Annotated in this window: 206 protein-coding genes, 2 pseudogenes and 2 riboswitches (2 of these 210 cut by a window edge); of the genes and pseudogenes, 84 read left to right on the forward strand and 124 right to left on the reverse strand. The window is 70.3% G+C overall.

Annotation, left to right across the window (positions count from 1 at the left end; genetic code table 11):
• Positions 1–220 carry the 3' end of an NAD(P)H-dependent flavin oxidoreductase gene (locus ACIPC1_RS00525; protein ID WP_402512038.1) on the forward strand. 839 nt of this gene lie to the left of the window's left edge, so the window shows 220 of its 1,059 coding nt (coding positions 840–1,059); its start codon lies beyond the left edge, outside the window; the stop codon is at positions 218–220.
• Here ACIPC1_RS00525 and ACIPC1_RS00530 read toward each other — a convergent pair.
• From ACIPC1_RS00530 to ACIPC1_RS00540, 3 genes are all read right to left on the reverse strand, one after another.
• Positions 204–1,361, reverse strand: a complete 1,158-nt coding sequence (locus ACIPC1_RS00530) for an acetyl-CoA C-acetyltransferase (protein WP_402512039.1) — start codon at positions 1,359–1,361, stop codon at positions 204–206. The genes ACIPC1_RS00525 and ACIPC1_RS00530 overlap by 17 nt on opposite strands.
• A 92-nt stretch (positions 1,362–1,453) precedes the next feature.
• A complete protein-coding gene (locus ACIPC1_RS00535) occupies positions 1,454–2,065 on the reverse strand; it encodes a TetR/AcrR family transcriptional regulator (RefSeq protein WP_384392179.1) in 612 nt (203 codons plus the stop codon).
• A 54-nt stretch (positions 2,066–2,119) separates the two neighbouring features.
• Entirely contained in the window at positions 2,120–2,911 is a 792-nt protein-coding gene (locus ACIPC1_RS00540) for an SDR family oxidoreductase (RefSeq protein ID WP_402512040.1), read from the reverse strand.
• A gap of 127 nt (positions 2,912–3,038) precedes the next feature.
• Between ACIPC1_RS00540 and ACIPC1_RS00545 the strand changes: the two genes are divergently transcribed.
• Together ACIPC1_RS00545 and ACIPC1_RS00550 are read left to right on the forward strand one after the other, a co-directional pair.
• Positions 3,039–4,184, forward strand: a complete 1,146-nt coding sequence (locus tag ACIPC1_RS00545; RefSeq protein ID WP_402512042.1) for an acyl-CoA dehydrogenase family protein — start codon at positions 3,039–3,041, stop codon at positions 4,182–4,184.
• Positions 4,184–5,410 (forward strand): acyl-CoA dehydrogenase family protein, encoded by a 1,227-nt coding sequence (locus ACIPC1_RS00550; protein WP_402512044.1) that lies wholly within the window; start codon positions 4,184–4,186, stop codon positions 5,408–5,410. The genes ACIPC1_RS00545 and ACIPC1_RS00550 overlap by 1 nt, the downstream gene beginning before the upstream one ends.
• Here the strand turns inward: ACIPC1_RS00550 and ACIPC1_RS00555 are convergent.
• Both ACIPC1_RS00555 and ACIPC1_RS00560 read right to left on the reverse strand, forming a co-directional pair.
• A complete protein-coding gene (locus ACIPC1_RS00555) occupies positions 5,385–7,076 on the reverse strand; it encodes a cytochrome bc complex cytochrome b subunit (protein WP_402512046.1) in 1,692 nt (563 codons plus the stop codon). The genes ACIPC1_RS00550 and ACIPC1_RS00555 overlap by 26 nt on opposite strands.
• Before the next feature lie 58 nt (positions 7,077–7,134).
• Positions 7,135–7,470, reverse strand: coding sequence for a MerR family transcriptional regulator (locus ACIPC1_RS00560; protein ID WP_402512048.1), 336 nt, complete (start codon positions 7,468–7,470; stop codon positions 7,135–7,137).
• Positions 7,471–7,550: 80 nt separating this feature from the next.
• On the opposite strand from ACIPC1_RS00560, the gene ACIPC1_RS00565 reads away from it, so the two are divergent.
• Entirely contained in the window at positions 7,551–8,486 is a 936-nt protein-coding gene (locus ACIPC1_RS00565) for an aldo/keto reductase (protein ID WP_402512051.1), read from the forward strand.
• Here ACIPC1_RS00565 and ACIPC1_RS00570 read toward each other — a convergent pair.
• Both ACIPC1_RS00570 and ACIPC1_RS00575 read right to left on the reverse strand, forming a co-directional pair.
• On the reverse strand, positions 8,476–9,024 hold the full coding sequence (locus ACIPC1_RS00570) for a HutD family protein (protein ID WP_402512053.1): 549 nt from the start codon (positions 9,022–9,024) through the stop codon (positions 8,476–8,478). The genes ACIPC1_RS00565 and ACIPC1_RS00570 overlap by 11 nt on opposite strands.
• Entirely contained in the window at positions 9,021–9,740 is a 720-nt protein-coding gene (locus ACIPC1_RS00575) for a vWA domain-containing protein (protein WP_402512055.1), read from the reverse strand. The genes ACIPC1_RS00570 and ACIPC1_RS00575 overlap by 4 nt, the downstream gene beginning before the upstream one ends.
• A 161-nt stretch (positions 9,741–9,901) precedes the next feature.
• On the opposite strand from ACIPC1_RS00575, the gene ACIPC1_RS00580 reads away from it, so the two are divergent.
• Complete coding sequence (locus ACIPC1_RS00580) at positions 9,902–10,741, forward strand: chitosanase (protein WP_402512058.1); 840 nt, start codon at positions 9,902–9,904, stop codon at positions 10,739–10,741.
• Between the two features lie 198 nt (positions 10,742–10,939).
• Here ACIPC1_RS00580 and ACIPC1_RS00585 read toward each other — a convergent pair whose 3' ends face one another.
• From ACIPC1_RS00585 to ACIPC1_RS00595, 3 genes are all read right to left on the reverse strand, one after another.
• Positions 10,940–12,400, reverse strand: a complete 1,461-nt coding sequence (locus tag ACIPC1_RS00585) for a glutamate synthase subunit beta (protein ID WP_384392209.1) — start codon at positions 12,398–12,400, stop codon at positions 10,940–10,942.
• Positions 12,393–17,000: a glutamate synthase large subunit gene (gene gltB, locus ACIPC1_RS00590; RefSeq protein WP_402512062.1), complete on the reverse strand. Its 4,608-nt coding sequence runs from the start codon at positions 16,998–17,000 to the stop codon at positions 12,393–12,395. Before gltB ends, ACIPC1_RS00585 begins: the two co-directional genes overlap by 8 nt.
• A 366-nt stretch (positions 17,001–17,366) precedes the next feature.
• Positions 17,367–18,098, reverse strand: a complete 732-nt coding sequence (locus ACIPC1_RS00595) for a VIT1/CCC1 transporter family protein (protein WP_402512065.1) — start codon at positions 18,096–18,098, stop codon at positions 17,367–17,369.
• Between the two features lie 302 nt (positions 18,099–18,400).
• Between ACIPC1_RS00595 and ACIPC1_RS00600 the strand changes: the two are divergent.
• From ACIPC1_RS00600 to ACIPC1_RS00630, 7 genes and pseudogenes are all read left to right on the forward strand, one after another.
• Positions 18,401–19,429: pseudogene (locus ACIPC1_RS00600) on the forward strand (ADP-ribosylglycohydrolase family protein); the annotation flags it as partial.
• A gap of 749 nt (positions 19,430–20,178) precedes the next feature.
• Positions 20,179–21,411: an ADP-ribosylglycohydrolase family protein gene (locus ACIPC1_RS00605; protein ID WP_402512067.1), complete on the forward strand. Its 1,233-nt coding sequence runs from the start codon at positions 20,179–20,181 to the stop codon at positions 21,409–21,411.
• Positions 21,412–21,418: 7 nt separating this feature from the next.
• Complete coding sequence (locus ACIPC1_RS00610; protein WP_402512069.1) at positions 21,419–22,573, forward strand: ADP-ribosylglycohydrolase family protein; 1,155 nt, start codon at positions 21,419–21,421, stop codon at positions 22,571–22,573.
• Positions 22,570–24,027 carry an ADP-ribosylglycohydrolase family protein gene (locus ACIPC1_RS00615; protein ID WP_402512072.1) on the forward strand — a complete coding sequence of 486 codons (1,458 nt, stop codon included), beginning with the start codon at positions 22,570–22,572 and terminating at the stop codon, positions 24,025–24,027. The genes ACIPC1_RS00610 and ACIPC1_RS00615 overlap by 4 nt, the downstream gene beginning before the upstream one ends.
• A complete protein-coding gene (gene rbsK, locus ACIPC1_RS00620; protein WP_402512075.1) occupies positions 24,024–24,935 on the forward strand; it encodes a ribokinase in 912 nt (303 codons plus the stop codon). The genes ACIPC1_RS00615 and rbsK overlap by 4 nt, the downstream gene beginning before the upstream one ends.
• A complete protein-coding gene (locus tag ACIPC1_RS00625; protein ID WP_402512077.1) occupies positions 24,932–26,134 on the forward strand; it encodes a CaiB/BaiF CoA transferase family protein in 1,203 nt (400 codons plus the stop codon). The genes rbsK and ACIPC1_RS00625 overlap by 4 nt, the downstream gene beginning before the upstream one ends.
• Entirely contained in the window at positions 26,131–26,970 is an 840-nt protein-coding gene (locus ACIPC1_RS00630; protein WP_402512079.1) for an HpcH/HpaI aldolase/citrate lyase family protein, read from the forward strand. The genes ACIPC1_RS00625 and ACIPC1_RS00630 overlap by 4 nt, the downstream gene beginning before the upstream one ends.
• A gap of 214 nt (positions 26,971–27,184) precedes the next feature.
• On the opposite strand, the gene lgt is transcribed toward ACIPC1_RS00630, so the two are convergent.
• The 11 genes from lgt to hisI form a co-directional block, all read right to left on the reverse strand.
• Positions 27,185–28,189: a prolipoprotein diacylglyceryl transferase gene (gene lgt, locus ACIPC1_RS00635; RefSeq protein ID WP_402512081.1), complete on the reverse strand. Its 1,005-nt coding sequence runs from the start codon at positions 28,187–28,189 to the stop codon at positions 27,185–27,187.
• 155 nt (positions 28,190–28,344) lie between these two features.
• Positions 28,345–29,121: a DsbA family protein gene (locus ACIPC1_RS00640; RefSeq protein ID WP_402512083.1), complete on the reverse strand. Its 777-nt coding sequence runs from the start codon at positions 29,119–29,121 to the stop codon at positions 28,345–28,347.
• A gap of 102 nt (positions 29,122–29,223) precedes the next feature.
• On the reverse strand, positions 29,224–30,039 hold the full coding sequence (gene trpA / locus ACIPC1_RS00645) for a tryptophan synthase subunit alpha (protein WP_402512084.1): 816 nt from the start codon (positions 30,037–30,039) through the stop codon (positions 29,224–29,226).
• Positions 30,036–31,319: a tryptophan synthase subunit beta gene (gene trpB / locus ACIPC1_RS00650; protein ID WP_402512086.1), complete on the reverse strand. Its 1,284-nt coding sequence runs from the start codon at positions 31,317–31,319 to the stop codon at positions 30,036–30,038. The genes trpA and trpB overlap by 4 nt, the downstream gene beginning before the upstream one ends.
• Positions 31,320–31,722: 403 nt before the next feature.
• Complete coding sequence (gene trpM / locus ACIPC1_RS00655; RefSeq protein WP_402513335.1) at positions 31,723–31,914, reverse strand: tryptophan biosynthesis modulator TrpM; 192 nt, start codon at positions 31,912–31,914, stop codon at positions 31,723–31,725.
• A 133-nt stretch (positions 31,915–32,047) separates the two neighbouring features.
• Positions 32,048–32,857: an indole-3-glycerol phosphate synthase TrpC gene (gene trpC / locus ACIPC1_RS00660; RefSeq protein ID WP_402512088.1), complete on the reverse strand. Its 810-nt coding sequence runs from the start codon at positions 32,855–32,857 to the stop codon at positions 32,048–32,050.
• Positions 32,858–33,031: 174 nt separating this feature from the next.
• A complete protein-coding gene (locus ACIPC1_RS00665; RefSeq protein ID WP_402512090.1) occupies positions 33,032–33,487 on the reverse strand; it encodes a DUF2752 domain-containing protein in 456 nt (151 codons plus the stop codon).
• Positions 33,488–33,577: 90 nt separating this feature from the next.
• Positions 33,578–33,817, reverse strand: coding sequence for an HGxxPAAW family protein (locus ACIPC1_RS00670; protein WP_402512093.1), 240 nt, complete (start codon positions 33,815–33,817; stop codon positions 33,578–33,580).
• A gap of 180 nt (positions 33,818–33,997) precedes the next feature.
• On the reverse strand, positions 33,998–34,651 hold the full coding sequence (locus tag ACIPC1_RS00675; protein WP_402512096.1) for a TIGR02234 family membrane protein: 654 nt from the start codon (positions 34,649–34,651) through the stop codon (positions 33,998–34,000).
• 55 nt (positions 34,652–34,706) lie between these two features.
• The gene (locus ACIPC1_RS00680; protein ID WP_402512097.1) at positions 34,707–36,182 is read right to left on the reverse strand and encodes an anthranilate synthase component I; all 1,476 of its coding nucleotides are present in this window, start codon (positions 36,180–36,182) and stop codon (positions 34,707–34,709) included.
• An 11-nt stretch (positions 36,183–36,193) separates the two neighbouring features.
• Positions 36,194–36,628, reverse strand: coding sequence for a phosphoribosyl-AMP cyclohydrolase (gene hisI, locus ACIPC1_RS00685; RefSeq protein ID WP_402512099.1), 435 nt, complete (start codon positions 36,626–36,628; stop codon positions 36,194–36,196).
• Between the two features lie 365 nt (positions 36,629–36,993).
• On the opposite strand from hisI, the gene ACIPC1_RS00690 reads away from it, so the two are divergent.
• Positions 36,994–37,629, forward strand: a complete 636-nt coding sequence (locus tag ACIPC1_RS00690; protein WP_402512101.1) for a TIGR03085 family metal-binding protein — start codon at positions 36,994–36,996, stop codon at positions 37,627–37,629.
• Positions 37,630–37,652: 23 nt separating this feature from the next.
• On the opposite strand, the gene ACIPC1_RS00695 is transcribed toward ACIPC1_RS00690, so the two are convergent.
• The 10 genes from ACIPC1_RS00695 to hisD all read right to left on the reverse strand — a co-directional run bounded on the left by ACIPC1_RS00695 (position 37,653) and on the right by hisD (position 45,383).
• The gene (locus ACIPC1_RS00695) at positions 37,653–38,894 is read right to left on the reverse strand and encodes an MFS transporter (protein ID WP_402512102.1); all 1,242 of its coding nucleotides are present in this window, start codon (positions 38,892–38,894) and stop codon (positions 37,653–37,655) included.
• Positions 38,895–38,953: 59 nt separating this feature from the next.
• Positions 38,954–39,541, reverse strand: a complete 588-nt coding sequence (locus tag ACIPC1_RS00700; RefSeq protein ID WP_402512104.1) for an ArsR/SmtB family transcription factor — start codon at positions 39,539–39,541, stop codon at positions 38,954–38,956.
• A 128-nt stretch (positions 39,542–39,669) separates the two neighbouring features.
• The gene (hisF, locus tag ACIPC1_RS00705) at positions 39,670–40,425 is read right to left on the reverse strand and encodes an imidazole glycerol phosphate synthase subunit HisF (protein WP_402512105.1); all 756 of its coding nucleotides are present in this window, start codon (positions 40,423–40,425) and stop codon (positions 39,670–39,672) included.
• The gene (locus ACIPC1_RS00710) at positions 40,422–40,820 is read right to left on the reverse strand and encodes a RidA family protein (protein ID WP_402512107.1); all 399 of its coding nucleotides are present in this window, start codon (positions 40,818–40,820) and stop codon (positions 40,422–40,424) included. The genes hisF and ACIPC1_RS00710 overlap by 4 nt, the downstream gene beginning before the upstream one ends.
• Positions 40,817–41,545: a bifunctional 1-(5-phosphoribosyl)-5-((5-phosphoribosylamino)methylideneamino)imidazole-4-carboxamide isomerase/phosphoribosylanthranilate isomerase PriA gene (priA, locus tag ACIPC1_RS00715; protein WP_402512109.1), complete on the reverse strand. Its 729-nt coding sequence runs from the start codon at positions 41,543–41,545 to the stop codon at positions 40,817–40,819. The genes ACIPC1_RS00710 and priA overlap by 4 nt, the downstream gene beginning before the upstream one ends.
• Before the next feature lie 3 nt (positions 41,546–41,548).
• A complete protein-coding gene (hisH, locus tag ACIPC1_RS00720) occupies positions 41,549–42,202 on the reverse strand; it encodes an imidazole glycerol phosphate synthase subunit HisH (RefSeq protein ID WP_384390640.1) in 654 nt (217 codons plus the stop codon).
• Positions 42,199–42,363, reverse strand: coding sequence for a hypothetical protein (locus tag ACIPC1_RS00725; protein WP_365427638.1), 165 nt, complete (start codon positions 42,361–42,363; stop codon positions 42,199–42,201). Before ACIPC1_RS00725 ends, hisH begins: the two co-directional genes overlap by 4 nt.
• A 4-nt stretch (positions 42,364–42,367) precedes the next feature.
• A complete protein-coding gene (gene hisB / locus ACIPC1_RS00730) occupies positions 42,368–42,961 on the reverse strand; it encodes an imidazoleglycerol-phosphate dehydratase HisB (RefSeq protein ID WP_402512111.1) in 594 nt (197 codons plus the stop codon).
• A complete protein-coding gene (locus tag ACIPC1_RS00735; RefSeq protein WP_402512113.1) occupies positions 42,958–44,064 on the reverse strand; it encodes a histidinol-phosphate transaminase in 1,107 nt (368 codons plus the stop codon). The genes hisB and ACIPC1_RS00735 overlap by 4 nt, the downstream gene beginning before the upstream one ends.
• The gene (gene hisD, locus ACIPC1_RS00740) at positions 44,061–45,383 is read right to left on the reverse strand and encodes a histidinol dehydrogenase (protein WP_402512115.1); all 1,323 of its coding nucleotides are present in this window, start codon (positions 45,381–45,383) and stop codon (positions 44,061–44,063) included. Before hisD ends, ACIPC1_RS00735 begins: the two co-directional genes overlap by 4 nt.
• Before the next feature lie 180 nt (positions 45,384–45,563).
• Here hisD and ACIPC1_RS00745 point away from each other — a divergent pair, with 180 nt between their 5' ends.
• The 4 genes from ACIPC1_RS00745 to ybaK all read left to right on the forward strand — a co-directional run bounded on the left by ACIPC1_RS00745 (position 45,564) and on the right by ybaK (position 49,706).
• Positions 45,564–47,144: an oxidoreductase gene (locus ACIPC1_RS00745; RefSeq protein WP_402512116.1), complete on the forward strand. Its 1,581-nt coding sequence runs from the start codon at positions 45,564–45,566 to the stop codon at positions 47,142–47,144.
• Positions 47,145–47,399: 255 nt separating this feature from the next.
• Positions 47,400–48,419, forward strand: coding sequence for a hypothetical protein (locus ACIPC1_RS00750; RefSeq protein WP_402512118.1), 1,020 nt, complete (start codon positions 47,400–47,402; stop codon positions 48,417–48,419).
• An 11-nt stretch (positions 48,420–48,430) separates the two neighbouring features.
• Positions 48,431–49,171, forward strand: coding sequence for an LON peptidase substrate-binding domain-containing protein (locus ACIPC1_RS00755; protein ID WP_402512119.1), 741 nt, complete (start codon positions 48,431–48,433; stop codon positions 49,169–49,171).
• A gap of 31 nt (positions 49,172–49,202) precedes the next feature.
• On the forward strand, positions 49,203–49,706 hold the full coding sequence (ybaK, locus tag ACIPC1_RS00760; RefSeq protein ID WP_402512121.1) for a Cys-tRNA(Pro) deacylase: 504 nt from the start codon (positions 49,203–49,205) through the stop codon (positions 49,704–49,706).
• Positions 49,707–49,976: 270 nt separating this feature from the next.
• On the opposite strand, the gene ACIPC1_RS00765 is transcribed toward ybaK, so the two are convergent.
• The 4 genes from ACIPC1_RS00765 to ACIPC1_RS00780 form a co-directional block, all read right to left on the reverse strand.
• Positions 49,977–50,630 carry an AAA family ATPase gene (locus ACIPC1_RS00765; RefSeq protein ID WP_402512123.1) on the reverse strand — a complete coding sequence of 218 codons (654 nt, stop codon included), beginning with the start codon at positions 50,628–50,630 and terminating at the stop codon, positions 49,977–49,979.
• A 34-nt stretch (positions 50,631–50,664) separates the two neighbouring features.
• A complete protein-coding gene (locus ACIPC1_RS00770) occupies positions 50,665–51,489 on the reverse strand; it encodes an ABC transporter permease (RefSeq protein ID WP_402512124.1) in 825 nt (274 codons plus the stop codon).
• 97 nt (positions 51,490–51,586) lie between these two features.
• On the reverse strand, positions 51,587–52,561 hold the full coding sequence (locus ACIPC1_RS00775; RefSeq protein ID WP_402513337.1) for an ABC transporter ATP-binding protein: 975 nt from the start codon (positions 52,559–52,561) through the stop codon (positions 51,587–51,589).
• Between the two features lie 213 nt (positions 52,562–52,774).
• The gene (locus ACIPC1_RS00780) at positions 52,775–54,001 is read right to left on the reverse strand and encodes an NYN domain-containing protein (RefSeq protein WP_402512126.1); all 1,227 of its coding nucleotides are present in this window, start codon (positions 53,999–54,001) and stop codon (positions 52,775–52,777) included.
• Positions 54,002–54,224: 223 nt separating this feature from the next.
• Here ACIPC1_RS00780 and ACIPC1_RS00785 point away from each other — a divergent pair, with 223 nt between their 5' ends.
• Positions 54,225–54,401 (forward strand): hypothetical protein, encoded by a 177-nt coding sequence (locus ACIPC1_RS00785; RefSeq protein WP_402512127.1) that lies wholly within the window; start codon positions 54,225–54,227, stop codon positions 54,399–54,401.
• Positions 54,402–54,536: 135 nt separating this feature from the next.
• On the opposite strand, the gene dnaE is transcribed toward ACIPC1_RS00785, so the two are convergent.
• A complete protein-coding gene (gene dnaE / locus ACIPC1_RS00790; RefSeq protein WP_402512129.1) occupies positions 54,537–58,073 on the reverse strand; it encodes a DNA polymerase III subunit alpha in 3,537 nt (1,178 codons plus the stop codon).
• A 312-nt stretch (positions 58,074–58,385) separates the two neighbouring features.
• Here dnaE and ACIPC1_RS00795 point away from each other — a divergent pair, with 312 nt between their 5' ends.
• The 4 genes from ACIPC1_RS00795 to ACIPC1_RS00810 all read left to right on the forward strand — a co-directional run bounded on the left by ACIPC1_RS00795 (position 58,386) and on the right by ACIPC1_RS00810 (position 63,240).
• Positions 58,386–59,714: a DUF2252 domain-containing protein gene (locus ACIPC1_RS00795; RefSeq protein WP_402512131.1), complete on the forward strand. Its 1,329-nt coding sequence runs from the start codon at positions 58,386–58,388 to the stop codon at positions 59,712–59,714.
• Positions 59,715–59,781: 67 nt separating this feature from the next.
• Complete coding sequence (locus tag ACIPC1_RS00800) at positions 59,782–60,471, forward strand: hypothetical protein (RefSeq protein ID WP_402512133.1); 690 nt, start codon at positions 59,782–59,784, stop codon at positions 60,469–60,471.
• A 101-nt stretch (positions 60,472–60,572) separates the two neighbouring features.
• A complete protein-coding gene (locus tag ACIPC1_RS00805) occupies positions 60,573–61,385 on the forward strand; it encodes a thioredoxin domain-containing protein (protein WP_402512135.1) in 813 nt (270 codons plus the stop codon).
• A 184-nt stretch (positions 61,386–61,569) separates the two neighbouring features.
• On the forward strand, positions 61,570–63,240 hold the full coding sequence (locus tag ACIPC1_RS00810) for an alkaline phosphatase D family protein (RefSeq protein WP_402512136.1): 1,671 nt from the start codon (positions 61,570–61,572) through the stop codon (positions 63,238–63,240).
• Between the two features lie 77 nt (positions 63,241–63,317).
• Here the strand turns inward: ACIPC1_RS00810 and ACIPC1_RS00815 are convergent, their stop codons facing one another.
• Positions 63,318–63,887 carry a dienelactone hydrolase family protein gene (locus tag ACIPC1_RS00815; RefSeq protein ID WP_385738493.1) on the reverse strand — a complete coding sequence of 190 codons (570 nt, stop codon included), beginning with the start codon at positions 63,885–63,887 and terminating at the stop codon, positions 63,318–63,320.
• 143 nt (positions 63,888–64,030) lie between these two features.
• Here ACIPC1_RS00815 and ACIPC1_RS00820 point away from each other — a divergent pair, with 143 nt between their 5' ends.
• On the forward strand, positions 64,031–65,146 hold the full coding sequence (locus ACIPC1_RS00820) for a mechanosensitive ion channel family protein (protein WP_402512139.1): 1,116 nt from the start codon (positions 64,031–64,033) through the stop codon (positions 65,144–65,146).
• Positions 65,147–65,156: 10 nt separating this feature from the next.
• Here ACIPC1_RS00820 and ACIPC1_RS00825 read toward each other — a convergent pair whose 3' ends face one another.
• The 6 genes from ACIPC1_RS00825 to ACIPC1_RS00850 form a co-directional block, all read right to left on the reverse strand.
• Positions 65,157–65,897, reverse strand: coding sequence for an SDR family NAD(P)-dependent oxidoreductase (locus ACIPC1_RS00825; RefSeq protein ID WP_402512140.1), 741 nt, complete (start codon positions 65,895–65,897; stop codon positions 65,157–65,159).
• 124 nt (positions 65,898–66,021) lie between these two features.
• Positions 66,022–67,608: a Na+/H+ antiporter gene (locus ACIPC1_RS00830; RefSeq protein ID WP_402512142.1), complete on the reverse strand. Its 1,587-nt coding sequence runs from the start codon at positions 67,606–67,608 to the stop codon at positions 66,022–66,024.
• A gap of 99 nt (positions 67,609–67,707) precedes the next feature.
• The gene (locus tag ACIPC1_RS00835; protein ID WP_402512144.1) at positions 67,708–68,175 is read right to left on the reverse strand and encodes a GNAT family N-acetyltransferase; all 468 of its coding nucleotides are present in this window, start codon (positions 68,173–68,175) and stop codon (positions 67,708–67,710) included.
• The gene (locus ACIPC1_RS00840) at positions 68,172–69,116 is read right to left on the reverse strand and encodes an RluA family pseudouridine synthase (RefSeq protein WP_402512146.1); all 945 of its coding nucleotides are present in this window, start codon (positions 69,114–69,116) and stop codon (positions 68,172–68,174) included. Before ACIPC1_RS00840 ends, ACIPC1_RS00835 begins: the two co-directional genes overlap by 4 nt.
• 82 nt (positions 69,117–69,198) lie before the next feature.
• Entirely contained in the window at positions 69,199–69,909 is a 711-nt protein-coding gene (gene lspA, locus ACIPC1_RS00845; protein ID WP_402512148.1) for a signal peptidase II, read from the reverse strand.
• Between the two features lie 88 nt (positions 69,910–69,997).
• Complete coding sequence (locus tag ACIPC1_RS00850; protein WP_402512150.1) at positions 69,998–71,107, reverse strand: TraR/DksA family transcriptional regulator; 1,110 nt, start codon at positions 71,105–71,107, stop codon at positions 69,998–70,000.
• A 606-nt stretch (positions 71,108–71,713) separates the two neighbouring features.
• On the opposite strand from ACIPC1_RS00850, the gene ileS reads away from it, so the two are divergent.
• Positions 71,714–74,851, forward strand: a complete 3,138-nt coding sequence (ileS, locus tag ACIPC1_RS00855; RefSeq protein ID WP_402512151.1) for an isoleucine--tRNA ligase — start codon at positions 71,714–71,716, stop codon at positions 74,849–74,851.
• 364 nt (positions 74,852–75,215) lie between these two features.
• Here the strand turns inward: ileS and ACIPC1_RS00860 are convergent, their stop codons facing one another.
• The 16 genes from ACIPC1_RS00860 to rsmH form a co-directional block, all read right to left on the reverse strand.
• Positions 75,216–76,433: a DivIVA domain-containing protein gene (locus tag ACIPC1_RS00860; RefSeq protein WP_402512153.1), complete on the reverse strand. Its 1,218-nt coding sequence runs from the start codon at positions 76,431–76,433 to the stop codon at positions 75,216–75,218.
• 46 nt (positions 76,434–76,479) lie between these two features.
• Positions 76,480–76,770: a YggT family protein gene (locus ACIPC1_RS00865; RefSeq protein ID WP_384386799.1), complete on the reverse strand. Its 291-nt coding sequence runs from the start codon at positions 76,768–76,770 to the stop codon at positions 76,480–76,482.
• A gap of 62 nt (positions 76,771–76,832) precedes the next feature.
• The gene (locus tag ACIPC1_RS00870) at positions 76,833–77,474 is read right to left on the reverse strand and encodes a cell division protein SepF (RefSeq protein WP_402512155.1); all 642 of its coding nucleotides are present in this window, start codon (positions 77,472–77,474) and stop codon (positions 76,833–76,835) included.
• A 130-nt stretch (positions 77,475–77,604) separates the two neighbouring features.
• Positions 77,605–78,324: a YggS family pyridoxal phosphate-dependent enzyme gene (locus ACIPC1_RS00875; RefSeq protein WP_402512157.1), complete on the reverse strand. Its 720-nt coding sequence runs from the start codon at positions 78,322–78,324 to the stop codon at positions 77,605–77,607.
• Between the two features lie 6 nt (positions 78,325–78,330).
• Positions 78,331–79,068 (reverse strand): peptidoglycan editing factor PgeF, encoded by a 738-nt coding sequence (pgeF, locus tag ACIPC1_RS00880; protein WP_402512158.1) that lies wholly within the window; start codon positions 79,066–79,068, stop codon positions 78,331–78,333.
• Complete coding sequence (gene ftsZ, locus ACIPC1_RS00885; RefSeq protein ID WP_402512160.1) at positions 79,065–80,255, reverse strand: cell division protein FtsZ; 1,191 nt, start codon at positions 80,253–80,255, stop codon at positions 79,065–79,067. Before ftsZ ends, pgeF begins: the two co-directional genes overlap by 4 nt.
• Before the next feature lie 275 nt (positions 80,256–80,530).
• Entirely contained in the window at positions 80,531–81,316 is a 786-nt protein-coding gene (locus tag ACIPC1_RS00890; RefSeq protein WP_402512161.1) for a cell division protein FtsQ/DivIB, read from the reverse strand.
• A 50-nt stretch (positions 81,317–81,366) separates the two neighbouring features.
• Positions 81,367–82,458 carry an undecaprenyldiphospho-muramoylpentapeptide beta-N-acetylglucosaminyltransferase gene (gene murG / locus ACIPC1_RS00895; protein WP_402512163.1) on the reverse strand — a complete coding sequence of 364 codons (1,092 nt, stop codon included), beginning with the start codon at positions 82,456–82,458 and terminating at the stop codon, positions 81,367–81,369.
• Between the two features lie 6 nt (positions 82,459–82,464).
• Positions 82,465–83,832 carry a putative lipid II flippase FtsW gene (gene ftsW, locus ACIPC1_RS00900; protein WP_402512165.1) on the reverse strand — a complete coding sequence of 456 codons (1,368 nt, stop codon included), beginning with the start codon at positions 83,830–83,832 and terminating at the stop codon, positions 82,465–82,467.
• Between the two features lie 195 nt (positions 83,833–84,027).
• A complete protein-coding gene (gene murD / locus ACIPC1_RS00905) occupies positions 84,028–85,455 on the reverse strand; it encodes a UDP-N-acetylmuramoyl-L-alanine--D-glutamate ligase (protein WP_402512166.1) in 1,428 nt (475 codons plus the stop codon).
• Entirely contained in the window at positions 85,437–86,510 is a 1,074-nt protein-coding gene (gene mraY, locus ACIPC1_RS00910; protein ID WP_384386776.1) for a phospho-N-acetylmuramoyl-pentapeptide-transferase, read from the reverse strand. The genes murD and mraY overlap by 19 nt, the downstream gene beginning before the upstream one ends.
• Positions 86,510–87,913 carry a UDP-N-acetylmuramoyl-tripeptide--D-alanyl-D-alanine ligase gene (gene murF / locus ACIPC1_RS00915; protein WP_402512167.1) on the reverse strand — a complete coding sequence of 468 codons (1,404 nt, stop codon included), beginning with the start codon at positions 87,911–87,913 and terminating at the stop codon, positions 86,510–86,512. Before murF ends, mraY begins: the two co-directional genes overlap by 1 nt.
• Before the next feature lie 4 nt (positions 87,914–87,917).
• Positions 87,918–89,441 carry a UDP-N-acetylmuramoyl-L-alanyl-D-glutamate--2,6-diaminopimelate ligase gene (locus tag ACIPC1_RS00920; RefSeq protein WP_402513339.1) on the reverse strand — a complete coding sequence of 508 codons (1,524 nt, stop codon included), beginning with the start codon at positions 89,439–89,441 and terminating at the stop codon, positions 87,918–87,920.
• A gap of 187 nt (positions 89,442–89,628) precedes the next feature.
• On the reverse strand, positions 89,629–91,581 hold the full coding sequence (locus ACIPC1_RS00925; protein WP_402512168.1) for a peptidoglycan D,D-transpeptidase FtsI family protein: 1,953 nt from the start codon (positions 91,579–91,581) through the stop codon (positions 89,629–89,631).
• 5 nt (positions 91,582–91,586) lie between these two features.
• On the reverse strand, positions 91,587–92,147 hold the full coding sequence (locus ACIPC1_RS00930) for a septum formation initiator family protein (protein WP_402512170.1): 561 nt from the start codon (positions 92,145–92,147) through the stop codon (positions 91,587–91,589).
• A gap of 276 nt (positions 92,148–92,423) precedes the next feature.
• Positions 92,424–93,380, reverse strand: a complete 957-nt coding sequence (gene rsmH, locus ACIPC1_RS00935; protein ID WP_402512172.1) for a 16S rRNA (cytosine(1402)-N(4))-methyltransferase RsmH — start codon at positions 93,378–93,380, stop codon at positions 92,424–92,426.
• Between the two features lie 421 nt (positions 93,381–93,801).
• On the opposite strand from rsmH, the gene ACIPC1_RS00940 reads away from it, so the two are divergent.
• The 4 genes from ACIPC1_RS00940 (at position 93,802) to ACIPC1_RS00955 (ending at position 99,404) form a co-directional block, all read left to right on the forward strand.
• Positions 93,802–94,353, forward strand: coding sequence for a beta-class carbonic anhydrase (locus ACIPC1_RS00940; protein ID WP_384386761.1), 552 nt, complete (start codon positions 93,802–93,804; stop codon positions 94,351–94,353).
• A 262-nt stretch (positions 94,354–94,615) separates the two neighbouring features.
• On the forward strand, positions 94,616–95,656 hold the full coding sequence (locus ACIPC1_RS00945; RefSeq protein ID WP_402512174.1) for an AAA family ATPase: 1,041 nt from the start codon (positions 94,616–94,618) through the stop codon (positions 95,654–95,656).
• Positions 95,653–97,017 carry a DUF58 domain-containing protein gene (locus tag ACIPC1_RS00950; RefSeq protein ID WP_402512176.1) on the forward strand — a complete coding sequence of 455 codons (1,365 nt, stop codon included), beginning with the start codon at positions 95,653–95,655 and terminating at the stop codon, positions 97,015–97,017. Before ACIPC1_RS00945 ends, ACIPC1_RS00950 begins: the two co-directional genes overlap by 4 nt.
• The gene (locus tag ACIPC1_RS00955) at positions 97,014–99,404 is read left to right on the forward strand and encodes a DUF3488 and DUF4129 domain-containing transglutaminase family protein (protein WP_402512177.1); all 2,391 of its coding nucleotides are present in this window, start codon (positions 97,014–97,016) and stop codon (positions 99,402–99,404) included. Before ACIPC1_RS00950 ends, ACIPC1_RS00955 begins: the two co-directional genes overlap by 4 nt.
• A gap of 283 nt (positions 99,405–99,687) precedes the next feature.
• On the opposite strand, the gene ACIPC1_RS00960 is transcribed toward ACIPC1_RS00955, so the two are convergent.
• The 3 genes from ACIPC1_RS00960 to ACIPC1_RS00970 all read right to left on the reverse strand — a co-directional run bounded on the left by ACIPC1_RS00960 (position 99,688) and on the right by ACIPC1_RS00970 (position 101,870).
• On the reverse strand, positions 99,688–100,086 hold the full coding sequence (locus ACIPC1_RS00960) for a DUF3040 domain-containing protein (RefSeq protein WP_388677151.1): 399 nt from the start codon (positions 100,084–100,086) through the stop codon (positions 99,688–99,690).
• 276 nt (positions 100,087–100,362) lie between these two features.
• Positions 100,363–101,133: a class I SAM-dependent methyltransferase gene (locus tag ACIPC1_RS00965; protein ID WP_402512179.1), complete on the reverse strand. Its 771-nt coding sequence runs from the start codon at positions 101,131–101,133 to the stop codon at positions 100,363–100,365.
• Positions 101,134–101,330: 197 nt separating this feature from the next.
• Positions 101,331–101,870 carry an SAV_6107 family HEPN domain-containing protein gene (locus ACIPC1_RS00970; protein WP_384386743.1) on the reverse strand — a complete coding sequence of 180 codons (540 nt, stop codon included), beginning with the start codon at positions 101,868–101,870 and terminating at the stop codon, positions 101,331–101,333.
• Between the two features lie 176 nt (positions 101,871–102,046).
• Between ACIPC1_RS00970 and ACIPC1_RS00975 the strand changes: the two genes are divergently transcribed.
• The 5 genes from ACIPC1_RS00975 to ACIPC1_RS00995 all read left to right on the forward strand — a co-directional run bounded on the left by ACIPC1_RS00975 (position 102,047) and on the right by ACIPC1_RS00995 (position 108,153).
• Positions 102,047–102,883, forward strand: coding sequence for an ATP-binding cassette domain-containing protein (locus tag ACIPC1_RS00975; protein WP_402512182.1), 837 nt, complete (start codon positions 102,047–102,049; stop codon positions 102,881–102,883).
• On the forward strand, positions 102,855–104,939 hold the full coding sequence (locus tag ACIPC1_RS00980; protein WP_402512184.1) for a YhgE/Pip family protein: 2,085 nt from the start codon (positions 102,855–102,857) through the stop codon (positions 104,937–104,939). Before ACIPC1_RS00975 ends, ACIPC1_RS00980 begins: the two co-directional genes overlap by 29 nt.
• Before the next feature lie 35 nt (positions 104,940–104,974).
• On the forward strand, positions 104,975–105,604 hold the full coding sequence (locus ACIPC1_RS00985) for a TetR/AcrR family transcriptional regulator (protein WP_402512185.1): 630 nt from the start codon (positions 104,975–104,977) through the stop codon (positions 105,602–105,604).
• Positions 105,605–105,986: 382 nt separating this feature from the next.
• Positions 105,987–106,601 (forward strand): DUF4126 domain-containing protein, encoded by a 615-nt coding sequence (locus tag ACIPC1_RS00990; RefSeq protein ID WP_402512187.1) that lies wholly within the window; start codon positions 105,987–105,989, stop codon positions 106,599–106,601.
• Positions 106,602–106,644: 43 nt separating this feature from the next.
• The gene (locus tag ACIPC1_RS00995; protein ID WP_402512189.1) at positions 106,645–108,153 is read left to right on the forward strand and encodes a phytoene desaturase family protein; all 1,509 of its coding nucleotides are present in this window, start codon (positions 106,645–106,647) and stop codon (positions 108,151–108,153) included.
• A 193-nt stretch (positions 108,154–108,346) separates the two neighbouring features.
• Here the strand turns inward: ACIPC1_RS00995 and ACIPC1_RS01000 are convergent, their stop codons facing one another.
• The 6 genes from ACIPC1_RS01000 to ACIPC1_RS01025 form a co-directional block, all read right to left on the reverse strand.
• A complete protein-coding gene (locus tag ACIPC1_RS01000) occupies positions 108,347–109,351 on the reverse strand; it encodes a hypothetical protein (protein ID WP_402512191.1) in 1,005 nt (334 codons plus the stop codon).
• A gap of 65 nt (positions 109,352–109,416) precedes the next feature.
• Complete coding sequence (metF, locus tag ACIPC1_RS01005) at positions 109,417–110,331, reverse strand: methylenetetrahydrofolate reductase [NAD(P)H] (RefSeq protein ID WP_402512193.1); 915 nt, start codon at positions 110,329–110,331, stop codon at positions 109,417–109,419.
• 146 nt (positions 110,332–110,477) lie between these two features.
• Positions 110,478–111,149, reverse strand: coding sequence for a thiamine phosphate synthase (thiE, locus tag ACIPC1_RS01010; RefSeq protein ID WP_402512195.1), 672 nt, complete (start codon positions 111,147–111,149; stop codon positions 110,478–110,480).
• A 91-nt stretch (positions 111,150–111,240) separates the two neighbouring features.
• The gene (locus ACIPC1_RS01015; RefSeq protein WP_402512197.1) at positions 111,241–111,612 is read right to left on the reverse strand and encodes an Rv2175c family DNA-binding protein; all 372 of its coding nucleotides are present in this window, start codon (positions 111,610–111,612) and stop codon (positions 111,241–111,243) included.
• A gap of 149 nt (positions 111,613–111,761) precedes the next feature.
• Entirely contained in the window at positions 111,762–112,994 is a 1,233-nt protein-coding gene (locus ACIPC1_RS01020) for an NAD(P)/FAD-dependent oxidoreductase (RefSeq protein WP_402512198.1), read from the reverse strand.
• A 127-nt stretch (positions 112,995–113,121) separates the two neighbouring features.
• Complete coding sequence (locus ACIPC1_RS01025; RefSeq protein ID WP_402512200.1) at positions 113,122–113,499, reverse strand: hypothetical protein; 378 nt, start codon at positions 113,497–113,499, stop codon at positions 113,122–113,124.
• 52 nt (positions 113,500–113,551) lie between these two features.
• Positions 113,552–113,664: riboswitch (TPP riboswitch) on the forward strand.
• On the opposite strand from ACIPC1_RS01025, the gene thiO reads away from it, so the two are divergent.
• The 6 genes from thiO (at position 113,662) to ACIPC1_RS01055 (ending at position 119,646) form a co-directional block, all read left to right on the forward strand.
• Positions 113,662–114,858, forward strand: a complete 1,197-nt coding sequence (gene thiO, locus ACIPC1_RS01030; RefSeq protein WP_402512201.1) for a glycine oxidase ThiO — start codon at positions 113,662–113,664, stop codon at positions 114,856–114,858. Its footprint overlaps the riboswitch before it by 3 nt.
• The gene (thiS, locus tag ACIPC1_RS01035) at positions 114,855–115,067 is read left to right on the forward strand and encodes a sulfur carrier protein ThiS (protein WP_384386710.1); all 213 of its coding nucleotides are present in this window, start codon (positions 114,855–114,857) and stop codon (positions 115,065–115,067) included. Before thiO ends, thiS begins: the two co-directional genes overlap by 4 nt.
• A 3-nt stretch (positions 115,068–115,070) precedes the next feature.
• Positions 115,071–115,865 (forward strand): thiazole synthase, encoded by a 795-nt coding sequence (locus ACIPC1_RS01040; RefSeq protein WP_402512203.1) that lies wholly within the window; start codon positions 115,071–115,073, stop codon positions 115,863–115,865.
• Positions 115,866–116,109: 244 nt separating this feature from the next.
• Positions 116,110–118,071 carry a Stk1 family PASTA domain-containing Ser/Thr kinase gene (gene pknB, locus ACIPC1_RS01045; RefSeq protein WP_402512205.1) on the forward strand — a complete coding sequence of 654 codons (1,962 nt, stop codon included), beginning with the start codon at positions 116,110–116,112 and terminating at the stop codon, positions 118,069–118,071.
• 82 nt (positions 118,072–118,153) lie between these two features.
• Complete coding sequence (locus ACIPC1_RS01050; RefSeq protein ID WP_402512207.1) at positions 118,154–119,029, forward strand: deoxyribonuclease IV; 876 nt, start codon at positions 118,154–118,156, stop codon at positions 119,027–119,029.
• 77 nt (positions 119,030–119,106) lie between these two features.
• Positions 119,107–119,646 (forward strand): DUF4396 domain-containing protein, encoded by a 540-nt coding sequence (locus ACIPC1_RS01055; protein ID WP_402512208.1) that lies wholly within the window; start codon positions 119,107–119,109, stop codon positions 119,644–119,646.
• A 29-nt stretch (positions 119,647–119,675) separates the two neighbouring features.
• On the opposite strand, the gene ACIPC1_RS01060 is transcribed toward ACIPC1_RS01055, so the two are convergent.
• Positions 119,676–120,308, reverse strand: a complete 633-nt coding sequence (locus ACIPC1_RS01060) for a sulfite oxidase-like oxidoreductase (protein WP_402512210.1) — start codon at positions 120,306–120,308, stop codon at positions 119,676–119,678.
• Positions 120,309–120,469: 161 nt separating this feature from the next.
• Between ACIPC1_RS01060 and bfr the strand changes: the two genes are divergently transcribed.
• Positions 120,470–120,949 (forward strand): bacterioferritin, encoded by a 480-nt coding sequence (gene bfr, locus ACIPC1_RS01065; RefSeq protein ID WP_384386692.1) that lies wholly within the window; start codon positions 120,470–120,472, stop codon positions 120,947–120,949.
• 8 nt (positions 120,950–120,957) lie between these two features.
• Here bfr and ACIPC1_RS01070 read toward each other — a convergent pair whose 3' ends face one another.
• From ACIPC1_RS01070 to ACIPC1_RS01080, 3 genes are all read right to left on the reverse strand, one after another.
• Positions 120,958–121,209 carry a bacterioferritin-associated ferredoxin gene (locus ACIPC1_RS01070; RefSeq protein ID WP_402512212.1) on the reverse strand — a complete coding sequence of 84 codons (252 nt, stop codon included), beginning with the start codon at positions 121,207–121,209 and terminating at the stop codon, positions 120,958–120,960.
• Positions 121,210–121,371: 162 nt separating this feature from the next.
• The gene (locus ACIPC1_RS01075; protein ID WP_384386687.1) at positions 121,372–122,727 is read right to left on the reverse strand and encodes a class II 3-deoxy-7-phosphoheptulonate synthase; all 1,356 of its coding nucleotides are present in this window, start codon (positions 122,725–122,727) and stop codon (positions 121,372–121,374) included.
• A 135-nt stretch (positions 122,728–122,862) separates the two neighbouring features.
• Entirely contained in the window at positions 122,863–123,873 is a 1,011-nt protein-coding gene (locus tag ACIPC1_RS01080) for a glycoside hydrolase domain-containing protein (protein WP_402512214.1), read from the reverse strand.
• A gap of 323 nt (positions 123,874–124,196) precedes the next feature.
• Here ACIPC1_RS01080 and ACIPC1_RS01085 point away from each other — a divergent pair, with 323 nt between their 5' ends.
• On the forward strand, positions 124,197–124,253 hold the full coding sequence (locus tag ACIPC1_RS01085) for a trp operon leader peptide (protein ID WP_078602827.1): 57 nt from the start codon (positions 124,197–124,199) through the stop codon (positions 124,251–124,253).
• 109 nt (positions 124,254–124,362) lie between these two features.
• Entirely contained in the window at positions 124,363–126,348 is a 1,986-nt protein-coding gene (locus ACIPC1_RS01090; protein ID WP_402512215.1) for an anthranilate synthase family protein, read from the forward strand.
• Here ACIPC1_RS01090 and ACIPC1_RS01095 read toward each other — a convergent pair.
• From ACIPC1_RS01095 to ACIPC1_RS01115, 5 genes are all read right to left on the reverse strand, one after another.
• Complete coding sequence (locus ACIPC1_RS01095) at positions 126,300–126,515, reverse strand: hypothetical protein (protein WP_402512217.1); 216 nt, start codon at positions 126,513–126,515, stop codon at positions 126,300–126,302. The genes ACIPC1_RS01090 and ACIPC1_RS01095 overlap by 49 nt on opposite strands.
• Positions 126,516–127,027: 512 nt before the next feature.
• Positions 127,028–128,056: a 6-phosphofructokinase gene (locus ACIPC1_RS01100; RefSeq protein WP_402512218.1), complete on the reverse strand. Its 1,029-nt coding sequence runs from the start codon at positions 128,054–128,056 to the stop codon at positions 127,028–127,030.
• Positions 128,057–128,212: 156 nt separating this feature from the next.
• The gene (locus tag ACIPC1_RS01105) at positions 128,213–128,893 is read right to left on the reverse strand and encodes a response regulator (RefSeq protein ID WP_402512219.1); all 681 of its coding nucleotides are present in this window, start codon (positions 128,891–128,893) and stop codon (positions 128,213–128,215) included.
• Positions 128,890–130,182, reverse strand: coding sequence for a MacS family sensor histidine kinase (gene macS, locus ACIPC1_RS01110; RefSeq protein ID WP_402512220.1), 1,293 nt, complete (start codon positions 130,180–130,182; stop codon positions 128,890–128,892). Before macS ends, ACIPC1_RS01105 begins: the two co-directional genes overlap by 4 nt.
• A 45-nt stretch (positions 130,183–130,227) precedes the next feature.
• Positions 130,228–131,061 carry a lysophospholipid acyltransferase family protein gene (locus ACIPC1_RS01115; protein ID WP_402512221.1) on the reverse strand — a complete coding sequence of 278 codons (834 nt, stop codon included), beginning with the start codon at positions 131,059–131,061 and terminating at the stop codon, positions 130,228–130,230.
• A gap of 192 nt (positions 131,062–131,253) precedes the next feature.
• On the opposite strand from ACIPC1_RS01115, the gene ACIPC1_RS01120 reads away from it, so the two are divergent.
• Both ACIPC1_RS01120 and ACIPC1_RS01125 read left to right on the forward strand, forming a co-directional pair.
• Positions 131,254–132,063 carry an alpha/beta hydrolase gene (locus ACIPC1_RS01120; protein WP_384386667.1) on the forward strand — a complete coding sequence of 270 codons (810 nt, stop codon included), beginning with the start codon at positions 131,254–131,256 and terminating at the stop codon, positions 132,061–132,063.
• Positions 132,056–132,694, forward strand: a complete 639-nt coding sequence (locus ACIPC1_RS01125) for a hypothetical protein (protein ID WP_402512223.1) — start codon at positions 132,056–132,058, stop codon at positions 132,692–132,694. The genes ACIPC1_RS01120 and ACIPC1_RS01125 overlap by 8 nt, the downstream gene beginning before the upstream one ends.
• A gap of 9 nt (positions 132,695–132,703) precedes the next feature.
• Here ACIPC1_RS01125 and ACIPC1_RS01130 read toward each other — a convergent pair whose 3' ends face one another.
• The 6 genes from ACIPC1_RS01130 to ACIPC1_RS01155 form a co-directional block, all read right to left on the reverse strand.
• Entirely contained in the window at positions 132,704–133,477 is a 774-nt protein-coding gene (locus ACIPC1_RS01130; RefSeq protein ID WP_402512224.1) for an endonuclease/exonuclease/phosphatase family protein, read from the reverse strand.
• A gap of 280 nt (positions 133,478–133,757) precedes the next feature.
• Positions 133,758–134,711, reverse strand: a complete 954-nt coding sequence (locus ACIPC1_RS01135; RefSeq protein WP_385738611.1) for an ROK family glucokinase — start codon at positions 134,709–134,711, stop codon at positions 133,758–133,760.
• A gap of 54 nt (positions 134,712–134,765) precedes the next feature.
• Positions 134,766–135,239, reverse strand: coding sequence for a DUF5304 domain-containing protein (locus tag ACIPC1_RS01140; protein ID WP_384386657.1), 474 nt, complete (start codon positions 135,237–135,239; stop codon positions 134,766–134,768).
• Positions 135,240–135,297: 58 nt separating this feature from the next.
• Positions 135,298–136,479, reverse strand: coding sequence for an ArsA family ATPase (locus ACIPC1_RS01145; RefSeq protein WP_402512226.1), 1,182 nt, complete (start codon positions 136,477–136,479; stop codon positions 135,298–135,300).
• Between the two features lie 233 nt (positions 136,480–136,712).
• Positions 136,713–137,153 (reverse strand): SRPBCC family protein, encoded by a 441-nt coding sequence (locus ACIPC1_RS01150; RefSeq protein ID WP_365427415.1) that lies wholly within the window; start codon positions 137,151–137,153, stop codon positions 136,713–136,715.
• 124 nt (positions 137,154–137,277) lie between these two features.
• Positions 137,278–138,075, reverse strand: a complete 798-nt coding sequence (locus ACIPC1_RS01155) for a metallophosphoesterase (RefSeq protein WP_402512228.1) — start codon at positions 138,073–138,075, stop codon at positions 137,278–137,280.
• A 297-nt stretch (positions 138,076–138,372) separates the two neighbouring features.
• On the opposite strand from ACIPC1_RS01155, the gene ACIPC1_RS01160 reads away from it, so the two are divergent.
• A complete protein-coding gene (locus tag ACIPC1_RS01160) occupies positions 138,373–140,169 on the forward strand; it encodes an AMP-dependent synthetase/ligase (RefSeq protein WP_402512230.1) in 1,797 nt (598 codons plus the stop codon).
• A 198-nt stretch (positions 140,170–140,367) separates the two neighbouring features.
• On the opposite strand, the gene ACIPC1_RS01165 is transcribed toward ACIPC1_RS01160, so the two are convergent.
• Positions 140,368–141,510: a glycosyltransferase family 4 protein gene (locus tag ACIPC1_RS01165; RefSeq protein ID WP_402512231.1), complete on the reverse strand. Its 1,143-nt coding sequence runs from the start codon at positions 141,508–141,510 to the stop codon at positions 140,368–140,370.
• 152 nt (positions 141,511–141,662) lie between these two features.
• On the opposite strand from ACIPC1_RS01165, the gene ACIPC1_RS01170 reads away from it, so the two are divergent.
• On the forward strand, positions 141,663–142,895 hold the full coding sequence (locus tag ACIPC1_RS01170) for a glycosyltransferase 87 family protein (RefSeq protein WP_402512232.1): 1,233 nt from the start codon (positions 141,663–141,665) through the stop codon (positions 142,893–142,895).
• On the opposite strand, the gene ACIPC1_RS01175 is transcribed toward ACIPC1_RS01170, so the two are convergent.
• Positions 142,856–144,166 carry an MATE family efflux transporter gene (locus ACIPC1_RS01175; protein ID WP_402512233.1) on the reverse strand — a complete coding sequence of 437 codons (1,311 nt, stop codon included), beginning with the start codon at positions 144,164–144,166 and terminating at the stop codon, positions 142,856–142,858. The two genes, ACIPC1_RS01170 and ACIPC1_RS01175, sit on opposite strands and share 40 nt — an antisense overlap.
• A 134-nt stretch (positions 144,167–144,300) precedes the next feature.
• Here ACIPC1_RS01175 and ACIPC1_RS01180 point away from each other — a divergent pair, with 134 nt between their 5' ends.
• Entirely contained in the window at positions 144,301–144,825 is a 525-nt protein-coding gene (locus ACIPC1_RS01180) for a PadR family transcriptional regulator (RefSeq protein ID WP_402513341.1), read from the forward strand.
• A gap of 21 nt (positions 144,826–144,846) precedes the next feature.
• On the opposite strand, the gene ACIPC1_RS01185 is transcribed toward ACIPC1_RS01180, so the two are convergent.
• The 5 genes from ACIPC1_RS01185 to ACIPC1_RS01205 form a co-directional block, all read right to left on the reverse strand.
• Positions 144,847–146,040, reverse strand: a complete 1,194-nt coding sequence (locus ACIPC1_RS01185; RefSeq protein ID WP_402512234.1) for a hypothetical protein — start codon at positions 146,038–146,040, stop codon at positions 144,847–144,849.
• A gap of 31 nt (positions 146,041–146,071) precedes the next feature.
• Positions 146,072–147,094: an NlpC/P60 family protein gene (locus tag ACIPC1_RS01190; RefSeq protein ID WP_402512236.1), complete on the reverse strand. Its 1,023-nt coding sequence runs from the start codon at positions 147,092–147,094 to the stop codon at positions 146,072–146,074.
• A gap of 216 nt (positions 147,095–147,310) precedes the next feature.
• Positions 147,311–148,342, reverse strand: a complete 1,032-nt coding sequence (locus tag ACIPC1_RS01195) for an NlpC/P60 family protein (RefSeq protein ID WP_402512238.1) — start codon at positions 148,340–148,342, stop codon at positions 147,311–147,313.
• 304 nt (positions 148,343–148,646) lie between these two features.
• Positions 148,647–149,996: an NYN domain-containing protein gene (locus ACIPC1_RS01200; protein WP_402512239.1), complete on the reverse strand. Its 1,350-nt coding sequence runs from the start codon at positions 149,994–149,996 to the stop codon at positions 148,647–148,649.
• A 34-nt stretch (positions 149,997–150,030) separates the two neighbouring features.
• Positions 150,031–150,270, reverse strand: a complete 240-nt coding sequence (locus ACIPC1_RS01205; RefSeq protein WP_266465096.1) for a hypothetical protein — start codon at positions 150,268–150,270, stop codon at positions 150,031–150,033.
• Between the two features lie 153 nt (positions 150,271–150,423).
• Here ACIPC1_RS01205 and ACIPC1_RS01210 point away from each other — a divergent pair, with 153 nt between their 5' ends.
• A complete protein-coding gene (locus ACIPC1_RS01210) occupies positions 150,424–151,155 on the forward strand; it encodes a rhomboid family intramembrane serine protease (protein ID WP_402512241.1) in 732 nt (243 codons plus the stop codon).
• A complete protein-coding gene (locus tag ACIPC1_RS01215; protein WP_402512242.1) occupies positions 151,152–151,433 on the forward strand; it encodes an Lrp/AsnC family transcriptional regulator in 282 nt (93 codons plus the stop codon). The genes ACIPC1_RS01210 and ACIPC1_RS01215 overlap by 4 nt, the downstream gene beginning before the upstream one ends.
• A 40-nt stretch (positions 151,434–151,473) precedes the next feature.
• Here ACIPC1_RS01215 and ACIPC1_RS01220 read toward each other — a convergent pair whose 3' ends face one another.
• From ACIPC1_RS01220 to ACIPC1_RS01250, 7 genes are all read right to left on the reverse strand, one after another.
• On the reverse strand, positions 151,474–153,612 hold the full coding sequence (locus ACIPC1_RS01220; RefSeq protein ID WP_402512243.1) for a PQQ-binding-like beta-propeller repeat protein: 2,139 nt from the start codon (positions 153,610–153,612) through the stop codon (positions 151,474–151,476).
• A gap of 70 nt (positions 153,613–153,682) precedes the next feature.
• Positions 153,683–155,044 (reverse strand): aminotransferase class V-fold PLP-dependent enzyme, encoded by a 1,362-nt coding sequence (locus tag ACIPC1_RS01225; protein ID WP_402512245.1) that lies wholly within the window; start codon positions 155,042–155,044, stop codon positions 153,683–153,685.
• Positions 155,045–155,234: 190 nt separating this feature from the next.
• Positions 155,235–155,351: riboswitch (SAM riboswitch) on the reverse strand.
• Positions 155,352–155,462: 111 nt separating this feature from the next.
• Positions 155,463–156,527, reverse strand: coding sequence for an anthranilate phosphoribosyltransferase (trpD, locus tag ACIPC1_RS01230; protein WP_402512246.1), 1,065 nt, complete (start codon positions 156,525–156,527; stop codon positions 155,463–155,465).
• A 155-nt stretch (positions 156,528–156,682) separates the two neighbouring features.
• A complete protein-coding gene (locus ACIPC1_RS01235; RefSeq protein ID WP_402512247.1) occupies positions 156,683–158,335 on the reverse strand; it encodes a cytochrome bc complex cytochrome b subunit in 1,653 nt (550 codons plus the stop codon).
• Positions 158,332–159,399 carry a Rieske 2Fe-2S domain-containing protein gene (locus ACIPC1_RS01240; protein ID WP_402512248.1) on the reverse strand — a complete coding sequence of 356 codons (1,068 nt, stop codon included), beginning with the start codon at positions 159,397–159,399 and terminating at the stop codon, positions 158,332–158,334. Before ACIPC1_RS01240 ends, ACIPC1_RS01235 begins: the two co-directional genes overlap by 4 nt.
• Positions 159,399–160,205 (reverse strand): c-type cytochrome, encoded by an 807-nt coding sequence (locus tag ACIPC1_RS01245; RefSeq protein WP_402512249.1) that lies wholly within the window; start codon positions 160,203–160,205, stop codon positions 159,399–159,401. Before ACIPC1_RS01245 ends, ACIPC1_RS01240 begins: the two co-directional genes overlap by 1 nt.
• Positions 160,206–160,269: 64 nt before the next feature.
• A complete protein-coding gene (locus ACIPC1_RS01250) occupies positions 160,270–160,890 on the reverse strand; it encodes a heme-copper oxidase subunit III (protein ID WP_384391694.1) in 621 nt (206 codons plus the stop codon).
• Positions 160,891–161,077: 187 nt separating this feature from the next.
• On the opposite strand from ACIPC1_RS01250, the gene ACIPC1_RS01255 reads away from it, so the two are divergent.
• Positions 161,078–161,479, forward strand: a complete 402-nt coding sequence (locus tag ACIPC1_RS01255) for a hypothetical protein (RefSeq protein WP_402512252.1) — start codon at positions 161,078–161,080, stop codon at positions 161,477–161,479.
• 122 nt (positions 161,480–161,601) lie between these two features.
• Here ACIPC1_RS01255 and ACIPC1_RS01260 read toward each other — a convergent pair whose 3' ends face one another.
• From ACIPC1_RS01260 to coxB, 4 genes are all read right to left on the reverse strand, one after another.
• Positions 161,602–162,864, reverse strand: a complete 1,263-nt coding sequence (locus ACIPC1_RS01260; protein WP_402512254.1) for an Ig-like domain-containing protein — start codon at positions 162,862–162,864, stop codon at positions 161,602–161,604.
• A gap of 130 nt (positions 162,865–162,994) precedes the next feature.
• Entirely contained in the window at positions 162,995–163,393 is a 399-nt protein-coding gene (locus tag ACIPC1_RS01265; protein WP_384391703.1) for a cytochrome c oxidase subunit 4, read from the reverse strand.
• Positions 163,390–165,126 carry a cytochrome c oxidase subunit I gene (gene ctaD, locus ACIPC1_RS01270; protein WP_384391706.1) on the reverse strand — a complete coding sequence of 579 codons (1,737 nt, stop codon included), beginning with the start codon at positions 165,124–165,126 and terminating at the stop codon, positions 163,390–163,392. Before ctaD ends, ACIPC1_RS01265 begins: the two co-directional genes overlap by 4 nt.
• Complete coding sequence (coxB, locus tag ACIPC1_RS01275) at positions 165,123–166,115, reverse strand: cytochrome c oxidase subunit II (protein WP_402512256.1); 993 nt, start codon at positions 166,113–166,115, stop codon at positions 165,123–165,125. The genes ctaD and coxB overlap by 4 nt, the downstream gene beginning before the upstream one ends.
• 340 nt (positions 166,116–166,455) lie before the next feature.
• On the opposite strand from coxB, the gene ACIPC1_RS01280 reads away from it, so the two are divergent.
• The gene (locus ACIPC1_RS01280) at positions 166,456–167,838 is read left to right on the forward strand and encodes a cysteine desulfurase/sulfurtransferase TusA family protein (protein WP_402512257.1); all 1,383 of its coding nucleotides are present in this window, start codon (positions 166,456–166,458) and stop codon (positions 167,836–167,838) included.
• Positions 167,839–168,002: 164 nt separating this feature from the next.
• Here the strand turns inward: ACIPC1_RS01280 and ACIPC1_RS01285 are convergent, their stop codons facing one another.
• On the reverse strand, positions 168,003–168,977 hold the full coding sequence (locus ACIPC1_RS01285; protein ID WP_402512259.1) for a carbohydrate kinase family protein: 975 nt from the start codon (positions 168,975–168,977) through the stop codon (positions 168,003–168,005).
• Positions 168,978–169,122: 145 nt separating this feature from the next.
• Here ACIPC1_RS01285 and ACIPC1_RS01290 point away from each other — a divergent pair, with 145 nt between their 5' ends.
• Together ACIPC1_RS01290 and ACIPC1_RS01295 are read left to right on the forward strand one after the other, a co-directional pair.
• Positions 169,123–169,332: a hypothetical protein gene (locus ACIPC1_RS01290; RefSeq protein WP_402512261.1), complete on the forward strand. Its 210-nt coding sequence runs from the start codon at positions 169,123–169,125 to the stop codon at positions 169,330–169,332.
• Between the two features lie 203 nt (positions 169,333–169,535).
• The gene (locus ACIPC1_RS01295; RefSeq protein ID WP_402512263.1) at positions 169,536–171,080 is read left to right on the forward strand and encodes a hypothetical protein; all 1,545 of its coding nucleotides are present in this window, start codon (positions 169,536–169,538) and stop codon (positions 171,078–171,080) included.
• Between the two features lie 257 nt (positions 171,081–171,337).
• Here ACIPC1_RS01295 and ACIPC1_RS01300 read toward each other — a convergent pair whose 3' ends face one another.
• The gene (locus ACIPC1_RS01300; RefSeq protein ID WP_402512264.1) at positions 171,338–171,694 is read right to left on the reverse strand and encodes a HesB/IscA family protein; all 357 of its coding nucleotides are present in this window, start codon (positions 171,692–171,694) and stop codon (positions 171,338–171,340) included.
• Between the two features lie 299 nt (positions 171,695–171,993).
• Here ACIPC1_RS01300 and nadA point away from each other — a divergent pair, with 299 nt between their 5' ends.
• Positions 171,994–173,190: a quinolinate synthase NadA gene (nadA, locus tag ACIPC1_RS01305; RefSeq protein WP_402512266.1), complete on the forward strand. Its 1,197-nt coding sequence runs from the start codon at positions 171,994–171,996 to the stop codon at positions 173,188–173,190.
• A 65-nt stretch (positions 173,191–173,255) separates the two neighbouring features.
• Here nadA and ACIPC1_RS01310 read toward each other — a convergent pair whose 3' ends face one another.
• From ACIPC1_RS01310 to ACIPC1_RS01335, 6 genes are all read right to left on the reverse strand, one after another.
• A complete protein-coding gene (locus ACIPC1_RS01310; protein WP_402512268.1) occupies positions 173,256–174,077 on the reverse strand; it encodes an NPP1 family protein in 822 nt (273 codons plus the stop codon).
• Positions 174,078–174,197: 120 nt separating this feature from the next.
• On the reverse strand, positions 174,198–175,313 hold the full coding sequence (locus ACIPC1_RS01315) for a glycoside hydrolase family 19 protein (protein ID WP_402512269.1): 1,116 nt from the start codon (positions 175,311–175,313) through the stop codon (positions 174,198–174,200).
• Positions 175,314–175,802: 489 nt separating this feature from the next.
• Positions 175,803–176,486 (reverse strand): response regulator, encoded by a 684-nt coding sequence (locus tag ACIPC1_RS01320; RefSeq protein ID WP_384391732.1) that lies wholly within the window; start codon positions 176,484–176,486, stop codon positions 175,803–175,805.
• Positions 176,483–177,706 carry a sensor histidine kinase gene (locus tag ACIPC1_RS01325; RefSeq protein WP_402512271.1) on the reverse strand — a complete coding sequence of 408 codons (1,224 nt, stop codon included), beginning with the start codon at positions 177,704–177,706 and terminating at the stop codon, positions 176,483–176,485. The genes ACIPC1_RS01320 and ACIPC1_RS01325 overlap by 4 nt, the downstream gene beginning before the upstream one ends.
• 260 nt (positions 177,707–177,966) lie before the next feature.
• The gene (locus ACIPC1_RS01330; protein WP_384391737.1) at positions 177,967–178,245 is read right to left on the reverse strand and encodes a hypothetical protein; all 279 of its coding nucleotides are present in this window, start codon (positions 178,243–178,245) and stop codon (positions 177,967–177,969) included.
• A 54-nt stretch (positions 178,246–178,299) separates the two neighbouring features.
• Positions 178,300–179,091 carry a PspA/IM30 family protein gene (locus tag ACIPC1_RS01335; protein WP_402513342.1) on the reverse strand — a complete coding sequence of 264 codons (792 nt, stop codon included), beginning with the start codon at positions 179,089–179,091 and terminating at the stop codon, positions 178,300–178,302.
• A gap of 309 nt (positions 179,092–179,400) precedes the next feature.
• Here ACIPC1_RS01335 and ACIPC1_RS01340 point away from each other — a divergent pair, with 309 nt between their 5' ends.
• The 3 genes from ACIPC1_RS01340 to ACIPC1_RS01350 all read left to right on the forward strand — a co-directional run bounded on the left by ACIPC1_RS01340 (position 179,401) and on the right by ACIPC1_RS01350 (position 182,039).
• The gene (locus tag ACIPC1_RS01340; protein WP_402512273.1) at positions 179,401–180,027 is read left to right on the forward strand and encodes a DUF3043 domain-containing protein; all 627 of its coding nucleotides are present in this window, start codon (positions 179,401–179,403) and stop codon (positions 180,025–180,027) included.
• An 83-nt stretch (positions 180,028–180,110) separates the two neighbouring features.
• On the forward strand, positions 180,111–180,812 hold the full coding sequence (locus ACIPC1_RS01345) for a class I SAM-dependent methyltransferase (RefSeq protein ID WP_384391776.1): 702 nt from the start codon (positions 180,111–180,113) through the stop codon (positions 180,810–180,812).
• Between the two features lie 198 nt (positions 180,813–181,010).
• A complete protein-coding gene (locus ACIPC1_RS01350; protein WP_402513344.1) occupies positions 181,011–182,039 on the forward strand; it encodes a S1C family serine protease in 1,029 nt (342 codons plus the stop codon).
• 124 nt (positions 182,040–182,163) lie between these two features.
• Here ACIPC1_RS01350 and ACIPC1_RS01355 read toward each other — a convergent pair whose 3' ends face one another.
• Positions 182,164–182,379: a hypothetical protein gene (locus ACIPC1_RS01355; RefSeq protein WP_266826299.1), complete on the reverse strand. Its 216-nt coding sequence runs from the start codon at positions 182,377–182,379 to the stop codon at positions 182,164–182,166.
• 113 nt (positions 182,380–182,492) lie between these two features.
• On the opposite strand from ACIPC1_RS01355, the gene ACIPC1_RS01360 reads away from it, so the two are divergent.
• Positions 182,493–183,695, forward strand: a complete 1,203-nt coding sequence (locus ACIPC1_RS01360) for a bifunctional adenosylcobinamide kinase/adenosylcobinamide-phosphate guanylyltransferase (protein ID WP_402512276.1) — start codon at positions 182,493–182,495, stop codon at positions 183,693–183,695.
• Between the two features lie 7 nt (positions 183,696–183,702).
• On the opposite strand, the gene ACIPC1_RS01365 is transcribed toward ACIPC1_RS01360, so the two are convergent.
• Positions 183,703–184,782, reverse strand: coding sequence for a class I SAM-dependent methyltransferase (locus tag ACIPC1_RS01365; protein ID WP_402512278.1), 1,080 nt, complete (start codon positions 184,780–184,782; stop codon positions 183,703–183,705).
• A 155-nt stretch (positions 184,783–184,937) separates the two neighbouring features.
• On the opposite strand from ACIPC1_RS01365, the gene cobT reads away from it, so the two are divergent.
• Together cobT and ACIPC1_RS01375 are read left to right on the forward strand one after the other, a co-directional pair.
• Positions 184,938–186,092, forward strand: a complete 1,155-nt coding sequence (gene cobT, locus ACIPC1_RS01370; protein WP_402512280.1) for a nicotinate-nucleotide--dimethylbenzimidazole phosphoribosyltransferase — start codon at positions 184,938–184,940, stop codon at positions 186,090–186,092.
• Positions 186,093–186,249: 157 nt separating this feature from the next.
• On the forward strand, positions 186,250–188,037 hold the full coding sequence (locus tag ACIPC1_RS01375) for a phosphatidylglycerol lysyltransferase domain-containing protein (protein ID WP_402512282.1): 1,788 nt from the start codon (positions 186,250–186,252) through the stop codon (positions 188,035–188,037).
• Between the two features lie 29 nt (positions 188,038–188,066).
• Here ACIPC1_RS01375 and ACIPC1_RS01380 read toward each other — a convergent pair whose 3' ends face one another.
• Positions 188,067–188,813, reverse strand: coding sequence for a hypothetical protein (locus ACIPC1_RS01380; RefSeq protein ID WP_402512283.1), 747 nt, complete (start codon positions 188,811–188,813; stop codon positions 188,067–188,069).
• A 71-nt stretch (positions 188,814–188,884) separates the two neighbouring features.
• On the opposite strand from ACIPC1_RS01380, the gene ACIPC1_RS01385 reads away from it, so the two are divergent.
• From ACIPC1_RS01385 to sucB, 4 genes are all read left to right on the forward strand, one after another.
• Positions 188,885–189,667: an adenosylcobinamide-GDP ribazoletransferase gene (locus ACIPC1_RS01385; protein ID WP_402512285.1), complete on the forward strand. Its 783-nt coding sequence runs from the start codon at positions 188,885–188,887 to the stop codon at positions 189,665–189,667.
• A gap of 253 nt (positions 189,668–189,920) precedes the next feature.
• Positions 189,921–191,453, forward strand: a complete 1,533-nt coding sequence (locus tag ACIPC1_RS01390) for a leucyl aminopeptidase (RefSeq protein WP_402512286.1) — start codon at positions 189,921–189,923, stop codon at positions 191,451–191,453.
• Positions 191,454–191,717: 264 nt separating this feature from the next.
• On the forward strand, positions 191,718–193,106 hold the full coding sequence (gene lpdA, locus ACIPC1_RS01395) for a dihydrolipoyl dehydrogenase (protein ID WP_402512288.1): 1,389 nt from the start codon (positions 191,718–191,720) through the stop codon (positions 193,104–193,106).
• Positions 193,107–193,212: 106 nt separating this feature from the next.
• Entirely contained in the window at positions 193,213–195,018 is a 1,806-nt protein-coding gene (gene sucB, locus ACIPC1_RS01400) for a 2-oxoglutarate dehydrogenase, E2 component, dihydrolipoamide succinyltransferase (RefSeq protein ID WP_402512290.1), read from the forward strand.
• Between the two features lie 75 nt (positions 195,019–195,093).
• Here sucB and ACIPC1_RS01405 read toward each other — a convergent pair whose 3' ends face one another.
• Positions 195,094–195,759: a hypothetical protein gene (locus tag ACIPC1_RS01405; protein WP_402512291.1), complete on the reverse strand. Its 666-nt coding sequence runs from the start codon at positions 195,757–195,759 to the stop codon at positions 195,094–195,096.
• A gap of 280 nt (positions 195,760–196,039) precedes the next feature.
• On the opposite strand from ACIPC1_RS01405, the gene ACIPC1_RS01410 reads away from it, so the two are divergent.
• From ACIPC1_RS01410 to ACIPC1_RS01425, 4 genes are all read left to right on the forward strand, one after another.
• A complete protein-coding gene (locus ACIPC1_RS01410) occupies positions 196,040–196,663 on the forward strand; it encodes a GntR family transcriptional regulator (RefSeq protein ID WP_384385000.1) in 624 nt (207 codons plus the stop codon).
• Positions 196,664–196,985: 322 nt separating this feature from the next.
• Positions 196,986–199,697: a pyruvate dehydrogenase (acetyl-transferring), homodimeric type gene (aceE, locus tag ACIPC1_RS01415; protein ID WP_402512293.1), complete on the forward strand. Its 2,712-nt coding sequence runs from the start codon at positions 196,986–196,988 to the stop codon at positions 199,695–199,697.
• A gap of 78 nt (positions 199,698–199,775) precedes the next feature.
• Positions 199,776–200,759, forward strand: coding sequence for a helix-turn-helix transcriptional regulator (locus ACIPC1_RS01420; RefSeq protein WP_402512295.1), 984 nt, complete (start codon positions 199,776–199,778; stop codon positions 200,757–200,759).
• A 163-nt stretch (positions 200,760–200,922) separates the two neighbouring features.
• A complete protein-coding gene (locus ACIPC1_RS01425; protein ID WP_384385024.1) occupies positions 200,923–201,441 on the forward strand; it encodes a DUF4240 domain-containing protein in 519 nt (172 codons plus the stop codon).
• 3 nt (positions 201,442–201,444) lie between these two features.
• Here ACIPC1_RS01425 and ACIPC1_RS01430 read toward each other — a convergent pair whose 3' ends face one another.
• Entirely contained in the window at positions 201,445–201,687 is a 243-nt protein-coding gene (locus ACIPC1_RS01430; protein WP_402512297.1) for a hypothetical protein, read from the reverse strand.
• A 303-nt stretch (positions 201,688–201,990) separates the two neighbouring features.
• Entirely contained in the window at positions 201,991–202,908 is a 918-nt protein-coding gene (locus ACIPC1_RS01435; RefSeq protein WP_402512298.1) for a TIGR01777 family oxidoreductase, read from the reverse strand.
• 70 nt (positions 202,909–202,978) lie between these two features.
• Here ACIPC1_RS01435 and ACIPC1_RS01440 point away from each other — a divergent pair, with 70 nt between their 5' ends.
• On the forward strand, positions 202,979–203,467 hold the full coding sequence (locus ACIPC1_RS01440) for a GNAT family N-acetyltransferase (protein WP_402512299.1): 489 nt from the start codon (positions 202,979–202,981) through the stop codon (positions 203,465–203,467).
• Between the two features lie 46 nt (positions 203,468–203,513).
• On the opposite strand, the gene ACIPC1_RS01445 is transcribed toward ACIPC1_RS01440, so the two are convergent.
• A complete protein-coding gene (locus ACIPC1_RS01445) occupies positions 203,514–204,698 on the reverse strand; it encodes a MarP family serine protease (RefSeq protein ID WP_402512300.1) in 1,185 nt (394 codons plus the stop codon).
• A gap of 337 nt (positions 204,699–205,035) precedes the next feature.
• Here ACIPC1_RS01445 and ACIPC1_RS01450 point away from each other — a divergent pair, with 337 nt between their 5' ends.
• Both ACIPC1_RS01450 and ACIPC1_RS01455 read left to right on the forward strand, forming a co-directional pair.
• Positions 205,036–205,725, forward strand: coding sequence for a peptidoglycan recognition protein (locus ACIPC1_RS01450; RefSeq protein WP_402513346.1), 690 nt, complete (start codon positions 205,036–205,038; stop codon positions 205,723–205,725).
• Positions 205,726–206,011: 286 nt separating this feature from the next.
• Complete coding sequence (locus ACIPC1_RS01455; RefSeq protein WP_402512302.1) at positions 206,012–207,382, forward strand: NAD(P)/FAD-dependent oxidoreductase; 1,371 nt, start codon at positions 206,012–206,014, stop codon at positions 207,380–207,382.
• Positions 207,383–207,385: 3 nt separating this feature from the next.
• Here the strand turns inward: ACIPC1_RS01455 and ACIPC1_RS01460 are convergent, their stop codons facing one another.
• A complete protein-coding gene (locus ACIPC1_RS01460; RefSeq protein WP_402512303.1) occupies positions 207,386–208,831 on the reverse strand; it encodes a regulator in 1,446 nt (481 codons plus the stop codon).
• 308 nt (positions 208,832–209,139) lie between these two features.
• Here ACIPC1_RS01460 and lipB point away from each other — a divergent pair, with 308 nt between their 5' ends.
• The 4 genes from lipB to ACIPC1_RS01480 all read left to right on the forward strand — a co-directional run bounded on the left by lipB (position 209,140) and on the right by ACIPC1_RS01480 (position 212,407).
• The gene (gene lipB, locus ACIPC1_RS01465) at positions 209,140–209,946 is read left to right on the forward strand and encodes a lipoyl(octanoyl) transferase LipB (protein ID WP_402512305.1); all 807 of its coding nucleotides are present in this window, start codon (positions 209,140–209,142) and stop codon (positions 209,944–209,946) included.
• A gap of 108 nt (positions 209,947–210,054) precedes the next feature.
• Complete coding sequence (gene lipA / locus ACIPC1_RS01470) at positions 210,055–211,020, forward strand: lipoyl synthase (protein WP_402512307.1); 966 nt, start codon at positions 210,055–210,057, stop codon at positions 211,018–211,020.
• Positions 211,021–211,421: 401 nt separating this feature from the next.
• Positions 211,422–211,619: a hypothetical protein gene (locus tag ACIPC1_RS01475; RefSeq protein WP_384384971.1), complete on the forward strand. Its 198-nt coding sequence runs from the start codon at positions 211,422–211,424 to the stop codon at positions 211,617–211,619.
• Between the two features lie 89 nt (positions 211,620–211,708).
• Positions 211,709–212,407, forward strand: a complete 699-nt coding sequence (locus tag ACIPC1_RS01480; protein WP_402512308.1) for a DUF4191 domain-containing protein — start codon at positions 211,709–211,711, stop codon at positions 212,405–212,407.
• 94 nt (positions 212,408–212,501) lie between these two features.
• Here ACIPC1_RS01480 and ACIPC1_RS01485 read toward each other — a convergent pair whose 3' ends face one another.
• The 3 genes from ACIPC1_RS01485 to ACIPC1_RS01495 all read right to left on the reverse strand — a co-directional run bounded on the left by ACIPC1_RS01485 (position 212,502) and on the right by ACIPC1_RS01495 (position 215,209).
• Positions 212,502–213,035 (reverse strand): flavin reductase family protein, encoded by a 534-nt coding sequence (locus tag ACIPC1_RS01485; protein WP_402512309.1) that lies wholly within the window; start codon positions 213,033–213,035, stop codon positions 212,502–212,504.
• 222 nt (positions 213,036–213,257) lie between these two features.
• Complete coding sequence (locus ACIPC1_RS01490; RefSeq protein ID WP_402512311.1) at positions 213,258–214,547, reverse strand: acyl-CoA dehydrogenase family protein; 1,290 nt, start codon at positions 214,545–214,547, stop codon at positions 213,258–213,260.
• 194 nt (positions 214,548–214,741) lie between these two features.
• Positions 214,742–215,209 (reverse strand): RDD family protein, encoded by a 468-nt coding sequence (locus ACIPC1_RS01495; protein ID WP_402512313.1) that lies wholly within the window; start codon positions 215,207–215,209, stop codon positions 214,742–214,744.
• Positions 215,210–215,409: 200 nt separating this feature from the next.
• On the opposite strand from ACIPC1_RS01495, the gene glnA reads away from it, so the two are divergent.
• From glnA to ACIPC1_RS01515, 4 genes are all read left to right on the forward strand, one after another.
• Positions 215,410–216,819, forward strand: coding sequence for a type I glutamate--ammonia ligase (glnA, locus tag ACIPC1_RS01500; RefSeq protein WP_384384960.1), 1,410 nt, complete (start codon positions 215,410–215,412; stop codon positions 216,817–216,819).
• A gap of 134 nt (positions 216,820–216,953) precedes the next feature.
• The gene (locus tag ACIPC1_RS01505) at positions 216,954–217,442 is read left to right on the forward strand and encodes a hypothetical protein (RefSeq protein ID WP_402512316.1); all 489 of its coding nucleotides are present in this window, start codon (positions 216,954–216,956) and stop codon (positions 217,440–217,442) included.
• A gap of 149 nt (positions 217,443–217,591) precedes the next feature.
• Positions 217,592–218,512: a zinc metalloprotease HtpX gene (gene htpX, locus ACIPC1_RS01510; protein WP_402513348.1), complete on the forward strand. Its 921-nt coding sequence runs from the start codon at positions 217,592–217,594 to the stop codon at positions 218,510–218,512.
• 2 nt (positions 218,513–218,514) lie between these two features.
• Positions 218,515–219,099, forward strand: coding sequence for a hypothetical protein (locus ACIPC1_RS01515; protein ID WP_402512317.1), 585 nt, complete (start codon positions 218,515–218,517; stop codon positions 219,097–219,099).
• A gap of 19 nt (positions 219,100–219,118) precedes the next feature.
• Here the strand turns inward: ACIPC1_RS01515 and ACIPC1_RS01520 are convergent, their stop codons facing one another.
• Positions 219,119–219,430, reverse strand: a complete 312-nt coding sequence (locus ACIPC1_RS01520; protein WP_402512318.1) for a hypothetical protein — start codon at positions 219,428–219,430, stop codon at positions 219,119–219,121.
• Between the two features lie 272 nt (positions 219,431–219,702).
• On the opposite strand from ACIPC1_RS01520, the pseudogene ACIPC1_RS01525 reads away from it, so the two are divergent.
• A pseudogene (locus tag ACIPC1_RS01525) lies at positions 219,703–220,470 on the forward strand (alpha/beta hydrolase); the annotation flags it as partial.
• Between the two features lie 42 nt (positions 220,471–220,512).
• Here the strand turns inward: ACIPC1_RS01525 and ACIPC1_RS01530 are convergent.
• The 3 genes from ACIPC1_RS01530 to ACIPC1_RS01540 all read right to left on the reverse strand — a co-directional run bounded on the left by ACIPC1_RS01530 (position 220,513) and on the right by ACIPC1_RS01540 (position 222,995).
• Positions 220,513–221,871 carry a DUF2252 domain-containing protein gene (locus tag ACIPC1_RS01530; RefSeq protein ID WP_402512320.1) on the reverse strand — a complete coding sequence of 453 codons (1,359 nt, stop codon included), beginning with the start codon at positions 221,869–221,871 and terminating at the stop codon, positions 220,513–220,515.
• 5 nt (positions 221,872–221,876) lie between these two features.
• Positions 221,877–222,362: a hypothetical protein gene (locus ACIPC1_RS01535; RefSeq protein ID WP_402512322.1), complete on the reverse strand. Its 486-nt coding sequence runs from the start codon at positions 222,360–222,362 to the stop codon at positions 221,877–221,879.
• Positions 222,363–222,686: 324 nt separating this feature from the next.
• Complete coding sequence (locus ACIPC1_RS01540) at positions 222,687–222,995, reverse strand: hypothetical protein (protein WP_384384941.1); 309 nt, start codon at positions 222,993–222,995, stop codon at positions 222,687–222,689.
• 294 nt (positions 222,996–223,289) lie between these two features.
• Here ACIPC1_RS01540 and ACIPC1_RS01545 point away from each other — a divergent pair, with 294 nt between their 5' ends.
• From ACIPC1_RS01545 to ACIPC1_RS01560, 4 genes are all read left to right on the forward strand, one after another.
• Entirely contained in the window at positions 223,290–223,958 is a 669-nt protein-coding gene (locus ACIPC1_RS01545) for a hypothetical protein (protein ID WP_402512324.1), read from the forward strand.
• Positions 223,959–224,366: 408 nt separating this feature from the next.
• Positions 224,367–225,395: a glutamine synthetase gene (glnII, locus tag ACIPC1_RS01550; protein WP_402512325.1), complete on the forward strand. Its 1,029-nt coding sequence runs from the start codon at positions 224,367–224,369 to the stop codon at positions 225,393–225,395.
• Between the two features lie 444 nt (positions 225,396–225,839).
• A complete protein-coding gene (locus ACIPC1_RS01555) occupies positions 225,840–226,430 on the forward strand; it encodes a winged helix-turn-helix domain-containing protein (protein WP_402512327.1) in 591 nt (196 codons plus the stop codon).
• Between the two features lie 90 nt (positions 226,431–226,520).
• On the forward strand, positions 226,521–227,110 hold the 5' portion of the coding sequence (locus ACIPC1_RS01560) for an NAD-dependent epimerase/dehydratase family protein (RefSeq protein WP_402512329.1). 403 nt of this gene lie beyond the right edge of the window; only the first 590 of its 993 coding nucleotides appear in the window; the start codon lies at positions 226,521–226,523; its stop codon lies off the right edge, out of view.

Consider the following 227,110-nt stretch of genomic DNA (forward strand, 5'->3'; position numbering starts at 1 on the left):
CAGAGACCTGTCCTGGAGCCAGGTGCTGCTCGCGGCCAACACCCCGATGCTCCTCAGATCCGCCATGGTGGACGGCCGAACCGACCTCGGAGTGATGTCCTGCGGGCAGGTCGCCGGGGTGATGGACGACCTGCCGTCATGCGCGGAGCTGGTGGACCGGGTGATGGCCGAGGCGGAGGAGACCTTGAAGTCCTTGGAGCTGCTCAGAGCCGTTCGATGATCGTCACGTTTGCCTGGCCGCCGCCCTCGCACATGGTCTGGAGCCCGAACCGCCCGCCGGTGCGCTCCAGTTCGTGCAGGAGGGTTGTCATCAGTTTTACGCCGGTGGCGCCCAGTGGGTGGCCGAGGGCAATCGCGCCGCCGTTGACGTTGACCTTGGCCGGGTCGGCGCCGGTCTCCTTGAGCCAGGCGAGGACGACCGGGGCGAAGGCCTCGTTGATCTCGACGAGGTCGATGTCGCCGATGGACATGCCGGTCTTCTTGAGGGCGTGGGCGGTGGCCGGGATGGGGGCCGTCAGCATCCGGATGGGGTCCTCGCCGCGTACGGAGAGGTGGTGCACGCGGGCGCGCGGGGTCAGCCCGTGTTCCCGTACGGCCCGCTCGGAGGCGAGGAGCATGGCGGCGGCGCCGTCGGAGACCTGGGAGGAGCAGGCGGCGGTGACGGTACCGCCGTCGATGACGGGCTTCAGGCCCGCCATCTTCTCCAGCGAGGTGTCCCGGCGCGGGCCCTCGTCGACCGTGACGTCTCGGTAGGGGACGGTCTCGCGTGCGAAGCGGCCCTCGTCGATGGCGCGGACCGCCCGCTGGTGGGAGCGGAGGGCGAACTCCTCCTGGTCGCGGCGGCTGAAGCCCCACTTGGCGGCGATCAGCTCGGCGCCGTGGAACTGGTTGACGGGCCGGTCGCCGTAGCGCGCCCGCCAGCCCTCGCTGCCCGCGAAGGGGCCCTGCGTCAGGCCGAGCGGCTCGGCGGCCTGACGGGAGGCGAAGGCGATGGGTATCTGGCTCATGTTCTGGACGCCGCCCGCGACCACCAGGTCCTGGGTGCCGGACAGGACGCCCTGGGCGGCGAAGTGCACGGCCTGCTGGGAGGACCCGCACTGCCGGTCGACGGTGACCCCCGGCACCTCCTCGGGCAGTCCGGCCGCCAGCCAGGCGGTGCGGGCGATGTCCCCGGCCTGCGGCCCGACCGCGTCGAGGCACCCGAAGACGACGTCCTCGACGGCGGCCGGGTCCACGCCCGAACGCTCGACCAGTGCGCCCAGTACCTGCGCGCCGAGGTCGGCCGGGTGGACGCCGCTCAGGCCTCCCCCGCGCCGCCCGACGGGCGTACGGACCGCTTCGACGATGTAGGCCTCGGCCATGACAACTCCCTCAGGGACACGCGCACATGGGGCTCACGCACATGGGGCTCGCGGATATAGAGCTCACCGACATGGAGCTCACGGACATGGGGTTACTCGCGTACAGAGATCCCGTCGAGGACCATCGACAGGTACTGCCGGGCGATCTCCTCCGGACTGTGGTGCCCACCGGGCCGGTACCAGGACGCGGCGACCCACACGGTGTCGCGCACGAACCGGTAGGTGAGCCGGATGTCGAGGTCGGCCCGGAAGACCTCGGCGGCGACACCGCGCTCCAGCGTGCTCAGCCACGCCTTCTCGAAGTTGCGCTGCGACTCGGCGAGAAACGCGAACCGCTGCTGCACGGCGAGGTGCCTGGACTCCTTCTGGTAGATCGCGACGGCGGCGCGGTGCCGGTCGATCTCCCGGAAGGACTCGGTGACCAGGGCCTCCAGGGTTTCCCGGGGGCCCAGCTCGGCGCCCAGGACGGTGTCGTACCCGTCCCAGAGCTCGTCGAGGAACGTCCGCAGGATCTCCTCCAGCATCGATTCCTTGGAGTCGAAGTGGTAATAGAGACTGCCCGCGAGCATTCCGGCCTGATCCGCGATCTTGCGTACGGTGGTGGCGTTGTAGCCCTGCTCGGCGAAGACCTCGGCGGCCGTGTCGAGCAGTTCGCGGCGCCGCTCGGGCGAGGCGGTCACCTGGGGCTTCTTCTTGGTAGGCACGGGCCCATTGTGGTCCCGTGGCCCTCGTATCCACGCATGCCGGCCGCCCCGCCCCTACGCGTGCTGACTGCTGACGGACACGACTTCGCCGGTCATGTACGAGGAGTAGCCGGACGCCAGGAACACGATCACGTTGGCCACCTCCCAGGGCTCGGCGTACCGCCCGTACGCCTCGCGGGCCGTCAGCTCCTCGAGAAGTTCCGGTGTGGTCACCTTCGCGAGGTGCGGGTGCATGGCGAGGCTCGGGGAGACGGCGTTGACCCGCACCCCGTAGGCGGCGGCCTCGATCGCCGCGCACCGGGTGAGCGCCATGACCCCGGCCTTCGCGGCGGCGTAGTGCGCCTGCCCGGCCTGGGCGCGCCAGCCGACGACGGAGGCGTTGTTCACGACGACGCCGCCACCGCCCTGCGCCTTGAGTGCCCGCAGGGCCGCGCGGGTGCACCGGAAGGTACCCCCCAGGGTCACGTCGAGCACCCTCGACCACTGCTCGTCGGTCATGTCGACGAGGTCCGAAGTACCGCCGAGACCGGCGTTGTTGACGACGATGTCCAGACCGCCGTGCAGTTCCGGAGCGGCGTCGAAGAGGGCCTGGACCTGGTCCTCGTCGGTGACATCGCAAGGCAGCGCGGCGACATTCGCGGCACCGAACTCGCCTGCCAGGACCTCGGCACTCTCCTTGAGCCGCCGCGCGTGCGCGTCGCTGATCAGCACCCGGGCGCCCTCTTCGAGGAACCTGCGCGCCGCGGCTCCGCCGATGCCGGCACCGGCCGCGGCGGTGATGACGGCCGTACGCCCCTTCAGCAGCCCGTGCCCGGATACGTACGCCGGACTCTCGACGTCGCTCATGGCCCCACGCTAACCTACCAAACACTTGTTAGGGAAGCTTGCCGCCGAAGGGTTCCCCCTAGAAGGCCAGGGAGGCACCGGAGGCACCGGAGGGATTTCCCCCCGAAGACCCCGAAGGGTGCTGCCCATGGACCTCGCCCACTCCCCCGCCGACGAGGCCTTCCGCACCGAGGCCCGGGCCTGGCTGGCCGCCCACGTGCCGCCCGCCCCCCTCCCCTCCCTGGAGACCGAGGAGGGCTTCGCCGCGCACCGCGCGTGGGAGGCCGAACTCGCCGCGGCCCGCTGGTCGGTGGTGTCGTGGCCGGCGGAGTACGGCGGCCGGGGTGTGGACATCGTGCGGTGGCTGGTGTTCGAGGAGGAGTACTACGCGGCGGGCGCGCCGGGCCGGGTCGGCCAGAACGGCATCAACCTGCTGGCCCCCACCCTCTTCGACCACGGGACGCAGGAGCAACGCGCGCGGGTACTGCCGTCGATGGCCACGGGCGAGACCGTCTGGGCGCAGGCCTGGTCCGAACCCGAGGCCGGTTCCGACCTTGCCTCGCTCACCTCCCGCGCGGTGCGCACCGACGGGGGCTGGCTGCTGAGCGGCCAGAAGACCTGGTCGTCGCGGGCGGCCTTCGCGGACCGCGCGTTCGGACTGTTCCGCAGCGAACCGGACACCCCGAGGCCCCACCAGGGCCTCACCTACCTGATGTTCGACCTGCGCGCACCGGGCGTGACGGTCCGCCCGATCGGCCGCCTGGACGGCAAGCCGGCCTTCGCCGAACTCTTCCTGGACTCCGTCTTCGTCCCCGACGAGGACGTGATCGGCGAGGTGGGCCAGGGCTGGCGGGTCGCCATGTCGACGGCGGGGAACGAACGCGGTCTGACGCTCCGCTCGCCGGGCCGCTTCCTGGCCGCCGCCGACCGGCTGGCCGCCCTGTGGCGCGCCCACGCCGACCCCTCGGACACGGCGCTGCGCGACCGGGTGGCCGACGCGGTGATCGGCGCCCGCGCCTACCAGCTCTTCACCTACGCGGGTGCCTCCCGTTTCGCCGCCGGGGAGCCGATCGGCCCGGAGTCCAGCCTGAACAAGGTCTTCTGGTCGGAGTACGACATCGCGCTGCACGAGACGGCACTCGATCTGCTGGGCCCGGAAGGCGAGTTGGCGGACACCGACTGGTCCGAGGGCTATGTCTTCTCCCTCGCCGGACCTCTCTACGCCGGCACCAACGAGATCCAGCGCGACATCATCGCCGAGCGCCTCCTCGGCCTCCCGAAGGGCCGCCGCTGATGCGCTTCCTCCTCGACCCCGAGCAGCGCGCCTTCGCCGACTCCCTGAACGCCCTGCTGACGGCGGCGGACACACCGACGGTCATCCGCGCGTGGGCCACGGGCGACCGCGCCCCCGGTCGCGCCCTGTGGTCCCGCCTCGCCGACGCGGGCGTGTTCGCACTGGCGATACCGGAGGCGTACGAGGGCCTCGGCCCCCTCCCCGTGGAACTGGCCGTCGCCTTCGTCGAGTTGGGCCGCCACGGAGTCCCGGGCCCGCTGGTGGAGACGGTGGCAGCGGCCACGCTACTCACCGAACTCGGCGAGCCGGGACTCAGCCAATCGGGACTCGGCGAATCGGCGCTCGGCGAATCGGGCCCCGCCAAGCGCCTCCTACCGCCACTCGCCTCGGGAGAGGCACTGGCGACGGTCGCCCTGCCGGGCGGCGGACCATTCCTCCTGGACGCCGAAGCGGCGGAACTGCACTTGGCCGTACGGAACACCACCGCACACCCAAAACCCCACCCGCCAACAGCCACCACCGCCGCCACACACCCGGAACTCCACCTGCCGGCACGAGACACCACCGCACGCCCAGAGCTCCGCCCGCCGACAGCCACCACCGCCGCACACCCCGAGCTCCACCTGACGCTACGAGACACCACCGCACACCCAAAACCCCACCCGACAACAGGCGTCACCGGTCCGGACGCCTCGCGCCCCTCCCTCGACCCCGCCCGCCGACTCACCCTCCCCCGCCTTCGCCCCGGCGGCGAACTCCTCGCCACCGGCCCCCAGGTGACCCATGCCGCCGCCCAGGCGCTCACCTGGGCCCGTCTCGCCACAGCCGCCCAAGCGCTCGGTGTGGGCCTCGCCCTTCTCGACAGAACAGTGGAGTACGTCAGACAGCGCACCCAGTTCGGCGTCCCCATAGGCTCGTTCCAGGCCGTCAAGCACCAGCTCGCGGACGCGAAGATCGCCCTGGAGTTCGCGCGGCCGCTGCTCTTCGGGGCGGCGCTGTCCATGGAACCGGCGGACGTCGCCGCAGCCAAGGTCACGGCCGGTGAGGCGGCGTACGCCACCGCCCGTACGGCGCTCCAACTGCACGGCGCGATCGGCTACACGGCCGAGTACGACCTGTCCCTCTGGCTCACCAAGGCCCGCGCCCTGCGCACCGCCTGGGGCAGCCCGGCCGAGTGCAGAGCGGTAGTCCTCGGCGCTCTCAGTGGTGGTGATCCTCGCTCGTGAGCTCCCGGTACTCCTCGGCCGTCGGCTTCGGGATCTGCGTGCCGGGCCCGTACATGGCGCGGGCGAGCCGTGCGCGCAGTCGATGGGAGGGGCCGACGCGGCGGGTGACACCGTTCGCGTCGACGAGCGGACCCACTTCGTACGGCGGCGCCTGCTCGTGCTGGGTGAGCGCGAACCGCTGTTCCTGCGTGAGCGGTTCGTGCACCTCGACGAACTCGCCGTTCGGCAGCCGCTTGATGATGCCCGACTCCCGCCCGTGCAGCACCTTGTCGCGGTCCCCGCGCTGTAGCCCCAGGCAGATCCGCCGTGTGACGACGAAGGCGAGTACCGGCACGGCGAAGAAGGCGATCCGCACGAACCACGTGATCGTGTTGATCGACAGGTACAGATGCATGGCCACGATGTCGTTGCCGCCGCCGATCAGCAGCACCCCGTACAGACTCAGCCAGGCCACGCCGAGTCCCGTGCGGGTGGGCGCGTTGCGCGGCCGGTCCAGCAGGTGGTGCTCGCGTTTGTCCCCGGTGATCCAGGCCTCGATGAACGGATAGACGAGGATGGCCGTCATGACCAGCGGGAAGAGCATGAAGGGGATGAAGACGCCCAACTGGAGTGTGTGGCCCCAGCCGTTGATCTCCCATCCCGGCATCACCCGGATCAGTCCCTCGGAGAAGCCGAGGTACCAGTCGGGCTGTGCGCCGGTCGTCACCAGATCCGGGCGGTAGGGGCCGAAGGCCCACACGGGGTTGATCGTCGCGATCGCCCCCATCATCGACAGCGCCCCGAAGACGAGGAAGAAGAAGCCGCCCGCCTTGGCCACGTAGATCGGCATGAACGGCATGCCGACGACGGATTTCTCCTCCCGTCCGGGCCCGGGATACTGCGTGTGCTTGTGGTAGAAGACCAGGATCAGATGGACGACCACCAGGCCCAGCATGATCCCGGGCAGCAGGAGTACGTGGATCGGGAAGAACCGCGGGATGATGTCGTGGCCCGGGAACTCCCCTCCGAAGAGGAAGAAGGAGAGGTACGTCCCCACCACCGGGATCGACAGGATGGCGCCCTGCGCGAAGCGGACGCCGGTGCCGGAGAGCAGGTCGTCGGGGAGTGAGTAGCCGGTCAGTCCGGTGATGAGGCCGAGCATCAACAGGGTCCAGCCGAACACCCAGTTGACCTCGCGCGGCTTGCGGAACGCGCCGGTGAAGAACACCCGCATCATGTGCACGAGCATCCCGGCGACGAACACGAGTGCCGCCCAGTGGTGGATCTGCCGGATCAGCAGTCCGCCGCGTACGTCGAAGCTGATGTCGAGCGTGGACTCGTACGCCCGCGTCATGAGGACGCCGTTGAGCGGTTCGTACGAGCCGTTGTAGACGACCTCTACGCCGCTCGGCTCGAAGAACAGCGTGAGGTAGATCCCGGTGAGGATCAGGATGAGGAAGCTGTAGAGGCAGACCTCGCCCAGCATGAACGACCAGTGCTCGGGAAAGACCTTGCGCAGATTGGTCCTGGCCTGCGCGTACAGCCCGAGCCGGCCGTCGGCCCAGTCCGCGAACCGTTCTCCCTTGCCGACCTCGGCGGGCCGTCCGGGCGGCGAGGTGCCGGCTCTCCGCGCGTTCCCCGAAGTCCCCGCACTGCTCCCGGAGTTGCTCTCTCGCGCGTCATCCATAGGCCGCTCCTCGGCTCACCCCAGGGTGGCACGACGTCCCGGCGAAGCCAACGGGGCGTCACGAGTCGAGCAGGGAGACCAGCGAAGCCCGCTTCTCCGCCAACTCCGTCATCCTGGCGTCGAGTTCGCACAGCCGCCCGCGCAGGCGGTCGGCCATGCAGTCGCCGACGGTCGTGCCGTCGTCCTCGACACAGGGCAGCACCTCACGGATGACGCGCGTCGGCAGCCCCGCGTCGAGGAGCAGCCGGATGCCGCGTACGGCGGTGGGCGCGTCGGCGTCGTACGAGCGGTGCCCGCCGGGCGTACGCCGCGTGTCGAGGAGACCCTGCTCCTCGTAGTAACGCAGCAGCCGCACGCTGACGCCCGTCCTGACCGACAGCTCGCCGATCCTCATACCTCCATCACCCATTCTCATGTGATGCCCCTCACATCCTCTTGAAACTCACATCCATGTGAGCTCCTAGCCTCACGGTCATGACGAACACCGCGACGAACACCACAACCAGCACCGCGACGAACTCCTTGTCCCACACAACGTTCACCCTCGGCGGCGATCTTCCCGTCCGGCGGATCGGCTACGGCACGATGCGCCTGGCCGACGGCCCCGGCGATCCGACCGGAGGCAACGCCCACATCTGGCGTGCACCCGTCGACCGCGAAGGCGCGATCGCCGTGCTGCGGCGGGCGGTCGACCTAGGCGTCACGCTCTTCGACACGGCGGACGCGTATGCGCTCGGGGCCGGCGAGGAGTTGGTGGCCGAGGCCCTGAGTCCGTATCCGGGCGAGGTGGCCCTCGCCACCAAGGTGGGCGTGGCCCGGCCGTCTCCCACGGAGTGGATTCCGCTCGGCCACCCCGCCTATCTGCGCCAGCAGGCCGAACTCTCCCTGCGCCGACTGCGCACCGACCGCATCGACCTGCTCCAGCTGCACCGCATCGACCCCGACTACCCGCTCGCCGAACAGATCGGTGCCCTGAAGCAGCTCCAGGACGAAGGCAAGGTCCGGCACCTCGGCCTCTCCGAGGTCACGGTCGAGCAGATCGAGGAAGCCTCGGCGGTCGCACCCATCGCGAGCGTGCAGAACCTCTACAACCTGGCCGCACGGGACCACGACGCCGTACTCGACCACGCCACCGCGAAGGGAATCGCCTTCCTGCCCTTCTTCCCGATCGCGATGGGAGACCACGCGGGGCCGGGCAGCCCGGTCGCAGAAGTGGCACGCGAACTCGGCGCGAGCCCGGCGCAGACGGCCCTCGCCTGGCTGCTGCACCGCGCCCCCAACGTGATCCCCATCCCCGGTACGACCTCACTCACGCACCTGGAGGAGAATCTGGGCGCTCACCAAGTCACCCTCTCCAAGGACCAGTTCGCCCGCCTGTCGCAGAACGCGCCGCTCGGCTCTACGGAGTAGGACCGATCACGGCGGTACGGCCCCGCGCGCGCAGCACCGCGCCTTCACCGGTCAACAACGCGGCGTCGTACGGCCGGAGAGTCAGCCCGGCCACCTCGGCGGGTCCGTCGAGGGCGACGATCAGGGAGGGCGCGGCGGGGAGGGACAGCCGGCCGTGCACCACGGCGACCGTCGGGGGCGTACGACCGCCGCCTCGGCGCCACATCACGTTGAGGTTCACGACCGGGCCGTCGAGCAGTCGGCAGTCGGTGGGGACGTCAGCGCGGAAGTCCTGTGGTTCGTAAGGGGAGTTGACGAGCCGCCGCTCCCCGTCCACGGTCAGTTCCATGCCCGCGCCCGCGACGACGGTCAGGGTGCGGTCGACGTCGGGAAAGGCGGAGAACGGCCCGTCCGCGCCGACTTCGGCGAGGCTCACCCGCCAGACGAAGTCGCCCATGCCCGCACCCTTGGGCGAGGCGACGATCTCGCGGGTCACCCCGCCCCCGTTCTTCCATGGCACGGCGACCCGTTCGGCGGCGGACAGCAGACGCGCGGTCACTGCACGATCCCCCGCGCCCGCGCCGCCGCCAGCCAGTGCGGGAACTCGCCGAGGATCCGGTCGTACAGCTCACTGTCGGACACCTTCCGCGGATCCGAACCCGCATGAAAGAAACCGGCGTTGTCCACGACCCGCTTCTGCGGCACCGCCAGCTCGTCCAGCCTGCGCAGGAATTCGAACTGCCTGCTTCCCGGATCCCCGAACCCTATGAACTGCCAGAACAGCGGAAGCTTCGCCGCCTTGCACAAGTACCGTTCCGCGGCGAGCTTGTTGATCGGTCCGCCGTCGGTCTGGAAGACGACGAGGGCGGGATCCTTGGCGCCGCTGTCGAGGTAGTGGTCGATGACCGCGTCCATGGCGAGGTGGTAGCTGGTCCTGCCCATGTGCCCGAGCCCGGACACGATCTGCTCGATGCGCCGCTGATGGTTGACGAGGGCGATGTCGGTGACCGCGTCGATGTCGGTGGAGAAGAAGACGACAGGGACCGTTCCGTCGTCGTCCAGGTGCGCTGAGAGCCCCAGCACCCGGTCGGCGAGCGCCTGCATGCTGCCGTCTTGGTAATACGGCTTCATCGACCCCGAGTAGTCCATGACCAGGTACACGGCGGCCCGTTGCCCGTTCAGCCCGTGCTTGGTGAGGGAGACACCGGCGCTCTTGTACAGACTGACCAGCGCGGGCGCCGTCTCCTCCACCTTGGTGAGACTGATTCCGGGCATGCGGGACGGCTCCCATCGCTCAAGGGTTGAGGGAGGCCGAGATTAACTCACGGACGGCAGGCACGACAGTTCACTCCCCCGGCACACACCGGCGTTCGCCGCCGGCCTCCTGTCCGGCGGTTCATACCAGACAGGCCCCTGCCGCTCCTTACGCTGGGTCCATGAAACGTGCAGGTTTCGTGCTGCTCGCGCTCTCCCCCTTCGTCGTCGCAGCGCTCTGCTTCTCGGCGCCGGGCCTCTCGGACCTGGGCGACGCCGCGCCCCCGCGGGCCGGCCGGCCGAGCGCGGACGGCGCCGGCCTCGACAGCCCCGACAAGAAGGAACTGGCCCAGCAGATCGTGGCGAGTGCCGAGAACTCCACGCTGGACTGGCGCAGCGCGTACGCCTACATCGAGGACATCGGCGACGGCCAGGGCTACACCGCGGGCATCATCGGATTCTGCACCGGCACCCACGATCTGCTCGTCCTCGTGGAGCACTACACGAAGGACCACCCCGGCAACGGGCTCGCCCGCTACCTCCCCGCCCTGCGCGCGGTCGACGGCACGGACTCCCACGAGGGGCTGGACCCCGGCTTCCCGGCGGCCTGGCGGACGGAGTCCCGCGTTCCGGCCTTCCGCACGGCCCAGGACGCCGAACGGGACCGCGTCTACTTCGACCCCGCCGTCCGGCTGGCCAAACTCGACGGCCTCGGGACACTGGGCCAGTTCATCTACTACGACGCGATGGTCATGCACGGCCCCGGCACCGGTCCCACCGGCTTCTACGGCCTGCGCACCCGGGCCGCGACCGAGGCCGACACCCCCGCCGAGGGCGGTTCGGAGAAGGCGTACCTCGACCGCTTCCTCGACATCCGCCGCGCGGCCATGAAGTCGAGGAACGCCCACCGCGACACCACCCGCATCGACACCGCACAGCGGCAGTTCCTGAACGACGGAAACCTCGACCTGCACACGCCGCTGGAGTGGCAGGTGTACGGGGAGACGTACCGGGTGCCATAGCCGACGGCAGGTGTACGGGGGGCACGTAGCGGATGCCATAGCCGACAGCAGGTGTACGGGGGGCACGTACCGGGTGCCATAGCCGACAGCAGGTGACCTGGACGCACCACGGCGCCCACCACGGTCCGGTCGGGGACTGGGCAGGCGCCGCGTTCAGTTCCGTACGCCTTTGTACGGGACGTCTGTTGGGGTGGAGCGTCAGACCATCAGCGAGCGGTCCGTGGGGCGGATCGGGGCCGGGAGTTCGCTGACCCCGGTCAGGAAGCGGTCGACTCCGCGGGCGGCCGAGCGGCCCTCGGCGATCGCCCAGACGATGAGGGACTGGCCACGGCCGGCGTCACCGGCGACGTACACGCCGGGGACGTTCGTCGCGAAGTCGGCGTCGCGGGCGATGTTGCCGCGCGCGTCCAGCTCCAGGCCGAACTGGGAGACCAGGCCGTTCTCGACGTCCGTACCCGTGAAGCCCATCGCGAGCGTCACCAGCTGGGCGGGGATCTTGCGCTCCGTGCCCGGCTTCGGGGTCAGCCTGCCGTCGATGAACTCGACCTCGCCGAGGTGCAGCCACTGGACGTTGCCGTCCTCGTCGCCCTCGAAGTGGGTGGTGGAGACGGCGTAGACGCGCTCGCCGCCCTCCTCATGCGCGGAGCTGACCTTGTAGAGCATCGGGAAGGTCGGCCAGGGCTGACCGGGGTGCCGCTCGTCGCCGGGCCGCGGCATGATCTCCAGCTGGGTGACCGAGGCCGCGCCCTGGCGGTGGGCGGTGCCCACGCAGTCCGCGCCCGTGTCGCCGCCGCCGATGACCACGACGTGCTTGCCCTCGGCCGTGATGGGGGGCGCCACGAAGTCGCCCTCCTGGACCTTGTTGGCGAGGGGCAGGTACTCCATCGCCTGGTGGATGCCCTTCAACTCCCGCCCCGGGACAGGGAGATCACGGGCGGTCGTCGCACCCGCGGCGATGACCACGGCGTCGTACCGCTTGCGCAGCCGCACCGCGTCGATGTCGCGGCCGATCTCCACACCCGTACGGAACTTGGTGCCCTCCGCGCGCATCTGCTCGATACGCCGGTTGATGTGCCGCTTCTCCATCTTGAACTCGGGGATGCCGTACCGCAGGAGGCCGCCGACGCGGTCGGCGCGCTCGAACACGGCGACCGTGTGGCCCGCCCGGGTGAGCTGCTGGGCGGCGGCGAGACCTGCGGGGCCCGAGCCGATGACCGCGACCGTCTTGCCGGACAGGCGCTCCGGGGCCTGGGGCGCGACATCGCCGCTGTCCCAGGCCTTGTCGATGATCGAGACCTCGACGTTCTTGATGGTCACGGCGGGCTGGTTGATGCCGAGCACACACGCCGACTCGCAGGGAGCGGGGCACAGCCGGCCGGTGAACTCCGGGAAGTTGTTCGTGGCGTGCAGGCGCTCGGAGGCGGCGGACCAGTCCTCGCGGTAGGCGTAGTCGTTCCACTCGGGGATCAGGTTGCCCAGCGGACAGCCGTTGTGGCAGAACGGGATGCCGCAGTCCATGCAGCGGCTGGCCTGCGTGGGGATGATCGGGAGCAGTGAGCCCGGGACGTAGACCTCGTTCCAGTCCCTGACGCGCTCGCCGACCGGACGGGTCCTGGCGACCTCGCGGCCATGGTTCAAAAAGCCCTTGGGATCAGCCATTGGTCGCCGCCTCCATCATCTTCTCGGTGATCTCGGACTCGGGGAGTCCGGCTCGCTCGGCGGCGTCCTTGGCGGCGAGTACTGCCTTGTACGTACTGGGGATGATCTTGCTGAAGCGGTCCACCGACGCGGGCCACTCGGCGAGGAGCTTCTCGGCGACCGTCGAGGCGGTCTCCTCCGCGTGCCGGCGCACCACGTCGTGCAGCCATTGGGCGTCGGCGTCGTCGAGGGTCTCGACGGCCCCGGTGCTGCTGACGTTCACGTTGTCGGGGTTCAGGTCGAGGACGTACGCGATACCGCCGGACATGCCGGCCGCGAAGTTCCGTCCCGTCTCGCCGAGGACGACCGCGTGACCGCCGGTCATGTACTCGCAGCCGTGGTCGCCCACGCCCTCGGCCACCACCGTCGCGCCGGAGTTGCGGACGCAGAAGCGTTCGCCGGTGCGGCCGCGCAGGAAGATCTCGCCGCCCGTCGCGCCGTACGCGATGGTGTTGCCCGCGATCGTCGAGTACTCGGCGAGGTGGTCGGCGCCCCGGTCGGGACGGACGATGACGCGTCCGCCGGAGAGGCCCTTGCCGACGTAGTCGTTGGCGTCGCCCTCCAGGCGCAGCGTGACACCGCGCGGCAGGAAGGCGCCGAAGGACTGGCCCGCCGAACCGGTGAAGGTGATGTCGATGGTGTCGTCGGGCAGGCCCGCGCCGCCGAACTTCTTCGTCACCTCGTGGCCGAGCATGGTGCCGACCGTGCGGTTGATGTTGCGGATCGCGACCTGGGCGCGGACCGGCTGGGCGTCGGTGGCGCTGGACGCGGCAAGGGCGTCGGCGGCGAGCTTGATCAGCTCGTTGTCGAGCGCCTTCTCCAGGCCGTGGTCCTGCTGGATGACCTGGTGCAGCGGGGTGCCCTCGGGCAGTTCGGGCACGTAGAAGAGGGGGCTCAGGTCCAGGCCCTGCGCCTTCCAGTGGGTGATCGCCCGCTCGACGTCGAGGTTCTCGGCGTGGCCGACGGCCTCCTGAATGGTGCGGAAGCCCAGCTCGGCGAGGATCTCGCGGACCTCCTCGGCGATGAACCGGAAGAAGTTCACGATGTACTCGGCCTTGCCGGCGAACCGCTCGCGGAGCACCGGGTTCTGCGTCGCGATGCCGACCGGGCAGGTGTCCAGGTGGCAGACGCGCATCATGACGCAGCCGGAGACGACGAGCGGCGCGGTCGCGAAACCGAACTCCTCGGCGCCGAGCAGCGCGGCGATGACGACGTCACGGCCGGTCTTCAGCTGGCCGTCGGTCTGTACGACGATCCGGTCGCGCAGGCCGTTCAGCAGCAACGTCTGCTGGGTCTCGGCGAGGCCCAGCTCCCAGGGACCGCCCGCGTGCTTCAGGGAGGTGAGGGGGGAAGCACCCGTACCGCCGTCGTGGCCGGAGATGAGGACGACATCCGCGTGCGCCTTGGAGACACCCGCGGCGACCGTGCCGACGCCGACCTCGGAGACCAGCTTCACGTGGATGCGGGCCTGCGGGTTGGCGTTCTTGAGGTCGTGGATGAGCTGGGCGAGGTCCTCGATGGAGTAGATGTCGTGGTGCGGCGGCGGGGAGATGAGGCCCACGCCGGGGGTGCTGTGCCGGGTCTTGGCGACCCACGGGTACACCTTGTGGCCGGGCAGCTGGCCGCCCTCGCCGGGCTTGGCACCCTGCGCCATCTTGATCTGGATGTCGTCCGCGTTGACGAGGTACTCACTCGTCACACCGAAGCGGCCGGAGGCGACCTGCTTGATCGACGAACGGCGCGCGGGGTCGTACAGCCGGTCCGCGTCCTCGCCGCCCTCACCCGTGTTGGACTTGCCGCCCAGCTGGTTCATGGCGATGGCGAGGGTCTCGTGCGCCTCCTTGGAGATGGAGCCGTACGACATGGCGCCGGTGGAGAAGCGCTTGACGAGCTCCTCGACCGACTCGACCTCGTCGATGGAGATCGGCTGGCGGTCCGACTTGAAGCCGAAGAGTCCGCGGAGCGTCATGAGCCGCTCGGACTGCTCGTTCACGCGGTCCGTGTACTTCTTGAAGATGTCGTAGCGGGCGGTGCGCGTGGAGTGCTGGAGGCGGAAGACCGTCTCCGGGTCGAACAGGTGCGGCTCGCCCTCGCGGCGCCACTGGTACTCGCCGCCTATGTCGAGGGCGCGGTGCGCGGGCGCGATGCCGGAGGCCGGGTACGCCTTCGCGTGCCGGGCCGCGACCTCCTTGGCGACGACGTCGAGACCGGCGCCGCCGATCTTCGTCGCGGTGCCGCTGAAGTACTTGGCCACGAAGGCCTGGTCCAGGCCGACGGCCTCGAAGACCTGGGCGCCGCGGTAGGAGGCGACGGTCGAGATGCCCATCTTGGACATGACCTTGAGGACGCCCTTGCCGAGCGCGTAGATCAGGTTGCGGATGGCCTGCTCGGGCTCGATGCCGCGCAGGAAGGTGCCGGCGCGGACGAGGTCCTCGACGGACTCCATCGCCAGGTACGGGTTGACGGCCGCGGCGCCGAAGCCGATGAGGAGGGCCACGTGGTGGACCTCGCGGACGTCGCCCGCCTCGACCAGGAGGCCCACCTGGGTGCGCTGCTTGGTGCGGATGAGGTGGTGGTGGACGGCCGCGGTGAGCAGCAGCGACGGGATCGGCGCGTGCTCGGCGTCGGAGTGCCGGTCCGAGAGGACGATCAGCCGGGCGCCGTTCTCGATGGCGGCGTCGGCCTCGACGCAGATCTCGTCGAGGCGGGCGGCGAGCGAGGCGCCGCCGCCGCTGACCCGGTAGAGACCGGAGAGGGTCGCGGCCTTCATGCCCGGCATGTCGCCGTCGGCGTTGATGTGGATGAGCTTGGCCAGCTCGTCGTTGTCGATCACCGGGAAGGGCAGGGTGACGCTGCGGCAGGACGCGGCGGTCGGCTCGAGGAGGTTGCTCGCGGGGCCGAGGGAGGAGCGCAGGGAGGTGACGAGCTCCTCGCGGATCGCGTCCAGCGGCGGGTTGGTGACCTGTGCGAAGAGCTGGGTGAAGTAGTCGAAGAGCAGCCGGGGGCGCTCGGACAGGGCCGCGATCGGCGAGTCCGTGCCCATGGAGCCGAGCGGCTCACCGCCGGTGTTCGCCATCGGCGCGAGGATGATGCGCAGCTCTTCCTCGGTGTAGCCGAAGGTCTGCTGGCGGCGGGTGACCGAGGCGTGGGTGTGCACGATGTGCTCGCGCTCGGGCAGGTCGGAGAGCTCGATCTCGCCGGCTTCCAGCCACTCCGCGTACGGCTTCTCGGCGATGAGGCCGTCCTTGATCTCCTCATCCTCGATGATGCGGTGCTCGGCGGTGTCGACGAGGAACATCTTGCCGGGCTGGAGGCGGCCCTTGCGGACGACCTTCGCGGGGTCGATGTCGAGGACGCCGACCTCGGAGCCGAGGACGACGAGGCCCTCGTCGGTGACCCAGTAACGGCCGGGGCGCAGACCGTTGCGGTCGAGGACCGCGCCGACCTGGGTGCCGTCGGTGAAGGTGACGCAGGCCGGGCCGTCCCAGGGCTCCATCATCGTGGCGTGGAACTGGTAGAAGGCGCGGCGGGCCGGGTCCATGGAGGCGTGGTTCTCCCAGGCCTCCGGGATCATCATCAGCACGGAGTGCGGGAGGGAGCGGCCGCCGAGGTGCAGGAGTTCGAGCACCTCGTCGAAGGAGGCGGAGTCGGACGCCTCGGGCGTACAGATCGGGAAGATCCGGCCGAGCTTGTCCTCGTCGCCGAAGAGGTCGGAGACGAGCTGGGACTCGCGGGCCGCCATCCAGTTGCGGTTGCCCTTGACCGTGTTGATCTCGCCGTTGTGTGCGACGAAGCGGTACGGGTGGGCGAGCGGCCAGCTCGGGAAGGTGTTCGTGGAGAACCGGGAGTGCACGAGCGCGATCGCGGAGGCGAAGCGGCGGTCGGACAGGTCCGGGAAGAAGGGCTCCAGCTGGCCGGTGGTCAGCATGCCCTTGTAGACGATGGTGCGGGCGGAGAGCGACGGGAAGTACACGTCGGCCTCGCGCTCGGCGCGCTTGCGCAGCACGAAGGCCTTGCGGTCGAGGTCGATGCCCGTTGAAGAAGCAGCGGACCCGCCGTCGGTCACGAAGACCTGACGGAAGGCGGGCATGGTCGAACGCGCGGTGGTGCCGAGCAGCTCGGGGGCGGTCGGTACCTCGCGCCAGCCGAGGACGGTGAGGCCCTCGTCGGCGGCGATCGTCTCGATACGTGAGACGGCGTCGGTGATGCCGTCCTCGGGCAGGAAGGCGATACCCACCGCGTACGCACCGGCCGCGGGCAGCTCGAATCCGGCCACCGCACGGAGGAAGGCGTCCGGCACCTGGGAGAGGATGCCCGCGCCGTCACCCGAGTCGGGTTCGGCGCCGGTGGCTCCTCGGTGCTCCAGGTTGCGCAGAACCGTGAGCGCCTGCTCGACCAGCGCGTGGCTCGCCTCACCGGTGAGGGTGGCCACGAAGCCGACGCCACAGGCGTCGTGCTCGTTGCGGGGGTCGTACATACCCTGCGCGGCAGGGCGAGCATCCATGAAGGACCACTTCTGGCCATTCGTGGAGTGCTGGGACGGCTGGCGCGGCGTACGCATCGGCTCTCCCGTCGTCGTCGTGGCATTTGCAAGTGCCGAGGGACGACGTTGGCCCTCTGCTTTATGTGCGCAAAATTTCGTGCAGGTTACATGATGGGGCGGTTCTCGGGAACCGGATACTACGTTCCAACATGCGGACACCGAGGGGGGCGCGGGGGGTACCGCGCACGGCGGTGGAGTTTAAGGGGGTCAATCGGACAGATCCGTGTCCGTCGACCCGGAGCGTGGCAGGCAACGTCACCCGCCACGGTTGTGCAGAGAGGGCTTCATTGCCCACAGCGCTTACGGCTCATGCCCAGTGGTTAAGCGTTCGAAACCGCCGGGTAACGACTACTTATGCGGTCGGCTGCATAGGCGCCCAACATGTCATCCTACGGCCGCACCGAACAGACTGCCCAGGACGTACGTCACACCCGCCGCGGCACCGCCGAGGGCGAGCTGCCGCAGCCCGCTGTACCACCAGCTTCGCGCGGTCACCCTGGCCACGACCGCGCCGCAGGCGAAGAGCCCGATCAGCGCGAGCAGCAGCGCGGGCCACAGGGCGGTCGCCCCGAGCAGGAACGGCAGTACGGGGAGCAGGGCGCCCAGCGCGAAGGAGCCGAAGCTCGACACCGCGGCGACGGTCGGGGACGGCAGGTCACCGGGGTCGATGCCCAGCTCTTCGCGGGCGTGTATCTCCAGGGCCTGCTCGGGATCGCGGGACAGCTGCCGGGCGACCTCCCGCGCCAGTGCGGCCTCGACACCGCGAGTCTCGTACAGCTCGGCGAGCTCCCGCTCCTCGTCCTTCGGGTGCTTCCTCAACTCCCGCCGCTCGACTTCGAGTTCGGCCTCGACCAGCTCGCGCTGCGAGGCGACGGAGGTGTACTCGCCGGCCGCCATGGAGAAGGCGCCGGCCGCGAGACCCGCGAGCCCGGTGATGACGATCGTCTGATGCGACACGGCTCCACCGGCGACGCCGGTCATGAGCGCCAGGTTGGAGACCAGGCCGTCCATCGCACCGAACACCGCGGGGCGCAGCCAGCCGCCGTTGACGTCCCGGTGGGTGTGGTTGTCGCGGTGCGCCTCGTGCAGCGTCGCTTCGGTCTCGATGATGGCCATGCGGGTCCCCCAGGGGTGCGCTTCTTGGACTGGTTCTACTTTTCGACAACAGCCAAAGTACGCCGATAATTTCGAGCCCGCCAGCAAGGAAAGGCTGGGCTTACCTGCACGTTTACGGTTTCTCGCTCATCCGTGGCAGGTGACGCGCAGATGTCGACCGGGTGATGCTGAGGCGCGCGAGGCTCTGCTGAACCGCGGAGGTGGGACAGATCCGCAAAGGGTTCCGCGCGGGGTCTCACAGGTGTCCGCGCGTTGACTCGCCGCGAACGGCGGCGATGGAGCCCTGAGAGGAGCAGCACCGTATGGCTTCCATCGCCTGCATTCCCTCGGCCCCGGCCTCCGGGGACGCCGCCGGACTCCGCGAACGGGCGCGCGGCGCGCTGCTCGGTCTCGCCGTCGGAGACGCGCTCGGCGCGCCCGCCGAGAACATGAAACCGTCCGAGATCCGCGCGAAATGGGGCCGGATCACGGGGTACGTCGCCGAGCGTCCGGCCGGGACCGACGACACCGAGTACGCGATCTTCTCCGGCCTGCTGCTGGCCCGGCACGGCTCGGCGCTCACCGTGGCCCATGTCGAGGCGGCCTGGCACCAGTGGATCGCGGACCGGGACGAGGGTCCGTTCCGGGGCGCCGGCTTCAGCGAGCGCGGCACCCTGGAGAACCTCCGCCGGGGCCTCGCCGCACCGATCTCCGCCCAGCACCGGCACGCGTGGAGCGACGGGCTCGCGATGCGCGCGGCGCCCTTCGGCGTCTTCGCCGCGGGTCGCCCCGCCGAGGCGGCCCGACTGGTGGCGATCGACGGCTCGGTGAGCCACGAGGGCGAGGGTATCTACGGGGGCCAGGCGGTCGCCGCGGGCGTCGCGGCGGCCATGGCGGGCGCCCCGACCATCGCCGTCGTCGCCTCCGCCCTTGCCGTCATCCCGGACGACTCCTGGACCGCCCGTTCCCTGCGCCGCGCCGTCGCCGTCGCCCACTGCGGCGAACGCGCGGTCCGCTCGGCGGTCGTCATCGGCGGCTACCCCTGGACCGACCTCGCCCCCGAGGCCGTCGCCCTCGCCTTCGGCGCGTACGCGGCCGCCGACGGCGACTTCACCGAGTCCGTCCTCACCGCCGTGAACATGGGCCGCGACGCGGACACCACAGCAGCAGTCGCGGGCGCACTCGCCGGGGCAACCCACGGCGCCTCCTCGATCCCGACCGCCTGGGCAGCAGCGATCGGCCCCGCCCTGGGCAGCTGCCTCCCCTCCATGGCGGGCCACCACGTACTGGACGTGGCGGAACTACTGACACCGGCGGACGACGGGAAGTGGGGAGCGGGGAGACGCGTACGGGATGAGGAGGGGCTGGGACGAGGCTGGGCTGCACGAGAGAGGGGCCGGCCCACACCGGAGACGGCTGAGCCGCCACGAGAGAGAAACCAGCCCCTACAAGAAGAGGCCGGCCCCGTACAAGATCCACGCAAACTCACCCAGGACACGAACCCGAACAGCGCGTCACCGAACCCGAACCCGGACGGACTTGCACGAGAGGGGCACCGGCCCACACCGGCGACGACCCAGCCTCTACAAGATGAGGCCGGGTCCCCACGAGATCCACGCAAACTCGCCCGGGCCGCGGAACCAGACAGCTCGTGGCCAGGCCCGGATCCAGACGGGTTCGTCCTGGCCGCCGACGAGAGCGAGGTGCAGCGGTGAACCCCGGCCTGGTGGGAGACGAACCGGGCGAGGGCCCGGCCCTGTCGGCGGACTCCGGCCCCGCGACGGACCCTGCCCTCACGGACTCCGCCCCTGGAGCGATTCCCACGCCCTCGGCAGACACCGCCCACCCCACAGACTCCACCCCTGCGACGGACACCGCCCTCCCCGCGGACGCTGCCCACACGGACTCCGCCTCGGTAGCAATTCCCACCCCCTCAGCAAGCGCCATCCTCCCCGCAGATTCCGCTCCCTCAGCAGATACCGCCCTTCCCGCAGACAATGCTCACTCCCCGGCCGCCTCCGCCCTGCGGGCAGACACTGCCCCCTCCTCGGACACAGCCCTCTCGGCAGACACTGTCCCTGCGGCGGATGGTCTCCTTGCAGTGCGTCCCGCCCCCGCGGCGGGCTGCGCCCACGCACTGCGTCCCGGCCCCACCGCGGGTCCCGCCCCCGCGGCAGCTCCCGTCCCCCGCGACACGAGAGAGACCGCCCCCTCGGGGCACCCCCGCCGCATCGAGGGTCTCCTCCTCGGCCTCGCCGCAGGCGACGCCGCGGGCTGGCCCGCCGCCCGGCATCGCGCCGCCCGGATGCCCGAGTGGACGCGGCGTCTGACCCGGGAACTGGACACCTTCGCGGAGCAGAACGCGACGACGACGCTGCCCGTGCCGATCGCGCTGAACCAGCCGCCGGAGCCCCTGCGGCTCGGCCCGTCGGACGACGCGGAGTGGGCGGCGTTCGCGGCGGAGGCGGTACTGCGGGCCGGGGACGCGATCGCGCTCGGAGACCTGAGCCGGGAGCGGCGCATGCGGGCGTCGATCGACCTGTCGTGGAACGCGATCGCCAGCGAGGTCGCCGCGGCAGCGGACCGCGCCCCCGAGGTCGAATCGGCCCTGCTCCCCCTGCGCGCCCGGATCTCCGTACGGGCCGGACTCGGCAACCTCGCCGCCGGCCTGCGCCCGCCCGCCACCGGCCACGACAACCCCCACTACTTCGACGACGCGGCCTGCGTACGGGCCTGCGTGCTCGCCGTGGCCCACCCGGGCGACCCCCGACTCGCCGCGGAACTCGCCGAGTTCGACGCCCGCTACACCCAGGACGGCGACGGCGTGCACGGCGCCCGCGCGATGGCCGCCGCCATCTCGCTCGCCCTCGCCGGAGCAGACGTCGACGCCTGCACGGACGCCGCCCTCGCCGAACTCCCCGAGTCGACGGAGATCGGCCGCAACGCCCGGCACGCGCTGAACCTGGCCCGCGCCAGCGAGGGCACGTTCGCCCTGGTGCCCCTGCTGGAACACCAGATCGTCGACCACGTGTACAGCTACGGCATCGCGGCGGCGGAAACCGTCCCCGTCGCCCTCGCCCTCGCCACCGCCGCGCGCGGCCGGATCGCCGAGGCGGTACCCGCGGCAGCGTGCCTGTCCCGCGTCGCCGACTCGGCCCCCGCCCTCGCGGGCGCCCTCACCGGCGCACTCGGCGGCGGCGACGCCATCCCGGCCACCTGGCGAGACGCCTGCCGCACTCTCTCCGGCTGCGCCCTGCCTCGTCTGACCGGCACGGATCTCATCGGACTCGCCGATCTCCTCGAAGCGATGGAACTGACGACCCCAGAGGGATGATTCGGGCATGACGCCCAAAGGAGCAGCAAGTCTGGAAGAGCGGATCACCGGAAGCCTCGTAGGGGCCGCGGTGGGCGACGCCCTCGGCGGCCCCGTCGAGGGCTACACGCCCGCGCAGATCGTGGAGCGCCACGGCGGCCGGGTGCACGGCGTCGTCGGCCCCTGGAACGGCGACGCCTGGCGCACCGCCCGCCCCATCGCCCCGTACCACAAGGGCGACGGGCACGTCACCGACGACACCTTGATGACCCACGCGCTGGTACGTGTGTACGCCACGGTCCGCGACCACCTCGACGCGTACGCCGTCGCCGAGCACCTGGTCCCCGACCTCATGGGCAACCCGCGCTGGATCCCCGAGCTGCAGGCGGAGGCTCTTCCCCTCCAGCGGATCTTCCTCGCGGAGAAGTGGCTGGTGGCCCGCCTCCACTACGGTCACATCGACCCCCGGGAGGCGGGCACCGGCAACATCGTCAACTGCGGTGCCGCGATGTACATGGCCCCGGTCGGCCTGGTCAACGCCGCCAACCCGACGGCAGCGTACGCCGAGGCGCTCGACATCGCGGGCGCCCACCAGTCGTCGTACGGCCGCGAGGCCGCCGGCGTCTTCGCGGCGGCGGTGGCGGCGGCCTGCGTACCCGGGGCCACCCCCGCCTCCGTGATCGACACCTGCCTGGCCCTGGCGAAGGACGGCACCCGCGCCGCCATCGAGGCGGTCTGTGAAGTCGCCGCCCGCCACACGAACTTCGAGTCGGCGCTGGGCCCGCTGCGCGAAGCGGTGACCCCGTTCGACACGGTGGGTCCCGACTACCGGTCCCCCTCACTCGGCGCCCGCCGCCCCTCCCGGCTGCACGCGATCGAGGAACTCCCCATCGCCTTGGGCATGTTGGTGATCTCCGGCGGCGACTACGGCCACGCGGTGCTCGGCTCCGTGAACTACGGCCGCGACTGCGACTCCATCGCCACCATGTCCGGCGCCCTCGCCGGCGCGCTCGGCTCGGAGATCCCCCGCGACTGGGCCAAGACGGTCGCGGAGTCCAGCCGCCTCGACCTCGACGCCCCCGCGAAGGCGCTCACGGAGGTCACCCAGGAGATCTTCGAACGGGACGTACAGCGCAGACGAACCCACGAGACGGCGTACGCCGCACTGGCCGGCCCTCGATGACCGGCCTCCGCCTGACCTGGGTCCAGCCCGAGGACCTCCTCGGCCACGAACTCGCCCAGGCGTCCCAGGACGGCCGGGACCCGTCGTCCATCGCCGCCCGCTGGCAAGCGGCGGGCGGCCCGCCGGCCCCGTCCCGAGCGGGCGCCTCCCCAACTCCGGCACCCCCGCACCTCCGTGCACTGGCAGAAGACCTCCTGGACGAACTAGCCGATCTGCCAAGCAAGTTGGCGGCCAGCGAGCCCACAGACCTCGCCGAGATCAAGGCCCACTGCTCAAGCTGGCCCGCCCCCTCCCCCTCTGCGGGCAATCGTGCCGCTGGGGCGGCACGGGTGGGCGCAGGCGGCACCCCGCAAACGCCGGGCCGCGCACCAACCCCCACACCAGCCCCGACCCAGGCCCACCTGGAAGCCGCCTGGCTGGGCAGAGCCGCAGGCTGCCTGCTGGGCAAACCGGTGGAGAAACTCCCCCTGCAAGGGATCCGAGACATCGCCCGAGCCACAGGCAACTGGCCCCTCCACACCTGGTTCACGGCAAAGGGCCTCCCCGAGGAAATCACCCACACGTACCCGTGGAACAAGCGCTCGGCAGCCACCTCCCTCGCCGAGAACATCGACGGCATGCCGGAGGACGACGACCTCAACTACCCCCTGCTGAACACCCTGTTGCTCCAGCGCCACGGCAGAGATTTCACCACCACCGACGTCGCCCGACTCTGGCTGGACGAACTCCCCGCGGGCCGCACGTTCACCGCGGAACGCATCGCCTACCGCAACCTCCTCACCGGCATCGAACCCCCACAGACGGCCGGCCACCGCAACCCGTTCCGCGAATGGATCGGCGCCCTGATCCGCGCGGACGTGCACGGCTGGACGAACCCGGGCGACCCGGCGGCCGCCGCGGAACAGGCCCACCGCGACGCCACCCTCACCCACACGGCGAACGGCGTCTACGCGGCGATGTTCACGGCGGCCACCATCGCCGAGGCAGCCACCGGAACCGGCGACATCCACGCCTGTCTCCGCACCGGACTCACCGTCGTACCCCCCGCCTCCCGCCTGGCAAAAGCGATCCACCAGGCGATCCAACTCGCCGCAACGCACGACGACTTCGACGTGGTCGTGGACGAACTCCACACCACCCACAGCGCCTACCACTGGGTCCACGCCATCCCCAACACCGCCCTGATCGCCGCCGCCCTCACCCACGCGGACGGCGACTTCTCGGGCTCCATCTGCCGCGCGGTGTCGGGCGGCTGGGACACGGACTCGAACGGCGCGACGGCGGGCAGCATCGCGGGCCTGCTCGCGGGAGACCCCGCCGCCCTCCCCGACCGCTGGACCAGCCCTCTCAAGAACCGCCTGGCCACCTCGATCGCCGACTTCAACGGCACCGGTTTCGACACCCTCGCCCAGTTGACCCACCTGCTCACCCGCCCGGAGGCACCCCGCCCATGACCCACATCGCCGTACTCGGCAGCACGAACATGGACCTCGTCGCGTACGTCGCCAAGGCCCCGCAGCGCGGAGAGACCGTGACAGGCCGGGAGTTCCGTACGATCCCCGGAGGCAAGGGCGCCAACCAGGCGGTGGCCGCGGTACGCGCGGGAGCCGACGTCTCGTTGATCGGCGCGGTCGGCGTGGACGCCTTCGGCAGCCAACTCCGTTCCACGCTGGAGCACTCGGGCGTGAACACCGATCATCTGCGCACCACCGAGGGCTCGTCCGGCACCGCGCACATCGTCGTCGACGACGAGGGCGGCAACGCGATCGTCGTCATCCCCGGCGCGAACGGCAGCGTCACCGACCTCGCCCCCGGCGACGAGGGCCTCATCGCCACCGCCGACGGGCTTCTGCTCCAGCTCGAGATCCAGCAGTCGGCCGTTCTCGCGGGCGCCGAAGCCGCGCGCAGCCACGGCGTACGCACCATCCTGACCCCGTCCCCGGTCCAGCCGCTGCCACCCGAACTCCTCGCCACCATCGACCTGTTGGTGCCCAACGAGCACGAGGCCGCCGCGCTCACCGGCGCCACCGACCCCCGCAGAGCAGCCGCCGCACTCCTTGACCAGGTCCCGGAGGTGGTCATCACGCTGGGTTCGGCAGGCAGCCTGTACGCGGCCCGAGGTGCCGAACCGCTGACCGTGCACGCGCCCCGGGTGACCGCCGTGGACACGACCGGCGCGGGCGACACCTTCGTCGGCACCCTCGCGGTGGCACTCGCCGAGGGCCGGGAGATGCCGGAGGCCCTGCGCTGGGCGTCGGCAGCCGCCGCGCTGTCGGTACAGCGGATCGGGGCGACGTCCTCGATGCCCTACCGTGCCGAGATCGACACCCAGGCCTCGCACACCCTTCGGTCCACCTCATGAGCGCGCACCCGGGGCAGGCACCCCTCACCGGCCTGCGCGTCCTCGACCTCGCCACCCTCTTCGCCGGCCCGCTCGCCGCGACCATGCTCGGTGACTTCGGCGCGGAGGTCATCAAGATCGAGCATCCGGCCAAGCCCGACCCGTCCCGGGGCCACGGCCCCTCGAAGGACGGCGTCGGCCTCTGGTGGAAGCTCCTGGGCCGCAACAAACGCACGATCACCCTCGACCTGTCCAAGCCGGGCGGCCGCGCGACCCTCCTCCGCCTCGCCGCCACCGCCGACGTGGTCATCGAGAACTTCCGTCCCGGCACGCTGGAGAAGTGGGACCTCGGCTGGGCCGAGCTCTCGGCCGCGAACCCCCGCCTCGTCCTCGCCCGGGTCACCGGCTTCGGCCAGTTCGGCCCGTACGCGCACCGCCCCGGCTTCGGCACCCTCGCCGAGGCGATGAGCGGTTTCGCGGCGATCACCGGCGAGCCGGACGCCCCGCCGACCCTGCCGCCCTTCGGCCTCGCCGACTCGATCGCGGGGCTTGCGACGGCGTACGCCGTGATGACCGCGCTGACGGCCCGCGAGCGCACCGGCGAGGGCCAGGTCATCGACATGGCGATCATCGAGCCGATCCTGACCGTCCTTGGCCCGCAGCCGCTCTGGTACGACCAGTTGGGCCACGTCCAGCCCCGCACCGGCAACCGCTCCGCCAACAACGCGCCCCGCAACACCTACCGGACGGCGGACGGTTCCTGGGTCGCCGTCTCCACCTCCGCCCAGTCGATCGCGGAACGCCTGATGCGGCTGGTCGGCCGCCCTGAGCTGGTCGACGAGCCGTGGTTCGCGACCGGCGCGGACCGCGCCCGCCACGCGGACGTCCTGGACGAGGCGGTCGGCAGCTGGATCGCCGGCCGCACCCGCGCCGAGGTCCTGGAGGCCTTCGAGAAGGCGGAGGCGGCAGTGGCTCCCATCCAGGACGTACGGGACGTGATGACGGACCCCCAGTACCAGGCCCTGGACACCATCACCACCGTCGACGACCCCGAACTGGGCCCCCTGCGCATGCAGAACGTCCTCTTCCGCCTCTCCGCCACCCCCGGCGCCATCCACTGGGCGGGCCGCCCGCACGGCGCGGACACGGACACGGTCCTCACCGAACTCGGCCTGACGGACGGGGAGATCGACGCCCTGCGCTCGGAGGGCGCGCTATGACCGTGCACCCCTTTCCCCTCACTTGGCTGTACGTTCCCGGGGATCGCCCGGAGGTCGTCGCGAAGGCGCTGGTGTCGGGCTCGGACGTCGTCCTCGTCGACCTGGAGGACGCGGTCGCCCCGGACCGCAAGGAGTACGCCCGCGCGGCCACCGCGGAACTCCTCTCCGAGCCCCAGCCGGTCCCGGTCCACGTCCGAGTGAACGCCCTGGACAGCCCCCACGCGGAAGCCGACCTCAAGACCCTCTCTCCGCTGCCCGGCCTGTCGGGACTCCGCCTGCCCAAGGTGACCTCGCCCGCCGAGGTCGTCAGGGTCGCGGAGGACGCGCCCTCCGCCGGCGGAGGTGCGATCCCCCTGTACGCCCTCCTGGAAACGGCCCTCGGCGTGGAACACGCCTTCACCATCGCCTCCGCCCACCCTGCCCTGCGCGGCATCGCGCTCGGCGAGGCCGACCTACGGGCGGACCTGGGCGTACGGGGTGACGCGGGCCTGGACTGGTCCCGCGCCCGCGTCGTCGTGGCCGCCCGCGCCGCCGGCCTGGCCCCGCCCGCCCAGTCGATCCACCCCGACATCCGCGACCTCGAAGGCCTCGCCGCCTCCTGCGCCCACGGCCGCGCCCTCGGCTTCCTCGGCCGCACGGCCATCCACCCCCGCCAGCTCCCGGTCATCGAGCGGGCCTACCTCCCGACCTCGGAGGAAATCGAAACCGCCGAGTCCATCCTCAAGGCAGCCACCACCACCCCCGGCGCCCAGGCCCTCCCCGACGGCACCTTCGTCGACGCGGCGGTGGTGGCAGGCGCCCGCCGAACCATGGCGCTGGCGCGCCGCCAGGGTTGACGCCGTTCCGGCGCCGCGGGATTCCGGCTCCGCACGGTTTCCTGCTCCGCGGGAGAAGAGGTAACCGCCGTCCGGGGCGGGTACCTCTTCTCCGCCGCGACGGCGAGCACCCCCACGCGTGTTCCGGCGGTGCCGAGCCCGCCGGAACCCATCGCCCGCACACGGAGAGGGCGCCGAATCTGATTCGGCGCCCTCTCCGTCGTACTACAAACCGTCAGCTCTTCTTGGCCGACTCGGCCTCGTCAGCCGAGGACTCGCGGGACTCGTCGGACTCCGGGGAGCCGTCGGACTCCACAACCTCGGCATCAGCCGGCTCGGCATCCCCGTCCACAGGCTCGGGCTCGGCCTTCTCAAGGTCGACGGGACCCCCGTCGACCGCGGCCGCATCGTCTCCCTCGCCGGGACCGAGCGGCTCCACGACCTCCTCGCGCCCCGGCCGCATCCGTGCCGACAGCACGAGGTAGACGACCGCGAGGATGAACACCACGATCGCGGTCCAGTTGTTGAGACGCATGCCCAGGATGTGGTGGGCCTCGTCGACGCGCAGGTACTCGATCCAGAAACGGCCGACGCAGTACGCGGCGACGTACAGCGCGAACGCCCGCCCGTGCCCGAGCTTGAAGCGGCGGTCCGCCCAGATGACGAGGAAGCCGACACCGACGCACCACAGGGACTCGTAAAGGAACGTCGGCTGGTACAGACCCGGCACCCGGCCGTCCGCCGCGGACGTGATCTTCAGCGCCCAGGGGAGGTCCGTCTCCTTGCCGTACAGCTCCTGGTTGAACCAGTTGCCCCAGCGCCCGATGGCCTGCGCGAAGACGATGCCGGGAGCGAGCGCGTCGGCCCAGGCGGGCAGTGGGATTCCGCGTCGGCGACAGCCGATCCACGCGCCCACGGCACCGAGTGCGATCGCGCCCCAGATGCCGAGCCCGCCCTGCCAGATCTTGAAGGCGTCCACCCAGTCGCGGCCCTCGCTGAAGTACAGCTCGTAGTCCGTGATCACGTGGTAGAGGCGACCGCCGACCAGGCCGAACGGCACGGCCCAGACAGCGATGTCGGCCGTCGTGCCGGGCCGCCCGCCGCGGGCGATCCAGCGTTTGTTGCCGAGCCAGACGGCTACGAAGACGCCGATGATGATGCAGAACGCGTAGCCGCGCAGCGGAATGGGGCCGAGATGCAGCACACCCTGCGACGGACTGGGAATGTAGGCAATTTCCATGGCAGGGTCGACGCTACCGTGCCGGACGCGGCCCACGGCAGGCAGCCCGGCAACGGCTCCATAACGGGCGGTGCCCCCGGCCTGCGGGAAACCGGGGGCGCCCGCGCCCAACAAGGGCTGATGCCCATCAGCGGGCACCCTCGCCGGGAAAGGCGTCAGCCCTTGTTCGCCGCCTGCACCATCTGTTTCAGCTTCGCCGGGGTCATCGACTGGTCCGCGTAGATGTTCGTGCCGCCGAGCAGCACCGTCGGCGTACCGGTGAAACCACTGGTCCCGAAGGCGTCGTTCGACTTCACGACCCAACTGTCGTGCGTGCCGTCGTCGACACACTTCTGGAACGCGGTCGTGTCCAGGCCGTCGACCTTGCCCGCCAGCTCGACGAGCTTGCTGTTGCCGGCGAAGGCGTCGTCGGTCTCGGCGGGCTGGTTCTCGTAGAGCACGTCGTGGTACGCGGTGAACTTTGCGGCGTCCTGGGCGCAGGCCGCGGCGTTGGCGGCCTTGCGGGAGCCGCTGCCTCCCATGTTCCCGTCGATGATGGTGACGAGGTGGTACTCGACCTTCAGCTGTCCGGCGTCGACCAGTTCGTGGATGGTCGAGCGGTAGGCGCTCTCGAAGGACTTGCACGCCGGGCAGCGGAAGTCCTCCCACACCGTGAGGGTCGACTTGGCGCTGTCCTTGCCGACGGGGATCGCGAGGCCGTCCTTGCCGGTCGCGCCCGAGGGCGTCACGACCGGGCCGGAGGTGTTGCTCTTCTTGTCCTTGCCGGAGTTGGCGGCCACGACGCCCACCACCGCGGCCAGGCCAAGGACACAGACCACCGAAGCCCCCACGATCAGCGCGCGACGGCGCTTCTCCGTGGTCTTCTGCTTCTCTCGCTCGGCCGCCAGCCGTTCGCGGGCGTTGCGCTTTCCGTCACGGTTCTTCTCGCTCACATCCGGCAGAACGAACCGGGAAGGCGCAGCGCGCCTCCCCGGCCCCAGGTCCACCCGTTCGAGTGAGTGGATTGTCCGTTACTTACAGATATGCACTGTCTGTTACAGCGCTCCTCGCACACCCTTCGCAAGGTCGGCGGCGAGCGCGCGTACGGCTTCCAGGCCGGCCCGCTCGTCGGGCGCGTCCAGCATCCGCTTCACGAAGGCGGACCCGACGATCACACCGTCGGCGAAGCCGGCCACCTCGGCGGCCTGTTCGGCGCTGGAGACGCCGAGGCCGACGCAGACGGGCAGTTCGGTGGTGGCCTTGGTGCGCCGCACCAGGTCCTGCGCCTGCGCGCCCACCGACGCACGGGTACCCGTGACGCCCATCAGCGAGGCCGCGTACACGAAGCCGGAGCCCGCCGCGGTGATCTCGGTGAGCCGGGCGTCCTTGCTGCTGGGCGCGACGACGAAGACGGTCGCGAGCCCGTGCTTCTCGGCGTGCTCCCTCCACAGCGCGGACTCCTGCACCGGCAGGTCGGGCAGGATGCACCCGGCGCCGCCCGCTTCGGCCAGTTCGGCGGTGAAGCGCTCGACGCCGTAGCGGTCGATCGGATTCCAGTACGTCATCACGAGCACCGGCTTGCCGGTGGCCTCCTGCGCCTCCCGGACCGTCCGCATCACGTCGGCGATCTTGACTCCGCCGCGCAGAGCGATGTCGTCGGCGGTCTGGATGACGGGGCCGTCCAGGACGGGGTCGCTGTGCGGCAGACCGACCTCGACGATGTCGGCGCCCCCGTCGAAGACGGCCTTGATGGCGTCGATCCCGCCGTCGACGGTCGGGAACCCGGCCGGCAGGTACGCGATGAGGGCGGCCCGCCCTTCCGCCCTGGCGCCGGCGAGGGTGTCGCTCAACAGCTGGATGTTGCCGCTCACTTGGCGTCCCCCTCGATCTCGGCGGTGTCGGCCGCGTTGGCGGCGACCTCGGCGTCGGTGTCGTACAGGCCGAAGTAGCGGGCGGCCGTGTCCATGTCCTTGTCGCCGCGGCCGGACAGGTTGATGAGGATCAGCCCGTCCTTGCCGAGCTCCTTGCCGACCTCCAGGGCTCCGGCCAGCGCGTGCGCGCTCTCGATCGCCGGGATGATGCCCTCACTGCGGGAGAGCAGGAGCAGGGCCTGCATCGCCGCGTCGTCGGTGACCGCGCGGTACTCGCCGCGGCCGCTGTCCTTGAGGTAGGAGTGCTCGGGCCCGATGCCCGGGTAGTCGAGTCCGGCCGAGATGGAGTAGGGCTCGGTGATCTGCCCTTCCTCGTCCTGAAGGACGTAGGACCGCGAGCCGTGCAGGATGCCCGGCTCACCGGCGGTCAGCGTGGCCGCGTGCTCGCCGGTCTCGATGCCGTGCCCGGCGGGCTCGCAGCCGATCAGCCGTACGCCGCTGTCGGGGATGAAGGCGTGGAAGAGCCCGATGGCGTTGGAGCCACCACCCACGCAGGCGACGGCGGCGTCGGGGAGCCGTCCGGCGCGCTCCAGGATCTGCCGCCGCGCCTCGACCCCGATGACCCGGTGGAAGTCGCGCACCATGGCGGGGAAGGGGTGCGGCCCGGCCACGGTCCCGAACAGGTAGTGGGTGTGGTCGACGTTGGCGACCCAGTCGCGGAAGGCCTCGTTGATGGCGTCCTTGAGGGTGCGGCTGCCGGACTTCACGGCGATGACCTCGGCGCCCAGCATGCGCATCCGTGCGACGTTGAGGGCCTGCCGCTGGGTGTCGATCTCACCCATGTAGATGGTGCATTCGAGGCCGAAGAGTGCGCAGGCGGTGGCGGTGGCGACGCCGTGCTGGCCCGCTCCGGTCTCCGCGATGACGCGCGTCTTGCCCATCCTCCGGGTGAGCAGGGCCTGCCCGAGGACGTTGTTGATCTTGTGGGATCCGGTGTGGTTGAGGTCTTCCCGCTTGAGGAACACCCGTGCCCCACCGGCGTGTTCGGCGAACCGCGGTACCTCGGTCAGCGCACTGGGGCGCCCGGTGTAGTGGACGAGCAGATCGTCGAGCTCACGCGCGAACTCGGGATCCGACTTCGCCTTGTCGTACTCGACGGCGACCTCGTCCACGGCGGCGACCAGCGCCTCCGGGATGAACTTGCCGCCGTACGCGCCGAAGTACCCCTCGGCGCTGGGAACTTGACCATCAGGGTCGGGAATGAAGAACTCGCTGGGCATGCGGCTACCTCGCAGGGGCGTCGGCCCCGGTTACAGGTTGGACAGGGGTTCACGTTATCGACGACGTACGCACGCATGCCTTCGGCGACGGCCCCCGCTGGGGACCACCCTTGCCGGACCGGCCATTGCCCGCCTGTGCCCCCGCGGACCCTCCCACCCACAAGTTGCTCGGGAAGGAGGCCACGCGGCGGCTCTCTCCGCCACGACGGCGAGAAACCCGGTGGCGGTGATCGGCGGTGCCCGAACCGGCCGGAACCGCCGATCGGTGACGGGCGAAGCCCAACCGGACGGCGGAGCCGGAGTCCCTCCCGCATCGAAAGCAGGAAGCCCACCGGCCTGGACCGGCCGTGCCAGGCCGAAGCCAGGTCAGGTCACCGGGGGGGGGGAACGGCCGGGGACGGCGTCAGCGTGCGTGCGCGAGGCGCCATCGCATGCCGTTGACCTGGCCCGGCTCATCACCGATGACATAGCGAACCCGGCGCCCGTGGACGCGGCGTGCGGGCGCCCGGCAGCCGCGCGGGCGGCAGCCCCGGGCGAGCCGGGCGTAGGGGTCCCGGGCTGCCGGGGCGAGCGGAAGCTGCCCGGCGGGCCGCACACAGCGGCGTACGGCGCAGCCCTCCCCGTGGACCGGGAGCGGCGCAGCCGACCCCACACACGACAACTCCCCGTCGGGGCGCGGGCCCGGACGGGAGGTGGCGTCGGCGTGGGGCGAGGCGGGCATCGGGGTGTCAGCCCCGTCCGTGCCGCAGGGCGGGGTGGGCGCCCGCGGCGACGAGGTCGGAGACGGCCGTCTTGGGGTCGCGGCCGGTGACGAGCGACTCGCCCACCAGGACCGCGTCGGCGCCGGCGTTGGCGTACGCGATGAGGTCGTGCGGCCCACGGACGCCGGACTCGGCGATCTTGACGATGCCGGCCGGGATCTCGGGGGCGACGCGCTCGAAGGTGGAGCGGTCCACCTTGAGGTCCTTCAGATTGCGCGCGTTGACGCCGATGACCTTCGCGCCGGCCGCCACGGCCCGCTCGGCCTCGTCCTCGTCGTGCACCTCGACGAGCGGGGTGAGCCCGATGGACTCGGCGCGCTCGATGAGGGACTCCAGGGCGGGCTGGTCGAGGGCGGCCACGATCAGCAGCGCGAGGTCGGCGCCGTACGCGCGGGCCTCCCACAGCTGGTACGACGTGACGATGAAGTCCTTGCGCAGTACGGGGATGTCGACCCTGGCGCGGACGGCCTCCAGGTCGGCCAGCGAACCGCCGAAGCGGCGCTGCTCGGTGAGGACCGAGATGACGGCCGCACCGCCCGCTTCGTAGTCCGCGGCGAGCCCGGCCGGGTCGGCGATCGCGGCGAGCGCGCCCTTGGACGGGCTGGAGCGCTTGACCTCGCAGATGACCTTGACGCCGTCACCGCGCAGGGCCGCCACGCCGTCCTTGGCCGCCGGAGCCTTCGCCGCGCGCTCCTTGAGCTCGTCGAGGCTGACGCGCGCCTGCCGCTCCGCGAGGTCGGCACGGACTCCGTCGATGATCTCGTCGAGCACACTCACGCGAGCGGCCCCCTTCCTGCGGTGAAGAGCTGAAGCGGTTGAGCAGCTGACCCGGGTTCACCGCCTCGGACGGTTGCGACGTGTCAGACCCCTCACTGCGATGGTATCCGGAGGAAGGCGTAGACCTCGCATCCGGTTGACGCCGGTCCCACTACCTGGACCTTTGCCATTTGATCAAGGGTGCAGCCAGCCACCGAAGGGCAGGTTCCGGACAACCGTGAAGACCAGCACCAACGTGCCGATGGTCCACAGGTGGACTGGCCCCAGTTCGATCCGCGGCGGGCGCCCGCGCACCGACCGGACCACCCATACGGCCCACACCGTCGCAAAGCCCAGAAACGCCACGACGGCGAGCGCGTTGTCCGTGAGCGCCGCCGCGAAGTCCCCGTGCACGAAGGCGTGCGCACTGCGCAGACCGCCGCAGCCGGGGCAGTACACGCCCGTGAGCCGCAGCAGCGGGCAGACGGGGTAGTGCCCTGGCTGGTTGGGGTCGACAGCCCCGACGTAGGCGAAGGCGCCGACGACGGCCGCGAGCACCCCACCGGGTACGGCGAGCCGCCGCAGTGCGGCGCCCGCTCCGGGTTCCGCGCTCTGTGTCACCCGCTGGGATTCGGCGTTCACCCCACGCATTGTGCCCCTCACCCGCCCGGAACGCCCGTACGCGGGAGAGGCGGCCCGGCAGCTGCGCCGGAACCGCCTCTCACCAGGGCCGGCGCTTGCTCAGCTCTCGGCGCCCACGGTCTCGCGGGCAGGCCGCGCGGGCTTGGTCCTCGCCTTGCCCAGGCCCGCCGCCTGCATCACCATGCCGACGACACCACCGAGGGCGACGATGACCAGACCGGCCCAGAAGCCCAGCGGGTCGGCCAGCACGGTGAAGGCGCCGGAGACGCAGAAACCGATGAAGGCGATGATGACACCGGTCCAGGCGGCCGGAGTGTGACCGTGGTTGCTGCCCGCCATGACTTGCTCCTCGTTACTGAGTACGTGCTGCGTACGTGTGGTGAGTCGGACGCTCCTCGGCCATTGTCCCGTACTCGCGGGCATGCGATGAGCGGGGGGTCGGTCCGCGCGCGTCGGTTCCGCCGGGTCAGGACGAAAGCCCGGGACAGAAGCCCCTCGAAGCCTCCCGAGAACCGGGGCTCAGGTCCCTGCCGGGTCCGGCCCCGTCGGGTCCTCACCGCGGTCGAGCGCCTTCCAGATGTCCTCGGGGCGGTCGGGGTCGACCGGCTTGGCCTTGCGCGGCCGGGGTGTCCCGTCGCGCTCGTAGCGGCCCGACATCGCGGGCCACAGCCGCCCGTAGCGCAACGCGAGGAGACCCGCGAGGAGGATGAGGGCGCCGCCCGCGGCGGCGACGTACGGCCAGGCGGTGTGGCTGAGCGCGTCCGCGGTGGCGGCGGTGTCGCCGGAGGCCGCCGCGGCCTTCTCGTCGAGGGCCGAGCTGTCGCCGGCGCCGAGCACGGCCGCCACGACGATGCCCGCGCCGGAGAGCGCGAGCAGCGCGGAGACGAGGAAGCGTCCGGAGCGGCGGACCGCGAAGACGGCGACGAGCGCGGCGAGGCCCACTATGGCGAGCGCCGCGGGCACGCCCGTGACGTCGCTGCCCGAGGCGGTCAGCGGAAAGTCGCCGCCGGCCACCGAGGCGGTGCCCGACGCCCAGTTCTGCCGGGTCGACAGCAGTGCCACGGCCGCGCCGAGGGCGCCGCTGAGCAGGGCCACGGCGAGGCTGCGGCGGCCGGAGCCGGCAGGTCCGGGGGTTTCGGATCGGGGGTGCGGAACAGCAGTCACGTACTCCACTATCGCCTGAACCCCGGCCGAACGGTCACCCGGGGCTCACGTGAGACTTGTCCTATTACCCCAGCCGGTTCGCCGTGTGCACCGCGCGGAGCACCGCCGCGGCCTTGTTGCGGCACTCGTTGTCCTCCGCCACCGGGTCCGAGTCGGCGACGACTCCGGCACCGGCCTGGACGTACGCCGTGCCGTTGCGCAGCAGCGCGGTACGGATGGCGATGGCGGTGTCGGAGTCGCCCGCGAAGTCGAGATAGCCGACGCAGCCGCCGTACAACCCCCTTCTGGAGGGCTCCAGTTCGTCGATGATCTGCATCGCGCGCGGCTTGGGCGCACCCGAGAGGGTGCCGGCGGGGAAGCAGGCGGTCAGGACGTCGAAGGCGGTACGTCCGGCCGCGACCCGCCCGGTCACCGTCGAGACGATGTGCATCACGTGTGAGTACCGCTCGATGGACATGAAGTCGACGACCTCGACGGAGCCCGGTTCACAGACCCGTCCGAGGTCGTTGCGCCCCAGGTCGACGAGCATCAGGTGCTCGGCGCGCTCCTTGGGGTCGGCGATCAGCTCGTCGGCGAGGGCCTGGTCCTCCTGGACGGTGGCACCGCGCGGCCGGGTGCCCGCGATGGGGTGCACCATCGCGTGCCCGTCCTCGACCTTGACGAGGGCCTCGGGGGACGAACCGACGACATCGAAGCCGTCGAAGCGGAAGAGGTACATGTACGGGGAGGGATTGGTCGCGCGCAGGACTCGGTACACGTCCAACGCGCTTGCCGTGCACGGCGTTTCGAAGCGCTGGGAGGGTACGACCTGGAAGGCCTCGCCGGCCCGGATGCGCTCCTTGATGTCCTCGACGGCGTCCTGGTAGTCGGGGCCGCCCCAGAGCGCGGTGTACTCGGGGAGTTCGGAGGGCGGGAGGGCGGCGGGCGGCTGCGAGACGGCGCGGGAGAGGTCCGCCTCCATGGCGTCGAGGCGCGCGACGGCGTCCGCGTACGCCTCGTCGACCCCCGTGTCGAGGTCGTTGTGGTTGATCGCGTTGGCGATCAGCTGGACCGAGCCGTCCCAGTGGTCCATGACGGCGAGGTCGCTGGTGAGCAGCATGGTCAGCTCGGGGAGCTTCAGGTCGTCGTGCTCGCCGGGGCCGATCTTCTCCAGGCGGCGCACGATGTCGTACCCCAGATAGCCGACCATGCCGCCGGTGAACGGGGGCAGGTCCTCGCCGTGCGGCGTGTGCAGGGCCTCGATGGTGGCACGCAGCGCGGCGAGCGGATCGCCCTCGACGGGGACGCCGACGGGCGGGGTGCCGAGCCAGTGGGCCTGCCCGTCCCGCTCGGTGAGGGTGGCTTGGCTGCGGACGCCCACGAAGGAGTAACGGGACCACGATCGGCCGTTCTCCGCGGACTCCAGGAGGAAGGTGCCGGGGCGCTCGGCGGCCAGCTTGCGGTAGAGCGCGACCGGTGTGTCACCGTCCGCGAGGAGCTTGCGGCTGACGGGGATCACACGGCGGTCTGTGGCCAGCTTGCGGAAGGTCTCAAGGTCCATGGCGGCTGACCTTACTGATCCCGTGCCGGTACGCCGGAATCGGCGTTCTTGAGCAGTACATCGGCCGGTACGTCGTGCAGTACGTCGACGTCGAAGCAGGTGCGGGCGCCCGTGTGGCAGGCCGCGCCGACCTGGTCGACCCGCACGAGAACCGTGTCGGCGTCGCAGTCCAGGGCGACGGACTTCACGTGCTGGAAGTGACCGGACGTGTCGCCCTTGACCCAGTACTCCTGGCGGCTGCGCGACCAGTACGTGCAGCGGCCCGTGGTGAGCGTGCGATGCAGCGCCTCGTCGTCCATCCAGCCGAGCATCAGCACCTCACCGGTGTCGTACTGCTGGGCGATGGCGGGGACGAGCCCGTCGGCGCCGCGCTTGAGGCGCGCGGCGATCTCGGGGTCCAGGCTGCTGGGCCTACCGGGCCTGCTGGGCGGAGTCGTGCTGGTCATACGGACCATTGTGCCGCGCCGGTGGGACGCACCAGGCAGTTGTCCACAGGCCGGACCGGACCGGGCCCGAGGTCTGTCCACAGGCGGGACCGGGGCACGGCCCGGCGTTTGTCCACGGGCCGGACCGGGACACCACCCGACGTTCGTCCACAGGCCCGACCGGGACACCACCCGACATTCGTCCACAGGCCCGACCGGGACACCACCCGACATTCGTCCACAGGCCCGACCGGGACACCACCCGACATTCGTCCACAGGCCCGACCGGGGGCACGGCTCGCCGTTCGTCCACAGTGCCGGTCCAGCGGCCCCTACTGGCCGCCGTCCACTGGGCGGACCGGTGGGACGGTCGTAGGCTTGCCGGCATGTCGACCCATGCAAAGCGTGAACGACTTCTCCTCGCTGACCTGTTGGAAGCCGAGGGTCCGGACGCCCCCACCTTGTGCGAGGGCTGGAACACCCGTGATCTCGCCGCCCACGTGGTGATACGCGAGCGCCGCGCGGATGCCGCGGGCGGAAGGTGGATCAAGCAGCTCGCGCCCCGTCTCGAACGGGTGATGACGGAGTTCGCCGAGAAGCCGTACGAGGAGCTGATCCAGCTGATTCGTACGGGCCCGCCGCGCTTCTCCCCGTTCTCCCTGAAGCAGATCGACGAGGCGGCGAACACCATCGAGTTCTACGTCCACACCGAGGACGTACGCCGTGCGCAGCCCGACTGGACACCGCGGGCGCTGGACTCGGTCTTCCAGGACGCCCTGTGGTCCCGCCTGGAGCGCACGGCCCGGCTGACGGGCCGCGGTGCGCCGACCGGCCTGGTGCTGCGCCGGCCGGACGGCCAGACGGCGGTCGCACACAAGGGCACGCCGGTCGTGACGGTGACCGGCGAGCCCTCGGAGCTGCTGATGTTCGTGTTCGGACGCCAGCAGGTGGCCGATGTCGAGCTGGAGGGCGACAAGGACGCGATCGCGAAACTGCACGAGGCGAAGCAGCTCGGGCTCTGATCGCCGGTCCGGGGGACGGCCCGCTATTTCGGAAGCTCGGCGCGGCGCAGCGGCGCGACGCTCAGGGCGAGCACTCCGCCGAGCCCACAGACCACCGCGCTGGTGACGAAGACGGGCCCGGTGCCCCACCAGCCGATCGCGGCGGCGGTCAGCGGCATGCTGAGCGGGGCGAGGCCGAGGCTGACGATGCCGGAGACGGAGCTGACCCGGCCGAGGTAGGCGGGGTCGGCCTGGGTCTGCAGCAGCGCGCCGCACAGGGCGCCGCTGAGCCCCGCGAGCAGGCCGATGAGAAGGGCGACACCGACGGCGGCGGCGACCGTGGGGACGTACGCGAGCGAACCGATCGCGAGCGCACCCGCCAGGATCGCCAGCGCCGACACCCGCCCCGCGTGCGGCAGCCGGCCCCGCACGGTCAGCAGCATGCCGGCGGCCCCCGCACCGGCCCCGAACCCGGCGAGCACCCAGCCCATCCCGGAGGCGCCCCAGCCGCGCTGATCGGCCAGCAGGGTCAGGCCCACGTTGAGCGGTCCGACGAACCCCAGGTCGCCGAGCGCGATGGCGACGATGAGCGGGGCGAGGACGGGGTGGCGCCGGATGTACCCCAGGCCGTCCCGGAGGTCGCGCCACGGGGTGCGCTGGGCGACCTCGTCGTCGGCGGGCAAGTCCTTCATGCGTACGGAGACCAGTAGCGGCACCGACACCGCGATCAGCATGCCCGCAAGGCCGAAGGCCGCCGCCGCGCCTCCGAGGGCCACGCAGAGGCCGCCGATCGGTGCGCCCACCACGTTGGCGAGGCGGATCGCGAGACCCCGCATGCCCTGGACGCGGGCGAGCTGGCCGCGGCTGGTGACTCGGGCGGGGAGGGCGCCCACCGCGGGCATGAAGACCGCGTCGACGGCGCCGAAGACGATGGCGAGCAGGGCCAGCGGCCAGAGCCCGGGGCTCGCCGTGAACAGCAGCGCGGCCACCGCGAGGACGGCCACACAGCGCACGGCGTCACTGCCGATGACGACCTTCCGCGGCCCGAAGCGGTCGGCGACCACTCCCCCGCCCAGCATCAGCAGCGCCCGCGGCACGGCGCTCACGGCCATCACCAGGCCGGCCTGCGAGGGCGTACCGGCCTGGACGGCCGCCCAGGACAGCGCGATGTAGTAGACGTTGTCGCCGATCATCGACGAGGCGTAGGCACCGAGCCAGCGCAGTACGTTGCCATCGCGGTGGGCGGGCCTGTCGGTGGCTACCGGAGCCTGGGGTACGGCGGTCATGGTCACGGAGTACGTCCTCTCAGGGCTTGAGGGCTTGAGGGCTTCAGGGCTTCAGGGCTTCAGGGGCGGAACGGGAAGCCGTACACGTGCAGCGCGACGTTCTCGCGCCCTTCGGTGTCACCGGCCGCTTCCTCGGCGCGGCCCTTGTCGTCGTACTTCCTGATGACCGTGAGCAACTCGTCCTTGAGCGCGTCGAGTTCGGCGGCCGTCAGCCGGAGCGTCGCTTCCGAGTCGGCCGCGGCGTCGTTCCACTCCGTGGGCCAGGTGGCGCGCTCGTCGAGGTAGCGCCGGTAGAGGTCGGTGCGCTGCTCGTGGTAGAGCCGGGTGAAGGCCAGGTGCGCGGCCTCCTTCTCGGGCGCGCCACGGAAGTCCCCGCCGCGGACGCTCACGCCGTCCGAGGCCGGCTCCCACCAGCGCTCCCTGCCGTCCCCGCTGCGCGGCTCGGCCTCCTCGATCAGCCCGTGCTCGGCGAGCTTGCGCAGGTGGTAACTGACCAGTGAGGGCGCCTCGTCGACCTGCTCGCCCAACTGGGACGCGGTCGCGGCGCCGGTCACGATCAGCGCCCGGTACAGCTTCATCCGCAGCGGATGCCCCAGGGCCTTGAGCGTGCCCACGTCCGTGATCCGGCGGTTCTCCTTGCTTGCCATGCCCCGACTCTAGATACGAAAGAAAAATTGCGCAACTAAAATTGCGCAACTTTCACTTCGCATCCTCCGGGCACCGCACACGCCTGAGCCCCGGTCACCAAGTGACCGGGGCTCAAAGGCGGTTGACCTCAGCGAACGGGATACCCCGCCCCCCGCAACGTCTCCTTCACCTCACCGATCCGCAGATCCCCGAAGTGGAAGACGGACGCGGCGAGCACCGCGTCGGCACCCGCGGCGATGGCCGGCGGGAAGTCGGCGAGCCTCCCCGCGCCGCCGCTGGCGATCAGCGGAACGGTCACGTGCTTGCGTACGGCCTCGATCATCTCGATGTCGTAGCCGTCCTTCGTGCCGTCCGCGTCCATCGAGTTGAGCAGGATCTCCCCCGCGCCCAGCTCGGCGGCCCGGTGCGCCCACTCGACGGCGTCGATGCCGGTGCCCGTGCGCCCGCCGTGGGTGGTGACCTCGAAGGAGCCGCTCTCCGTGCGACGGGCGTCCACCGACAGCACGAGGACCTGCCGCCCGAACCGCTCCGCGATCTCCCGGATGAGTTCGGGCCGGGTGATCGCCGCCGTGTTGACCCCGACCTTGTCCGCCCCGGCCCGCAGCAGCTTGTCCACGTCCTCGGCGGTGCGGACACCGCCTCCCACGGTCAGCGGGATGAAGACCTGCTCGGCCGTGCGGCGCACCACGTCGTACGTCGTCTCGCGGTTGCCGGAGGATGCCGTGATGTCCAGGAAGGTCAGCTCGTCGGCGCCCTCGGCGTCGTACACCTTGGCCATCTCGACGGGGTCGCCCGCGTCGCGCAGGTTCTGGAAGTTGACGCCCTTGACGACCCGGCCGTTGTCGACGTCCAGGCAGGGGATGACTCGTACGGCGAGGGTCATGACGCCGACTCCCCCCGGTACGCCTCCACCTCGACCTCGACGACCAGGCTCGGGTCCACGAAACCCGAGACGATGATCATCGATGCGGCGGGGCGCACGGAGTCGAACAGCTCCTTGTGGGCGCGGCCGATGTCCTCCACGTCACGCGCGTGGGTGATGTACATGCGGGTACGGACGACGTCGTCACGGCCGAGGCCAAGCTCCTCCAGCGCCGCGAACGCCACGTTGAAGGAGTTGACCGTCTGCTCGTGCGGGTCGCCCGCGGCGATCTCCCCGTTGACCACGGAGGTACAGCCGGCGACCAGCACCAGGCCGTTCGGCAGCTCCACCGCGCGGGAGTACCCGAAGGCCTCCTCCCAGGGCGCGCCGGTCTGGATACGCCGTACGCCGCTCACAGGGCAGCCACCGCTTCCAGGGCCTCTTCCAGGGTGAACGCCTTCGCGTACAGGGCCTTCCCGACGATCGAGCCCTCGACGCCGCTGGGCACGAGCTCGGCGATGGCACGCAGGTCGTCCAGGGAGGAGACGCCTCCCGAGGCGATGACCGGGCGGTCGGTCGCCGCGCACACATTGCGCAGCAGTTCCAGGTTCGGGCCCTGCAGGGTGCCGTCCTTGGCGATGTCCGTCACCACATACCGTGCGCAGCCCTCGGAGTTGAGGCGCTCCAGCGTCGTGTAGAGGTCGCCGCCGTCGCGGGTCCAGCCGCGCCCGCGCAGCGTCGTGCCGCGTACGTCGAGACCGACCGCGATCTTGTCGCCGTGCTCGGCGATGACCTTGGCGACCCACTCGGGGGTCTCCAGGGCCGCGGTGCCGAGGTTGACGCGGGTGCAGCCGGTGGCGAGCGCGGCGGCCAGGGTGTCGTCGTCGCGGATGCCGCCGGACAGCTCCACCTTGATGTCCATGGCGCCGGTGACCTCGGCGATCAGCTTGCGGTTGTCGCCGGTGCCGAACGCGGCGTCCAGGTCGACGAGGTGCAGCCACTCGGCGCCGGACCGCTGCCAGGCGAGGGCCGCCTCCAGGGGAGAGCCGTACGAGGTCTCCGTACCGGACTCACCGTGCACCAGGCGGACCGCCTGGCCGTCACGGACGTCGACGGCGGGGAGGAGTTCGAGCTTGGCCATTGTCTACAGGGTTCCGATCCAGTTGGTGAGCAGCTGGGCTCCGGCGTCGCCGGACTTCTCGGGGTGGAACTGGGTGGCCCACAGGGCGCCGTTCTCGACGGCCGCCACGAAGGGCTTGCCGTGCGTGGACCAGGTCACCAGGGGCGGCCGTATCAGCGGGTTCCCGACTTCGAGAGACCAGTCGTGGACGGCGTACGAGTGCACGAAGTAGAAGCGCGCGTCGGCGTCGAGCCCCGCGAAGAGCTGCGAGCCGGCCGGGGTTTCGACGGTGTTCCAGCCCATGTGGGGCACGATCTCGGCCTGGAGCGGCTCGACCGTGCCGGGCCACTCGTCGAGGCCCTCGGTCTGCACGCCGTGCTCGATGCCGCGCGCGAAGAGGATCTGCATGCCGACGCAGATGCCCATCACCGGGCGGCCACCGGCCAGTCGCCGGCCGACGATCCAGTCGCCGCGCGCCTCACGCAAACCCTTCATGCAGGCGGCGAACGCGCCGACGCCCGGCACCAGCAGCCCGTCCGCGTTCATGGCCTTGTCGTAGTCACGCGTTATCTCGACCTCGGCACCGGCGCGGGCAAGGGCCCGCTCCGCGGACCGCACGTTCCCGAAGCCGTAGTCGAAGACGACGACCTTCTTGGAAGTCTTCTTGGGCGCGGTCAATTCCACACCGCCAACCGCATGACCCCCGCCACGAGGCACATCGCGGCGCCGATCGAGAGCAGCACGATGAGGCTCATCGGCATCTTCTGCTTGACGAAGGAGTAGACACCGCCGAGGAGGAAGAGCCCGACGACGATGAGGATGGTGTTGAGGCCTGTCATGGCTTTACAGCGCACCCTTCGTGGACGGGAGGATGCCGGCGGCGCGCGGGTCGCGCTCGGAGGCGTACCGCAGGGCGCGGGCCAGTGCCTTGAACTGGCACTCCACGATGTGGTGCGCGTTGCGGCCGTAGGGCACGTGCACGTGCAGCGCGATCTGGGCCTGCGCGACGAAGGACTCGAGGATGTGCCGGGTCATCGTCGTGTCGTACTCGCCGATCATCGGCGCCATCTTCTCGGGCTCGGTGTGCACGAGGTAGGGGCGGCCGGAGAGGTCGACGGTCACTTGGGCGAGCGACTCGTCCAGCGGGACCGTGCAGTTGCCGAAGCGGTAGATCCCCACCTTGTCGCCGAGCGCCTGCTTGAAGGCGCCGCCGAGCGCGAGGGCGCTGTCCTCGATGGTGTGGTGCGAGTCGATGTGCAGATCGCCCTCGGTCTTCACGGTCAGGTCGAACAGACCGTGCCGGCCGAGCTGGTCGAGCATGTGGTCGTAGAAGCCGACACCTGTCGACACATCGACCTTTCCGGTTCCGTCGAGATCGATCTCGACGAGGACCGAGGTCTCCTTGGTCACCCGCTCAACTCTTCCGACGCGGCTCATGCGCTCTGCTCCTTCTTCAGTTCACGTACCGCGTCCAGGAACGCGTCGTTTTCGGCGGGAGTTCCGGCGGTGACCCGCAGCCATCCCGGGATGCCGTTGTCCCGGACCAGGACGCCCCGGTCGAGGATCTTCCGCCAGACCTCATGGGCGTCGGCGAACCGCCCGAACTGCACGAAGTTGGCGTCCGAATCGGTCACGTCGTAGCCGATCGCACGCAGTTCGGCGACCAGCCGGTCCCGTTCGGCCTTCAGCTGCTCGACGTATCCCAGCAGCGTGTCGGTGTGCTCCAGGGCGGCCAGCGCGGTCGCCTGGGTGACGGCCGACAGGTGGTAGGGCAGCCGGACGAGCTGGACGGCGTCGACGACCGCCGGGTGCGCGGCGAGATAGCCGAGCCGCAGCCCGGCCGCGCCGAACGCCTTCGACATCGTCCGCGAGACGACGAGATTCGGCCGACCTTCGAGCAGCGGCAGCAGTGAGTCGCCATGGCTGAACTCGATGTACGCCTCGTCGACCACCACCATCGACGGCTTCGCGGCCTGCGCGGCCTCGTACAGCGCGAGGACCGTCTCGGGCGGCACCGCGTTGCCCGTGGGGTTGTTGGGGGTGGTGATGAAGACGACGTCCGGCCGGTTCTCGGCGACGGCCTGCTCGGCGGCGGCGAGGTCGATCGTGAAGTCCTCGCTGCGCGGTCCGGAGATCCAGCCCGTTCCCGTGCCGCGCGCGATGAGCGCGTGCATCGAGTACGAGGGCTCGAAACCGATCGCGGTCCGGCCCGGTCCGCCGAAGGTCTGGAGCAGCTGCTGGATGACCTCGTTCGAGCCGTTCGCCGCCCAGACGTTCTCGGTGGCGACCGGATACTTGCCGGTCTTCGTCAGGTACTTGGCCAGCTCCGTGCGCAGCTCGACCGCGTCCCGGTCGGGGTAGCGGTTGAGATTCCGGGCGGCCTCGCGCACCCGCTCGGTGATCCGCTCGACGAGGGGTTCGGGCAGGGGGTAGGGGTTCTCGTTGGTGTTGAGGCGTACGGGGACGTCGAGCTGGGGCGCGCCGTAGGGGGTCTTGCCGCGCAGCTCGTCGCGTACGGGGAGATCGTCGATGCCGGTCACTGGCTGGGCACCTTCCATCCGAACCGCGCCTTGATCGCCGCGCCGTGCGCGGGCAGGTCCTCCGCCTCCGCGAGCGTCACCACGTGGTGGGCCACGTCGGCCAGCGCGTCCTTCGTGTAGTCGACGATGTGGATCCCGCGCAGGAAGGACTGGACACTCAGCCCGGAGGAGTGGCAGGCGCAACCGCCGGTCGGCAGTACGTGGTTGGAGCCCGCGCAGTAGTCGCCCAGCGACACCGGCGCCCAGGGGCCGACGAAGATCGCGCCCGCGTTCTTCACCCGGTCCGCGACCGCCGCCGCGCCGGCCGTCTGGATCTCCAGGTGCTCGGCGCCGTACGCGTCGACGACCCGGAGGCCCTCGTCGATGCCGTCGACGAGGACGATCGCGGACTGCCTGCCGTTCAGGGCCGGCACGATCCGGTCCTCGATGTGCTTGGTGGCCGCGACCTGCGGTTCCAGTTCCTTCTCGACCGCGTCCGCGAGGGCCACCGAGTCCGTGACGAGGACGGCGGCGGCCAGCGGGTCGTGCTCGGCCTGGCTGATCAGGTCGGAGGCGACGTGCACCGGGTCGGCGCTCTCATCGGCGAGGACCGCGATCTCGGTGGGTCCGGCCTCCGAGTCGATGCCGATCCTGCCGGTGAAGAAGCGCTTGGCGGCGACGACCCAGATGTTGCCGGGGCCGGTGACCATGTTGGCGGGCGGGCAGGACTCCGTGCCGTACGCGAACATCGCGACGGCCTGGGCTCCTCCGACCGCGTACACCTCGTCGACGCCGAGCAGTGCGCAGGCGGCGAGGATCGTCGGGTGCGGAAGGCCGTCGAACTCCTTCTGCGGCGGGGAGGCGAGGGCGATCGACTCGACGCCGGCCTCCTGGGCGGGCACCACGTTCATGATCACGGAGGACGGGTAGACCGAGCGCCCGCCGGGGGCGTACAGCCCCACCCGCTCGACCGGCACCCACTTCTCGGTGACCGAGCCACCGGGCACGACCTGCGTGGTGTGCGTCGTACGGCGCTGTTCGCGGTGGACGAGCCGGGCGCGCCGGATGGACTCCTCCAGGGCCGCGCGCACCGCCGGGTCGAGCTGCTCCAGCGCGTCACTGAGCGCCTGGGCCGGGACCCGGACGGACGTGAGCCGTACGCCGTCGAACTTCTCCGCGAAGTCGATCAGTGCCGCGTCTCCCCGATGATGTACGGCCTCGCAGATCGGCCGCACCTTCTCCAGGGCGGCCGAGACGTCGAAGTCGGCTCGGGGCAGCAGGTCGCGCAGGGCGGCACCCTCGGGGAGGGCGTCGCCGCGCAGGTCGATTCGGGAGATCACGGGTCCAATTCTCTCAGACGGCGATCGGGCGTCGGACGCGCGTATCAATGGCTGATACAAGCCCTGCAAGATCAGCTTCACCGCTAGCGTTCGAGGCGTCACCCAGCGGGCATTGAACGGTTGTCCGAAACCCGCGAGTAGCTGGGGCGGACGCCTGGAGCTGGGGAGGAAGGGAAAACCGTGAGCGAGGGTGCCGGCATCCGCAATGGGGAACTGCCGGACGAACTGACCGCCGCCGAGGCCGGAATGTGGCAGTCCTTCCGCAATGGCAGTGTGTACGACCTGCGCAGCGGGGATTCGCTCGCCGACGATCCGCACGGCGGCCACCCCTGGGGTCCCGAGCGCAGTGTGCGGGCCAGGATCGTGGCATGGCTGCTGCTCGACGGGCCGCCCCCGCTCCAGGGCCGCGTCGCCTCCCTGAAGCTGACCGGCGTGCAGATCACCGACGTGGTCGATCTCGCGGGCGGCACCGTGGTGCCGTACGTCGAGCTGAAGTCGTGCCGGTTCGAGAAGGAGATCCTGCTGCCGGAGGCCCGGTTCCAGACCGTACGGCTGGTGAACTGTTCGGTGCCGCGACTCGAGGCGGCCCGCGTGCACACCGAGGGCGACCTGCATCTGCCGCGCTGCCGCTTCCACAACGGCGTACGCCTCACCGACGCGCACATCGGCACGGATCTGCTGCTCAACCAGGCCGTGGTCTACCGGGACCGGCGCGGGCGTTCGATCACCGGCGACGGCATGACCGTGGGGCAGGACCTGCAGGCCGAGATGCTGGAGTCGCACGGTGAGCTGAGCCTGCGCGGCGCCACCGTCGGTGTCTCGCTCAGCCTGCGCGGCAGCAGGCTGATCAACCCGTACACCCGCCTCGCGCTGAACGCCCCGCAGCTGACCGTCAACCGCACGCTCTACATGACTCCGGCGGCCGTCGGCAATCCCCTCCAGACCGGCGGGACCACCCCGGCGCGCGGCACGGTGGTGCAGCGGTTCGAGTGTCAGGGCGGGATCCGGCTGGACGACGGGCGGTTCGGGGACGCGCTCGACCTGGAGCGGGCCCGCTTCACCTTCGACGACGACCAGGAGCTGTCGCTGCGCCGGGTGCAGACGCCCGAGCTGCGTTTCCTCGGGCAGAAGCCGGAGCGCGGCAAGGTGGTGCTGTCGGGCGCGAAGGTGGTCACCCTGGTCGACAGGGCGGCGAGCTGGCCGGGACCCGGCGGCCTCCACATGGGCGGCTTCGGCTACGAGAACCTGGTGCCGCAGGGCGCGTTCCCGCTGGCCCGGCGCCTGGAGTGGGTGGCCGCGGCGACCGCCGAGTACAACCCGGAGCCGTACGAGCGCCTCGCCACCGTGCTGCGCAACTCCGGCGAGGACGAGGACGCCCGCGAGGTGCTGCTCGCCAAGCAGCGCCGCCGCCGCGAGACGCTGCCGCTCGCCGCCAAGCTCTGGGGGTACGCGCAGGACTTGACGGTCGCCTACGGGTACCGGCCGGGGCGGGCCGCCCTGTGGATGGCGGTGCTGTGGGCGGCGACGTCCATCGCCTTCCGGCATGCCGACCACCCACCGATCAAGACCGGCGAACATCCGCCGTGGGACCCGTCGCTGTTCGCCCTGGACCTGCTGCTTCCGGTGATCGACCTGGGCCAGGTGGGTTTCTGGCAGCTGCGCGGCGGTTGGCAGTGGCTGGCCGCCGTGGTGATCCTCCTTGGCTGGATCCTGGCGACGACGGTGGCGGCGGGGGCGACACGGCTGCTGCGGCGCGGCTGAGGTTCGGGCGGGCGGCTGAGGTCGCGCGGGGCGGCTGAGGTCCTGCGGGATCACTGAAATCGCACGGGATCGCTGAGGCTGTGCAGGACGGCTTCGTGCGGTGCGCTCACCAGGGTTGACAGCCCACTGACAGTAGAACAACAGTCACCTTTTACCGTCCCTTGACTCGTGTCCGTACAACCAATCGGCGGTTACGAAAGCTTCACCTCACCTCCCTGGTACAGCCCCGACCTGCAGCTTTCAATGGTCTCCACCATGGCACTGCTGCGCGCGTTCATCCGTACCGCCCGGATGGCCAGAAACACCTCGCGCCTCGCCACCGGACTGCCGGCCGACGAGGAGGTACTGCTCGACGTCCCGGACACCCGGCTGGGCCCCGCCCTCGTGGCGGCGGGCCGTGGCGAGTACACCCCCGCGGCCAAACTGCTCACGACCACACGGGAGCTCGCCGAGTGGGAGAACCGCGACCGGTACGCGATGCGTCTCGCGACCTTCGCGCGCTCCCGCGACGAGTGGCTCCAGGAGTGGCAGGCCGCCTCCCCGCACGACCCGGACGCCCTGCTGGTCAAGGCCGAGCTGGCGGTGTCCCGGGGCTGGGAGTCCCCGGCCCGCGTCGAGCTGCTGCGCGAGGTCGGCCCCCTGATCGCCGCCGCCGCCGAGGGCGACCCGCGCGATCCGGTGCCCTGGCGGATCGCACTCGACCAGGCCCGCGGCACGAACGCCGGGCACACCGAGTTCGGGCAACTGTGGGGCGAGGCCGTACGCCGTTCCCCGCACCACTACGGCTGCCATGTGGCCGCCCTGCGGTATCTGTCGGCCGCCTGGTACGGCTCGCACCGCGAGTGCTTCGACTTCGCCGAGCGGGCCGCGCAGGACGCGCTGCCCGGCTCCCTGGTGCAGGCGCTGCCGGTGCGTGCCGCCTTCGCGTATCTGACCGAGGGCGGCGGCGCCGCGGTGCCGCGCGAGCGCCTCGACGCGGCGGCCGACCTCGCGATCGCGGTCTCGGCGACGTACGCCGCCGGCGACGCCTGGCCCGCCGAGGTCCGCAACCTCCTCACGTACGTCCTGGTCAGGCTGGAGCGCTGGGAGGACGCCCTGGAACAGCTGCGCGCGATCGGCCCGTACGCGACCTCGTTCCCCTGGGACCGGGTATCGGACGACCCCCTGGGCCAGTTCCTGGAACTGCGCGACGGCGTCCGTCTGGAGGTCGCCGCGGGCATGCCGCTGCATCCACGGAGTGGGCATTACGGACCCGCCCACTCCGGCGACCATTAGGCTCTCCCGTCGTGACCACCGTGCGGCTCCCGCTCTTCCCCCTGAACTCGGTTCTGTTCCCGGGGCTCGTGCTTCCTCTGAACATCTTCGAGGAGCGCTACCGCGCCATGATGCGCAGCCTGCTGAAGACCCCCGAGGACGAACCGCGCCGGTTCGCCGTCATCGCCATCCGCGACGGCCACGAGGTCGCGCCCACCGCACCCGGCATGCCGGACCAGACCTCCCTGCCCCGGCGCGGGGCCGCCGCCGGGTTCGGCGACGACCCGGCCAAGGCCTTCCACGAGGTGGGCTGCGTCGCGGACGCGGCGACCATCCGGGAGCGTGCCGACGGCAGCTTCGAGGTACTTGCGACGGGGACTACGCGCGTCAGGCTTCTCTCCATCGACGCCTCCGGCGAGTTCCTCACGGCCGAACTGGAGGAACTGCCCGAGGACCCCGGCGAGGAGGCCGGCGCGCTCGCCGAGGGCGTCCTGCGGGCCTTCCGCCAATACCAGAAGCGGCTGGCGGGTGCCCGGGAGCGCACGCTGACCACCGGCGCCGATCTTCCGGACGAGCCGGCGGTCGTCTCCTACCTCGTCGCGGCCGCCGTGATGCTGGACATCCCGGCGAAGCAGCAGCTTCTCCAGGCCCCGGACACGGCCGCCCGCCTGCGCGCGGAGCTGAAACTCCTGCGCGCGGAGACCGCGATCATCCGTAATCTGCCGTCGTTGCCGGCGGCGGACCTGACGCGCGGCCCGACGAGTCTCAACTGACGAGCCTCAACCGACGCATTCGAGAAGGCCGATGGCGAAGAAGCCGAAGAAACAGCAGCAGTCCGGGGGCACCCCGGCGACCGTGGCCCTGACGGCGGCGGGCGTCCCGTACACGGTGCACTCCTACGAGCACGACCCCGCGCACCCCTCCTACGGCGAGGAGGCCGCGGAGGCGATGGGCGTCTCGCCGGAGCGCGTCTTCAAGACGCTGGTGGCCGACGTGGACGGCACCCTGACCGTCGCGGTCGTCCCCGTCGCGGGCACCCTCGATCTCAAAGCCCTGGCCACGGCGGTGAGCGGCAAGCGCGCGACGATGGCGGACCCGGCGGCCGCCGAACGCACCACGGGGTACGTCCGCGGCGGCATCTCCCCCCTCGGCCAGCGCAAAAAACTCCCCACGGTCCTCGACGCCTCCGCCGCCGCCCACCCCACGATCTGCGTCTCGGCCGGCCGCCGCGGCCTGGAGGTCGAACTCTCCCCCGCCGACCTCCTGAGCCTCACCGCAGCGGTGTCCGCCCCCATCGGCCGCGCCTGACCCCTCGACGTACGTCCCCTCCTCGGCTAAGCACGAGAGACATGTCGAAGAAAACCCGAAAACGCAAATGGCGCACCAGAAAGGCCAACCACGGCAGGCGCCCGGCGTAGCCCGATTCAGCCCCGGCCGGGCTGGAGATTTTCAGCCCGTCCGGCGTTTGAGGACGAGCACCTTCAGTGCGAAGCGGGGGTCTGGGGGCAGCCCCCAGAAACGGGACGGGAAGGGGCGGAGGGGGCGAAAACCCCTAAGGGCCGCCCCCACCCAGGGCGACTACGCCGGCGGGGAAGGCGGCACAGTCTCGTACGGGCTCAGGAACGGATCCGGGTCCCGCGGCCCGAACAGCGCGGTCAGCCCAAGGTGGACGACCAGCCCCGCCAGGGACCACGCGAGCAGCGCCCCATGCGCCCCCAGCTTCAACGGCGCGGAGAACGTAACCCCCTTGCCCACTTCCTTGGCATGCGCGACCACATCCTGCGTGGGCCCCAGCCAGATCCCGATCCGCCACGCGAGCAACGACCCGAGCACTCCCCCGACCGCAAGAGCGACAACCAGCGGAACACCCCCACGCCGCCGCCACAGGAACACGACCAGCGCACTCACCGCCCCGAACGCCAGCGCCAGCAGAGTGAACGTTCCGTCGACCCCGATGGCCTGCTCCCCCTCGGAATCCTTGAGGTACACCGCACTGTCGTCGGCGACCAACGGCACCGACGGCGCCAGCCACCACCACAGCACCCCGAGCAGCACCCCACCGAGCGCCACGGCCACCGCGATCACGGCGGCCTCTCGCAGTTCGGTCTTCATCCCAGGGCCGTCCTCTTCATACCCGGCGGCCCCCACCACACCATCGGCAGGCGGAACCTGCCAGGCGTCGTGCGAGGGCTGGTCATGCGGCGGCGGAGGCGGAGTCAGCGGAGCGGTCACCCTGACATCGTGCCAGGCCCGTCTGTCAGCCGCTTCACCGGACGGCCGCCCGGCGGTACGCCCAGGTCGCCAGAGCCAGCGAAGCCACCCCCGCACCCGCGCAGACGCCCAGGTCCGCGACGACGACGGCCCAGTCGGGATGCGCCTCGAAGGTTCGCGCAAAAGCATCGACCCCGTACGTCGAGGGCAGCAGATCCCGCCCGTACTGCACGACCGTCGGCAACCGGCCCGCCGGCAGCACCCCCAGCAGCAGTGCCGCCGACATCCCCAACTGCCCCAGTAGTGTGGCGAGTTCGGGCCGCGGCGCGAGCAGCCCGAACGTCGCCCCGAGCCCGGCCAGCGCGGCACCCGCGAGCGGGATCACCAGGGCGAGCACCCACAGGTTGGCCATCGGCAGCCCGAAGAGCAGACAGCCGAAGACGGCGGTGGCGATGGTCCCGGGTACGGTGAAGGAGGCATACGCGCCCGCGGCGCCGAGCACGACCGCGGCAGGCGGCACGGGCAGCGTCGCGTAGTGGTCGAGCCCGCCGCCGGCCCGCAGCTGCCCGAAGTACTGGGCCAGCAGGTTGAGCGCGACGAAGGCCACCACAAGTACCGCCGACCCGGCCACCACGGCCTGCGCCTCGCCGCCGCCGTCCACCACGCCCCGCATCAGGACCATGATCCCGACGGACTGGAAGGTGGCCACGAACAGCAGCGGAATCCGTGCGACGCGCGCCCGGGACAGCTGCGCCCGGTACACGGCGGCCATGGACGGCCACAGCCGTGCCCGGGGCCCCAGCGGTTCCGCGGCGTCGGCGATGTCCTCGGCCACGGACAGCGCACTGCCCGGCAGCACCTCAGCGGGTACGACACTCACGTCGAGCTGCTCCTCTTCACTCCGGCAGCAGTCCTGCTCTCGGGGCCCACGACAGTCCGTACGGATTCCGCGCCCCGCACACTCAAGGCACCCGCCCTCACGCCTTCACCAGCCCCTGTGTGGCGGCCCCGCCCAGCGCAAGGTACACATCCTCCAGGCTCGGGGTGGCCAGCGTGAAATCGTCCAGGGCGGCGAAGGCGGCGCCACCGGTGACCGTGGCGACGGCCGCGCGGGCCTCCTCGGGGGCGAGCCGCAGGGTCCAGCGCCGACCGGACTCGACGGCCCGCTCACGCAGCGCGGCAACCTCGGGGACATGCAGCGGAGGGTGCTCGCGCCAGACCAGTTCGACGCGCACCTCGCCCGCGACCTTCTCCTTCAGCCCGGCCGGGGTGTCGCAGGCGATGACCCGGCCCCGGTCCAGGACGGCGACCCGGTCGAGGACTGTCTCGGCCTCGATGACGTTGTGGGTGACCAGCAGGACGGTCGTCCCCCGCTCGGCCCGGCGCCGGTCGACGGCCGCCCAGACGGCCCGCCGCGCGATGGGATCCATGGCCGTGGTCGGCTCGTCGAGGACGAGCAGCGACCGTTCCCCCACCAGGGCGGCGGCGACGCACGCGAGGCGCCGCTGACCGCCGGACAGCTTCTTGAGGGGGCTGGAGGCGATCGGGGCGAGACCCAGCTCGTCGAGTACGGCGTCCCGCTCGGCCCGCGCCGCACGGAGTTCGAGCCCGCGCAGCCGCGCGGTCGTCTCGGCGGCGAGTGAGACCGTCAGTTCGTCGAGGGCGGTCGACTCCTGGCCGAGGTACGCGAGGAGCCGCGCCGCCCGCTCGGGGTGGCGCACGATGTCGTGCCCGAGGATGTCCACGCTGCCGCTGTCGGGGCGCAGCAGCCCGGTCAGCTGCCGTACGAGGGTCGACTTGCCGGCGCCGTTCGGCCCGAGCAGCCCGAAGATCTCACCGCGCCGGATGTCCAGACGTACCCCGTCGGTGGCCCGCACCTCTGGTGTACCGGGGCTGCCGCGTCGTCCGCGCGTGGCCGGGTAGGTCTTGGTGAGCCCGCGTACCGAGCACACCAGATCACGTCTGTGCCCGTTGCGGACTGCCCCTGCCGTGCGCGTACTCACGAAGGACGAGACTACGGGGTCCGATGCCCCGATATGAGCGCGGGGCCTCGGCCCACCCCGCCGCGAGGCCGCTCCCGTGCCTCCGCCCGACCCTCGAAAGGCCTGCCCGCTGCCGACAGGTGCCGTCTCAGCCGTCGCCGGCGGAGGGCCGCGGCCCTCCGCTCACTCCCCCACAGGCACGTGTTCCGCCGCCGTACGCACATCGATCTCGCGCCAGAACCCGGCCCGGATCGCGTACCGGTCGTGCTCGTCGATCTGGTCGTCCTTGTGGGTGAGCAGCCCGAAGCGGGCGGCGTAGCGCAGCAGTTCGCCGTCCACCCGGTGCGGGACACGGGGGTACATCGCGGACAGCTTCTGCAGATGGCTCTGGTCGGTGAGCCGCTCCATCCAGCGACGCGCGAAGACCTGTCCCACCTCGTACGGATCGCCGCCGACGGTGGTGATGTCCTCCTCGCGGTCCGCCCAGCGCTGCTCGGCCGAGGTGAGCTGGGCGAGGGTGGGCAGCGAGGCGGACTCCGCGGACTCGGCGGTGCCCCCGGGGCGCTCGACCCAGCCCTTGTCGGAGGACCAGCGCAGGGTCGCGCTGGCGGGCTGCTGGGCAGGATGCTGGGCGGGCTGTGTGCCGGGCCCGCGCAGCGCGGCCAGGTCCTTCGGGGTGGGTACGCCCTTGGGTGCGGGCGCCCGTTCCTCGGTGCCGTTCGAGGAGTCGGCCGCCGAGGCGTGCTCCGTCTCCGGCGCCGGCCGCTCGGCCGCGGCGCCGTGCGAGTCGGGCAAGGGCGCGGAGAGGATCGCGGCGATCTCGGGGCGCGGCACGGGCGGCGGCGCGCAGACCCCGCCGAGTTCCTTGGCGCGTACGGCCTTGGTGATCCAGGCCCGGTCGAGCACCCGGCGCTCGTCGGCCTCGGCCACCAGGTCCTCGGACTGGTTGTAGTCCCCGTCGGCGGCCTGCACGGCCCACAGGTGTACGGCGACCCCGTGCTCCTTGGCGGCCATCATGCCCGGCAGCAGATCGCCGTCGCCGGTCACCAGGACGACGTCGGAGCAGGCCCGGTTGCGGGCGAGCTCGGTCAGCTCGGCGTGCATGGCGGCGTCGACGCCCTTCTGGGCCCACCGCCCGTCGCTACGGGTCAGGGCACCGAGCCGCACCGTGACGCGCGGCATCACCCGCAGCCTGCGGTGCTCGGGCTGGGGTACGCGGTCGGGGGCGCCGTCGAACCAGTAGATGCGCAGCAGCGGGCGCTCCGTGTCGGACTCGGCGCGCTCGCGCAGGCCCTGGATGAGGGCGGCGTGGTCGACGGTGATCCGGGAGCGGGACGAGTCCCCGGCGAGAAGGCTGGCAGCAGCCCCGAGCAGATACCCGGCGTCCACCAGGACGATGCAGCGGTCCACGCGGTCCACCCTCTTTCCGGGAGGTTTGCTTTGGGCTTCCTTCGAGTCTGCCCGACCACGCGGAGGTTAACGGCCGGAACTCGATCTTCGGCGTGGCGTAGCGGGATATCACGCTCCGACAGCACTTATTACGCACGGTAATTCTCCGAAATGCGGCTCTTCTCAGCCTATGTGAGTCTGGTCCCGGCCCTGGCCCCTAGAACCCCCGTAGGAGGCAATCACCATGGCCAAGAACAAGAACCGCAAGCAGGGCGAGCAGGACCGCTCCTCGCAGGCCGAGCGTGCGCAGGAGCAGGCCCAGCGGTCCTCGACGGAGGCGCAGCAGTCGCCGATGCCGCAGACCCAGGGCAGCCCCGCGGACGTCGCCCGTAAGCACCAGAAGCGCTTCGGCCACAACTAAGGCCTGATGCAGGGCTGTTGAAGCCCGGCAGGGCCGTTGAGGCCCAGGCACACCGCGAGGGGCGCATCCGGATCCGGATGCGCCCCTCGCGTACGTCGGTTGTCGGGCCCTGGTGTAAGTCGGTCACCCGCTGGCTCAGCCGGCCAGGCAGGCCGGTCCGAGCAGCACCTTCAGGTCGCCGAAGAGCGCCGGGTCCGGCTTCACCCGGTGACGGTCCAGTCGCAGCACCGTGGTCTTGGTCGGCCCCTGGAGCTTGATGCGGACCTCGCTCTCGCCCTTGTGATGACCGAGGATCTCACCGAGCCGGCTCACCATCGGCGGCGTGACCCTGGTCGCCGGGATGGTGAGGATCACCGGCGCGTTGGTGCCCGCGTTCGACAGGTCCGGGACCTGGAGTTCCATCGCGACGAGACGCGGCACGTCCTCGCGCTTGTCGAGGCGTCCCTTGACGAACACCACGGCGTCCTCGACGAGTTGGGTCGACACCAGCTGGTAGGTGGCCGGGAAGAACATGCACTCGATGGAGCCCGCGAGGTCCTCGACGGTGGCGATCGCCCAGGCGTTGCCCTGCTTGGTCATCTTGCGCTGGAGGCCCGAGATGATGCCGCCGATGGTCACCACCGCGCCGTCCGCGTGCTCACCTCCGGTGAGCTGGGAGATGCCCGCGTCGGCCTTGTCGGACAGCACGTGCTCCAGACCGAAGAGCGGGTGGTCGGAGACGTACAGGCCGAGCATCTCCCGCTCCTGGGCGAGCAGATAGACCTTGTCCCACTCCTCGGTGGTGAACTCGACGTCGAGTCCGAAGCCGGGCGCGCTGGTGTCCTCGTCGCCGCCCCCGAAGAGGTCGAACTGACCCTCGGCCTCCTTGCGCTTGACCGCCACCACGTTGTCGATCATCGGCTCGAACTGCGCGGTGAGGCCCTTGCGGGTGTGCCCCATGGTGTCGAACGCGCCCGCCTTGATCAGCGATTCGGTGGTGCGCTTGTTGCAGGCGACCGCCTCGACCTTGTCGAGATAGTCGGGGAACGAGCCGTACTTCCCCTTGGCCTTGCGGCTCCTGATGATCGACTCGACCACGTTCGTGCCGACGTTACGGACGGCGGAGAGGCCGAAGAGGATCACTTCGTCGCCCTGCGCGGCGAAGTTCTGCTCCGACTCGTTCACGTTCGGCGGGAGCACCTTGATGCCCATACGCCGGCACTCGTTCAGATAGACCGCCGACTTGTCCTTGTCGTCCTTGACCGAGGTGAGCAGCCCCGCCATGTACTCGGCGGGGAAGTTCGCCTTCAGATACGCGGTCCAGTACGACACCAGGCCGTACGCGGCCGAGTGCGCCTTGTTGAACGCGTATCCGGCGAACGGGACCAGCACGTCCCACAGGCCCTGGATCGCCTCGTCGCTGTAGCCGTTCTTGCGGGCGCCGGCCTGGTAGATGCTGAAGTTCTTCGCCAGCTCGTCGGGCTTCTTCTTGCCCATCACGCGGCGCAGGATGTCGGCCTCGCCGAGCGAGTACCCGGCGATGATCTGGGCGGCCTTCTGCACCTGCTCCTGGTACACGATCAGACCGTAGGTGACGGCCAGGACCTCTTCGAGGGGCTCTTCGAGCTCCTTGTGGATCGGGGTGATCTCCTGGAGCTTGTTCTTGCGCAGGGCGTAGTTCGTGTGCGAGTCCATGCCCATCGGGCCGGGACGGTAGAGCGCCGAGACGGCGGAGATGTCTTCGAAGTTGTCGGGCTTCATCAGGCGCAGCAGCGAGCGCATGGGGCCGCCGTCGAACTGGAAGACGCCGAGGGTGTCGCCGCGCTGGAGCAGTTCGAAGGTCGTCGGGTCGTCGAGCGGCAGGGCCAGCAGGTCGAGGTCGATGCCCTTGTTGGCCTTCACCATCTTGACGGCGTCGTCCATGATCGTGAGGTTGCGCAGGCCCAGGAAGTCCATCTTCAGCAGGCCGAGCGACTCGCACTGGGGGTAGTCCCACTGCGTGATGGTCACGCCGTCGGTGTGCCGCACCCAGACCGGGGCGTGGTCGACGATCGGCTCGCTGGACATGATCACGCCGGCGGCGTGCACGCCCATCTGCCGGACCAGGCCCTCGACGCCCTTGGCGGTGTCGATGACCTTCTTCACGTCCGGCTCGTTCTCGTACATCGCGCGGATCTCGCCGGCCTCGCCGTAGCGCGGGTGCGCGGGGTCGGTGATGCCGCTGAGGTCGATGCCCTTGCCGAGGACGTCGGCGGGCATCGCCTTGGTGAGCCGGTCGCCCATGGCGTACGGGTAACCCAGCACGCGCGCGGAGTCCTTGATGGCGTTCTTCGCCTTGATCTTTCCGTATGTGCCGATCATGGCGACCTTGTCGGCGCCGTACTTCTCGGTCACGTACCTGATCACCTCGACGCGCCTGCGCTCGTCGAAGTCGATGTCGACATCGGGCATGGAGACGCGCTCGGGGTTGAGGAACCGCTCGAAGATCAGACCGTGCGGGATCGGGTCGAGGTCGGTGATGCCCATGGCGTAGGCGACGATCGAACCGGCCGCCGAACCACGGCCAGGACCCACCGCGATGCCCTGCTTCTTGGCCCACATGATGAAGTCGGCGACGACGAGGAAGTACCCCGGGAACCCCATCTGGATGATGACGTCCATCTCGTACTCGGCCTGCTTCTGCCGGTCGTCGGGGACACCGCCGGGGAAGCGGCGGGCCATGCCGAGGCGGACCTCTTCCTGGAACCAGGTGATCTCGGTGAAGCCCTCGGGGATGTCGAACTTCGGCATCAGGTTCCTGGCCTCGAACATGCCGCTGGTGTCGATCTGTTCGGCCACCAGGAGCGTGTTGGCGCAGCCTTCCTGCCAGGCGTCCGAGGAGTCGATGGCGTACATCTCGTCCGTGGACTTCAGGTGGTAGCCGGTGCCGTCGAAGCGGAAGCGGTCCGGGTCCGAGAGGTTCTTGCCGGTCTGGATGCACAGCAACGCGTCGTGGGCGGTCGCCTCGTGCGCGTACGTGTAGTGCGAGTCGTTCGTCACCAGGGGCGGGATGCCGAGCTTCTTGCCGATCTCCAGAAGGCCGTCGCGGACCCGGCTCTCGATCTCGATGCCGTGGTCCATCAGTTCCAGGAAGTACCGGTCCTTGCCGAAGATGTCCTGGTACTCGGCGGCCGCCTTCAGTGCCTCGTCGTGCTGGCCCAGCCGCAGCCGGGTCTGGAGCTCGCCGGAGGGGCAGCCGGTGGAGGCGATGAGGCCCTCCGACCACTGGGAGATGGTCTCCTTGTCCATCCGCGGCCACTTCTGCAACCAGCCCTCGGCATAAGCGTCCGAGGAAAGCTTGAAGAGGTTGTGCAGGCCGGTGCTGTTCGCCGCCCAGATCGTCTTGTGCGTGTAACCACCCGAACCGGACACGTCGTCGCGCTTCTGGTGCGGCTGGCCCCACCGGATCTTCCGCTTGTTGCGGCGCGACTCAGGGGCTACGTACGCCTCGATCCCGATGATCGGCGTGACGCCGGCCTTCTTGGCCGTGTGGAAGAAGTCGTACGCCCCGTGCAGGTTGCCGTGGTCGGACATGGCGATGTGCGTCATGCCCATCTCATTGCAGACATTGAACATGTCCTTCAGCCGCGCGGCACCGTCCAGCAGCGAGTACTGGGTGTGGACGTGCAAGTGCGTGAACGGCGTCTTTGACACGGCTTCGGCCTCCTGAGGAAACGCTGGGCGACAGGCTGCGGACAGTCTGGGCGGACAGCGTCGAAGTCTATGCCGGGGCACTGACACTTGAGATGAGTATGGCGGCGCGAAGCGCCACGATGAGGGATGGTGGCCGGGTGACGGGTGGGACATCGTACGTACCTTCATGCGGGTACTCGTCCACCGAGCGCGTACCTTCGTCCGGGAAACACGGGCACTCCGGCCTTCCGTCGCACGTTGGAAGTGGACGGACTCCCGTTCCCACGCATGTCCCCCACGTCAAGCACCACCTGCACCAGGAGGCACCCAGCGATGTCGGTCCCGCAGCTCAGCGACGAGCAACGCGGCGAGCAGATCCTCGCCGTATTCGACACCGCCTTCGGCGAGCTCCTGGCCGCCGACCCGGCCGCGTTCCGCGTGAAGTTCCGCAAGATGGCGGCCTCCGCCTTCGCCTTCTACCGGGGCACGGCGGGCCTGTTCTACTACGACCTGGAGCAGGAGAAGCGGGGCGGTCCGTACCTGGACGAGCGCACCTCGCGCGTGTGGATCCACGGCGACCTGCACGCCGAGAACTTCGGCACGTACATGGACGCCCAGGGCCGCCTGATCTTCAACGTGAACGACTTCGACGAGGCCTACGTCGGCCCCTTCACCTGGGACCTCAAGCGCTTCGCCGCCTCCGTGGCCCTGCTCGGCTACGCCAAGGCGCTCAGCGACGGACAGATCACCGAGCTCGTGCACACCTACGCGGCCGCCTACCGCGAGCGGATCCACGCCCTCGCCACCGGCGCCAAGAGCGACGAGGTGCCGCCCTTCACACTGGACACCGCCGAGGGCCCGCTCCTGGACGCGCTGCGCGACGCCCGCTCGCTGACCCGCTTCGGACTGCTCGACTCGATGACCGAGATCCGTGACTTCGAGCGCCGCTTCGCGTCCGGCGGCGGCTCCATCGAGCTGGACGCCGCGACCCGCTACAAGGTGCTGGCCGCCTTCGACGGCTACCTGGAGACGCTCCCGGAGTCCTCACTCACCCGCCCCGACTCCTACCGCGTGAAGGACGTCGTCGGCCGCCGCGGCATCGGCATCGGCTCGGCGGGACTCCCGTCGTACAACATCCTGCTGGAGGGCAACAGCGACGCCCTGGAGAACGATGTGGTGATCTACATCAAGCAGGCCCAGACCCCCGCCGTCTCCCGGCACATCACGGACCCCTCGATCCGCGACTACTTCCAGCACGAGGGCCACCGCACGGTCATCTCGCAGCGCGCCCTCCAGGCACACGCCGACCCGTGGCTCGGCTGGACCGAGCTGGACGGCGCGGGCCAGCTGGTCGCCGAGGTGTCCCCGTACGCGGTGGACCTGGACTGGGGCGACATCGACGACCCGGAGGAGATCGCCGCGGTCGTCGCCGACCTCGGCCGCGCCACGGCCACGATGCACGCCGCGGCGGACGACGAGAGCGGCCACTCGGAGCTGGTCCCGTTCTCCACGGAGCGCGCCATCGACGCGGCGATCGCAGCCGACGAGCTCGCCTTCCCGGGCCTCCTGGTGGACTTCGCGCACGCCTACGGCGCCCGCGCGCGCGCCGACCACCAGATCTTCGTGGACCTGTTCCGTAACGGACGGATTCCGGGTCTGTAGCGGGCGACCAACTCACAGGGACCCTTTAGGGGTCCCTTACAGGAGCACGTGACACACTCTCCCCGCTATGGACATATCCGGGACCCAGCTCAGAGCCGTACGCGCGGCGCTGTTCACGGCCATGGTCGTGACGCTCAGCACCGCGTCGCATGTGCTGCTGTCCAGGGTTCCGCTGCCGATGGGGACGGTGGCCGCGATCGCCGCCGCCGTCTTCGTGGTCGCCTACGCCCTCGGGGGCCGCGAGCGCGGTTTCGGGCGGATCGCCGCCCTGCTGATACCGCTGGAGCTGGCCGCCGACACCGTCTTCACAGCAGGCCAGCACGTCTGTTACGGCAGGGCGGGCGGCCCGGTCGCGGGCCCACTGCGCTCGGTCGGCTTCGACCTGCTGTGTGGCGGGGGCTCCGTCGGCTCCCCACTGACCCGGGTGACCGGCACCGGCGGCGAGCGCGCCGCGGCGCTGCTCACCCACACCGACCCGACCGCCGCCTGGCTGCTGCTCGGCGCGCACATCGGCGTCGGCCTCCTCGCCGCCGCCTGGCTGCGCCGCGGCGAGCGCGCCCTCGAACAGCTCCTGCACGCGGCTGCCGCGTCGACCTTCCGGCCACTGCTGATCGCGGTCGCCGCGGTGACCGTACGACTGCTCGCCCCGGTACGCCGCCTGCCGCGCCCCACGCGCCGGACGGCCAGCGCCCGCACTCGCCTGTTCGTGCACTCCCTGGGACGGCGCGGACCGCCGAGCTCCGTCGCTTTCGCGTGAGCAAGCCCGTCTGAGCGACGGAACCCGAGCACCAGCAGTCCCCCCTACGTATCCCGCATACGGCATACGACGTGTGCGCGTCCCATATGGAGATCACCACTATGAGCCAGCGGAACAGCAAGGCCGCGAAGACGGCGGCCCGTGAGCGCCTGCGCGTCGAGCGCGAGCGTCAGGCCAAGCGCGACAAGGTCAAGCGCCAGGTCATCGTCGCCTTCTCCATTGTCGGCGTCCTCGCGATAGCCGGCGGCATCAGCTACGCGGTCGTGCAGGGCAACAAGCCCGGCTACTGGGAGGCCGCGAAGGACGACAAGCTCGTCAAGCCGGCCAACACCACGGGCACGGACGGCACGACGGTCGTCATCGGCAAGAGCACGGCCAAGAAGACCCTTCAGATGTACGAGGACCCGCGCTGCCCGGTCTGCGCCCAGTTCGAGCAGACCGTCGGCGCGACCGTCGACAAGGGCGTCGACGACGGCGAGTACAAGATCCAGTACATCGGCGCCACGTTCCTCGACAACAGCCTGAGCGGTGAGGGCTCCAAGAACGCGCTCAGTGCCATGGGCGCCGCGCTGAACGTCAGCCCCGACGCCTTCCTCGCGTACAAGACCGCCCTGTACTCGACGAAGTACCACCCCGAGGAGACCGACGACAAGTTCAAGAACGACTCGTACCTGATCGAGGTGGCGGACACCGTCCCGGCGCTGAAGGACAACACCAAGTTCCAGACGGCCGTCAAGGACGGCACCTACGACAAGTGGGCGCTGGACATGTCCGCCAAGTTCGACGACAGCGGGGTGAAGGGCACGCCGACCCTGAAGATGGACGGCAAGACCCTCACCGGTTCCGACGGCCAGAACGCGCCGATGACGGTGGCCGACTTCACCACGGCGATCGACGCGGCGCTCAAGGCCTGACGAGTCCGGCAGGCCCAGGACCTGAACAGGGTCCTGCCCTCCCGTGACTTGAACAGGACTGGCCCTCCCAGGGCCTGAACAGGGCTGGGCCTCCCATGACTTGACGGGTCCAGCAGTCGAAGGGCGGGCGAACTTTCGGAGTTCGCCCGCTCTCGCCTTGTACTCGCCGGTAACCTGCTCGCTCGTGACCAGTCGCTTCAGATCATCCGACTCCTCGGGCGCCGTCAACTCCCGCGCCCCGCGCCGCCGTACGGTCGTGAAGGCCGCGGCCGCCACCGCCGTCCTCGCGGCTCCGCTCGCGGCCTCCCTTCCCGCACGCGCCGCCACCGAAGCCCCGGCCTTCCTGCACGGTGTCGCCTCCGGCGATCCGCTGCCCGACGGCATTCTGCTGTGGACCCGGGTGACGCCCACCGCCGAGGCGGTACCCGGCTCCGGGCTCGGCCCGGACACCGAGGTGAGCTGGACCGTCGCCACGGACAAGGCGTTCGGCTCGATCGTCGCCAAGGGTTCGACCACCGTGTCGGCCGCCTCCGACCACACCGTGAAGGCGGACATCCGCGGCCTGCGGCCGGCCACCGACTACTGGTTCCGCTTCTCCGCCGGCGGCACCGACTCGCCCGCCGCCCGCACCCGCACCGCCCCGGCGGCCGACGCCGTCGTGACCGGCCTGCGCTTCGGCGTGGTCTCCTGTGCCAACTGGGAGGCGGGCTACTTCTCCTCGTACCGCCATCTCGCGGCGCGCGGCGACCTGGACGCCTGGCTGCACCTCGGCGACTACATCTACGAGTACGCGTCCGGCGATTACGGCACCCGCGACACCGTCGTACGCCCGCACGCCCCCGCAAACGAGATCACCACCCTCGCCGACTACCGCACCCGGCACGGGCGTTACAAGACCGATCCCGACCTCCAGACTCTGCACGCCGCGGCCCCGGTCGTCGCCATCTGGGACGACCACGAGTTCGCCAACGACGCATGGTCGGGCGGCGCCGAGAACCACACCGAGGGCGCCGAGGGCACCTGGACGGCGCGTCAGGCAGCCGCGAAGCAGGCCTACTTCGAGTGGATGCCGGTCCGCCCGGCGATCGCGGGCACCACCTACCGCCGCCTCCGTTTCGGCAAGCTCGCCGACCTGTCACTGCTGGACCTGCGCTCGTTCCGCTCCCAGCAGGCGGCCGTCGGCAGCGGCTCGGTCGACGACCCGAACCGTACGCTCACGGGCCGGGCCCAGCTCGACTGGCTGAAGTCGGGACTCAAGGCCTCGGACACCACCTGGCGCCTGGTCGGCAACTCGGTGATGATCTCGCCGTTCGCCATCGGCTCGCTCGCCGCCGACCTTCTCAGGCCGCTCGCCGAGCTGCTCGGCCTCCCCAAGGAGGGCCTGGCCCTCAACACCGACCAGTGGGACGGCTACACGGACGACCGCCGCGAGATCCTGGCCCACCTGCGGTCCCACGCGATCCGCAACACCGTGTTCCTGACCGGCGACATCCACATGGCCTGGGCGAACGACGTGCCGGTCGACGCCGGTACGTACCCGCTGTCCGCCTCCGCCGCCACCGAGTTCGTCGTCACCTCGGTCACCTCCGACAACCTCGACGACATCCTCAAGGTCCCCGAGGGCAGCGTCTCGGCGATCGCCGCGCCGATCATCCGCGTCGCCAACCGGCATGTCCACTGGGTCGACACCGACCGCCACGGCTACGGCGTCCTGGACATCACCGCCGACCGCGCGCAGATGGACTACTACGTGCTCTCCGACCGCACGAAGGCGGACGCGACCTCGTCCTGGGCCCGTTCCTACCGCACGCGCAGCGGCACGCAGAAGGTGGAGCGGACGTACGACCCGGTGTGAGGGCCCCAAGTATGAGGGTCCCAAGTGTGACGGGTCCCAAGTGTGAAGGGTCCAAGGACCCGTTGCAGAAAGACCCGTTACAGACTGTCGAGGAAGCCGAGCGCCACCTTCCAGGTGGCCTCGGCGGCCTCCGCGTCGTAGTCGGGCAGGTCGGGGTCGGTGTACAGGTGCCCGGCACCCGCGTACCGATAGACCTCCACATCGGCCCCGGCTCTGCGCATCTGCAGATACCAGGAGCTCAGCCAGTCGTCCGTCTCGAACGCGTCGGGCTCGGCGACATGCAGCTGGACGGACAGCTCGTCCACCGACGCGCTCTCCGCGATGTCCGACGTGCCGTGCAGAAGCAGCAGTCCGCGGGCCTTCTCGTCGCCGAGCGCGAGGGTCTGCGCGATGGAGGCGCCGAGCGAGAATCCCGCGTACACCACACCGCGGTCCGAGTAGGGCGCGGCGGCCAGGACCGCGCGTCTGAGCAGCTCGTCCTTGCCGATCCCGTCGTTGAAGGCCATGCCCTCCTCCACGGTCTCGAAGGTGCGCCCCTCGAAGAGGTCGGGAGTCCACACCTCGTGGCCCGCCGCACGCAGCCGGTCCGCCGCGGCGTGCACCGCCGGCCGGAGCCCGTAGGTCGAGTGAAAGAGCATGATGTTCATGAGCCCCATGGTGCCAGCCCCCACTGACAACGCCTGATCAGGCCAGTACCGACGACGATCGGGCCAGTACCGGCGCCGCAGTACCCCGGACCCGGCCAAGTACACGTGTTCATTGGCCCCCGGGGCCGGTTACGGTCTCAGGCATGGAGAACGTACTGCGCCCTCTGATCGTCCTCGGCGGCTCGGTCGTGCTCACGCTGCTCATCGGGTGGGCCGTGGACATCACGCTGCGACGGGCCGACGCCCGGCACGGCGAGACCGGGCTGTGGGGCCTGCTCCGCCGTGCCCGTATCCCCTTCCAGCTCGTGCTGTGCATGGCCCTGCTGAGAGGCTCGTACGCCCAGGCCCAGATCGCCCGCGACAACTCGGCCGGCGTCGGCCGGATCCTGTCGCTGATCCTCATCGGGTCCACCGCCTGGCTGGTCGTGCGGATCGCGGCGGCGATCGTCGAGACCTCGTACTCGCGCTACGCCAACGCCCACCACGACCCGGCGCGGGTCCGCCGGGTGCGGACGCAGGTGACCCTGATCCAACGCGTGGTCTCCGCCATCGTGGGCGTGGTGGCGGTCGCCGCGATGCTGCTCACGTTCCCGGCGATGCGCGCGGCCGGTGCCTCCCTGCTGGCCTCGGCCGGCATCCTCGGCATCGTCGCCGGTGTCGCTGCCCAGTCGACGCTCGCCAACATGTTCGCGGGGCTGCAGATCGCCTTCGGCGACATGGTGCGCCTCGGCGACACGGTCGTGGTGGACGGCGAGTGGGGCACGGTCGACGAGATCACCCTGACGTTCCTGACGGTACGGACCTGGGACGATCGCCGGATCACGATGCCGGTCTCGTACTTCGTCTCCAAGCCCTTCGAGAACTGGTCCCGCGGCAGCACCCAGATGACCGGCATCATCTTCTTCCAACTCGACCACTCCGCACCCGTGGAGGCGATGCGCGAGCAGCTGCGGGACATCCTGCGCGCGTGCCCGGCCTGGGACGGCCGCGACTACGGGCTGGCCGTCACTGACTCGACACCCAACACCATGGAGGTACGCGCCCTGGTCACCGCCAAGGACGCGGACGACATCTGGACGGTACGGGTCACGGTCCGCGAACGGATGATCCGCTGGCTGACCGAGAAACACCCTTACGCGCTCCCCCGCGTCAACACGGCAGACGCCACGCTCCCCCCGGGCCACACCAACGGCACGCCCCCACGCCCGAACCGCGACCGAGCCACCGAGCCCCCGAGGACGGGCCCGGGCAGAGGCTGACGTCCTGGGTTCAATGCCCGCGCTCCGCACCACCGTTGACCTGTACGACCTGCGCGGTGACATGTCCGGCGCCCGGCGACGCCAGCCAGTGCAGCGTCGCGGCGATGTCCCCGGGCGTCCCCGCGCGCTTCGTCGAGGTCTCCCCGACGAGCCGCTCCCGCCGCGCCCCTTCGATCTCTCCGCCGAAGAACTCGGTGTCCTCGACATAGCCGGGCGCCACCACGTTCACGGTGATCCCGCGTGGTCCCAACTCCCGTGCCAGATCGAAGGCGTACGGGTGCAACGCGGCCTTCGACGCCGCGTACGCGCCGCTCCCGGAACCCCGGTAGGCGGCGATGGAACTGAGAAACAGCACCCGCCCGCCGGGCGAGGCCAGCCGCTCCCGCAGGGCCTCGGTGAGCAGCACTGCGGTCAGCGTGTTCACCCTGAAATTGACGGTCCAGTTGTGCGCGACGGCTTCGAGCGGGTCTTCGCTGTCGACCCCGGGTTCCAGGATCCCGCTGCCACCGGCACTGTGAATCAGTACGTCCACGGTGCCGAGCTCGGCGGCCACGAACTCGGCGACGCCGCGCACGCCACGCGGATCGCTCAGGTCGGCCGCAAAGCTGAGCGCCCCCGGCACCCCGGCCTTCTCCAGGACCTCCGCCCGTCGCCCGAGCACCAGCACCCGGTCCCCGTCCGAGGCGAACGCCTGCGCCGCCGCGAGCCCAATTCCCGTACCGCCACCACTGATCACCACGTTGCGCGCCATGATCCGATCGTACGAACCCGCAGCCGCCGACGACATGGGTCCCGCACAGGAGACTGAACTTGTCATCAGGGCAGAAGCGGGCGGTACGCAGGTGGGAGACGGTCCGCTCAGGCCCCACACAGTGTCACCGTAGGCTGCGCACATCCAGGTGCCGCAGTACCCGGTCCACGATCTCCGGGTCCGCCCCCGGCTCGCTCCGTGCGGACAGCACCTCGTGTCGGGCCGCGCTCATCATCTCGCCCTGGATCCGGCGGAATCTCTTGACCCGCCGGACCCGCTGCTCGTGCCCCTCGCGCCGCTCGCCCTCTCCCAGGTCCGGGCTGATGCGCAGTCCGATGTCGAGCGCGCGCCGCCGCAGCTGTTCGGACACCTCGTCCGGCAGCTCCTCCACCCCCTCGATCTCCTTCAGCCTCCCGCGCGCCGCCCTCGCCGCCCGTACCGCGAGCTCTCTCTCGAAGGCCTTCTCGGCCTTGGTGTCGGAGCGCACGCCGAGCCTCTTGACGATCCAGGGCAGCGTCAGCCCCTGCACCACCAGCGTCGCCATGATCACGCCGAACGCGATGAACACGATCTCGTCCCGGTCGGGGAAGGCCGAACCGTCGTCCGTCTTCAGCGGGATCGCCAGGGCGAGGGCCACGGAGGCGACCCCTCGCATCCCCGCCCACCACATCACGACGGTCTCCCGCCAGGAGATCGGGATGTCCTCGTCGTAGTCCCGCTTGGCGTGCAGCCGCCGCGTCAGCCAGGTCGCCGGCAACAGCCACGCGAGGCGTACGAACACGACGACGGCGACGATGGCCGCGGCCCAGCCCAGCATCTCCTCCCACCGCCCCGACGCCGTCCTGATCGCGTTGTGCAGTTCGAGTCCGATCAGCCCGAACGCGACCCCGGTGACCAGGGTGTCCACCACGTCCCAGAACGACTGCCCGGCGAGCCGGATCAGGACGTCGTCGGCATCGGTGGCGTACTCCGCGAGGAACAGGGCCGTGGTGAGCACCGCGAGCACCCCGGACCCGTGCAGCTCCTCGGCCAGTACGTAGGAGGCGAACGGCACGAGCAGGGTCAGACCGATGTGCAGCGTGGCGTCGTCGAGCAGGCCCATCAGCTTGTTCGTGCCCCAGCCGAGGGCGAACCCCACGGCGAGCGCGATGACGGCGGACAGCACGAAGTCGAGGCCGGCCCGCCAGGGCGAGAAGGACCCGCTGACGGCTGCGGCGATCGCGACGTGGTACAGCACGATGGCCGTCACGTCGTTGAAGAGACCCTCGCCCTCCAGGGTCGACACCAGTCGTCGTGGCAGCCCGAGTTGTCCCGCGACGGCGGTCGCCGCGACCGGGTCGGGCGGCGCCACGAGGGCGCCGAGCGCGACGGCGGCGGCGATCGGCAGCCCGGGCACGATCGCGCTCGCGACCGTGGCCACCGCCGCGGTGGTGACGAACACCAGCGCCACGGCCAGCAGGAAGATCGGGCGCTTGTTGGCCGCGAACTGTCTCCACGACGTGCGCCGCACGGAGGCGTAGAGCAGCGGCGGCAACAGCGCGGGCAGGATCAGGTCCGGCGGGATGTCCACATTGGGCACGAAGTCGAGCACGGCGAGGACGATCCCGAGAAGTGTCATCAGCACCGGCGCGGGCAGCCCCAGCCGGTCCCCCACCGGGACACTCAGCACGGCCCCGAGCAACAGCGCGAACAACAGGGCCAACTGATCCACGTCAACGCTCCGGCAGGGTCTGGGCGATCAGGGAAGATCCAGACCCCAGCGTGCCACGCGCCTACGACAAACCGTCGGCGACAGCCGCTCGGCCCCGCCTCAGAGTGCTTTGCGCATCGCCCGGTGCGCGATCCCGGCGTCCGGGAACTCCGCACCGTACGCCACGTACCCGAGCTGCTCGTAGAAGCCGAGGGCGCGGGTCTGCGCGTGCAGATCCACCGCGGCCAGTCCACGCGCGCGTGCCGCGTCCTCGATGGCGCGCACGAGCGCGGCGCCGACGCCGAGCCCGCGCTCCTCCCGCGTCACCGCGAGCCGCCCGAGCGAACCGACCGTCAGGTCGCCGTCGGTCCTCGAGGCGGCTGCCTCGCCGTACAGGAGGCGTCCCGTACCGAGCGGCACCCCGTCCTCACGGACGGCCAGCACATGCAGGGCCCCCTCGTCGTACGCGTCGAACTCGGCGTCCTCGGGCACACCCTGCTCGCCGACGAAGACCTCCTTGCGCACCGCGAAGCACGCCTCACGGTCGGAGGCGTCGCCGACGACCCGCACCTCGTGGGAGGCACTCACGCGTAGCTCTCCTCACGCACCTTGTCGAGCGCCTGCTGAAGGTCCTCGGGGTAGCCGCTCTCGAACTCCACCCACTGGCCGTCACCGGGGTGCTCGAAGCCGAGCCGCACCGCGTGCAGCCACTGCCGGGTGAGACCGAGCCGCTTGGAGAGGGTCGGGTCCGCGCCGTACGTCAGGTCGCCGACACAGGGGTGCCGGTGGGCTGCCATGTGGACGCGGATCTGATGCGTGCGCCCCGTCTCCAGCTTGATGTCGAGGAGGCTGGCGGAGCGGAACGCCTCGATGAGGTCGTAGTGCGTGACCGACGGCTTGCCCTCCGCTGTCACAGCCCACTTGTAGTCGTGGTTCGGGTGGCGTCCGATCGGGGCGTCGATCGTGCCGCTCATCGGGTCCGGGTGGCCCTGGACCAGCGAGTGGTAGCGCTTGTCGACGACGCGCTCCTTGAACTGACGCTTCAGCGAGGTGTAGGCGCGCTCCGACTTGGCCACGGCCATCAGGCCCGAGGTGCCGACGTCGAGCCGGTGCACGATGCCCTGGCGCTCGGCGGCACCGGAGGTCGAGATCCGGTAGCCCGCGGCGGCCAGGCCGCCGATGACGGTGGTCCCGGTCCAGCCGGGGCTCGGGTGCGCGGCGACACCGACCGGCTTCATGATCACGACGATGTCGTCGTCGTCGTGAACGATCTCCATGCCCTCGACGGGCTCGGCGACGATCTGCACCGGCGCGGGGGCCTGCGGCATCTCCACTTCCAGCCAGGCGCCGCCGTGCACGCGCTCGGACTTGCCGACCACCGAGCCGTCGACCGTGACCTTCCCCGCGGCGGCGAGCTCTGCGGCCTTCGTGCGGGAGAAGCCGAACATCCGGGAGATGGCGGCGTCGACACGCTCGCCCTCCAGGCCGTCGGGCACGGGCAGGTTGCGGATCTCGGGAACGGTGCTCACCCGTCGAGTATGCCGGACGGGTCCGACACCGCCCGACCACAGCCCGAACATCAGTGCCCTTGAGCAGCGCCGCAGACCGGGCTCAGTCCTTGTGGACGGTCCCGTCCGGGTCGAGGCCACGGAAGGACAGCAGCACGATCAGGATGCCGCCGCAGACGATGGCCGAGTCGGCCAGGTTGAAGACCGCGAAGTGCTTGGGCGCGATGAAGTCGACGACCGCTCCCTCGAAGACGCCCGGCGAGCGGAAGATCCGGTCGGTCAGGTTCCCGAGCGCGCCACCCAGCAGCAAGCCGAGCGCGATCGCCCAGGGCAGGCTGTACAGCTTGCGCGCGAGCCTGGCGATCACCACAATCACGGCAACCGCGATCACCGTGAAAATGATGGTGAAGGCCTCACCGAGTCCGAAGGCCGCGCCCGCGTTGCGGATCGCCTCGAACTTCAGCCAGTCCCCGATGATCTCGATCGAGTTGTGGTGCTCCAGCTTCGCGACCACGATCATCTTGCTGACGAGGTCGAGGACGTACGCCAGGGCGGCGACCGTGAACAGCACGGCGATCTTTCGCTTGCCCTTCGGCCGCTCGGCCGGGATCCCGCTCTCGTCCGCATCGGAGCGCTCGGCCGGGTCCTGTGACCCCTCCACGCCGGAGCGCCCGTCCGTGGCTGACTCATCCTGGGCCGACCCGTCCGAGCCGGACCGCTCGCCCGACGCCGCGTTCTCGTCGGACTGCTCCGGCCCGGACCCCGCCGCCCCTGGGATGTCCGGCGTACCGATGATGCGCTCCACCTCTGCCACGTGAGTCCCTCAACCTAGGTTCCTGACTGAGGACGAGGGTACGACACACCCTCTGACGCCCCTGTGCTCAGGAGCCCTCCCGCGCCGCTCAGTAGCGGCGCTCCTGCTTCTGCTTGCACTCGACACACAGGGTGGCGCGCGGGAAGGCCTGCATCCGCGCCTTGCCGATCGCGTTGCCGCAGTTCTCGCAGAGTCCGTACGTGCCCGCTTCGAGGCGCTCCAGCGCCCGCTGGGTCTGCTCCAGCATCTCGCGTGCGTTGGCGTTGAGCGCCATCTCGGACTCGCGCGTGATGTTCTTCGTGCCGGTGTCCGCCTGGTCGTCGCCCGCGCCGTCCCCGGAGTCCCGCATCAGGCCCGCGAGCGCCTCCTCCGACGACGAGATCTCTGAGCTCAGCCGCAACGCCTCGGACTGGAGCTCCGCGCGCGCCTCCGCGACCTCGTCCGGGGTCCAGGGGTCCTCGCCGGGGCGCACCGCGAGCCCGCCGGGCTCCACCACCGCGGAGACCCGCGCCTTGGGAACCGCGCGGGGCTTCTTGGCCGCCGTGGCCGTTCCAGGAGTCTTCTTCGCAACCACCGTCGTGGCTCCCGTCGTCTTCGCGGCCTGGGCCGCGCCCTGGGCCGCGGACGCGACCGCCTTCTTGGCCGTACTGCTGGTGCTCTTCCTGCTGGTGCTCTTCCTGGCGGCGCGCTTCGCAGCGGCCTTCTTCGTACCGGCCTTCGGAGGCGCCGGCTCCTCCGGAGTGGCCTCCGCCACCGCGGCCTTCTTCCCGACGGCCTTTTTGGCCACCGCCTTCTTGGCGGCGGTCTTCTTGGCCGAAGCCTTCCTAGCAGCCGTCTCCGAAACAGCTGCCTTCGAAGCACCCGTCTCCGAGGCACCCGTCTCCGAAGCAGTCGACTTCGAAGCCGACCCCTTAGGGGCGGCCGTCTTCGCAGGCGCCGCCGCAGAGGTGGCGGCCGCCTTGCCGGAAGCCGCCTTCCCCGTTGCCGCCTCGGACACCTCGGACACCTCGGACGCCCGGGACGCCCTAGACGCCGCCTTCGCGGCCCTCCCGGGGGCGTTCTTCACCGGCTTGGAGGCGGTGGTCCCGCCCTCCGCCGGTGCCCCCTGCGCGCTCTTCTTCCCACTCACATCCTTGGCCGCCGGACCCGTGGATCTGCCGGACGCCGACTGCTGTACGGCGGTCTTCTTCGCCACCATGGCCGCGGCCCCTTCACATATTGTGATCTTGCTCGCGAATCGTGCTGGGACGATAAATCGACTTCCGACCCGCGGCAACGCAGCGCACCAGCAATTTGCCCGCCCCGCGGGTCCCGCACGACAAGCCTTCAAGCGTTGTGCCCAGCTCCCCGCCCGGTAATCCGCCGAGTCCGGTGTCCCAGGATCCGGACGTCGCCACCTCGCCATTCGGGTCACTTCGCAGGCCACCGGGCCTCGCCGGAAAACCGGTCGGGCACTGTCCTTGCGGCGCCGTACACTGGGCGGAGCGAGAAGCATGGATGGGGACGAGTAGCGGCGTAAGCGGCCAGGAGCGACCCGGGGGCGGTGGAAGCCCGGGGGCGAGCGCGACGCGAAGATCACCCCGGAGCCGCCGGAAGAAAGCCGCAGCCCAGCTGTCAAGGCCAGTAGACCCGGTATCGCAACCCCAATGAGGGGGCTCACCGGCGCACACAGGGCGCCGGAGGGCCAAGGAGGGTGGTACCGCGGGAGCGCGCCGCACACGGCGTCCGCAGCGGCTGCAAGGCAGCCGCACAGGCTCTCGTCCCTCCGACGGAAGGCAGCAAGTCCGTTGGAGGAAGCTCGCTGATGACAGCGCCGACGTACCGCCAGGTGCCCGCCCAGGTCGACCTGCCCGCCCTTGAGCACGCCGTGCTCGACTTGTGGCGCGAGCAGAAGATCTTCGCCAAGACCCTGGACCAGTCCGAGGGCCGCCCCGAGTGGGTGTTCTACGAGGGCCCGCCCACGGCCAACGGCATGCCGGGCGCCCACCACATCGAGGCGCGCGTCTTCAAGGACGTCTTCCCCCGGTTCCGCACCATGCGCGGCTACCACGTGGGCCGCAAGGCCGGCTGGGACTGCCACGGCCTCCCGGTGGAGCTGGCCGTCGAGAAGGAACTGGGCTTCACCGACAAGCAGGACATCGAGGCGTACGGCATCGCCGAGTTCAACGCCAAGTGCCGCGAGTCCGTGACCCGCCACACCGACGCCTTCGCCGAGCTCACGACCCGCATGGGGTACTGGACCGACCTCGACGACCCGTACCGCACGATGGACCCCGAGTACATCGAGTCGGTCTGGTGGTCGCTCAAGGAGATCTTCAACAAGGGGCTGCTGGTCCAGGACTACCGCGTCGCCCCCTGGTGCCCGCGCGACCAGACGGGCCTGTCCGACCACGAGCTGGCGCAGGGCTACGAGACCGTCGTCGACCCCTCCGTGTACGTCCGTTTCCCGCTCACCTCCGGTCCGCTGGCCGGCCGCGCCGCGCTCCTGGTCTGGACGACGACCCCTTGGACGCTGGTCTCCAACACCGCGGTCGCCACGCGCCCCGACGTCACCTACGTCGTCGCGACCGACGGCGAGGAGCAACTGGTCGTCGCCGAGCCGCTCCTCGCCAAGGCGCTCGGCGAGGGCTGGGAGACCACCGGCGAGACCTTCACCGGTGCCGAGATGGAGCGCTGGACGTATCAACGTCCGTTCGAGCTCGTGGAGTTCCCGGAGCCCGCGCACTACGTGGTGAACGCCGAGTACGTGACGACCGAGGACGGCACAGGTCTGGTCCACCAGTCCCCCGCCTTCGGTGAGGAGGACCTCAAGGTCTGCCGCGCGTACGGGCTGCCGGTGGTGAACCCGGTCCGTCCGAACGGCACGTTCGCCGAGGACGTACCGCTGGTAGGCGGCGTCTTCTTCAAGAAGGCGGACGAAAAGCTCACCGAGGACCTCAAGGACCGCGGTCTGCTCTTCAAGCACGTGCCGTACGAGCACAGTTACCCGCACTGCTGGCGCTGCCACACCGCGCTCCTCTACTACGCGCAGCCCTCCTGGTACATCCGCACCACGGCCGTCAAGGACCGCCTCCTCCAGGAGAACGAGAACACCAACTGGTTCCCGGAGACCGTCAAGCACGGCCGGTACGGCGACTGGCTGAACAACAACATCGACTGGGCGCTGTCCCGCAGTCGTTACTGGGGCACCCCGCTGCCGATCTGGCGGTGCACGGAGGACCACCTCACCGTCGTGGGCTCCCGCGCGGAGCTGACCGAACTGACCGGCACCGACCAGTCGGAGCTGGACCCGCACCGCCCGTTCATCGACGCGGTCACGTTCCCGTGCCCCCGGTGCGCCGAGACCGCGACCCGCGTACCCGAGGTCATCGACGCCTGGTACGACTCCGGTTCGATGCCGTTCGCGCAGTGGGGCTACCCGCACAAGAACAAGGAACTGTTCGAGTCCCGCTACCCGGCGCAGTTCATCTCCGAGGCCATCGACCAGACCCGCGGCTGGTTCTACACGCTGATGGCCGTCGGCACCCTGGTCTTCGACAAGTCGTCGTACGAGAACGTGGTCTGCCTCGGGCACATCCTCGCCGAGGACGGCCGCAAGATGTCCAAGCACCTGGGCAACACCCTGGACCCGATCCCGCTGATGGACCGGCACGGCGCGGACGCGGTGCGCTGGTTCATGGCGGCCGGCGGCTCCCCGTGGGCGGCACGCCGCGTGGGCCACGGCACCATCCAGGAGGTCGTCCGCAAGACGCTCCTCACGTACTGGAACACGGTCGCCTTCCAGGCCCTGTACGCGCGGACGTCCGGCTGGGCACCGAGCGAGGCGGATCCGGCCCCGGCCGACCGCCCGGCCCTCGACCGCTGGCTCCTCTCCGAACTCCACGCGCTCACCGACCAGGTGACGCAGGCCCTTGAGGCGTACGACACCCAGCGCGCCGGAAAGCTCCTGTCGGCGTTCGTCGACGACCTGTCCAACTGGTACGTACGCCGCTCCCGTCGCCGCTTCTGGCAGGGCGACAAGGCGGCGCTGCGCACCCTGCACGAGGTCGTCGAGACGGTCACGCGTCTGATGGCCCCGCTGACCCCGTTCATCACCGAGCGGGTCTGGCAGGACCTGGTGGTGCCGGTCACGCCCAGCGCCCCCGAGTCCGTGCATCTGTCCGCCTGGCCGGAGGCGGACCTGTCCGTCATCGACCCGGAACTGTCCAGGCAGATGGTGCTCGTACGCCGTCTCGTGGAGCTGGGCCGCGCCACCCGTGCGGAGTCGGGTGTCAAGACCCGTCAGCCGCTGTCCCGCGCGCTGGTCGCGGCGACGGGCTTCGAGACCCTGGACCCCGAGTTGCACGCGCAGATCACCGAAGAGCTGAACGTGAGCTCGCTGGCCTCCCTGAGCGAGGTGGGCGGCTCGCTGGTCGACACCACGGCCAAGGCGAACTTCCGCGCCCTGGGCAAGCGCTTCGGCAAGGGCGTCCAGGCGGTGGCGAAGGCTGTCGCGGAGGCCGATGCCGCCGCCCTCTCCCTCGCCCTGCGCGCGGGGACGGCCTCGGTCGAGGTCGACGGTGAGACGGTGACGCTGGCCCCGGACGAGGTGATCATCACGGAGACCCCGCGCGAGGGCTGGTCGGTGGCGTCCGACTCCGGCGCGACCGTCGCTCTCGACCTGGAGATCACCGAGGAACTGCGCCAGGCGGGCCTCGCCCGTGACGCGATCCGCCTCATCCAGGAAGCCCGCAAGAACAGCGGCCTCGACGTGGCCGACCGCATCGCACTCCGCTGGACCTCCACGGACCCGAAGGTCATCGCGGCGCTCGCCGAGCACTCCTCCCTCATCGCCGACGAGGTCCTCGCCACGGACTTCACCCAGGCCGAGGCGGACGACACCTACGGCACCCCGTTCACCGACGAACCCCTGTCCCTGACCTTCCGCCTCCGCAAGGCGTAAGGGGTTCTCACCCCGTCCGGCGCTGGGGATCTTTCACCCCGTCCGGCGCCGGAGATCTTTCACCCGGTCCGGCGCTGGAGATCTTTCAGCCCGTCCGGCGTTTGAGGACGAGGCCGTTCAGGCCGACAGCGGGGGTCTGGGGGCGGCAGCCCCCAGGACCAAGGGACGGGCAGGGGCGGAGGGGGCGAACAACCCCCACACCCACCCCCACAACGCGCGCAAGCAAGAAGGCCCGGGACCACCAGAACGAAAGTTCGTGGTGGTCCCGGGCCTTAGCCATCACATCCCGCACAAAAGGGCGGGGCCCCCGAAACCGGGGGCCCCGCCCTGAACGCCGCCGACGCCTAAGGCGTACCGCAGGCCGTCAGTTGTCGTCCTCGTCGATGAGGAACCCACGCATCGGCGAGGGAGCCTGCTGCATCGGCGAAGGCCCCTGCGGCCGCACCGGCGCCATCGGCTGAGTCATCGCCGGAGTCATCTGCTGCTGCCCACCGTAGGACGGCGGAGCCTGGGCAGGACCGCCCATCTGCCCACCGTAGGACGGCGCACTCGCACCGGCCGGAGCCATCGAGGGCGCGGAGGGCGACGGCAGCGACGCAGTCGCCGGAACCCGCGGCGGAGCCAGCGAGTCATCGGCCTGGGTCTCCAGCTGACGCAGCTGGGACTCGAGGTAGGACTTCAGCCGGGTCCGGTACTCACGCTCGAAGCCGCGCAGATCCTCGACCTTGCGCTCCAGCGTGGCGCGGGCGGACTCCAGGGAGCCCATCGCGACGCGGTGCTTCTCCTGGGCGTCCCGCTCCAGCGCGTCGGCCTTGGCGCGCGCGTCGCGCTCCAGGCCCTCGGCACGGCTGCGGGCCTCGCCGACGATCTTGTTGGCTTCGGAACGGGCCTCGGCGATCGCCTGGTCGGCGGTCTGCTGGGCCAGCGAGAGCACACGGGCGGCGCTGTCGCCGCCGGGGCCCTGACCGGGCTGCGGCATCTGCGGACCGTGACCGCCCATGGGGCCGCCCATCGGGCCACCCATGGGTCCGCCCATCGGGCCACCCATCTGCTGCTGCATCTGCGGCTGCATCTGGCCGGGCATCTGCTGCATCTGCTGGCCGGGACCCTGACCCATCGGGCCCTGACCCATGGGGCCCTGACCCATCGGACCCTGGCCCATGGGCCCCTGTCCCATCGGACCCTGACCCTGCGGACCGCCCTGGCCACTGGGGCCGGCGGGCAGCTGCGGCGCACCGCTGGGCAGCTGGGGCGGGCCGCCCATGGGGCCGCCCATCTGCTGCTGCGGCGGGCCCGATATGCCGGCGGGTACGGGGCCACCCGGGCCGCGCATGCCCTGCGGCGGACCCTGCTGCTGATCCTGCTGTTCGGGCGGCTTACGCATGCCCTGCTGCTGGTTCTGCGCAGCCGCGCGCGTGGCCGCCGCCAGTTTGGCGCGCAGGTCCTCGTTCTCGCGGAGCAAGCGGGTCAGTTCGGCTTCGACCTCATCGAGGAAGGCATCGACCTCGTCCTCGTCATAGCCTTCTCGGAGGCGGACGGTCGTGAACTGCTTGTTCCGCACGTCCTCGGGGGTCAACGGCATCTCTTCACCTCAACGTAGTCGTCAGCATTCGGCAAGACCGTATCGTTCACACCAACACCGACCTGACGACGGTGATCAGGATGTACACGATGATCATCAGTACGAAGAAGGACAGGTCGAGCGCCACGCCCCCGAGACGCAACGGCGGAATGACCCGCCGCAGAAGCTTGAGCGGTGGATCAGTGACAGTGTAGGTGGCCTCCAGAACGACCACCATCGCCTTGCCGGGCTGCCATGAGCGGGCGAACTGGAAGACGTAGTCCATGACCAACCGGAAGATCAGCACGATGAGGAAACACATCAGCGCGATGTAGAGAACCTGCCCGACCACGCTCATGATCCGTGCTTCCCTCTCCCCTGTTTCCGTACGTTTCCGTACCTTGACTCCGGTCCTGCGTCTCAGCTCTGGTTGAAGAACCCGCCCTCTGCGATACGGGCCTTGTCCTCCGCCGTGACATCGACGTTAGCAGGCGACAACAGGAACACCTTCTGCGTCACCCGCTCGATGCTGCCGTGGAGACCAAACACCAAACCGGCCGCAAAGTCGACAAGTCGCTTCGCATCTGTGTCATCCATCTCAGTCAGATTCATGATCACCGGGGTGCCCTCACGGAAGTGTTCCCCGATGGTACGGGCCTCGTTGTAGGTCCGGGGGTGCAATGTGGTGATCCGGTACGGCTCCCGCTCGGACACGACCTTGGGCATGATCACCGGGGCGTTCTTCTCCATGCTTTGACGTTCTTGTGTGATAGACGCCACGGGGGCGATTCGCGCAGGACGCCCGGATTCCGCGGACAGCGAAGAGGAATGCGGCATCGAGTCGCGCTGCACCGGAGGCTGCACCACTCGTACCGATTCGTCCCGTTGGGACTGATGTGCCTGGTGTGACTGGTGCGGCGGTTCGTGCCGCCGACGGTCCCGCTCGGGCTCCGGGTCAAGCTCGGGCTCGAAGTCGTCATCGGGGTCGAAGCCCCTGCCGTCGTACCCATCGTCCTCCACGAGGCCGAGGTAGACCGCCATCTTGCGCATCGCGCCGGCCATGCTCTGAGTCCTCCGCTCTGTGGTGGATCGGCTGACGAGTTGCCAAGTGCCCGCGATCCACGAGGTCGTTATGCCCGCCCATCGGCGGTAATGACCATATTTTCTGCTGTGGTCCGACTTCTTGGCGACGTTACCCGAGCCTGGGTCGGACTCCGAGTACCGCAGTACCGACGCGTACATGTGTCGCTCCGGCCGCCACGGCTTGTTCGAGGTCCGTACTCATACCTGCCGAGACCATGTTCGCAGCCGGATGGGCACGGCGCATAGCAGTCGACAAATCCATCAGCCGCTCGAACGCCGCCTGTTGGCGTCCGGCATAGGGTCCGGTGAGCGGCGCCACGGTCATCAGCCCGTCGAGACGGAGCCCCTGGGCCGCGGCGACCAGATCGCCCAACTCCCCGATTCCACCGACCCCTACGCCTCCCCGCTCCCCCCGGCCGCCCTCCTCCGCGTCCAGCGCGACCTGGATGAGACATCCCACCTCGCGCTCCACCCGCACCGCCTCCTTCGACAGTGCGGTGACGAGCTTGGCGCGATCGACGGACTGTACGAGATCCGCGTAACCGAGCACGGATCGCACCTTGTTGGTCTGCAACTGACCGACAAAATGCCAGGAGAGCGGCAGATCAGAACATTCCGCCGCTTTGGGTGCCGCGTCCTGATCCCGGTTCTCGGCGACATGACGCACACCGAGTTCGGACAGGATCCGCACATCACTGGCCGGGTACGTCTTGGTGACCACGATCAGGGTCACCTCTGCACGCTTGCGCCCGGCGGCCGCACACGCAGCCATAATGCGATTCTCCACTTGCGCCAGATTTCCGGCGAGTTGATCCCTGCGGTCCGTCATGTCCTATCAGTCCAGCCAGACATAACCCGCGAGCCGCCCGGTGGTGCGGTCTCGACGGTAGGAGAAGTGGTCCGCCGATTCGAGCGTGCACACCGGCGACTGCTCCCGGTCACGCACCCCGAGCCGTTCAAGCTGCGCGTGCACTCCCGCGGTCACATCCACCGACGGCGTGCCCCAACCGGTCTCGGCGTAAGCCGCGGGTTCGACGGCCGCGACCTCGGCTCGCATCGCGTCCGGCACTTCGTAGCACCGGCCGCAGACGGCGGGTCCGGTGCGGGCGACGATCCGGGACGGCTCGGCGCCGAGTTCCGCCATGGCCCGTACGGCAGCGGGGACGATGCCCGCGACCATGCCCGGCCGTCCCGCGTGAGCCGCGGCGACAACTCCGGCGACGGGGTCGGCGAGCAGTACGGGCGTGCAGTCGGCGGTGAGCACGGCGAGGGCGAGTCCCCGGCGCGCTGTGACGATCGCATCGACGGACGGAATCTCCGCAGCGAGCCACGGCCCGTCGACCACCGCCACGTCCGGCCCGTGCACCTGGTTCATCCAGACGACCCGGGCCGGGTCAAGGCCCAGTGACTTGGCGGCCAGTTCACGATTGGTCCGTACGGTGTCGGCGTCGTCGCCGACCGCTCCGCCGAGGTTGAGCTCCTCGTACGGAACGGCGCTCACCCCGCCCCACCTGTCGGTGAAGGCGAAGTGCGCGCCGCTCACTGTGCTCGTTCCGGAGCGCTGTCCTATCACTTCAGGAAGTCCGGCACGTCCAGCTCTTCGGCCGCGCTGTCCGAGTACGAGCGGGACGGCGGGACCGGCGGCGAGACCTGGATCTCGTTCACCGGCTCCGGCGCGGGCGCCGACGTCTCCTTCGGCGTGACGCTGCCGAGCGAGCCGAAGGACGGACGGCTGTCGGAGGACCGCACCGGAGTGGGCTCCTCGCGCTTGGCCGAGGACGAGCCGAGGATGTTGTCCCGCTTGGTCGGCGGCTGGCCCCCGTCGAAGCCGGCGGCGATGACGGTGACCCGCACCTCGTCGCCGAGCGCGTCATCGATGACCGCGCCGAAGATGATGTTGGCCTCGGGGTGCGCGGCCTCGCTCACCAGCTGGGCGGCCTCGTTGATCTCGAAGAGACCGAGGTCGGAGCCGCCGGAGATGGAGAGCAGCACGCCGCGGGCACCGTCGATGGAGGCTTCCAGGAGCGGCGAGGAGATCGCCATCTCGGCGGCCGCCACCGCGCGGTCGTCGCCGCGGGCCGAGCCGATCCCCATGAGGGCCGAACCGGCCTCGGACATCACGGACTTGACGTCGGCGAAGTCGAGGTTGATCAGACCGGGCGTGGTGATGAGATCGGTGATGCCCTGAACACCGGACAACAGGACCTGGTCCGCCGACTTGAAGGCGTCGAGGACCGAGACCTGACGGTCCGAGATGGACAGCAGCCGGTCGTTCGGGATGACGATGAGGGTGTCGACCTCTTCACGGAGTTCGGCGATGCCGTCCTCCGCCTGGTTGGCCCGGCGCCGCCCCTCGAAGGTGAACGGGCGTGTGACCACGCCGATGGTGAGGGCGCCGAGCGAGCGTGCGATGTTGGCGACGACGGGTGCGCCGCCGGTGCCGGTGCCACCGCCCTCGCCGGCCGTCACGAAGACCATGTCGGCCCCCTTGAGGACCTCCTCGATCTCCTCGCGGTGGTCCTCGGCCGCCTTGCGGCCGACGGCCGGGTTGGCTCCGGCGCCGAGTCCGCGGGTGAGTTCCCGGCCGACGTCGAGCTTGACGTCGGCGTCGCTCATCAACAGAGCTTGCGCGTCGGTGTTGATGGCGATGAACTCGACGCCCTTGAGACCGACCTCGATCATCCGGTTGATGGCATTGACACCACCGCCGCCGACACCGATGACTTTGATGACTGCGAGGTAGTTCTGCGGTGCTGCCACGTCGAAGGCCTCTCGCCTCGAGTTACGTGTCGTCGCCTCGCATGTTCGCGATCCGACGACTGATGCCGAATGGGACGGTCCGAACGCCGACCCGAACCCTAACGTTGAAGTTTAGGGTTACCAGTGTGTCTGTTCCTTGGACTCTTCCGAACAGGACACTAAGTCGACAAGTGGCGCACGTTCAACGAACACGCCGAACCTCCCGTTTTTCTTTTCACCCTATGTGATCAGCCGTAGCAGTGCCCAACCAGGGTGCTGGCCTGCGCAGATGTACGTCAACTCGCTGATGACGCAGGGGCGGTGGGGACACTTACGTCGAAGTGCCGCGCCTCCGGAGCCGCTTTCATGAGAGCGGTGAGCGTACGGGCCTTCGCCGCGCCCTTCTCGCCGCTCCCCCACTCGACGGTCCGGCCGCCCTTCAACTCCAGCGAGATGGAGTCGTACGAGCCAACCTTGACGACCTCGGTGTCACCGGCGACGGCGGCCGGAATGTCACCGGCAACCGTCACCGCCTCGCGCACCAGCCGGTCGGTCCCGAAGCGACGCAGTCCCGCCGACCGAGAGGCCGTCAATTCCAGTACGGGCACGCTCTTCGGGGCATCAGAAACCGTCGCGAATCGCACACCCTTGGCGTCCACTTCGACGAACTTTCCGCCCTTTTCCTCAATCAGGACCGGAGTGCGCTCGGTCACTTTCAGTCCGATTCCATGCGGCCAGGAACGGATGACATCAACCGAGTCAATTCGGGGCAATTTCCGCAGGAGTCGTTCCTCAATGGCGTCGGTGTCGATGGAAATCAGTGGCGATCCGATCGGAACTTCGGCCGCTTCTCGCACCTGCTGATCCGTCAGCAACCGCATCCCGGAGGCCGATACACGCTCCACGCGCAGCCACTTCGAGCCGTAGAGGAGCCACACGGAAGCGGCAGCGAGCAACACCGCGGCGAGCAAAAGAATGATGAACGTACGAGGCCGGGGCAGCCTCCCGATACGGGGCCGCCGGGGCGGGCCGGACTCCACCTTCTGCCGTTCACCGCGCTCGGCGGTCGTCGGTCCGGCCACGCTCCCTGCCTTCCCTCATACGTCCCTAAGGTCTGTCCGCCGGACAGACCCTAGCGGTGGCGCGAGGCGATCGCCTCGTACACCATGCCGACGAGCAGGTCGTCGGCGTCCCGACGGCCGAACTCACTGGCGGCGCGGGACATCTCGTACAGCCGGTGCGGGTCGCCGAGCACGGGCAGGACGTTGCCCTGGATCCACTCGGGCGTCAGTTCCGCGTCGTCGACCAGCAGTCCGCCGCCGGCCTTGACCACCGGCTGGGCGTTCAGCCGCTGTTCGCCGTTGCCGATGGGCAGCGGGACATAGGCGGCGGGGAGCCCGACGGCGGAGAGTTCGGCGACGGTCATGGCGCCCGCGCGGCAGAGCATCATGTCGGCCGCGGCGTACGCGAGGTCCATCCGGTCCACGTACGGTACCGGGATGTACGGGGGCATTCCCGGCATCTGGTGTACCTGCGGCAGTTCGTTCTTCGGGCCGACCGCGTGCAGGATCTGGATACCGGCCTGCTGGAGGTAGGGAGCGACCCGCTCGATGACCTCGTTCAGGTGGCGGGCGCCCTGGGAGCCGCCCGAGACGAGCAGGGTCGGCAGCGCGGGGTCGAGGCCGAAGGCGGCGCGGGCCTCGGGGCGTACGGCGGCCCGGTCGAGGGTGGCGATGGAGCGGCGCAGCGGGATGCCGATGTAGCGGGCACCGCGGAGCTTGCTGTCCGGGGTGGAGACGGCGACCTGGGCGGCGTACCGCGACCCGATCTTGTTGGCCAGGCCGGGCCTGGCGTTGGCCTCGTGGATGATGATCGGCACGCCCAGGCGCTTGGCCGCGAGGTAGCCGGGCAGGGCGACGTAGCCGCCGAAGCCGACGACCGCGTCCGCCTTGGTCCGCTCCAGGATCTGCTCGACCGCCTTGATGGTGCCGCGCAGCCGCCCCGGGACGGTGATCAGCTCGGGGGTGGGTTTGCGCGGCAGCGGGACGGCGGGGATCAGCGCGAGGTCGTAACCCCGCTCGGGTACGAGTCGGGTCTCAAGGCCGCGCTCCGTGCCCAGTGCCGTGATTCCCACGGTCGGGTCCTGCCTGCGCAGGGCGTCCGCGAGGGCGAGCGCGGGCTCGATGTGGCCGGCGGTCCCCCCGCCGGCGAGTACGACATGCACCGAAATTCACCGCTCTCCGGACGAACGCGCCGCCGAGGCACGCCGTCGCATTGTGTTCCATCTCCGAGGCCCCGCGTTTTCCCCCGCGGAGCCTCTCACCGCAGCCCGCTTTCTGCCAAAGCGGGGTTGCCGCATCGCGAGCGCCGCCCGCGCCGCGGGGTCCTCGCGGGCGAAGGCGATCAGCAGTCCGATGGCGAACATGGTCGGCAGCAGGGCGGAACCCCCGTAGGAGAACAGCGGGAGCGGGACACCGGCGATCGGCAGCAGACCGAGCACCGCACCTACGTTGATCACGGCCTGGGCCGTGATCCAGGTGGTCACGCCTCCCGCGGCATACCTCACGAAGGGGTCCTCCGTGCGTCCGGCCACGCGGATACCCGCATAGCCTAGAGCCGCGAAGAGGGCGAGCACCGACAGCGTCCCCGCGAGGCCCAGTTCCTCCCCGGTGACGGCGAAGATGAAGTCCGTGTGCGCTTCGGGCAGTTGGCCCCATTTTTCCACACTGGCGCCGAGGCCGGAGCCGAAGAGCCCGCCGGAGGCGAGCGCGTAGATACCGTGCACCGCCTGCCAGCACTGGTCGTTCGGGCCGGGGTCGGTGGCACCGATGCAGGCGAGGCGGGCCATCCGGTTCGGGCTGGTCTTGATGAGGATGAAGCCGAGCGTCAGAGCAATGGACAGCACGCCCCCGAACAGTCGCGTCGGCGCCCCGGCCAGCCACAACAGCCCGAAGAGGATGGCGGTGAGGATGATCGCCGTCCCCATGTCGCCGCCGAGCATGATCAGCCCGAGCAGCATGAAGGCCACCGGAACCAGCGGCACCAGCATGTGCTTCCACTGCGCGAGCAGCCGCTTGTCCTGTTTGCGCGCGAGCAGGTCGGCGCCCCAGAGCACGAGGGCGAGCTTGCCGAACTCGCTCGGCTGGAGCTGGAAGGGGCCGCCTACGGAGATCCAGTTCTGGTTGCCGTTGACCGCCACTCCTATCCCCGGCACCTGCACCAGGATCATCAGGAAGACGGAGCCCGCCAGTATCGGATAGGCCAGCGCCCGGTGCAGCCGTACCGGCATCCGCGAGGCGACGAGCATCAGCACGCCCCCGATACAGGCGGCCAGGAACTGTTTGCGGAAGAAGTACGACCCCGGCAGCGACAGCTGCAACGCCGTGATCTGCGAGGCCGAGTAGACCATCACCAGACCGAGCACGGTGATCAGCAGACTGCCGCCGAGGATCAGGTAGTACGCGGTCAGCGGCCGGTCCCAGGCTTTGCGGACGCGTACGTAGAGGGTGAGCAACGGGTTGTCGCGCGTCGAGCGGGCGGCGACCGGCCGCTTCGGGGCCCGCTGGACCGGCGGCCTGCCGGTGCGGCTGCTGGGCATCACCGGCTCCCGTCGTCGCTGTGGGAGGGCGTGACGCCGGGGATCTCCCCCGGCTTTTCGGGCACAAGGGGTGGGACGGGCTGGAACAGCGCCGTGCCACCGGCGGAAAGCCGCCGACGAAGCACCGGCCACGATGGCGTCACGCGTCGCTCCCAAGGGTCCCGGGCGCCCGGGCCGGCGGCTTCGGACCCGCCGTCAGGCGCCGACGGCGCCGAGTTCGCGAACCGCTTCCGCGAAAGCGTCACCGCGCTTGTTGTAGTTGGCGAACATATCCATGGAGGCGCAAGCAGGCGCCAGCAGCACCGTGTCGCCCGCCTGAGCGAGCCCCCGCGCCTCCTGAACCGCCGCGAGCATCGCCCCAGTGTCGGTCCGGTCGAGGTCGACCACTGGTACTTCCGGCGCGTGTCGCGCGAGCGCTTCCCGGATGAGGGCGCGGTCGGCGCCGATCAGCACGGCACCCCGCAGTCGCTTTGCCGACTTGGCGACCAGTTCGTCGAAGGTCGCGCCCTTGGCGAGCCCGCCCGCGATCCACACGATCGACTCGTAGGCGGCCAAGGAGGCTTCCGCCGCATGGGTGTTGGTGGCCTTGGAGTCGTCGATGTAGGCGACCCCGTCCACGTCGGCGACGTGCGCGATGCGGTGGGCGTCCGGCCGGAAGGCCCGCAGACCGTCCCGTACGGCCGTGGGGGGCACCCCGAAGGCGCGTGCCAGGGCCGCCGCCGCGAGCGCGTTGGCGATGTTGTGCGGGGCGGGCGGATTGACGTCCGACACCTCCGCGAGCTCCTGGGCGTTCTTCTGCCGGTTGTCGACAAAGGCACGGTCGACCAGGATGCCGTCCACGACGCCGAGTTGGGAGGGCCCGGGCGCGGCGAGAGTGAACCCGATCGCCCGGCAGCCCTCCTCGACGTCCGCCTCGCGTACCAGTTCCTCGGTGGCCTTGTCGGCCACGTTGTAGACGCAGGCGACTCGATTGCCTTCGTAGATACGGCCCTTGTCGGCGGCGTACGCCTCCATGGAGCCGTGCCAGTCGAGGTGGTCGGGCGCCAGGTTCAGTACGGCGGCGGAGTGGGCGCGCAGGGAGGGCGCCCAGTGCAGCTGGTAGCTCGACAGCTCCACGGCGAGGACGTCGTACGTCTCCTCGCCGAGGACCGCGTCCAGGAGCGAGACCCCGATGTTGCCGACGGCCGCCGTACGCAGTCCTGCCGCCTTCAGGATCGAGGCGAGCATCTGGACGGTGGTGGTCTTGCCGTTGGTGCCGGTGACGGCGAGCCAGGGCGCCGCATCCGGGCCCCTGAGCCGCCAGGCCAGCTCCACGTCGCCCCAGACCGGGACGCCGGCCTCGGCGGCCGCGGCGAACAGCGGCTTGTCCGGCTTCCAGCCGGGCGCGGTGACGATGAGGTCGGTGCCCTGAGGCAGGGTGGCGCCGTCACCGAGGCGCACGGTGATGCCGAGCGCCTCCAGGTCCGCGGCCTGGTCCCGGGAGCGCTCGTCGTCGCCGTCGTTGACGACCGTGACGACCGCGCCGAGACCGTGCAGCACACGGGCCGCCGGGATCCCGGAGACGCCGAGCCCCGCGACGGTGACGTTCCTGCCCTGCCAGTTGGTCACTTCTTGGCTGCCCATCCTGCGTAGAAGAGGCCGAGACCGACGATCACGCACATGCCCTGGATGATCCAGAAGCGGACCACGACAAGGACTTCGGACCACCCCTTTAGTTCGAAGTGGTGCTGGAGTGGCGCCATGCGGAAGACGCGTTTGCCGGTCATCTTGAAGGAGCCGACCTGGATGACCACCGACATGGTGATGAGGACGAAGAGGCCGCCGAGCAGGGCGACCAGAATCTCCGTGCGGGAGCAGATCGCGAGGCCGGCGAGCGCGCCGCCGAGGGCCAGCGAGCCGGTGTCACCCATGAAGATCTTGGCCGGCGAGGTGTTCCACCACAGGAAGCCGAAGCAGGCGCCCATGAGGGCGGAGGCGACGACCGCGAGGTCCAGTGGATCCCGTACCTCGTAGCAGGCGGCCGGGTTGGTGAGGGTCTGGGCGTTGGCGCAGGACTCCTGGAACTGCCAGACACCGATGAAGGTGTAGGCACCGAACACCATCGTCGCGGCGCCGGTGGCGAGGCCGTCCAGACCGTCCGTCAGGTTCACGCCGTTCGACATGGCCAGGATCATGAACAGCGCCCAGACCACGAACAGCACCGGCCCGATGGACCAGCCGAAGTCCTGGACGAAGGAGAGCTTCGTGGAGGCCGGGGTGTTGCCGCGGTTGTCGGCGAACTGAAGGGCCAGGACCGCGAAGGCGATACCGACGGTCAGCTGTCCGGCCATCTTCGCCTTGGCCCGCAGACCGAGCGAACGCCGCTTGACGATCTTGATGTAGTCGTCCAGGAAGCCGACCAGGCCCATGCCCGCCATCAGGCCGAGCACCAGCAGTCCGGAGAAGGTCGGCGGCTTGCCGGTGATCACCTTGCTCAGGAAGTACGCGATGATCGTCGCCAGGATGAAGGCGATACCACCCATGGTCGGGGTACCGCGCTTGGCGTGGTGCTCGCGCGGGCCGTCGTCGCGGATGTACTGGCCGTAGCCCTTCCTGGCCAGCAGCTTGATCAGCAACGGTGTGCCGATCAGCGTCAGGAAGAGACCGATGACGCCCGAGAACAGAATCTGATTCATCATCAGACGGCAACCTCGCCCTCAACGCCGCTGTCGAGCAGCGCGAGCGCCACCCGTTCGAGCCCGACCGACCGGGACGCCTTCACAAGCACGACGTCCCCCGGGCGCAGTTCACTGCGCAACAGGTCGACAGCCGCCTGTGCGTCGGACACGTGCACCGACTCCTCACCCCACGAACCCTCGTTATATGCGCCCAGTTGGAGCCAGGACGCTTCCCTGCCCCCGACCGCGACGAGCTTGCTGACGTTGAGTCGGACGGCGAGCCGCCCGATCGCGTCGTGCTCGGCGAGCGCCTCGTCCCCGAGCTCGGCCATCTGACCGAGCACCGCCCACGTACGACGCCCTTTGCCCATGGCCACGAGCGCGCGCAGGGCGGCTCGCATGGACTCGGGGTTCGCGTTGTAGGCATCGTTGACGACCGTCACGCCGTCCGGGCGCTCGGTGACCTCCATCCGCCAGCGGGAGAGGGAGCCCGCCTCTGAGAGCGCACCTGCGATCTCGTCTGCGGACAAGCCCAGCTCATGGGCGACGGCGGCCGCGGCGAGCGCGTTCGACACGTGATGCTCACCGTACAGGCGCATGGTCACGTCACTGCACCCGGAGGGTGTGCGAAGGCTGAAGGAAGGCTGTCCGCTCTCCGTGAGACGGACGTTCTCGGCGCGTACGTCCGCTTCGTCGGACTCTCCGAAGAGGATCACGCGTGCCTTCGTACGGGATGCCATGGCCCGTACGAGGGGATCGTCGGCGTTGAGGATGGCCGCGCCGTCCTCGGGAAGGCCCTCGACCAACTCGCCCTTCGCCTGCGCGATCTGCTCACGGCCGCCGAACTCGCCGATGTGGGCGGTGCCGACGTTGAGGACGAGGCCGATCCTCGGCGGGGTGAGGTTCGCGAGGTACCGGATGTGGCCGATGCCACGGGCGCCCATCTCCAGGACCAGGAACCTGGTCTCCTCGGTGGCGCTGAGCGCGGTGAGCGGCAGCCCGATCTCGTTGTTGAACGAGCCCGGCGTGAAGACCGTCGGCGCCTTGCTGCGCAGTACCTGCGCGATGAGGTCCTTGGTGCTGGTCTTGCCCGCCGAACCGGTCAGCGCCACGAGGGTCGCGCCGAGCCGTTCGACGACATGGCGCGCGAGGGCCCCGAGGGCCGTCTGTACGTCCGCCACGACGATCGCGGGGACACCGACGGGCCGGGAGGCCAGCACGGCCACCGCGCCCGCGTCGACGACCGCCTGGGCGAAGTCGTGGCCGTCCACGCGTTCGCCCACGAAGGCGGCGAACAGGCTGCCGTCCTTCACCTGGCGGGAGTCGATGACGACGGGTCCGGTGACCTGTACCGCCGGATCCGGTATGTCGTACGTCTGCCCGCCGACGACTGCTGCGATCTCGGCGAGAGAGAGGGCGATCACAAGTTCATCCCTGGGTCTTCTGGATAGCTTCGCGAAGCACCTGGCGGTCGTCGAAGGGACGCACCACCCCGGCGATGTCCTGGCCCTGCTCGTGGCCCTTTCCCGCGACCAGCACGGTGTCGCCCGGCTGTGCGCGGGCGACGGCGGCCGCGATGGCCGCAGCCCGGTCCTCGAAGACCTGGACCTCGCCGCGCTCGTGCGCCGGCACCTCGGCGGCCCCCGCGAGCATCGTGGCGAGGATCGCGAGGGGGTCCTCGGAGCGGGGGTTGTCGGAGGTCAGTACGGCGGTGTCGGCGAACCGGGCGACGGCGGCACCCATGGGCTTGCGCTTGGTCTTGTCCCGGTCACCGCCACAGCCGAGCACCACGTGCAGTTGACCGGTCGTCACCTTGCGCAGCGCGCGCAGGACCGATTCGACGGCATCCGTCTTGTGCGCGTAGTCGACCACCGCCAGATAGGACTGGCCCGCGTCCACCCGCTCCAGGCGGCCCGGAACGCCCGGCACGGCCGCGATGCCGTCGGCGGCGGTCTGCGGGTCGAGCCCGGCCGCGGCGAGGGAGACGAGCGCGGCGAGCGTGTTCGCCACGTTGAAGGTGCCCGCGAGCGGCGACCTGGCGTTGATCCGCTCGCCCTTGGGGCCGACCGCGATGAACGTCGAGTCCATGGGGCCGACTTCGACGGACTGGGCGCGCCAGTCGGCGTCGGGGTGGCCCTCGGAGGAGAAGGTGACAACCGGGACGGTGGCCTCCTTGGCCAGCCTGCGCCCGTACTCGTCGTCGAGATTGACCACGCCGAGTCTGCTGCGTTTCGGCGTGAACAACTGGGCCTTGGCCTGGAAGTAGTCCTCCATGCCGGAGTGGAACTCCATGTGTTCCCGGCTGAGGTTGTTGAAGACGGCGATGTCGAAGATGCAGGCGTCGACCCGGCCCAGGACCAGCGCGTGGCTGGAGATCTCCATGGCGACCGCCTCGACCCCGCGTTCCCGCATCACCGCGAACAGCGCCTGGAGGTCGGTGGCTTCGGGCGTCGTGCGCTCCGACTTGATGCGCTCGTCGCCGATCCGCATCTCGACGGTGCCGATCAGACCGGTGCTGTGGACCGTCCTCAGACCGCCTTCGACGAGATACGCCGTGGTGGTCTTGCCGGAGGTGCCGGTAATGCCGATCTGGAGCAGGTCGGGCCCGGGGTGACCGTAGATGGTGGCCGCCAGCTCGCCCATCTGCCCGCGCGGGTTGTCGACGACGAGGGTCGGCAGGCCGGTGGCCGCGGCACGTTCGGCGCCCGTCGGATCGGTCAGCACGGCGACGGCGCCGAGGGCGGCTGCCTGCGTCACGAAGTCGGCGCCGTGCAGGCGGGCGCCCGGCAGTGCGGCGTACAGGTCGCCGGGCCGCACGGCGCGGGAGTCGTGGGTGATGCCCGTGACCTGCACGGCGGCGCTCTGTGGCTGCTTGGCACCCAGCTGATCGGCGAGTTCCTCCAGGGGTGTGGCGGAGATCTGCACCGGTCGCGGCGGCCCCGGATATGTCACAGGGACGCCCTTCTGGGTGGTTTGGGACTGATCAGCGTCTGGCACGGCGGTGAGCGTACCGGGCGCACCCCCGCCGGAGCGAAGTGAGGGCGTGGACGGGCCGGGCGGCGGGGTGTGCGGCACGGCGTGGTTCCCGGGATCGGGGGTGATCGTTGTCACGAGCGGTTCCTGGCTGTTTCCGTGCTGATCAGGGCGTGAAGGTCACGGGGAGATTCGCGGCCTTGGCCCCGGTGGGCGGTACCTGAAGCGTCTTCAGGGCGAACTCCATCACCTCCTTGTAGATGGGCCCGCAGATCTGGCCGCCGAAGTAGCTGCCCTTGGTGGCGTTCTGGATCGCGCAGTACACCGTGATACGCGGGTTGTCGGCGGGCGCGAACCCGGCGAACGACGAGGTGTAGCCGTTGTATCTGCCGGTGGCCGGATCCACGCGGTTGGCCGTGCCCGTCTTGCCCGCCACCCGGTAGCCGGGAATGCGCGCCTTGGCGCCGGTGCCCTGCTCGTCGTCCACGACGGACTCCAGCATCTGGGCGAGGGTCTTCGCCGTCTTCTCGCTGACGACCCTGCTCTTCTTGGGCTCGGGGGCGGGTGTGAAGCGGCCGTCGGCCCCCTTCGTACCGCGCACCAGCGTCGGTTCGACGCGTACGCCGCCGTTGGCGATCGTCGAGTAGACGGACGCCGCCTGCAACGCGGTGAGCGACACGCCCTGGCCGAAAGGAATCGTGTACTGCTGCGAGGTCGACCAGTCCTCGGGGGCCGCGAGGATGCCCTTCGTCTCGCCGGGGAAACCCAGTCCGGTGTAGCTGCCGATGCCGAACTTGCGCAGATACGAGTAGAGGACCTGGTTGGCCTCCTGCTGCGTCTTGCCGAGCTCACCGGCCGCCAGGATGGTCCCGATGTTGCTGGACTTGGCGAGGACGCCGTTGAGCGTCAGGTTCCAGGTCGGGTGGTCGATGTCGTCCTGGAAGAGCCGGTCGCCGCGCTGTAGCCGGTTGGGCACGACCACATGCGTCTCGGGTGTGGCCACCTTCTCCTCCAGCACGGCGGCCATCGACATGACCTTGGCGGTGGAACCGGGCTCGTACGCGTCCTGGACGGCCCCGTTGCCCAGCGCCGCCGGGTCGGCCTGGGAGAGGTCGTTCGGGTCGAAGCCGGGCGAGTTGGCCATGGCGAGGACCTCGCCGGTCTGCGTGTCCTGCACTATCACGTACCCGCTGTCCGCCTTGGACTCCTTCACCTGCTCGGTGATGGCGTTCTGCGCGGCCCACTGGATGTCACGGTCGATGGTCAGCTCGAAGTCGGAGCCGGCTACGGCGGGCGTCTCGGTGGAACCCGCGGTGGGGACCTGGAGGCCGCCGGACTGGGCGTAGCGGATCTTCCCGTCCTTGCCCGCCAGCTCCTTGTTCAGCTCCTGTTCGAGCCCGCCGCCGCCCTTGCCGTCGGCGTTGACCCAGCCCAGTATCCCGGCGGCGAGATCCCCGTTCGGGTACACGCGCTTGCTGGCGGGGACCGCGACGATGCCCCCGAGGACGTTGACCGTGCTCTTGTCGGTCTCGGCCTTGGCCGCGAGCGTGTTCCTCAGGTCCTTGATCTGCGTCCAGACCTGCGGGGTCTGGCGGTTCGCGAGCAGGGTGTAGCGGGTGTTCTTCGTCTTCAGCTTCCTGGTGACCGTCTCCACGTCCTGGCCGAGGATCGGGGCGAGCAGTGCGGCGGCCTGCTCGGGCGCGTCCGTCGTCTTCGTGGCCTCCTCGGTGAACAGCGTGGGGTCGGCCGTGATGTCGTACGCGTCCACGCTGGTCGCCAGCTCGACACCGTTGCGGTCCGTGATCCCACCGCGCTCGGCGGCGAGCGTGCGCCCGACGTACCGGTTCTGCTCGGCCTTGGCGACATACGTGCTCGCGTCGACGGCCTGCACCTGGAGCAGCCGTACGACGAAGGCGATCATCACCAGCGTCAGCGCGAGGCTGACCATGCGGAGCCGCGGGCGCGGGCTGCCGAGCCGAATGACACGGGGGCCGGCGGGCCTCGCCGCGCCCGGGCGGCGTGCGGGGCGGGCGCCGGGTCCCGGACGCTGTCGGCCTTCGGGCCGTACGGGCCTGGCGGGGCCGGGCACTCGGCGGCGCGGCGGTTCCCTGTCGGACACTTCCGTCACCTGCCGGGTGTTGTGGGGGGCTGCGCGGACGGGATGGCCGCCGACGGCTGCGCGGAGGCGGGAACCGTGGACGGCGTCAGGGTGGGGAGCACGGTCGGAGTCGGGGGCACTGTCGGAGTCGGCGTCGGGCTCGGGCTCGGTGCGGGGGCGAGAACCTCCGGCGGACGCACCGCCGGGTTGCGTACCGAGGACTGCTCGGCCGCTCCGGGGACGCCCTTGACGGTGCCGTCCGGGTTGAGGAACGCCGGGTCGCCGCCGGGGACCATGCCCAGTTCGCGGGCGCGGCGCTGGAGGGCGTCGGGGGCGGCGTAGGCGTCCACGTCCCGCTGGAGCGCCTGCTCCTCGTCGGTGAGGCTCTTGGTGTCCTTCTGAAGGTCGTCGAGCTGGAACGAACCCGCGCTGAGCGCGGAGTTCAGCACGAGGAGGCCGATGAGACCGCCGCCGAGCAGCAGGACGACCAGCAGGACGAAGGGGGTACGGGCGGCCGTCCCGGCACCGGCCGGGAGGAGCCGGGCGAGCCGAGCCGCTCGTCCTCTCAGTTCGGGTTTCCTACTCACACACCCTCCCTGCGGATTCGGTTCTCCACGTCACGGTCGCTCCGCGAGTTCGAAACTCCGGCCCACGCCCTCGCGCGAGTCGGAATCCCCAACTCACTCCGCTCCGTGGGTTCGGATGCCCAACCCGGGCGCCGGCCGGGCGTCCGGATCCCCAACCCACTCACTCGCGTGAGTGGGGATGACGCACCGGGACACGGACCGCGAGTCGGGACATCCCACTCCCACGACCCCGCGAGTTCGGGTTTCCGACTCACTCGTCCTCCCTCTCCGCGCGCCTCACTCGGCTTCCTCGCGGATCCGCTGTGCCCCCCGCAGCCGCGCGGGAGCCGCTCGCCGGTTTTCGGCGACCTCTTCCTCGGTGGGAAGTTCGGCACCGCGGGTGAGCAGCTTGAGCCGGGGCTGGTAGCGCTCGGGCACGACCGGCAGGCCGGGCGGCGCCGTGTTGGCGGCGCCGGCCGCGAACACCTGCTTGACCAGCCGGTCTTCCAGCGAGTGGTACGACAGGACGGCGATCCGGCCGCCGACCGCGAGCGTCTTCACGGCCGCGGGGATCGCCCTTTCCAGGACACTGAGTTCACCGTTGACCTCGATGCGCAGCGCCTGGAAGGTTCGCTTGGCGGGGTTGCCGCCGGTGCGCTTGGCGGCCTGGGGAAGCGAGTCGCGGATCAGTTCGACGAGCCGCGCGCTGTTGCTGAAGGGATCCTTCGCGCGTTCCCGGACGACCGCCGACACGATCCGCTTGGCCTGCTTCTCCTCGCCGTACGCCCGCAGGATCCGCACCAGTTCGCCCGGCGGGTAGGTGTTGAGCACCTCGGCCGCGCTCATGCCGGTCGTCTGATCCATGCGCATGTCGAGCGGAGCATCCTGCGCGTACGCGAAGCCGCGGTCCGCCTCGTCGAGTTGCATGGAGGAGACGCCGAGGTCGAACAGGATGCCCTGGACGCGCGGGAAGCCCAGGCGGTCGAGTACATCGGGGAGTTCGTCGTAGACGGCGTGCACGAGGGTCGCGCGGTCACCGAAGGGGGCGAGCCGCCCTCCGGAGAGGCGCAGCGCCTCCTTGTCGCGGTCCAGGGCCACGAGCCGGGCTTCGGGGAACTGTGTGAGGAGCGCCTCGCTGTGTCCGCCGAGGCCCAGCGTGCAGTCGACGACGACGGCTCCGGGCCCGGCGAGGGCCGGGGCCAACATGTCCAGGCACCGCTGGAGCATCACCGGGACGTGTCGACTCTCGCTCAAGGGGCCCTCTCAGATCCACGCGACCGTACGCACCGCCGGGTCCCCGCCCGCTCGAGAAGGGGAGGCCCGCCGGCGCCGGGAGAGTGGCGTCAGCCGACCGGGAGCGGGAGGAGGCCGAGCCGTACGTACGCACCGCGCACGTGGGGAGACGCCGGAAAATCGCCGGGCCTCCGGGAAAACAGTCCAGCAGGGAGAGCCTCGCCTCCCGCTTCGCGTCACTTTAGTCCACGGTGTCACGCGGTCAATCAACCGGCATGCGCGTCGTGAGTCCCGCTCCCGATGAAGCCGTACATCGGAAAGAACAACCCGTCCGGGTGAGCCGACACAGCCCGTGTGGGTTACCTCACAACAAGCCACGATGACGTTCTTTGTCCCTTCTCCCGGCAGGACCGCTTCATATGTGCCCAGTACCGTCATAGGTATGACGACCTCCGCATCCGTTCCCACCGAGCCCGAAGGCGCCATAGCCGGTGACGGCACGACCGTGACCGACCGCCTCGTCGACGCGAACGAGCGGTACGCCGCCGCCTTCACCGATCCCGGGATGGACGCCCGTCCCGTCCTGCACGTCGCGGTGGTCGCGTGCATGGACGCACGGCTCGACCTGCACGCCGCGCTCGGTCTGGAGCTGGGCGACTGCCACACCATCCGCAACGCGGGCGGAGTCGTCACCGACGACGTGATCCGCTCCCTCACGATCAGCCAGCGGGCGCTCGGCACCCGCAGCGTCGTCCTCATCCACCACACCGGCTGCGGTCTGGAGTCGCTCACCGAGGACTTCCGGCACGACCTGGAGATGGAGGTCGGCCAGCGCCCCGCCTGGGCGGTCGAGGCCTTCCGGGACGTCGAACAGGACGTACGGCAGTCGATGCAGCGGGTGCGCACCTCTCCGTTCCTGCTGCACGCCGACGACGTGCGCGGCTTCGTCTTCGACGTCACGACGGGTCTGCTGCGCGAGATCGACCCCGCCTGACGCCTCCACCGGGGCCCCACGACGGCGATCGAAACCCTTGTGGGACCCTCTCTTCACCAAAAAGTCATGAGCACTCGATGCCCAAAAGACCGCAAGGCAGGCATATAGCGGCCAGTTATCCACAGGCGGATGACACGAACCGGTAACGGCAACAAGAATGCGGGTGTGGCGTCACGCGGAACTGTTCCCGCGTGGTGTCCGTGTTTCGAAGTGGGCCGGTCCGCACAGGGCGTCGGCCCACGAAAGGGCCGAGGAGGGCCGGGTGACGACCTATGACGATCGAGCGAGCCTTACAGATCTGACCGCCACTGTGGAGCGTGTCCGCAGTTCGGTGGAAGGAGTGATCGAAGGCAAGCCTGAGGTCGTACGGCTTTCGCTGACCGTGCTGCTCGCCGAGGGCCATCTTCTGATCGAGGATGTTCCGGGCGTCGGCAAGACCATGCTCGCCAAGGCGCTGGCGCGGTCCATCGACTGCTCGGTGCGGCGTATCCAGTTCACGCCCGACCTGCTGCCCTCGGACATCACGGGTGTCTCCATCTGGGACCAGCAGCGCCGGGACTTCGAGTTCAAGCCGGGCGCGATCTTCGCGCAGATCGTGATCGGCGACGAGATCAACCGCGCCTCCCCCAAGACGCAGTCCGCGCTCCTGGAGTCGATGGAGGAGCGCCAGGTCACCATCGACGGAACGACGTACGAACTGCCCGCCCCCTTCATGGTGGTGGCCACGCAGAACCCCGTCGAGATGGAGGGCACCTACCCGCTGCCGGAGGCCCAGCGCGACCGTTTCATGGCCCGTGTCTCCATCGGCTATCCCAGCGCGGAGGCCGAGTTGCAGATGCTGGACATCCACGGCGGGGCGAGCCCGCTGGACGATCTCCAGCCGGTGGCGCACGCGCACGAGATCGTGAAGCTGATCGACGCGGTCCGCACGGTCCACGTCGCCGACGCCGTGCGGCGGTACGCGGTGGAGCTGGTCGGGGCCACCCGTACGCACCCCGACCTCAGACTCGGCGCCTCGCCGCGCGCCACCTTGCATCTGCTGCGCGCGGCGAAGGCGTCCGCCGCACTGAGCGGCCGGGACTACGCGCTGCCGGACGACATCCAGGCACTCGCCGTGGCGGTCCTGGCCCATCGTCTGCTGCCCACGGCACAGGCACAGTTGAACCGGCGTACGGCCGAGCAGGTCGTCCAGGAGATCCTGCAGCGCACCGTCGTTCCGGCCGCCCCCCAGCAGCAGGCCGGATTCACGGTGGGCCACGGCACGACCGCCTACGGCAAGCAGCCGCCACGGAGGCTTGGATGACGCAAGGAGGGACGGGGTACGCCGCAGAGGAGGACAAGGGCGGGCTGCGCACAGCGCTCGCCGGGCTCACCACGCGGGGGCGCTCCTTCCTGGCCGCCGGAATCGCGGCCGCGATCTGCGCCTACGTCCTGGGGCAGAGCGATCTACTCCGGGTCGGCCTGCTCCTGTCGGTTCTGCCGCTGGTGTGCGCGACCGTGCTGTACCGCACCCGCTACCGGGTCTCGGGCAGCCGCAGACTCGCCCCCGCGCGCGTGCCCGCCGGTTCCGAGGCCCGGGTCCATCTGCGGATGGACAACGTCTCGCGGCTGCCCACCGGTCTGCTGATGCTCCAGGACCGGGTGCCGTACGTGCTCGGTCCGCGGCCCCGGTTCGTCCTGGACCGGGTGGAGGCGGGCGGCCGCCGCGAGGTGTCCTACCGGGTCCGCTCCGACCTGCGCGGCCGCTATCCACTGGGCCCGCTTCAGCTGCGGCTGACCGACCCCTTCGGGATGTGCGAACTGACGCGTTCCTTCTCGACGTACGACACCCTGACCGTCATCCCGCGCGTGGAGCCGCTGCCGCCGGTGCGGCTGACCGGCGAGGCGAAGGGGTACGGCGACGGGCGGCAGCGTTCGCTGGCACTGGCGGGCGAGGACGACATCATCCCGCGCGGCTACCGCTACGGCGACGATCTGCGCCGGGTGCACTGGCGCCTGACCGCCCGCTACGGCGAGTTGATGGTCCGCCGCGAGGAGCAGCCGCAGCGTTCCCGCTGCACGGTGCTGCTCGACACCCGGGGTATCGCCTACGAAGGCGCCGGCCCTGACTCGGCCTTCGAGTGGGCGGTCTCGGGCTCGGCGTCGACGCTGGTGCACATGCTCGAACGGGGTTTTTCGGTACGGCTGTTGACCGACACCGGCAATTCGGTGCCCAGTGAGGGCGCCGACGGGTTCGCGGGCGCCAGCCAGGAGTCGGCGGACGCGGCCGGGATGATGATGGACACGCTCGCCGTCGTCGACCACTCGGACGGCACGGGTCTGTCCCGTGCGTACGACGTGCTGCGCGGCGGGAACGAAGGGCTGCTGATCGCCTTCCTCGGCGATCTGGACGAGGAACAGGCCACGGTGCTCGCCAAGATGCGCCAGCGCAGCGGCGGGGCCGTCGCTTTTCTGCTGGACAGCGAGGCCTGGATGCGGGAACCGACCGATGTCCCCGGGCCGTTGAACAAGAGCGAGGAACAACTGCGCATGCTGCGCGAGGCGGGCTGGACGGCTGTGAGGGTGCCGCGGGGGGCGGGGATCGCCGACCTGTGGCGTGAGGCGGACCGGCAGCGCACGGGCGTCGCGTCGACGGGAAGTACGACAGGGGGTGGTGCTGCGTGAGCGGGCGTGCGCGTCTGGCGCTGTGTGCGGCGGCGGCCACTCTCATGGCCGCGTGTGCTCTGCTGCCGCTGGTCGATCCGGCGACCTGGCTCTTCCAGGCGGCGTTCCTGCTGGCCGTGCAGTCCGGTGTGGGCGCGCTGACCCGGCGGGTTCCGCTGGCCAGGCCGCTGACCGTGACGGTGCAGGCGGTGGTGACGCTGCTGTTGCTGACGCTGGTGTTCGCCCGGCAGCAGGCCTTCCTCGGGATCGTCCCGGGGCCCGAGGCCTTCAACCGGTTCGGGGTGCTGTTGCAGGCGGGCGCGGACGATGTCGGGCGGTTCGCGATCCCGGCGCCGCTGTCCGACGGCATCCGGCTGATGCTGGTCGGCGGTGTCCTGGTGATCGGGCTGGCGGTGGACGCGCTCGCGGTCACGTTCCGCAGTGCGGCTCCCGCCGGCCTCCCGCTGCTCGCGCTGTACTCGGTCGCCGCGGGGCTGTCCGGCGGCGGTGCCGCGTGGCTGTGGTTCCTGCTCGCGGCCGTCGGCTATCTGATGCTGCTGCTGGCCGAGGGCCGTGACCGGCTCTCGCAGTGGGGCCGTGTCTTCGGCGGAGCGTCCCGCACCCCGGGCCCCGAGTCCTCGGACGGTGCCGTCGCGCCCGTCCGCACCGGGCGGCGTATCGGTGCGGTCGCCCTGGGCATCGCCCTGGTGGTGCCGCTCGCCCTGCCCTCGCTCGACGGCGGCCTGCTGGACGCTGCCGGAGCGGGCGTCGGCTCGGGCTCCGGTGGCGGCGGCACGATCTCCGCGGTGAACCCGCTGGTCTCGCTCCGCGACAGTCTGAACGTGGACGAGGACCGCGAGGTCATGTCGTACCGCACCAACTCCGACGACACCAAGGACATGTATCTGCGGATCGTTTCCCTGGACGACTTCGACGGGACGGCCTGGAAGCCGGCCCAGCGGCACATCGTCGATGTGCCGGACACCTTCCCGGCGCCGATCGGCCTCGGGAGCGAGGTCCAGCGGAGCTCGATCCAGACCCGTGTCTCGGCGGCCGACTGGTACGCCCAGGACTGGCTCCCGATGCCCTATCCGGCCAGCCAGGTGGATATCCGGGGCAGTTGGCGGTACGAGCCGGTGGGGCGCACGCTCGTCGGGGACCACGGCCAGAACACGCGAGGCGTGCAGTACGAGGTCACGAGCCTGCTCGTGCAGCCGACCGCGGAACAGCTGGCGAACGCGCCCGAGCCGGATCCGGCACTGAAGCGCGAGTTCACCGAGGTACCGGACTCGCTGCCTTCCGTGGTCCGCGAAACCGCGGAGGAGGTCACCGCGGGCTCGGCCAACCACTACGAGCAGGCGGTCAAGCTCCAGGACTACTTCGCCGTGAGCGGCGGGTTCACGTACGACACCGAAGTACAGGTCGGCAGCGGTTCCGCCGCGATCGCCCGCTTCCTGAAGGACAAGGAGGGCTTCTGCGTCCACTTCTCCTTCGCGATGGCCGCGATGGCCCGCACGCTGGGGATACCGGCTCGCGTCGCGGTGGGCTTCACGCCCGGTTCCGCGCAGCCCGACGGTTCGATGACGGTGGGACTGCGGGACGCGCACGCCTGGCCCGAGCTGTATTTCGAAGGGGTGGGCTGGACGCGTTTCGAGCCGACTCCGAACCGCGGCTCGGTACCGGAGTACACCCAGCCGGAGACGTCCGGCACCGATGTGCCGGCCGCGCCGCAGCCGACGACTGCGGCGTCCTCGGCGCCCGCCGCCTCGGCGTCGGCCGCCGAAAGCTGCTCCGCACAGGAGAGGAAGCTCGAGGCGTGCCCGAGCCAATCCGCGCCGGCGGCGGTGGGCTCCGATGACGGCGGCATGCCGTGGTTCCAGATCCTGGCGCTGGCCCTGGCCGGGCTCCTCGTGCTGGGAGTGCCCTTGCTGCCGATGCTGTGGCGCATCCGGATACGGGATGCGCGGCTCGGTGGGCATGGACGCACCGAGGCGGATGTGGCGGTGTACACGCTGGGTGCCTGGCTGGAAGTGACCGACACGGCGTGGGACTACGGGATCGAGCCGGACGACTCGCAGACGCCTCGCAAGGCCGCCGCGCGGATCGTCCGTCTCGGGCTCCTCGAACCGCCGGCGGCGTACGCGGTGCACCGGCTTGCGGCGGCCGTGGAGCAGGTGCTCTATGCCCCGCGTCCCCTTCCGACGGCGGGCCTCGCCGAGGACGCCCGTCAGATCGCGGACGCCTTCCGCACCTCGGCGAGCCGTCCTGCCCGTCTCCGCGCACTCCTCGCCCCTCGCTCGGCCATCCGGGTGGCCTGGGCGGCGTCGGCCCGCGGGGCGGCCCTGAGCGCCCGCCTCGCGGCCCGGCGGGAGACCTTGCTGCGGCGCCCTTCGGGGCAGAACGGCTGACCTACCGTGCACGGTGTGCGGCCCTTGCCCTGACCTGGGGCGGGGGCCGCACGTGTGTCTGTGCCGAGGCGGGGGCGGGGGCCGCTCATGGTGTCTGTGCCGAGGCCGGGCGGGGGCGGGTCACGCAGCTCGGCGCTCACGGGGTGCCGCCTGGCGGGCACGCCTGCCCACTGCCACGACGCGACTGCCGCCACGCTCGGTTTCAGGGCGTGCGTGAGGGGGTGTCCACCTCACTGGGTGGACACCCCCTCACGGAATGTCTGTGACTGCGGCGCTCGGAGGGCTACTGGCCCTGTTCGTCGCGGCGGCGCTGCCAACGTTGTTCGATACGGTCCATCAAGGAGCGGCGCTGTCGGCCCTGACCGCGTGCGGCCGGCGCGCCGCCTGGCACGGTCGGCTGCTCACCGGGTTTGGGGGCCTTGCGCCAACCGGTGACGGCGAGCACCGCGCAGCCCAGCATGACGAGAAAACCCACCACGCTCAGCCAGATCTGCACCGTGACCATTCCGGCCATGAGGAGCGCGATACCCACAAGGAAGCCCGCGACCGCCTGGTACACCCGTCGTCGGGTGTACGTACGCAGCCCGCTTCCCTCAAGCGCTGTCGCGAACTTGGGATCTTCGGCGTACAGCGCTCGCTCCATCTGCTCGAGCATTCGCTGCTCGTGCTCCGAGAGCGGCACGGAGTCCTCCTCATCGTGCAGTCGCCGGGGCGACCGGGGGTCCCCTTCAGGATAGGCAGGGAATCGCCCCCGTGAAACCCGCCCCTCTACGCCAATTCGCTGACCGGAAGCCGCCATGACACCCAGCTCCACTGAGGCGTACATTCCCCGGCGAACGGCCTGTCATGCCGAAACGGTCTCCCCCGATCATACGGCGCCGAGCGCCCGATCGGGGGGCCTGTGGCGTACTCCATCTGCAGTCAAGTCCCTGATCAGCGGTGCACCACGGCGGGCGACTCAGCCCTCAACGGTCCCCGGTGTCTCACCGAGCACATGAAGCTGCGTCGCCACAGAGTGGAACGCAGGGAGTTCGGCCGCTGCCGCCTCCAGTTTCAGCAGTGCCTCCAGGGCTCCGGGCTCGGTGTCCACGAGGACGCCGGGGACCAGGTCGGCGAAGACCCGCACGCCGTGTACGGCGGCGACGTTCAGGCCCGCGCCCTCGACGAGTTCGGTGAGCTGTTCGGCGGTGAAACGGTGGGGTACGGGATCACCCTCACCCCAGCGTCCGTCCGGGTCACGGAGCGCCTGCCTGGCCTCCGTGAAGTGCCCGGCGAGTGCGCGGGCCAGCACGGCTCCGCCCAGGCCGGCGGCGAGGAGGCTGAGGACGCCTTCGGGGCGCAGGGCGTCCACCACGTTGCGGACGCCCTGGGCCGGGTCGTCCACGTACTCCAGGACCCCGTGGCACAGCACCGCGTCGTAGCCACCGCGCTCGACGACGTCGAAGAGGCCGTGCGCGTCGCCCTGGACGCCGTGCACCCGGCCGGCGACCGAGGCCTCGGCGGCCCGGCGCTCCAGCGCGAACAGCGCGTTCGGACTGGGGTCGACGACGGTGACGCGGTGCCCGAGGCGGGCCACGGGCACCGCGAAGTTGCCGCTGCCGCCCCCGGTGTCGAGGACGTCCAGGGACTCCCGGCCGGTGGCTTTGACCCTGCGGTCCAGGGCGTCCTTGAGTACCTCCCAGACCACGGCGGTACGGAGAGAGGCGCGAGGGCGCATCGGGTCCGGCACGGCAGTTGACTCCTCGGCGCGGCACCGCCTCTTGCACGGCGGAGCGATCGGGGGGACTTCCAGTGCCCTTTTCGGGCCGGAAGGCTTCAGGCACTTCCACCCTAGTGGGCGGCGAAGCGATCATCGCCGACCGGCTCCGGAGTCACGAACCCCACGTGGCTCGCCCGGGAAAGGGTGCTCCGCGGCCGCCGTGCCGGTCAGCCCGCGTCCGGGACTTGGTGGTCTTCGTCCTGCCGGGGCTGGGGCAGCACGGGCTGCAGTACCAGCATCCGCTCGACGAGGCGCAGGAACATCGCCACGTCGCGTATCAGGTCGTCGGCGTCGCGGCTGCCCACCGCGCCCTGTATGCCCGCCTCGGCGCGGGCGCGGCGGGTCGCTCCGGAGGCGAACAGCGCGCTCCACTCGGCGAGTTCGGGCGCGATTTCGGGAAGCACCTCCCAGGCGCTCCGGATGCGTGCCCTGCGTCGGGGGGTGGGTTCGGGGCGTCCCCGCGCGGCCAGGACGGCGGCGGCGGTGCGCAGGGCGGCCAAGTGCGCCGTCGCGTAGCGCTCGTTGGGCGTTTCGAGGGCGGTCGCCTCGTCAAGTCCGGCGTGGGCTTGCGCAAGCAGTTCGAGGGCGGCGGGTGGGGCCGTGGCCCGGCGGAGCACGGGGTGTACGTCGCTCGCCGGGCCGGTCAGTGAGGGGGCAGGGCCGGAGGCGCGGCGCCGGTGGGAGGCGGCTGCGGATGAGTTGGCCATGACGAACCTCCTGTCGTCTGTGTGACGGCTCTGTGGCCGTATGTGTCCATCGTGAGGTATGCCACTGACAATCCGGTCTGACCTGCACTTTTGCTTCGATCGACAGTTCGAGATACTTTTTGCACTGACCAGTCAGTTCAAAAGTCGGCCTACGGTCGGCTCGAAGAGGGGGAGCTGTGGGCGAGCACCGCGGAGTCGCCGTCAGTGCCGAGGGGTTCGGGCTCAAGGGGCCGCGCGGCTGGGCGTTCCGGGACGTGGGGTTCACGGCCGGACCCGGTTCGCTGATCGCGGTGGTGGGGCCGTCCGGTTCCGGCCGGACCTGTCTGCTGCTGGCGCTCGCCGGGCGGATGAAACCCAGCGAGGGACAGGCCACGATCGGCCCCTTCCGGCTGCCCGGGCAGATGTCCGCGGTCCGCCGGATCAGCGCGCCGGCCCATGTCCCCGGCGTCACCGACCTGGACCCGGCGCTGACCGTGGGGGAGCACCTGCTGGAACGGGCGCTGCTGCAACGGCGGTTCGGAGGCTCGCTGCGGGGGCTGCTGCGACCGCGTGCCGAGCGGGTGAACGAGGCGAAGCTGCGGATCGACACCGCTCTGGCCACCGCCGGGCTCGACCGGGAGACGCTGCCCAAGGGCTCGCGGACGTCCGTACGCGATCTGGAACGCCTGGAGGCGCTGCGGCTGTCCGTCGCGCTGGCCCTCGTCGGCCGTCCGCGCCTGCTCGCCGTCGACGACCTGGACCTCAAGCTGTCGGATGCCGAACGGGCCGAGGCCTGGGCGCTGTTGAGGTCGCTCGCCGAGTCCGGGACCACGGTCGTCGCGGTGTGCCACGAGGCTCCGGAGGACGCCGTCATCGTGTCCACCAGGCCCGAGGACGTGCCGGAAACCGCGGCCGAGCAGCAGCACAACGACGAGTACGGCACGAACCCCGACAACGGCAACAACAACGGCAACAACAACGACAACGACAACAAGGAGACGGCCGATGCGCTCGCCGAGACTGGCCTCGCTTGAGCTCAGGCGCTTCGGCAGGGGCAAGCTCCCGCGGGCCGCGCTGGCCGCGCTCCTGCTGCTGCCCCTGCTCTACGGCGCCCTCTACTTGTGGTCGTTCTGGGACCCGTACGGCCGTCTCGACCGCATCCCCGTGGCGCTCGTGAACGACGACAAGGGGGCGACGGCCGCGGGCAAGAAGCTGACTGCGGGCGACGACATCACCAAGGGGCTGCGCGACAGCGACACCTTCGAGTGGCACGAGGTGGGCGCGGCCGAGGCCAGGGAGGGCGTCGAGAACGGCACGTACTACCTGTCGTTGACGATGCCGAGCGACTTCAGCGAGCGGATCGCCTCCAGTTCCGGTGAGTCGCCGGAGACGGGCGCGCTCCAGGTGCGCACGAACGACGCGAACAACTACATCGTCGGGCAGATCTCCCGGACGGTGTTCAGCGAGGTGCGCACGGCTGCGTCCACGAAGGCCTCCCGGTCGTTCCTCGACAGGATCTTCGTCTCCTTCTCGGACATCCACGGGGAGACCGAGAAGGCTGCCAAGGGGGCCGACAGGCTGGAGAGCGGGATCGGCACGGCGGAGAAGGGGGCCGAGGATCTCGCGGACGGCCTGAAGGACGCCAAGGCGGGCAGCGGGAAGCTCTCCTCGGGCCTGAAGAAGCTCAACACGGGTGCGGGCGACCTGGAGGACGGCTCACGGCAGGTCGCGGACGGTACACAGACCCTGGCCGACAAGGTCAACGGGGTCGCGGACGAGGTGGGCCCCTTCCTGAAGGACAACGAGAAGTCGATCGGTGACACGGCCCAGCTGGTCGCCGACGCCGCCTCGGGGATCCGCGGCGACCTGGACACCCTGGTGAGGACGGCGCCGGCCGCCGCCAAGGGCGCCCACACGGCCGCCGCCACCCTGGACACGGTCTACCAGGCACGCTGCGAGACCCTGCCGGTCCCCGACGCCGCATGCCCCGACCTGAAGAAGGCCAAGCAGGCGGCCGCGGACGTGGCCACGGTCGCCGACGACGTCAACACGCTGATCGAGGACCAGGACGGCGATCTCGACACGCTCGACAAGAACCTGGCCACGCTCCAGAAGCAGGCCCAGGCGCTCGCCGACCGCTCGCCGGACCTCTCCGAGGACCTCACCGACGCCGTCTCCAAGATCAACGAGTTGAACAAGGGCGCCGGGAAGGTCGCCGACGGGGCGAAGACGCTGCACTCGGGGCTCGGCACGGCCAAAACCGGTGCGGCGGACCTCGACACGGGTGTCGGGAAGCTGAAGACGGGCGCGAGCGACCTGGACGCCGGCCTGTACAAGCTCGCCGACGGCTCCGGGACGCTCGCCGAAGGCCTCCATGACGGTGCCGGACAGATTCCCGACTACGACAAACAGGACCGCGACCAGCGGACCGAGGTCATGTCGGACCCGGTGCGGCTCGCCTCGCAGGACCTCCACGAGGCGCCCAACTACGGCACCGGCTTCGCCCCGTACTTCATCCCGCTGTCCTTGTGGGTGGGCGCGATGGTGGCATACATGCTGATTCAGCCGCTCAACCGGCGCGCGCTCGCGGCGGGCGGCTCGGCCTGGCGCATCGCGCTGGCGGGCTGGCTGCCGGTGGCCGCCCTAGGGGTGCTGCAGACGGCGGCCCTGATGTCCGTGCTGCACTGGGCGATCGGCCTGGAGATGGCGCACGCGGCCGGGACGGTGGGCTTCCTGTTCCTGGTGACGGCGTGCTTCGCGGCGATCGTGCAGTGGCTGAACGCACGCTTCGGAGCGGCCGGCCGGATCCTCGTCCTCGCCTTCCTGATGCTCCAGCTGACGTCGGCGGGCGGCACCTACCCCGTCCAGACCAGTCCGGGCTTCTTCAACGCGATCCACCCCTTCCTGCCGATGAGTTACGCGGTCGAGGCCCTCAGGAGGCTCATCACGGGAGGCGGCCTCGGCCCGGTCTGGCAGGCGTGCGCCGTCCTCGCGGCCTTCACCGTGGGCGCTCTGGCCCTCACCGCCCTGTCCGCACGCCGTAAGCAGGTCTGGACCCTCGATCGGCTGCACCCGGAGCTGAGCCTGTGATCGCGCGCGGGAGCGTTCCTGTGACAATCAGGGCCATGGAAAGCAGCAACACCACGGCAGCCGGCGGCAGCCGCCGCGAGGCGACCCGCCAGAAGCTCTACGAGGCGGCCGTCACCCTCATCGCCGAACAGGGCTTCTCCGCCACCACGGTGGACGAGATCGCCGAGCGCGCCGGGGTCGCGAAAGGCACGGTCTACTACAACTTCGCGAGCAAGTCGGTCCTCTTCGAAGAGCTGCTGAAGCACGGCGTCGGCCTCCTCACCGCCTCCCTCCGGGAGGCGGCCGAGAAGACCGCCAGGGACGGCGGCAGCAAGGTCGACGCACTGGACGCGATGATCCGGGCCGGGCTCGTCTTCATCGACCGCTACCCGGCCTTCACCCAGCTCTACGTGGCCGAGCTGTGGCGCACCAACCGCGCCTGGCAGTCCACGCTTCTGGTGGTCCGCCAGCAGGCGGTCGCGGTCGTCGAGGACGTCCTGCGCGACGGCGTGGCGAACGGCGAGCTCAGCGACGAGATCGACATCCCGCTGACAGCTGCCGCGCTGGTCGGCATGGTCCTGGTGGCCGCCCTGGACTGGCAGGCCTTCCAGCCCGAGCGCTCCCTGGACGACGTCCACGCGGCCCTCTCACGGCTGCTCCAGGGCCGTGTGAGCGGCAACCGCTGAGACCCACCGCGCACCCGGCACACACGAAAGCGCCGGTCCGATGTGGCCGCGTCCCCCGCGGGCCACTCGAACCGGCGCTTCGCCGTACTCCCCCGTACTCCCCCAGTACTCCCCCGTTGGACCCCGACCGGTCATCCCCGGGTCCCCCGTTGTCTCACTCCCGCCGACGAATCGGCGGAAGGAGCGGCCAAGGGCGCGAGAACCGTTCCGCCGCCCCGTGTCGGCGGTACCGGAGCCGCGCCCCCTTCCGTGTCTCCACTCTGTCGTTCACGCAGGTCGGGCCCATCCGCGCGCGTACTCATCTCACCCACTAGGTACGAGTACTCAGCCCTGCGCTCTCAAGCCCAGGACGCACCATTGCCGACTGGTTACGATCGCCTCCGTGTCCGTACTCCCCCTGGTCTTCACCAGCGGCTGGGCCAGCGGCATCAACGCGTACGCGGTGGTGCTGCTCCTCGGCCTCTTCGGCGCGACCGGCCTCAGCGACGACGTCCCGGCGTCCCTTCAGCGCCCTGAGATCCTCGTCACAGCCGGCGTTCTTTTCCTCTGTGAGGCGGTCGCCGACAAGATCCCGTACGTGGACTCGGTGTGGGACTCCGTGCACACGGTGATCCGGCCCGTGTCGGGTGCCGTGGTCGGCGCGCTGCTCGCCGGACAGAGCGGTTCGCTTCCCGATCTGGCGGCGGGCGCGATCGGCGGTTCGACCGCGCTGGCGAGCCACACCGTCAAGGCCGGGACACGGATGGCGATCAACACCTCGCCCGAGCCGTTCAGCAACGTCCTCATGAGCACCGCCGAGGATCTCGGGGTCGCGGGGATCCTCACCTTCGCGATGTTCCACCCCGAGGCCGCCGCGATCATCGCGGGCGCCCTGCTGCTCGCCGGTCTTGTGGTGCTCTTCTTCCTGGTCTCGCGGATCAGACGGTTCCGGCGCCGCAGGGCCCAGCGCCGGGAGGAGAAACAGCTGGCGGCGCGGGTGGGACGATCGCCCGACTGACCGCCGGGCGGGATTGTCAGTGGGGGCCGATAAGGTCCCTGGCATGGCACGAATTGCGGTGATGGGCGCCGGGATGGGCGCGATGGCGGCCGCCGCCCGGCTGGCCGTCGCGGGCCACCGGGTGGTGGTGTACGAGCGCACGGCGACGTACGGCGGTGCGGTGCGCCGTGTCGAGCGCGACGGTTTCGCCTTCGACACGGGCCCGGGGCTGCTGCCGCTGCCGGCGGTCTATCGCGACCTGTTCCTCAAGACGGGCAAGGAGCCGCTGGAGGCGTGCGTCGAGCTCGTCCAGGTGGACCCGTCCTCACGCCATGTCTTCGCGGACGGCACGGACGTCTCCTTGCCGAACGCGTCCCGCGCGGGCGTCGTCACCGCACTGACCGAGGCACTCGGCGCGGGAGCGGGCGACCGGTGGGGCGACTTCCTGGTGCGGGCACGCGAGGCCTGGGACCGCACGCGCAGGCCGCTCCTGGAGGAGCCCCTGTGGCCCAACTGGCAGGTGCTCGCCGGCCGAGAGCCCTACCCCGCGGTGCCGCACAAGCGGCTGTTGCGCACCCGGCGGGCCGCCACCCTCGCCGAGGTCGGCGCCTGGGAGCTGCGCGACCCGCGCCTGAGTGCCCTCCTGGAGAGCCACGCACTCGCGTACGGGCTGGACCCGCGCGTCGCCCCGGCGAGCGCCGCCGTTCTGCCGTACATGGAGCACGCCTTCGGCACCTGGTATGTGCGCGGTGGGACAAGGGAGTTGGCGCGCGCGGTGTACGAGCGGTGCCTGGCCCGGAAGGTCGAGTTCGTCTTCGGCGCCGAGGTCACGGGGGTCGTCGAGAAGGACGGCCGGGCCGCGGGGGTCGAGCTGCGGGACGGGACCGTCGCCGAGGCGGACACGGTCGTCGGCAGCGGACCCTGGCGGCTGAGCGGCCTGAGCCGTCCCGAGCTGTATGTGGAGGGGGACGTGCAGCCGGCCCCGGAGAGCCTCTTCGCCGGGAAGGTCGTGGTCTGTCTCGCGCTGCGCGGCGCGCGCCAGGACGGCACCGCGCACCGCACGGTCGTCCACACCACCGACCGGGAGGCGGAGCTCGACCTCTTCGGGCCCGGTACACCGCCCGAGCGGCCGACCGTGTGGGTCGACCGGCCGAACGACCCGCGGCTGCGCCCCGATGACGCGCACGAGTCGGTGGTGCTCACGTCGACGGTGCCGTCCCATGCCCACCACGACTGGGCGGCGGCCGGGGTCGCGGAGGCTTTCGCGGACCGTATGGCCGCCGCCGCCGAGCGGGCCGTGCCGGGGCTGCGTGAGCGGGTGCTGTGGCGCGAAGTGCGCACTCCCGTGCACACGGAGGAGGAGACCGGCGCCCAGGGCGGCGGCATACCCGCGCCCTCGCTGTCGGGCGCGGCAGGGACTCGGCTGCACCCCGCGAACAGCACTCGCCTGCCGGGCCTGTTCGCGGTCGGCGGCTGGGCCCACCCGGGCGGCGGCCTGCCCCACGCGGGTATGTCGGGCGCGCTGGTGGCCGGACTGATCGTGGAAGGACCGGAGTTCCGGGGCTCGCAGTGATCCCGGCACGCTGAAGGAGAAGTGGGTCGCAGCACCAAGTCCGGTGCGGGCCGGCCTCAGTACCGGCGGCCGCTTTCAGCGCCGGAGGCCGCTCCTCAGCACCGGATAGCGTTCCTCAGCACCGGCGCCGCCTCAGCACCAGGCGCCACTCCTCGGTACCGGATACCGCCTTCCGTACCGGGAGTGCCGCCCCTCAGTACCGGTACTGCTGATCGTCGTACCCAGTGCCGTTGTTGGTGCCGTTGCCGTTGCCGTTCTCCTGGTACGGGTACGGCTGCTCCGGCGGGAGTTCGCCGCCGTACTCGTCGGTGCGCTGCTGCGGCACCCAGACGCCACCGGGAGGGGTGCCGTCACCGTACGTACCGGCGGCGTACTGGTCCTGCCCGTAGCCCTGCTGCGCGTACTGCTGCTGCTCGCCGCCGCCGTAGGTGGTGTTGTCGTACGAGGCACCGCTGTACGTCTGCGTGCCGATGTACGGGTCGGAGTAGGCGGCGTACTGCTGCTGACCGTTGTTGTCGTAGCCGTACTGCTGCTGGTCGTAGCCCGAGTAGCCGTCGTACGCATAGGCCTGCTGGTCCTGGCCCTGGGCGGCGGATGCATAGGCCTGCTGGTCCTGGCCCTGGGCGGCGGACGCGTAGGACTGGTCGGCCGCTGCCGCATACGCGGCGGCGTCGTATACGCCGTAGGAGCCGGTGTCGTCGGGCAGGGGCTGCGGCTCGTACACAGAGGTGCTCTCGGCGGGGCCGGGCTCACCCGAACCCGGCGGCATGAAGCGGTCGGACTGCGCGGGCGAGAAGACGTCGTCATCGCCGGCGAACTCGTCCTGCTGCGCAAATGCCGTGGTGTCGGCCGCTTCGAGGCCGGAGACCTCCAGCGACGGATCCTGGCGCTCCGGCTCACCGCGGCGACGCTTGCTCTTGCCCTTGGTCTTGTCGGCGCCCTGGCGGTTGCCGACGGCCCAGCCTTCCGCGAACCCGCGGCGGAACGACATCGTCACGTACGTCTGCCCGACCGCGAACGCCGCGGCGCCCAGGCCGATGACCACAACGGAGGGAATCAGCACACCGAGGACCACGCCGAGGAAGCCCGCGAAGGCGAGCAGTCGGTAGCGGAGCCTCGCCTTGTACTGCAGCAGGACCTCGCCGAGCAGCCAGAGCGCGACGACGCCGAAAGCGATATAGAGGACCGTCCAGCCCATGTACGCCCCTCTCCCAGTGGCCGCTACGCAGTGTGTCGTACGCGGGTGCAACCGGTCTAGGCCTGCTACGGATGGTGCAGACCCAGATTGTCGTAAATTTCCAGCGTTGCCGTGGAGTTGTTGAGCGTAATGAAGTGCAGTCCGGGGACTCCCTCGGCCAACAGTCTCGCGCAGAACTCCGTCGCGAACTCGATGCCAATGGAGCGTACAGCCGCCGCATCATCTTTGGCTGTGAGGATCCGCTCTTTCAGAACGTCCGGGAACGAGGCATTGCTGAGCTGCGGAAGCCTCTCCAGCATCTTCACACTCGTCACCGGCATGACCTCGGGAATCACCGGGGTCGTACAGCCGGCCGCGGCGACGCGGTCACGCAGGCGGAGATACGACTCGGGATGGAAGAACATCTGCGTGATCGCGTAGTCGGCGCCGGCGCGGCACTTGTCGACGAAGTGCTCGGTGTCCAGGTCCCAGGCCTCGGAGCGCGGGTGCATCTCGGGGAAGGCCGCGACACCGACACAGAAGTCGCCGGACTCCTTGATGAGACGGACGAGATCGGCCGCGTAGGTCAGGCCCTGGGGGTGCGGCACCCAGTCGCCCATGGGGTCGCCGGGCGGGTCGCCGCGCACGGCGAGGATGTTGCGGATCCCGGCGTCCGCGTACTGGCCGATGATGTTGCGCAGCTCCGCGATGGAGTGGTTGACCGCGGTGAGGTGGGCGACCGGGGTGAGCGTCGTGTCGGCGACGATCTGCTCCGTCTCCTTGACCGTGCCCGCACGGGTGGATCCACCGGCCCCGTACGTCACCGAGACGAAGTCGGGTGCGACCGCCTCCACCCGACGCAGCGCGTTCCACAGGTTCCGCTCGCCCTTGGGGGTCTTCGGCGCGGAGAACTCGAACGAGTACGTCTTGTTGCCGGTCGCGAGCATGTCGCGCACGGTTCGTGCGTGGTCAGTCCTGGTGGAAGCAGATCCGAGGGCCATACCCGCAGGTTAGCCAGGGGGATCGGGTCCCCCAACCGCACGGCCGAGAATTGTCCGATTTGTCGAATTCTTGTCCACTCCTCGGACAGCGGCCAGCCAACTATTCAGCCAATCCGACAACCATTCGGGGGAACTCTCCCCGACGGTTACTCGGACAGCAGCTGTACGCCGCGCAGCCGCTTCGCGAACTCCGCCGCCGCCGCTCCCGGGTCGTCCGCCTCGGTGATCGCCCGCACCACGACGGCGCGGCGGGCGCCCGCCTCCAGCACCTCGTCGAGGTTGCCCAGGTCGATGCCGCCGATGGCGAACCAGGGGCGGTCGGTGCCCAGCGAGGCCGTGTACCGGACCAGGTCCAGGCCGGGTGCGTGGCGGCCGGGCTTGGTGGGGGTCGGCCAGCAGGGGCCGGTGCAGAAGTAGTCCACGCCCTCCTGGACGGCGGCTGCCGCAGCTTCGGACTCAGCGTGGGTGGAGCGGCCTGTCAGGATCTCGTCGCCGAGGATGGCGCGGGCGGCGGGAACCGGGAGGTCGCCCTGGCCCAGGTGCAGCACGTCGGCGCCGGCCGCGTGGGCCACATCCGCCCGGTCGTTGACCGCGAGCAGCTTGCCGTGGCGTGCGCAGGCGTCCGCGAAGACCTGGAGGTGCTCCAGCTCCTCGGCCGCCTCCATGCCCTTGTCGCGCAACTGCACGATGTCGACACCGCCGTCCAGGACCGCGTCCAGGAAATCGGCGAGGTCGCCCTGGCGCCTGCGGGCGTCCGTGCACAGGTAGACACGGGCGTCGGCGAGCTGGGCGCGCGCGGTGGCGGTGTTGTCGGGCATGCGTGTTACCCCCGTTGTCGGTGCGTGGGGACCACGGCGGCCGGGGTGGTCCATGGCCGCCGTGGTCCGAACGTCGGACGGTCTGTCTCGGTCAGACGGCGAGCGCCTGGGCGCGACGCTTCACCTCCGTGCCGCGATTCTCGCTGAGAGCCTGCGCGGGGGTGCCGGGCAGGCTCGGGTCGGGGGTGAAGAGCCACTCGAGCATCTCTTCGTCGGAGAAGCCGTCGTCCCGCAGGAGCGTCAAAGTGCCTGTCAGGCCCTTGACGACCTTCTGCTCGACCCCGTCGATGAAAGCGGCGGGGACGTGCAGCGCGCGGTTCTCACCACGGCGTACGGCGATCACCTGGCCCTCCCTGACCAACTGCCGGACGCGGGTCACCTCGACACCGAACTGTTCGGCGATGTCGGGGAGGGTGAGCCAGGCGGGGACGAGAGCATCGATCTTTGCGTCAATCTCGGTCACAGGACAAGCCTGCCATCCCGGACTGACACTCGGTAGCCGAGCCCCGTCAGGATCGGGTCACAGAGCGGCCGGATCGCCCGTCGGATCGGGTCACCGCACGGCCGGATCGCCCGCCCGGCACCGGTTCCGCCCACGGCGAACCAGCCCCGCTACGGCGTCGGCGTCGCCGTCTTCAGCGGCCGCGACGGGTCCGACAGCAGCTCCGGGTCCATCGGAGTGCCCGCCTCGATAAGTTTCCGGCCCTGGGCCAGGTCCCTGGGCCGGCCCACCGCGAGGAGGGCGACCAGACGGCCGTCATGCAGCCAGCAGACCGTCCAGGCGGCGCCGGACGGGTCACCGCGCCAGACGGTCGTGTCCGCGGGTGCGTGGTGGCCGACGTACTGGACGAAGCGGCCGAACTGCTCGGACCAGAAGTACGGGACGGGGTCGTACGCCACAGGAGACTCGCCGATGATGTTCGCCGCCACCGTGCGCGGACCCTGCAGGGCGTTGTCCCAGTGGTGGACCAGAAGGCGGTCCTCGTACCTTCCCGAAGGGAAGGAAGCGCAGTCGCCGACCGCGTACACGTCCGGCACCGAGGTGCGCAGATGGTCGTCTGCCACGACCTCGCGGTGGGCGCCGAGCTCGATGCCGGAGCCGCTGAGCCAGCCGGTGGCGGGGCGCGCGCCGATGCCGACGACGACGGCGCCCGCGGGCACCCGGGAGCCGTCGTCCAGCACCACCGCGCCGGGCTCGACGCGCTCCACGCGCGCGTGGGTGCGCAACGAGGCCCCGCTGTCCGCGTACCAGGCGGCCATCGGCGCGGCCACCTCGGCGGGCAGCGCCCCGGCGAGCGGCCGGTCGGCCGCCTCGATGACGGTCACCGCGCACCCCGCCTCACGTGCCGCGGTGGCGAACTCGGCGCCGATCCAGCCCGCCCCCACCACCACGATGTCGTGCTGCTGGGCGAGCACGGGACGCAGCCGCTCGGCGTCGTCCAGGGTGCGCAGCAGATGTACCCCGGGCACGCCCTCCGCGCCCGGCAGCCGGATCGGTTCCGCACCCGTCGCGATCACCAGGACGTCGTACGGCACCGGCCCCGCGGCAGTGTCCAGCTCATGGTCTTCGGGGCGTACGCCGAGCGCCTCCCGCCCGAGCCGCAGGTCGATGTCCAGTGCCTCGAAGTCGAGGTCGAAGGCGGAACCCTCGGCCTTGCCGAGCAGTACCGCCTTGGACAGCGGTGGCCGGTCGTACGGCTGGTGCGGCTCCGCCCCGATCAGCGTCACGCCGCCGCCGAAACCCTGTTCCCGCAGGGCTACCGCGGTCTGCACGCCGGCCATGCCCGCGCCCACGACGACGACCTGCCGTACCGTCCGCTCCTGAACCTGCGTCTCCTCGGTCACCTGATCACCATAGACAGCTGACAATGCGTCAGTCAGGGGGCGTGCTCAGTGACCTGCTCCACACCGCCCGTCCTGACCTGCTCCACGCCACCCATCCTGACCTGCTCCGCACGACTGGGCCGCACCGCTAGGACGGACCTGCTCCGCACCGCTGGGCCGCACCACTCGGACGGACCTCTTCCACCACACTGGTCCCGCTGCCCCGCTGCGACTCCCACTCCCAGCTCTCCTCCAGGCGTACGCGCCCGCCGGGCAGCTCCGCCACGCGGGACACGCAGTGCCCCGAGGAGGTGCTGCCGTCGCGCTTCAGCTGTACGTACCGGAAGTCGAGGCGGTCGCCCTCGCGGGTACCCAGGAGATGACCACGTACGACGTCGCCGCCTTCGTATTCGGCCCAGATCTCGCCGTCCCGCTCGTGGTACGTGAAACGGGTGCGCGTACCCACCTGACCCGGCGCCTGGTCGGCGACCGGGGACAGGACGAGGCCGTCGAGCGAACGGGCCACGGACGGAGGCTCCCTTACTGAGACATACGGCGGCGAGCTAGGCTGGCCAACGTAAAGCACTCGCGGGAGTCCGGACGCACCGGGCTGAGAGGGAGGCTGGACGGCCTCCGACCGTACGAACCTGATCCGGGTCATGCCGGCGAAGGGAGGGGCTGGACGCCCATGTCGCATACACCGTCCGACACATCTCGTACATCCCTGTCATCGGGCACCTCAGACGTCCTTGTCATCGGGGGCGGAATCATCGGGCTGGTGACGGCCTGGCGGGCCGCGCAGCGCGGGTTGACGACCACGCTGGTGGATCCCGAGCCCGGCGGCGGCGCCGCGCAGGTCGCGGCCGGCATGCTCGCCGCCGTCACCGAACTGCACTACGGCGAACAGACCCTGCTGGGCCTCAACCTCGCTTCCGCACACCGCTACCCGGACTTCGTCGCCGAGCTCACCGAGGCGACGGGCCAGGACCTCGGCTACCGCCGGTGCGGCACCCTGGCCGTCGCACTGGACGCCGACGACCGCGCCCACCTGCGCGAACTGCACACCCTGCAACGTCAGTCGGGGCTCGACTCGGAGTGGCTCAGCGGCCGTGAGTGCCGCCGCCTGGAGCCGATGCTCGCGCCCGGCGTGCGTGGCGGTCTGCGGGTCGACGGCGACCACCAGATCGATCCGCGCCGACTGGCGAAAGCCCTGGTCACGGCATGCGAGCGGGCCGGAGTGGTGTTTTGCCGCAAGTGGGCCGAGCGCCTGGGCGTGGTACGGAACCGGGCCCAGGGAGTCGTCACCGGGGACGGCGGCAAGCTGTCGGCCGGGCAGGTGGTCCTCGCCGCGGGCAGCCTCAGTGGGCGCCTCGCGGGCGTTCCCGAGGACGTACTGCCGCCCGTGCGCCCCGTGAAGGGGCAGGTGCTGCGGCTGACCGTGCCACGGCCGTACGCGCCCTTCCTCAGCCGCACCGTGCGCGCCGTCGTGCGCGGCAGTCACGTCTACCTGGTGCCGCGCGAGAACGGCGAGCTCGTCGTCGGCGCGACCAACGAGGAGCTCGGCTGGGACACGACGGTGACCGCGGGCGGCGTGTACGAGTTGCTGCGCGACGCCCATGAGCTGGTCCCCGGGATCACCGAGCTGCCGCTCACCGAGACCCGCGCCGGACTGCGCCCCGGCTCGCCCGACAACGCACCGCTGCTCGGACCGACCGAGCTCGACGGGCTCCTCCTGGCGACCGGGCACTACCGCAACGGCGTCCTGCTGACACCCGTCACCGGTGACGCGATGGCGCATGCCCTGACCACCGGTGAACTGCCGGACGTGGCACGCCCCTTCACCCCCAAGCGCTTCAGCCCGGCCCGCACGGAGCAGCCCGTATGAGCATCCTCGTCAGCGTCCTCGTCAACGGAGAGCGGCAGCGGATCGCCGCCGGCACCGCTCTCGACACGCTCGTCGCGGCGCTCACCCCGGCCCCGTCCGGTGTCGCCGCCGCGCTCAACGAAACCGTCGTCCCGCGCGGGCAGTGGTCGTCCACCGCCCTCTCCGAGGGAGACCGCGTCGAAGTCCTCACCGCCGTCCAAGGAGGCTGACCCATGGCCGACGATCCCTTTCTCCTCGGTGGTACGTCCTTCACGTCCCGTCTGATCATGGGTACGGGGGGTGCGCCGAGCCTGGATGTCCTGGAGCGCTCGCTCGTCGCCTCCGGCACGGAGCTGACGACGGTCGCGATGCGGCGCGTAAACGCTTACGTGCACGGTTCGGTGCTGTCCGTCCTCGACCGGCTCGGCATCCGGGTACTGCCGAACACGGCGGGCTGCTTCACCGCGGGCGAGGCCGTACTGACCGCCCGCCTCGCGCGCGAGGCGCTGGGCACCGACGTGATCAAGCTGGAGGTCATCGCCGACGAGCGCACACTGCTGCCCGATCCGATCGAGCTGCTCGACGCGGCGGAGACGCTGGTGGACGACGGATTCATCGTGCTGCCGTACACGAACGACGACCCGGTGCTCGCGCGGAAACTGGAAGACGTCGGGTGCGCGGCGATCATGCCGCTGGGCTCGCCGATCGGATCCGGGCTCGGGATCCGGAACCCGCACAACTTCCAGCTGATCGTGGAGCACGCGCGCGTGCCGGTGATTCTGGACGCGGGGGCCGGTACGGCGTCCGATGCCGCGCTCGCGATGGAGCTGGGGTGTGCGGGGGTGATGCTCGCGTCGGCCGTGACGCGGGCGCAGGAGCCGGTGCTGATGGCCGAGGGCATGCGGCATGCGGTGGAGGCGGGGCGGCTTGCCTACCGTGCGGGGCGGATTCCTCGGCGGCACTTCGCCGAGGCGTCGTCCCCTGCGGAGGGGCTCGCTCGGTTGGATCCGGAGCGGCCGGCGTTCTGACCTTCGGCCGTCCGTCGGCGGTGGGTGCGGCTTCAGGATTTCCCCGCCCGCGCACCCCCCGTTTCCACCCTGTTGGAAGGTGTGCGTCTCCCGTGGGGGTCCTCGCCGTCGGCGGCTGCCGCTTCTCCTCGGGGTCGGCGTGCCCTCTTGGCCGTGCGACGTGCGTCACAGGTCGGCTTCAGTCCAGACCCGGTATCGGCTGAACGGGTGGGGGGTGACAGTGGCGGCTCGTAGACTCACCTGCGTGGATACGACCCTTCAGGACCCGCTTGTCGGGCAGCTGCTCGACGGCCGCTATCGCGTGGAAGCGCGGATCGCGGTCGGCGGGATGGCCACGGTCTACCGGGCCCTGGACACCCGCCTCGACCGTGTGCTCGCCCTCAAGGTGATGCATCCGGCCCTGGCCGCCGACGGCTCGTTCGTCGAACGGTTCATCCGTGAGGCCAAGTCGGTGGCCCGGCTCGCGCACCCCAATGTGGTGCAGGTCTTCGACCAGGGGGCGCACGGGTCGTACGTCTACCTGGCCATGGAGTACGTCGCCGGGTGCACCCTGCGCGACGTGCTGCGCGAGCGCGGGGCCCTCCAGCCGCGGGCCGCGCTCGACATCCTGGAGCCGGTGCTCGCCGCGCTCGGCGCGGCCCATCGCGCCGGGTTCGTGCACCGCGACATGAAGCCGGAGAACGTCCTCATAGGGGATGACGGCCGGGTCAAGGTGGCGGACTTCGGCCTCGTACGGGCGGTGGACACCGTCACCAACACGACGGGCGCCGTCCTCGGCACCGTCTCCTATCTCGCCCCCGAGCAGATCGAGCACGGCACCGCCGACGCCCGCGTCGACGTGTACGCGTGCGGAATCGTCCTCTACGAGATGCTCACCGGCGGCAAGCCGCACTCCGGGGACTCCCCCGCCCAGGTGTTCTACCAGCACCTCCACGCGGACGTACCGCCGCCGTCGGCCGCCGTACCGGGGCTGGCGTACCAGCTCGACGAGCTGGTCACCTCCGCGACCGCGCGCAACCCCGAGGTCCGCCCGTACGACGCGGTGGCGCTGCTCGGGCAGGTGCTCGAGGCGCGGGCGGGGCTCAGCGCCGAGCAGCTCGACGCCGTACCGCCGCAGGCCCTCGGCATGGGTCACCACAATGCCGAGGACCGTACGAGTGTGATCCCGCGCTCGCTGTCCGTGCAGCGCCCGCTGCCGGTGAACGAGTACCCCTATGACGCCGCCGCCGACGCCGCCGTGCTCAACCCGACCAGCCGGTTCGAGCGGACCAGCCAGTTCGCGTCCGAGGGGGCCCCGCCCTCTCGGCGCGGCACGGGCCGCCCCCGGCGCGGAATGATCGCGATCGTCACCGCAGTCCTTCTGGTGCTCGGCCTCGGCGCGGGCGTCTGGTACATCAACTCGGGCCAGTTCACCAAGGTCCCGGCGGTCCTGGCGATCACCGAGGAGCAGGCCAAGGACCGGCTGGCGGACGCCGGGCTCGACGCCGGTGACGTCAAACACGCGTACAGCGACACCGTGGAGCGCGGCACCGTCATCAGCAGCAACCCTGAGGTCGGCGCCCGGATCCGGGACAACGACTCCGTGGACCTGACCATCTCCGACGGCCCGGAGACGGTGAAGGTGCCCGACCTCCCGGGCGCGGCGCTGGACAGCGCGAAGTCCAAGCTGGAGGATAGCGGCCTGGCGGCCGGTCTGGTCACCCGGGAGTTCAGCGACGACGTACCCAATGGCTCCGTGATCAGCACGGACCCGGAAGCTGGCACCGAGCGCCACGCGGGTTCCACCGTCGCCATCACGGTCAGCAAGGGCAGCCCGGTCGAGGTGGCCGACGTCACGGGAGCGTCCGTCGAGGACGCCACCGCGGAGCTGGAGGAGGCGGGTCTGAAGGTGAAGATCGCCTCCGCGCAGGTCAATTCGGAGTTCGACAAGGGACTGGTCGCCAAGCAGTCCCCGGGCGAGGGCCGGGAGGCCGCCGAGGGCGACACCGTCACGCTGACGATCTCCAAGGGTCCCGAGCTGGTCCAGGTGCCGGACGTCGTGGGCGACAGCGTGGACGACGCGAAGCAGGCGCTTCAGGACGCCGGATTCCAGGTCCACGAGGACCGCGGACTGCTCAACCTCTTCGGGAACACGGTGAAGAGCCAGTCGGTGGACGGCGGCGATACGGCGCCCAAGGGGTCGACGATCACCATCGAGATCGCGTGAGCCGCACCGCGTCGGCCCCCGCCGGCCCCGTGCACGAGGTCCGCCGACGGGACGGGAGAACGCGCGTGACACCCTGGCGGGTGTGACCAGCAAGCAGCTTCGCAACCCCGTCGGCGGGCATGTCCCCGTGGCCGGCGGGCTCAACTCCGTCGGCCTGAGCTACGCCCGCGAGCTCAAGGCCGAGACCGTTCAGGTCTTCGTCGCCAACCCGCGGGGCTGGGCGACGCCGGACGGCAACCCCCGGCGGGCCGAAGAGGACGCGGCGTTCCGGGCGGCCTGCGCCGCCGAGTCGATCCCCGCGTACGTCCACGCCCCGTATCTGATCAACTTCGGCTCGCACACCGAGGCGACGGTGGAGAAGTCCGTGGAGTCGCTGCGCCACTCGCTGCGCCGGGGCCGGGAGATCGGCGCGCTGGGTGTGGTCGTGCACACGGGGAGCGCCACCGGAGGCAGGGAGCGTTCCGTGGCCCTCGCTCAGGTGCGCGAGCACCTGCTGCCGCTGCTCGACGAGCTGACCCACGACGACGACCCGTTCCTGCTCCTGGAGTCGACCGCCGGTCAGGGCGCTTCGCTCTGTTCCCGCACCTGGGACTTCGGACCGTACTTCGAGGCGCTCGACGCGCATCCGAAGCTGGGTGTCTGTCTCGACACCTGCCACATCTACGCGGCCGGCCACGACCTGACCGGGCCGAGCGGGATGCACCAGACCCTCGACCTGCTGGTGGACACGGTCGGTGAGGGCCGCCTCAAGCTGATCCACGCCAACGACTCCAAGGATGTGGTCGGCGCCCACAAGGACCGCCACGAGAACATTGGCTCCGGCCATATCGGCGAGGATCCGTTCCGGGCCCTGATGACCCACCCCGCGACCGAGGGCGTACCTCTGATCATCGAGACGCCGGGCGGCCGGGAGGGGCACGCGGGGGACATCGCACGCCTGAAGAAACTCCGAGAATAGGGAATACCGGAATACCCCCCAGGGGTATCCAGTTGGCGCAGGACGACAGGCACCACCACCCGACTCCGGGGGCTCCCATGCGGCACGACAGGCACGCCCACGAACCGCACGCCCACGAACCGCACGCTCATGCGTCGCACGGTCACGCAGCACACGGCCACGAGACGCACGGCCTCGGCAGCGGGGCCACCTGGTCCATGGCCGCACAGGCGACCCTCCACTGCCTCACCGGCTGCGCCATCGGCGAGGTCCTCGGCATGGTGATCGGGACCGCGCTGGGCTGGGGCAACGTACCGACACTGATCCTGGCGATCGCGCTCGCCTTCTTCTTCGGTTACCTGCTCACGCTGCGCGGTGTGTTGAAGGCCGGCATCGGCCTGAAGGCCGCGATCCGGGTCGCGCTCGCCGCCGACACCCTCTCCATCGCGGTGATGGAGCTGATCGACAACGGCGTGATCGCCCTGTGGCCGGGCGCGATGGACGCGGCGCTCGCGGATGCGGCGTTCTGGTGGGTGCTGGCCATCGCACTCGCCGCCGCGTTCGTGATCACCACCCCGGTCAACAGGTGGATGATCGGCCGCGGCAAGGGCCACGCGGTGGTGCACCAGTACCACTGACCGGCACAGAAGCAGGGGCGACGGAGGACTCAGAGCTCGGGGCCGTCCCCGGGCTCCTCCTGATAGGAGTAGCGCTGCTCACGCCACGGGTCACCGAGGTTGTGGTAGCCGCGCTCCTCCCAGAAGCCGCGGCGGTCCGCCGTCATGTACTCCACGCCACGGACCCACTTGGGGCCCTTCCAGGCGTAGAGCTGCGGCACGACGAGGCGGAGCGGGAAGCCGTGTTCCGCCGTCAGGAGTTCGCCGTCCTTGTGGGTGGCGAACATCGTGCGGTCGGAGGCGAAGTCGTCGAGGCGGAGGTTCGAACTGAACCCGTACTCGGCCCAGACCATGACATGCGTGACGGCGGGTGCCGGCGGGGCGATCTCCAGGATCGTCCGGGCCGGAATGCCGCCCCACTCGGCCCCGATCATGCTGAACTTCGTGACGCAGTGCAGATCGGCCGTGACAGAGGCGTACGGCAGGGCCGTGAACTCCTCATGGGTCCAACAGTGCTTCTCACCGTCGGCGGTCGCGCCGAAGACCCTGAACTCCCAGCGTTCGGGGCGGAACTTGGGTACGGGACCGTAGTGCGTAACCGGCCAACCGCGCTGCAGTCGCTGACCCGGCGGAAGCTCGAACTGCGCCGCTTCTCCAGATTCACGCTCCACCGGCTGACCCATGACTCCATCCTGACAGACCCCGGGCGATGCACCTGACCAGCCCGACTGCGATTCCGGCAACTCCTACTAAGCGTGCACTTACTGGACGTTCCGAGATCGCCGGTGCGAGGATGCGGCGCAATCTGCCCCCGTTCCCCGCCTGCTTGGAAGGAGCCTCTGCAATGCAGGGCGACCCCGAGGTCCTCGAGTTTCTGAACGAACAGCTCACCGGCGAGCTGACGGCGATCAACCAGTACTGGCTGCACTACCGCATCCAGGACAACAACGGCTGGACGAAACTCGCCAAGTACACGCGTTCCGAGTCCATCGATGAGATGAAGCACGCGGACAAGATCACCGAGCGCATCCTCATGCTGGACGGTCTGCCGAACTACCAGCGGCTGTTCCACGTCCGGGTGGGGCAGACCCTCACCGAGATGTTCCAGGCCGACCGGCAGGTGGAGGTCGAGGCGATCGACCGTCTCAAGCGGGGGATCGAGGTGATGCGAGCGAAGGGCGACATCACCTCCGCGAACATCTTCGAGGACATCCTCGAGGACGAGGAGCACCACATCGACTACCTGGACACGCAGCTCGAACTGGTCGAGAAGCTCGGCGAGGCGCTCTACATCGCGCAGCAGATCGAGCAGCCGGACAGCTGACGGGCCCGCTAGGCCGCCTCGTCCAACGGCGTGGACACCGGGACCCGCGAGAGGACCGGCTGACCCTCGTCCGCCAGTTCGCGGCGCGGGCACGCTCCCCGGCCCAGCAGGGCCTGAATGCGGCGGACGCACGAACCGCAGTCCGTGCCCGCCTTGCTCGCCGACGCTATCTGGCGAGGGGTGCAGACCCCGTCCTCCGCGTGCTTCTTCACCTGCGCCTCGGTGACACCGAAGCAGTTGCAGACGTACACGCGGTCCACCTCCCGACGGGGGATTCCTAGGTCGTGCCATCCCGATAATCGGTGAGGCTAACCTAACCTTACCCGTCCTGCGGAGACCGCAAAAGTGCGGTGGGGCGCGGATCGTATGTGATCCGCGCCCCAATTCACGCTCCTGTAACAGCCGAAACAGCTGTGCGTCCGCTACTGATCGCGGTACATCTCCGCAACGAGGAAGGCCAGGTCAAGGGACTGGCTGCGGTTCAGCCGGGGGTCGCATGCCGTCTCGTACCGCTGGTGCAGATCGTCGACGAAGATCTCGTCGCCGCCGCCCACGCACTCGGTGACATCGTCGCCGGTGAGCTCGACGTGGATGCCGCCCGGGTGGGTGCCCAGACCCTTGTGGACCTCGAAGAAGCCCTTGACCTCGTCCAGCACGTCGTCGAAGCGGCGGGTCTTGTGGCCGGAGGCCGCCTCGTAGGTGTTGCCGTGCATCGGGTCGGTGATCCAGGCGACGGTCGCCCCGGAGGCGGTGACCTTCTCGACCAGCTCGGGCAGCTTGTCACGGACCTTGTCCGCGCCCATCCGCACGATGAAGGTGAGACGGCCCGGCTCGCGGTCCGGGTCGAGGCGCTCGATGTACTGCAGCGCGTCCTCGGCCGTCGTCGTCGGGCCCAACTTGATGCCGATCGGGTTGCGGATCTTCGAGGCGAACTCGATGTGCGCGCCGTCCAGCTGGCGGGTGCGCTCACCGATCCACACCATGTGGCCCGACACGTCGTACAGAAGGCCCGTACGCGAGTCGACCCTGGTCAGCGCCGACTCGTAGTCGAGGAGCAGCGCCTCGTGGGAGGCGTAGAACTCGACGGTCCTGAACTCCTCCGGGTCGGCCCCGCAGGCCTGCATGAAGTTCAGCGCCTGGTCGATCTCGCGCGCCAGCTGCTCGTAGCGCTGGCCCGACGGGGACGACTTCACGAAGTCCTGGTTCCAGGCGTGCACCTGGCGCAGGTCGGCGTAGCCGCCGGTGGTGAAGGCGCGCACCAGGTTGAGCGTGGAGGCGGACGCGTTGTACATGCGCTTCAGGCGCTCGGGGTCCGGGATGCGGGACTTCTCGTCGAAGGCGAAGCCGTTGACCGAGTCGCCGCGGTACGTCGGCAGGGTCACGCCGTCGCGGGTCTCGGTGCCCTTGGAGCGCGGCTTGGAGTACTGGCCCGCGATCCGGCCCACCTTCACGACCGGCACGGAGGCCGCGTAGGTGAGGACGGCGCCCATCTGGAGCAGCGTCTTGAGCTTGGCCCGAATGTGGTCGGCGCTCACGGCGTCGAACGACTCGGCGCAGTCGCCGCCCTGCAGAAGGAACGCGTCGCCCTTCGCGACGGCCGCCAGACGGGCGCGCAGCTGGTCGCACTCGCCCGCGAAGACGAGCGGCGGATACGACTGGAGGTCCGCGATCACATCGCGCAGAGCCTCGGCATCGGGGTACTCGGGCTGCTGCGCCGCGGGCAGGTCTAGCCAGCTCGCCTTGGCGGCGATGGCTTGGGATTCAGCGTTCACGGTCACCTCGTAAACATTACGGGGTCATGTCGAGCGTCCCTTCACCTGCTCACGAATTGAGACGGGCCGAACTCGACGGGGACACACGCCGGACGGCCGTACAAAAAGTTCGTACGACCGCCCGGAACAGGCAGGAGGCGGCTAGTCGACGTCGAGCCGGTTGCGGTCGATGCTGATCCGCACGCCGCCGTGGGTCTCGGTCGTGTCGCCGACGTACTGGTGGATCCGCTGGTGCTTGGGCCACAGGCTCGCGGGGATCGCCGAGTCCGTGGTCGTCGACTCGTAGTTCCAGCGGGCGAAGTGGATCACGTCGGGCGGGGTGATGTTCTGCGCCTTGGCCACCAGGTCGGTGATCAGGGAGGAGACGCTGCCGTAGGCGCCGGAGCGGTAGCCGAGCTGGTGCAGGCGCTCGGTGTAGGCGTCGATGTAGGCCAGCACCCGGGTGGTCACCGTGCCGCCGCGGGCGTAGTGCTCCAGGTCGTTGTAGATCACCGAACCCTTGCCGAGGCCCAGCGCGGCGGCCTGCTTGGCCGCGTCGTCGGCGGCCGCGGTGCCCTGCGGCACCGGGTCGGTGATCGAGGCACAGCCTCCGGCGCAGCTGCCGCCGTCGGAGGAGGGCTGTCGGCCCACGTACAGCGGGATGAAGCGCCAGCCGTTGGCGTACTGCGCGCGCACCCAGGCGGCGGTCAGGTTCGGCTGGGCACAAGCGCGGTTGAGTCCGCCGATGTAGATGCCGACGGCGCCGTACTCGGACGCGTCCCGCCAGGCGTTCATCGCGGACTGGCTCGGCGCGGTGCAGGCGTCGAAGCCCTCGCCCCTGAAGGACGTGGCGTCCGCGGGGACGGGCGCCGCGGCCTGTTCGGCCTGCGCGGTCGCGACGGGCAGACCGGCGCTGCGCAGGATCCGCTGGATGCTGCCGCGGTCGTCGCCGTACGCGGCGGTCACGGCGATGCGGTCGGCGGTGGCCCGGTAGGTGCGGGCCGTGCGGTTCTCGGTGACGGCGCTTCCGGCGGTGGTGGCGGGCTGGATGAGGAGCGCTTCGGTACGTCCCCGCAGGCGCGCCGGGCAGTCCTGCCGGCCCCCGGGCGTGCCGAGGTACACGGCGTGGCGGTCGAAGCGGACACAGGCGTCCGGGTTCTTCTCCAGGTCCACGACCTCCCAGGAGGCGGGGACGGCGAACTCGTGGCCGCGGTAGCGGACCTGGCTGATGTCGTCGGATTCGGCCGGACGCGGGGCGGACAGGGCGGTGCCGGGCCAGCCGGCGGCAAGGACCGCGGCGGTGGCGAGGGCCGTGAGCGCGCGTGCGCCGCTCCGGCGGGACAGGGGTGAACGAACTGCGTGAATGACTCGCTCCTAGGTCGGGCTCCTCGATCGGGCTGTGAACCCATCAATGGCCGCCGACCGGGCAGCCCGAACCCCGTCCTCACACGGTTCACGCTGTTGCCCGGCCACCGGCGTCGGGTAGGGTGCGGCGCATGTTCGCGCACTCGATCCAGACCTGGTGGTGGACCGCTCATCCGGCGGCCCGCTGACTGCGCGTACTCAAGACTTCGCGAAGGCCGCCCGAGGGGCGGCCTTCGGCGTTTTCCGGAGCCGTTCCTCTCTGAGTCACCCAGACCTCTCCGAGAAGGAACAGGACCGATGAACCTGCTCGATCTGCTGGACGATCCCCGTCCGTTCGCCCTGCTGCGCCGCCGCACGCCCGGCCGTGACCACCAGGTGGTCGAGGTCCTGCTGGGCCCCGTCAGTACCTACGACCGTCTCGCCGACCTCCCCGACGAGGGCCTCGTGCTGATCCCCTACCGCCAGATCAGGGAGCGCGGCTTCGACGTCCGCGACGACGGCACGCCGCTCGCGGTGCTGACCCCGGAGGAGACGTACGAACTGCCGCTGGAACGGGCCCTGGCGGAGCTGCCGTCGCACGAGGTGCGGGTCGAGGGCGGTGGCTTCGACGTCGGCGACGAGGAGTACGCCGGGATCGTCGGACGCGTCCTGCGCGAGGAGATCGGGAGCGGCGAGGGCGCGAACTTCGTCATCCGGCGGACGTACGAGGGTGAGATCCCGGGGTTCGGGAAGGCCGACGCCCTGGCCCTCTTCCGGCGGCTGCTCGTCGGCGAGCGGGGCGCGTACTGGACGTACGTCGTGCACACCGGGGAGCGGACGCTGGTCGGGGCGAGCCCCGAGGTGCATGTGCGGATGTCGGGCGGCACGGTCGTCATGAACCCGATCAGCGGGACGTACCGCTACCCGGCCGGGGGTCCGACGCCCGAGGGTCTGCTCGGCTTCCTCGCCGACGGCAAGGAGATCGAGGAGCTCTCGATGGTCGTCGACGAGGAGCTCAAGATGATGTGCACCGTCGGTGACATGGGTGGGGTGGTGATCGGGCCACGGCTCAAGGAAATGGCCCATCTCGCGCACACGGAGTACGAGTTGCGGGGCCGCTCCTCGTTGGACGTACGGGATGTGCTGCGCGAGACCATGTTCGCCGCCACCGTGACCGGGTCACCGGTGCAGAACGCCTGCCGGGTCATCGAGCGGCACGAGGTCGGCGGGCGGGGCTACTACGCGGGCGCGCTGGCGCTCATCGGGCGGTACGCGGGTGGCGGGCGGGAAGAGGCTGTCGACGGGCGGGAAGGTGCTGTCGACGGGCGGGAGGGTGCTACCGGAGGGCCGGAAGGTGCTACCGGAGGGCCGGAAGGTGCTGTCGGCGCCCAGACTCTCGACTCCCCCATCCTCATCCGGACCGCCGACATCGACGCGGCGGGGCGGCTGCGGGTGCCGGTCGGCGCCACCCTCGTACGGGGATCGGATCCCGCGAGCGAGGTCGCCGAGACCCATGCGAAGGCGGCGGGGGTACTCGCGGCGCTGGGGGTCCTGGACGGCAGGCCGCGCGAGGAGGGCGTACGGCCGCAACTGGCCGACGATCCGCGGGTACGGGCGGCGCTCGACGGACGACGGGCCTCGCTCGCGCCGTTCTGGCTGCGGATGCAGGAGCGGACCGACGCGCTGGAAGGGCACGCGCTGGTCGTGGACGGCGAGGACACGTTCACGGCGATGCTCGCGCATGTGCTGCGGTCGTCAGGTCTTGACGTGACGGTGCGGCGGTACGACGAGCCGGGGCTGCGGGAGGCGGTCGCGCGGCACGAGGGGCCGCTCGTGCTGGGCCCCGGGCCGGGCGATCCGTGCGATGTGCACGACCCCAAGATGCGTTTCCTGCGCGAGCTGACGGCCGAGGTTCTGCGCACGCACGGCCACGGCGTGCTCGGGGTCTGCCTCGGCCATGAGCTGATCGCGGCCGAGCTGGGGCTGGAGATCGTCCGCAAGGAGGTGCCCTACCAGGGCGCGCAGACCGCGATCGACCTCTTCGGGCGGACGGAGACCGTCGGCTTCTACAACAGCTTCGTGGCGCGCTGCGACGACGAGGCGGCGGCCGAGCTGTCGGCTCATGGAGTCGAGGTCAGCCGCGGCGGGACCGGTGAGGTGCATGCGCTGCGCGGGCCTGGGTTCGCGGGTGTGCAGTTCCACCCGGAGTCGGTGCTGTCGCTGCGCGGCGCCGGGATCGTGCGGGAGTTGCTGGGTCAGTTGCGCGAGACCAGCACGTTCGCCGAGCGGCGGCCCGCGGTGTAGTCGGGGACGTTGCCCAGGGTGGTGTCGATGATCTCGTGGCCGGCCGCGAGGTGAGCGGTGTCCTCGGTCAGGAGGGCGTCGAGGCAGCGGACGTCGTGGTGTCCCGCGAAGGCCTGCTGGATCGGAGGCTTCTCGTCGGACTGGACGCCGGAGGCCGGGATCTCCACGAGGCCCTCCGGGTGGTTGCCGGAATTGTCTGGTGCCGGCGCATGTACGGGGAGGGGGAGGGGGTGCGCGCGTGGTTCCGGCCTCCGGTCGACCAGGCCTCGCCTGCCGTGATGTTCGGGGCGGGGCCGGGGCGGGGGCATCCGTCCTCGGTCTGGCGCGGAATCGGCTGCTCACCGACTTGGCGGCGTTGACGCGCCAGCCGCTGCGGGCGGACGTCCCCGCCCCGTCCCCTCCGGTGCGTCGGCGGGTGCGGGGCGGGGGGATGCCCGGCTCAGCCGACACCCCGTGTCCTCCGGTGCGCCGGCGGGTGCGGGGCGTGGACATGCCGGCTCAGCCGACACCCCGTGCCCTGCGGTACGCCGACGGGTGCGGGGCGTGGGGCCGCCGGCTCAGCCGACACCCCCATCCCCTCCGGTACGCCGACGGGTGCGGGACATGGGGACGCCCGGCTCAGCCGACACCCCCATCCCCTCCCGTACACCGGCGGTGCGAGGGCGGGGGGATGCCCCGCTCAGCCGAAGAAGACGCCTACCTCCTCGTAGAGCTTGGGGTCCACCGTCTTCAGTTTGGCCGTGGCCTCCGCGATGGGGACGCGGACGATGTCCGTGCCGCGCAGGGCGACCATCTTGCCGAAGTCGCCGTCCCGGACGGCTTCGATGGCGTGCAGGCCGAAGCGGGTGGCGAGCCAGCGGTCGAAGGCGCTGGGGGTACCGCCGCGCTGGACGTGCCCGAGGACCGTGGTCCTGGCCTCCTTGCCGGTGCGCCTCTCGATCTCCTTGGCCAGCCATTCGCCGACACCGGAGAGCCGGACATGCCCGAAGGAGTCGAGCGAACCGTCCTTGAGGACCACGTCGCCGTCCTTGGGCATGGCGCCCTCGGAGACGACCACGATCGGGGCGTACGAGGCCCTGAAACGGGAGGTCACCCAGGAGCAGACCTGCTCCACGTCGAAACGCTGCTCGGGGATGAGGATGACGTTCGCGCCGCCGGCGAGGCCCGAGTGGAGGGCGATCCAGCCCGCGTGCCGGCCCATCACCTCGCAGACGAGCACCCGCATGTGCGACTCGGCGGTGGTGTGCAGCCGGTCGATCGCCTCGGTGGCGATGTTGACGGCGGTGTCGAAGCCGAAGGTGTAGTCGGTGGCGGACAGGTCGTTGTCGATGGTCTTCGGTACGCCGACGACGGGAACGTCGAACTCGTCGGTGAGGCGAGCTGCGACGCCCAGCGTGTCCTCGCCGCCGATCGCGATGAGCGCCCCGACGCCCTGCTTGGCGAGCGTCTCCTTGATCCGGCGGATGCCGTTCTCGACCTTGAGCGGGTTGGTGCGCGAGGAGCCGATGATGGTGCCGCCGCGGGGCAGGATGCCGCGCACGGCGGGGATGTCGAGCCGGACGGTGTCTCCTTCGAGCGGCCCCCGCCAGCCGTCCCGGAAACCGACGAAGTCATAGCCGTACTCCTGCACGCCCTTGCGGACGATGCCCCGGATGACGGCGTTGAGCCCGGGGCAGTCGCCGCCTCCGGTCAGTACTCCGACCCGCATGGAAAAGTCCCTTCGCCATGGTTGGCTGATGGGACTCACGCTAATAGTGATCCAGGTCACTTCGGCATGGTGCGGAAGGTCAATTCCGGTGAATTGTGCGGGTGTTGATCACCTGCCGTCACCCGAAGGTGGACGACGGGCACATGTGCGCGAGCCCTACACCTCGTCGAGGCCGCGCTCGATCGCGTAGCGGACCAGCTCGACCCGGTTGTGGAGCTGCAGCTTGCCCAGGGTGTTCTGCACGTGGTTCTGGACGGTGCGGTGGGAGATGACCAGGCGCTCGGCGATCTGTTTGTAGCTGAGGCCCTTGGCGACCAGGCGGAGCACCTCGGTCTCGCGGTCGGTGAGCTGCGGGGCCCTTGGCTGGTCGCCGCCCGTGGCGGGCCCGGGGTCCGAGGCGAGGCGGCGGTACTCGCCGAGGACCAGGCCCGCGAGGCCCGGCGTGAACACCGGATCGCCGACGGCCGTGCGGCGCACCGCGTCGATCAGCTCCTCCGTGGACGCCGACTTGAGCAGATAGCCCGTCGCGCCGGACTTGACCGCCTCCAGGACGTCGGCGTGCTCACCGCTGGCCGACAGGACGAGGACGCGCAGCACCGGGTTGGCTCCGACCAGCTCCTTGCAGACCTGGACTCCGGGCTTGGCGGGCAGGTTCAGATCGAGCACGAGGACGTCGGGTGCGGCGGCCTGGGCGCGGCGCACGGCCTGTTCACCGTCGCCCGCGGTGGCCACCACGTCGAACCCGGCCTCGGCGAGGTCGCGCGCGACGGCGTCCCGCCACATCGGGTGATCGTCCACCACCATGACCCTGATCGGCCCTTTGCCCTGCTCACTCATGCCCGCTCCGCCTTCCCCCGTGAACCCTTGGAACCCATCGAACCCAGCGAACCCATCGGCGCTTCAGGATCCCCCTCCGACTCCGACCCCGCCGCTTTCGGTACCTTCAGCTCGACTTCCGTGCCCTGTCCCGGGACCGAGATCAGCTCGGCCGCGCCGCCGATCTCGCGCAGCCGGCCGCGGATCGACAGGGCGACGCCGAGCCGCCCCTCACCCTCGGCCTGAGCGAGCCGCCCCTCCGGGATGCCGGGGCCCTCGTCGCGTACCGTCACGATCACCGTGTCCGGCTCGTCCTCGACCAGGATCCAGGCGCGGGCGTCTTCGCCTACGTGCTTGCGGACATTGTCCAGGGCCGCCCCGACAGCCGCGGTCAGCTCCCGGGCGGCGGCCGGGGCGAGCGGCACGGCCGCGCCTGGCTCGGAGAGCGTCACGCGCGCGGTGGCGTATGGGGCCAGGAGCGCGCGCAGGTCGACGGGGCCCCCGGGGTTCTCGTCGTCCGGTTCGTCGACGGCGCGTACGAGGGCACCGAGCGCCGCGTCCTCGGACACCCGGGAGACGGGCACCAGGCCGCCCGAGACCAGCGTGCGCAGCGCCACCTCCTGCTCGCCGGCCATCCGGCCGAGCTCGGCGGCCTCGCCGCCGAGGGCGGAGGCGCGGCGCTGGACCATGGCGAGGACCTGGAGTACGCCGTCGTGGATGTCGCGGGCCAGACGCTCCCGTTCGCGGGTGGCGGCCTCGATCTCCAGGGCGCGGGCGAGGGTGCGCTCGGAGGCGCGGGCGACCTCGACGACGTACCCGATGGCGATGGAGGCGACCCAGACGAGGAGCACGTTGTGGATGGTGTCCCGGGTCGGGGCGCCGCGCTGGACGAGGTTGGCGACCGCGACGAGCGTGGAGGCGAACGCCGCCCAGCGCCAGCCGCCCTTGATCGCGAATGCCAGGACGGAGCCCGCGGTCCATATCGACGGCAGCGTCGGACCGCCGGCCTGTATCCGGGCCGCGTCGTCGGCGACCCGGGTGAGCAGGATGCCGACGAGCGCGATGGTGAGGTCGGCGGCGAGGAAGCGCTTGGTGCAACTGGCCGCGTTGGCGACCCTGGGCAGCGTCGCGACGGTCCACACCACCAGCACGGCGAAGTACGCGATGGCCACCCAGGGCCGCGCGAACGTGTCGTAGGCGGTGACGAAGAGCCCGATCGCGTACACCATCGTCAGCAAGCGGTAGCCGCTGAGCGCACGCCACAGCGGCTGCTCGACCGACATCCTCATGACTCGCTCACGCTTGGTCATGTCCCCCACCCCATACCCCACACCCCACGCCGCTGACGAACGCGGCTAGGAACCGGCCCGTTCCTTCTCGGCAGCCTCAGCAGCCGCCTTTTCGGCCTCGGCTTCGGTTTCGGCCTCCACCTCTACCTCGGCGGCGGCCTTCGCGGCCTGCTTCTGTGCCTGTTCGGCTTCCTTCTCGGCTTCCTTGTGCGCCTGCTTCTCGACCTTCGCCGCCTCCACGATCTGCCGCTTGGCGGCCGTCGCGTAGATGTCGACGTACTCCTGGCCCGAGAGCTTCATGATTTCGTACATGACCTCGTCGGTCACCGCGCGCAGCACGAAACGGTCGTGCTCCATGCCGTGGTAACGGCTGAAGTCGAGCGGCTTGCCGATGCGGATTCCCGGGCGCATCAGCTTGGGCATCACCTTGCCCGGCGGCTGGATCTTCTCGGTGTCGATCATCGCGACGGGGATGACGGGCGCGCCGCCGGCGAGCGCCACGCGCGCGAGGCCACCGGGTTTACCGCGGTAGAGCCGGCCGTCGGGCGAGCGTGTGCCCTCCGGATAGATGCCGAACAGCTCACCGCGCTCCAGGACGTCGATACCGCTCTTGACGGCCGCCTCGCCCGCACCGCGCGCACCGGAGCGGTCCACCGGGAGCTGGCCGACGCCCTTGAAGAAGGCGGCGGTCATCCGGCCCTTGATCCCGGGCGTCGTGAAGTACTCGGCCTTCGCGATGAAGGTCACCTTGCGATCGAGGACCGCGGGCAGGAAGAACGAGTCGGAGAACGACAGGTGATTGCTCGCCAGAATGGCGGGGCCCTCGGCGGGGATGTTCTCGAGGCCTTCCACCCAGGGCCTGAACGCGAGCTTCAGCGGCCCTCCGATGGAAAACTTCATTGCGCCGTAGATCAACCGAGTGCCTCCTGTGTAGTAGCTCAGACCTTAACCCGGAGCACTGTCAAAGGGCCCGACGACCCTGGTCGGTGTCGGTGCGGTCGCGTACGGTGAAGTACGCCTCGAACTCCCGGGGTCGTGTCTTGCCCCTGCCGCTTGTCCCATTCCGCCCGTCTCATGAACAGGAGACCGAAGGTGCCGGTCCTTCCTGGAGCCGAGCCGTTCCGCCATGAAGGCGGAGAGGTCGGCGTCCTCCTCTGCCACGGTTTCACCGGTTCCCCGCAGTCGCTGCGCCCCTGGGCGGAGTATCTCGCCGAGCGCGGTCTGACCGTCGCGCTGCCGTTGCTGCCCGGGCACGGCACCCGCTGGGAGGACATGCAGCTCACCGGCGGGCAGGACTGGTACGCGGAGGTGGACCGCGAGCTGCGGGCCCTTCTGGGGCGTTGTTCGCAGGTCTTCGTCCTCGGCCTCTCCACAGGCGGCGCGCTGGCCCTGCGGCTCGCCGTGAAGCACGGCGACAGGATCAGCGGCATCGTCGTCGTCAACCCGCTCAACAAGTTGCACGGCCCGGCGCCCTACGCCCTTCCGGTACTCCGGCACTTCGTGGGGTCTACGAAGGGGGTCACGAGCGACATCGCGAAGGAAGGTGCCAAGGAGCTCGGCTACGACCGGGTGCCTCTGCACGCCGCGTACTCGTTGCGGAACTTCCTCCGGGTCGTCGACGGCGAGCTGCCGCAGGTCACCCAGCCGCTGCTGCTTCTGCACAGCCCGAACGACCATGTGGTGCGGCCCGCCGACTCGGCGCGTGTCCTCAGCCGCGTGTCGTCCACGGACGTGACGGAGATCCTGCTGGAACAGAGCTACCACGTCGCGACGTTGGACCACGACGCGGACCGGATCTTCGAGGAGAGCTACGCGTTCATCGGCCGGCTCGCACCCAGCGTCGGCAAGGAGTCCGACGCTGGTCGACCGGTTCAGCAGGAAGGGACGGCCACGGGTGGCTGAGCACGAGGCGGACCGCGACGATTCCGAGGAGAAGGGCGTGCCCCTGGGCGAGCCCTTCGGTGAATCCCTCGGCGACGAGCAGAACGTGCCCTTCGACGAGGAGGCCGCGTGGCAGGCGATCGTCTCCGGGTACGGCGACGAGCCCAAGGACCCGCCGGGCGCGAAGCCGTTCAAGTCGGTGGAGGACCTGGCCCTTCTCGAACCGGAGACGAACGACGACAAGGCCGCAACCACGACCGAGGACACCTCCGAGGACACCTCCGGCGATAAGTCCGCACCCGCCAAGCCCCTCGGCAGCTCGGTCGCCTTCGCCCCCGGTGTCGCCGGTCCGCGTGACTTCCAGGCACCCGAGCCCGCCGACGAGGACCTCGACGAGGACGACGAGGGCCACTTCGTGCCACCCGAGCCGCCCCCGCTGCCCGCGGCCGACACCACGGCCAAGTTCGCCTGGCTCGCCGTCCTCGGCGGCCCCGTCCTGCTCCTGCTGGCCGTTCTCCTCGGCTGGGACATGACCTGGTGGCTCACCACCCTCGGCATCGGCGGCTTCCTCGGCGGCTTCGCCACGCTGGTGACCCGCATGAAGAGCGACAACGAGGACGGGGACGACCCCGGCCGGGGCGCGGTGGTCTGACCCGAGCCCCTACACAGCAGCCGGCACCCGGAGGGCGGCCAGCACCGGAAGGTGATCGGTCGCCCTCTCAAGATCGGCCTCCGCAACACCCGGAAGGCCCAGCGGCACCCCACACCCCAGGACCTCCACCCCCTCCGTGGCAAAGATCGCGTCGATCCGTTGATGAGGATCCACCGCACTGGAGGTCAGCTCACCACCCCAGGCCCGGGTGGCCCAGCCATCCTGGAGAGCGGCGCCAAGCCGCTTGAAGGTGCGCCCATCAGGCCGCTCATTGAGATCGCCCCCCACAACAGCGTGAGGCGTGCCCAGACGGGCCACCTGCTCAAGCAGCATGCCGCCCTGCTCATACCGCTCGTCGTCCCGCAGCGAGAGATGACAGCTCACCACCCCCACCCGAACCCCACCGAACCGAACCACCGCCGTGGCGAACCCGCGCCGGTGCAACCCGGGCGTGAGTGGAAGCAGGACATCCTCGGTCCGCTCGACCGTCGCCCGCAGTGAGCACAACAGCGCAGGCCCGGACGCGGTACCCCCACCCGACAGAACGACCTGCCCGGACGCCGCCGCAAGCCGAGCCAGCTTCTTCCGCCACCGAAAGAACCGCGGAGCCTCCTGCACCAGCACAAGGTCCGGCGAGCAGGCCCCGATGACGCGCGCGAGCGCATCAGTGTCATCACGCATCGACCGAATGTTGTAACTGAGCACCCGAACAACAGCCGAACCATCGGCCTCGGTAAGGGAGTTGGGCAACGACCTGACCACACTCGACGAGCTATTCGGCATGACGATCAAGATACGACAACACAGCCCCCGAGCACCCGGCACGCCCCGCGCCCGCAGCCGCCCACGCACGGAAGGGGCCGTGTCGGTACATCAAATGCCCGCATCCGAACGGATCAAAAAGAAACAGCTCCCTCGAACCCACAGCAGATCCGTTCGGATGCGGGCGGATGTACCGGCGCGGCCCCGCCCCACGACGACGTAGCAGGCGCACAAGACGCACGACAACGCCCGCCGCCCCCGGAGTGGGGACAGCGGGCGCACATCACACAGCAAACGAACGTCACATGATCGGGTCCGGCTCCCGGGCCAGATCCGCCGCCCCCACAAGCCCCGCCTTGTTCCCGAGCTGCGCGGCGATGACATCGGCGACGGGACGCCAGTTGCCCCCCACCAGCCACCGCTTGTACGACTTACGAATGGGGTCGAGAACCAGCTCGCCCTCGTCCGACAGACCGCCACCCACGATGAAGGCGGACGGGTCGAAGAGCGAGGCCAGATCGGCAAGGCCCGCACCGGCCCAGCGGGCCAGCTCACGGTAGGAGTCCACCGCGACCGGGTCACCCTGGCGCGCGGCGACCGAGATGTGCTTGCCCTCGATGCCGTCGGGGCTGCCGTCCCCCAGCGCGAGCAGGATCTCCGCGTTCTCGGGGGTGGCGTTCGCCCGCTGCTTCGCGTACCGGACGAGCGCCCGCCCGGAGGCGTACTGCTCCCAGCACCCCTGCGAGCCACACCCGCACAGCAGACCGTCCGGCACCATCCGGATGTGCCCGAACTCGGCGGCCACACCGAAGTGCCCGCGGCGCAGCTTGTTGCCGATGATGATGCCGCCGCCGAGACCCGTGCCCAGCGTGATGCAGATGACGTTCCGGTGGCCCTTGCCCGCGCCGAACCTGTACTCGCCCCACGCGGCCGCGTTGGCGTCGTTCTCCACGACGACCGGCAGCCCTACGCGCGATTCGACCTCGGCCTTCAGCGGCTCCTGCCGCCAGTCGATGTTCGGCGCGAAGTACACCGTCGAGCGCTGGCGGTTCACGTATCCCGCCGCACCGATACCGACGCCCACGATCTCGTGCCCGGCACGCGCACCGTCCACCGCGGAGGCGATGGCATCCACGATCGCCTGCGGCGTGGTGGGAGTCGGCACCTTGTGGGTCGAGAGGATGTTGCCTTCCTCATCGACCACACCGGCCGCGATCTTCGTGCCGCCGATATCGACGCCGATGGTGAGTCCCATGAATCCCTCAGTTTCGGTCGAGCCCCGCTACGGCCAACCGTACCCGAGCTGCCTTTAGTCCAAGTCGATGTGTTCCCCTGGACCGGTGCCCTCGTCGCGAGGGCCCGTGTCCCGGGTCGTCCAGCGTCGCTCCTGCGCCTCGACGGCCGACCGGTAGGCGGCGAGCAGCTCGGAGCCCGCGGTCGCGAGGTGGTCGAAGACATCGGGGTTGCGCTCGATGACGGGTTCGACGGCGGCCTTGGCCTGCTGCACGACCTGGTTGACCACCTGCTGGGCAGCGCCGCCGGCGACCGCGCCGAGGAGCGGCGACTGGAGGCCGGACAGCTTCTCGGCGACGGTGTCGACGAGCTTGCGCAGCTCATCGGCGGCCGAGCCGGGCGGTGTGCCGTACTGGGCGCGGCGACGGGCCTTCTCCGCCGCGAGATCCTCGGCCACCGCGTGCGCCCAGGCGTCGGCATCGACGTCGGGCGCACGGACTTCGCCAGCCGCTTCCTGAGCGGCGTCGGACGGCGTGCGCTCTTCGCTCATGGCGGTTCTCCTGACTACGTTTCGTCCCTCCGACGTTACCCGAACGGAGGTACGTGGTTCACCGTGTGCGCGGCCACAGTCCGGGGTCCGGCGCGAATCGGATCCTCAGTTCGCCCTCGCGCAGGGCGGCGCCGTCCACGGTGCAGCGCCGCAGGGCCGACGGCAGCGGCACGATCCGGCGGAACTGTCCGACGGTGACGACGAGTTCGTCGCCGCGCCGGATCAGGTCCAGCTCCTCGCGTATGGCGCCGGGCAGCGGGATGTGCCAGACGAGGACGCCCTCGTCGGCGAGGCGGTCCTGGAGGGGCCACTCGACGGGGGGCGGCGTCTCGTTGACGACACCGGGTACGGGGAGCGCGGCGAGGTCGTGGGTGCCCCGCGGGTCGTGGCCGCGGTGCGGGACCTCGTGGACGTCGTACGTCTCCTGCCACTCGTCGAGTGCCTTGCGCTGCTGGGCGGCGAGGGCGGCGAGGGCGGCGAGCCAGGTGTCGTTCGTGGCACCCGGCAGCACACGGTTGGCGACCAGGGCGTCGACGGAGAGGCCGCGCAGGGCGAGGGCGGTGCCGGCGACGCGTACGGCGTCGGTGCCGGCCGGACCCGGGTCGGCGACCAGCCGTACGGTCGTGGCGCGGTCCTCGACGACCGCCTCCACGGCGGCCAGTTCGAGGTCCCAGCGGGCCGCCGTCTCGTACAGCCACTGGGCGGGCATCGGGACACCCGCGAGGCGGCCGAGGACGGGGCGCAGGGCGCGGGCCGCCTGGCGTTCCGCCGGGAGCAGGCGGCGCAGATAGCGGCGGAGTTCCTCGGGGAGGGAGAGGAGAGCGAGGGCCTGCGGGGCCGGCGGGAGGTCGACGACGAGAAGGTCGTACGTGTCCGAGGTCGCCGCGTCGCGCAGGGCGCGGAGCAGGGCGAGTTCCTCGGCGCCGGGCAGGGGGGTGACTTCCTCGGCGTCCAGACGGTTGGCGCCGAGGAGGTCGAGGGCAGTGGTGGCGCGGTCCTGGAAGGCGGTGAGGTCGGCGCGGAAACGTTCGGTGGCATCGGGGCGCCAGGTGGTGAGGTTGTCGCCCGCCTCCGCCGGAGCGGGCCCTGTCCGTACGCCGAGGGCGGCGCCCAGGGTGTCCGTGCGGTCGGCGCTCAGTACGAGGGTGCGGGTGCCGTTGCGGGCGGCCTTCAGCGCGGTGGCCGCGGCGACGGTGGTGCGGCCGGAGCCGCCGGGGCCTGTGATCAGGATGGTGCGCATGAGGGTGAACGGTACCTGGGCTGGCGGGGGCGCCTTGGCAGGGCTTCAGTGCAACCCCGTTTGCATGGCACCCGGCGCCCGTGCCGGCGTAGAGGCGTTTTTCGCCCCCTCCGCCCCTACCCGTCCCTTGTTTCTGGGGGCTCCGCCCCCAGACCCCCGTATCGCGCCGAACGCGCTCGTCCTCAAACGCCGGACGGGCTCAACGATCTCCAGCGCCGGACGGCCTGGTTGGGCTACTTGGTCTCCTCCACCCGCTTCTTCAGGCCCGCCAGCGCGCGGTCGATGATGACCTTCTCCGCCTTGCGCTTGATCATGCCGAGCATGGGGATCTTGACGTCGACCGTGAGGAGGTAGGTGACCTGGGTGGCGCCGGTGCCCGCGGGCTTGAGGATGTACGAGCCGTCGAGGGAGCGGAGCATCTGGGACTTGACCAGGGTCCAGGAGACCTCGTGGTCGCCGGTCCAGGTGTAGCCGAGGGTCTGGTCGTCCTTGATGGCACCGGCGTCCATGACGAGGCGTACCTGCTCGGCGCGGCCCTGGCCGTCCGTGGCGAGTACCTCCGCCTCCTTCACCTCGCCGGTCCAGTCCGGGTAACGGGCGAAGTCGGCGATGACCGCCATGACATCAGCCGGTGCCGCCTCGATCGTGATGCTCGAACTGGTGTGTTCAGCCATCGCCGTGGCTCCTCCAGATACGGTCCGGTGAGGGAGGGTGGTGCGCACGTGTGTGCAGCGTGAAGGCTACCGCGCACCGGACGGGGTGCCGTCACCCGCACCGGTCAGGAGGAGGCCCGGCCCCTCACCACTCCAGGGCCCACGGCCGCCCGGAGCCCGCGAAGTGGCCCACGTTCACGCACTCGGTCGCCCCGATCCGCATCCGCCGTGCCAGCGGCTGGTGGACGTGACCGAAGAGCGAGTAGCGGGGCCGGGTACGGCGGATCGCGTCGAGGAGAGCCAGGCTGCCGCGTTCGAAGCGGCGCGCCACCGTGTCGTAGACCAGTTCCGGCACCTCGGGCGGGATGTGGGTGCACAGCACGTCGACCTCGCCGACGGCCTCGATCTTCGCCGCGTACTCCTCGTCGCTGATCTCGTAGGGCGTGCGCATGGGTGTCGTCAGTCCCCCGCCGACGAAGCCGAAGGTCCGGCCGCCGATCTCCACCCGCTGGCCGTCGAGCACCGTCGTGCCGGGTCCGGCGTATTCCGGCCACAGAACCGGCATGTCGACATTGCCGTATGTGGCGTACGTCGGTGTCGGGAAAGCGGCGAACAGGTCGGCGTACTGCTTGCGCACCGCCTTCTCGATGGCGGTCGCCCGGCCCGTGCCGATGCCGGCCCACAGCTGGGCCCCGAAGTCCCGCGCCTCCTCGAAGCGGCGGGCGGTGCGCAGCTCGACGATGCGGTCCGCGTTCTCGACGCCGAAGAGATCGGGGAAGATGCCGCGCGAGTGGTCGGCGTAGTCGAGGAAGAGCACGAGGTCACCGAGGCAGATCAGCGCGTCCGCGCCGTCGCCGGCCCTGGCCAGGTCACGGGCGTTGCCGTGTACGTCACTGACCACATGGACGCGCGTCCTGCCGTTACCGCCTGGTGTGGGTGCCATGACGATCAAGGGTAGGCGTGTGCGGCATGGGTGAACAGGAGCGGGATGGACCAGTGATTACTGGCCAGTGAAGAAAGCCGTGGACTACTGTGCGCCAAGGAATACCAACCTGTGTGACACGGCGAACATCTCGTCCGACCCCCCTGTCGAAGAAGGCATACCGACGGGTAACGTCCGGGCAGTCCAGTCGTACTCAGGATTTCAACAGTGATCTCCCTGGGTGCCTGCCCAAGCCTTGGACCGCGCCGTCGCAGCACACAGAGTCGTGGCGTCGGCGCCCAATGAGGAGCAGCAGTCTTGCGCGAGTTCAGCCTTCCGGCTTTGTACGAGGTCCCTGCGGACGGAAATCTGACCGACATCGTCCGTAGAAACGCCGCGCAGCATCCCGACGTCGCCGTCATCACCCGCAAGGTGGGCGGCACGTGGACGGATGTCACCGCCACCGCCTTCCTCGCCGAGGTGCGGGCCGCGGCCAAGGGGCTGATCGCGTCGGGCGTGGAGCCCGGTGACCGGGTCGGCCTGATGTCCCGTACCCGCTACGAGTGGACGCTGCTCGACTTCGCGATCTGGAGTGCGGGCGCGGTCACCGTGCCGGTGTACGAGACCAGCTCGGCGGAGCAGGTGCAGTGGATCCTCAGCGACTCGGGCGCGACCGCCTGCATCGTCGAGCTGGACGCTCACGCGGCCTCCGTGGAGTCGGTGCGCGACCGGCTGCCCGCGCTGAAGCAGGTGTGGCAGATCGAGGGCGGCGGCGTCGAGGAGCTGGGCCGCGCCGGTAAGGACGTCACCGACGAGGCGGTCGAGGCGCGCAGCTCGCTCGCCAAGGCCGACGACCCGGCCACCATCGTCTACACGAGCGGGACGACCGGCCGCCCCAAGGGGTGCGTCCTCACCCACCGCAGCTTCTTCGCCGAGTGCGGCAACGTCGTGGAGCGGCTGCGCCCCCTGTTCCGTACGGGCGAGAGCTCGGTGCTCCTCTTCCTGCCGCTCGCGCACGTCTTCGGACGCCTGGTCCAGGTCGCGCCGATGATGGCGCCGATCAAGCTGGGCCTCGTTCCCGACATCAAGAACCTCACCGACGAGCTGGCCTCGTTCCGGCCGACGATGATCCTCGGTGTGCCGCGCGTCTTCGAGAAGGTCTACAACTCGGCGCGCGCCAAGGCGCAGGCGGACGGCAAGGGCAAGATCTTCGACAAGGCGGCGGACACGGCGATCGCGTACAGTCGCGCGCTGGACACCCCCGCGGGCCCGTCCCTCGGTCTGAAGATCAAGCACCGGACCTTCGACAAGCTCGTCTACAGCAAGCTGCGGGCGGTGCTCGGCGGCAAGGGCGAGTTCGCCATCTCCGGCGGCGCCCCGCTCGGCGAGCGCCTCGGGCACTTCTTCCGCGGCATCGGCTTCACGGTCCTGGAGGGCTACGGCCTGACCGAGTCCTGCGCGGCCACCGCCTTCAACCCGTGGGACCGCCAGAAGATCGGCACGGTCGGCCAGCCGCTGCCCGGTTCGGTGGTGCGGATCGCGGACGACGGCGAGGTGCTGCTGCACGGCGAGCACCTGTTCAAGGGGTACTGGAACAACGAGGCCGCGACCGCCGAGGCCCTTGCCGACGGCTGGTTCCACACCGGTGACATCGGCACCCTCGACGAGGACGGCTATCTCCGGATCACCGGCCGCAAGAAGGAGATCATCGTCACCGCGGGCGGCAAGAACGTCGCCCCGGCCGTGATCGAGGACCGCATCCGGGCGCACGCGCTGGTCGCGGAGTGCATGGTGGTCGGCGACGGGCGCCCGTTCGTCGGCGCGCTGATCACCATCGACGACGAGTTCCTGGGCCGCTGGGCCGCCGAGCACGGCAAGCCGGCCGGCTCCACCGCGGCGTCGCTGCGCGAGGACGTGGACCTGCTGGCCGCGATCCAGAGCGCGATCGACGACGGCAACGCGGCGGTGTCGAAGGCGGAGTCGGTACGGAAGTTCCGGATCCTCGACTCCCAGTTCACCGAGGAGTCGGGGCATCTCACGCCCTCGCTGAAGCTCAAGCGGAACGTGGTGGCGAAGGATTACGCCGACGAGATCGAGGCGATCTATCGGGGCTGACGCCCCAGAAACGAACTCCCGCCGTAGGGGCGGGGGTTCGATGACGACCCACCGGCCGTGCGTGGCTGGTCGCACAGTTCCCCGCGCCCCTTCAGGGCGCCTCCGCAGGAGCACGCCTTCAGGTGCGCGGGGAACTACGCGAGCAACCCACAACCACCCGCAGTCGCCGGAAGCCGACAAGCGGCACCCCCACCGCCGCTAAAGCAACTCCCGCAACCGCCCCGCCAGCAGATCCCACCGCCACTTCTCCTCGACCCACTCCCGCCCCCGCTCCCCCATCCGCCGGCGCAGCTCGGAGTCGCCGAGCAGGGCGACGATCCGGTCGGCGGCCTCCTCGGGCGAACCCCCGCGGACGACCCACCCCGTCTCACCGTCCAGCACCGCGTCGGGCGCGCCCCCGGAGTCCCCCGCGACAACGGGCAGACCGGTCGCCGACGCCTCCAGATAGACGATGCCGAGCCCCTCCACGTCGAGGCCGCCGCGCCGCGTACGGCAGGGCATCGCGAAGACATCCCCCGCGCCGTAGTGGGCCGGCAGCTCCGACCAGGGCACCGCGCCGGTGAAGCGGACCGAGTCGGTGACACCGGTCTCGTGCGCGAGCCTTCGTAGCTCCCTCTCGTACGGCCCGCCTCCGACGATCAGCAGCACCGCCTCCGGCTCCTCGGCCAGGATGCGCGGCATCGCGAGGATGAGGGTGTCCTGTCCCTTGCGCGGGACGAGCCGCGAGACGCAGACGACGACCGGGCGGTCGGTGAGCCCGAGCCGGGCGCGGACCTCGGCGCCGCCGGAGCCCGGGTGGAAGGTCTTCTCGTCGACGCCGGGCGGCAGTTGGACCATCCGCCCGGCCGCCTCGGGGGTCAGCGCACCGGCGATCCGGGAGCGCGTGTACTCCCCGAGATACGTGATGGTGTCCGTGGATTCGCCGATCCGGCGCAACAGGCCACGTGCGGCGGGCAGTTGGGCCCACCCGGCCTCGTGCCCGTGTGTGGTGGCCACCAGCCGCCGCGCGCCCGCCCTGCGCAGCGCGGGCGCCATCAGGCCGAGCGGGGCCGCCGCCCCGAACCACACCGACGTACAGCCGTGTTCCCGCAGCAGCCCGGCCGCGCGCCGCGTGACGGCGGGAGTGGGGAGCAGCATCGTCGTGCGATCCCGTACGACGGTGAAGGGCTGCTCGGCGTCGAAGGCGGCGGTCGCCTCGGTGCCCTCGCGGCCCCGCTTCCAGGTGGAGGCGTAGACGACGAGCCGCTCGGGGTCCAGGCGCAGCGCCATGTTGTGCAGGAATGCCTGGATGCCGCCGGGCCTGGGCGGGAAGTCGTTCGTCACGATCAGGGTCTTGTGCATCGTGTTCGACACTATCGAACCTATACTCACAGCTCCGTACGGCCGCGCTTGATGGCTCCCGCACAACATCGCGCGCCATCATGACCCCGCCAAAACACCTCCGCGGAGCATCGCCGCCTCGCGAGATCCGGACGAACGAGGGCCAGGTACGCATGACGGGCGCAAAGGGGGCGAGGTTCCCGTACGCGTTGACGGGAATCTGGGGCCTGACCAGGCTGCTACTGCTGCTCTTCGTCTTCAGGTTCCTCGTCTTCCCGGGCCCGGACGTCACCAGCGACGTCTCCGTGATCTACCGGGGCTGGTACGAGGTTCTGCGCACGGGCACCTTCCCGCTGGACGACGTCACCTGGCAGTACCCGCCGGCCGCCGCCCTGCCGATCCTCTCCCCCGGCCTGCTGCCCTTCCTCGACTACGAGCACGCCTTCTTCGTGCTGGCCTTCGTCGCCGACGTCGTGGTGTTCGGGCTTCTCCAGTACGCGGGAGGGCGCTCCGGCAGGTCCTTGCGCGGCGCCTGGGTGTGGGTGGTGGGTGTGCCGCTGCTCGGGCCGACCGTGTACGCGCGCTACGACGTCATGGTGACGGCCGTCGCGGTGGCGGCGCTGCTCGCCGGGGCGCGTCATCCGCGGGTGATGGGGGCGCTGGTGGGCTTCGGGGCGATGCTGAAGGTGTGGCCGGTGCTGCTGCTGGTGGGGGCCGTCAGGCGCCGTGCGTGGGCCGCGGCGGCGGTCTCCACGGCGGGGATCGCGGTGCTGTTCGCGGTGTCGATGCCCGGCGCCTTCGCGTTCCTGACCTTCCAGCGCGACCGCGGCACCGAGGTGGAGTCGCTCGGGTCCCTCGTCTTCCATGTGGCCCGGCAGTACGGCTGGGACGGCCAGGTGCTGCTCAACTACGGTTCCGTGGAGTTCCTCGGCCCGGGCGTCGACCTGGTGAGCACGCTGGCGCTGGTGCTCACGGCGGTCGCCTTCGGCTGGCTGCTGCTGTGGCGGCTGTGCGCCAAGCGGTTCCTGACGCACACGCTCGCCGACGCCGCGTTCGTGGCGGTGCTGATGTTCACGACCACGAGCCGGGTGATCAGCCCGCAGTACATGGTGTGGCTGGTCGGGCTCGCGGCCGTCTGCCTGTGCTTCCGTGCCAGCCGGATGACGGTGCCGGTCGGCCTGGTGCTGATCGCGTCGTTCGTGACGGTCCTGGAGTTCCCGATCTGGTTCTCGCACGTCGTGGTCAGCGACGGTCTCGGCGTCACCCTCCTGTTCGTCCGCAACGGCCTGCTGGTGATCGCCGCCGTGACCGGCGCGGTGGCCCTGTGGCGCGACACGGTGTCCCGGCCCGCCCCTGCGCTGCCCGCTCAGGCGGCCCGCACCAAGGAGACCTCGGTGTCCTCCTGACGCCCCGCCCCTCCCCGGAGAACGGCACACTGCACCATCATGGACAGCGCGAGGGCGAGGCAGATCCCGGGCAGCCCGAGCCCCGACAGGGCGTAGGCGAGCGGGAGTTGGACGGCCGTCCCGAGCAGCGTCACCCGTAGCAGCAGCGATGCCCGGCCGCTCCCCTCGTAGACCCCGCCGAACGCGATGAAGCAGGCCATCAGCAGCAGGTAGGGCCCGACGCAGCGCAGGAAGAGCGTCCCGTCCCGGGCGACCTCGGGTCCGGCGCCGAAGGCCGCCATGATCCAGGGGGCGAGGACGCCGAGCAGAGCCACCGCGAGCAGCCCGACCGCCCCCGAGACGAGTACGGCCTGCCGTCCGACGGCGCCGCGCTCGTCATGGCCCGTGCCCCGCAGGTGCGCCGTGTGGATCGAGGCGGCCTGCCGGACCGCGTAGAACGCCATGGTCGCGACGTACATGACCTTGTACGCGATGGAGTACGCGGCCACCGCCGTCACCCCGAGCCGGGCCACGATCGCGACCAGGACCAGGGCCCCGCCCTGCCGCACGGTGAAGTCGGCGGACATCGGCAGCCCGGTCGTCAGGGTGCGCCGGAGGGCGGCTCCGGTGGCCTCCGAGGGCGGAAAGGCGGCCGACTCCCGCAACAGCGTGTTGCGGCGCAGGGCGACCAGCCCGACCGCCAGGGCCACGCAGCGGCACAGCACGGTCGAGAGGGCGGCGCCCTGGACGCCGTACGCGTGGATGAGCAGCGGGTCGAGTCCGAGGATCAGACCGTTGGCCAGCAGGGCCAGGCGCATCGGGGTGCGGGTGTCGCCGGTGCCCTTCAGGATGCCGTCGAGGAGGTTCTGGGCGAAGAAGACGGTGATCCCCGGCAGGGAGATCGCCAAGTACCCGACGGCTAGGGGCAGGGCGCGTCCGTCGCCGCCCAGCACGAGCCGGGCCAGCGGCTCCCGCAACAGGTATCCGCCGACGGCGACCGCCGGCGTGACCGCCGCGAACAGCGCCCATCCTCCGCGGACGGCCGCCCGGACCGCGCCCGGATCCCGGGCCCCTCTGCCGTGCGCGACCAGGACGGTCGTACCGGAGGCGAAGACCAGGGCGACGCCGAGCAGCACGTTCTCGGCGTTGGTCGCGACGGCGACGGCGGCCACGGCGGCGCCGCCGAGCCGGGAGACCCAGACGGTGTTGATGATCCCGGCGGCGACGGAGGCGAGCAGGGAGAGGTAGACGGGGTGGGCGAGCGCTATGAGCTGCTTGCGATGGGCGTTCACACGGCTCCCTCGATTCGACCTCACGTACATCGATACGAGCTACATCGCTTCGAGGTAGCTCGATAAGAGATAGCATGTCGGTGCGAGGACTCGCAATCGTCAATACCGGCCGCATCGTCACCAAGGAGCCGCGCATGCTGGAGCTGTCGATCCTGGGCTTCCTGTCCGAAGAGCCCCTGCACGGCTACGAGTTGAAGGAGCGGATCAAGGCGCTGAGCGGTCACGTCCGCCCGGTCAGCGACGGCGCGCTCTACCCGGCGATCACGCGCCTGATCACCGCGGGCAAGCTGGACCAGCACGCGGAGCCGGGCAGCAGCGCGGCCCCGCGCCGCATCCTGTCGCTCACCGACCGGGGCCGCGAGGACCTCCTGGAGCGACTGCGCCACCCCAAGCAGACGGAGATCACCGACCAGGTCCGCTTCAACACGCTGCTGGCCTTCCTGCGCCACCTGCCCGACCCCCGCGAACAGGCCGCGGTCCTGCGCCGCCGCCAGGAGTTCCTGGACACGCCCGCGAGCTTCTTCTACCGGGACGGCAAGCCCGTACGGGCGGAGGAGACCGGCGACCTCTTCCGGCAGGGCATGCTCCGGGTGGCGCGGGCGACGGGCGAGGCGGAGCGGAAGTGGCTGGCGGAAGCCATCGCACAGCTGGAGAGCTGAACACGTCCCGCCGCACCACGGTCAGCCCAACTGCGCCCGCAGATACTCCCGCCACTGCTCCGTGAACTTCTCCGGCGTGGTGTCCAGCACGTCCCGCAGCGCGTCCTCCACCGCTCCCGCCCGCTTGTCGTGCCCGCCCACGGCCCGGTAGAAGTCGTTGAGGCGGACCTCGCCCCAGCGGTCGGCGATCAGCCGGCAGGCCAGCCAGCCACCCTCGTACGCCTGCGCCAGCTGCGCCGCGTCCCCGCTGAACCCGAAGGCCGCGTCGTCCGGCAGCGCGGCAGGCACCTGCCCGTCCGCGACGGCGCGCTCCAGCTCCGGGGCGATCTGTGCGGCGGTGCGTCCGCTGCCGAGGTAGCCGACCCAGTCCGCGTAGCCCTCGGAGAGCCACAGCGGTGTGGCGGCTGTGGTGTGGGTGCGGGTGGCGACATGGGTGGTCTCGTGGGTGAGGACGACCTGTTTACCGAGGTCGCCGAGGATGCCGTACGCGTCGGGGTTGACGATGATCCGGTCCGCGGGCGCCTTCGCGGAGGCCCCCGCCTCGCCGGTGGTGACCGCCGCGATGCCCTGGTACCCGGACGCCGGGGCGCCCAGCAGCCCCGCCATGCCCGCCACGGACTTCGGTACGAGCACGACGTCGTGCCCCGACCAGTCGGTGCCCCAGGCCCGGGACACGGCGGGCACGGCACGGTCCGCGAGATCCGCATAGGTGCGCAGCCGGTCCTCCGACTGGCCGACCCCCATCACCAGGCTGTGCTCGCCCCGTACGACCGTCACCGCGCCCTGCTCCCACAACTGCTCGCTCGCGTCCTTGGCGGGCTTGTCCGAGGCGACGTACCACGTGCCGTCGGTGCGGATCAGGTCAAGGGTGCGGGCCGCCGTCACGGGGGCCTTGTCGTAGCCGTCTACGCGGTAGCTCAACTCGGCGTCGGCGGTGGCCCGGTCGCCGGAACGGTGGAAGCCGGTCACGCGGTACGACCAGGCCGCCAGCGGCACCTCGCGGAGATTCCCGAACTCGGTGAGGGGGGTGCCCGTCTGCTCGGTGGCACGGTACGCCGGCTCGTCCCGGTCCAGGACGGCCGCCGACCGCCGGTCGAGGACCCGCTGCACCTCGGCCGCCGCGGTGTCCGGGGCGCCGCCGCCGCAGCCGACCAGCACGGCGAGCAGCAGCACCAGGGAGAGCCCCGCTCGCGACGCGCGCCTTCGACCAGCCACGTTCCCGATCGTACGGTGCCTTCGCGCGCGGTCAGACCCTGGTGACCGACGAGACCGGCATCATGCCCACGGGGTCGTAGCGGACGGGCGCGCCCGGGTAGGGCGCGTGGATCACCTGCCCGTTGCCCATGTACATCGCGATGTGGCTGGCGTCGTCGCGGTAGGCGATCAGGTCACCGGGCTGCGCCTGGGAGAGCGGCACCTGCCGCCCGGCGTACCGCTGGGCCTGCGAGGTGCGCGGCAGACCGACCCCGGCCTGTCCGTACGACCACTGCATGAGGCCCGAACAGTCGAAGCCGCCGGGCCCGTTGGAGCCCCACACATACGGGCGGCCGAGCGCGGAGCGGGCCGCGGCGACGGCGGCGGCCGCGCGTCCCGAGGCCGGGGCCGTGCCCGCGAAGTCGGGCATGTCGGAGCGCCCGGAGCGGGACGCCCGGTCATAGGCGGCCCGCACGGAGTCGGGCAGGGCGTTGAGCAACTGCCGCGCCCTGGTGAGCTTCCGCTCGACGGTGCGCTTGTGGTCGGCGACGGCCTTGCGGCTCTTCTCCAGCTCGGCGAGCTTGCCGGCGGCCTCCTCGCGATGCTGGGCGAGGTCGCGCATGGCGAACTGGAGCTCCTTGAGTTCGCCGGCCTGGTGGGCGTTGATCCGGTCGAGGACGGCGGCCTTGTCGAGGTAGTCGTCCGGGTCCTCGGAGAACAGCAGCGCGAGGGACGGGTCGACACCGCCCGAGCGGTACTGGGCCCCGGCGAGCGAACCGAGCGCGTCGCGCATGGTGTTGATCCGCTCCTGCTGCCGGGCGATCTCGTCCTGGGCCTCACTCACCTCCTCGCGCAGCGAGTCGGCACGTTCGTCGGCCTTGTTGTACGCCTCGGTGGCCTTCTCGGCCTGCTCGTACAGGCGGTCCACCTCGGCCCGGGTGTCGTCCTGCGGCACGGCGGCGGCCGGTACGGCGCCGAGGGCCGCGGCGGCGGCGGACATCACGCAGACGGCGAAACCGGCGGCGCCGGCGCCCGGGTCGAAGCCGGACGCTGCAAAGCGGCGATGGGACCCCACGAGTAGCCGCTCTCCCTTCCGCTGTCACTCCCCCTGAGTTGGAGGAAACGCGGCCGACAGTAGCCGTGCGACGACGCACTGGCCAAAGACCCCGGCGGGCACACAACGTGACACCCCGCCGGAGACGCAGGTCACCGGCGGGGTGTGGGGTCAGCTGGAGTCACCGCGATTCGCCCGTTCGGGCGGCGTGGCGACAGCCTTCTCGAAGCGCGTGCGTCAGATCCGGACGCCGAACTGGAAGGGCATGTTGCTGATCGACTCGTAGCGCACGACCGTGCCGGAGCGCGGGGCGTGCAGCACCTGGCCGTTGCCCGCGTAGAAGCCGACGTGGTGCTGGTCGCTGTAGAAGATGACCAGGTCGCCGACCTGCAGGTCGCTCTGCGAGTAGATCCGGGTGCCGGCGTTGGCCTGTTCCTGCGAGGTCCGGGGTATGGACACACCGGCCTGGGCGAAGGCCCAGGAGGTCAGACCCGAGCAGTCGAACGAGGAGGGGCCGGAGGCGCCGTAGACGTACGGCGAGCCGATCACGGACTGCGCGGCGGCGTACGCGGAGCCGGCCCGGCCGGAGGCGACACCGGAGCCGCTGAGGGCGGCGTTCTGGGCGGCGGTGCTGGCCTGCGCCTCCTTCGCGTCGAGGGCTGCCTGCTCCGCGGCCGTGAGGCTGTTGAGGAGCGTGTTGGCCTCGGCGAGCTTGGCCTGGACTTCCTTCTTGTTCTTGGCGAGCTCGGTGCGGGTTGTGGCGAGGTCCTTGAGCTTCTCGGAGGCTTCCGAACGCTGCTGGGCGAGCGCGCGCTGCTTCTCCTGGACCTCCTTCAGCGTCTCGACCTGCTGATTGCTCAACTGGTCCATCGTGGACGCCTTGTCGAGGTAATCGTCCGGGTCGGCCGAGAGGAAGAGCTGCACGGAGGGGTCGATGGCGCCGGTGCGGTACTGGGCGGTGGCCATCGAACCGAGGCCGTCGCGGAGGTTGTTGAGCTCCTCCTGGCCGCGGGCCACGTTGTCCTGGAGAGTGTCGATCTCCTTCTGGAGCTTGTCCTGCTTCTCCGTGGCGCCGTTGAGCTTCTCGCTGGCCTGCTCGGCCTCGTCCTGGAGCTTGTCGACCTGGGACTTGACGTCGTCCACGCTCGGCTTCTCACTCGGCGCGGCGTTGGCGGCATTCGCGCTGAGGACGACGGCTGCGGCCGCGGCGGTGGTGAGCACGGTCACACGGGCGCGGCTCGGCTGCTTGGGTCGACGGTGGGACGCCACGAAGGCGAGCTCCTTCTTCCTCCAGCCGCCTGCCGATCACTCCGACGGGCGGGCCCCCTCCACCGTCACTCCCAATGAGTGATCACCCGAGCAGAGGTTCGAGGCCTGACCCTAGTGACCTTCTTGTGATCAGTTCAAATCCTGACAGGAAAAATCTCGGTCACTGAGCGTTTCTTTGCCGACAACTCACCACCAGTAATGCGCACTTGACACTACGTTGTGTGAAGATCCCGCCAATCCGGGCATCACACCCAGACGTTACGCATGACGCTTAGGTTGCCTATGGGGCGTACGCGGCATCCGGTCAGCCGTGCGAGAAGCGCTTGAGGAGCACGACCGAAGCCACCGGCCGCGCACCCGCCTTGGCGATCCCGTCGGCCACCTCACGGTCGGTGGAGACGACGATGACCGGCCGGCCCGGCGGCTCGGCGCGCACCAGCTGGCGGATCAACTCGTCCGCCGTGACGCCGGGCTTGGAGAAGAGCACGCGCACCCCGCGCGGCGGCGCGAGCAGCACCGGCGCGGCCAGCTCGGCCCCGTCGAAGACACACGTCACCTCCGCCCCGGTCTGCGCGGCGAGCTGCGAGAGCTGCCCGAGCAGCCTGAGCCGCTGCTTCTCCAACGGCATCTGCGGATAGCCGGTCTTGGTGACGTTGTAGCCGTCGACCACCAGATGGACCTGCGGCAGCGCGAGCAGCTGGTCGAGGATCGCCGGGTCGTGCTCGGAAAGCGCCCGGGCCGCGATGTCCTTCGGTGTCATCCGTCCCGGTTCGACCGCGTCGACCGTCTCGGCGGGCCGCACGGACACAGGCGGCAGTGCGAGCTCCCGCCGCAGGCCCTGCGTGGCCTCAAGGACGGTGTCGAGCAGCAGTCGTACCCGCATGTCCTCGACGCTGCGGCCCTCGCGCGTCGCTCTCCGCGTCGCCTCCAGGGCCGCCTCGGCCTCCCCGAGCCGCGCCTTGAGCCGCCGGGCCTCACTCTCGGCGGCCGACAGCTGGGCCTGCCCCTCCGCCCGCGCGGTGTCCGACTCGGCCTGGAGCTTGCGTACAGCCGCCTCGCCGCGCTTGACGTCGCTGAGAGCCCCGCGCAGCTTGCGGTGAAGCGATTCGGCTTCCTTCTTCGCCGACTCCAGCTCCGTACGCAGCCGCTCGGTCTCCGCCTTCGTCTGGCCGCGGGCCTCCGCCAGCTCCTGACGCAGCCGCTCCAGCTCGGCCCGGCTCTCCTCGTCGGCGCGCTCGGCGTCCGCCCGCAGGGCCTCCTCGCCCGCGGCGGCCACCAGCTTCACCCAGCCCGTGGGGCGCAGCACATAAGCCGCGGCCGCCACGTCCAGCGGATCCGCGGCCGGGGGCGGCGCGCCCGAGTCGAGCGCGCCGGTCAGCTCCGACTGCGCCTCTCTCAGCTTCTCGGCGATGCGCTGTCTGAACAGGGGGTCCGTCTCCAGCGCGGCGGCCATCGCGTTACCGGCGAACTTGGCCCGCCGGTTGGGCGCGAACCGCGCGAACTGCCGCAACTGCGAGGGCAGTTCGCCGATGGTCAGCCCGCCGAAGCCGTCGGAGACGATCTGCACGACCCGCCGGCGCACACCGTCGGGCAGCGGACGGTCGAGCACCTCGGCGGTGCCGTCGTCCGGCTCCCCGCCTGTGGTCTCCACCATCCGTCACCTCATTACCTGTGCGGGGCCCGCTCCCTCAGGAGCCGGCGCCCGGCCTGTCCACGAGTTCCACCTGATCCAACGCGTTGCACCAGCGACACCGCACCGACTCGATGGTCTCACTGACCACCTCGCGTTCCTCGACCTTGGGTTCCCCGGCGAGGTCGAGATGCACGTACTCGACGACCTTCGACGAACGGGTCACGTCGAAACGTGTGAGGTTGCCGCAGAGCGTGCAGCGCCAGCGGGTCTCGGCAGTCGGGAGGGGAACCGTCATGTGGTGTCGTTTTCCTTCTGGTGTGCGTACCGCGCCAGTCTCCCTGGCGTGTATGGCTCGTAACCCTAAGGCCTGGCGGGTACTCGACGCTCGGCCGTCCACTGCGGCGAGGCACTCTGTGTGCATCCGTTCTGTTACGCCATGCTCTGCACCATGATCGGCAACTGGAGTACGACGGTCGGCAGAGCGGTGCGGAGTCAGCCGGCACCGGTGACGTACGGGCTGATCGTGCTGTCCTGCCTGATCTTCGTGATCGGCCCGGCGTCCGGCCTCAATCCGGTGTACGGCACCGGGGACGAGCTGCTGGCGGCCCAGCAGGCCTACTTCCGGCGCTGGGGTGTGGTGCCCGCGGAACTCCTCACCGGGGACCCGCGTGCGGCGCTCACACCCGCCACGGCCCTGTTCATCCACGGCGGCTGGCTCCACCTCCTGGGCAACATGCTCTTCTTCCACGTCTTCGGGGTGATGACCGAGGAACGGATGGGCCGCGTCGAATTCGCCCTCTTCTATCTGGGCTGCGGCTGTCTCGCCCTGCTGGGCTACGCGATCGCCAACGCGGAGTCCCAGCAGACGCTGGTCGGCGCCTCCGGGGCGATCTCCGCGGTGCTCGGCGCGTTCCTGTACCTGTTCCCCAAGGCCCGGGTGACCAGTCTCTTCCCGTTCCTCTTCTTCCTGCCGCTGCGCTTCCCGGCCTGGGTGGTGCTGCCCTTCTGGGTGACCTTGCAGTGGCTGGCGGCGGGCCGCGCCTCCACGGGACCCGGGGTCGCCTATCTGGCCCACCTGGTGGGCTTCTCCCTCGGCTTCGGCTACGCGTGGGTGCGTTTCGGCCGGACGACTAGAGTGAAAGCCCCAGCCGCGGCCCCCGAGGGAGAAAACCAGCCGTGATCACCGCGATCGTGCTCATCAAGACCAGCGTGGACCGGATCCCCGAGATCGCGGAGTCGATCGCCGCCCTCGAAAGCGTCAGCGAGGTCTTCTCGGTCACCGGTACGTACGACTTGATCGCGATGGTCCGCGTGAAGGCCCACGACGACCTGGCGGACGTCATCCCGGGCAAGATCAGCAAGATCCCGGGCGTCGAGGGCACGGACACCCACGTCGCGTTCCGCACGTACTCCCAGCACGACCTGGAGGCGGCGTTCGCGATCGGCCTGGACGGCTGAGAGCCGGTGCCGGGCAGGCGCGGCTGAGAGCCGGTCCCGGTCAGGCGCTGAGGTCCACCGCGGCGATTCCGCCGCCCGAGGGAACGTAGAAGCGCCTGCCACTGAGCACGGGGCTGTGCTGGTCCTCGCCGGTGGAGTTGCCGAGCGCCTCGCTCCACACCGGTTTGCCGTCCATGCCCAGGGCGCACAGGACGAGCCCGCTTCGCACATAGATCCGGTCCCCGGCCACCACCGGGCCCGGCAGCCAGTCGCCGCCTATCTCATACGTCCACGCGGTGGAGCCGTCGGCCGCCTTGACCGCGTCGACGGTGCCCCGCCCGGTGGTGATCGCGAGCGACCGGTTCCCGGCGACCATCGGGCCGCTGCTCTCCGCCCGGGCATCCCACAGCAGCTCACCGTCGAGGCTGAACGCGTGCCGCTTCGCCCCTCCGTCCGACACGGCGACGAGGATGTCGCCGACCAGCGCCGGACGGCCGACGTCGACGCCCGTCGAGACCGCCCAGAGCCTAGTGCCGTCCTCGGCGTCCAGGGCCACCAGGGCGTCGCCGAAGGTGCCCGCGTAGACCACGCCGCCCGCCACCAGCGGGGTGCCGGTCGGGCCTGCGGGGGTCGACGCGTTCCACAGCACGGTGCCGTCGGCCGCGTAGCAGCGGAACCCTCCCTCATCGGTGCCGCCGGTGGCGACCAGCACGCCCCGACCCGCGAGAACCGGCGGGTCGTAGCCGTTGTCGCCGACGTTCCTGGTCCAGCCGAGCTTGCCCGTCGCGTCCACCGCGCACAGCCGGCGCCGCGCCCTCTTCTGGTCCCAGACGACGCAGAAGATCCCGTCCGGGGTGACGACGGGCGTCGACACCTCCTCGCCGAGCGCGAGCGCCCAGCGCCGCCCGCCCGCACGGGACAGGGCGTGCAGCTTCCCGTTCGTGTCCCCGAGGTAGACGACTTCGCCGTCCGGCGACACGGCGACACAGGGTCCGTACAGGCCGCCGAGCCCCGCGGCGTCGTACTGCCAGGCCAAGGCCGCGGACTCCTCCATGCCCGCCGCGGATGCGGTCTGGAGGGACTCGGGAGACTCGGGGTTCCCGCCGCCCTGCGTTCCGCTCGCCGGCTGCCAGAGCCACCAGCCGGCTCCCCCGCCGACGGCGACCACCGCCCCGCCCGCCGCCGCCGTCAACAGCCCCCGCCGCGAAGGCCGTTGGGGTTCCGGTAAGCGGTCCGGCGCCGAAGCGCCCGTGACCGTCGCCGGGGCGATGTACTCGACGCGACTCTCTCCCTCGCCCGACTCGCGCTCCGGAAGCCAGCGTTCGTCCCCCGCGACCGTCGCCGGTGCGGAGGTGAGCCACCCCGGCCGCAGAGCCGCCCGCAGGGAGGCCGCCGAGTGTCCTGCGGCCTCGACCACTTCCTCGGGGGTGGGCCGGTCCCCGGGCTCCTCCCGCAGACAGGCCTCGACCAGCGGAAGCACGCGCGCCGGAACCCCGGAAAGATCGAAGTCCCGTGTGACGATGCGCAGCAGGATCACCGAGTCCTGGCCCTCCCCGAAGGGCTCGCGGCCGCTCGACGCGTACGCCAGCACGGCGCCCAGCGCGAAGACATCGCTCGGGGGCCCCACTTCGGAGCCGTTGCGTATCTGCTCGGGCGAGACGTATCCGACCGAGCCGACCATGGTGCCGGTGCGGGTCATCGCCGTCGCCTCCAGCGCCCGTACGATCCCGAAGTCGATGACCCGCGGACCGTCCGGCGCCAGCAGGATGTTGGACGGCTTGAGGTCGCGGTGCACCATGCCCTTGGCGTGGATCGCGGCGAGGGCCTCGCCCAGTGCGGCCGCGAAGGTGAGCACCGCGTCCTGGGGCAGCGGCCCGACGTCGAGTACCGCGTCACGCAGGTTCGGCCCCTCGACGAACTCCGTTGCCATCCAAGGCCGTTCGCCCTCCGGGTCGGCGTCGATCACCCGCGCGGTGTAGGTGCCGCTCCCCCCGACGGTCTGCGCGGCCCGCACCTCCTGGCGGAACCGGGCGCGGAAGGTGCGGTCCTGGGCGTGCTCGGCCCGCACCACCTTCACGGCCAGCCGGAGCCCGGCACGCGACTCGGCGAGATAGACCTCGCCCATGCCGCCCGCGCCGAGCCGCCCGAGTACCTCGTACGGACCGATCCGCCGTGGATCCGTCTCCCGCAGCGCCTGCACTCCCCGTGACTCCCCTGTTCGCCGTACGGCCGCCGAAGGGGAGCGTATACGCCGTGCTCCTGTCAGGCGATCACACGGCGGGAACGCAACGCCCGTCCTGCGTCCGGTAGTTCCACTTCGCGCCGTCCCGGACGAGCTCCTTGACCGCGCGCACGAAACGCTCGACGTGCTCGTCCGGGGTGCCCGCGCCGAAGCTCACGCGGATGGCGTTGAGGGACTTCTCGCCGGGCGCGGCCTCGGGGGCGCCGCACTCGCCCTGGGTCTGCGGGTCGCTGCCGAGGAGGGTGCGCACCAGCGGGTGGGCACAGAACAGGCCGTCACGCACCCCGATGCCGTACTCGGCGGACAGCGCGGCCGCGAAGTGCGAGCTGTTCCAGCCCTCCACGACGAAGGAGATGACGCCGACGCGCGGGGCGTCGTCGCCGAAGAGCGAGAGGACCCTGACCTCGGGCACCTCGGCGAGACCCGCGCGGACCGTCTCGATCAGGTGCTGCTCACGGGCGACGAGCGTGTCGAAACCGGCCTCGGTGAGCGCTTTGCAGGCGGAGGCGATCGAGTAGACGCCGATCACGTTCGGCGAGCCGGCCTCGTGCCGGGCGGCGCTCTCGTGCCACTCCACGTCCACGCCGCCGTCCGTACGCCGCGACACCTTGCGGCTGGCGCCGCCGCCCGCCAGGTACGGCTCGGCCGCGCGCAGCCAGTCGGAGCGGCCCGCGAGGACACCGGAGCCGAAGGGGGCGTACAGCTTGTGCCCGGAGAAGGCGACCCAGTCGACGTCGAGGTCGCGCACCGACACCGGGTGGTGCGGGGCGAGCTGCGCGGCGTCGAGGACGATGCGCGCGCCGTGCGCGTGCGCGGCGGCGGCCAGCTCACGCACCGGCCACAGCTCACCCGTGACGTTCGAGGCGCCCGTGACACAGACGAGGGCCGGGCCCTGGGGGTCGCGGTGGCTGAGCGCACGCTCCAGGGCCGCGACGGCCTCCCCCGGCGTACGCGGGGCGTTCAGGTACGTCACCTGCGCGTCCCGCCAGGGCAGCAGCGAGGCGTGGTGCTCGGTCTCGAAGACGAAGACCTGGCAGTCGGCCGGAAGGGCGGCGGCGAGCAGGTTGAGCGAGTCGGTGGTCGACCGGGTGAAGACGACCTGGTCGTCTTCACGGCAGTCCAGGAACTCGGCGACGGTGGTGCGGGAGTTCTCGAAGAGGTCGGTGGAGAGCTGGGACAGGTACCCGGCCCCCCGGTGCACGCTGCCGTAGTACGGGGCGTAAGCGGCCACGTCGTCCCACACCCGCTGGAGGGCCGGGGCGCTGGCGGCGTAGTCGAGGGCGGCGTACGTGACCTCGCCACCGGTGACGAGCGGGACGGTGACATCTCGCCCCAGAACGGGCAACTGGGTACAAACGGCCTGGTCGGTGGCAACGGTGGAGACAGACATGGCGAACTCCTGTGAGACGCAGGGAAATCACCGCGCGAGCCGGTCCATGGAGAGGACGCTCAGCGCGGGAAGGGGGGTGACAGGGATAGGCGGAAGAGGGGCTCTACGCCCTATCGCATTCGCTTGCTCACAGAAGGCTCCCTCGAATGACCAGGACCCCTGGGCCTTAACCACTCAGAAGAGGGCGAGGGGTCCGCGCTTGCCGCAGACCTCGCTGCCTACGGCCTGGTCTTCACCCGGGGCACCCCGCCACGGACGGAGGGTTGCCGGACAGTCGGCCGGGGCCTCATGACTGTCACTCATGACCTGCCGAAAAAACTAACCGAACCGATCGCGACGGCGCAACCCGTGTCCGGATCCCGGAACGCGGAAAGGGCCGGACCTCTTCGGCCCGGCCCCCTGCGAACCGCCTCGCAAACTACGCGTTGGTCGCCGCCACCCACCGCTCCAGCGTCCGTTTCGCCGCCCCCGAGTCGACGGCCTCCGCCGCCTTCGCCATCCCCGCGCGAATCTGCTCCGCGAGCGGCCCGTCACCCGGCGACAGGGCCACCAGCGCCGCCGCCGAGTTCAGCAGCACGGCGTCCCGCACCGGCCCCGTCTCGCCGTCGAGGAGCCGGCGCGCCACGTCCGCGTTGTACGTGGAGTCCGCGCCCCGCAGCGCCTCGATCGGGACCAGGTCAATGCCGACGTCCCTCGGGTCGAAGGTCTCCTCGGTGACCTTTCCGTCCCGTACGACCCACACCCGGGAAGTGGAGGTGATGGTCAGCTCGTCGAGCCCGTCGTCGCCGCGGAAGACCAGCGAGGAGTTGCCGCGCTCGGCGAAGACGCCCGCCACGATGGGCGCCATGCGGGGGTCCGCGACGCCGACGGCCTGCGCCTTCACCCGTGCCGGGTTCGTCAGCGGACCGAGCGCGTTGAAGACCGTGCGGATGCCCAACTGCCCCCGTGCGGCGCCCACATGACGTAGCGCCGGGTGGAACTTCACCGCGAAGCAGAAGGTGATCCCGGCCTCCTCGGCCACTTCGGCCACCCGCTCCGTCGTCAGCTGCAGATTGACCCCGAGCTTCTCCAGCACGTCGGACGCCCCGGAGGCGGAGGAAGCCGCCCGGTTGCCGTGCTTGACGACCTTCGCGCCCGTCCCGGCGATGACGATCGCCGCCATGGTGGAGATGTTGACGGTCTTGGCCCCGTCACCGCCCGTACCGACGATGTCGACGGTCCTCCCCGGCACCTCGATCACGTTGGCGTGCTCGTACATCATCCGTACGAGTCCGGTGATCTCCTCGACGGTCTCTCCCTTGGCCCGCAGCGCCACCGCGAACCCGGCGATCTGCGCGTCGGTCGCCTCACCGCGCATCATCAGGTTCATCGCCCAGGCGGTGTCGTCCGCACTCAGGTCACGGCCGTCGAGCAGGCCGTTCAGCAACCGGGGCCAGGAACGGTCCGCCGCGGTGTCGCCTCCAGCGGGGTTCACAGCGCTCATGGTCGCTCCTGGGGTACTCAGAGAGGTACGGGGGTGGACTTGCCCCCATCCGTAGGGGCGAGTCCACCCTATCCAGCCCTGGAGACGGCAAAGAGCCCCGTCCATGCAATGGACGGGGCTCCAGCCGTGGCGATCAGCGAGGATCGTTCGGGCGATCAGTGGTGGCCGTGGCCGCTCGTGATCTCCTTGTACTCCTCGACGGTGGGCTTGGGGATCTGGTTGTCCTCCCCGTAGTAGCCCTTGCTGAGCTTGGCCCGCAGCTTCTGCGCGCCCTTCACCTTGCGCTCGACACCGTTCTCGTCGACGCCCGGGCCGATCTCGGCCGGCTGGTACTGCTCGTGCGCGGTGAGCGTGTGCAGAGCCTCCTGGCTGAGCGGCTCGTGGATCTCGATGAACTCACCGTGCGGCAGGCGCTTGATGATGCCCGACTCGCGGCCGTGCAGCACCTTGTCCCGGTCCCGGCGCTGAAGGCCGAGGCAGATCCGCTTGGTGGCGATGAACGAGAGGACCGGGATGACGAAGAAGCCGATCCGTACGAACCAGGTGATGGAATTGAGCGAGAGGTGGAAGTGGGTCGCCCACAGGTCGTTTCCACCACCGATCAGCATCACGAAGTACGCGGCCAGCCATGCCACGCCGAACCCTGTACGGGTCGGGGTGTTGCGTGGCCGGTCGAGGATGTGGTGCTCGCGCTTGTCGCCGGTGACCCAGGACTCGATGAAGGGGTACACGGCGATGGCCACCAGCACCAGCGGGAAGATCACGATCGGGATGAACACGCCAAGCACGAGCGTGTGACCCCACAGGTTGATCTCCCAGCCCGGCATCACACGCACCAGACCTTCGGCGAAGCCCATGTACCAGTCCGGCTGGGCACCGGTGGACACCTGATCCGGACGATAGGGACCCATGGACCAGATCGGGTTGATCGAGGCGATACCCGCGATGGCCGTGATGACGCCGAAGACCAGGAAGAAGAAGCCGCCGGCCTTGGCGGTGTAGACCGGAAGGAGCGGCATTCCGACGACGTTCTCGTTCGTCTTTCCGGGGCCCGCGAACTGTGTGTGCTTGTGGTAGAAGACCAGGATCAGGTGGCCCACGACCAGGCCGAGCATGATCCCCGGCAGCAGCAGGATGTGCACCGAGTAGAACCGGGCCACGAAGTCGCCGCCCGGGAACTCACCACCGAAGATGAAGAACGAGAGGTACGTGCCGACGATCGGGACCGACAGCAGCACGCCCTCGATGAACCGCACGCCGGTGCCCGACAGCAGGTCGTCGGGGAGTGAGTAGCCCGTGAAGCCGGTGAACAGCGACAGGACGAGCAGCAGCCAGCCGAACAGCCAGTTGACCTCGCGCGGCTTACGGAAGGCGCCCGTGAAGAACACGCGCATCATGTGGACCATCATCGCGGCGATGAAGATCAGCGCCGCCCAGTGGTGGATCTGCCGGATCAGCAGGCCACCGCGCACATCGAAGGAGATGTGCATGGTCGAGTTGAACGCCTCGGACATCAGCTGGCCCTGCAACGGGACGTAGCTGCCGTGGTACTCCACCTCGTTCATCGACGGGTGGAAGAACAGCGTCAGATACACACCCGTGAGGATGATGATGATGAAGCTGTAGAGGCAGACCTCACCCAGCATGAAGGACCAGTGGTCCGGGAAGATCTTGCGCATGTTGGCCTTGGCCAGGCCGTAGATGCCCAGTCGGCCGTCGGCCCAGTCGGCGACCCGCTCACCGGCGGGTGCCTTCTTTCGCGAGTTCGGCTCGCCCGGGTCGGAGGTATTCGCAGCAGTGGTACTCATCCGCGCTCCCAGAAAGCAGGACCGACGGGCTCTTCGAAGTCGCCGAGCGCCTCGAGGTAGCCCTCAGCGTTCACACCGATGCGCAGTTGAGGCAGGGCGTGACCGGCCGGGCCGAAGATCACTCGGGCGCCGTCGGCGAGGTCGAAGGTGGACTGGTGGCACGGGCAGAGGACGTGGTGCGTCTGCTGCTCGTACAGGGAGATCGGACAGCCGACGTGGGTGCAGATCTTCGAGTAGGCCACGATGCCCTCGTGCGACCACTCGAGTTCCCGCTTGTCCTTGATGTTGTCCGGCTGGAGCCGGACGATCATCAGCGCCGCCTTGGCGATCTGGGTCTGGAAGTCCTCGTCGTGCTCCTCCAGGCCCTCGGGCTTGGCGAAGGTGAGCGAGCCGACGATGACGTCCGAAGGACGCAGCGGCTCGTTCGTGTTCATGTTGACGAGTTGGAGACCCTTGCGCCACATCGTGTGGCGGAGGCTGGTCCCCGGCAGCGGACCGAGGTCGCGCAGCAGCACGACGCCGGAGAGCGGGACCAGGGCCAGCGCGCCGAACATCGTGTTGCGGATCAGCTTGCGCCGACCGAGCGCGGACTCCTTGGCACCCTGCTTGAAGTCGGCCAGGACCTGGGCCTTGACCTCAGCCGGCGCCTCGATCGGGTGGCGCTCGGCAGGGATCTCCACGTCGGACATCAGGGTGCGGGCCCAGTGGACCGCGCCCGCGCCGATCGAGAAGAGCGCGACGCCGAGTGTCACGCCCAGCGCGAAGTTGAGTGCGCTGACGTGCCCGATCGGGAAGATGTAGACGCTCTTGTCGACCGGGATCGCCACATACGCGGCGATGAAACCGACCGTGGCCAGCATCGACAGGGTGAACAGGAAGGCGACCACACGCTCGGAGCGCTTGGCTGCCCGCTCGTCGATGTCCTGGACGCGGTGCTCATGGGGCGGTAGCCCCGGGTCGGCGAACGGGTCCTGCTCGTTCGCCACCGACACGGCACCGTGTCCATGGTCGTCGGTGGCCCGCTCGGCGGGCAGGTTCTCTTCTGGAGATTGTTGGCTACTCATCACTTCTTGGCCTTTGCGGTCCGAGCGGCGACCCAGACGGCGACAGCGATCAGGGAGCCGAGTCCGAAGATCCAGCCGAACAGGCCCTCGCTGACCGGCCCGAGGCCGCCCAGGCTGAGGCCGCCCGGCTCCACGGTGTCGTCACCGTTGACCGCGTCGACGTACGCGATGATGTCCTTCTTGTTCTGCTCCGACATGGTCGTGTCGGGGAACGAAGGCATGTTCTGCGGGCCGGTCTGCATGGCCTCGTAGATGTGCTTCGGGGAAACACCTTCCAGGTCCGGTGCGAACTTGCCCTCGGACAGCGCACCGCCCTTGCCGGTGAAGTTGTGGCACTGCGCGCAGTTGGTACGGAAGAGTTCGCCACCCTTGGCGATGTCCGCGCCCTCGGGGCTGACCTGGTTCTTGGTCGGCACGGAGGGACCGGCGCCCAGCGAGGCGATGTACGCCGCGATCTGGTCGATCTCGGCCTGCGCGTAGATGACCTTCTTCTTCGGGATCTGCGCGCCCGGCTGCTGGGCCGGCATGCGACCGGTGCCGACCTGGAAGTCGACGGCGGCTGCGCCCACGCCCACCAGGCTCGGACCGTCGGAGCTGCCCTGGCCGCCGGTGCCGTGGCAGCTTGCGCAGCCCACGGCGTAGAGCTTCTTGCCCTCGTCGATGGCAAGGGACTGGGCGGTTTCGTCGGCCTGCGCCTGGCTCGCGGGTGCGAACGCGGCGTACAGCCCCCCGGTGGCCGCCAGCGCGAGGAGTAGTACGACGACCGCCGCCAGCGGATGGCGTCGTCGTGCGGAGAGCTTTTTCACGGATTACCCCGGTGTGAGGATCTTCTGCGTCGGTGCTTCTGGATGTTTCGGGCGGTTCGCCCGATTACTTGATCAGGTAGATCGTGGCGAAAAGGCCGATCCAGACGACATCGACGAAGTGCCAGTAGTAGGACACGACGATGGCGGCGGTCGCCTGCTCATGGGTGAACTTCCTGGCCGCGTAGGTGCGGCCGAGGACGAACAGGAAGGCGATCAGACCTCCTGTCACGTGCAGGCCGTGGAAGCCGGTGGTCAGGTAGAACACCGAGCCGTACGGGTCGGAGGAGAGCGAGAGCCCGTCCTTCTTGACCAGCTCGGTGTACTCGAAGATCTGACCGCCGATGAAGATCGCACCCATGATGAAGGTGACGATGAACCACATCCGGAGTTTCTTCACATCACCGCGCTCGGCGGCGAACACGCCGAGCTGACAGGTGAGTGAGGAGAGCACCAGCACTGTGGTGTTCGTCGCTGAGAACGGAACGTTCAGCGACTCGGCCATTGTCTTCCAGTGGGCCTCCCCGGTCACCGATCGCAGGGTGAAGTACATCGCGAAGAGGGCCGCGAAGAACATCAGCTCGGAACTCAGCCAGATGATGGTTCCGACGCTGGTGAGGTTCGGCCGATTGACCGACGGGTGCGCGTGCCCGGTTTCTACTGTCGTTACTGTCGCCACGACCGACATTATGTCGGTCGCTTATCCCGCCCTCACCCCGGGGGGTGCCGTTCGGAGTGTTGATGGGGTGTGTCCAGCCCAAATGGCCCATCGAAGCCCTGTCCGAACCGGTGTTGACGAGGTGTTCGGAGGAGTAGCATCCGCGCAGCGGACCCTGTCCGTTCCGCCTGAAGGACGCCGACGTCTCGGAGGAAGAATGCAGCCGACCGCCACGGTGCTGGTCTACAGCGACGACTCCAACACCCGGGAGCAGGTGCGGCTCGCGACGGGCCGCCGGCCGGCCACCGATGTCCCTCTGGTCGAGTTCCTCGAGTGCGCGACACCCGCCGCCGTCCTGAAGGAACTGGACAAGGGCGGGATCGACATCTGTGTGCTGGACGGCGAGGCCGTGCCGATGGGCGGAATGGGTGTCTGCCGCCAGATCAAGGACGAGATCTTCAACTGCCCGCCCGTCCTTGTGCTGATCGGGCGGCCCCAGGACGCCTGGCTGGCCACCTGGAGCCGTGCGGACGCCGCGGTGACCTTGCCGGTCGAGCCGGTGGAGTTCGCCGCGACGCTGGCTTCTCTGCTGCGCAGGAAGGCCCTTGCGGGCGCCTAGGAGCTCAAGCAGCCGCGTAGTCCGGCGGCTGCGGGCCGCGTCCCGGCTGGTCGCGCCCACGCGGCGGAGCCGCATATGTCGCAGCCTCGCGCCCCTGACGGGGCGCGCCGGCGCGCCCCGTCTCACACGGACTCGGGGCGCAGCCTGGCCCGGTCCTGCACGCTCGGGCCCTCCGGGGCACCGCCCACCAGGGCGCTGCCATTGCGCCACTTCTTCCAGCTGACGTTCCAGTCGCCGAAGCCGTTGCCGAACGGGTCCATGTCCTCGCCGTAGGAGTTGATGACCTTGACGATGTCGCCCTCGCGGACGGTCTCGTAGAACCACGCGGCGTTGTCCGTGCTCATGCCGGTGCAGCCGTGGCTGACGTTGGCGTATCCCTGGGAGCCGGTCGACCAGGGCGCGGCGTGCACGTACTCGCCGCTCCAGGTGACGCGTGTCGCGTAGTACACGGGCAGGTCGTACGAGTCCGAGGTGCCCTCGGCGATACCGATGCTGGTACCGCGCATCCGTACGAAGTACTCCTTGCCCAGCACGACCTTGACGCCGTTTCGGGTCTCGAAGCCCGGCTTGCCGGTGGTGACGGGGATCTCGTTGATCGCCTTGTCGTTGCGGTAGACCGTCATGGAGTGCGCGGAGGCGTCCGTGACGGCGATGAGGCGGTCGCCGGTGGTGAGTTTCAGGGGCTTCGCCTCGCCGCCCCAGAGGCGCTCGGCGATCTTGATGCCGCCGATGTTGCCGTGCGCCTGGATGGTGGCGTGGGTGGGCCAGTACTCCTTGGGGCGGTAGTGCAGTGTCTTGTCGTCCACCCAGTGCCAGCCGCCTTCCACCGCGGGCTTGGAGTCGACCTTGAGGGCGCGCTCGACGACCGCGCGGGCGGCCTTGTCCTTGACGGGGACGCTGAGTTCGGCCGTGACGGGCTGGCCGACGCCGTACGTGCCGGCCTCGGGCCCGAAGGTGACGTTCAGCCGCTTCTTCGTCGTGGGGGTGCTCGTGTCGAAGGCGATGACCTTGCGGCCGGGGGCGCCGTCCTCGTCCTCCGTGCTCACGCGCACGGTGTAGCGGGCGCCCGCGGCCAGCGGTGAGGTGCTGTGCCAGCGGCCGCCGTCGGCGGAGAGTTCGCCCGCGACGTACCGGCCCGATGCGTCCGTGGCCGTCACGTCGGTGATCCGCCCGTCGTCACCATCGGCGGTGATCTCCAGGGGTTTGTCGGGGTCGACCTTGCGGTTCTCGCCGACCGGGCCGTTGAAGGAGATCTGACCCGCCGCGTCATACGGCTTGGCCGAGAGCGGGTGGCCGTCGGAGCCGCAGGCGGTGACGCCCGCGCCGAGGGCGACCAGCAGCGTGGTGCAGCTGGCTACCGTGCGGAATCGCGGTGAGTGGTTCATGAGCTCACGCTATGAACCACCGTCGACTACGGCGCGCCGAGTGACCCGAGCGAGGGACACGGGGCGTGGCAAATGAGGGAGCCCGGACTCTCCTGACGGAGTGTCCGGGCTCCCGGGTGTTCAGCGCGTGCTACTGGGTGCGGTTCTCACCGTGGTAGTACTCGAAGACCCAGCCCCACAGGCCGATCAGAAGGATCGGGGCCGAGAAGTACGCCAGCCACCAGCCGAAGACGACGCCCAGGAAGAGAAGCGCGCCTCCGATGCCGAGCGTGAGCGGCTGCCAGCTGTGCGGGCTGAAGAAGCCCACCTCGCCGGCCTCGTCCGCGACGTCGGCCTCCTTGTCGTCCTGCGCCAGCGCGTCGACCCGCCGGGCCGTGAAGGCCAGGTAGTAGCCGATCATGATGCTCAGGCCGAAGCCCAGGAAGAGCGCCGTGGTGCCGGCCGGCTCCTTCGACCACACGCCATAGACGATCGCCATGACGAGGATGAAGAGGGCCAGCCAGATGAACAGCTTGCCTTGGACCTTCACTTGCCTGCCTCCTTGCCACCAGCGAGGGCCTTCTCACCGTGACCGGCGTTCTCGAGCTGGTCGAGAGCGGCGATCTCAGGGTGATGCAGGTCGAACGCCGGGGATTCGGAACGGATCCGCGGCAGGGTGAGGAAGTTGTGCCGCGGCGGCGGGCAGGACGTGGCCCATTCGAGGGAACGGCCGTAGCCCCACGGGTCGTCGACCTCGACCTTCTTGCCGTACTTGGCGGTCTTCCACACGTTGTAGAGGAACGGCAGTATCGACAACCCGAGCAGGAAGGAGCTGATCGTCGAGATCGTGTTCAGCGCGGTGAAGCCGTCGGCCGCGAGATAGTCCGCGTAACGACGCGGCATGCCCTCCGCGCCCAGCCAGTGCTGCACCAGGAACGTGCCGTGGAAGCCCACGAACAGCGTCCAGAAGGTGATCTTGCCGAGGCGCTCGTCGAGCATCTTGCCGGTCATCTTCGGCCACCAGAAGTGGAAGCCGGAGAACATCGCGAAGACGACGGTGCCGAAGACCACGTAGTGGAAGTGCGCCACCACGAAGTACGAGTCCGAGACGTGGAAGTCCATCGGCGGCGAGGCCAGGATGACACCGGTCAGACCACCGAAGGTGAAGGTGATCAGGAAGCCGGTCGCCCAGAGCATCGGGGTCTCGAAGGACAAGGACCCCTTCCACATCGTTCCGATCCAGTTGAAGAACTTCACGCCTGTTGGCACGGCGATGAGGAACGTCATGAAGGAGAAGAACGGTAGGAGGACGCCACCGGTGACGTACATGTGGTGCGCCCACACGGTCACGGAGAGACCGGCGATCGCGATGGTGGCGCCGATCAGGCCCATGTAGCCGAACATCGGCTTGCGCGAGAACACCGGGATCACTTCGGAAATGATTCCGAAGAATGGCAACGCGATGATGTACACCTCTGGATGGCCGAAGAACCAGAAGAGGTGTTGCCATAGCAGTGCCCCGCCGTTGGCGGCATCGAAGACATGTGCCCCGAATTTCCGATCCGCCTCCAGCGCGAACAGCGCGGCGGCGAGAACGGGGAAGGCCAGCAGGACCAGTACGGCGGTCAGCAGCACGTTCCACACGAAGATCGGCATACGGAACATCGTCATGCCGGGCGCGCGCATGCAGATGATGGTGGTGATGAAGTTGACCGCACCGAGGATCGTGCCGAAGCCGGAGAAGGCCAGACCCATGATCCACATGTCGGCGCCGATGCCCGGTGAGCGGACGGCGTCCGACAGCGGGCTGTAGGCGAACCAGCCGAAGTCGGCCGCGCCCTGCGGGGTGAGGAAGCCGCCGACCGCGATGAGCGAGCCGAACAGGTAGAGCCAGTAGGCGAACATGTTCAGCCGCGGGAACGCCACGTCGGGCGCGCCGATCTGCAGCGGCATGATCCAGTTCGTGAAACCGGCGAACAGCGGCGTCGCGAACATCAGCAGCATGATCGTGCCGTGCATCGTGAACGCCTGGTTGAACTGCTCGTTCGACATGATCTGCAGACCGGGGCGCGCCAGCTCGGCGCGCATGAGCAGCGCCATGACGCCGCCGATGCAGAAGAACGCGAACGACGTGATCAGGTACATCGTCCCGATCGTCTTGTGGTCAGTGGTGGTGAGCCACTTGATCACGACACTGCCGGGCTCCTTGCGCCGTAGCGGCAACTCGTTCTCGTACGAGTCCTCGGCTTCGGCGGCACCCTGGGGTTCGTTGAGGATGCTCACAGGTTGTTCGTCTCCCGGTTCTTCTCGGGGTCCGTCTGCTCGATGCCGGCCGGGATGTAACCCGTCTGGCCCTTCTCCGCGAGCTCCTTGAGATGGTCCTCGTAGGCCTCGGGAGAGACGACCTTCACGTTGAAGAGCATCCGGGAGTGGTCGACGCCGCAGAGTTCGGCGCACTTGCCCAGGTAGGTGCCCTCCGCGTTGGGGGTCACCTGGAAGGAGTTGGTGTGGCCCGGAATGACGTCCTGCTTCATCAGGAACGGCACCACCCAGAAGGAGTGGATGACGTCACGTGAAGTGAGGATGAAGCGGACCGTCTTGCCCTCGGGGAGCCAGAGGGTCGGACCGGGGTTGTGCGTCTGCGGGTTCTTCGAGGCCGGCGTGCCGACGTCGTAGACACCGCCGGCGTTCGCCGGGTAGTCCTTCTTGAACCGGTCCGGAATGGCGGCCAGGTTCTTGTCGGTCGCGGCGTCACCGGTGGAACCGTCGACGTCCTCGATGTAGTTGAAGCCCCAGCTCCACTGGAAGCCGACGACGTTGATGGTGACGTCGGGCTTCTTGTCCAGACTGAGGAGCTTCGTCTCGTCGCGGGCGGTGAAGTAGAACAGCACCGAGACGATGATGAGCGGGACCACGGTGTACAGCGCCTCGATGGGCATGTTGTACCGGGTCTGCGGAGGAACTTCGACCTTGGTACGGCTGCGCCGGTGGAAGAACACGCTCCACAGGATCAGGCCCCAGACCAGCACGCCCGTGGCGAGCGCGGCCGCCCACGAGCCCTGCCAGAGGGAGAGGATCCGCGGACCCTCGTCCGTAACCGGGGTGGGAAAACCAAGGCGGGGAAAGTCCTTGTATGTGCAACCGGTAGCGGTAGCCAGGACCAGGCCCGCAGTCATTGCCTGCAGCAGCTTCCGCCGCATCGGGCGCCGCGGCGTGGGGGTACCGCCCGCGCCCTTCAGGATGCGGGGGAGGTCGGAGCCGTTGGGACTCACGTAGCGCCTTCCCGAGAGTCTCGCCCGCGCTGGTTGGCTACGGCCTTCTCGCTGGTCGCTCGCCGCCCTGGCACACGGGCAGGGGTTTGGATGTTTATGCGGAGCAAACCCTACTGGACGCTATTTGGGGTCGCGCGGGGAGGGGTCCGCAACGCGCCGCCGGGTTTCGCGAAGAGGGTGGGTTGCCCTGTCCTGGGCTGCTTCTGACGGGGGGTTCGGGGCGCCCAGCAGCTCGGGAGTTTGTTCTCGTATGGCGGCTGCTCGTTCGTCGTGGCTGATCGCACCGTTCCCCGCGCCCCTTTTGGGGCAGTCCTCTGACGGGACGCTCTAGCGTTGCCGTGTGTCCTACTTCGATGCTGCTTCCGCCGCTCCTCTCCATCCCGTTGCCCGGCAGGCCCTACAGGCCTCGCTCGACGAGGGGTGGGCGGATCCCGCACGTCTGTACAGGGAGGGAAGGCGGGCCCGGTTGCTGCTGGACGCGGCACGGGAGGCGGCGGCGGACGCCGTGGGGTGCCGGCCGGACGAACTGGTCTTCACCTCGTCGGGTACGCGGGCGGTGCACTCCGGGATCGCGGGCGCGCTGGCCGGTCGTCGGCGCGCCGGACGCCACCTGATCGTGTCAGCGGTCGAACATTCTTCGGTGCTCCATTCAGCCGAGGTCCACGAGTCGGCGGGCGGGACGGTGACACAGGTCCCGGTCGCTCGCACGGGCGCGGTATCCCCTTCTACGTACTCGGCGGCCCTGCGTCCCGACACCGCGCTCGCCTGTCTGCAGTCCGCCAACCACGAGGTGGGTACGGAGCAGCCGGTGGTGGCGGTGGCTCAGGAGTGCCGGGCGGCGGGCGTACCGCTGCTGGTGGACGCGGCGCAGTCACTGGGGTGGGGCCGGGTGGAGGGCGAGTGGTCGCTGCTCACGGCAAGTGCCCACAAATGGGGCGGCCCTTCGGGCGTGGGGCTGCTCGTCGTACGCAAGGGGGTGCGGTTCGCTCCTCAAGGACCCGTGGACGAGCGGGAGTCGGGACGGGCGGCCGGGTTCGAGAACATTCCCGGGATCGTGGCCGCGGCGGCGGCACTGCGGGCCGTGCGGGCCGAGGCGGCCGAGGAAGGCGCGCGGCTGCGGGAACTGACGGACCGGATCCGGCTGCGGGTGCCCGCACTGGTGCCGGATGTCGAGGTGGTCGGCGATCCGGACCGGCGGCTGCCCGGCGTCGTCACCTTCTCCTGTCTCTATGTCGATGGAGAGACCCTGCTGCACGAACTGGACCGCGCCGGTTTCTCGGTCTCCTCCGGTTCCTCGTGCACGAGCAGCACGCTGACGCCCAGCCACGTACTGAAGGCCATGGGGGTACTGACCGAGGGCAATGTCCGGGTGTCGCTGCCGCCGGGTGTCCCGGCGGCGGACGTCGAGCGGTTCCTGTCCGTGCTGCCGGGCGCGGTCTCCGCCGTACGGGAGAAGCTGGGCGCCCCCGCCTCGCCGACGAAGACGCCGGCCGCCTCCGCCTCGCTCGTGGTGAACGCCCTGGGCAGGCGGTGCCCGATCCCGGTCATCGAGCTGGCCAAGGTCATCGGCGTTGTCCCGGTCGGCGGCACGGTCCGTGTCCTGGCGGACGACGAGGCGGCGCGGCTGGACATTCCGGCGTGGTGCGAGATGCGGGGGCAGGAGTACGTGGGCGAGGAGCCGGCGGACCACGGCTCTGCGTATGTGGTCCGCCGGGTGTCGTAGGCGGTGTCGTTCGGATCACCTCGGATCAGGCCGCGGCGCATGGTGCGGTGCATCGCAAGGCGGAGCATGACCCGCGTACTGGGCGTACTCGGGTGATGCGACAACGCGGCGAGGTGCCGTGCCAGGCGTCGCGGACCCGAGGTGATCCGAACGACGCCGCCTAGCTACACGAGGTGGGTCTGGACCTCGGCGGCGGCTTCATGGCCGTACGCCTTGGTGAAGCGGTCCATGAAGTTGGTGCGGCGCAGCTGGTACTCCTGCGTGCCGACCGTCTCGATGACCAGGGTGGCGAGCATGCAGCCGACCTGGGCGGCGCGCTCGTGGGAGACGCCCCAGGCCAGGCCGGAGAGGAAGCCCGCGCGGAAGGCGTCGCCGACGCCCGTGGGGTCGGCCTTGCGCTCCTCCTCCGCGCAGCCGACCTCGATCGGCTCCTCGCCGACGCGCTCGATGCGCACGCCCTGCGCGCCGAGGGTCGTCACGCGGTGGCCGACCCTGCCGAGGATCTCCTCGTCACTCCAGCCGGTCTTGGACTCGATGAGCCCCTTCTCGTACTCGTTCGAGAAGAGATACGTCGCGCCGTCCAGCAGGATCCGGATGTCGTCGCCGCTCATCCGGGCGATCTGCTGCGAGAAGTCGGCCGCGAACGGGATCGAGCGGGAGCGGCACTCCTCGGTGTGGCGCAGCATCCCCTCGGGGTCGTCCGCGCCGATCAGGACGAGGTCGAGGCCGCCGACGCGGTCCGCCACGGCCTTGAGCTCGATGAGGCGGGCCTCGCTCATCGCGCCCGTGTAGAAGGAGCCGATCTGGTTGTGGTCGGCGTCCGTCGTGCAGACGAAGCGCGCGGTGTGCAGCACCTCGGAGATGCGGACGGAGCCGGTGTCGACGCCGTGCCGGTCCAGCCAGGCGCGGTACTCGTCGAAGTCGGAACCCGCCGCCCCGACCAGGATCGGCTTGGTGCCGAGCTGGCCCATGCCGAAGGCGATGTTCGCGCCGACCCCTCCCCGGCGTACGTCGAGGTTGTCGACCAGGAAGGAGAGGGAGACCGTGTGCAGCTGGTCCGCGACCAGCTGGTCGGCGAAACGGCCGGGGAAGGTCATCAGGTGGTCGGTTGCGATAGATCCGGTGACTGCGATACGCACGGCGAGGACACGCTCCTGCGAGGGGATGTGAAGGGGCTGGCGTTGACAGTTCACGCTACCCGGTCGACGCGCGCGCAATGAAGCGGCAAAAACTACCCGATAGTAGATCTTTCTTCGCGAGCGCCACCGTGCCTACGGTGCCGCTATGACAAACCTGAAGGTCCACGGCACCGCTCCGCAAGACCTCGAAGGCGATCTGGCTTCACTGCGCGGCGACTGCGCGCGGATGGTCGAGCACTGGACGGCACCCGACCGGATCACCGCTCTCCCCGTGCCGCCCTCCCACATCCACGGCGTGACGGTGCCGCCCGCGTCGGCCCGGCTGCTGGACGCGATGTCCGACTACGGCGACTGAGCGCGCAGGCGAGGACGGGCTGAAACCGTCCGGACAATCGGCCGGAACCCGCGCCCGCAGGGAACCGTGCGCTCCCCCGCTGCGTCCCATCGCTGTCCCCCGTAAAGGGGATGCGGTGTACGACCCCTCAGCGCCCCTTTTGGGCGCCCCATCGTGACCGGGCCGGGTCGTCAGGACAGCAGTGGAGCCTAAGGAGCGATGCGGTGAGCACCGAGCGACCCGACAAAGAGGCGACCGATTCCGTCGAGGGTGGCGAGACGGGCGGCGAGACGACGAAGCCGCGTCGGCGGCATTCCCCGGTGGCCGTCGCCTCGGTCGCGGCCGCGGTCCTGCTGGTCGGAGGCGGCGGGGCGTACTTCGCCTCGACCGCGTCGGGCGGCGGGAACAGCGGTTCCGGGACGCCGGGAAGCGACGGCACTCCCCCGGCGCTCGCTCTCGACGGGTACTCCGAGAGCGGTACGAGTGACACGGCCGGTACGGGCGACCCGAACGGCATCGCACCCGGTGAGCCCAACCCGTTTGGCACGACCTACCGGGCGGAGGGCGACCTCGCCGACGGCCCGGACTCGGCGCCCGTGTACACCGTGAAGGGCCAGGTGACCCAGGCCGAGGTGGCACGGCTGGCCAAGGCGCTCGGGGTGGTGGGCACCCCGCGGGCGGACGGGGGCGACTGGACGGTCGGCTCCACGAATGACGCTGCGGAACCGAATCTGCGGGTGAGCAAGGCCGCGCCCGGTACCTGGACCTACAGCTCCTCTGTGCCGGGCACCGACAACTGCGTCAAGGACAAGCCCTGCGGGCCCGTCGGGTCCAGCGGTCTGGCAGGTCTGCGCCCGGCGGCGGTGAGCGAGGAAGCGGCGAAGAAGGCGGCCGCCCCCGTACTGAAGGCCGTCGGCCAGGACGACGCGAAGCTGGACGCGACTCAGCTCATGAACGACGACCGGGTACGGGTGGTGAACGCGGACCCGGTGGTCGGCGGGCTGCCGACGTACGGCTGGACGACCGGCGTGCAGGTCAGCTCCGCGGGCAAGGTCATCGGTGGCAGCGGCCAGTTGAAGGCGCCGGTGAAGGGGGACACGTACCCCGTCATCACGGCGCAGCAGACCCTGGACCTGATGAACGGCTCGGCATCGGCCGGCGCGCCCAAGGGCATCGGCGGCTGCGCCAGTCCCGTGCCGCTGAAGGACCGGAACGAGGTGCCGTGCGAGGCGTCGACGGTGGCTCCGGCGCCCGCGACGGCGACCGTCGAGAAGGCCACGTTCGGGCTGGCGGCGCAGTCGGTGGACGGGCAGCAGGCGCTGGTGCCGTCCTGGCTGTTCGATGTTCGGTCCGCGGGTACGGAGGACGTCGTCACGGTGACGCATCCGGCGGTCGATCCGCGGTATCTGACCTCGCCGGAGGCCGGGCAGGATCCGACCCCGACCCCTTCGCCGACCGGGGCGCCCACGACCGGTGACGTCAAGGTGGAGGGCTACACCGCCGACGGCAAGGAGTTGACCGTGAGCTTCTGGGGCGGGGTGTGCAGTAAGTACTCGGCCTCGGCGAGCGAGAGTTCCGACACGGTGACGGTCACCGTGACCAGCACCTCGGAGCCGGGGAAGGTATGCATCATGCTCGCCGAGGCGATCGATCTCCCCGTGCACCTGGACCAGCCGCTCGGCGATCGCAAGGTCGTGGGAACCGACGGCAAGGCGATCCCGGAGGGCAAGAAACTGGGCGCCGTGGAGAGTTCGGCACAACCGCAGTAGGCATCAGCCGAGCGGCTGCCGAGCCGCCACCGCCCCGAACGCGGCCCTGATAGGCACAGGCGGCGCCGTGTCGAGGGACCGCGGATGCGCGAAAGGCGGCGCCCCTGTCGGAGGCAGCCGGAGGTACACGAAGGCGGCGCCCCCATCGGAGGCAGCCGGAGGTACGCGAAGGCGGCGTCCCCATCGGAGGGGGGCGCCGCCTTCTTACGCGTGTACGCAGCGGCCGGCCGGGCGCTCAGCCGCCGAGGTCGCGCGGCTTAGCTGAAGGAGTCGCCGCAGGCGCAGGAGCCCGTCGCGTTCGGGTTGTCGATCGTGAAGCCCTGCTTCTCGATGGTGTCCACGAAGTCGATGGACGCGCCGCCCAGGTACGGGGCGCTCATGCGGTCGGTGACGACCTTGACGCCGCCGAAGTCCTTGACGACATCGCCGTCGAGGGAGCGCTCGTCGAAGAAGAGCTGGTAGCGCAGGCCGGAGCAGCCGCCGGGCTGAACAGCGACGCGCAGCGCCAGGTCTTCGCGGCCTTCCTGGTCGAGCAGGGCCTTGACCTTGCCCGCGGCCGACTCGGACAGGATGATGCCGTCGTTCACGGTGGTGGTCTCGTCCGATACGGACATCTGCTTCTCTCCCGGGTTGTTCGGAGACTGCTTGCCGACATTCCAACCGGCGGGGCCTCGGATTCATTCCGGGCCGAGCGCTTGTCTTCTGCCTTCTCTCTTCATGCTCGCACATGGGCCGGGACACGGACAGCGGCCTGTGGACAACCTCTCCGGGATTCACGTCACATCGACACTATGGCAGTCGTCAAAGTGACGTGAAGCAGTTATGATAGATAACGTCAATTCGACGAAAAGGCATGTTGCGCTGGATCGCCCCCGCGATCCGAGCGAGCCGCAGAACAGAAAGGGTTGGTGTCGTGACCACCGCCCAGACCCAGGAACTCGACGTACAGCCGACGCCCCTCGCCCTGCTGCTGCTCGGCCGTGAGGCCGACACGCGGAGCGAGCGCGGCGTCGAGTGCCCCGGCGATCTGCCCTCGCCGTCCGACCCTGACCTGGTGGAACGCGCCCGCGCGGCCAAGGAGAAGCTCGGGGACAAGGTCTTTGTCCTCGGCCACCACTACCAGCGCGACGAGGTCATCCAGTTCGCGGACGTCACGGGTGACTCCTTCAAGCTGGCCCGGGACGCCGCTGCGCGCCCCGAGGCCGAGTACATCGTGTTCTGCGGTGTGCACTTCATGGCGGAGTCCGCGGACATCCTGACGGGCGACGACCAGAAGGTCGTCCTGCCCGACCTCGCCGCGGGCTGCTCGATGGCCGACATGGCCACCGCCGAACAGGTCGCCGAGTGCTGGGACGTGCTGACCGAGGCCGGGATAGCCGAGCAGGTCGTGCCCGTCTCGTACATGAACTCCTCCGCGGACATCAAGGCGTTCACCGGCAAGCACGGCGGCACGATCTGCACCTCGTCCAACGCCCAGCGCGCCCTGGAGTGGGCCTTCGAACAGGGGGAGCCCTCAACGACAAAGGTGCTCTTCCTGCCGGACCAGCACCTGGGCCGCAACACCGCCGTCAGGGACATGGGGATGTCCCTGGAGGACTGCGTCCTCTACAACCCGCACAAGCCGAACGGCGGCCTCACCGCCGAGCAGCTGCGCGACGCGAAGATGATCCTGTGGCGGGGCCACTGCTCCGTGCACGGCCGCTTCTCGGTCGACTCGGTCAACGACGTACGTGAGCGGATCCCCGGGGTGAACGTCCTGGTGCACCCCGAGTGCAAGCACGAGGTCGTCTCGGCGGCGGACTACGTGGGCTCCACGGAGTACATCATCAAGGCCCTGGAGGCGGCTCCGGCCGGCTCCAAGTGGGCCATCGGCACGGAGCTGAATCTCGTACGGCGGCTGGCGAACCGTTTCGCGAGCGAGGACAAGGAGATCGTCTTCCTCGACAAGACGGTCTGCTTCTGCTCGACCATGAACCGCATCGATCTGCCCCACCTGGTGTGGACCCTGGAGTCCCTGGCGGAGGGCAACCTCGTCAACCGCATCGAGGTGGACCGGGAGACCGAGCAGTTCGCCAAGCTGGCGCTGGAGCGGATGCTGGCGCTGCCGTAGTCCGTAGGACTGTGGGGAGAGGGGTAAGGGGCGCCGGCCATTGCCGGTGCCCCTTACCCAATGCCCTAGTAGTAGCAGAGGTCCCGCGAGACCTGCGTGGGGTCGCTGCTCGCGCTGCCCCAGTTGTACTCGTCGAACTTGTTGGCTATCGCGCTGCCCTCCTGGACGACCACGTACGAGGTGTTGTCACCCGCGTAGTCGTCGTTGCGGAACTCGTTGTCGGTGGTCTGCGACAGGTAGTCCGTCAGACCGCCCTGGTTGTTGAACATCGCGTGCTTGCCCCAGCCGACGTAGACACTGGGCCGCTCCTTGCCGTAGCCCCAGCTGTCGGCATTGAGGTCGGTCGACTCGACCTTGCTCCAGTCGGCCAGCACCCGGTGGTTGCCGTGCGTGCTGAGCAGGACGGTGGAGCGGGTCCACTTGTTGTCGCCCGCGTACTTCCAGGTGGTCACCGCGTGCTCGAAGTCGTACGCGTGGCCGATGCCGCCGGTGAAGCCGTCCTTGGGGAAGAACAGCGTGTAGATGACCCGCACCTCGTCGCTGCCGCAGGTCTTGACCGTGGTGTACGTCGGGAAGTACGAGCCCGTCGCGGCGCAGCCGTAGTCGGCGTCCGGCCACGGCTTCAGCTCGGCGGAGGGGGCCTGCTGGTCACCGTTGACGAAAGCGCTCGACGGCCAGCAGGTGTCGTTGCCGACGGCACGGGCGAACTGCCAGTCGGGCGCTCCCGCGGCGATGAAGTCGTTGAGGTTGCCCTTCCACTCCAGCGGCTCGTTCGCGCTGGCGGTGGGGGCGGAGGCGAAGGTGCCGAGCACGGCGAGAGCCAGGGCGCCGAGGATCGTGCGGCGTGAGCGGACGGCGGTGCCGAGGGGTCCGCGAGGGGCGTTCATGACGGTCCTTAGATCGGGGGGAACCGGACTGCAGCAGCGGTCGGACAAGGGGGTAACGCCGGCTCGCCACCGCCGCGAGGTGCGGCGGTGGCGAGCGAGGTCACGCGGGGAAGGGAGCCGTCAGCAGTAGAGGTTGGCTCCGGCCGAGACGCCGAGGATGCCGACGAAGCGGTTGTAGGCGTCGACGCGGCTCTGGACCTGCGCGGGGTTCTTCCCGTCGCACTCCAGCGAGCCGTTGATGCTGCGGATGGTCTGGCCGAAGCCCGCACCGTTGACCATGGCGTTGTGGGGGGTCATGGTGCCGGGGCCGCTCTGGGTGTTCCAGTACCAGAGGCCGGTCTTCCAGGCCACGGCGGCGTCGTTCTGCACGAGCCAGGGGTTGCCCAGCAGGTCGATGCCGAGCGCGTCACCGGCGGCCTTGTAGTTGAAGTTCCAGCTGAGCTGGATCGGACCACGGCCGTAGTACGCGGACTGACCGGCCGGGCAGCCGTAGGACTGGCCCCAGTCACAGTAGTTCGGGTAGTTCGCGGTGTTCTGCTCGACGATGTAGTAGAGCCCGCCGGTCTCGTGGTTCACGTTGGCGAGGAAGGCCGCGGCCTCCTGCTTCTTCACCGTGTCGCTGCCCGTGTTGGCGAAGGCCGGGTAGGCGCTCAGCGCGGCGACCAGACCGCTGTAGGTGTAGAAGGAGTTCCGGCTCGGGAACATCTGGTTGAACTGCGCCTCGGTGACGACGAATCCACTCGGGGTGGTGCCGCCGCCGGTGGCCGGAGCCGACCACTTCTGGTTCGCGGCACCGGTGCAGGTCCAGATCTGCAGCCGGGTGGCGTTGGCCGAGCTGTTGCCGACGACGTCGAGGCACTTGTTCGCCGCGGGGTTGACGATGTCCTGCGCGGCCGACACGACCCACTGCTGGTTGGCACCGCCGACGCAGTCCCAGAGGTGGATCAGCGCGCCGTCGGCGGTCGAGTTGTTCGAGACGTCCAGACACTTGCCGAGCGCCCGGATCGTGCCGTCGGAGCCGACGGTCCACTGCTGGGCGGCGGTGCCGTTGCAGTCGTAGATCTGCACCGCGGTGCCGTTGGTGCTCGAAGCACCCGCCACGTCGATGCACTTGCCCGCCAGACCGCTGATCTGGCCGGTGGCGGCCGCGGCGGGAGACGCGGGCAGCACGCTCAGCAGACCCACGAGGAGGGAGCCGACGGCGGCGGAGGCCACACGCCTCCATCTGAACTTCATGCCCATGTCATACCTTTCGCCGTTTTGCACTGAAGTGGGGAGCCGAAAGAGGGGGTTGCACCTTCGCAGGGCCTTCACCGCTTGTTTTAAGGTGTGAATGAAACCGCGTCAAGGTGTTGGTATGGACCAATTAAAGAACGGTATCTGAACAGGCAGCGGAATGACCAACGGCCCCCGTCCCGAGGCAAGTTGCTTCGCCGACCTGATGACGATGTCCCGCTCGGTGACGTCCAGGGTCGCCGCGGCGCAAGCAGGCAATCCGGTTGTGTGACTTTCAGTCGTGTCCTGAGTGGGACAGCGCCGTTGTACGAGACGGCGCCCCTGAACCGGGACAGCCACAGACAGGGGTGTACGCGGCACGAGCGGGCCACCTCGTACACGCACGTGGGGCCCGCCCTGCGCCCTCGACCGTGTGCGGGGGCGGCCCGTCGCCCTCAGTTCCTAATCCTTTCGCGGCGCCGCTCCAGGCGCCGCGCGCGTAGGTGGAGTTCAGTCCACCCTCGGCCGTACCAGCCCCGACTCGTAAGCAATCACGACCAGTTGAGCCCGGTCGCGCGCGCCCAGCTTGGCCATGGCCCGGTTGACGTGTGTCTTCACCGTCAGCGGGCTGACCTCCAGCCGCTCGGCGATCTCGTCGTTCGAGTGCCCGCCCGCGACCTGCACGAGCACCTCGCGCTCGCGCCCGGTGAGCGCGCCGAGCCGCTCGGCGCGGGCCGGGTCACGGTCGTCGTCCAGGCCGTCGCCCTGCGCGAGGAACTTGGCGATCAGTCCCTTGGTCGCCGCCGGGGACAGCAGCGCCTCGCCGCCCGCCGCGATCCTGATCGCGGCCAGCAACTCCTCCGGCTCGGCCCCCTTGCCGAGGAACCCGGACGCACCGGCACGCAGCGACTGCACCACGTACTCGTCGACCTCGAACGTCGTCAGCATCACGACCCGTACGTGCGCGAGCCCCGGATCGGCGGAGATCAGCCGGGTGGCGGCCAGCCCGTCGGTTCCCGGCATCCGGATGTCCATCAGCACGACATCGGCCCGCTCCTGCCGCACCAGGCGGACGGCCTCCGCGCCGTCGGACGCCTCGCCGACCACCTCCATGTCGGACTCGGAGTCGACGAGCACCCGGAAGGCGCTGCGCAGCAACGCCTGGTCGTCGGCGAGCAGGACACGGATGGTCATGCGGAGCTCCCCAGGGCAGGCGTGCGGTTCTTGACCGGAAGGATCGCATGGACCCGGAAGCCGCCTCCGTAGCGGGGACCTGCCGTGCATCTCCCGCCGAGCGCGGTGACCCGCTCCCGCATCCCGAGCAGTCCGTGCCCGCCGCCCTCCTCCGGCGCGTGCTCGGCGGACTGCCCGGGCCCGTTGTCGAGGACGGTCACCTCCACATTCGGTCCGACGCGTACGACGCTGACCTCGGCCTTCGCCTCCGGGCCCGCGTGCTTCTGCACATTGGTCAGGGCCTCCTGAATGACGCGGTACGCGGCGAGGTCCACGGCGGCGGGCAGGTTGGTGCCCTGGTCGCGGGCCACCTCGACCGGGAGGCCCGCGTTGCGGAAGGTGTCGGCGAGTTCGTCGAGGCGGCCGAGGCCCGGGGCGGGCTCGGTGGGCGCCTCCGGGTCGCCGGTCTGCCTCAACAGGCCTACGGTGGCGCGGAGTTCGTTGAGGGCGGAGCGGCTGGCCTCGCGTACGTGCGCGAGCGCCTCCTTGGCCTGGTCGGGCCGCTTGTCCATCACGTGGGCGGCGACTCCGGCCTGCACGTTGACCAGGGCGATGTGGTGCGCGACGACATCGTGCAGATCGCGGGCGATCCGCAGCCGCTCCTCCGCCACGCGGCGGCGGGCCTCTTCCTCCCTGGTCCGTTCCGCGCGTTCGGCGCGTTCCCTTATGGCGTCCACGAAGGCGCGGCGGCTGCGTACGGCGTCGCCCGCGGCGGCCGCCATGCCGGTCCAGGCGAAGATGCCCAGGTTCTCCTGGGCGTACCAGGGCAGCGGGCCCGCGAGCATCGCCGCCCCCGTGAGCACGGTCATCGTGAGCAGGCCCACGCGCCAGGCCGTGTGGCGGTCGGTGGCCGAGGCCACCGTGAAGAGGGCCACGACGGCGCACATCGTCACCGGGGCCCTGGGGTCGCCGACCACCAGCTCCACGAGGGAGACGGCGCTCGTCGCGGCGAGGACGGGGATGGGTGCGCGGCGGCGGAGGATCAGGGCAGCCGCACCGAGCACCATCAGCGTGAGGCCGAGGGCGTTCGGGGTGCGGGTGAGCCAGGTCGCGCCGTTCTCGGCGTGCGGGTCGACGAAGGAGCCGGCCAGCATGCAGATGAGGACGCCGGCGGCGAGCGTGGCGTCCACGGGGAGGGGGTGGGCGCGGGCTCTGCACATGGTCCGCTCTAGCGTGCTCACCCGTTCACGGTACGGGGCGCGTGCGCGGCTCGGAACGGTGGTAGCCGGTATCCCCCGGCCCGGGGGTGGGGCTGGGGGCATTTCTTCGCCCCCTCCGCCCCTACCCGTCCCGTTCCTGGGGGCTGCCGCCCCCAGACCCCCGCTGTCGGCCTGAACGGCCTCGTCCTCAAACGCCGGACGGGCTGGAAGATTCAGCCCCGGGGCAGCGCCCCCCTGGCGGGGTCTGGGACGGAGGGGGCGAAGAGCGTCCGCTCCAGCCGTCAGCCGGGGATCAAGCCCTCGTCGCTCAGCATTTCGCGGACCTGTTCGAGGGTCGCGTCCGGGGAGGGGAGGATCAGTTCGGACGGTTGGAGGGCGTCGTCGGGGAGGGGGGCGCCGAGGCGGCGGACCTCCTCCAGGAGGGCACCCAGGGTGCGGCGGAAGCCGGGCTCGTCGCCGCTCTCGATCTCGGCGAGCAGCTCGTCGTCCAGCTTGTTCAGTTCGGTGAGGTGACTGTCATCCAGCCTCACCTGCCCCTCCCCCATGATCCGTACGATCATGTCGCCCTCCTAAGGCGTGGGTTACCGCTCGTTACCACCTGTCACTGCTTGTCGCTACTTGTCGAAGCGAGGGGTGTCCTGCGGCTGGGACTGCGACTGCCCCTGACCCGTGCCGCCCTCGATCGCCGGCTTCGCCGCGGAGCCACCGGCCAGCTCGGCCTTCATGCGCTGTAGCTCCAGCTCTACATCCGTACCACCGGAGAGCCGGTCCAGCTCGGTCTGGATGTCGTCCTTCGCCAGCCCGGAGGAGTCCTCGAGCGCACCGGAGGCGAGCAGCTCGTCGATCGCGCCGGCGCGCGCCTGGAGTTGCGCGGTCTTGTCCTCGGCACGCTGGATCGCCATGCCGACGTCGCCCATCTCCTCGGAGATGCCGGAGAAGGCCTCCCCGATCCGGGTCTGCGCCTGGGCGGCGGTGTACGTGGCCTTGATGGTCTCCTTCTTGGTGCGGAAGGCGTCCACCTTGGCCTGGAGGCGCTGCGCCGCAAGAGTGAGCTTCTCCTCCTCGCCCTGGAGGGTGGTGTGCTGCGTGTCCAGGTCGGTGACCTGCTGCTGGAGCGAGGCCCGGCGCGACAGCGCCTCGCGGGCCAGGTCCTCCCGGCCGAGCGCGAGCGCCTTGCGGCCCTGGTCCTCCAGCTTGGTCGACTGGTTCTGGAGCTGGTTCAGCTGCAGTTCCAGGCGCTTGCGGCTGGTCGCCACATCGGCGACACCGCGGCGCACCTTCTGAAGCAGCTCCAGCTGCTTCTGGTACGAGTAATCGAGGGTTTCGCGCGGGTCCTCGGCCCGGTCAAGGGCCTTGTTCGCCTTCGCGCGGAAGATCATCCCCATACGCTTCATGACACCGCTCATGGGCTTCGCGCGCCCCCTTCTGACGGACTCCAGCTCCAGGTACTGCAACAGAACCCACAGTACGGGCCCTGCATCCATTACCGCACTGTTCGGGGACGGATGCGCTCATCCCCAAGGACGACTGCGAACGGCACCGCTCCGGCGTAGGGAGTAGGTGGCCCTCGGGGTCCCCCAGGGGTTCCCGGGGAACACCTGGGGAATTCCTGCGGGCCCGCCCGGCGAAACCATGCGCAACGTCCCCTCTGTCCCAGTACTTTCCCAGTACAGACGTACGGTGTTGCCGGATCGTTCCCCGGTCGGATGACGTCCATGCGCGCACACCGCGTACCCTTGGGTTTTGTGTTTCGTAGCCGCGCCAAGGAAGAGAAGGCCACCGCCGACAAGGCGGGCGTGACCGACTCCAAGCAGACCCGTGATCCGCAGGCCCCCAAGGGCCGCCCCACGCCCAAGCGCAGTGAGGCCCAGACCCAGCGTCGTAGCGTCGCCAACACGCCGACGACGCGCAAGGAGGCGTCCAAGCGGCAGCGCGACGACCGTCGCTCCGCGATGGAGCGGCAGCGCGCGGCGCTGGCCAGCGGTGACGAGCGCTATCTGCCCGCCCGTGACAAGGGGCCGGTGCGGAAGTTCGCCCGCGACTTCGTGGACTCGCGGTTCTGTATCGCGGAGTTCTTCCTGCCGCTCGCCGTCGTCATCCTCGTGCTGAGCATGGTGCGGGTGGGCTCGCTGCAGAACATCGCGCTGCTGCTGTGGCTCGTGGTCATCCTGATGATCGTGGTCGACTCGGTCGGGATCGCGATCCGTCTGAAGAAGCAGCTGAACACCCGCTACCCCGACCTGCCCAAGAAGGGCGCGGTCCCCTACGCGCTGATGCGCACCCTCCAGATGCGTCGACTCCGGCTGCCGAAGCCGCAGGTCAAGCGCGGAGAGCGGCCCTGAGCACGGCTTCTTTCTCCGGGGGCGCGGTGGATGCCTGGCTCAACAAGCTCGGCGGACTGCGCGATGTCGTACGACAGGAGCTGGTGGCCCGGCAGCTCGACGAGCAGATAGCCGGGCGGTTTCCCGTCGGGCAGCGGCTGCGGGTGCTCGACGTCGGGATGGGCCAGGGCACCCAGGCGCTGCGGCTGGCCCGGGCCGGGCACCAGGTGACAGGGCTCGAACAGGACGCGAGGATGCTCGCGGTGGCCCGGGAGGCACTGGCCACCGAGCCCGAGGGCATCCAGGGGCGGGTACGCCTCATCGAGGGCGACGGACGCGAGACCGGTGTCCACTTCCTGCCGGGAAGCTTCGACGTGGTGCTGTGCCACGGCGTACTGATGTACGTCCAGGAGCCTGATCCACTGCTGGCGGGCCTCGCGCGAATGCTGGCCCCTGGCGGGCTGCTCTCGCTGCTCGTACGGAACGCCGACGCGCTGGCCCTGCGGCCCGGGCTGTCCGGGGACTGGGCCGCGGCGCTGACGGCCTTCGACACCACCGCGTACACGAACCGGCTCGGTCTCGCCGTGCGCGCCGACCGGCTCTCGACGCTGACCTCGACCCTCGCCGGGATCGGTGCGCCCCTGCACGCCTGGTACGGCGTGCGGGTCTTCACGGACACCGCGGCCGACGGGGATCCCGTCCCCGCGGACCTGGACAGTCTGCTGACCGCCGAGGAACGGGCCGGGCGGACCGATCCGTACCGTCAGGTGGCGGCGTTGCTGCACCTGTGCGGAGTGCGGGGCTGACGACCGACCCGTTCGGGTGCGCACCGCAGGTCGGGCCAAGCCCCCCAAAGGGACACTTCGGTCATGGAGCCTTCCCGTAACCGTGCCCGTACTCGTGCTCGTACTCGTACTCGTACTCGTACTCGTGCTCGTACTCGTGCTCGTACTCGTACTCGTGCTCGTACTCGTGCTCGTACTCGTGCTCGTCTGTACGTCCCCCTGACCGTGCTCGCCTGCTCCGCCGCGCTGCTCTCCGGCTGTTCCTCCGGTTCCGGGGCCTCACCCGCGAAGGACGGCACGACGACGCAGGCGGCCCCGGCCGCGGCCGGTGACCTCCAGGACGAATACCTGAAGGTGATCAAGGACGTGCTGCCGTCGGTGGTGCAGATCCAGGCCAGCAGTGATCTGGGGTCCGGGGTGGTGTACGACAACAACGGGCACATCGTCACCAACGCGCACGTGGTCGGCGACGAGAAGACGTTCAAGGTCACGACCGCGAACAGCGAGGACGAGCAGACGGCGACGCTCGTGTACGCCTACCCGGAGCAGGATCTCGCCGTCATCAAGCTGGACAAGGTGCCGGACGGGCTGAAGGCGGCGTCCTTCGGGGACTCCTCGAAGGTCGAGGTCGGCCAGATCGTGCTGGCGATGGGCTCACCGCTCGGGCTGTCGTCCAGCGTGACCCAGGGCATCGTGTCGGCGACCGGACGCACCGTCAGCGAGGGCAGCAGCAGCGGCGGGACCGGCGCGACCATCGCCAACATGGTGCAGACGTCGGCGGCGATCAACCCGGGCAACAGCGGCGGCGCGCTGGTCAATCTCGACGGTCAGGTCATCGGCATCCCCACGCTCGCCGCGACCGACCCCGACCTCGGGGACAGCACGGCGCCCGGTATCGGCTTCGCGATCCCCGCGTCGATGGTGACGAAGGTCGCCGACCAGATCATCAAGGACGGCAAGGTCACCGACTCTGGCCGGGCCGCGCTCGGGATCACGGCCCGTACGGTCGTCGACGACACCCTCCAGGCCGCGGGGGTCGCCGTGGTCGAGGTGAAGGGCGGCGGCGCGGCCGACAAGGCGGGCATCGAACCCGGGGACATCATCACCGGTCTCGGGGGCACCGAGATCACCACGATCACCTCGCTCTCCGAGGCGCTCGCCGCCGAGAAGCCGGGCGCCAAGGCGGCGCTGACGTACACGAGGGGCGGGAGCGAGAAGACGGTGGACGTGACCTTGGGCGAGCAGTAACGAGCAGGAGCGAGCAGCGGAGCGGGAGACACGCGGGATGCCGGAGCGGAACCCCGGCACCCGCCGCCACCGCGGCCCGTCGACGCCGCCGAAGCGGCGCGCGGGCCCGGCGGCCTCGACCGGCCTATGCCTCAGATGCCGCGTGCAGGCTCATCGGCCCGTAGATCTGTGTGCTGTCCTCGAAGAGGAACACCTGTTCCGCGCCGCCCTCCAGGAGCTCCTTCCACACCTCGCCGATCCAGGACTCGGCGTCCCCCTGAGTGGTGAACTCCTCGGGCTGCACCACGGGTTGGACCTCTGTCCCGTCGGCCTTCTCGAACCGCCACGTCCATGCCGCCATGTACGCCTCCCAGATATGAGCACACTGCACAGCGGAAGCCGGACAAGATCCGACTCCTGCCCGAAGCCTAGTCGGACGGGCAAGACCTGCGCGGACACGCGAAAATCATCCCCGTGGAACTGACTCTGCTCGGCACCGGCGCCCCCGCAGGCCTGCCCCGCCCCGACTGCCCCTGCGCGGCCTGCGCGACCGCGCTCGGCGAGCAGGCGCGGGCGGCGACCGCACTGCTCGTGGACGGCACCCTGCTGCTCGACCTCACCCCCGGCGCGGCGTTCGCGGCCGCCCGCGCCGGGCACTCGCTGGGCGGCGTACGACAGGTACTGCTCTCGCACCCGCACGACGGCCCCGCGGTCGAGGTGCCGGCCGGGCTGCCGCAACCCGGCCGGGTGCCCGACGGACGGGAGTTGGCGCTGCTCACCGGGCACCGGGTGCGGGCGGTGCCGATGGACGCGCCCGGGACGGGGTACGCGGTGACCGGACCCGACGGACAGCGGCTGCTGTACCTGCCGCCCGGCGCGGCGCCCGCCGGGCTCGGCCTGAACGGCGACCCGGCGTACGACATGGTGCTCCCCGATGTCGTGGGGCGCCCGGACGCCCTGGCGAAGCTGCGCGCGGTGGGCGCCGTCGGCCCGGCGACGGACGTGATCGCGGTGCATCTCGACCACGACGTGCCGCCGGGCGCCGAGCTGCGGCGGCGCCTCGCGGCGGCGGGTGCGCGGGCCGTGCCGGACGGGTCGACGCTGGACGTGGGCGTCTACGAGGACGTCCCCGACGTGCCGCGCCGCACCCTGGTGCTGGGCGGCGCGCGCTCCGGCAAGTCGGTGGAGGCGGAGCGGCGCCTTGAGGCCTTCCCGGACGTCGTGTACGTCGCCACGGGCGGTTGCCGCAACGGGGACAACGAATGGGCGTCGCGTGTGCACACCCACCGCGAGCGGCGCCCCGGCTCCTGGCGCACCACCGAGACCTGCGACCTCGTCCCCCTCCTGGAGGCGGACGGTCCCCCGCTGCTCATCGACTGCCTGTCCCTGTGGCTGACCGACGCGATGGACTCCGTGAACGCCTGGGACGACGCGGAGTGGTCCGGCGGCGGGGAGCGTGCGCTGCGGGCCCGGGTGGAGGAACTGACGTCCGCCGTACGACGGACGCGCCGCACGGTTGTCGCCGTCTCCAATGAGGTGGGGTCGGGGATCGTGCCGGCCACGGCTTCGGGCCGGCGCTACCGGGACGAACTGGGGCGGTTGAACGCGGGGTTCGGGGCGGAGTGCGAGCACTTGCTGCTGGTGGTGGCGGGGCAGGCGCTCACGCTGCGGGGTTGAGGGCGGCTCATGGCTGTCGCCGGGCGATGATCCGGTACGCGTTGGAGAAGCGGGTGCGGCGGAAGAGTGGGGCGAGCGTGTGGTCCAGGGCGGCGGCCGAGGCCAGGAGGGGGACGGACGCGCGGGTCAGGGCCGTGCGGAGGCGGCGTTGGAGGGCGGTGGGTGGCGCCGGGCGCCAGGGGGCGTCGAGGCCGGGGAGGACGCGGCTGAGGGCCAGGGCGACGGCGCCTGAGAGGTCGTAGGGGATGTGCGGTTCTCGACGGTCCGTCGAGACGATCTCGCAGCCGAGCGATTCGAGCTCCGCCAACAGGTTGGGCAGCGGCATCAGGTGGAGGTGGCGCGGCTGGCCGTAGGACACCCACCACTTGCCGAGGAGCGCGCCGAACGCGCAGTCGGGGTCCGGGACTTCGACGAGGAGGAGCCCGCCGGGGCGCAGCACCGTCAGTGCGGCGCGCAGTTCCTCGCGGGGGTCGGGGGTGTGCTCCAGGTGGTGGAACATGCTGACGACGTCGTAGCGGGCGCGCAGTCGCTCGGCGGTTTCCGGGTCGGTGAGCCGGCCGCGGTGCGCCTCCTCCACCCGCCCGGCGGCCTGCGCCTTCTCGACGCGCCGGGTGGGGTCGAGGCCGTCGAAGGCGGTGTACGGGTGGATCTCCTTGGCCACCGCCGGGAAGTGCCCGTGCCCGGTGCCGACGTCGAGCCAGCTCTCCGGCTCGGGGTGCGGCAGCATCGCGCGGGCGGCGGCGAGGTGGCGTCCGCGTCCGGCGCGGGCGGCGAGGATGCGGTCGGCGAGTCCGCCGGGTGCCTCGGCCTGGAGGTCGGGGTGGTGGTCCCGGTGGTAGAAGGCGACCCCTTCCGCGGTCAGCCGGGGGTTCTGGAAGGCGTGGGCGCAGTCCCCGCACTCGTCGACGACGAAGGTGCCGGGTTTGCGCTGCCGCAGGTCCGGCGTACGGAGTCGGGTGCGCAGCCGCTTCGAGCCGCACCAGGGGCAGTCGTCCCGGCGCGGTTCGTGGAACCGGTCGGTGCCCTGGGCGAGTTCGCTCAGCCAGGCGGCCCGGCGTTCTGCGGTCGACTGCGGGGTGGGGGGCATGAGTGCTCCTGTTGCTCCTGTGGGGGACGACTTGCTCCTGTTGGGGGGCGACGAGCCGCACGACAATACGACATAAAAGGTACGTATTAAAGGGCGATCTCCGGTGCAACGACGTGGCGCGGACGTGTTCGATCGCTGCCGGTACTGTTCGGCGAATGAGCTCGCTTAATCTCGATGACTTCACCGATCTGATCGAGCGCCCCGACGGAGGCGTCCGCCGCGACGCCGAGGCGCGCCGGGAGCGCCAGATCGTGCCGCCGGGGGCACTGGGCCGCCTCGACGACCTGGGTGAGTGGCTGGCGGCGGCGCAGGGCGCGGTGCCGGTACGGCCGATCGAGCACCCGCGTGCGGTGCTGTTCGCGGGCGACCACGGGATCGCCGAACTCGGTGTGTCGGCACGGCCCGCGGGCAGCGCCGACCAGTTGGTGCGGTCGGTCCTCGAAGGTGCGAGCCCGGCGTCGATCCTCGCCCGCCGGCTGGGCGTTCCGGTGCGGGTGGTCGACATGGCGCTGGACACCGCGCCGGAGGGGCTGCCCGACGAGGTCGTACGGCATCGGGTGCGGCGCGGTTCGGGCCGTATCGACGTGGAGGACGCGCTGACGCCGGAGGAGGCCGAGGCGGCGTTCCTCGCGGGGGTCGCCGTCGCGGACGAGGAGGCGGACTCCGGTACGGATCTGGTGGTGCTCGGCGACATCAGCGTCGGCGGGACCACGGCGGCCGCGGTGCTGGTCGCCGCGCTGTGCGGGACCGACGCTTCCGTGGTCACCGGGCGGGGCGGGCAGGCCATCGACGACCTCGCGTGGATGCGCAAGTGCGCCGCCGTGCGGGACGCGCTGCGGCGGGCCCGGCCGGTGCTCGGGGATCAGCTGCAGTTGCTCGCGGCGGTCGGCGGGGCCGATCTCGCGGCGATGACCGGGTTCCTGTTGCAGAGCGCGGTGCGGAAGATGCCGGTGATCCTCGACGGGGTCGTCTCGGCCGCCTGCGCCCTGGTCGGGCAGCGGGTCGCCTTCCGGGCGCCGGACTGGTGGCTGGCGGGTCAGAACAGCGGGGAGCCGGCGCAGGCGAAGGCGCTGGACCGGATGGCGCTGGAGCCCCTGCTCGACCACGGGGTCACGGTCGGCGAGGGCGCGGGTGCGCTTCTCGCGCTCCCCCTCGTCCAGGCGGCGGCCGCGCTGGCCGCAGAGCTTCCGGAGAAGGCGTCGACGGAGGCCGCCGTCCTGGACGAGGCCGCCGTCCTGGAAGAGGGCTCCGGCCAGGAAGAGGGCTCCGGGCAGGGAGGGCTCTCCGGGCAGGAGAAGGAGGCGGAGTAGCCGCGGCAGGGGGTTTTCGCCCCCTCCGCCCCTACCCGTCCCTTCTTACTGGGGCTCCGCCCCAGACCCCGCTCCTCAAGCGCCGGAGGGACTGAATCATTCCCGGGCCGGGGTTGGAAGTCTTCAGCCCGCCCGGCGACCCATATCATCCACTCCCATGGGAGATGCCCGAATTGTCGCCGAGCGGGGGCGGGGAGCGGTCGCCCCGCGAGCCGCCGTCTTCGCGGTCTGGTACTTGCGTGTTGTCGCGTTCGTGAACTTTCTGAGTGCCGTGTGGGTCTCCCTCGGGCAGGACCTGCGACGGCACAACACGGAGAACTACTTCACCCCGTATCTGCTGACGGCGGGGTTCGCGTCCGGCGTCTTCGCGATGTTCCTGGCGGTCACCATGCGGCGCCGCAAGCGGGCCGCGTGGATCCTGAACCTCGTACTCGCCGCACTGTTCCTGCTGCTGTTCGCCTTCGCGCTGGCGTTCCCGGATATCCGGCGGTATCCGCAGAACTGGATCTCGTTCGTCCTGACGGCGGCCTTCGTGGCGTCGCTCGTCGTCGGTCGCCGGGAGTTCTACGCCAAGGGCGACCGGTCCAATCCCGGACTGGCCGCGGCCGTCGGGATCGGTGGGCTGCTGGTCACCTCGCTGCTCGCCGCGCTCCTGGTGACGGTCGCCAACCACGCCCACGACGCGCACCGTTCGACCTTCCTTGACCGCTGGCGCTACGGCCTCCTGCGGCTCGTCTCGGTCGCCGCGGACGACTCGGGTTTCCCCGGGATCACCACACCCAACTGGGTCGACGTCACCATCAACGTGCTCAGCACCCTGCTGATCCTCGCCGTCCTCTACGCCGCCTTCCGCTCCCGCCGCGCCCTCGACCCGCTCACCGAGGACGACGAGCGCCGACTACGGGCGCTGCTCGACCGATACGGCGACCGGGACTCGCTCGGCTACTTCGCCCTGCGCCGCGAGAAGAGCGCGGTCTGGTCGCCGACCGGCAAGGCGGCGGTCGTCTACCGCGTCCTCGGCGGCGTCTCCCTGGCCTCCGGCGACCCCATCGGCGACCCGGAGGCGTGGCCCGGCGCCATCGAGCCCTGGCTCACCGAGGCGCGCGAACACGGCTGGATCCCGGCGGTGATGGGCGCGAGCGAGGAGGCGGGCACCGTCTATGCCCGGCACGGTCTGGACGCTCTCGAACTCGGTGACGAAGCCATCGTGGAGACCGCCGAGTTCACGCTGGACGGACGGGCCATGCGTACCGTCCGGCAGGCCTACAACCGGGTCGGGCGCGCCGGGTACGAGGTGCGCGTCCGGCGTCACCAGGACATCCCGGCCGACGAGATGGCGTACCTGCTGAAGCGCGCGGACGACTGGCGCGACGGGGCCACCGAGCGCGGGTTCAGCATGGCCCTGGGGCGGCTCGGCGACCCGGACGACGGGCGGTGCGTGATGCTCGAATGCAGGGACAGCCGCGCTGGGGAAGGTGCCGGTGAGTTGAGAGCCGTGCTCTCCTTCGTGCCATGGGGGCCCCACGGGCTCTCCCTCGACCTCATGCGGCGCGACCGCGACGCCGAGAACGGGCTGATGGAGTTCATGGTGATCGAACTCCTCGGCCGTGCCCAGGAAATCGGAATCACCCAGGTCTCACTCAACTTCGCCATGTTCCGCTCGGTCTTCGAGCGTGGTGCGCGCCTCGGCGCGGGACCGGTGCTGCGGCTGTGGCGCTCGCTGCTCAGCTTCTTCTCCCGCTGGTGGCAGATCGAGTCGCTGTACCGCGCGAACGCCAAGTACCGGCCCATCTGGGAGCCTCGGTTCCTGCTCTTCGAGAAGAGCGCGGACCTGCCGCGCATCGCTGTCGCCGCCGCACGCGCCGAGGGTTTCCTGGAGGCGCCGGGCCTGCCGAAGTGGCTGCACCGCAGGCACCTGGAATCGCGCAGACGGCGTACGGCGTAGGCGTAGTCCAGGGCCCGGGCCGCTGTACGTCAGCGCAGCTCGGGGTCCGGTTTGCCGCCGACCCAGTCCTGGAGCCTGCGGCGGGGGCCCGCCCAGCGGCGGTCGTGGTGGTAGGCGCGCAGGGTGGATCTGGCCCGGGCGCGCGGCCGGCGCCGGTAGAAGCGCTTGGCCCAGGCCGAGCCGGGGCGGGCCAACCGGACCGCGCCGACGATGGCGACGAACGGGACGACGACGCCGAAGATCGCCAGCCGGGCCTTGCCCTTGCCCAGAGCGAGCAGCGCGAAGGCGAAGTTCACCAGAACACTCAGGATCACGCCGCCCCGGTCCTGGAGTTCCTGCTGACTGAGGTCGTTGACGCCGAACGGCAGGAAACCCCCGAGCGCCAGGCCGACGAGGGCCGCCGTGACCACGACGACCTCGACGCTCTTGCGCCCCTCCTCGGTCCAGTAGACGTCGTCGAGGTGCAGGATCAGCGCGAACTCGTCCAGCACCAGGCCCGCACCCATCCCGAACACCACGGCGAACGCGGCCGCGCCGAAGCCGTGCCGACTGCTGGCCACCGACCCGAAACCACCGATCACCGTGAGCACGACACCCGGAACGACGTGGTGGATGTGCACACCGCCCGCCTTCACGTTGCCGAACGGGCCCTTGCCCGCCCGGATCAGCCGGACGATGACCCGGGTGATCACAAAGGTCAGCACGAACGAGGCGAGTGCCAGCAGAAGCGGCAGCTTTCCGGGCTCGACGATGTTCCGGTGCAACCAATGACCCATATTGCGCACTTTATCCATGGCCGTCGCCCACCGCCGCAGGCGCTGCCCGTACGGCCGGATAACCTGCGCCGGTGTCCAGGACCTCCCTCTCCGACAGCCTGCGCTTCGCCTTCGGCACCCTCACCGTGCTCCCCGTGACGGTGACCCGCTGGGACCGCGGGGCCGCGCGCGGCGGGATGCTCTGCGCACCCCTGGCCGGGCTCGTCGTCGGGGCGGGCGCGGCCCTGGTGGGCGTGGCGCTGCTCGCGATGGGCGCGGGCCCGCTGCTTGCCGCCGTGGCCACCGCCGCCGTACCGGCAGCCCTCACCCGCGGTCTGCACCTGGACGGGCTCGCCGACACCGCGGACGGCCTCGGCAGCGGCAAACCCGCCGAGGACGCGCTGCGGATCATGAAGCAGTCGGACATCGGCCCGTTCGGCGTGATCACCCTGCTCTTCGCACTGCTGGCCCAGGTGGCCGCGCTCTTCCAGGCGTACGACGCCTCCTGGGCCCGGGGCGCGCTCGCGGCCGTCGTCTCGGCGACCGCGGCCCGCCTCGCCCTCACCCTGGCCGCCCGAACCGGAGTCCTGCCGGCCCGCCCGGAGGGCCTGGGCGCTGCGGTCGCGGGCACGGTGCCGCTGCGCGGGGCCCTGCTGGTGACGGCCGCCGTCACCGTCGCCGCGGCCGGTGCGGGGGCGCTCCTCGGGACGTACGACCTCGTGCGCACCGCACTCGCGGTGCTCGCCGCCTGCGCCGCCGCCGAACTGCTGCTGCGCCACTGCACGCGCCGCTTCGGCGGGATCACGGGCGACGTCTTCGGCGCCCTCGCCGAGACGGCGGCGACGACGGCGCTCGTGATGCTCTCACTGGGGTGAGCCCCATGACCGACACGGACAGTGCGGCCGAAATCACCCGGAGCGAGCGGTGGGAGATCTGCATCGTCGCCGCCCCGCGGTGAGCACCCGCCGGTATGAGCGGGACCCGGCCCCGAGCGTAGGCTCGGCCCTGGCACTTGCCCTGCCCCGGTGAGGCCCGCCCTCAGGGCCGGATCCAGGGTCGATTGCCGGGCCCGGTCGACCCACCCTCATTCGGCCGCAGCAATTTCAACGGAAGCGAGATTTCACCACCGTGACTGCTCTCACTCTCAGCACCGCCGCAGCGTCCGGTCTGCGGGCCGACGCCATCGTCGTCGGTGTCGCGAAGGGCCCCGCATCCAAGTCAGGGGGACTGGTCGTCGCACCGGGCGCCGAGGCCGTGGACAAGGCGTACGACGGCGGGCTCGCCGGCATCCTGGAGACTCTCGGTGCCTCAGGGGCCGAGGGCGAGGTGACGAAACTGCCCGCGCCCTCCGGTTTCAAGGCCCCGGTCGTCCTGGCCGTCGGCCTGGGAGCGGTCCCGGAGCAGGACGACACCTACGACGCCGAGGTGCTGCGCCGCGCGGCCGGTGCCGCCGCCCGCGCCCTCGCCGGTGCCAAGAAGGCCGCGTTCGCCCTGCCGATCGCGGACCCCGCCGACGCCGGTGCCGTCGCCGAGGGCGCCCGCCTCGGCGCGTACGCCTTCGACGCGTACAAGGAAACCGGCAACGGCGCCAAGAACGGCAAGGCCCCGCTCGCCGAGGTCGCCCTCATCGGCGGCAAGCCCCGTGACGCGGCGTACAAGGCCGCGATCGCGCGCGCCACCGCCGTGACCGAGGAGCTCAACCGCGCCCGCGACCTCATCAACACCCCGCCGAACGACCTCAACCCCGAGTCCTTCGCCGCCGTCGTCAGCGCGGCCGGCAAGGAGCACGGCATCAAGGTGCAGGTGCTCGACGAGAAGGCGCTCGAAAAGGGCGGCTACGGCGGCATCCTCGGCGTCGGCAAGGGCTCGGCCGCCGGTCCCCGCCTGGTGAAGCTGTCGTACACCTCCGCCAAGGCCACCAAGCACCTCGCCTTCGTCGGCAAGGGCATCACCTACGACTCGGGCGGCATCTCCCTCAAGCCCGCCGGGCACAACGAGACGATGAAGTGCGACATGAGCGGTGCGGCGGCGGTCTTCGCGGCCGTGGTCGCCGCCGCGCGCCTGGGTCTTGAGGTCAACGTCACCGGCTGGCTCGCACTGGCCGAGAACATGCCCTCCGGTACCGCGACCCGCCCCGGTGACGTGCTGCGCATGTACAGCGGCAAGACCGTCGAGGTCCTCAACACGGACGCCGAGGGCCGTCTCGTCCTCGCCGACGCGCTGTGGAAGGCGTCCGAGGAGAAGCCGGACGCGATCGTCGACGTGGCGACGCTGACGGGAGCGATGGTGCTGGCGCTCGGCAACCGTACGTTCGGCGTGATGGCGAACGACGACGCGTTCCGTGCCTCGATCGTGGAGGCCGCGGAGGAGGTCGGCGAGGAGTCCTGGCCGATGCCGCTGCCCGAGCACCTGCGCAAGGGGATGGACTCGCCCACCGCCGACATCGCCAACATGGGTGAGCGGATGGGTGGCGGCCTGGTGGCCGGTCTCTTCCTGCGCGAGTTCGTCGGCGAGGGGATCACCTGGGCGCACCTGGACATCGCGGGTCCCGCCTTCAACGAGTCCGGTCCCTTCGGCTACACCCCCAAGGGCGGTACGGGGTCGGCGGTGCGGACGCTGGTGCGTCTTGCCGAGCTGACCGCGGCGGGCGATCTCGGCTAGGTCGGTGGCATGAAAGGCAGCCCCGGGGTGACAAGTCACCCCGGGGCCGTTTTGTCCCCTTGACGAACCCTTGGCGACCCCTTGGTGAGCCAGGTGGGACGTGTCACACACCGGCCCGGCGTCTCGCTCGCCCCCGACAAGTGCGAAGATGGGTTCTCGGCAGGACAGGGCCCCCACCACAGGGCCGGAGAAAGAGCGGCCGGACACCAGCCGCCGCGCGGTCACAGTTGACCGGCGTACGGCGCACAGCATGGAGGACGTGACGTGGCGAACGACGCCAGCACCGTTTTCGACCTAGTGATTCTCGGTGGCGGTAGCGGCGGTTACGCCGCGGCGCTGCGCGGAGCTCAGCTGGGCCTGGACGTCGCCCTGATCGAGAAGGGCAAGGTCGGCGGTACCTGCCTGCACAATGGCTGCATCCCCACCAAGGCACTGCTGCACGCGGGTGAGATCGCCGACCAGGCCCGCGAGAGCGGGCAGTTCGGCGTCAAGGCCACCTTCGAGGGCATCGACATCGAGGCCGTCCACAAGTACAAGGACGGGGTCATCGCGGGCCTGTACAAGGGTCTGCAGGGGCTGATCGCCTCCCGCAAGGTGACGTACATCGAGGGTGCGGGCCGCCTCTCCTCGCCGACCTCGGTCGACGTGAACGGCCAGCGCATCCAGGGCCGCCACGTGCTTCTGGCGACCGGCTCCGTGCCGAAGTCGCTGCCGGGCCTGGAGATCGACGGCAACCGCATCATCTCTTCCGACCACGCGCTGGTCCTGGACCGCGTCCCGCAGTCCGCGATCGTGCTCGGCGGCGGTGTCATCGGTGTCGAGTTCGCCTCCGCCTGGAAGTCCTTCGGCACCGACGTGACGGTGATCGAGGGCCTCAAGCACCTCGTCCCGGTCGAGGACGAGAACTCCTCCAAGCTTCTTGAGCGCGCGTTCCGCAAGCGTGGCATCAAGTTCAACCTGGGCACGTTCTTCTCCAAGGCCGAGTACACCGCGAACGGCGTCAAGGTCACCCTCGCCGACGGCAAGGAGTTCGAGGCCGAGCTGCTGCTCGTCGCCGTCGGCCGCGGTCCGGTCTCGGCCGGTCTGGGCTACGAGGAGCAGGGCGTCGCGCTGGACCGCGGCTACGTCCTGGTCGACGAGTACATGCGCACGAACGTCCCGACCATCTCCGCCGTCGGTGACCTGGTCCCGACGCTCCAGCTCGCGCACGTCGGCTTCGCCGAGGGCATCCTGGTGGCAGAGCGGCTGGCCGGACTCAAGACCGTTCCGATCGACTACGACGGTGTCCCCCGGGTGACGTACTGCCACCCGGAGGTCGCCTCCGTGGGTATCACCGAGGCCAAGGCCAAGGAGATCTACGGCGCGGACAAGGTCGTCGCTCTGAAGTACAACCTTGCGGGCAACGGCAAGAGCAAGATCCTGAACACCTCGGGCGAGATCAAGCTCGTCCAGGTGAAGGACGGTGCGGTGGTCGGTGTCCACATGGTCGGTGACCGTATGGGCGAGCAGGTCGGCGAAGCCCAGCTGATCTACAACTGGGAGGCGCTGCCCTCCGAGGTCGCGCAGCTCATCCACGCGCACCCGACGCAGAGCGAGGCGCTCGGCGAGGCCCACCTGGCCCTCGCGGGCAAGCCGCTGCACTCGCACGACTGACCGGCCCCGGCTGTACATCAGTCACCGGCCGTACGTCAGTCACCGCGTCGCACCTGGGCGCGACGACCACAGACTTCCGCACCATCGTTAAGGAGCAACAGAAACCATGGCGGTTTCCGTAACCCTTCCGGCGCTCGGCGAGAGCGTCACCGAGGGCACAGTCACCCGCTGGCTGAAGGCCGAGGGCGAGCGCGTCGAGGCCGACGAGCCGCTGCTGGAGGTGTCGACCGACAAGGTCGACACCGAGATCCCCTCGCCCGTCGCCGGTGTGCTCGCCTCCATCAAGGTCGCCGAGGACGAGACGGTGGAGGTCGGCGCCGAGCTGGCCGTCATCGACGACGGCACGGGTGCGCCCGCCGCCGCCCCTGCTCCGGCCGCGGAGCCCGCTCCCGCGGCCGCTCCGGCCCCTGTCGCCGAGGCCCCCGCGGCTCCGGCCGCCCCCGCCCCGGCTCCCACCGCTGCCCCTGCCGCTCCGGCAGGTGGCGCCTCCGGTACCGACGTCGTACTGCCCGCACTGGGCGAGTCGGTCACCGAGGGCACCGTCACCCGCTGGCTGAAGGAGGTCGGCGAGGAGGTCGCGGAGGACGAGCCGCTGCTCGAGGTCTCCACGGACAAGGTCGACACCGAGATCCCGTCGCCGGTCGCCGGCGTGCTGCTGGAGATCGTGGTCGGCGAGGACGAGACCGCCGAGGTCGGCGCCAGGCTGGCCGTCGTCGGCGCTCCCGGCTCGGCTCCGGCCGCGGCTGCCCCGGCGGCCCCGGCCGCTCCGGCCGCCGCTGCCCCGGCCGCCCCCGCGGCTCCCGCGCCGACTCCGGCCGCGCCTGCGGCCCCGGTCGCTGCCGCTCCGGCTCCGGCTCCGGCTCCGGCTCCGGCTCCGGTCCAGCCCGTCGCACCGGCTCCCGCGAAGGCCGCGCCCGCGCCCGCCCCTGTCACTCCGGCCCCGGCACCCGCCGCGACCTCCGGTGACGACGGCGCGTACGTGACCCCGCTGGTGCGCAAGCTCGCCGCCGAGAACGGCGTCGACCTGGCCACCGTCAAGGGCACCGGCGTCGGCGGCCGTATCCGCAAGCAGGACGTCATCGCCGCCGCCGAGGCCGCGAAGAAGGCCGCCGCCGCTCCGGCTCCGGCTGCTGCCGCCCCGGCTGCTGCCACCGCCTCCGCCAAGAAGACGCCGACCCTGGAGGTCTCCCCCCTCCGCGGGCAGACCGTCAAGATGCCCCGCATCCGCAAGGTCATCGGCGACAACATGGTGAAGGCCCTGCACGAGCAGGCCCAGCTGTCCTCGGTCGTCGAGGTCGACGTCACCCGCCTGATGAGGCTCCGCGGGAAGGCGAAGGACTCCTTCGCGGCCCGCGAGGGTGTCAAGCTCTCCCCGATGCCGTTCTACGTCAAGGCGGCGGCCCAGGCGCTGAAGGCCCACCCGGCCGTCAACGCCCGGATCAACGTCGAAGAGGGCACGATCACCTACTTCGACACCGAGAACGTCGGTATCGCGGTGGACTCCGAGAAGGGCCTGATGACCCCGGTCATCAAGCACGCGGGCGACCTGAACATCGCCGGTATCGCCAAGGCCACCGCCGAGCTCGCGGGCAAGGTCCGGGCGAACAAGATCACCCCGGACGAGCTGTCCGGCGCGACCTTCACCATCTCCAACACCGGCTCGCGCGGCGCGCTCTTCGACACGATCATCGTGCCGCCGAACCAGGTCGCGATCCTGGGCATCGGTGCCACGGTCAAGCGTCCGGCCGTCATCGAGACGGAAGAGGGCACCGTCATCGGCGTCCGCGACATGACGTACCTGACGCTCTCCTACGACCACCGTCTGGTGGACGGCGCCGACGCGGCCCGTTACCTGACCGCGGTCAAGGCGATCCTGGAAGCGGGCGAGTTCGAGGTCGAGCTCGGCCTGTAACCCCACCGCTGGTGCGATGCCCCCGTCCGGAACTCCGGCGGGGGCATCGCGTTGCCAGGGCCTGTCCGACAATCCCTAGCGCCGCTTGAGCGTCTTGTCCGACCAGCCCCACAGCGTCTCCACCCACACGTTCGGGATGGACAGCTTCGCCGCCCGCGTCAGCCGCTGCGTCCGGTACGCATGGAGGACGTCGTAGGTGGCGTCGAGGCAGTCCCACGAGCTGAGCTTGCCGGTCCTGGGGTCCTGGCCGACGAGGAAGCCGCGCTCCTCGACCTTGCGGACCATGGCCCGGGCGGCCGGCACATCGCTGCTCCCGGAACCGGTGCAGCGGTAGCGGCTGTACGGGTGCTCCGACCTGCCGGGGTAGTGCGCGTCCCGGGACATGTCGCTGAGCATGCGGGCGTACGTGCCCTCCGCGTGCCAGGCGCCGATGTCGCCGCCGGGCGGCGTATAGAGCTTGCCGGACGGGTTCTCCACCGCGCCGTAGACCCAGCGGTTCGTGCCGGTGATCCGGAAGCCCCAGCCGACGTGCCCGAGCTTCTGCGCGCCGTCGGGCTTGACGAAGACGCACGCGCCGCCGGAACTCGTGCGCTGCTGCTGCCCCGCCATCGCGACGACGGTCTCCGTACCGCCGCTCGGCTCCGCCACGGCCCCCGTGGCCGTCTGCCCGCATCCCGACATGCTCGCCACCAGCCCTGCCGCCACTGCCGTCATCGCCCAGCGAAGCCCGCGCTCGTTCATGGTCATCCCCCTGCCGTGCCCAGGGGTGCCCTTGGCAGCGACCCCCGTGCCGACCCCCACGCCGTGCGGGCCCCGCGGGTTCACGGGGTGACAAGGACGTGACGCCTCCGCACCGCACCCGGTACGGGTCTTTACAAAGGCGCCCGCTCTGCGAGCGTGTAAGTCTCGTCTCACCTGCGTGAAAGCGCCCCCGTGCGCCTCTCCTCGGCAGGGGCGCGGCCTTATTGTCTAAACGTCAAACGCCCACAGGGGCCGGCACGCCCCCTGCAAAGGAGCCCTCATGACCGCGCCCGTCATCCACTCGCTGCGCGAACAGATCCGCGAGCACATCGTGGAGGGGATCGTCAGCGGGCGCTGGAAGCCGGGCGAGCGGATCGTGGAACGGCGGATCGCGACCGAGCTGGAGGTCAGCCAGACACCGGTGCGGGAGGCACTGCGCGAGCTGGAGTCGCTGCGGCTGATCGAGTCGGCGCCCAACAAGGGCGTACGAGTGAGGAATCTGACCGCCGCCGACCTGGAGGAGAGCTATCCGGTACGGGCCGGTCTTGAGGCCATCGCGGCGGAGCTGGCGGCCGAGCGGCTCGCCCAGGACTGCTCGGCCCTGGAGCCGCACGTCACCGCGCTCTACGAGGCCGACCGGCTGGCCGACGGCACCGGCCAGGTCCGGCACACCGTCGCCTTCCACCGGGAGCTGGTCCGGGCCGCCGGGAACTCGGTCCTCCTGCACACCTGGGAGGGCCTGGGCATCGAGGTGTTCACGGCCCTGTCCATCCGCTGGCTGGGGACCGTACAGCAGTCGTACGCGGAGGAGCACGAGGCCCTCGTGGACGCCTTCCGCCGCCGGGATCCGCTGATCGCCGACCTCGTGAAGGCGCATGTGCTGGGCTGCGCGCCGCGCGCCTGAAGCACCTGAGCACCTGAGCACCTGAGCACCTGAAGCAGGGCAGCAGGTGAAGCACCTGTTCACAGCGGAGCGCACCCGCGCTCACCTGGGAAAACCCTGCACATCCAAGGCACCCCGTGCCTGTCTCCAAGGCACCCCGTGCCGACTTTTCTCGCTGGAGAGAGGTTTTGCCTGGAACCCTTTGATCGATCATCGATCAGGGAGTTACAGTCACCCCGGGCTCCCACCAGAGCCCGCCGCCCTGTCCTGCCAAAGACATCAAGGGCATCCGAAAACCCCTTACCGACGAGGGAACCCCCCTCCGCATCCGGAAGGCGGCGCAATGACCGACCCCACCGCAATCCAGCCGAGCGAGCTCGACCAGCTCCCGGACCGCGACCCCGAGGAGACCGCCGAATGGCAGGCCTCCCTGGACGCCGTCACCAAGGCGGCCGGGCCGCACCGTGCCGCGTATCTGATGCGCCGCACGCTGGAGCGCGCCGAGGGCAACGGTCTCGCGCTGCCCAAGCTGCTTGAGACCGACTACGTCAACACCATCCCCACCGCCGCCGAGCCCATCGTGGACGGCGACCAGGCGATGGAGGACCGGATCACCGCGTGGAACCGCTGGAACGCGGCCGCGATGGTGACACGAGGCAGCAAATACGGCGTGGGCGGCCACATCGCCACCTTCGCCTCCGCGGCCTGGCTCTACGAGACGGGCTTCAACCACTTCTTCAAGGGCAAGGAATCCCAGGAGTCTCCCGGTTCCGGCGACCAGCTCTACATCCAGGGCCACGCCTCCCCCGGCATCTACGCCCGCGCCTTCCTCGACGGCAGGCTGACCGAGCACCACCTCGACCACTTCCGCCGGGAGTCCGGGGGCGAGGGTCTGCCCTCGTACCCGCACCCGCGCCGCCTTCCCTGGCTGTGGGAGTTCCCGACGGTGTCGATGGGCCTCGGCCCGCTCTCCGCGATCTACCAGGCGCGCTTCAACCGCTACCTCACCAACCGCAACATCAAGGACGTGTCCGCGTCCCACGTGTGGGCGTTCCTCGGTGACGGCGAGATGGACGAGCCCGAGTCGACGGCCGCACTCGCCCTGGCCTCGCGCGAGGGTCTGGACAACCTGACCTTCGTCATCAACTGCAACCTGCAGCGCCTTGACGGCCCGGTACGCGCCAACTTCAAGATCGTGCAGGAGCTGGAGGCCCAGTTCCGCGGTGCCGGCTGGAACGTCATCAAGACGCTGTGGGGCACCGCCTGGGACGAGCTGATCCAGCTCGACACCACCGGCGCGCTCGTACGCCGGCTGCGCGAGGTACCGGACGCCCAGGTGCAGACGTACCAGACCCGCAACGCCGCCTACATCCGCCAGGACTTCTTCGGCAAGGACCCGGCGCTCGTCGAGATGGCGAAGCTGCTGTCCGACGACAAGATCCTGGAGTGTTTCCACCTCTCGCGCGGTGGTCACGAGGCCCGCAAGGTGTACGCGGCCTACAAGGCGGCCGTCGAGCACAAGGGCGCGCCGACCGTGATCCTCGCGCAGACGGTCAAGGGCCACACGCTCGGCGAGGGCTTCGCGTCCAAGAACGCCAACCACCAGATGAAGAAGCTGACGACGGACGAGTTCAAGCAGATGCGTGACCTGCTCGAACTTCCCATCAAGGACAGTGACTTCATCGACGGGGTCGTTCCTTACGGCCACCCGGGCGCCGACTCCCCCGAGGTCCGTTACCTCCAGGAGCGCCGCGCGGCCCTCGGCGGCCCCGCCCCGACCCGCCGTACGCACGCGCTCGCACCGCTGCCCGCCCCCGCGGACAAGACGTTCACGTCCTTCGACAAGGGCTCCGGCTCGCAGAACGTGGCCACCACGATGGCGTTCGTCCGGCTGGTCAAGGACCTGGTCCGCGACAAGGAGACGGGTAAGCGCTGGGTGCCGATCGTCCCCGACGAGGCCCGCACCTTCGGCATGGAGTCGCTCTTCCCGTCCCTCGGGATCTACTCGCCCAAGGGCCAGACGTACGAGCCGGTCGACCGCGACCAGCTGATGTACTACAAGGAGGCCAAGGACGGCCAGATCCTCAACGAGGGGATCACCGAGGCCGGTTCCATGGCGGACTTCATCGCCGCGTCGACGTCGTACTCGACGCACGGCGAAGCGATGATCCCCTTCTACATCTTCTACTCGATGTTCGGCTGGCAGCGCACGGCCGACCAGATGTGGCAGCTCGGCGACCAGCTCGGCCGCGGCTTCCTGGTCGGCGCGACGGCCGGCCGTACGACGCTGACGGGCGAGGGCCTGCAACACGCCGACGGCCACTCCCCCGTCATCGCGGCGACCAACCCGGCGGCGATGTCGTACGACCCGGCGTTCGCGTACGAGGTCGCGGCGATCGTCAAGGACGGTCTGCGCCGGATGTACGGCGAGGCGGCGCCCGGCGAGGACCCGAACGTCTTCTACTACCTGACGGTCTACAACGAGCCGATCCCGCAGCCCGCCAAACCGGCCGGACTCGGTATCGACGAGGGCATCGTCAAGGGCCTGTACCGGTTCAACACGGCCGAGGCCGCGGGGCTGTCCCCGGCTGCCAACGCCGTGCGTATCCAGCTCATCGGCTCCGGTACGGCGATCCACTGGACCCTCGCGGCGCAGAAGCTGCTCGCCGAGGAGTGGGGCGTGGCCGCCGACGTGTGGTCCGCGACCTCCTGGACCGAGCTGCGGCGTGACGCCCTGGACGCCGACGCGGCGCTGCTGCGCGGCGAGGAGCGGTTGCCGTTCGTCCGCCAGGCGCTGAACGGCGCCGAGGGCCCGGTCCTCGCGGTCTCCGACTACATGCGCCAGGTCCCGGACCAGATCGCGCAGTGGGTCGAGCAGGACTACTCCTCGCTCGGTGCCGACGGCTTCGGTCTGTCCGACACCCGTGACGCCGCCCGCCGCCACTTCGGCGTCGACGCGGAGTCGATCGTCGTCGCGGCGCTGGCGCAGCTCGCGCGGCGCGGCGAGGTCAAGGCGACGGCGGTGAAGGAAGCGCGGGAGCGGTACGGACTGTAGGTTCCGGCGTTCTGAAGCGAAGGGGTACGGCGACTGCCGTGCCCCTTCGCTGTCGGTGCGGCCCGGCATCATGGACGTATGCGCGCTGCCCGCCTGATCAAGATGGTGCTGCTGCTCCAGTCGCGGCCGTCGATGACCGGCGCCGAGCTGGCGCGGGAGCTGGAGGTGTCCGAGCGGACGGTCACGCGGGACGCGCAGGCGCTGATCGAGGCGGGGGTCCCGGTGTACGCGGACCGGGGCAGGACCGGCGGATACCGGCTGGTCGGGGGCTACCGGACCCGGCTGACGGGGCTGGCGCGCGGCGAGGCGGAGGCGCTGTTCCTGAGCGGGGTGCCGGGGGCGCTGCGCGAGATGGGCCTGGAGGACGCGGCCTCGGCGGCCCGGCTGAAGGTGTCCGCGGCGCTGCTTCCCTCTGTGCGGGACGCCGCACGGACGGCCGCGCAGCGGTTCCATCTGGACGCGCCCGCCTGGTTCAGCGAGCCCAGGGCTCCCGAGCTGCTGCCCGCGGTCGCGGACGCGGTGTGGGACGACCGGCGGATCACCGCGCGCTACCGGCGCGGGGCGGCAGAGGTGGAGCGGGCGCTTGAGCCGTACGGGCTCGTGTTGAAGGCGGGCGTCTGGTATCTGTGCGCGCGGGTGCCGGAGGCGGGGACCTTCCGGGTGTACCGGATCGACCGGTTCACGGCGGTGGACGGCGGTGGGGACCGCTTCGGCCGGGACGAGGGGTTCGACCTGCCGGGATTCTGGGAGGAGCGGGCCGAGGAGTTCGCCCGGTCCATCCTGCGGGCGGAGGTGGTCGTACGGGTGTCGCCGACGGGTGTGCGGAGACTTCCGTACGTCGTCGATCCCGCGTCCGTGCGGGAGGCACTGTCCGCCGGCGGCCCGCCTGATGACACCGGCTGGGTGACTCTCACTCTCGCCGTCGAGTCCGAGGAGGTCGCCCACACCCAGTTCCTGGGGCTCGGGCCGGAGGTGGAGATACTCTCCCCGGCGCCCCTGCGTGCCCGCTTCGCGGGGGACACCGCCCGGCTGGCGGCGCTGTACGACCGGCCACACCCCTGAATATCGTTCCTGCCCTCGAATGGACATCGGTCGTGCCCTCGAAAATCGAGCGTGCCCTGGAATCCGTACGAACCCGGTGGTTTTACCTTGGGCATGTGCACGCATAACAATCTGCGGCACTCCGCGTGCGTCCCTTCCTTCCAGGGCCGATGCTTGACCCGTGATGGACGAGACGGAGTTCTGGGAGCTGGTGGACGCGACCCGTGCGGGCGCCGAGGGCGACCCCGACGAGCAGGCCGACCTGCTCGTCGAACGGCTCATCCAGTTGGACCCGGACTCGGTCCTCGACTTCGCCCGACACTTCGAGTACCGCTACAACCGCGCCTACCGCTGGGAACTGTGGGGCGCCGCCTGGGTGCTGCTCGACGGCGCCAGCGACGACGCCTTCGACTTCTTCCGGTGCTGGCTGATCGGCCAGGGCCGGGACGTCTTCGAGGGCGCGGTGCACGACCCGGACTCGCTCGCCGACCTCGTGGACGACTTCGACGACGAGATCGACGGCGACGGCGAGGAGCTGGGCTACGCGGCGGACGAGGCATACGAACAGCTCACCGGCGTCGTCGCGCCGGACCTCGGTATTCCGCCCGCGCCGCCCGAGCCGGAGGGCACACCGGTCGACTTCGAGAACGAGTCGGCCCTCTCGGAGCGCTATCCCAAGCTGTGGGAGCGGTTCAAGGGCTGAGCCTCAGGTCGCCAGGGCCTCTCGGCGGCCCGGGTCGGACGGGATGTACGCCTGCGTCTGCTCGACCTTCACCGCGTGGTACATCGGTGCGGCGTTGGCCTGGTCGAGAGCGGACGCCGTGATCGCGGCCGGCCCCAGAACAACGGTCACCACCGCGCAGAGCACCGTCCACGGGCCGCGCACGGCGCGGGCCCAGTCGACCCCCTTCCCCGGGGTCTCCCGTTCCCTGCGACTGCCACTGCTCATGATCCCCACCTCCAGTCAGTGCCTACGGCAACGGTAGGAGGACCGGCTCTGGGAAGTCTGTGAACCACCTGCGGGACGACTGTGGCTCTGAACTCCGCCTCCGACTGCGGCTGTTCGCTGTCAGCCCGTCCGGCGGGTGAGGACGAGGCGCTGCCATCCTCATCCCCCGCCCGCCCACGGAGGCCACGCTTTCAGCCCGTCCGGCGCTCGAGGACGAGGCCGTTCAGGCCGACAGCGGGGGTCTGGGGGCGGCAGCCCCCAGGAACAAGGGACGGGCCAGGGGCGGAGGGGCGAACAAACTCCTCAGCGCAGCGCCTCCCCCAGCGCCCCGTCGATCGTCGGAAACGCGAAGCTGAAGCCCGATTCGAGCAGGCGGGTGGGGAGCACGCGCTGGCTCCCGAGGATCTCGTTGGACATCTCGCCCAGGGCGAGGCGGAGGACAGGCCCCGGGACCGCGAAGAAGGTGGGCCGGTGCAGCACGCGCCCCATCGCCTCGGTGATCTGACGGTTGGTGAGAGGTTCCGGGGCCGTCAGGTTGAACGGACCCGACAGCGACTCGGTGTCGATCAGGTGCCGGATCGCGGCCACCTCGTCGTGCAGCGAGACAAAGCTCCAGTACTGCCCACCGGCCCCCAACCGCCCACCGAGCCCCGCCTTGAAGAGCGGCAGAAGCTTCCCCCAGGCCCCGCCCTTACTGGCCACCACCAGCCCCGTACGGGCGAACACCGTACGAACGCCCGCCTCCTGCGCGGCAGCCGCCGCCCCTTCCCACTCCACGCAGACGGAGGAGAGGAACCCGTCCCCGGACGGCGCAGACTCGTCCACCGCCCGATCACCGGTGTCCCCGTAGAACCCGATCGCACTGCCGTTGACGAAGACCCGCGGCGGCGAGTCGAGCGAGGCGACCGCGTCGGCCAGCATCGTCGTGCCGAGCACCCGGCTGCGCCGGATCTTCTCCTTGTACGCCGCCGTCCAGTACCGCGAAGCGACCCCGGCCCCCGCCAGATTGACCACCGCCGCGCACCCTTCCAGCCGCGCGGTGTCGATCCGGTGGTTCTCGGGGTCCCACTGGACCTCGTCCTTCCCGCCGGGCGGGCGGCGGACAAGGCGGATCACCTCGTGTCCGTCCGAGGTGAGGGAGCGCGTCAGCGCCGAACCGATCAGACCGGACGCACCGGCGATCGCGACACGGGAACCAGGGGCAAGGGGCGATTCGCTCATGCAGCCATCCTGCCTCGCCGGCCGGAAAATCACCGTAAGGGGCCCGTAGGGCCGCCGTACAGTGATCCTCATGCCGGTTCCGCACATACGTTTCGCCACCTACGACGACGAGGACACGCTCGGCCGACTCGACCGCGCCGCCTGGTCCACGCTGCACGCCGTGACGCCGCGCCCTCGTCCGCCGTACGAACCCTTCTACAGCGAGCGGTTCGGCCCGCGGGATCATCTCGTCGCCGAGCTCGACGGCGCCGTCGTCGGCTACATCAAGCTGGGGTTCCCCACTCCCCTCCCGTGCAACTCCCATGTCCGCCAGATCCAGGGACTCGTGGTCGCGGACGAGGCGCGCGGCAGCGGGGTCGGGCGGGCGCTCCTTGCCGCGGTGCGGGAGGAGGCCCGGCGGCAGGGGGCCCGGCGCCTCACGCTGCGCGTCCTCGGGCACAACGCGCCGGCGCGGAAGCTCTACGAGTCCGAGGGGTTCGTGGTGGAGGGGATCCTTCCGGAGGAGTTCCTGCTGGACGGGGGGTACGTCGACGACGTACTCATGGGGCGCTCTCTCTGACCCACGGCCGGGCGGGCGCAGTGGCCTCGGATGCCCTCAGGGGGCGTCAGGAGGAGATCAGGTCTCCCGTGTCCACCGGCGCCGTGGCGTTCGCCGCCTGTCGGGCGTCGGTGGCGACCTCGTCCGCCGTCAGGACGTAACCCGTCTCCGCGTCGGACGTGGAGCGGGCGAAGACGACGCCGTACACCTTGCCGTCGGTGGTGAGGAGGGGGCCGCCGGAGTTGCCGGGGCGGACGGTGGAGCGGATCGAGTAGATCTCGCGGGTGACGGTGTCCGTGTTGTAGATGTTCTGGCCGGTCGCGTCGATCCGGCTCGCGACCGTGGCCGCCTGGAGGTCGAGGCCGCCGTCCTGCGGGTAGCCGGCCACGACCGCCGAGTCGCCGCGCTCGGCGGTGTCGTCGAAGGACAGTACGGGCGCCTTGAGGCCCGGGACGTACAGGACCGCGACGTCCTTCTGCGGGTCGAAGAGCACCACCGTCGCTTCGTAGACGCGGCTCACACCGCCCACCCGTACGGTCGGCTCGTCGATGCCCGCCACCACATGGGCGTTGGTCATCACGTGCTCGGACGTGTATACGAAGCCGCTGCCCTCACGGCCCTGGTTGCCGGAGACGCCCTCGATCTTCACCGTGCTCCGCTTGGCCGCGTTCGTCGCGGTCGCCGTGACGCTGTCCCCGGAGGGCTTCGCGACGCCCGCCGCCGGCTCGTTCTCGAAGGGGTTGAAGACCTGCGGGAAGCCCGCCTCGGTGAGCGCCGAGGTCGCGCGCGAGAACCAGGTCGGGGTGGTCTCCGGCATCGTGTTCTGTACGGCGCCCAGCAGCGCGGAGTTGCGGATCGACTGCGTGACGACGGCGGACGAGGAGGCGCCCAGGACGCTGGCCGCCACCCACGCCACCAGCAGTACGGCCACCGTGTTCGCCGCGGCCCCGCCGATTCCGTCGGCCACCCGCAGCGGCCCGCTGTCCAGTTCGCGGCGCAGCTTCAGCGCCAGCCGCCCCATCAGCTCGTGGCCCACCACGGCGGGTACCAGGACCGTCAGTACGGCCGTCACCGTCGCACCGGGAGTCCCCGGTGTCACCAGGTCCATCATCCAGGGCAGCACCCATACGCCGATGACGGCGCCGCCCACGAAACCGGCCAGCGAGACACAGCCGGCGAGCAGGCCACGACGGTAGCCGGACGCCGCGTAGGCCAGGATCACCAGCAACAGCAGGAGGTCGAGCACGTCCACGGCGCCGCCTTTCTCTCGGGCCCCCTAATACGCGGGACGCGGGCCCAGTGATCAAGCACGCGCGCGTGCCTGGACCCCTAAAAACGTCCCGGCCCGGCCCAATGGTTCCACTTGGGATCCACCGGGTGGCACAACACACATCGCGGGGTGCGTGGATCCGGGTCAGGGTGAGTGCATGCGTGTCTTCCGGAAGACGCGGGGGGCACGAATACGGGGCGGGGGGCGGGCGTGGCGTGCGGTGCGCCGCCCGCTTCCCGCACGGGGGGTACGGCTACCGCGGACGGCTGTTGTCCTGCTCGTCTGCGTGCCCGGGCTGATCGCCGTCCTGTTGCTGGTGATGTGCGCCGTCTGGGTGAGCCGTACGGGAGACGGTGCCGCGCGGTCGCCGGTGGCCGCCCGGCCCGCCGTGGCTCATCCCGCGGCCAGGCCGCCCATCGTGCCGCGGTCACGGTGGCTGGACGCCGAGAGCACGCACGAGCAGCCGCCGGCCCGCTATGACGACCGGGTCGTCGCCGTCTTCGTCCACCACACCGACTCGCCGAACGGGTACGCCTGCGCGGACGCACCCCGCATCATCCGCTATCTGTACGCCGGCCAGACCGGCGCCCGGCAGTGGGACGACATCGGCTACAACTTCCTGGTCGATCGCTGCGGGACGATCTACGAGGGCCGTGCGGGGGGCGTCGACCGGCCTGTCACCGGGGCGCACGCGCAGGGCTTCAACCATCGCACCACCGGGGTCGCGGCCATCGGTACGTTCACGGCGGGGACGCCGGTGCCGCGGGCGATGACGGATGCGATCGCCGCACTTGCCGCGTGGAAGCTGGGGCTGTCCGATGTCGATCCGCGGGCCACGGTGCGGCTCGTGTCCAGCAATGACCTCGCGCGGTACGCGGCCGGGACTTCGGCCGTGCTGCCCACGCTTGCCGGGCACAACGACGGTTTCATGACCAGCTGCCCGGGGGCCGCGCTGACTGCCCGGCTTCCGGCGATACGGGAGCGGGCGGCTCGCCTTCAGGGGCGGTGACCCGGGGGCGGGGGGCTGTGGGGTGGTTTTTCGCCCCCGCCGCCCCTACCCGTCCCTTGTTCGCGGGACTCCGCCCCCAGACCCCCGTATCGCGCTGAACACGCTCGTCCTCACACGCCGGACGGGCTGAGGATGCCACCCCCATGCCACCGTGCACGGCCCCCGTACGACTTCCCTCCGTCGGCCGCGGCCCTAGCCTCGATCCGAACTCGGGTATTCCATAAGCCCGTTGGGGGCATGACGTCCCCACCCGGCAAGGCCGCCGCGCAACCTCGAGGAGGAGCACGTGCCAGAGCCCGCTCGCCCGGCGCAAGACGTGGACGTCGTCATCGTGGGGGCCGGGGTCGCCGGCCTCGCAGCCGCCCAGCATCTGACCAGGGCGGGCCTGAGGGCCATCGTCCTGGAGGCCGCCCAGAACGTGGGGGGCCGCATGTCCACGGAGAAAGTCGACGGCTTCCGGCTCGACCGTGCGGGCCGGCTCCTCTCCACGGCGTACCCGGAACTACGCCGCACCCCGGGCCTGAACACCCTGACCCTGCGCCCGTTCTCCCCGGGCGTCCTGCTCCACAGCGACGGCCGGCACCATCGCGCGAGCCCTCCCGTCACGCCTCGGAGCGCGAGGGGCGCACTCACCGCCGCACGCGCCCTCGCGAGCGCCCCCCGCCTCCCCCGACCGCGCCCCCAGGGCTGCGCCCACCGGCCCGGGCCACTCGGCGGCCCCCTCGACCAGACCCGCCTCGCCACCGCGCTCACCCGCCTCGCCGCCACCCCGCCGGCCCGCCTCCTCGCCCGCCCGGATCTCCCCGCCCTACAGGCGCTGGCCGCCCGGGGCTTCCCGCCCCGCACGGTCGACGGCTTCCTGCGTCCGCTGCTCGCCGCGCTGCTCTGCGACCCGGACCTGCGGGCCTCCAGCCGCTGCGCCGACCTGGCGCTGTACTCCTTCGCGACCGGCCGCCTGTGCCTGCCGGAGGGCGGCGCGGACACGCTCCCTGAACTCCTCGCGGCCTCCCTCCCGCCGGGCACGGTCCACACGGGGGTTCAGGTGGGCACGGTCTCCACCACCAGCGTGACGACCCGGGACCACGGTGAACTCACCTGCCGGGCCGTCCTGTTGGCGACCGGAGCGCGCGCCGCCGCCGAGCTGCTGCCCGGGCTGCACGTGCCGGACTTCCATCCGGTGACGGTGGTACACCACACCACGGACGAGCCCCCGCTCACGGACCCTGCCCTGCTGCTGGACGCGGACAGGAGCGGCCCGGTGGCGCACACGGCGGTCATCAGCGAGGTGGACGCGACCCGCGCCCCGGCCGGACGGGCCCTCATCTCCTCGACCGTCCTCGGCACTCCACCGGCCGCCGCCCACCTGGACGCGGCGGTCCGCGCCCAACTGGCCCGCCTCTACGGGACATCGACCGCGCGCTGGGAGCTCCTCACGGTCCACCACGACCCCGAGGCGGTCCCCGCGATGCCCCCGCCGCACGACCTGCACCGCCCGGTACGGCTCCTCGCGGGGCTGTACGTCTGCGGGGACCACCGCGACACCAGCACGGTGCAGGGCGCCCTCCACTCGGCCCGCCGGGCGGCCCACGCCGTACTCATGGACCTGGGCGCCCGGCCGGCCGTACAGGAGGAGCCCGTGGAGGCGGAGGCGGCCTGAGCCTCAGCCCAGCGCCGCCACCCGGTCCCGGTACCCGCGTACCGGGGCCGCGTCCCGGTACGGTTCGAGCCGCCGCTCGAAGTCCCGTACGTACTCGATGGCCCGGACCGACCGCATCTCCAGAGCCTGCCCGGCGGCCTCGGCCCCCAACTGGCAGGCCTGGTCGAGCTCTCCGAGCCCGAGCCGCGCCGAGGCGAGCACCACCCGGCAGAACAGCCTGCTGCGCGCGAAGCCGGGCGCCCGCAACTGGAGCGAGCGCTCGGCGTGCTGCGCGGCGGCCCGGTACTGCTGAAGGTCCCGGTGGCAGTGGCCGAACTCGTCGGCGAGCTGGGCCTCGTCGAAGAACCGTGCCCAGTAGGGGACTTCATCGCCGGCGCGAGCCGTCTCAAGGGCCCGCTCGGCGCGTACCAGGGCTGCCGTGCAGGGCCGCACCTCCCCCAGCACGCCGTGCCCGCGCGCCTCGACGGAGTGCAGCATCGCCTGCACCACGGGCGGCGCCGCCGACCCGACGCCCTGCTGGGCCACCCGCGCCAGCTGTACGGCCTCCCGTCCGTGCCCCAGATAGACCGCCTGCCTGCTCATGGTCACCAGCACGTAAGAGCCGTACGCACGGTCACCGGCCGCCTGCGAGAGGCGCAGCGCCTGGACGAAGTAGCGCTGGGCGAGTCCGTGCGCGGCGATGTCGTACGAGGTCCAGCCGGCGAGCCGGGTGAGGTCGGCGGTGGCGGCGAACAGGCGGCGCCCGGTCTGCTCGCCGTACGCGCCGCGCAGCATCGGCTCGGCCTCGTGTTCCAGGTAGCGGACCAGGGCCTGGCGTGCGTGGCCGCCGCCGTAGGCGTGGTCGAGGGTGCGGAAGAGTTCGCCCACCGAGCGCAGTGCGGCGATGTCTCCGCCGGTGACCTTCTGGCCGGGGCCGCGCTCGGTCTGGCCGCGCTGCCGGGGCACGGCCGGGCGGCCCTGCGCGGGCACCCGTCCGGGGCCGGGGCCGGGGTCGCCGCGGCTCACCCGGTCGTCGGCCTTCCCGATGAGCCAGTCCCGGCTGGGGACGACGAGTCCCGCCGGGGTGAAGGCGATCTTGCGCAGCTCCGCGTGGCTGCCTGAGTCCTTGCGCCACAGGCCGCTGACGATGTCGACGGCCTCTTCGGGGGACCCTGCGAACTCCAGCCCCGCGTAGACGGGGGCACAGGCGTCGAGCCCGAGATCCTGCGCGCCGAGCCTGCGGCCGAGGCGGCGGGTGAACACCTCGGCGATGAGTGCGGGCGTGGTCCCTCTCGGCTGCTGTCCGCGCAGCCATCGGGTGACCGATGTCTTGTCGTATCTCAGGTCCAGGCCGTGTTCCAGGCCGAGCTGGTCCACGCGACGGGCCAGACCTGCGTTGGAGAACCCCGCTTCTGCGATGAGCGCGGCGAGCTGTCGGTTGGGGGTGCGCTGCGCGGGTCGTTCCGTCATCTGCGGTGCGGTCTCCTGCCTTTCGGGCCTCTGAGCGACCGTTTGGTCGCTCAGGTGGCCCGGATTGCCTGTGAGCAGCCCTTTTGGCCTCTTGAACGGCGCGAATGTAGCGGAGCGTAAGCACGCGGTCGCACCATTCGACCTGCATTCATCCGATCGTGTGAGGATTGACTGCTGGGCTGACGGGCATCGGCCGGACGTACAGTGGCGTGGGCGCGTTACGTGCCTGACACAGGTACCTCGCGTGCTCCGCGTGCGTACCTCGCGTACTTCGTGTGCCCGACGAAGCCTTGAGGGAGGCGCTTGCCGTGAGTGAGTTGCGGTTCGTCCGTATGGGATTCGGTGCGGAGGCGGTCGAGTACCAGGAGGCCTGGGACGAGCAGCGCCGCGTGCATGGCGCCCGTTTCCTGGACGAGGTCCCCGACACCTGCCTGCTCCTGGAGCACCCGCCCGTCTACACGGCCGGCCGGCGCACGGCGGACAACGAGCGGCCGCTCGACGGCACCCCGGTCATCGACGTGGACCGCGGCGGCAAGATCACCTGGCACGGTCCTGGCCAGCTGGTGGGCTACCCGATCCAGAAACTCCCCCGCCCGGTGGACGTCGTAGCACATGTACGACGTCTGGAAGAGGCTCTTATCCGTACGTGTGCGGAATTCGGCCTGGAGACCAGCCGCGTCGAGGGCCGCAGTGGCGTCTGGGTGCTCGGCGACGCCAAGGACCTTGCCGAGCAGCGTCCGTCCCTCGGCGGGCTCTCCCTCGACTTCGACCCGCGGCTGACGGACGAGGAGTTCGACCCCCGCCTCGACGGTCCGGAGTACGCCCCCTCCAACGCCGGCCAGCGCCGCGAGGACCGCAAGATCGCGGCGATCGGCATCCGCGTCGCCAAGGGCGTCACGATGCACGGCTTCGCGCTGAACGTGAACCCGGACAACGTCTGGTTCGACCGGATCATCCCGTGCGGGATCCGCGATGCGGGTGTCGCCTCGCTCGCGGCCGAGCTGGGCCGCGACGTGACCATCGGCGAGGTTCTCCCGGTGGCCGAGCGGCATCTGAAGGACGTACTGGAGAACGCTGAGCCGCTGCCCCGGGAGATCGAGCGGGCGTCGGCGTAGGACCGGCGGGAATGGGTCCCTGTTCCGCAGGGTTGCCCGTCTCGTAGAGCGAAAACGAACGGGCGTACCCTGGTGGACGCCGAAGAATCGAAGCTACAGGGAGCCGATGTGTCCGCAGTCGCACCCGACGGACGCAAGATGCTGCGCCTGGAGGTCCGGAACGCCCAGACCCCCATCGAGCGCAAGCCCGAGTGGATCAAGACCCGGGCGAAAATGGGTCCCGAATACACGAAGATGCAAGCTCTCGTGAAGAGCGAGGGGCTGCACACGGTCTGCCAGGAGGCGGGCTGCCCCAACATCTACGAGTGCTGGGAAGACCGCGAGGCCACCTTCCTCATCGGCGGAGACCAGTGCACCCGCCGCTGCGACTTCTGCCAGATCGACACCGGCAAGCCCGAGGCACTGGACCGCGACGAGCCCCGCCGCGTGGGCGAGTCGGTCGTCACGATGGACCTGAACTACGCCACGATCACCGGCGTCGCCCGCGACGACCTGGAGGACGGCGGGGCCTGGCTGTACGCCGAGACGGTCCGCCAGATCCACGCCCAGACGTCGGGCCGCGAGACCGGCCGTACCAAGGTCGAACTGCTCGCCCCCGACTTCAACGCCGAGCCCGCCCAGCTCGCCGAGGTCTTCTCCTCGCGCCCCGAGGTCTTCGCGCACAACGTCGAGACGGTCCCGCGGATCTTCAAGCGCATCCGCCCCGGCTTCCGCTACGAGCGCTCGCTGAAGGTCATCACCGAGGCCCGCGACTACGGTCTGGTCACCAAGTCGAACCTGATCCTGGGCATGGGCGAGACCCGCGAAGAGGTCAGCGAGGCGCTTCGGCAGCTGCACGAGGCGGGCTGCGAGCTGGTCACGATCACGCAGTACCTGCGCCCCTCCGTGCGCCACCACCCCGTCGAGCGCTGGGTCAAGCCGCACGAGTTCGTGGAGCTGAAGGAGGAGGCCGAGCAGATCGGCTTCTCCGGTGTCATGTCGGGTCCGCTGGTCCGCTCCTCCTACCGGGCCGGCCGGCTGTACCAGATGGCCGTCGAGAAGCGCGGGGCGTACGTCGCCTCGCAGGCGGTCTGAGCCGACGTAACCGACGTAACCGACGCAGCGACGTACCGACGTACGAGGAAAGACGACGACGGCCTCCGGACCCCCGTACGGCCTCGGACCCCCGTACGGCCTAGGCGGCCGGACACGTCGTAGATGACGATCCGACGAGAGCGGTGGCACTGAGTGCCACCGCTCTCATGTGAATCGGCACACAAGCAACTCCCGCTCCGCAATGGCGCGTTCGATGCGGTCGAGGCCTTCCCCGCAGATGGGGGCGCCGTCAGGGACGCGTCAGCGATCGTGGCCGGTGCATCAAGGTTTCATTGGTGTTTGACCGCTCGGTCACGCCCTGGTAACACCAATCAGTGACCCTGGTTGCAGACCCCGTACCGCACCCGCCAGAGCCGCCATCCCGAGGGGGGAACACCATCATGCAGGCCGCGCCCGTTCGCGCCACCGCCATTCCGTCGTTCACCGATGCACTCCGTGCCGTCGAGTCGATCCTCATGAGCGGCGGCCAGCGCACCGCCCGCCGCAACGCCTGGACCTCCGTCCTGGAGGACCGCCGCCGCGCCAAGGACAGGGTCGAGGCACAGCGCGTGCTGGAAGCCGTCGCGACGCGTTCGTAGCCTCCGCGCCACGCTCCCCCGGCACCTCGCCCGACCGTCCCCCGGTACTGCCGTCGTCGGCGCTTCCCGGGCCACGTAGACTTCCGGGCATGGCGAGGAAGGAAACCGCAGCGGACACCGCTGCCGAACCCGGGCGACTCAAGCAGATCGCTCTGACTTACAAGATGACCCGCAAGGCCGACTCCAAGATCGGTCTTGTACTCGCGGCTGTCGGAATCGTCACCCTCGGTGTCTTCCTCGCGATCGGCTTCTTGATCGGCCACCCGATCTATGTCGGCATCTTCGGCCTCCTGCTCGCCTTCCTCGCGTCGGCGATCGTCTTCGGACGCAGGGCCGAGCGGGCCGCCTTCGGGCAGATGGAGGGTCAGCCGGGCGCAGCCGCGGCCGTGCTGGACAACATCGGCCGAGGCTGGACCACGACTCCGGCGGTGGCGATGAACCGCAGCCAGGACGTGGTGCACCGCGCGGTCGGCAAGGCCGGCATCGTGCTGGTCGCCGAGGGCAACCCGAACCGGGTGAAGAGCCTGCTGGCCGCCGAGAAGAAGAAGATGGCGCGGATCGTCTCGGACGTCCCGGTGCACGACATTCTCGTGGGCACCGGCGAGGGTCAGGTGGAGCTCAAGAAGCTCCGTACGACGATGCTGAAGCTGCCGCGTGTGCTGGCGGGCCCGCAGGTCACCGCGACCAACGACCGGCTGCGTGCGATGGGCGACATCATGTCGAACCTTCCGCTGCCGAAGGGTCCGATGCCGAAGGGGATGCGGATGCCGCGAGGCAAGATGCGCTGAACCCCTCCTACTTGTTGCGATGCTCCCCGTCACTTTCGTGGCGGGGAGCATCTCTTTTGCCGGGAGCATCTCTGTTGCGGAGAGCATCTCTGTTTCAGGCCAAGGTCCTGAACGCCCGGTCGTAGTACACCATCGGGGATCCCTCGCCCAGGCGGACGCCTCTCACCAGGCCTATCAGAACCGTGTGGTCCCCGGCGGGGTGACGGGCGTGCGCCGCGCAGTCCAGTTCGGCCAGCGCCTGATCGACCGTCGGCAGCCCGTCGGGGCTGAGGCACAGGCCGCCCGACGCGAACTTGTCGGTGCCCTTGGTGGCGAAGCGCATGGCGAGCGGGCGGTGGACCGGGGCCAGCACGCTCACCGCGAAACGGTCGCAGCACTCGAACGACGCCGCCGAGTCCGCCGAGTTCGCCAGACACACCAGGATCATCGGCGGCTCCAGCGACACCGAGCAGAAGGAACTGGCCGTGAATCCCCGGGGGGTGCCGTCCGCGCACCGGGTGGTCACCACGACCACTCCCGAGGGGAAGCGCGCCATCGCGGCACGGAACTGCTCGGGGGCCACCTCGGCGTCCACCACGTTCTGGCGATCCGCCGTCGCGGCCGCGCCGCCATTGATCTGCTGAACCATCGTCAACTCCCGGAGGACTGACTGGTGGGCGATTTGCCTTGGCCGCATTCAGATTTCAGGACGACTATGTTCTCGGCGTCCCGGACCAGCAACCGGACGAGCGGTCCTTCGCGGCGCCCACCACCTGCGGCGATGCGGCTCCGCCCGCCCCCGCGCCCGGGGCGCGAGGCGTTCGAGAGGTACCGCCGAACGGGTGTCGAACGGGTCCTGCCGGGACCGTGGTCAGCGCACCGGTTCCATCCGCTCGTGGCCGGACAGCGCCCAGGCTCCGTAGGCCGCACCGGTGGTCTCGAAGGACAGCGCCACGTGGGAGGCAGCGCTGTTCACGTCCCTCCAGAAGCGTTGCACCGGGTCGGACGAGGACTGTCCCGAGGTCCCGCTCGCGCGGAAGACCCGGTCGACGGCCGAGACGAGCAGTTCCACGGCCAGCGCGAGGTCCCTGGCGCCCCGGACCGCGGCCTCGCCCTCCGGCGGGCACTCCGTGCCGTCGGCCACCGCGGCCGTCCGCAGGATGAGGAGTTCGGCGGCGTCCACCTCTGCGGCCGAGCGGGCCAGCGAGACCTGCACCGACGGCATCTCGCTGACGGCCCGTCCACGCCGGTCGACGCGCTGCCCGGTCCGCGCGATCCAGGCGCGCAGCGCGCCCCGGGCGGCTCCGATCAGCGGAGCGGCGAACGGCAGGCTGTTCACGGCGTACATCGGGACGATGTGGCAGCGGGCCTCCGACGCGGTCGCGCGGCCGGCGTGGACGGCCGATCGCGGCAGGGTCAGGTGCTCGGGCACGAAGACGTCGGAGAGGAGCAGGGTGTGGCTGCCGGTGCCGCGCATCCCCACGGTGAACCAGCTGTCCTCGATGGCGAAGTCGGCCCGCGGCACCGCGAAGAACCGCACTTCGGGGCGGTCGGCGAGGTTCTTGGCGGTCTCGGCGTCCTTGGCGTTCGCGTTCGCGGTGGCGGTGGCGGTGGCGGTGCCAGAGTGCCTGGTGGTGTCGGCGTGCTTGGCGGTCCCCGCAGTCCCGGCGTCCTTGGCCGGTACCGCCGCGCAGGCGAGTGCCCAGTCGGCGAAGTGGACCCCGCTGATGTACTTCCACTCGCCGCTCAGCCGCCAGCCGCCGGCGACGGGCTCCGCCTTGCCGGAGGGCATGAGCGCACCGGCAAGGACGACGTCCGGCCCCTCCGCCCAGATCTCCGCCTGCCCCGCCTCGGGCAGGAACGCCGCGTACCGCCCGGCGTAGGCGGCCAGCGAGGCCGCCCAGGCCGCTGACGTACACCCTTCGCCGACCAGTGCCACCGCCGCGGTCAGCTCGCTGAAACCACCGGTCTCGCCGCCGTGGGCCGCCGGTACGAAGTGGCGCGCGAAGCCGGCGTCCAGCACCGCGCGGACCACCTGCGGTGAGAGCTGACGGGCGGTTTCCGCCTCGTCGCTGTACCGGGCCGCGATTTCGGCGACCTGCGGCGCTCGGGCCACGATCGTCGACCTGCTGTCGAGCATCGAGCTGCTGTCGTACGACATGCTGTCCACCACCTTCACCGGGAGTGGACGCAGTGTCTCCGCCGTGGCTCACCAGCGACCGGACCCCGAGCCGGGCCGGGCGATCCGTCACCCGACCGGCGTCAGAAGTCGAGCATCGGGTCGCGGAAGGCCGGCTGCCGCGCGGGCGATCGCCAGGACCTGTCGCGGACCCGAGGTGATCCAAACGACGCCCCCTAGCCGCGGACCTCGATCGTGCGGGCCAGTCGGTCGTGCAGGCCCCGGCCGTCGCGGTCCCAGATCAGGGCGGGGAGGGCGAGGCACAGGAGCACGGTGCGCAGGAGGGCGCGGAATGGGTTGAGGCGACCGCCGTCCTGGGGGACGACGCGCAGGCCGAACAGGCGCTTACCGGGAGTGCAGCCGACCGTACCGACGGTGAGGACACCGAGGGTGAAGAAGATGAGCAGGGCCCAGTTGCCGGTCGTCTGGTTGTAGCCGTCAGTGAGCAGGCCGTATGCGATCAAGAGGCACAGGGCCCAGTCCACGGCCACGGCGCCGAGGCGGCGGCCGGGGCGGGCGATCGAGCCGGGCCCCGTCTGCGGCAGTCCGAGCTGCTCACCGGGGTAGCCGAGGTCGACACCGGCTTCCCCCAGGGCCTCGCGCGGTCCGGAGAGCCATGATCCGATTGCTTGCCTCTTGTCCACGCGTCCACGGTACTGTGCCCGTTTTGACATGTGGACAGGTGGGGTGTGACGGACCCGGTCCGGTTAACTTGGGCGAAACAAATGGGTCACGCTTGAGAAATCCCCCGTCCCTATGGTCGGGTCCAGCGTGTGCCACCGCACTGGCCGCACGAACGAACTACCACCCCGATCCAGAGTGGGCCGGGAGTAGGAGGAGCTGGATGTTCCAGAACGCCGACGAGGCCAAGAAGTTCATCAAGGACGAAGACGTCAAGTTCGTCGACGTCCGCTTCTGCGACCTGCCGGGTGTGATGCAGCACTTCACCATTCCGGCAGAGGCCTTCGACCCGACGGAGGAACTGGCCTTCGACGGCTCCTCCATCCGCGGCTTCCAGGCCATCCACGAGTCCGACATGGCGCTCCGCGCCGACCTGTCCACCGCGCGCGTCGACCCCTTCCGCCGCGACAAGACGGTCAACATCAACTTCTTCATCCACGACCCGATCACGGGCGAGCAGTACTCCCGTGACCCGCGCAACGTGGCGAAGAAGGCGGAGGCGTACCTCGCGTCGACCGGTGTCGCCGACACCGCGTACTTCGGCCCCGAGGCCGAGTTCTACGTCTTCGACAGCGTGCGCTTCGACACCAAGTCGAACGAGGCCTTCTACCACATCGACTCCGAGGCGGGCGCCTGGAACACCGGCGCCCTCGAGGACAACCGCGGTTACAAGGTCCGCTACAAGGGCGGTTACTTCCCGACCCCGCCGGTCGACCACTTCGCCGACCTGCGTGCCGAGATCTCCCTGGAGCTGGCCGCGTCCGGCCTCCAGGTCGAGCGTCAGCACCACGAGGTGGGCACCGCCGGCCAGGCCGAGATCAACTACAAGTTCAACACGCTGCTCGCCGCGGCCGACGACCTCCAGCTCTTCAAGTACATCGTGAAGAACGTCGCCTGGCGCAATGGCAAGACCGCGACCTTCATGCCGAAGCCGATCTTCGGTGACAACGGCTCGGGCATGCACATCCACTCGTCGCTGTGGGCGAACGGCGACCCGCTGTTCTACGACGAGGCCGGCTACGCGGGCCTGTCGGACACCGCCCGCTTCTACATCGGCGGCATCCTCAAGCACGCCCCGTCGCTGCTCGCCTTCACGAACCCGACGGTGAACTCCTACCACCGGCTGGTCCCCGGCTTCGAGGCCCCGGTCAACCTGGTGTACTCGCAGCGCAACCGCTCCGCCGCGATGCGTATCCCGATCACCGGCTCGAACCCGAAGGCCAAGCGCGTCGAGTTCCGCGCGCCCGACTCCTCCGGCAACCCCTACCTCGCCTTCTCGGCGCTGCTGCTCGCAGGCCTCGACGGCATCAAGAACAAGATCGAGCCGGCCGAGCCGATCGACAAGGACCTCTACGAGCTGGCTCCCGAGGAGCACGCGGGCGTCGCCCAGGTCCCGACCTCCCTCCCGGCCGTCCTCGACCGCCTCGAGGCCGACCACGAGTTCCTGCTCGCGGGCAACGTCTTCACGCCCGACCTGATCGAGACGTGGATCGACTACAAGCGCACCAACGAGATCGCCCCGCTCCAGCTGCGCCCGCACCCGCACGAGTTCGAGCTGTACTACGACGTGTAGGAACGTCGCACCAGCCGTACGACGTCGGCCGTGTCCCTCCTTCGGGAGGGGCACGGCCGATGTGCTGTCCGGTGGCGCGTGATGGCCGGGGCGGCCGGGAAGGACTACGGTCTCGGCGTCGTGGGGGGCAGCCAGTGAACTCGGACACGGTCACGGCCATATCGGCGACGGCCATTGCGCTCTGCTCGCTCTGGGTCAGTTACACACAGACCAGAGCCACCCGGCAGCACAACCGTCAATCCGTCAAGCCCTTGCTGGAGATGCGCACCGTCAAGGGCTACGACGACCACAAGGCGGGCCTTCAGATCATCAACGCGGGCCTCGGGCCGGCCATCGTGACGAACTCCGTGGTCCAGCTGGACGGAGAGACCATCGGGCACTGGAACCTCCACGCCTATCACCTCGCGACGGCATCGATGTCGGCGCGGCCCAAGGTCTACTGTGTGGGCCCGGGTGCCGTCATCCTCGCGGGGCAGACCTCCTTCTTATTGCACGTCGAAACGTTCCGCGACGACGAGCACGACGGGTTCTGGGAACTCGTCACCCAACGGCTGGTGATCGAGATCCACTACGAGTCCCTCTACGGTGGCGAGAACTTCAGGGCGGCACTGTCCCCCTTCTAATGCCGGCCCCCGCGTGTGCTCCCCATAAATAAGTGGCTCTTGACAGGGCAGGTCTTTGCTCGCTGTGGGGTGGATCGGGGCCTGCTCATGGGGGTGGGCGGGCGCACAATGGAAGTCGGGACGAGTGCCCGAGTGTGGGGTGGTGCATGATGCAGAGCCGGTTCCAGAGCGATCGGCGGTTGACCGTCAGGATGACGGCCACGCTGTTTCTGCTCGGATTGCTGTACGTGGCCTTCATCGCCGGATTGATCGTGCTGATGAAGTCCTGGGTGCTGGTCGTGGTGATCGCGGCGGCGTTCCTCGGGGCGCAGTACTGGTTCTCGGACCGTATCGCGCTGTTCGCGATGCGCGGGCGGATCGTGGAGCGGGAGGAGTACCCGCAGCTGCACGGGGTGGTCGACCGGCTGTGTGCCGTCGCCGACATGCCGAAGCCGCTCGTCGCCATCTCCGATATGGACATGCCCAACGCCTTCGCGACCGGGCGGAACCCCGATCACGCGGTGCTGTGTGTGACCACCGGGCTGCTGCGGCGACTCGAACCCGACGAGCTCGAAGGTGTGCTGGCGCACGAGCTGTCGCACGTGGCGCACAAGGACGTCGCGGTGATCACCATCGCCTCCTTCCTGGGCGTGATCGCCGGGCTGATCGTCCGGTTCGCCATGTACTCGCAGCTCCTGGGCGGCGGGCGCAGGGACCAGAACACGGCGATGGTGTTCATGGCCGTGATGACGGTCTCCGCTGCCGTGTACGCGATCAGCTTCATGCTCATCCGGGCGTTGTCCCGGTATCGCGAGCTTGCCGCCGACCGGGCCGCGGCGCAGCTCACCGGGCGTCCCTCGGCGCTGGCCTCCGCACTGACCAAGGTCACCGGGGACATCGCGAAGATCCCGAGCAAGGACCTGCGCACGGCCCAGGCGTTCAACGCCTTCTACTTCACCCCCGCCCTCGGCGCCGAACCGGGCGTGGCGAAGTACTTCTCCACCCACCCGAGCCTGGAGCAGCGGCTCGAACAATTGGCCCGAATCTCGGCCGAGTTGGGCGAGCCGGCGACTCCCGGGAAGGCCGGCTGAGCATGGGGCTCCTGGACATCCTGCTCGGGCGCAGCAGACCCGTCGCCCCCGACCTCGACCAGCTCTTCGCCCTGCCGTCGGCCGCCATCACCTTGCAGGCGGCCGCCGGGTTCACCCCGACGGGGACGGGCGCGGTGTGCTTCGCGACCGTCGAGGGCGGGGCGTTCGCCGAGGCCCGTCAGGAGGTCCAGGCGCTGCTGGACGCGGATGCGGAGAGGGCCAGTTCGCCGGTGGAGATCACCCGGGACGAGTACGGGTACTCGTGGCTGGTCTCGCGGCGGGAGCCCGACGACCTGCCGGCGCTGGTGAGTGATCTGCACGCGGTCAACACCGCGCTGGAGGGCAGCGGCTTCGGGCCGCAACTCCTCTGCTCGGTGGCGAGCTTCCGGGACGGCGAGCAGCGGCGGCTCGGGCTCGTCTACCTCTACAAGCGCGGCACGTTCTATCCCTTCGCGCCGCTGGCCGGTACGGGGCAGCAGCGCGACAACTCACTGGAACTCCAGATCAAGGCCGCGCTCACCGACGATCTGCGGATCGAGCAGGACCTGAGCCGCTGGTTCCCGATCTGGGGCGCCCCGGGCCTGTGACCCGGGGCGCCTGTCCTGTCTACTTCCGGCGGTCCTGGCGCCGTGCCTCCATCGGACGTTCGCGGCGGTAGCGGCGCTCCCACTTCGCCTGGCGGTCACGGCGGGCGCGGTAGGCGCGGTAGGTGGAGTCCGCGCGGCCCCCGGCTCCGGACGCGCCCGACGAGGAGGCACCCGGCGCCGGCCCCGGTGCGGACGCCGCCGATGAGCCGTCCCCTGCTCGGCCGTAGCGGACGTACAGGAAGAGCAGGGCGATCGCCGCGAGCCAGAGGACGTGGTGGGAGAAGCCCATGACGACCAGGATCGCGGTCGCTGAAATGATCAAGGTTCCCATGACGGGACTCCTTGCGTGCGTGGGTGACTGGATCTTGATGTCGTGACGGTGTTGTCCGACGAATCGACGGGGCGCTGGGGGAGGCTGCCGTCCGTCGGTGCGTAGAGAGTAGCCCTGAGTCCGTCCACTGATACCTGTCCGGAGGAAAGCGGTGCTCGGCTCCTCCGGAATGCCTCTCCAGCGTAGGGAAGCGGACCGTCGGCGCGCATCTGCATTTCCGCGGACATATCCCTCACCTGCACCTCCTCACCTGCGGTATGAGTAAATGAGGGGTGCTTTTCCCTTTCACATACGACCACGACGGTGAACGACTGAGCTGCGTCAGCGGGTCGGCCGGTGGCAGCGAATCAGTCCATGGCAGTGGCGACGGCGGTGGCGACGGCGGTGGTTCGACAGCCACCGCCGTCCTGCTGCACGGCGCGGGCCTCGGCAGCAAGGAGCGACTGCTCCCGCTGCTGGAGGAGTTCGTCGCACGCGGCTGCCGGGGCCTCGCACTCGACTTCGCCGGGCATGGTGAAAGCTCGGGCGCGCTGGGCGAGTTGAGCCTCAAGAAGCGCTTCGAGCAGGCCGTCGCCGTCATCGACTCGACCCTGCCTGCGGACGCTCCGCTGATCCTCGTCGGGTTCAGCATGAGCGGCCAGACGGTGGCCGATCTCGCGGGGCACTACGGGGCGCGAGCGGTGGCGCTTGGGCTGTGCGCGCCGGCCGTGTACGGCGCCGAGGCGTGGCCGGTTCCGTTCGGCGACGGCGACAGCCGCTTCAGCGAGATCATCCGTACGCCGGACAGCTGGCGTCAGGCCCCGGCGCTCGGCGTCCTGCGGGCGTACGCGGGGCGGGCGGTGCTCGCCGTACCGGGCACCGACACCGTGATCCCGCCCGCCGTGACCGAGGCCGTGACCGAGGCGCTCGCCACCCGCGCCCACTTCAGCCGTCTCGAACTGCCCGGCGCCGAGCACATGTTGGGCCTGTGGTTCCGCGACCACGCCGAGGACCGGCGGCGGTTCGTGGACGCCGTCCTGACCGGGCTGGGCGACCAGGGGTGACAACTCGGGCCTTGGAGCGGCCGATCGCGGCCGGCGGGCTCACATGCCCTGCGTCGCCGTGACCACTCCCGCCGTCACGGCGGCGCCCAATGTCGCGTGGTCGGCGGTGTTCTGGTCCGCGTAGCGCAGCGCGAAGTCCGCGACGGCGCGGTCGAAGGTGTCGGCGCCGCCCAGGTAGGCGGCGATCGCGATGCGGTCGCCGGAGCGGGCATGGGCGCGGGCCAGGGCGGTGCCGCAGAGGCGGGCGTAGGCGACCAGTTCGTCGGGGGCCATCCCTGCGACGTCCGCCGAGCCCTTCATGTCGCGCAGTTGCCGCCAGTAGAAGGGGCGTCCCTGCGGCCCGGTCATCCAGCCCAGGAAGATGTCGCTCGCCGCCTGTAGCAGGCGCTGCCCCGCGACGACCCGGCGCCCTGGATGGACGTACGGGCCGTTGGGCAGATGCTCTTCGAGTACGGACCTGCCGGCCTCCTTGATCTGGAGGAACAGCGGGTCGTCCGCGTCCCGCCCGGCGAGCAGCACGATGAAACAGCGGGTGCCGACGCTGCCGACGCCGACGACCTTGCGGGCGGCGTCGACGAAGCGGTAGCGGTCCAGGAGGAGACGGCGTTCCTCGGAGAGGGTGGAGCGGTAGTCGCTGAAGATCTTGCGGAGCGAGGCCATGTCGGAGACTCCGGCGGATTCCAGCAGGGGCGGGTCCTGGACGATGCGGCGGCGTCCGCCGACGGTCTCGGTGAGCTTGCCCAGCGCGTGCAGGCTGGTGCGTCGGCGGGCGCGGGTGAGGCTCGACTCGACCCGCTTGCGGTGGTGGGCGGAGCGGACCAGCGGGAGCAGCCGCTCGGCGTCGATGCGCTCGTACCAGACGGTCAGCTCGCCCTGCCCGGCGAGCCGCCGGATGCTCTCGCGGTACTCCCCCACCGCCGCCTGGGCCGCGCCGTGGGCCTGCGTCTCCGTGTGGCCGTTCTCGCGGGCCGCCACCGCGACGCTCGCCGCGAGCCGTTTGACGTCCCACTCGAAGGGGCCCGGATGCGTCTCGTCGAAGTCGTTCAGGTCGAAGAGCAGGGTGCGTTCCGGGGAGGCGTACAGGCCGAAGTTGAGAAGGTGTGCGTCGCCGCAGAGCTGGACGGTGAGCCCGGTGTGCGGCTGGGCCGCCAGGTCGGCGGCCATGACGGCGGCGGCGCCGCGCAGGAACGCGAACGGCGACGCGGTCATCCGCCCGTACCGGATCGGCAGCAACTCCTGAAGGCGGCTCCTGCCCTGCCGTTCCAGTACGGCGACGGGGTCGGGCCGGCCGACGCCGGGGATCCAGTCGCCGTGCGCGGAGCGGGAGACCCGTTTGCGGGCCGCTCTGCCCTGCGCGGCGCGGTCCGCCGCGGTGGCCGTGGCGGCGGTCGGGGGCATGGTCGTCAGTTCCGCACGGCTCTGGTCACCTCGGCGGTGACCTCGCCGGAGAGGGTGCGGCTGCTGCGGGCGGTGGCGTCCTTGGCGGCGCCCGCCGCGACGTCGTCGACCGTGACGACGACCGTGTCGAGGAGGTTGCCGCTCCGGTCGCGGAAGTCGATCTGGACGGCGTACGACTTCGACGAGGAGGTGGAGTTGGTGACGGTCACCTTGACGGTGGAGCGTCCGTCGGTGCCGGTGCTCACGTCGCTCACCTTGGCGTCGCCCTTGGCGTTCACGCCGTTCTTGAACTCGTCGAACTTCTGGCCGGCCTCGGCGGTGGCGGAGGCGAGGGTGTCGCCGGCCTCGGAGGCGAGGGAGGACGCCGCGGAGGCGGCATTGGAGACGGCGCCGGAGGGGGTGGTGTCGTCCGAGCAGCCGGTGAGGGGGGCGGCCAGGGCCGCCGTGGCGGCTGTGCCCAGGATCAGCCCCCGTATGCCGTGCCTCGTCATGGCGTCTCCCGACGTCTCGGTGGTTCTCGTCCCGTTCCGTTCCCGTTCCGTTCCATGCCTCGCGGTTGCCTCAGTCAAGGCGGGGAGCGGGGTGGGCGCATGCCGGGGACGGCGATCGGGTGAGGCGGGGGCGGTGGGGGTGGGTTGCCGGGCGGGGCGGGGAGTTTTTTCGCCCCCGCCGCCCCTGCCCGTCCCTTGGGTCTGGGGGCTCCGCACCCAGACCCCCGTATCGCGCTGAACGCGCTCGTCCTCAAACGCCGGACGGGCTGAAAGATCTCCCCCGGCCAGGGAGAGATTCAGCCCCTCCGACGATCGAGAAGTGGATCAGCGCGCGTACCTCATCAGGGCCCGCACCATGTGGCATGTGGTGTCCGACGGTGGATGGACGCCGATGAGTTGGGCGGTGATGCGGATCGTGTCGTTGCGGGCCTGGTTCGGCATGTAGATACCGGAGTCGAGCAGGGCGATCGCGAGGCGCATCGCCTTGAGCCGGCGGTTGTGGACGACGTACCACTCGCGGGGGCGCCCCGGCGGCAGCGGGCGCTTCTCCACGGGCTCGTACGGCAGGTCCAGCTGGACCGGCCTCCTGGACGTGGACTGGGTGGGCAGCGGCTTCAGTGCGGCAGCGGGCACAGGCATCCTCCTGTCGCGGTCAGGGCACCGCCGGACCCCCGGCGACACCCTCGAACACTGCTTCTATTCTACCGCCAGGCACTGACAAAAGCCGCTGGCCACAAGGCACTTGGGGCTGCTGGGGCGCCAGCAGAAGAAGGGGTTTCACGTAGCGCGTGCGGCGGACAGATCCTCGCCGGGGGGCCAACTCCCTTGTGACCTAAGTTACTTCGGTGACTCCTGTAACTGTTGAGTAACTCCGTTCGGCATCTCGTACATAGCGGCGTACGTACCCCCGCACACAGGAGGCCGCCCATGTCGCGCAGGAGAACCCTCAGCACCAAGAAGAAGCTCGCGCTGTTGGTCAGCGCCGCGGCCGTGGCCGGAGGCGGGGCCTTCGCCCTGGCTGCCACCTCGAACGCCGCGTCGGTGCAGAACGCGGCGAGCTCGACGGTCTGCCAGGGACTGGCCACCGCGTTCGGCAACAACGAGACGTTCATCGCCGACCAACGGGCCAACCCCGACTCGCAGTCGGAGGCCCGGATCGCCAACCGCGAGGCGGTCCTCGCGCAGATCAAGGTGCAGCAGGAAGCGTCCGGCTGTGCGGTCGGGGAGTCGGCTCAGGACTCCCAGACCGCCACGCCGCCCGCCCCCGCGGCTCCCCCGGCCTCGGCCCCCGCCGCGAGCGCCCCCGCACAGGACACCGGTGGGGGTGCCGACGCCGGCGGCGCCACCGGCGAGCAGGTCTGCAACGGCTCGACCGTCACCCTCTTCTCGGAGGCGGGCACCCCGGCCGCGTCCAGCAACCAGTTCCCGGTCGGGACGGAGCTCAGGGTCACCAACCTGGACAACAACAAGTCCACGACCGTGGAGGTCACTTCGGTCTCCGGAAGCTGCGTCCTGCTGAACACCGCGGCCTTCGAACTGGTCCGGGAGCCCGGCAAGTTCGTGATCCGCAACGTGGTTGTCGAGCGGGTGGGCTGACGGGAGCCCGCATGAACCGGGCCCTGCCGCTTTCCGGGAAGAGGCGGCAGGGCCCTCACTCGTGCGCAGGACCCCCACTCGTGCGCACCCCACACCCCGTGCACGGTCCCCGACACCCCGTGCGCGCCCGCAAACCCATCGCATACGAGCTGTGGCACCCCGGGCAGGGCGAAACTCCGTGCGCGACCGCCCGGCGGGGCCGCCGATCGCGGTCGCGAACACCCCCGTCGGACAGCGCCCGGTAATAGCGGGCACACACAGCTCAGGTAACACGGGGTTCACATTCGAGCAATGATCGGGAAATCGCCTGTTGACAGGCTGACCTGCGTATCCGCAGCGCCTCAGTGCCGCAGCGCCGCAGGCAGCACCCGCAGTGCGACTGAAGACCCACCCCGAAGGATGTGGCCCGTGACCTTCAAGGCTGAGTACATCTGGATCGACGGCACCGAGCCGACGGCCAAGCTCCGTTCGAAGACGAAGATACTGGCCGACGACGCCAAGGGTGCCGAGCTGGCGATCTGGGGCTTCGACGGTTCCTCGACGAACCAGGCCGAGGGCCACGCCTCCGACCGCGTACTCAAGCCGGTCGCCACGTACCCGGACCCGATCCGCGGCGGCGACGACATCCTCGTGATGTGCGAGGTCCTGAACATCGACATGACTCCGCACGAGTCCAACACCCGTGCCGCGCTGACCGAGGTGTCGGACAAGTTCGCCGCGCAGGAGTCGATCTTCGGCATCGAGCAGGAGTACACCTTCTTCAAGGGCGCCCGCCCGCTCGGCTTCCCCGAGGGCGGCTTCCCGGCCGCGCAGGGCGGCTACTACTGCGGTGTCGGCTCGGACGAGATCTTCGGCCGTGACATCGTCGAGGCGCACCTGGAGAACTGTCTCAAGGCGGGTCTCGCCATCTCCGGCATCAACGCCGAGGTCATGCCCGGCCAGTGGGAGTTCCAGGTCGGCCCGGTCTCCCCGCTGGAGGTCTCCGACCAGCTGTGGGTGGCCCGCTGGCTGCTCTACCGCACCGCCGAGGACTTCGACGTCTCCGCGACCCTGGACCCCAAGCCGGTGAAGGGCGACTGGAACGGCGCGGGCGCACACACCAACTTCTCCACGAAGGCGATGCGCGAGGGCTACGACGCGATCATCACCGCGTGCGAGTCGCTGGGCGAGGGCTCGAAGCCGATGGATCACGTCAAGCACTACGGCGCGGGCATCGACGACCGCCTGACCGGCCTGCACGAGACCGCCCCGTGGAACGAGTACTCCTACGGCGTCTCCAACCGCGGCGCCTCGGTCCGTATCCCCTGGCAGGTCGAGCAGGACGGCAAGGGCTACATCGAGGACCGCCGTCCGAACGCCAACGTCGACCCGTACGTCGTGACGCGGCTGATCGTCGACACGTGCTGCACCGCCCTGGAGAAGGCCGGACAGGTCTGATCCACCACCCGGCTCACAGCTTGTGCGAAGGGCGTCCACCGTCGCGGTGGGCGCCCTTGCTCTTTCCCCCAGGGATGCCATGTCAGGTTTCGCAGTGGCGCCACGCCAGGTTTTACAGGGGTGTGACGTCAAGTTCGCGCCAAGGAAGCGTCCGACCGGTGAGAGGAGTCTCCTGCCGGGCGCCGGCTTCTGCTTCAATGGGGGCATGGCCAGCTTCCAGAGGTACAGCGCGACGGGTCGCCAGGACCTGGAGCCGTTCTGGCCTTCCCGTCAGCATCATGACTTCGACCGGGTGTGTTGTCGCGCGATGAACGCGCGGGCCCTCTAAAGCCGACACCCGGCCTCCGGCCAGCGCGCACGACGTACGTCCTCGACGAGCCCGACCACGAACTCGTGGCCGTCGATCTTCCCGACGAACTTCTCGCGCGAAAGAGCTGACCTCTCATGGCGAACACCCGTTCCTTCTCCTCCGTCGCGACCTCCCCGGCTGCGCCATCCACCACGTCCGGACGCCACCGACTGCGTGCCGTCGACCGGGACGAGGTGGTGGACGTCACCGACTTCCTGCCGCCGGGCGCCACCTGGCTGCCCGCTCCCCAGCACACCCTGCCCGTGCTGCCGGGGCAGCCGCCGATGATCGGCTACCTGGTCCTCGTACCGGCCGACCAGCAGCCCCTGCTGCCGGTCGCCGTGCCGGACCGGCCCGCGCCGTTCGCCGCCGAAGGCGCCGTCGGCGGTGGCAACCCGCTCGTCCGCATCGACACCGTGCAGCGCACCGCCGAGGTCGACGGGCAGCAACTCGACCTCACTTACCTGGAGTTCGAGCTGCTCGCGCACCTCGTCGCGCACCCGCACCGGGTGCACACCCGCGACCAGCTGGTCACCACCGTGTGGGGCTACGGGCACGTGGGCGACGGGCGGACCGTCGACGTGCACGTCGCACGACTGCGGCGCAAGCTCGGCGTTCAGCACCGGCAGACGATTCAGACGGTGCGGCGAGTGGGGTACAAGTACGCGCCGCCGACCGGTCGTTGACCCCCCGGTCGGCCTCCCCCGCCTGACGGCGGATCTTCTGTCGGCAGATTCCCGTTCCGTACCGCCCGCCGTCCGGGCAGAGTCGTCCGTATGAGGCTTCTGATGCTGGGTGGTACGGAGTTCGCGGGGCGCGCCGTCGTGGAGGCGGCGCTCGGTCGCGGCTGGGAGGTGACCGTCTTCCACCGCGGGCGGCACGCACCTCCCGCCGGGGTGCGGTCGTTGCACGGCGACCGCACCGCTCCCGACGGGCTGGCGGCGCTTGCCGACGGTGAGTGGGATGCCGTCGTCGACACCTGGTCGGCCGCGCCGCGGGCCGTGCGGGACGCGGCGCGGCTGCTGGCCGACCAAGTCGGTCGGTATGTGTACGTGTCGAGCTGCTCCGTGTACGCGTGGCCGCCGCCCGCCGGGTACGACGAGGAAGCGGCCCTCGTCGACGGTGCGTCCGGGGACGCCGAGCAGATCGACTACGCGCGGGACAAGCGGGGTGGTGAGCTGGCCGTGCTTGGCGCCTTCGGGGTGGAGGAGGCTCTGCTGGTGCGGGCCGGGCTGATCCTCGGGCCGTACGAGAACATCGGGCGGCTGCCGTGGTGGCTGAACCGGGTCGCCCGGGGCGGGCCGGTCCTCGCCCCCGGGCCTCGTGAGCTCCCTCTCCAGTACGTCGATGTCCGCGATCTCGCCGA

It is taken from the genome of Streptomyces sp. NPDC087263, assembly GCF_044744645.1.
In the GTDB taxonomy this organism is placed as follows: Bacteria; Actinomycetota; Actinomycetes; order Streptomycetales; family Streptomycetaceae; genus Streptomyces.

Bases quoted from the DNA above. Each gene is read 5' to 3' on its own strand.
- ACIPC1_RS01205 (WP_266465096.1), bottom strand. From the start codon at position 150,270: ATGACGGTTCCCCTCCCGACTGCCGAGACCCGCTGGCGCTGCACGCTC.
- ACIPC1_RS00545 (WP_402512042.1), top strand. From the start codon at position 3,039: ATGGACCTCGCCCACTCCCCCGCCGACGAGGCCTTCCGCACCGAGGCC.
- hisB (WP_402512111.1), bottom strand. From the start codon at position 42,961: ATGAGCCGCGTCGGAAGAGTTGAGCGGGTGACCAAGGAGACCTCGGTC.
- aceE (WP_402512293.1), top strand. From the start codon at position 196,986: ATGACCGACCCCACCGCAATCCAGCCGAGCGAGCTCGACCAGCTCCCG.
- ACIPC1_RS01140 (WP_384386657.1), bottom strand. From the start codon at position 135,239: ATGAGCGAAGAGCGCACGCCGTCCGACGCCGCTCAGGAAGCGGCTGGC.
- trpD (WP_402512246.1), bottom strand. From the start codon at position 156,527: ATGAGCGCTGTGAACCCCGCTGGAGGCGACACCGCGGCGGACCGTTCC.
- ACIPC1_RS00585 (WP_384392209.1), bottom strand. From the start codon at position 12,400: ATGGCTGATCCCAAGGGCTTTTTGAACCATGGCCGCGAGGTCGCCAGG.
- lgt (WP_402512081.1), bottom strand. From the start codon at position 28,189: ATGGAAATTGCCTACATTCCCAGTCCGTCGCAGGGTGTGCTGCATCTC.
- ftsW (WP_402512165.1), bottom strand. From the start codon at position 83,832: ATGCCCAGCAGCCGCACCGGCAGGCCGCCGGTCCAGCGGGCCCCGAAG.
- gltB (WP_402512062.1), bottom strand. From the start codon at position 17,000: ATGCGTACGCCGCGCCAGCCGTCCCAGCACTCCACGAATGGCCAGAAG.
- ACIPC1_RS01340 (WP_402512273.1), top strand. From the start codon at position 179,401: ATGCGCGCACACCGCGTACCCTTGGGTTTTGTGTTTCGTAGCCGCGCC.
- sucB (WP_402512290.1), top strand. From the start codon at position 193,213: ATGGCGGTTTCCGTAACCCTTCCGGCGCTCGGCGAGAGCGTCACCGAG.
- ACIPC1_RS01060 (WP_402512210.1), bottom strand. From the start codon at position 120,308: ATGGGTCAGCCGGTGGAGCGTGAATCTGGAGAAGCGGCGCAGTTCGAG.
- ACIPC1_RS00750 (WP_402512118.1), top strand. From the start codon at position 47,400: ATGGCACTGCTGCGCGCGTTCATCCGTACCGCCCGGATGGCCAGAAAC.
- ACIPC1_RS01255 (WP_402512252.1), top strand. From the start codon at position 161,078: ATGCAGCCGACCGCCACGGTGCTGGTCTACAGCGACGACTCCAACACC.
- ACIPC1_RS01250 (WP_384391694.1), bottom strand. From the start codon at position 160,890: ATGTCGGTCGTGGCGACAGTAACGACAGTAGAAACCGGGCACGCGCAC.
- ACIPC1_RS01165 (WP_402512231.1), bottom strand. From the start codon at position 141,510: ATGCACAAGACCCTGATCGTGACGAACGACTTCCCGCCCAGGCCCGGC.
- ACIPC1_RS01460 (WP_402512303.1), bottom strand. From the start codon at position 208,831: ATGACGGAACGACCCGCGCAGCGCACCCCCAACCGACAGCTCGCCGCG.
- ACIPC1_RS00995 (WP_402512189.1), top strand. From the start codon at position 106,645: ATGGCACGAATTGCGGTGATGGGCGCCGGGATGGGCGCGATGGCGGCC.
- ACIPC1_RS00565 (WP_402512051.1), top strand. From the start codon at position 7,551: ATGACGAACACCGCGACGAACACCACAACCAGCACCGCGACGAACTCC.
- ACIPC1_RS00615 (WP_402512072.1), top strand. From the start codon at position 22,570: ATGACCGGCCTCCGCCTGACCTGGGTCCAGCCCGAGGACCTCCTCGGC.
- bfr (WP_384386692.1), top strand. From the start codon at position 120,470: ATGCAGGGCGACCCCGAGGTCCTCGAGTTTCTGAACGAACAGCTCACC.
- ACIPC1_RS01380 (WP_402512283.1), bottom strand. From the start codon at position 188,813: ATGGGTCATTGGTTGCACCGGAACATCGTCGAGCCCGGAAAGCTGCCG.
- ACIPC1_RS01260 (WP_402512254.1), bottom strand. From the start codon at position 162,864: ATGAACCACTCACCGCGATTCCGCACGGTAGCCAGCTGCACCACGCTG.
- ACIPC1_RS01225 (WP_402512245.1), bottom strand. From the start codon at position 155,044: ATGTCTGTCTCCACCGTTGCCACCGACCAGGCCGTTTGTACCCAGTTG.
- ACIPC1_RS00575 (WP_402512055.1), bottom strand. From the start codon at position 9,740: ATGCCCGGAATCAGTCTCACCAAGGTGGAGGAGACGGCGCCCGCGCTG.
- ACIPC1_RS00665 (WP_402512090.1), bottom strand. From the start codon at position 33,487: ATGCGTGGGGTGAACGCCGAATCCCAGCGGGTGACACAGAGCGCGGAA.
- ACIPC1_RS00555 (WP_402512046.1), bottom strand. From the start codon at position 7,076: ATGGATGACGCGCGAGAGAGCAACTCCGGGAGCAGTGCGGGGACTTCG.
- ACIPC1_RS00785 (WP_402512127.1), top strand. From the start codon at position 54,225: ATGGCCAAGAACAAGAACCGCAAGCAGGGCGAGCAGGACCGCTCCTCG.
- ACIPC1_RS00540 (WP_402512040.1), bottom strand. From the start codon at position 2,911: ATGAGCGACGTCGAGAGTCCGGCGTACGTATCCGGGCACGGGCTGCTG.
- ileS (WP_402512151.1), top strand. From the start codon at position 71,714: ATGACAGCGCCGACGTACCGCCAGGTGCCCGCCCAGGTCGACCTGCCC.
- ACIPC1_RS00980 (WP_402512184.1), top strand. From the start codon at position 102,855: ATGCGCTCGCCGAGACTGGCCTCGCTTGAGCTCAGGCGCTTCGGCAGG.
- ACIPC1_RS01320 (WP_384391732.1), bottom strand. From the start codon at position 176,486: ATGACCATCCGTGTCCTGCTCGCCGACGACCAGGCGTTGCTGCGCAGC.
- ACIPC1_RS01485 (WP_402512309.1), bottom strand. From the start codon at position 213,035: ATGGTTCAGCAGATCAATGGCGGCGCGGCCGCGACGGCGGATCGCCAG.
- ACIPC1_RS01315 (WP_402512269.1), bottom strand. From the start codon at position 175,313: ATGAAGTTCAGATGGAGGCGTGTGGCCTCCGCCGCCGTCGGCTCCCTC.
- ACIPC1_RS00670 (WP_402512093.1), bottom strand. From the start codon at position 33,817: ATGGCGGGCAGCAACCACGGTCACACTCCGGCCGCCTGGACCGGTGTC.
- hisI (WP_402512099.1), bottom strand. From the start codon at position 36,628: ATGACCAGCACGACTCCGCCCAGCAGGCCCGGTAGGCCCAGCAGCCTG.
- htpX (WP_402513348.1), top strand. From the start codon at position 217,592: ATGCAGAGCCGGTTCCAGAGCGATCGGCGGTTGACCGTCAGGATGACG.
- ACIPC1_RS01100 (WP_402512218.1), bottom strand. From the start codon at position 128,056: ATGCGGGTCGGAGTACTGACCGGAGGCGGCGACTGCCCCGGGCTCAAC.
- mraY (WP_384386776.1), bottom strand. From the start codon at position 86,510: ATGATGAATCAGATTCTGTTCTCGGGCGTCATCGGTCTCTTCCTGACG.
- ACIPC1_RS01530 (WP_402512320.1), bottom strand. From the start codon at position 221,871: ATGCCCCCGACCGCCGCCACGGCCACCGCGGCGGACCGCGCCGCGCAG.
- ACIPC1_RS01180 (WP_402513341.1), top strand. From the start codon at position 144,301: ATGCTGGAGCTGTCGATCCTGGGCTTCCTGTCCGAAGAGCCCCTGCAC.
- ACIPC1_RS00805 (WP_402512135.1), top strand. From the start codon at position 60,573: ATGAGCCAGCGGAACAGCAAGGCCGCGAAGACGGCGGCCCGTGAGCGC.
- ACIPC1_RS01435 (WP_402512298.1), bottom strand. From the start codon at position 202,908: ATGAGCGAATCGCCCCTTGCCCCTGGTTCCCGTGTCGCGATCGCCGGT.
- ACIPC1_RS00795 (WP_402512131.1), top strand. From the start codon at position 58,386: ATGTCGGTCCCGCAGCTCAGCGACGAGCAACGCGGCGAGCAGATCCTC.
- ACIPC1_RS00870 (WP_402512155.1), bottom strand. From the start codon at position 77,474: ATGGCCGGCGCGATGCGCAAGATGGCGGTCTACCTCGGCCTCGTGGAG.
- ACIPC1_RS00695 (WP_402512102.1), bottom strand. From the start codon at position 38,894: ATGACCGCCGTACCCCAGGCTCCGGTAGCCACCGACAGGCCCGCCCAC.
- ACIPC1_RS01520 (WP_402512318.1), bottom strand. From the start codon at position 219,430: ATGGGAACCTTGATCATTTCAGCGACCGCGATCCTGGTCGTCATGGGC.
- ACIPC1_RS01235 (WP_402512247.1), bottom strand. From the start codon at position 158,335: ATGAGTACCACTGCTGCGAATACCTCCGACCCGGGCGAGCCGAACTCG.
- ACIPC1_RS00625 (WP_402512077.1), top strand. From the start codon at position 24,932: ATGAGCGCGCACCCGGGGCAGGCACCCCTCACCGGCCTGCGCGTCCTC.
- ACIPC1_RS01145 (WP_402512226.1), bottom strand. From the start codon at position 136,479: ATGCGCACCATCCTGATCACAGGCCCCGGCGGCTCCGGCCGCACCACC.
- ACIPC1_RS01040 (WP_402512203.1), top strand. From the start codon at position 115,071: ATGGCCGACGATCCCTTTCTCCTCGGTGGTACGTCCTTCACGTCCCGT.
- ACIPC1_RS01335 (WP_402513342.1), bottom strand. From the start codon at position 179,091: ATGAGCGGTGTCATGAAGCGTATGGGGATGATCTTCCGCGCGAAGGCG.
- thiS (WP_384386710.1), top strand. From the start codon at position 114,855: ATGAGCATCCTCGTCAGCGTCCTCGTCAACGGAGAGCGGCAGCGGATC.
- ACIPC1_RS01130 (WP_402512224.1), bottom strand. From the start codon at position 133,477: ATGCCGAATAGCTCGTCGAGTGTGGTCAGGTCGTTGCCCAACTCCCTT.
- ACIPC1_RS01155 (WP_402512228.1), bottom strand. From the start codon at position 138,075: ATGGCACCCACACCAGGCGGTAACGGCAGGACGCGCGTCCATGTGGTC.
- ACIPC1_RS00530 (WP_402512039.1), bottom strand. From the start codon at position 1,361: ATGGCCGAGGCCTACATCGTCGAAGCGGTCCGTACGCCCGTCGGGCGG.
- cobT (WP_402512280.1), top strand. From the start codon at position 184,938: ATGAGCTCGCTTAATCTCGATGACTTCACCGATCTGATCGAGCGCCCC.
- rbsK (WP_402512075.1), top strand. From the start codon at position 24,024: ATGACCCACATCGCCGTACTCGGCAGCACGAACATGGACCTCGTCGCG.
- ACIPC1_RS01300 (WP_402512264.1), bottom strand. From the start codon at position 171,694: ATGTCCGTATCGGACGAGACCACCACCGTGAACGACGGCATCATCCTG.
- ACIPC1_RS00985 (WP_402512185.1), top strand. From the start codon at position 104,975: ATGGAAAGCAGCAACACCACGGCAGCCGGCGGCAGCCGCCGCGAGGCG.
- ACIPC1_RS00970 (WP_384386743.1), bottom strand. From the start codon at position 101,870: ATGGCCAACTCATCCGCAGCCGCCTCCCACCGGCGCCGCGCCTCCGGC.
- ACIPC1_RS01115 (WP_402512221.1), bottom strand. From the start codon at position 131,061: ATGAAGTTTTCCATCGGAGGGCCGCTGAAGCTCGCGTTCAGGCCCTGG.
- ACIPC1_RS01545 (WP_402512324.1), top strand. From the start codon at position 223,290: ATGTCGCGCAGGAGAACCCTCAGCACCAAGAAGAAGCTCGCGCTGTTG.
- ACIPC1_RS00680 (WP_402512097.1), bottom strand. From the start codon at position 36,182: ATGGACCTTGAGACCTTCCGCAAGCTGGCCACAGACCGCCGTGTGATC.
- ACIPC1_RS01355 (WP_266826299.1), bottom strand. From the start codon at position 182,379: ATGGCGGCATGGACGTGGCGGTTCGAGAAGGCCGACGGGACAGAGGTC.
- ACIPC1_RS01150 (WP_365427415.1), bottom strand. From the start codon at position 137,153: ATGGCTGAACACACCAGTTCGAGCATCACGATCGAGGCGGCACCGGCT.
- ACIPC1_RS01440 (WP_402512299.1), top strand. From the start codon at position 202,979: ATGCCGGTTCCGCACATACGTTTCGCCACCTACGACGACGAGGACACG.
- ACIPC1_RS01200 (WP_402512239.1), bottom strand. From the start codon at position 149,996: ATGGTGGAGACCACAGGCGGGGAGCCGGACGACGGCACCGCCGAGGTG.
- ACIPC1_RS01240 (WP_402512248.1), bottom strand. From the start codon at position 159,399: ATGAGTAGCCAACAATCTCCAGAAGAGAACCTGCCCGCCGAGCGGGCC.
- ACIPC1_RS01410 (WP_384385000.1), top strand. From the start codon at position 196,040: ATGACCGCGCCCGTCATCCACTCGCTGCGCGAACAGATCCGCGAGCAC.
- ACIPC1_RS00700 (WP_402512104.1), bottom strand. From the start codon at position 39,541: ATGGCAAGCAAGGAGAACCGCCGGATCACGGACGTGGGCACGCTCAAG.
- ACIPC1_RS01430 (WP_402512297.1), bottom strand. From the start codon at position 201,687: ATGAGCAGTGGCAGTCGCAGGGAACGGGAGACCCCGGGGAAGGGGGTC.
- ACIPC1_RS00725 (WP_365427638.1), bottom strand. From the start codon at position 42,363: ATGACAGGCCTCAACACCATCCTCATCGTCGTCGGGCTCTTCCTCCTC.
- ACIPC1_RS00825 (WP_402512140.1), bottom strand. From the start codon at position 65,897: ATGGCGCGCAACGTGGTGATCAGTGGTGGCGGTACGGGAATTGGGCTC.
- ACIPC1_RS01170 (WP_402512232.1), top strand. From the start codon at position 141,663: ATGACGGGCGCAAAGGGGGCGAGGTTCCCGTACGCGTTGACGGGAATC.
- ACIPC1_RS00580 (WP_402512058.1), top strand. From the start codon at position 9,902: ATGAAACGTGCAGGTTTCGTGCTGCTCGCGCTCTCCCCCTTCGTCGTC.
- ACIPC1_RS01135 (WP_385738611.1), bottom strand. From the start codon at position 134,711: ATGGGACTCACCATCGGCGTCGATATCGGCGGCACGAAGATCGCGGCC.
- thiO (WP_402512201.1), top strand. From the start codon at position 113,662: ATGTCGCATACACCGTCCGACACATCTCGTACATCCCTGTCATCGGGC.
- ACIPC1_RS00850 (WP_402512150.1), bottom strand. From the start codon at position 71,107: ATGGTGGCGAAGAAGACCGCCGTACAGCAGTCGGCGTCCGGCAGATCC.
- ACIPC1_RS01210 (WP_402512241.1), top strand. From the start codon at position 150,424: ATGATCGGCAACTGGAGTACGACGGTCGGCAGAGCGGTGCGGAGTCAG.
- ACIPC1_RS01310 (WP_402512268.1), bottom strand. From the start codon at position 174,077: ATGAACGCCCCTCGCGGACCCCTCGGCACCGCCGTCCGCTCACGCCGC.
- ACIPC1_RS01535 (WP_402512322.1), bottom strand. From the start codon at position 222,362: ATGACGAGGCACGGCATACGGGGGCTGATCCTGGGCACAGCCGCCACG.
- ACIPC1_RS00875 (WP_402512157.1), bottom strand. From the start codon at position 78,324: ATGACGGACCGCAGGGATCAACTCGCCGGAAATCTGGCGCAAGTGGAG.
- ACIPC1_RS00690 (WP_402512101.1), top strand. From the start codon at position 36,994: ATGTCGACCCATGCAAAGCGTGAACGACTTCTCCTCGCTGACCTGTTG.
- ACIPC1_RS01290 (WP_402512261.1), top strand. From the start codon at position 169,123: ATGACAAACCTGAAGGTCCACGGCACCGCTCCGCAAGACCTCGAAGGC.
- ACIPC1_RS00815 (WP_385738493.1), bottom strand. From the start codon at position 63,887: ATGAACATCATGCTCTTTCACTCGACCTACGGGCTCCGGCCGGCGGTG.
- ACIPC1_RS01055 (WP_402512208.1), top strand. From the start codon at position 119,107: ATGCGGCACGACAGGCACGCCCACGAACCGCACGCCCACGAACCGCAC.
- ACIPC1_RS01405 (WP_402512291.1), bottom strand. From the start codon at position 195,759: ATGAACGAGCGCGGGCTTCGCTGGGCGATGACGGCAGTGGCGGCAGGG.
- ACIPC1_RS00820 (WP_402512139.1), top strand. From the start codon at position 64,031: ATGGAGAACGTACTGCGCCCTCTGATCGTCCTCGGCGGCTCGGTCGTG.
- thiE (WP_402512195.1), bottom strand. From the start codon at position 111,149: ATGCCCGACAACACCGCCACCGCGCGCGCCCAGCTCGCCGACGCCCGT.
- ACIPC1_RS01555 (WP_402512327.1), top strand. From the start codon at position 225,840: ATGGCGAACACCCGTTCCTTCTCCTCCGTCGCGACCTCCCCGGCTGCG.
- ACIPC1_RS00560 (WP_402512048.1), bottom strand. From the start codon at position 7,470: ATGAGGATCGGCGAGCTGTCGGTCAGGACGGGCGTCAGCGTGCGGCTG.
- ACIPC1_RS01090 (WP_402512215.1), top strand. From the start codon at position 124,363: ATGAACCTGCTCGATCTGCTGGACGATCCCCGTCCGTTCGCCCTGCTG.
- priA (WP_402512109.1), bottom strand. From the start codon at position 41,545: ATGGCCAAGCTCGAACTCCTCCCCGCCGTCGACGTCCGTGACGGCCAG.
- ACIPC1_RS00550 (WP_402512044.1), top strand. From the start codon at position 4,184: ATGCGCTTCCTCCTCGACCCCGAGCAGCGCGCCTTCGCCGACTCCCTG.
- ACIPC1_RS00610 (WP_402512069.1), top strand. From the start codon at position 21,419: ATGACGCCCAAAGGAGCAGCAAGTCTGGAAGAGCGGATCACCGGAAGC.
- ACIPC1_RS01490 (WP_402512311.1), bottom strand. From the start codon at position 214,547: ATGTCGTACGACAGCAGCTCGATGCTCGACAGCAGGTCGACGATCGTG.
- macS (WP_402512220.1), bottom strand. From the start codon at position 130,182: ATGACCAAGCGTGAGCGAGTCATGAGGATGTCGGTCGAGCAGCCGCTG.
- glnA (WP_384384960.1), top strand. From the start codon at position 215,410: ATGTTCCAGAACGCCGACGAGGCCAAGAAGTTCATCAAGGACGAAGAC.
- ACIPC1_RS00800 (WP_402512133.1), top strand. From the start codon at position 59,782: ATGGACATATCCGGGACCCAGCTCAGAGCCGTACGCGCGGCGCTGTTC.
- ACIPC1_RS01425 (WP_384385024.1), top strand. From the start codon at position 200,923: ATGGACGAGACGGAGTTCTGGGAGCTGGTGGACGCGACCCGTGCGGGC.
- murD (WP_402512166.1), bottom strand. From the start codon at position 85,455: ATGGGCAGCCAAGAAGTGACCAACTGGCAGGGCAGGAACGTCACCGTC.
- ACIPC1_RS01365 (WP_402512278.1), bottom strand. From the start codon at position 184,782: ATGCCCCCCACCCCGCAGTCGACCGCAGAACGCCGGGCCGCCTGGCTG.
- ybaK (WP_402512121.1), top strand. From the start codon at position 49,203: ATGGCGAAGAAGCCGAAGAAACAGCAGCAGTCCGGGGGCACCCCGGCG.
- trpB (WP_402512086.1), bottom strand. From the start codon at position 31,319: ATGCCCAGCGAGTTCTTCATTCCCGACCCTGATGGTCAAGTTCCCAGC.
- hisF (WP_402512105.1), bottom strand. From the start codon at position 40,425: ATGACCCTCGCCGTACGAGTCATCCCCTGCCTGGACGTCGACAACGGC.
- ACIPC1_RS01480 (WP_402512308.1), top strand. From the start codon at position 211,709: ATGGCGAGGAAGGAAACCGCAGCGGACACCGCTGCCGAACCCGGGCGA.
- ACIPC1_RS00950 (WP_402512176.1), top strand. From the start codon at position 95,653: ATGACGCAAGGAGGGACGGGGTACGCCGCAGAGGAGGACAAGGGCGGG.
- ACIPC1_RS01000 (WP_402512191.1), bottom strand. From the start codon at position 109,351: ATGGGCTGGACGGTCCTCTATATCGCTTTCGGCGTCGTCGCGCTCTGG.
- ACIPC1_RS01105 (WP_402512219.1), bottom strand. From the start codon at position 128,893: ATGAGTGAGCAGGGCAAAGGGCCGATCAGGGTCATGGTGGTGGACGAT.
- ACIPC1_RS01450 (WP_402513346.1), top strand. From the start codon at position 205,036: ATGTGCGCCGTCTGGGTGAGCCGTACGGGAGACGGTGCCGCGCGGTCG.
- ACIPC1_RS01420 (WP_402512295.1), top strand. From the start codon at position 199,776: ATGCGCGCTGCCCGCCTGATCAAGATGGTGCTGCTGCTCCAGTCGCGG.
- ACIPC1_RS00865 (WP_384386799.1), bottom strand. From the start codon at position 76,770: ATGAGCGTGGTCGGGCAGGTTCTCTACATCGCGCTGATGTGTTTCCTC.
- ACIPC1_RS01475 (WP_384384971.1), top strand. From the start codon at position 211,422: ATGCAGGCCGCGCCCGTTCGCGCCACCGCCATTCCGTCGTTCACCGAT.
- ACIPC1_RS00940 (WP_384386761.1), top strand. From the start codon at position 93,802: ATGACGACCTCCGCATCCGTTCCCACCGAGCCCGAAGGCGCCATAGCC.
- metF (WP_402512193.1), bottom strand. From the start codon at position 110,331: ATGGCCCTCGGATCTGCTTCCACCAGGACTGACCACGCACGAACCGTG.
- ACIPC1_RS00860 (WP_402512153.1), bottom strand. From the start codon at position 76,433: ATGCCGTTGACCCCCGAGGACGTGCGGAACAAGCAGTTCACGACCGTC.
- ACIPC1_RS01330 (WP_384391737.1), bottom strand. From the start codon at position 178,245: ATGATCGTACGGATCATGGGGGAGGGGCAGGTGAGGCTGGATGACAGT.
- ACIPC1_RS00630 (WP_402512079.1), top strand. From the start codon at position 26,131: ATGACCGTGCACCCCTTTCCCCTCACTTGGCTGTACGTTCCCGGGGAT.
- ACIPC1_RS00595 (WP_402512065.1), bottom strand. From the start codon at position 18,098: ATGGCCATCATCGAGACCGAAGCGACGCTGCACGAGGCGCACCGCGAC.
- ACIPC1_RS01375 (WP_402512282.1), top strand. From the start codon at position 186,250: ATGGGAGATGCCCGAATTGTCGCCGAGCGGGGGCGGGGAGCGGTCGCC.
- ACIPC1_RS01515 (WP_402512317.1), top strand. From the start codon at position 218,515: ATGGGGCTCCTGGACATCCTGCTCGGGCGCAGCAGACCCGTCGCCCCC.